Genomic DNA, 230,686 nt, shown 5'->3' with positions numbered 1-230,686 from the left:
ATGTAACTGAGCAATTACTAGCGGATAGTGCTAGTCCTATCTCAAATAATGAGGGTGTTAAGCTAATGATTATCGTTGATAATACAGAATTAGCAGCCTCAACGATACATTCCTTACCATCGGTTAACGTGCTAACTGTTAATGTGGAAGCGCAAAGTATAATTCTACAAACGAAGAATGAGGCTGTACCTAGTATTGTACGTGCTCTTAGCGAGCAAGGCGTCGGACTATATCGGATAATTGAAGAAAAACAAACGCTTGAAGATGAATTCTTGAAATGGACTGGAGGTGGCCAAATTGTTTAGCTTTATGAAATTGGTACACAATGAATCACAAAAACTCTATAAGAAAAAAAGCTTTTTCATTGCATATGCGCTAATAGCAATTATGGCAATCACTGCAGCAATCATCATTAATCAGACGATATTACGAGAAAATATAGGTGTAACTGATTATGTGAATCTCATATTAGGTCTAAATGGATTTGGCGTAATTGTTGTATTGATTGCTCTGATTTTTACTTCAAGTATTGTAACGGTCGAGCATCAGCTTGGTACGATTAAGTTTCTATTAATACGTGCTCATTCACGCTCCACTATTCTAGCATCAAAATATGTAACATTAATTTTTTATATCATTGCACTAATGTTATTTACTACAATCATTGCATTAATTATGGGTTTATTGCTACTTGATACGTCCAATCTTTCTATAACGCTTGTTTTGCAAAATATTGCGAGCACATTTATATACACGATGATATATGCAACGCTAATGTTCATGTGCGGAGTCTTAACCAGATCAATGGGAGCTACGATTGGTATTGGTCTAGCACTCACCTTCTTAGAAAGTCTTTTTGTTATGTTGTTATCTCGATATGAATGGGCAAAGTATACGTTATTTCTAAATACAAATTTATCAGCTTATCTTAATGATGGAGCACCTATGGAAGGTATGACATTAGGTTTTTCAAGTATAATGATTGCTCTATATTTGGCACTGTTTCTAGCGATTTCATTTACTGTATTCAACAAACGGGATATTTAATCAATGCTGGATTTCCATTGACTTAGGGAAGGGAGTGCAACGTTATATGGCAATCGAATTTGATAATAATCTACCCATTTACTTGCAAGTGATGGATTATATTAAGAAGCAAATTATTGCGGGTCATTTGAAACCAGGGGATAAAATTATATCTGTTCGCGAAATGGCTACAGAGCTGCAAATTAATCCGAATACGATTCAACGTACATTTCAAGAGCTTGAACGAGAGCTGATTGTTGAGACTAGACGCGGATTAGGAAGATATGTAACAAGTGAGGAGACTAAAATTATGGAGATCAAAAAAGATATGGCAAGCAATCTTTTAGATCATTTCATTCAAGGAATGCAAGAGCTAGGCTTTGATAATGTTGATATTGTTAAAATTGTAGCTCATGCAGTGAATGAATCCAATGATGAACAGGAGTGAGGAACGAATGAAACCTTTATTAGAGTTTCGTGATGTCGTAAAGAAATATGGAGCAAAGACGGCAGTCAATCAGGTTTCTTTCCAAATACAACCTGGTAAAATTGTTGGTCTTCTTGGTAGTAATGGTAGCGGAAAAAGCACGATGATGAAGATTGCTGCAGGTATTACACATCCCACTTCAGGTCAAGTCCTCATTGACGGCATAGCAGTTGGCATTGAAACGAAGGTTATCACTTCTTTCATGCCTGACAGTACATTAACAGAAGACTGGATGAAGGTAAAAGACGCGATAGCGTTCTATCAGGATAATTATGCTGATTTTGATCCAGCGAAAGCGAAAGATATGCTAGATTTTATGAAACTGAACAATAATGATCGGGTGAACACATTATCCAAAGGGATGAAAGAACGTTTGCAATTGACATTAACCTTATCTCGCAATGCTAAGCTATATATGCTAGACGAACCAATCGGCGGGGTTGATCCAGTTGCAAGAGGGAAAATATTAGATGCGATTGTTGAATATTATAATGAAGAGAGTAGTATAGTTATTTCTACACACTTACTCCAAGATATTGAACGAATATTTGATGAAGTGATTCTTGTGAAGAACGGTAAGCTGCTTTTGCAAGACGAGGTTGAGAACATTCGCATCAATCAGAAGAAAAGTATTGATGAACTGTTCAAGGAGGTCTACGCAGAATGTTAAAACTGTTTAAGTATAATTGGTTGCGAAACAGTACTACCTTCTATGCAACGATCACTGTACTACTTCTATTTCAAGCAGCATTAATGATTTCCGTAAACTACTGGAATGCAATAGATAGCTTAATATTCGCTTTGAGCGTGTTCGGTTTTACTACTGGAGCTCTATTATTGTTTATTCAAGTTAGTAAGACCTACAGTAATAACTTGAAATCTTATAATCGAAGATTACTGCCAGTTTCACCATTGAAAGAAATAGGTGCATTATTGTTGCTGCAACTCATATATGTTGTAGTGTTTACTGCCATTCTAGTAATGGTGTACTCGATTCTGCTTCCTATGATCTCTTTTATCGATATGAATTATATATGGAATACGTTTGATAAACCATTACTAACAATGGTATCTCTAGTCTATGGGTTATGGGCATCAATTAGTTCAATCATCTTTGTAATGCTTGCGATTGCAATTTCTTTCTGCTTCAAGTCGAGATATCGTGTATGGATTGGTATTGTATCGTTCAGTATTATAGTCGGAGTGATCTCATATATTTCTGAACTTCTCTTTGGTAATAGTAGTAGTGCTGGGACAGAGGGGATTTCTACCTCACAAGAAATAAGCTTCTTCGTATACCAAGGTGGGACGAAATGGGTTCCTTTTGAAATAGGTTTTGATGTTATTACGACGCTGTTGGCTATATATGCGATGACCTATCTAATGAACAAGAAAATAGAGTTATAACCAAAAATTCCTCCTTCATAATATACCACCTCTCATTCCATGTATCATTTTCAAAAAAATGTTCGGTTTATGTAATGAGAGGGTATGGAGGAAGTAGGAAATTTATTATGAGTTATGCTAGTAGAAACTTAATTGCTTGTTAATGAAGGTAAGGGGAGAAATAGCAAATTAAGTGGCATATTGCTACCAGGTGATACTAAAAATATTAAAGTCACGGATTCCTGCTTATTGCCAGTACGATGTAAGAAACCAGCTTCTGTAGGCCCTTGTAGAATGCTATTACTTAGAATTTCTACTACTTTATCGTTAACGATAAATGATCCGCCATAATGTCCGCCACGAGGATTCAAGACAATCGCAGTATTAGGTGCAACATCAAGCTGTAGCTTGTATAATACTCCGCCATTACCCCAGTTCGTTACGGATTCACCTGTTATAGCATCAATACCTTGTAGCAACTGATCATAAGCTTTGTCGCCTTTGTCACCTAAAATTAATTTATCAGCACCATTTGCGCCAAGAACTTTATCTGTTGTGATCACTCGATTACCATTGGCAAAAGTACCACGAACATGTTTCGTATCAAGTGCACTTTGCTGTAATGTAGTAAGTGCTGTGATTGCATTGGTTCCTTTTTCAGTAGTCATTAATGTGAATTTCAATGGAAGTTCTTCACTCACCGTGTACTCTGCGAAAATGGTCATCGTTTGATTCTTTTTAAGTGGACTCAGTAGTCCATCTGGAATAAGTTCTACAGATTCTCCAGGTTGAATTTCTATTCTTTCTGCAGGTTGATTATCTAATAGTTGTCCAAGATAGCGTTTAACGGCAGTTTTACCACTTGTAGTTACATATGTTGCAGGACCAGCGGGTGCGAAATTATTTATATCGATATAAGCAGTTTCGGAGTTTTCATTCGTTACGATGAGATGTAATTCAAGATCTTGCTCGGCGCCATTTTGTTTGTGAATATTGAATCTTACTCTTCCACTAAGTGTATCCGTATAATCAATAGCAGGACCTAATAACAGCTCAGGACTATTTGTACGTGTAATCGTAATATCTTCTGGTGTTATCGTATAAGGAATTGGAGCAATACCTAAAGCAAGACTAGAATCGATAGGAAACTTGTTACCGATACTTGTGAAATTTAGATAGAACTGATCTTTGGAATACAATACTTCATCTACTACTGTAATATCTTTACTCGTCGTGGAACTAAGGCCATCTCCATCTTGAACGGTTAATGAAATCGTATATTTTCCTGGAGTAAAGAAAGCCGGTTCATTACCAGTCCAACTGTTAAGTCTAATGGCTGTATCATCTGTACTTTTATTCGTGTATATGACAGGCTCACCTAATTTATAAGTATCTTTATCCGTTACAAATGCTGCGATAGGAGCTTCATTAGGTTTTAATACGTATATAGTTACCGTATATAGATCACCCCAAACACCGCGCTCATCCTTAACTCTGCGAGTAATTACGTGCTCTCCTGGCTCATTATAGATTGTTTTTTTACCAACCCATTCTTCGTCTACAATAGCAAAACCGTGAAGGCTTGAGGAATAGTCAGTGATGGTGACATTCGTTTGACCAGCGATAATCGCGTATTCATTAACAGTAAAATCAGCTCCTGGGACAGATTCCCAATCGAGTGTTACTGTTTTTCCCTTTACTGATATTTTACTACCAGTCATATCTGCCCAAGTTCGAATAGAAACCATTAAGTTACCATCTTTCGTGTAGGCAGCTCCAGCTGATTGGAATTTTCTATCGTTATATGTAGCATCAGAAGATCCTTGCTTGAATGAAATTTTACTATTTTTGTTAGAAGCAGTGGATGATTTTGTTGTTGGATCATAACCTACTTTGAAACCGTATAATTTGGAAATTGTTTTGAATTGAATATAAGATACTCCTTTAATCACACTAATCGGTACATCAGTAGTAGTCTTCTTACCATTAAAGGTAATGATATTACTACTCATGGTGAATACAATTATATCTCTTCCAGTTGTTTCAATATTGCTATCAGCATAAGCAACTTGAGGGTTCCACAAGCTTAATGCACCTGATAGCATTAGTGAAATAATTCCGAGTAGTGTTAACGATGTTGTCATAGCGTTAAGTAATTTTCTCATCATAGTTTCTCCTTTTTTTGTTGGAATAGTAGACTGATTTTTTTACCATTTTTTTCATCCATACAGTATAACGATGTAAGGTGAATAATAGTTGCGGTATAGAAATAAAAATAACTAGAGCCTCGCTAGTTAGCATTAGCTAACCAGCGAGGCTCTAGTTTGTCATTCTAATTAAAGGCTCTTAACTTTAATTTACTCTTGGATAGTCTCAGTTGTTTCTGTTGACTCAGTTGTTGTGTCTGTTGTTGAATCGGTTGTTGGTTCAGTTGTTTCAATTGTCTCAGTAGAATCTTGATTGTTTGTTAATGAAGGCAAAGGTAGGAACAGCAGATTAAGTGGCATATTGCTACCTGGAGATACTAAGAACATCAAAGTTACTGATTCCTGTTTGCTTCCAGTACGGTGCAAGAAGCCAGCTTCTGTAGGACCTGTTAGAATGCTATTGCTTAGCAGTTCTACTACTTTATCGTTAACAATAAATGAACCACCATAATGTCCACCACGAGGATTCAAGATGATCGCAGTATTAGCGGCAACATCAAGCTGTAGCTTGTACAATACTCCGCCATTACCCCAGTTCGTTATCGCTTCACCTGTTATAGCATCAATACCTTCTAGCAACTGATCAAAAGCTTTTTCGCCTTTGTCACCTAAAATAAGCTTGTCAGCACCATTTTCTCCTAGTACTTTATCTGCTGTAATTACACGATTACCATTCGCAAATGTACCGCGAACATGCTTCGTATCGTGCTCACTTTGTTGTAATGTAGTAAGCGCAGCAATTTCATCTGTATCCTTTTCAGTAGCTACTAATGTGAATTTCAATGGAAGATCATCACTTACTGTATATTCAGCGAAAATAGTCATCGTTTGATTCTTTTTGATTGAACTCAATATTCCATCTGGAATAAGGTCTACAGATTCTCCTGGTTGAACCGCGATTCTTTCAGAAGGCTCATTATCTAATATTTGTTGAAGATAGCGTTTTACAGCCGTTTTACCACTAGTTGTTACATACTTTGCCGGACCAGCAGCACCGAAATAATCTTTATCGATATAAGCTGTTTCGGTATTTTCGTTCGTAACAATAAGATGTAATTCAAGCTCTTGATTGGCGCCATTTTGTTTGTGTATATTGAATCTTACTTTACCACTAAGTGTATCGATGTAATCAATAGCAGGGCCTAACAGCAGCTCAGGGCTATTCGTACGTGTAATTGTAACTTCTTCTGGTGTTATCGTATAAGGAATTGGAGCAATACCTAAAGCAAGACTAGACTCGATAGGGAACTTGCTACCGCTGTTTGTGAAATTTAGATAAAATTGTTCTTTCGTATACATTACTTCATCTAATACTGTAATTTCTTTGCTTACCGTGGACTTAAGTCCAGGTCCATCTTGAACGGCTAAAGTAATCGTATGTTTACCTGGGGTAAAGAACGCAGGTTGGTTGTTACTCCAAGTGTTTCCAGTGATAGCCGTATCATCTGTACTTTTATTCGTATATATGACAGGTTCACCCATTTTATAAATATCCTTATCGGTTACGAATGCTGCGATGGGAGCTTCGTTAGCTTTTAGTACATTGATAACTACATTGTATGGAGCACTCCAAATACCGCGCTCATCTTGAACCCAATGCGAAATCGTATATTGTCCTGGTTCATTATAGACCGTTTGTTTGCCAACCCATTCCTCTGCAATGATTGCATAGCCGTAAGGACTTGAGGAAGAATCAGTAATTGTGACATTCGTTTCACCGGCAATGATGTTCTTTTCATTAACGACAAAATTAGCTGCTGGTGCTGAATCCCAGTTAAGTGTTACTTGTTTCCCTTTTACTGATATTTCACTACCAGTCATATCAGCCCAAGTACGAATAGGTACCATTAAGTTACCGTCTTTCGCATATGGTGCTCCAGTAGCTTTGAAATATTTACCGTTAAGGGTAGCATTAATAGAACCTTGTTTGAATGAAATTTTCTTGTTTTTAGTAGAGGCAATTGATGATTTCGTTTTTGCATCATAACTTACATTGAAACCGTATATTTTTGCAATCGTTTTGAACTGAATGTAGGAGACACCTTTAATAACACTAATGGGAATGTCGGTAGTTGTATTAGTATTGTTAAAGGTAATCTTCTTACTGTCCATTGTGAACACAACAGAGTTTTTTCCAGTTGTTGCAAGATTGCTCTTAGCATTAACTACCTGTGGATTTAACCAACTTGTAGCGCCTGTTAACATTAGAGATAACATGCCCAATAATGCTAATCTTGTTGTCATAGCTGTAAGTAATTTTTTCATTTTGTTTCTCCTTTATGTTGGGATAGCAGTTTGTTTTTTTTCTGCAAAGTTTCATCCATAGAGTATAACGACATAATCAACCTAATAGTTGCGGTTTAAATTCATAAGTTATAGAAGTAGCGTAAAATATCGTGAAACACCGATTAACTTTTACAAAGTAACCATATATTGGATGTTTATAATGCCATGTTATAAATAATTATAGCTTGGATCGTTAGCATTAGCTATCGACCCAAGCTATAATTGTTTGTTTTAATAGATTAACTGTTAGTTAATGAAGGGATAGGTAGGAATAGAAGATTAATGGGCATATTACTACCGGGTGGCGCCATGAATGTTAAATTCACTGTTTCTTGCTTATTACCGGTACGGTGCAGAATACTTGCTTCTGTAGAACCTACTAAATTACTGTTTTTTGGCATTACTTCTACTATTTCATTGTTAACGAGAAAGGCCCCGCCATATTGACCACCTCGAGGATTCAAAACAATGGCAGTTTTGGGTGAAACTTCAAGTTGGAGTTTGTATAATACCCCGCCATTATCCGAATTAGTTACTGGTTTGCCTGTTACAGCGTCAATTCCTTGTAGCATCTGATCATAAACTTTGTCGCCGAAAATTAATCTATCTGCACCTTTTGCTCCTAGAACTTTATTTGTTGTAATCTTGCGGTTACCATTTTCAAATGTACCGCGAACTTGTTTCGTATCATTGGCAGTTTGTTGTAATGTTTTAAGTGCAGCAAGTTCATCTGTGCGTTTTTCAGTAACCAATAATGTGAATTTTAATGGAGAATCTTCAGGTACCGTATATTCAGCGAAATAGGACATCGTTTGATTCGTATGCATTGCGCCATTCCCAGTTCCAAAAAGTTCATAAGTTTTACCTGGTAAAAGTGCTGATTGAGATGCTGGCAAATTATTTTTTATATCTTGAAGATAGTATTGTGTAGCTTGTTTACCACCTAATGTTACATAAGGTGTAGGACCGGCTCCAACGTAATGATTTTGATCGATATAAACAGTTTCGGTATTTTCATTTGTTACCATGAGATGCAACTCAAGATCTTGTTTTGCACCATTTTGCTTATGAACATTAAATCTTACTCTTCCACTAAGTGTATCTGTATAATCAATTGCTGGGCCCATAACAAGCCCTGGACTATTCGTGCGTACAATCGTTACATCTTCAGGTGTTATCGTATAAGGAGTTGCAGCAATGCCTAAAGCAACACTAGAATCGATAGGGAACTTTTCACCGATTGTTGTGAAATTTAGATAAAATTGATCTTTCGTATACATCACTTCATCTAATACTGTAATTTCTTTACTGGCCGTGGAAGTAAGACCTTCTTCATCAAGAACGGTTAAAGTAACAGTTTTTTTACCGGGAGTAAAGAACGCGGCCTCTTTACCAGTCCATTTGCTATAGTCAATTCCATAATCGTCCTTACTTTTATTCGTATAGATAACAGCCTCACCTATTTTATAACTATTTTTATCCGTTGTGAAAGCTGCAATAGGGGCTGTATTAGGTAAATGAACCTGTAAATACACGGTATATGGATAGCTCCATACACCTCGTTCATCCTTCACTCTACGAGTAATTTCGTAATTTCCTGGTTCATTATAGATCGTTTGTTTACCAATCCATTCTTCAGCTACAATATCAAAACCGTATAGGCTTGATGAGTTGTCAGTGATGGTGACTTGTGTTTGACCAGCAATGATCTTGTATTCATTAACATTGAAGTAAGCTTCTGGTGCTGTATTCCATGTAAGTGTTACAGTTTTTTCATTCACTAATACGTCACTTCTTGTCATCTCAGCCCAAGTATTGAAATACACCATTAAGTTACCGTCTTTCGTGTAGGGAGTTCCAGAATAGTATTTGCGATCGTTTACTGTAGCCTCATCGGATCCTTGCTTAAATGTAATCTTACTGCTTTTATTAGAAGCAACTGAAGATTTCGACTTTGAATCATAACTTACTTTGAAGCCATATAACGTGGCAAATGTTTTGAACGGGATGTAAATTGTATTATCAACAACAGTAATAGGTACCTTAATCTTGGACTTTGTACCGTTAAAGGTAATTTCATTACTACCTAACGTAAATACAATCTTGTTTATTCCGGATATAACATTATTGCTGTCAGCAATAGCCACTTGAGGATTCAACCAGTTTGAAGCGCTTGTTAACAATAATGATACGATGCATAATAGCACTAACTTTGTTGTGCTATATTTAAGAAGTTTTAACATGTTATCATTCCTTTTCATTGGATTTGTACAACATATACTTATACCATTATTTTTATCCATACAATATGACGACAAAAGGTAAATAATAGTTGCGATGTAAAATGTAAACATAAAAATAAATGTAATATCAAGTGACATTTGCATAGTAGATATTAAATTCAAGAAACAAAAATGCCCTATAGCAAGTCCAACACTTCAAGTAACCTTGAAAGATGAACGCTATAGGGCATCAGTCTAATATCTTACATCACAAATATGAATCGAAAGCTTATTTAATTAAGCTTGTTAGAACATTATCGATCATTTGAGTATTTGCAATTGGACCAGTATACAACCAACTGGACTCTGGACCGAATTCATATACTTGACCGTTTTTCACAGCTGGAATTTCACTCCAGATCGAATCTTGTAATGCTTCAGAACCGGTAGCAGTATCACTGTTAACTAGAATAATATGATCGGCATCAAGTTTTGCCAATGCTTCTAAGGAAACAGAACGCCAAATACCAGTGTCACCTTCGGAAATCGTTTGAACTAGCTCAGGAACTGCAAAGCCAAGATCATTATACAGCACATCACCGCTAGATTGATGATCGTTAACGATCCAGAACGTTTTGCCCACTAACCAAATAGCCGCTACGGATTCATCTGCTTTAATTGCAGTAGCAAGCTGTGCTTTCGCATCGATTGATTTTGCTTCATAAGCGTCAAGAGCAGCTTGGGCTTCTGTTGATTTGTTAAGTACTTCGCCAATGGCTAACAGTGATTGACGCCAGTCACTGTTAATTTCAGCACCTAGAGCGTAGGTTGGAGCTATTTTGGCGTAATTAGCATATTTATCATCAGCGATTAAAGTTTCATCTCCGATTAGAATAAGATCAGGAGTATAGCTAAGTACAGCTTCAAACGGCAGATCATAAGGGATAAGCGGTACAGATGCAAGCTCAGATTGTAAATACATCATTGGAGCTTCACCGATAGCCCATTGAGCTGCTGGTTGAACATCTAATGCTACAAGATAATCTTCTAAGTATGAAGCGATAATACGCTCAGGCTTAGAAGGTATAATAACTTCATGACCTAATGGGTCAGTTAAAGTACGTTCTACATTGTCTTCAATTGCCTCATTTTCTTCAGTCACCGCATTGTTTACGGGTGCTGTTTCTGCAGGCTGATTGGAGTTACTTACATTGTTATTACCGCATGCCGCTAACATAGCTATAATCATGATGGCACACAATAGTTGGAATACGTTTTTCTTTCTATTTGTTAATGACACTTTTTCTTCCCCCTAAAATTGTCTAGTGATGCTGTGAATAGATAATGATACTCAATATCAATAAGCTTAATTCTAACAACAGCAGTTTATTTGTCTATATCTATAAGTCATTTATTTCATGCACAAAATGACATTGTTGCATATCATCATGATTACGAGATAGAAACAGATGCTCTTGAAGCTCTAATTGCTTATACAGAGAATAGACATCATTAGCATGGAAAATACGTTTGTCGATAAAATAAATTCGATTCTGCTGGTAGGCAGGTAAGCTTTTCCACACAGAATGATTCATCATCTCATTCACATAATCTTTGCTCTCTGCATCAAAGGGGTAGCTAATAATCATATGATCTGCCGCATATAAAGGTAATTGATCTAGCGGAAGCTCTAAGGGAGAATCTTTACCTATAATTTGCTTTTTAATCAAATCAGGAGCGCTTAATCCTAATCCCTCGTATAAATTATAGCCACCACGGCCATGAAGTTCATTCATTACCCAAATATTACGACTAGGGGCGAGCTCATATAGACCAACTGTTTCATTGGGATGTATAATAGTTTGAATACTTTGTTTTACCCTCTGAGCTTGTTGCTTGTATTTGTCGATAAATTGTTCAGCTTCTTGCTCGCGCTTAAGTGTATGTGCAAGCGAACGAAATCGCTCAAAAGAATTGCCATAAGGTATAATGATAGTCGGAGCTATTTTCGTTAAATTATTCAATAAGGTGTTACCAAGCCATTTGGGTGCGATAATAAGCTCAGGGTCTAATGCAATGATGCTTTCTACCGAACTTCTACCAACATCAACGACATCTTCTAACATTTCTCTTAATAAGTACAATCCCTGTAATCCATAGAAATATGATGCCCCTACAGGCTTTATTCCTAATGCCAGCAAGTTTCCGATCCAATCATAGACAATAATTCGCTTAGACTTGTCCATATAACCTTTGGGGGAAATGCCTGTCATTTGCTTGAATTTTCTACTCAGATATAGACCGTTTGAGTATCCCACATTCGCTGCAATTTCATTCAGATTGAGGTCTGTAAGCAGCAGTTGTTCTTTGGTTTTATCTATTCTGATGTTAGCCATATATTCTGAGAAGCCTACTCCGGTCTCTAATTTGAATATTTTAGAGAAGAAGCGCGGGTGAAATCCGGTGAATTTGGCCATACCGTCTCTTGTAATTTCATCTTGATAATGCTGATGCATATAAGTAATCACTTGCTGAATCGTTTCTCCATGATGTGTAGAGTGTGGCGAAGCAAGATTAGAGTTTTGTTGATGGATGGAAGGCAGAAGCTCATAGAGCAATGTTTGCTGTTTGAATGACATATGTTTCTCTGTAGAATGGCGCAGCTCCAACAACTCTTTGGCGACTTCAATAAACCGATAATAAGATATGCCGTAGATAGGTCCATCTTCACGCCAATATTGTTTGGATTCTTCATAAATGATTGGCTCGGTTGCATCAGCTTGTACAAGCTTTAATATTTGAAAAGATATAATATATACAACTAAGTCATGTTCAGCCATCACGTTAAATTGCAAGTAACAATCACGATTGCAAAAAGTTGCTGTACCAGGATAAAGCATGACCGTCTTATCATTAATAAGTAACTCAGACTTTCCTTCAACGGTTAGAATAATACTATAGGCATCGTTCCATTGACGTTTATGTGTTTCTGTTGCTAGCAAAGTATGTTGCGTGATTTCTTTATAAGAATATAGATAGTCCAATTTCGGATAACTCCTCTCGTATCAAAGTAACAATATCATTTGCGCCAAAATCAATAATGCTCTATACTTTGTTGTTGTGAATATGATAATCACTATCAATATAAGAATGAGATATAAATAGTACTTATGTCAACGTAATTATGTTACAGAAAAGAGGTTCTAGATGATTAGACGATTTTTCAGTTACTATAAGCCTTATACCCGTTTATTTATTATCGATTTTGGTTGTGCCGTTTTAGCTGGTTTACTGGAGTTAGCCTTTCCGCTAGCAATAAGTGTATTTATTGATAAGTTATTACCCAATGAGGAGTGGAATCTCATTATATGGGCTTCCGCAGCATTATTAGCATTATATGCGCTCAATACTTTTCTACTTTATATCGTAAATTATTGGGGACATGTACTCGGAATTAATATTGAAACGGATATGAGAAAAAAGTTATTTGCCCATATTCAGAAATTATCGTTTCGCTTTTTTGATAATACGAAAACAGGTCATCTTATTGGTAGACTGACGAATGATATGAACATGATTGGTGAAGTTGCCCATCATGGTCCTGAGGATTTATTTATCGCAGTAATGACGTTAGTTGGTGCGTTTGTTATGATGCTATTATTTAACTGGAAGCTGGCAGTAATTACATTTGTTATTGTTCCATTTATTATTGGTGTTGTAATCTACTTTAATAAAAAAATGACGAAAGCGATTCATCAGCTCTATAGTGATATTGGGGACTTTAATGCACGAATTGAAGAGAATATAGGTGGTATTCGAGTAGTTAAAGCATTCTCTAACGAGAAATTTGAAGAAGAACAATTTGAAGTTAACAATAATCGTTTTCGAGTTACGAAATTATTATCCTATAAACTTATTGCCAAAAATGGTTCGATCAGCTATATGATGATGAGACTCGTTACTTTATTCGTAATGGTATTTGGTACTTGGTTTGTTATTAAAGGAGATATGTCTTACGGATCTTTAATGGCATTTATTCTATTAACGAATGTCTTCTTCAAACCTATTGAAAAAATTAATGCCATTATCGAGAGTTATCCTCAAGGTATAGCTGGGTTCAAGAGATATATCGAGCTATTAGATACGAACCCCGATGTTGCGGACGCACCGGATGCTATTACATTGGACAAGATGAATGAGAAAATTGAATTTAAGGATGTTTCATTCGGTTATGACGGAAAGCAACCGGTACTTAATCATATCGATTTGACGATTGCAAAAGGAGAGACTATTGCTTTTGTTGGACCATCTGGTGCGGGTAAAACAACCATTTGTAGCCTGCTTCCAAGATTCTATGATGTAGATCATGGTTCAATTTGTATCGATGATATAGATATTCGCCAGTTTACCCAGGATTCTCTACGTAAGCAAATCGGAATTGTGCAGCAGGATGTATTTTTATTTTCAGGTACAATCCGTGAAAATATTAAGTACGGCCAATTAGATGCTGATGATGATGCAGTGTGGGAAGCGGCGCGACGTGCCAAGCTAGAACAATTGATCGAAGGACAAGCTGATGGTCTAGATACTGTTATTGGTGAACGTGGAGTGAAGCTGTCAGGTGGTCAGAAGCAACGATTAGCGATTGCACGTATGTTCCTCAAAAATCCTCCGATATTAATATTGGATGAAGCTACTTCGGCATTAGATACGGAAACAGAATTAGCTATTCAGGAATCATTAGCTGAGCTATCCAAAGGTAGAACGACACTTATTATCGCTCACAGATTAGCGACGATTAAGGATGCAGATCGTATTGTTGTTGTGACTGAAGAAGGAATAACAGAGCAAGGTAGTCATGACGTACTTCTATCTCAAGATGGCGTATACCGCCGTTTACATCTAGCACAATTCGGAGGATAACATCATGGTTAATGATGTCAAAGATTCAGCAGCGGTCAAGGTTCAATCAAGACCAATCGCAGCGATAATAACACTTATTGGTGGATTAATTGCAATAGTCGTTGCAATTGCGATATCGATATCGATTGGCTTCGCCGAGATGCCTCTTTCTACAGTATGGGATGCAGTTTTCCACTATAACTCAACAATATTAGATCATAAGATTATTCATACTTTGCGTTTACCTCGTATCCTTGCTGGGGCGATGGTAGGTGCTAGCTTTGCGGTCGCGGGTGCGATCATGCAAGGGATGACACGTAATATTCTGGCAGATTCAAGCTTATTGGGTCTTAATGCAGGAGCTGCATTAATGCTTACAATAAGTTTGGCCTTTTTCCCATCAGCACCATTTCACATTATATTACTATTCTCATTTGTAGGAGCGGGGCTTGGTGCTTTTCTGGTATATGGTATAGCAGCTATGAACCGAGGTGGTGTATCTACTGTACGACTTGTGTTGGCAGGAGCGGCGATTAGTGCATTATTATCTGCACTAAGTGAAGGAATTTCGCTCTATTTCAAAATAGGTCAAGATATCGCTTTTTGGTATGCTCAAGGTGTGTCAGGTGTAAAGTGGGAGCAGCTTGAGATGTTATTGCCATGGTTCATTATTGCGATGGCAGGGGCAATCTATTTTTCGCGATCCGTTACCATTCTAGCACTTGGCGAAGAGGTTGCGAGAGGATTGGGCTTAAGAACAGGATTCGTACGATTAGCATGTGCGATTATTGTTCTTATGTTGGCAGGTGCATCTGTGGCACTTGTTGGTTCCATTGGTTTTGTGGGACTTATCATTCCACATATCACTCGCAAACTAGTGGGATTAGATTATCGACTAATTATTCCATGCTCTGCTGTACTTGGAGCGTTACTTATTATACTTGCCGACCTATTAGCAAGAGTGATTAACCCTCCATATGAGACACCCGTTGCGGCTATCGTTGCGGTCATTGGGGTTCCTTTCTTCTTGTATTTGGCTCGTAAGGAAAGGGGAGCGATCTAAGTGGGACAAGCGATGAATGGTGCAGTTGAATTGAAAAAGAAACGTAGTAAAGCGACTATACTGATAACATTTGGCATACTTATCATGATTTCTTTCATCCTTAGTATGAATACGGGGTATATGAAGATTGCACCAATTGAATTATTCAAAACATTATTTGGTCAAGGTACTGCTCAGCAGCAATTAATACTTTTTGATTTTCGCTTACCAAGAATTGTAATATCTGTATTAATCGGTGCAGGGCTTGCGGTGTCAGGTTGCATTATGCAGTCTGTATCACGTAATGCATTAGCCGACCCAGGAATACTCGGTATTAATGCTGGTGCTGGTTTGATGGTTATGATATTTGTTTCCTTCTTCTCTGTAACGAGTACGGGACATATTTTCTTACTGCCAGTTCTTGCTTTCGTAGGTGCTGGACTAACCGCTACAGTAATCTTTATTCTGTCATATCAACGTAACCAAGGAATTTCTCCGAATAGTTTGCTACTTACGGGGATTGGTGTTGCAGCGGGAATTAGTGCAGCCATGGTTATCCTCACGATTCGATTAAAGCCGGATCAATATCAATTTGTAGCTTCATGGTTAGCAGGAAGCATATGGGGAACCAATTGGAAATTCGTTATAACATTAATGCCATGGGTATTCATTCTCATTCCTTATTTGATGTACAAATCCAATGTATTGAACATTATTAGTTTAGGTGAGGAACGTTCGATAGCACTGGGTATCTCTGTCCAACGGGAACAGATCAAGTTGCTTGTAGCAGCTGTTGCACTTGCAGCAGCATGTGTTTCTGTAAGTGGAGGGATAGGGTTTGTTGGCTTAATCGGGCCTCATCTAGCTAGAAGATTAGTAGGTTCGCAACATAATATATTACTACCGACAGCAGCGTTAGCAGGATCATTATTAGTCATTGTCGCTGATATGCTCGGAAGAGTCATTATGGCACCTGCGGAGATAGCGACAGGAGTAGTTGTAGCAGTAATCGGAGCTCCATACTTTATCTATCTCCTTATTAAGATGAAGTAGCAAAATTGGTGATTTGAATCACATGCTATTAATGTAAACTGATTTATACTGAAGGTAATGATGAGGATAGTCACTAATACAGCTTGAGTACTATGATTTCAATGAAGCAGGGAGGAATAAAGGATGAAAGTATTTAATCTAGAAAGCCATTTGCAGGATCAGGACAAGTATATGAATCCTCTTACCAGTTTTGAGAAAACAAAGGTAGTCCAGATTCAACTTAAGAAAGGCAACGGTATTCCGGAGCATAGTGCTAATGCGGATGTACTTATCGTAGTTCAAAAAGGCAAAATAGCATTTAATGTTGCTGGGGAGCGAGTCGAGCTTACGCCTAGCAATATGTTATATATGGAGCCGAAAGAGCAGCATAGTTTGCAGGCACTAGAAGACGTGGAGCTATTACTCATTCGTGTTGAGAGATAATCATCTCATTTGTAAAAATAATCATCTCATTTGTATAAATAAAACATCTTTCAGCTTGATTAGGTTGGTGTATCAACTTAATCAAGCTGAAAGTCTGTTGTAGAGGAAATTCTAAAAGCAATCTTTGTTAACATACACTTTGAGCATATACCTTTGAAAGGGTTTATAAAATTGTCGTCCCACCCCGAATTCTACGATTATCCACCAATTCAACTGCTTCCTCTATTGTCAGAAGTTTAGACTTTGACTCGGACATAAGCTACCTCCTGTCGTTATATTTGTGTATCTTTCATATATTGTTACTACTTAGGTTCCAAGATAAGAGAGACCTAGTGGCCCGAATATATCTGTTGTTTATTAAGTTGGTTAATGACCTAAGAATTAACCGAATTTTGCGCTAATTGGTATGGAATATGTGAACTATTATTATAAACTCGTGCTTAAGGCTACTAGTACTTAGAGATATATGGGTCTATTGGAACGCTTGAAAAGACTGAAGTCACAAGTATATAAAAATTTTTTATGGGAAAATAGGAAAAAAGAAGGAAATTCATTGAGAGCATAGAATGTAAATAAGCAGAGACTGCAAAATATTTCATAAAATGACAAACCAAATGTAGGAAAAAAGGCAAATTCGTCGAAAGGCGGAGACGCAAAGCCACGGGTCTAATTTATCGAGTGAAGCTCGATGAGATGATAGCCGGGTCGCTCAAGGCAAGTGGTTTTTTTGCGTCCAAAATACGTGAAACGAGGGTACATAATGTTGAAATGGAAGCAAGGGGTTAGGACATTAGTAGCGTGTTCAGTAGTGGCAATTGTTTTCGTATTGCTAGCAACGAATACGAAAATAAGTGCAGCTGCTATCCCGAATTTAGAAAAAGCTACGGATGTGCAAATTTCAGGAGATGGAATGATTTGGCTAGAAATTCAAGATGCTGGTCAGAAAAAGCTAGTCTATTTTAATACAGTAACAGGAGAGAAAAAAGATATTACAACGGGTAGCCCTACAGTCGATGCACCGTATTTATCTAGTGACTATATTGTTTGGGCAGATAAGGGTGATGAGCCTAATGCAACGATGAATTGGGATATTATGCGTTATCAAATATCAACAGGAACGAAGACTAAGCTTAATACGAAAGCCGGACAATATTCTAACCCAACGGTGGATGCTAATGGAGCGCTATGGTATGACCGTACGAATTATGGGTTTATGATGTACTATGATTTCTCTACGGGAAGAGAATCTAATATTGGAGAAGGTCGTTTTCCAGTGTTAGTTGAAGGGGTGGTCGTCTATAAGCATGCTAGAGACGGCGGTGTAAGTCTATTAAAGCTCAAAACAGGAGTTAAGCGCCCGCTTATTATGCTAGGTGGCTCTAACCATATAGATAGTTTCGTATTTAATGGCACGCATATATTGGCGTTGCAGCGTAATGAGCAGGGTGAAAGCAAATATGTATCGATGGATGTGCTTAATAACACCTCTTCAGCTAAGGATGTAACGGAGTATACAAGCAAACAGCAAGAATATGCAATGATGGCGATAAGTGATACATATGCAGCATTTATAGAAAATACGAATGGCACCCCTGTATTGAAAACGGTTGAGCTGAATAATGGTAAGGTCTCCACAATTTCTATATCTGATGCAATGGGAGGCTTGATTGGTATAAATGGCTCACAGTTATTTTATAGCAAGCCAGATGGGGGTTTAGCCTCTATGAATCTAGCTACAGGCAATAGTAATCCATCTCCACCCGATCAGTCTGGAACTGATAGTGACGCCGGATTACCAAATGGATCTGATCAGGAGGAAGAGCAATATAGCATAGTTATTAATGGAGAAGGTGGGGAGTTGGCAACGGATGATCAGCGTGTCGTTGTCACAATCGAGCAGATCAGCTTTCCAGCTCCAACAAAAGTAAGTATTACGCAAAAACGTTCGAACCAATATTCGTTAATTGATGCAAACGGTCATGCACTAGAACTTGCGAGTGGGGTTTGGCAGCTCGATGCAGAGCAAAGCTTTATGAAAAATGCACTGCTTCGTATGAGTCATTCACTGCATTCGTATTCGGGCAATGAGATCGATAAGCTCGGCATTTATCGCTGGAACGCGACAGTTGGCTATTGGGAGTATATCGGTGGAGCCAATCAAGTTGTAGCAGGATTCACGCAAGCTTCAATTGCTCATACAGGTACTTACGCGATTATGTATCGCAGTATTAGCTTTGACGATATACAGCAGCATTGGGGACAGCATGTGATTGAAACATTGGCAGCTAGAGACATCATTAATGGTGTTAGTGCAACGAGCTTTGCTCCGAATCGGTCAATTACTAGAGCGGAATTTACAAAGCTACTAGTAGGAGCGATAGGGATAGAGGAAGTAGTGGCTGAGCAATCATCGTTCAGTGATGTTTCACCTCAAGCTTGGTATTATTCATGGGTTGAAACAGCTGCTGCAGCTGGAATTGTACAAGGCTCAGGAGACAAGTTTAAGCCTAATGATGCGTTAACTCGAGAAGAGATGATGACGATGTTAGTGCGAGCAGTAGGCACGCAGCTAGGGGAGCAAAATACTAGTAGCAATGAAACAGAATTAGCAGAATTCAAAGATAGCGATGCTGTTAGTGAGTGGGCAAAATCTTCTGTGGCAACAGCTATTCGCTTGAATCTCATCGAAGGTAATGCTACAGGACTGAAGCCATTACAATTAACAACAAGAGCAGAGTCAGCTACAGTGATCTATCGCTTATTGCTAGTGTTAGATCAACTTTAATAAGAATAGAATGAGGAGAGATAAAGTTGAAAAGGAAAATGACTAAAGTTGTGTTAATATGGGCGCTAATGATGGCGGTGCTGTTCTCAGGTATTCCGATTTATCCACCGCTAGATTCGGTATTGAACAATAAAGCTGATGCCTCTACCAATATGCGAATTGAGCCAAGTGAGCTGCCTGTCGAGGGCAATGAGACGACAAGTATTCGCTTTAGCTTCAATGCAGCAGATAACGGGGAAGATGAGCATGATACTGTTATTATGGTTTGTACGCCGCAAAGTGATGGAGGCTCACCGATACCAGGGAGCATCATTAAGCGAGAGATTTACCCTACGAAAGCAGGCAATCAATATATTATTCATGAAGTAATATGGGATGGTACGATCAATGGTCAAAAGCTGCCAGAGGGTCGATATACCATATGTATATCCCCTGCTGACTATACAGGAAACAGTGTGTATTATGGTCAGATGGCGAGCTTTGAGATGGTTGGCACTGAGCTACTTAAGTCGCCGACATCTTTGCAGGCAGTAGCTTCTAGTAATGGCAGAACTGTTATTAGTGGTACAGCAGCAGCAGGAGCAACAATTGAATTAGAATACACGACAGCGAGCAGTACGGAGGTCAAGCAGCTAGGGACGACAACAGCTGGTGCGAATGGTGCTTGGTCGCATCAGACATCATTGACTGCTGGGCAAATAGCTTATATTACAGCTAAAGCTAAAAAGAATGGCATTACTTCTAGTCATTCAGAAATCATCCGTGTCATGAAGGTTATTACACCATCCTTCCCGATGACTTGGGAAGCAGCGGCGGGATACTTCTACAAGACGGATTCGATCGCTGAAAGCATTCAAATAGCGGAGCAAATCGCTGTATGGAATGGAGTAACAGATGATGTCTGTAATGGACTAGATTGTTCTAATCCAATTAGCAATCTAAGCTCTATATTATTAGTCAATCCGGAAATAGAAGCATTACCAACGCAAGCCGATCTAGCGCAATTTACAACGGATGCTCTAGATGCGAGATTACGCATAGTCAATCCAAGTGGGACAGCGCCGATTGATATGGCCAGAGGAGATTTTGTATATACATCCCCTTACTTTGGACTAGATGCGTTAATGCCACTAAGCTTCAATATCTTATATCTAAGCCGTAATTCCAATGAAGGTACGAGTGGTTTGGGGTGGCTGCACTCCTACGAATGGTCATTGACGGAAGAGGATAGCAAGATCGTTTTACTAGAGCCAAGTGGTTCTCGTTATGAATTCCTTCCATTATCGAATGGGAAATATCTCACTCCAAAAGGAACGAATTGGAGCTTAACTCAGCGATCTGGCGGAGGACATCAGCTAGAAACGGCATATGGAACAATCTATTATTTTAATAGTGCTGGAAGTCTAGAGTCTATACGAGATATTAATGGTAATGAGATTCAATTGGGCTACCAAAATTCATTGTTAAAGTCAGTGACAACGAGTGGTGCTTCATTCCAATTGAGCTACGATAGCGATAATTTGCTAGTATCGGTAGTCGATCATGCTGGACGTAGTCAACAATTTAATTATGATGCGAACGGTGATCTTGTACAAATTATCGATGTTGACCAAAGTACGACGCAATTGCAATACGATAGCGAGCATCATCTTATTAGTGTTACAAATGCTAATAGCTCTGGGACGTTATCGGTGACGTATGATGAGGAGCTGCGTGTTAGCGGCTTAACGGATTATTATGGTGAAACGACACAAATGGATTACAATGGAACGGTTGCACCTGTTGAAAGGGAGCAGGAAGCACAGGAGCCAGAGGATGGACCTGTAAGCATTAATCCGAATAACGGGAGAGATATTGCAAGCTCCAATAAAGTATTACTTTCGGGTACTATGCACAATCTTGCCAATGCGCCAGAATATACAATTGTTGCTGGTATGCAGCCTGTTATTGCGAATTACATCGAAGGGCAATCACAAGTGATTACATCGGCCATTACTAATTATAGTAATAGTGCCGTAGATTGCAGCTCATGCACAATAAGTGAACTACAATCGTCGATCACTGCGAGCAATCTTAACCCAGTAGTCATTAAGACTGGCTACTTGAATCTAGAGGAAAGTGTCACCTTCGGCAGCGCAAGCAAACCAGTTATTCTTATTGCTGAAGGCATGAACACGAACAAAGATATTACTGTAACGATTAACGGTAATTTAATTGTGAAAAATGGACTGAATGCCAATACGAATCTGCAATTAATCTCCAAGCAAGTAAGCAATCAATACGGAAATATTTGGTCAAACGGTGCTATTCATCTTAATAACGATTCTGTTATAGATGTAGCAGATACACTTTACACATCAAGCCTTACCTATAATAGTGGATTATTGAATGTGAAGGCAAAACGTATTGTTGTAGCTGGTGAACTGCACATCAATACGAAAGTGGAAATGAATATCGAAAGCGAGATGTCGCTAGGTGGATTAGTTTCCAATAACGATTTGGCTAATCTTACGATTACTGGCGGAGATCTCTTCGTTCGCAATAACGTAAGCGTGAATAATCAGCTTAATATATCTACTGGCGGTGTATTTGCTATTGGTGGTGATATGACGCCGAATAAAACACCAGAGGTAGCAACAGGTGTTGGATCTGGGAAAACGATATTAACCTATCCACCAACTAACGTTAACGCACTTACGCGAGCATCTACATCTACGTCTAGTACATCAGCGTCTACTTCATTATCAGCTTCGTTAGCTACTGCAAATATTACGTCTTTGAAGGATGCATTAGGACGAACGACAAGCTTTACATGGAATGATCGCTTCTTATTGCAGTCTGCGACATTACCAGATCAGACGAAGCTTAAGTACAATTATGATTACGGCAACCGTCTACAATCACTAGTAGATGGCAATGGCGTTCAGATGGCAGTAAATTATGATGAACGGGGTAATTTACAACAATTTGTCAACGGTCAAGGCCAATCGATCGTTTATCGTTATGGACATGACAATCGGATTGCTAATATGACAGATGCTTTAGGTCATAGGCATCAATATCAGTATGATACAGTAGGAAATATGGTAGGAACGACAGATGCGCTTGGTCAAAGTGAGCGTATTATTAGAAATGCCCAAGGTGCTCCAGTCTCATTAGAGGATGCGCTTGGGGCTACAACTGTGATTACGAATGATTCATATGGCTATCCGATTAAAGTGAAGGATAGTGAAGGACATATTCAAACGATTACACGGGATGATCTTCATCGTATTATTACGATTGATGATAGTAATGGTATCGTCCAGCACTATAGTTACGATACTAAGGACCGTGTCATTTCACATACAGATGCTTTAGGACATGTTGTGGAATACGAATATGATAGTTTAGGTAATTTACTTACAATGACTGATGAAGCGGGGGAACAAACATCCTACAGCTACAACGTAGATCGTCTCCTTGCGAACACGAATGCTGAAAGCATTACGAAGGAATACAGCTACGATGCAGCAGGGAATGTGATTCAATATGTAGATGGCAATGGATCACAGATTACGTATCAATATGACAGTATGAACCGCTTGGTAGAAGCAACAGATAGTCTGGGATCGACAAGCACTTATACGTATGATGCGAATAGTAATCTGTTAACCTCTACCGATGCAGAAGGTCATGTAACGCAATATAGTTATAACAATGACAATCAGCTGTTGACGACGACAGAGCCTAATGGCGCGCGTACTACACTGAAATACGACAGCTTAGGTCAGTTAGTGAAGGAAACAAATGCATTAGGAAATAGTACATGGTACGAATATGATGCAATAGGGCAGCCTAGCTCAACAACAGATGCATTAGGTAGCATTACTCGTTATGAATATGATGCAGTAGGAAATCGTACAGCTACTATTGAACCGGATGGTTCAGTCTGGGAAACAGAATATGATAGCCGTGGCTTAGAACTGAAAAGTATTGATCCTCTAAGCAATGAAACAAGCATAGAGCGTGATCTATTAGGCAGAATGATTGCTCTTACCGATGCAGAAGGAGCGATCACTCGTTATAGCTACAATGAATTAGGACAAAATACACAAGTTATTAATGCTCTCGGTCATATGACAAGCTATACGTATGATGAGCTGGGCAATGTAACAAAGATTGTTGACGCTTTGGGAAGCGAAACAGAGTTTAATTATGATGCGATTGGCCGTCTTCTGTCGGTACAAAATGCACTAGGTGATGTAACCTCTTATCGCTATGATGCGAACGGTAATCGGATAGAGCAGAGTAATGCAGCAGGGGCGACGACAAGCTATCAATACAATGAGTCGAATCAGCTTGTTCAACGTGTAAACCCACTCGGTGAAGCATTGTCCTATCAGTATAATGACAACGGTCAGTTGCTTTCGATGACCGCTGAAGATGGTACGACAACAGGCTATAAATATGATGAAGTAGGTCGCGTGATCAAGGCTATCTATAGCGATGGACAGCAAACAAGCTATAGCTATGACCTTATTGGGCGCCGCTTAGCCATGACAGATGGCTCGGGGACGACACGTTATACGAATGATGCTCTGAATCGATTGACGGAAGTCATCGATGCACGAGGAAATAACATTCGCTATGAATGGGATCAGATGAATAATCGTACCCGTGTCATTTATCCAGACAATTCATCGGTTCGATATGGATATGATGTGCTGGGTCGAGTGACAGAGGTAAGGGATGCAAGCAGTGGTCTCACCACGTATACCTATGATGCGAATAGTAGAATGATAGAAAAGCGTCTACCGAATACAGGAGCATCCAAGTATGAATATGATGCGCTGGGGCAGCTTAGTCGCTTAACACATTATTCATCAGGTGGAGAAGCATTAGAGCAGCTAAGCTATACGTATAATGAAGTAGGCAATATGCTGCAGGAGACGCGTCAAGCAAGTGGTAGTGATGAGGATCGATCACAGGAAGGTGCTCATGAGCTAGAACAATCCAATTACGTCTATGATGCTTTGAATCAATTAATTGAAGTGCAAGCACGTAACGGGGCAACAACAAGCTATCATTATGATGAAGTTGGAAATCGGCTTACGAAGTCTGCCGTTGAAAGTAGTATGACAACTGTAGAAACGTATACCTATGATCTAGCGAATAAATTAACATCATGGACCAATGGAGAACAGTCCAAGAACTATACGTACGATCAGCGTGGTAACTTGCTAGAGGTTAGTGGTGTAGCCAGTGTTACAGCCTTAACTTCATTGCAGGATGCGCTAGTGCTAGACGAGAATAATAACATAGAGAGCCTTATTGAAGAACCTGAGCAGGTGATAGAGGAAGCTGTAGAAGAAACTATAGAAGAAGTTGTAGAGGACGCTGTAGAGGATGGAGCAGTAGCAGAAACTGTAGAAGACGGAGCAGTAGTAGAAACCGTAGAAGGATCGCTAGAAGGTGTAGCTGATGCTGAAGGGAATCCGGAAGATGAGATCGTTCAGGATGAAGAACAGGTTGAAGCTACAGAAGGCGCCGGGAACATCGAGGAAGAAGATGCCCAGTCTACAGAAGGAATAGAGGAAGATGATAGAGATCAAGCGGAGTCTATGGATGGACTTGAAAGCGATCAAGCAGAGAATGATAATGCCATCACAGCAACAAGTCTGCTAAGCGCAACATCAGGTATTCTAGAGCAGTACGAGTGGAGTGCAGATAATCGTCTTGTCCGTCAAGTGAATGAGCGCGGAGATACAACGACATATCAATATGATGGTGACGGTAATCGCATCTACATGGGTACGCTCGTAGGTAGTCGAGATGGAGCAAATCAGTATCCAAGCAGTCATCTAGAAGGGCTACGAGACGGATGGGAGCCCCAATATAAGCAGGAGCAACGAGAGCTTTATTTTGCTAACGATGTGACACTACCATACGTTGAGCCGCTGATGGCAAGTAGTGCGAATGAGCAGTGGAGCCAGCGCTATGTATATGGTGCACAGAATGAACGTATAAGCATGAGCTATAAAGCAAGTGGCGATGCAAGTAATGATTGGGAACCGACATCAGGGGCAAGCGGAGCGAATGCAAGTGCTGCCTACACAAGTCTTTACTATCTAGCAGATGTAAGAGGAAGTGTGATCGGCTTAACGAATGATGCTGGAACGATCTCAGCTCGTTATCACTATGATGAATTTGGTAGTATGAAGGATAGCTATAAGCTAGACTTGAATTATGCAGGTCCAGACAATCTATTCGGCTATACGGGACTTGCGTACGACTATGCAAGTGATCTGTCCTATGCTCGGGCGAGATATTTTGATTCAGGAGTAGGTCGTTTTATTAGTGAGGATACGTATGAAGGGGAACTGAATAATCCGCAGAGCTTGAATTTGTATACGTATGTCGAGAACAATCCATTGATTTATGTGGATCCAAGCGGGCATATTCCTACTCCACTACAAGCTGCTAATATGGCACAGGATATATATACTGCAACTCTCGATAACTCAAGAAACGTTACTCTAGGCGGAAATTGGAAATTGGAGGATGTTTACACTAATAAAGAAGGATTGAAAATAGGAATTTATTCTAGAACTACCTCTGATGGAATGATAGAATATGCATTAGTTAACAAAGGTACAACGACTGGTGGTGATTGGATAAATAATCTTCAACAACCAATGGGTATGTCTACTGATATGGTTGATTCAATTAAATATGCTGTTTCTTTTGTAAATAATAAAACAGGTTATGAGGTTACTATGATCGGGCATTCTAAAGGAGGTGCAGAAGCTACTGCAAATGCTTTAGCTACAAATACTAATGCTTTTACTTTTAACTCGGCAACACCTAATGTACCTGTATATGATTTGCTTTATGAAGTTGACAACAAGCAAAGATGGGATGAATATACCGCAACTATGGTGCATTATGCTGTTAAAGGTGATGTTTTGACTGGTACAATGGGTACTCCTCCTTACGGAAATACAGTGTATCTACCAAATCAATACCCCACAAAATGGTGGCATAGTGGGTCTAGAATCATCAAAAATGGAATAAACAATCATTCCATGAGATCAGTAATTAATGCCTTAATAGAGAAGGAGGGCTATAACTGAAAAATACTTTAATTATTCCTATAGTATTTATTACGATTATATTTGCTATAACTGTAGGTCCATGGCTGTTAATTTATGTAGGACTGTTATTTGAAGAAAATCCTCCTAAACCTAAATATACTTATGGAGAGTTTCCTTTTTACTTGGAGTATGAAATCAATGGTCAGATCAAAATTGTAGAGGATACAATTATTGTTAAATACAATGGGATTGGTTTAAGTGAAGGGACTGGTAAGTATATAAAATGGAAACAAAGTTTAGCAAGCGGGAATAAAGAAATCGTATTTTTAAACGATGGTGATATAAAAATAAAATTCCCAATTATGGATAGCGAACACTACATCAAATCTGATTTTAAAGCTTTGGAAAATAACACTATATTCCCAGATGCAATAAGGGAGATAAAATTTGGGAACGGTATTACTACTGGAATAATATCAAGAGTCGAGTTATATGATAAATATAAAATTAGACTGCTCAAATTGGAACATAGTAAACCGATTAAAAAATAGGTTATAAACGGAAGAGTTGTAAGTAAATAATCAATTAAATTTCATTCAGAGCGAATAAAAACGATGATGTCTATTAGATGTCATCGTTTTTTTCATTTGTGCTATCTCTAGGCTTCAATTAAGGTGATATTTAGGCAGTTTAACTGCCTAGAGGACTTGGACACTAAGAGCGTACATATACGATACCGCAACACACTGCAAAATGTCGCAGATGTAACTATCGGCTTGGTTTTTCACTGTTTAGGGAAGGATTTGAATATTTCTACTAATAGCTTCTTCGTCATTCGTATGTATTGCACATCTTTAGCTTGAAGAATAGCAAGCAATTCGTCGATAGCAGTATCTTTCTCATCAAGGTTAGCCTGTTGAACAGGCATATCACCTTCAAACAATACTTTAGGCTCTACATGTAATGCATTAGCGATTTTTTCGAGATTATCTAAAGAAATATTTCGTTCTCCACGTTCAACACCGCCAATATACGAGTAATGAAACCCACATAGTTCGGCAAACTGATCTTGTGATAATCCCTTTATTTTTCGATAATGACGTATATTAGAACCGACTACACTACGCAAATCTACCACAGGGGGTAGTCGAGATGGAGCTAATCAGCATCCAAGCAGCTATCTAGAAGGGCTAAGAGAGGGATGGGAACTCCAATATAAGCAGGAGCAACGAGAGCTTTATTTTGCTAACGATGTGACACTACCATATGTTGAACCGCTGATGACAAGCAGTGCGAATAAGCAGTGGAGCCAGCGCTATGTATATGGTGCACAGAATGAACGAATAAGCATGAGCTATAAGGCGAGTGGCGATGCAAGCAATGATTGGGAACCGACATCAGGGGCAAGCGGAGCGAATGCAAGTGCTGCCTATACAAGTCTTTACTATCTAGCAGATGTAAGAGGAAGTGTGATCGGCTTAACGAATGATGCTGGAACAATCTCAGCCCGCTATCACTACGATGAATTTGGTAGTATGAAGGATAGCTATAAGCTAGACTTGAATTATACAGGCCCAGATAATCTATTCGGCTACACGGGACTTGCGTATGATTATGCTAGTGATCTGTCTTACGCTCGGGCAAGATATTTTGATTCAGGAGTAGGCCGTTTTATTAATGAGGATACGTATGAGGGGGAATTGAACAATCCTCTGACGTTAAACTTGTATACGTATGTTCAGAATAATCCGTTGATTTATATAGACCCAACAGGGCATTGGAATGAAAAGCTTGGATTTAACTATGTCATTAATGAAATGAAGAATATGTGGTCTATTTCAACAACTAAAGCGGAGCGGGATTATTGGAGTAATGAAGCAGAAATAATAAGATCACAAGCAAGAAAAGCTGGATATTCTAATTCAGATATTATGTTAAGTACAGATAGTATGATACCGATGGAAGAAATAATGAAACGAGCGCATCAAATGTTCCCAGTATTAAGTGCTATTCAAGGATTTACTGAAGGCGTAGCAAGTTATATTGAGAATCATCCTGGTGAAGGGGTAGCCATATCTGCATCATTTGGCTTATTCAAAGTAGGGAAGTTAAAAAAACTTGAAAATGGTCTAAACTTTACAGTTAAAGCTACAGAGAGAATGGAGGAAGCTGGAAGGTTTGTACCTGTACAAACCCTTATTTCTACAATAAAATATGGCGTGAAGGTTGCAGACCCGAGAGGTAGTACTGCTAATGCGTATTACGCAGTAATGTATATGAATGGAAAATCTTATAATTTGAAAGTTATTTATGATAGTGCTACAAACACAGTAGCTCATTTTCATTTTCAACGAGAAGCACTTGATGGAGTTTTACCTGAGATAAAGTAGGGAGAAGGCATAATGGAACAAAGAAGTGATAGAGAAAGATTATACTGGTTAATAGAATTGCTGAATGCAGGGGAAATAGAACTTGATAACTTTTGTAATGAATTTCATATAACCTATGATCACGACATTGATTATGCTACCTTATCTGACTCAGAGAGAAGGGTATTTAGGGAAATTGCATATGAATCTGCAAGATATTCTGGCAATGAAGAAGATCATAATGATTACCCTGGAGTGTATTCAACTAGTTTTGTTGTATTAGACAAGGTACGCAACGCAGTAAACACACTTAATATTAGAAAGTGAAATAGTTATTGGATGACCACATGCGAGTGTAACAACTCCATGTGGTTTCTTTTTGTTCAAAGAAAATAAAAAAAGAAGACGGCTTCTTAACAAACCGTCTTCATTCGTCTGAAGTAATATGCAAATCAATAATCTTACGAATATCTTCAATATTTAAAGCCTCAGCAATCCGTTCAATATGACCAAAGTTAATATTCTGACGCTTATGATTAGTCAATTCACTGAGTGTAGCATGTCTAATGTCGGTCAAGCGTGAAAGTTCGCGAAGACTAATGTCATGTTCCTTCAACAAGTCAGCTATTTTCAATACAACTTTTTTGGCCAATATGCATCCCTACTTTATAATCACTTATTACAGATACAACAACATATCAATATGATGGTGACGGTAATCGAATCTATATGGGGACGCTCGTAGGTAGTCGAGATGGAGCGAATCAGTATCCAAGCAGTCATCTAGAAGGGCTAAGAGACGGATGGGAATCCCAATATAAGCAGGAGCAACGAGAGCTATATTTTTCTAATGATGTGACATTACCATACGTTGAACCTCTGATGGCAAGCAGTGCGAATGAGCAGTGGAGCCAGCGCTACGTATATGGTGCACATAATGAACGAATAAGCATGATCTATAAGGCGAGTGGCGATGCAAGCAATGATTGGGAACCGACATCAGGGGCAAGCGGGTCGAATGCAAGTGCTGCCTATACAAGTCTTTACTATCTAGCAGATGTAAGAGGAAGTGTGATCGGCTTAACGAATGATGCTGGAACAATCTCAGCCCGCTATCACTACGATGAATTTGGTAGTATGAAGGATAGCTATAAGCTAGACTTGAATTATGCAGGCCCAGACAATCTATTCGGCTATACGGGACTCGCGTATGATTATGCAAGTGATCTGTCCTATGCTCGAGCGAGATATTTTGATTCGGGAGTAGGTAGGTTTATTAATGAGGATACGTATGAAGGGGAATTGAATAATACGCTGACGTTGAATCTTTATACATACGCGCAGAATAATCCTTTGACTTATACTGATCCAAGTGGACATAAGGTTTGGCATTAGAATTGTTGGACATAGTCATGGTGACAATGTAGCGATTACCGCAATAAACTTACTGGCGGAACAAGTCATCTTGGATGCTGACTTCGCCTATTGAATTATACATGATATTAATAGAGTATTGGAGTGATAACTATATTGAACAGGATAACAAAAAAAAGTACTATCTGATAGCATCGAGCATCATCAATTTAATGTCACTTATTTGGTTTGTATTAGGAACAACTTCCAATTTCAATAGAGAAATAGATTTGGTTACAACTGTTTTGTTTTTCTGTTTAGTAATTCCTTCAACCCTTCTGTTAACTGTCTCAATATACTTAATCATTGTTGTGAAAAATGAAAGTATGACTATTTTCAAGTCTTTTCTGAGCAAGATTTAAATCAGTTTACAGTTGATAGAAAATTTGAATATTCTATACAATTGGTTAATCTATTCCAAAAAAAAAGTTACTCTAGACTCTAATTAAAAGATACTGAAAGTAAAAAGGATATTTACATTCCATTAGATCTGCCAACATAAGATATAGGGGGATTGAGCTTAGATAGAATTTTCAGCAAATTAGAGCCAACATCTGATATGAATATTTATAAATTAATCACTACTAATGACTCTCCGTTTCCAGAAATTAAGTATCATATTTACGTACGAGAAAAAGAAGCCAAAAGAATAATTAATTCTAAGTCAGACTTATTCTGAATTGAACAATGGTTAACATCGTTATGTTGCTTAAATTTGGAAAATAGGTAAAGGAGTAAACAGGAATGATAAAAATACACACTCTAGTAAGTGATGATCCAATCATGGTGAATGCAGATTCACTTATTGAAGCAAATTTGGATGAATACAATCTGCACAGAGCTATTTTAAACAATTATCAACTAATGAGATCGAGTCTTCGCAAAGCAAATTTGCGAAATGCTGATCTTAGTAGTGCAAATCTTTTGAAAGCAGATCTTACCGAGGCATCGTTAATTATGTGTACATTGAATAATGCCATTTTAAATGATGCAAAACTAATCAATACAACTTGTTTATATGCTTCATTTAAAGATGCAAGCTTGATTAATGCAGATTTTACTAATGCAAATGTGAGTGATGCCGATTTTCAGGGGGCATTGTTATTTGGTACTATTCTTAACTGTGAAGCATTGGGGAAATCTAACCTTAAAGGGGCTCTCTTTAATGATTTGACAGTTTGGCCCGAAGGATTTTTTCCGTTGAATCACGGAGCAATTTACAAATCCGTTAATGCTAATTATTGGATCGACTTTAAAAACGAGTAAAAGGATGAAATCCGTGTTGGATTTCATCCTTTTACTTTTAGTTGAAGCTAGTTAGAAGCGACCGTAGAAGGCGTCGCGGTAAACCTCTGCTAATTCAGTAACAAGTGGTAATTTCGGGTTCGCAGTTGTACATTGATCTTCAAATGCACGGTCTGCCAAGTAATCCACGTGAGCTTCGAAGTCCTTAGCGTCAAAGCCTAATTGCTGGAACGATTCTTCAATACCAAGCACACTGTTGAGTTTGCGGATAGCATTTATTAAGCTGTTTACACCTTCTTCAGTCGTACGAGCAGGTAAACCAAGAATCTGTGCAAGTTCAGCATAACGCTCATCTGCTACGAAGTGCGAATATTTCGGGAATGAAGCAAATTTGGTTGGTTTTTTCGCATTGTAACGGATAACGTGAGGCATAAGGATAGCATTTGTTCTTCCATGTGCAGTATGATATTGTCCGCCCCATTTGTGTGCAAGGCTGTGGTTAATTCCAAGGAATGCGTTCGCAAATGCCATACCAGCAATCGTAGAAGCATTGTGCATCTTCTCACGAGCAACCGGATCACCCTCGAGTGCTGATTTTTCAAGATACTTGAAGACGAGTTGGATTGCCTTAATCGCAAGACCATCTGTGTAGTCATTTGCCATGACAGATACATAGGCTTCAATAGCATGTGTCAGAACGTCCATACCGGTGTCCGCTACTGCTACCTTAGGCAGAGAGTATACGAATTCAGGATCAACAATCGCTATGTCTGGTGTCAATTCGTAGTCAGCCAAAGGATACTTCGTGTTGCCAAGATTTTTATCCGTAATAACCGCGAAAGATGTTACCTCAGAACCAGTACCTGATGTCGTTGGGATCGCAACAAATTTAGCTTTTCTACCTAGACGCGGGTATTTGTAAATCCGTTTGCGAATATCCATGAACTTTTGTTTTAGACCTTCAAAATTAGTATCCGGATACTCGTAGAACAGCCACATTGCTTTGGCAGCATCCATTGGAGATCCACCGCCCAGGGCAATGATACAGTCTGGTTGGAATCGATTCATCATCTCTGTACCACGATCTACAGTAGTTGTAGATGGATCTGGTTCTACCTCAGAAAACACTTCTATTACTACTGGTATCTGACGTTGACGAAGGTAATGCTCTACTCTTTCCACATAACCTAGTTTTACCATCATAGGGTCAGTGATAATAGCTACACGGCTAATATCCGGCATTTTTGATAGGTACTGCGTTGAGCCCTTTTCAAAGTAGATTTTGTTTGGAACCTTGAACCATTGCATATTCACAGTACGATGTGCCACCCTTTTTACGTTAATTAAGTTCACTGCTGTTACGTTTGAAGAAGTAGAGTTACGACCATAAGATCCACAGCCTAGTGTTAGTGATGGTAGGTTCGTGTTATATATATCACCAATAGCACCATGTGAAGACGGTGAGTTCACAATAATACGTCCTGTTTGCAGACGGTAAGAGAACTTCTGGATAACCTCTTCATTGTGAGAATGAATAACTGAAGAGTGACCCATGCCGTTAAAGGCTACGACTTCGGCAGCACGTTCAATACCTTGATCAGCATTTTTTACTTTATAGCATGCAAGTACAGGACTTAGCTTCTCTGCAGACAACGGATAGTTCATGCCTACACCTTCAAGCTCTGCTACTAGAATCTTAGTGCCTTCTGGAACCTCAATGCCAGCCATTTGTGCGATTTTAACTGCGGATTGACCAACAATAACAGGGTTAACAGCACATTTTTCTGTATTCATAACACCAGCTGTCAATTTTGCAGTTTCTTCTTTATTAAGGAAGTAACAGCCATTAGCGATCATTTTCTTCTTCACTTGATCATAAATTGGTACTTCAATAATAACTGCTTGCTCAGATGCACAAATCATACCATTATCGAATGATTTAGACAGAATTAGGTCAGTGACAGCTTGATCAATGTCTGCACTCTTTTCAATGAAGCAAGGTACGTTACCAGGACCTACGCCAAGAGCCGGTTTACCGCAACTATATGCCGCTCTTACCATAGCAGATCCACCTGTGGCTAGAATTAAAGCAACATCTGGATGATTCATAAGTGCATTTGTCTTATCCATAGAAGGCTGCTCGATCCATTGAATACAGTCTTCCGGTGCACCATTCTTCACAGCTGCTTCAAGTAAAATTTTCGCTGCTTCACGACTGCAATTTTGTGCAGATGGATGGAATCCAAAAATAATCGGGTTACGTGTTTTAATTGAGATAAGTGCCTTAAACATCGTAGTAGATGTTGGATTTGTTACTGGAGTAATACCCATTATGATCCCTACAGGCTCTGCAATCTTCTGATAGTTTTCATACGGATTATCCTCGATAACACCTACAGTTTTTTCATATTTAATGCTGTGGTAAATAGATTCTGTTGAAAACATATTTTTAGTGATTTTGTCTTCGTATATTCCTCGTCCTGTTTCTTCAACAGCCAGCTTCGCAAGATACATATGCTTGTCGAGACCTGCAAGAGCCATTGCCTTTACAATGTTGTCAATTTGCTCTTGATTCATATCCATGAATTTCTCTTGTGCCTTTAAAGATTTGTCAATCACAGTCTGGATATACCCTTCAGCACTCTGTTTAATGTCCTTAACCGCTTCATTCTTAACCGCCATTTCTCTCACGCTCCTAGTTGGAAATTTGTTTTTGTTCTTACTCAAATAGTACCAATTCCAACTACATAAATGATGTGAAATTTTTCACAAGGATGTATGACAGCTTTGTTACACAACCGCTTACATTGTTAAATTTACATTATACATATGTCTGAATTGTTAATAAGAGGATAATCGATATCATTTTTCCTTAAATTCCAGCAGATACTTAATGGTGATTTACTGTCAAACGGAATATAATTCTACATACATGCACTGCCTAGAAGGGCGTGGCAGTGATATTACATAGACACCGAAGGAAACTTATTGGTATTTATTATCTAATGAAGCGTCAAGCGAATTATCAGATGCCTAATCTTCCAGAACAACATGTTGGATGATATACTAAAAATTAACAGCGAAAGCACGAGGTTTATTAACTAGGATACGTCTATGTTGAATAATCCGTTGAGGTATGTTAATCCCAGCAATAATAATACTTCTTCTTTTTGCATTTACTGTAGGTCCTTGGTTACTAATCTATGTAGGACTCTTATTTGAAGAAAATCCTCCTAAACCTACATATACTTACGGAGAGTTTCCTTTTTACTTGGAGTATGAGATGAATGGTCCAATTATAATTGTAGAGGATACAGTTATTGTTAAATACGATGGAATTGGTTTAAGTGAAGGTACTGGGGGTATATAAAGTGGAAACAAACCTTAGCTAGTGGAAATAGCGAATATAATACCGTATTCCCTGATGCAATAATAGAAACGAAATTCGGAAGAGGTAAAACTACTGGAATAATATCAAAAACCGAATTATTCGATAAATATAAAATTAGACTTCTTAAATTGGAACATAGCAAACCAATTAAAAAATAGCTTGTTAAAAGAAAAATTTATAAAAGTTGGAGATTAAGCTAGGTGATACTACTCTGCTAGTATTGGTAGATTTATTAGTGAGGTTAAAGTAATAAAACTTTTATATCACAATAAAGGGAGATGAGTTAGTTAATGATTATTAACTCAAAGAATAAGCATGAGTTTGAAAAATTAGATTTACATGATGCCGAACTATTAGATATAAACTGTGATTATCGCAATCAAACAGTATTAATTTCTACTATGCTAAATATACCGAACCAAAAGAGTAGTATGTTAAATTTAACGTTTAAAGATCTATCTTTTTTTTCGATTAGTTGTCAACAACCTTGGGGAAGTGGGTTTTATTTTTTTGAAGCTTCAATAGATGATTGTTTAGAGAACAATGTTAGTCTTGAAAGTGATTGTAGTAAAATTAAATTTTTAATTATATTAAACTCTGGTGATGAGATTAAAATTGAATCATCGTGTGTGGAAGTATTTTGCTGAAATTAAGGTAAAAGTAGGGAGTATAATTACAGGGGGAATATTAAAAGTGAGTAGATTATCTCCATATTCTGTTACAAAGTTAGGTTTCGCTTCAAATGGAGAAAATCTATAATCTTAATACTCATTATTGGGAACCTAGTTAACATTATATTTTTTTTGTTTAACATGACAATGTTGTCACCTTCCTATTCGAAATGTCACCTAAAACGTACGACAAGACGGCAGTTTAAGCGTAAACTTAAGCTACAATTAAGTTCATATGAATGAATTGAATAAACAATATGGGAGGGGGATTTTCATGAAAAAAACAGTTGTTTTTATGCTAATCGTACTAGTTATTTGTTCGGCCATGTATTTGACATTCAAACGGGAATTTGATCAGTTCAATCCACTGTATACGGAGGAATATGTGTATGCAGAAATTACTAAACCAGCTGGATACGAGAAGAAATATGACCGCTACAGATATAATCTGTCTGGCTACACAAAGCAGGGTGATAAGCAAAAGGTTACATTCTCTTCAAGCAAAGAATTAGAACAAGAGACCTATGTGAGAGTGCTTGCTAAGGGAGCATATACGAAGGGATGGAAAGTAATACAGAAGGAAGATATTCCTGCCGATGCTTTGAAATAAGTATCTGTTTGCAAAGACAATTAAAGAGCATAAGTGCGGTCTACCGTACTTATGCTCTTTAATTGTCTTTGTAAAGTATTTGTGATTGTAATCATTACTGTCTTTTAATAAGCTTTAATAAATCTTCGCCGCTAAATTTTGATAAGCCAGCGTTCACTCTATGGTATACTGCGGTATCGGTCTGCTTAGCCCCTTTGGACTGATTAATACCTTTCTTTATATTGAAGGTGTGTTCAATGCCAAGTTCTTTACTTATCTCAATTAATTTATCATCGTAGCGTCCGTACGGGAAAGCTACGATATTAGGCTGTTCCCCTAACTCCTTAACGAGTAGCTCATGCGCAATGGAGAGATCATTTTTTATACGATTGACATATTCTTCTTCGGTCTCATCTTCTTTCAAACTAACTAATGCTGCCTGCTTATATGTACCAGGGTCAAGATAAAGATGGTGATTATAGGTATGGCTGTAGAAGCTTTGACCGTACTGTTGCATCTCACGCATTTGATCCCAAGTTAGATGGGGAAGTGTTTTCTCGTTAGGTTGATCGGTATGTTTCACAATAATGAAGTTAGTAGCAGGTAGTTCGAATTTTTTCAATATAGGATATGCGATACTGTAATAGTCCTCGTAGCCATCATCAAAAGTAATGAGTACAGATTTCTTGTCTAGTTCAAGATTGCCCTCCATATAATCAATATATTGTTTCATCGAAATAACATCATACTTGGAAGCAGCTAATGCAGCCATATGCTCTTCAAATACTTCAGCGTTAATAATTTTCGGGTCCTTACTATAACCAAAATCATGATACATAAGTACGACGACACCTTTGTCGTGGCCTTTAAAATAGTTATATGCTGCTGTTGAAATACTAACGACAAATAATAGTGAAATAAAAATTAATATATACTTCTTCAATTGTCTTCCTCCATATAATAGATTGAGCTATAATGACTAATCGCTGTTCCATTCGTATTATGTTGCGGTGAAGCTACAATATTATTGTACTATAGCTTGATTATGAATGAATATGTAAATAAGAAGAATTATCGGAAAATTCATGAACAGACAAAAGTAGCAATAAAAAAAGGCAGGTTTCCAGAAAAACTGGAAACTTGCCTTTTTGTTTATTTACTAATAACACCACACGCAATGCGAGCTCCAGAATTACCAGCTGGATCGGTAACATAGTCATCAGCATCTGCATGTATGACAAGTGAAGTACCTTTCTTCTTAAGCAATGAATTAGCTTCACCTTTTTTAAGTGTAACGACACTTGTAATGAGTTCCACATCGATTGTACCATCACTCGATACTTCGACATTAGGCAAATCACCGTTATGAAATCCATTGGGATTGTTGAATCCATGCTGATGGTTGATGGGGTTGAAATGTGAACCTGCTGTCTTAAAGTCAGGCGGATCACATTGTCCATTTTCATGTATATGGATGCCATGCACACCAGCAGTTAATTGTGTAGCTTGTAAGTGAATTTTGACATTGTCACCATCTTGTACAAGGCTTGCTGTTCCGATACTAAGTCCATCGGTATTAATGATAGATATAGTTATTGTTTTTCCCTTCGCACTGACGCCAGTTGTATTGATACACAAACTTACGATGAGCAAGGATAGCCCAATTAATATTTTGTTCATAAAACCCTCCATTGTAAGTGTTTATTAAGTTGTTAGCATATGTTGCCCAATAGAATAATTAATATTCCAAACGCTGTTGAGTTTTAGTATGATTAGAATATATAGCAACTAGGCACGTACACTAGTAATAGCGGACTACTCTTTATAAAGACTATATTCGAATTAACTTTTTACTCGTAAAAACTCACAACGGTTTTGGGGGGAATGGTGATGAAACAAATATTAGATGATGATGCAACGGCACTAGCAGAAAAAATTAAAACTGGGCAGTATAGCTCATTAGAAGTTACCAATGCTTATATCGAACATCTTGAAAGAGCGAACAAAAGTGTAAATTTTGTAACGGCTGACCGCTATGATATTGCCAAGCAGGAAGCGATAGATGCAGATATAAAATTGAAAAATAATGAAGCAGTAGGTAGATTGCATGGTGTTCCGATTAGTATTAAAGACTGCTTCCATGTTGCAGGAATGGCAACGACAGGAGGGCTGATCCATCGAAAAGATAATATCGAGCCCGAGGATGCTGAAGCAGTAGCTTTGTTGAAGCGAGAAGGTGCGATCATCATCGGTAAGACGAATACGCCTACACTTTGTTTCTGTCAGGAAACAGAAAATAAGCTATATGGTCGGACGAATAATCCTTGGGATCTTTCGCGCTCGGTCGGTGGTTCTAGCGGTGGGGAAGGTGCGTTAATTGCTCTTGGTGGTGCAGCAGTAGGATTAGGAGCAGATATTGGTGGTTCTATTCGCTTTCCGAGCCATAACAATGGAATTGTCGGTTTCAAATCAGGTGATAAGCAGGTTAGTGCTGTCGGTAATTTCCCCCATGTGACAATTCCGGAGCAGGATCGTATGCTAGGTATTGGTGCGATGAGCAAATCAGTACGTGATGCCCGTCTTATGAATGAAATCTTAACAGCTGGGAAGCGGAAATTCGTTGATCTAGATGCTTATGAACTTGTAATGCCTTATAAGCAACCCAATATTCCACTACATGAAACAACGGATCAACTGATGGAGCAATTACGTGCCAAATTAGCGGCTGATTATAAAGTAAACAGTGAGTTGCCTCCACTATTTGATGATTGTGCGCTTATTTGGCAAGAATTAATGAGTATAGATGGAGCCAAGCATGTAGTGAAATTATTAACGGAAGATGGTACGAAGAAATATCCTTTATGGGAGTTCGTGAAAGAGAAGGTAACGCGCCAATCTGACCTTCATCCTTATCTTTCTTGGGCGTTAATAGGTGCTCGAATGTTTCAACCATCGGAAGATCGACTAGCAGAAATCCGCAAGCTGTTTGCTGAAGGAGATCAGCAGATCGCTGAGTATTTCAGCAATAAAATACTCATTATTCCTGTCTACCATGAAGCAGCGCAAAAGCATGGTAAGTTGTACAGTGAAATATTCTCGATTCGCAAATCATACAAGCAATATATGCCTTATATCGCTTATGCCAATGTATGGGGACTTCCATCGCTTACGATGCCAATCGGTACGGATGAAGCAGGTATGCCAATTGGTGTGCAGCTTATTTGCAACATCGGCAATGAAGATGCTATTTTCCAATTAGGAGAATGGTTAGAGGAAGAGATGTATCGTTATAAACGTTGTACTACTTACGACGCCTAGAGGTAAATCTCCATTAGTGTAACTCCAAATACTACAACTAAATATGAGTATAATGAAGCATTTACTACTTATTCTACTGACTAAAGTTTAATTTGTTTATATCTCTATCATAAATGGTTATCATAATGTGATAACCATTTATGCTTTTTACGGAAGGAGGTTAGTTCTATGAAATGGAAAAAACGGTAATATACTTATCATTACTAACTGCATAACATTATCGTTATTTTTTTTCGTTCGCAATGTGCCAAAACATGATATTTAGATAGATATATTATTATGATGAGCAACTGGAATTTGAAAATAGCATAGATTATCCCAATATGAGCTCTGATGTTGCAGTATAATAACTACGACATCAGAGCTTTTTTTCTACGTTAGATAGTGACTACAAACTAAACTTTAAGCGGCTCATGATTAAAGGAAGGTGTTTCAATTTGTATTGTTGAGTGCTCAATTGCGAATTTATTTGCAATTAGAGCTAGTGCTTGTTGTAATACAGCATGTTGATCAGCATGCTCCTCAATCACGATATGACAGCTTAATGCATCAAAATTTGAAGTTATCGTCCATATATGCAGGTCATGTACTTCTAGCACATATGGTAGCTTCTGCAATGTATGTAGCACTTCCTGCTGATCGATATGCGATGGTGTACCTTCCATTAATATATGAACCGTTTGCTTCAATACTCCCCAAGCACCACGAAGAATAAGTAGGGCAACAACAACACTAATGATTGGATCGGCATAATACCATTTAAATGCTAACATAATCAACCCTGCAACAATGGCACCGACAGAACCAAGGGCATCACCGATAACATGGAGATAAGCACTACGCATATTAATGTTATTTTTCACATCGCCTTTTCTCATTAGAAAGTAAGCTGAGAGCAAGTTAGCTAATAAGCCAATACAGGCGATGAGAATCATAGAACCACTAGCAACGGTTGGTGGCTCAACAAACCTTTTGAATGCTTCTACGATGATAATTCCGGCGACAAGAAATAGAGTGGCACCATTCAATAAAGCTGCTAATATTTCAAAGCGATGAAATCCATAAGTCCGTTTGGGCGAAGCTGCTTTGGCAGCAAACCCAAATGCGATTAAGCTCAATAATAGCGAGCTAGCGTCACTAAGCATATGTCCGCTATCTGATAATAAAGCAAGGCTGTTTGTGATTAAGCCGCCGAAAAACTCAAGAATCATAATAGTTGAAGTAATAATAAGAGCAATAATTAACCCTTTACGATTTCCTTCGATATCGCCATGATGATGGTGCAGCCCGTGGCTATGATCATGACCATGATGCTGGTCGTGCTTATGGTCATGTTTATGATGGTGATTGTCGTTATGTTGCTGTTCATGACCATGTTTGTGGTCGCAGCTACGATTTGTATCATTATGTACAGAGTTTTTAGTAGTCATTATATATCCCTCCTAAAATTTCACTTAAATGACCAATAACATATGAGCATATATTCATATGTATAGTAAAGCATAGTTATATTAACTAGTCAATAATATTATTGATCTTGAATACCGCGCTAGTGTTTACAAGTAGCAGTGACATCATTCCAATATTCCTTGATATGTAATATAATTGAATTTGAGTATATATTTATATTGAATTAAGGATATCTTCGCTGGTATGAACATAAGATAATATGAACAGTTAAAGGGGGGAAGTATGTGAAGAAAATTGAAGTGACCAATGTAACGCCGTTATCTGCGTTTAAGGTAACGATTTATTATTCTATTATTCCATTAGGATTTATGATGCTAGTAGGCATTCTTTTTACTATTATCGCTTCGGCAATTGGTCAACGTGGATTACTAGCAGTAGGTATTCCGTATATTATTTTACCTATTATTCTTATTTGGGTATATGGTCTGTTTGCGATGCTAATTGCGTTAGTTTATAACGGCTTAGCAAAGAAGTTCGGGGGCTTAGTTGTCACAGTAAAAGATGTGGAAAATGCTCAGCCACAAATGTACTACAACAATAATGACTACAACAATCAAAACAATCAAAATCATCAGTAATACCGGACCTCATTAACAGCTACAAATAACGCGATATACAGTTAACTTTAATCATCTATACATATGTATACGAATAAGAAAGAGCGACTCATTATGAGTCGCTCTTTCTTATGAAAACTTAAGCTCTAATGTCTAAGTTTTTACCTAAATTAGGATCAAGGCTACCTTCTAGCACTTTAGTGAATAGCTGCGAAGTAAGGTCTTTACTAAGGTTCAAAGACTTTTTTAGCAAGCCAACTTGTAGTTGAGCTTGCACATTAGCAAGACTATTAGCGGTTGATGCTGCTGCAATATCCAATAAAATCACCTCCTAAAACTTTTCATTAACTGCCTGATGTACTTCTCGTGAATGAAAAGTATCATCGAAAGCATAGGCTAAAACTTTTCGTAACATCTCGACGTAGCTTATCCTATTTATCGGATAATGAAGAGGATTAGATTAGTGTGAACAGCTAAATTAACCTTTTACTGCCCCTGCTACTACACCTTTTACTATATATTTTTGTAAGAACATAAATGCGATAATGGAAGGTAGTACTGCCCCACATCACATCGATTATTATATTAGTTGTAAGTTCGCTTACCATTTTGCTGGTTACCCGGTAAGTGATAAGGCTGAACAAGCAATGATTACAACAGGTGCAGACGCAGCACTTCGTATTTCCAAAGATTCTCCAGTAGTAGCAGAGACAATTGAATTCTTTAACTGGCTATACACTTCTGACTACGGTAAAAGCTGGTTCTCGGATGTAGCGAAAGTTATTCCGCCAATTCAAGATGCACCACTTCCTGATCTAGATATGATGAAACAAATGGAAGAGATTTTGAAAGATGGTCAATCAGGTGAGCTTTCTGTTAACTATTCATTAGATACATTCCACCAAAAATTCGGTGGAATTATGCAATCTTATATCGGTGCAAACAAATCAAAAGATAATGTTATAGAAGAAATTCAACAGGCATGGATCCAATTTGGCGCTGCTAAGTAGTAGAGCAAGAAACAGCATATACTATTACAATTATAGTAAAATGTAATAGTATACATAAAAGTGAATGCGATTACATTTGCAACTGGATTAACAACAATGTATATTATTAATATAAACATTATTTATAAGGTGGTATTTAATGAAAATAGATATTTCTCAACACTCATTACCTGTATATGAAGCATTAGCGAGTAATGTGCGAATCGAAATGATTCGAGTACTTGCAGTTAAGTCTATGAATATTAAAGAACTTGCGGACGCCATGGGTCTTAGTAGTGCGATTATGACGATGCATGTTAAGAAGCTTGAGCGAGCAGGTATTATTAAGTCTTCTATGCAGCCAGGTAAAGGTGGAGCCAAAAAAGTATGTACACTGGTTACTGACTCGATCGAAATCATATTCCCTCCTAAAGTTGAAACTGTATTTCGCGATTGTCATGTAACTGAAGTATCTGTAGGTCATTATACAGACTTTGAAGTAACACCAACTTGTGGCTTAGCGACATCGGTTAAAGTATTAGGTATGTTTGATGAGCCACGTGCTTTTCTAGAGCCTGAAAGAGTGAACGCCAAAATACTATGGTTCGGTCAAGGGTTTGTAGAATACAGACTAGCCAATTATTTGAATAAAAATGAAAATCCCCTTGAGTTAGAAATATCAATGGAAATTTCATCGGAAGCACCGTTTGCTAACGAAAACTGGCCGTCAGATATTACATTTACGTTGAATGGCGTAGATATTGGAAAATGGACAAGTCCTGGGGATTTCGGTGGTGACAAGCAACGTGGTCGCTATACACCTGACTGGTGGTGGGATGAAATTAATCAGTATGGTTTGCTGAAGATGCTGAAGATTAATGAAGAAGGTACCTTTATTGATGGTATGAAAATTTCTGATGTGAAATTATCTAGCCTTGATCTTGATCTGAAGCAGTGGAAGTTCCGTATATCTGTATTGGAAGATGCGGAAAATGTAGGAGGCGTAACACTGTTCGGAAGCGGATTTGGTAACTATAATCAGGACTTAGTGTTTAAGCTTTATTATGATCGCCGACTAACAGAAGCGGAAATAGCGGAGGCTACTAAAGCTGCTAAAGCGAATTAATACGTATTAGAGGTAGTTCAAAAAGCTCACTTTTGAACATGGATTTTTATAGATGAAAACACAAAAAAACGCATTCTACCCCACTGTATAGTGGAAGGGAATGCGTTTTTTGTATAGCGTGCAAATGGTTAGTAACGATTAATTTAATTAAAGAGCCAGATCAGTCTCTTCAAGAGGAAGAGCAGATTTCTGAACGGGTCTACCTAGATCTGGAAAACCAGACGGTGTCCAAGTTAAAGGTTGAACGCAAGTATGACGGTTAGGATCATACAATGGGTCGCCAACAATCTCCTTGTAATTACGAGCATGATATACGATCAAATCCGTAACGCCGTCTTCTGCTACTGTGAAGCTATTATGCCCAGGTCCGAAGATAGACAACTTTTCATTGGTCCCAAAGATAGGTGCAGGTGACTTATTCCATGATAGCGGATCAAGTAAATTACTATCTTCATCTGCCCAGAGTAAGCCCATACAATAATGATGGTCAGTTGCACTAGCAGAATAAGTCATAAATATTTTACCATTACGCTTCAATATAGCAGCACCTTCATTAACGAGGTAGCCGATTTTTTCCCATTCATATTCAGGAATTGAAATACGAACTTGATTAGCTGAAAGTGTCCAAGGATTGATCATCGGTGCTATATATAGATTAGAGTTACCTGGAATTTTAGCATCTTTTTGAGCCCATACATAATAACGTTGACCACGATGTTCAAAGGAAGTAGCATCTAATGAAAACGATTCCCAATTTGTTGTCACTTGTCCCTTTTCTATCCAAGGACCTTCTAGTGGATTGATTGCATCACATTCTAATGCGAACATACGATGATCAAATAATCCTTCATTTGTTTCAGCAGTACGTGCTGCTGCGAAGTAAATATACCATTTGTTATCGATGTAATGAATTTCAGGAGCCCAAATATTCGCGCTCATGGGACCCGTATCATATTTGCGCCAGCATACGAAAGGCACTGCCTCTGCAAGACCACTAATCGTGGTAGCACGACGCAGTTCAATGCAATCATAGCTAGGAACTGATCCAGTAAAGTAATAATAGCCGTCTGAATGTTTGTAAATCCATGGATCAGCGCGTTGGGGAATAATCGGATTTATATACTCCGTTGTTAAATTGTTAGTCATACAGTCCTCCTGACTATAAAGTTAATATAAACATTAAGTATTCATAATAATATTAATATTACATAAACTGATCTTTTTGTCTAGTAGGTTTTTAAAATTCACATAAAAAAAAGCATCTTAACAGTGGAATAATACAATGGATAGCACTATTTTTAAGGGAAACCTCTTGAAATGGCGAAGGCTGTAGGTTAAACTAATTCGCATATAGGTTAATTAGTTAGTCTATATATTAATGATTGTATTAAAAACTATGGTGGGTGAATATAATGAGCAACTTTATTAACAGTGAAATTATTAATAATGAAAAGTTACTTGTTCAATACAAATGTGAAAAATCTCAAGGAATGGGTTATGACAGTTCAATATATAACAATCATGCAATCGCTTACAGTGAAAGTGTATTACCTCAACATGTGACCATTGAAGGTAGAGAGGCTGTAATGCTCACTGGTGGAAAACATGGTAATAGCTATTTACAGCTACCATCTACAATGTTATCAACTGTTAATGACTACACAGGCTTGACAGTAACGAGCTGGATATATCTATTGCCAGGGCAAAGCGTATGGGAAAGATTATTCGATTTTGGGGCAGGAGCACAAGGTCCATATTTGTTCTTAACGCGTAATTTGCGTGGTGTTTGCTTTGCTGGTCAAGATATTGCGATAGATCCGAATAAATCATTGCCGACTGGTGAGTGGATTCATATTGCGATGACGATATCTGGAACAGAAGGTGCTACGGCAAGCAGTGCTGGCCCTATCCTTTATGTGAATGGTGAAATGGTTGCTGACGGTTCAATAAGTCAAACAGCTAGTGGAACGTATTTGAAATATAGAGAATGGATCGCTTCCTTTGATCATTCCGATAGCTACAGTCATAACTATATTGGACATTCTCAATTTGATGCCGATCATAATTTTCATGGTGCATTTGCAGATTTTCGTGTATATAGCTGCGTATTGTTGCATGCGGAAATCGTAGATATGATGTGTGAATCATTAAGTGATCAACAGCTTGTCGATATTGCTTCCGAGCAAAATTTGGCATTGAATAGCGTGATCATAACACAATCAATAGAGCTACCCACATCTATCCTTAATGGGCAAGTACGTATTGATTGGACATCTTCGAATCCAGCCGTACTAGAGCATAGCGGCGAAGTGAATGCTCATTTATCCGAAGCATATGGTGTAACGTTAACGGCGAAGTTGATTCGTGGACAATCATCGATTGAGAAAACATTCGAACTATCAGTATTGCCAACCTCTACCATTCCGTATGAAATTATTGTAGATACTGTGAGTAAAGGTGTTGATGTAAGTCCAGTTATGTATGGGCTTTTCTATGAAGATATTAATAATGCAGCTGATGGTGGGATATACGCAGAACTTATTCGCAATCGCTCATTTGAATCGTTTACGTTCGATAGCTTCTCTCATGTATGTGGGGAGAATGCTCACTCTACAGGTAGAAAGCGTACACCGCTTGAAGGCTGGTATGGTGATCTTGAGCTCGTAACAGTTGAGCAAAGCGGTGGACTGAATGAGTATTTCAACATTACAGATATAGATGTGAATAACACATACATAACTGTAGCGCCGGAAGCAACCTTGTTCAATCGTGGGTTTAATGATAGCAATCATCACTGTGCGATGTCATTCATAAGCGGAGAAAGCTATAACTTCAACATATGGGCTAAAGCAGAAGCGGCTGGTTCTATAAAGGTACAACTATTAGATGATGTAGCTCAACCAATTAGTGATCTATTAATAATTTCAATAGCTGGAGACGGTCAATGGCATAAATACGGCGTATCGCCTCATTTTGAGCTTGCAGTTAACAAAACAACACTCGGTCAACTATCACTACAATTCAATCATACTGTTTCTATTGATATGATTTCCTTATTTCCGCAAAATGTGTGGGGTGCTACAAGTGAATCGGGTTCATCTACTGCTCAATTCAATTATAGAGGTAACTCTAACTATCGTCTTCGTAAAGATATGGTCGTAGCGTTGCAAAATATGAAGCCGAGCTTCTTGCGATTCCCTGGCGGATGTATTTCAGAAGGGTCTCATGTGTGGGATAACGTCTATGATTGGAAGCATTCTATCGGTGATGTTGAAACTCGTAAAGAGAACTTCAATGTATGGGGCTATATGATGACTTTAGGATTAGGTTATATGGAATATTTCCAGTTAGCCGAAGACTTGAATGCAACTCCGCTACCGGTTATGGCATGCGGCGTACTTTGTCAGGCTCGTTCAGATTATGCTAATCCGGCCGGGGGAGCTTTAAGAGATTATTATATTAAAAACTTTACCGATCTTATTGATTTTGCCATCAATGAGGACTTTGAACATAATGAATGGGCGCAAATGCGTAAGGATATGGGTCATCCAGCACCGTTTGATCTTCGCTATCTAGGTGTCGGCAATGAAAACTGGGGAACTGAATTCTTCGCTAACTTTGAAAAATTTAAAATAGCGATTGATCAATATATGGCAGACAACTATCCGTCCCATCCACTGACGATCATTTCTACTGTAGGTGCACAAGCAGATGATGACGCGTATCAACAAGGCTGGAAGTTTTTAAGTGGCGCTTATGAAGGATCGGAGCTTATCGCATTTACTGACGGTTGTAGCAGTACGGAAGAGCAGATTACATGGTATGAGCAACAGGATCATTATATGGATACGATTGTGGATGAACATTATTATCGTTCTAATGATTACTTGCTGCGCAATGCAGATCGCTACAATTATTATTATCGTGCGGTTGATGCCAATGGGCAGCCAGATGAAGTGAGGACGTCCAAAGTATTCGTGGGAGAATACGCATCTAATGATAAGAACACATTAGCAGGTGCAATTGCTGAAGCAGCGGTAATGACAGGATTCGAGAATAATGCTGATGTTGTGCGCCTTGCAGCTTATGCACCGCTATTTAACAAAGTGTTAACGGATGGAACGTATCGCTGGACCCCAGATTGTATTTGGTTTGATGATGAAAGTATTTGGTTCACGCCGAACTATTATGTACAGAAATTGTTTGCAAGTTACCTTGGAACGCAAGTTTTGTCTAGTCAATATTATACGTATCGCAATGGTAAATCTATGCAACTCGCACCGCAAGGTGGCATTCAGTTATCGACAGTTGGGGCAACATTGCTATTGAAGTATGTCACTGTAATCTGCAATGAAAGTAACCATATATTGTTCGAACAGAATTTCACTCAACCTTTAGATGACAAGTGGCAATGGTTATCAGCTCATAAGCAAGGACAATGGCTAGAGGGAGAAGGCTTGCTATTAGAGGCATCTGGGAACGGGCGAACAGGGATCTTCTTAGATGAACCAACTTGGAGCAATTATCGTGTTGAAGTTATCGCTGAAAAAGTAAATGGACATGATGGAATATATGTAGGGGTCGGGTTAACGGCTGCTAATACGTCCACTGTAAATGTGCACGAATATGTGATCGGAGAGCATAATCGCTCTACTGGCTTGAAAGTATACAAGCAGGGGATCGAAGCCTATACACTTGGAGACTTCTCTTCTAGTTCAATGGTTGGTAATATGCGTGCGGCGTACGATGAGCAAATGCAAGAAGGTCATACTTATCATATTAATGTCAATTACGGTGGTAGCAACGGTAAAGAATTAAGTTGTACACATTCGTTTTCATCTAATGAGTGGGATCATCAAGTAAGTCCAGAAATTGCTACATTGCGTTACAAGCTGGAAGCTTATAATAATGAGATTTTCTATTCTATTACGCGTGATGAAAAAGCTATCTATATGAAACTAGTTAATGCCGACGCTACGTCGAAGCCTCTGCAAATAGGTTTTGGAGAAGCTGCACTGAAAGAAGAATATCGTTGTATTCAATTGACTGGAGATACTAGTCTACTTCACACACCGAATGTGAATAAGAAGGCAGCTGAACTCATTACTCCATTAGAGCAAAGATTAGTTATGCAGGACGGTCAAGCAATATTAGAAGTACCAGCACATTCTGTGCAAGTACTAATATTGGAGCTGACATAATGCGCGCTAGTCGTCGTATTCTTATCATACTACTACTTATAACAATACTAGCAGGATGTAGCGCAGCAACACAGAAAACGGATTACTCCTATTCAACGAGTAATCCAAACTCACTTTACTATAGTAATCCGATCGTATTAGAACGAGCGGATCCTTGGATATATGAGCATAGTGATGGCTACTATTATATGATTGCTTCTGTTCCAGAGTATGATCGATTGGAAGTGCGTCGTGCTTCAACTATTACGAGCTTGGCGTATGCTGAACCGAAGGTAGTTTGGGAAAAGAATGAAACTGGCATTATGAGTAAAAACATATGGGCGCCAGAAATGTATAACATAGATGGGAAATGGTATATCTATTTCTCAGCTGCTAGAGAAGGAAGTGAATTTGACCATCGGATGTATGTATTGGAGAATAGTTCAGCTAACCCACTTGAAGGGGAGTGGGAGCTGAAAGGCCAAATCCGTACCGGCTATGAAGTGTTTCAAATCGATGCCTCCTTGTTCGAGCATCAAGGAACTTGGTATATGATGTGGTCAGGAGCGGGAGCGAAAGGTAATTCTTTGTATATGGCACCACTTGAAAATCCATGGAAGATTGCAGAGAGCAGAATTATGCTTACTGAACCAGAATATGACTGGGAGATTATTAATGGTGCTCGTGTGACGGAAGGGCCACAAGTGATTAAGTATGGCGATCGTATATTTATTACGTACTCGGCGAGTTTCTGTGATGCGAATTATAATATGGGTGCGCTAAGCGCGAATGTCGATAGTGATCTAATGGACCCTGCTTCCTGGGAGAAGTCCCTAGAGCCTATCTTCGTGTCAAATGCTGACGCCAATGCTTATGGACCAGGGCATGGATCATTTGTTCAGTCACCTGATAGCTCAGAACTTATTCATGTCTATCATGGCGTAGATGGAGCTGGCAAAGAATATGGATGTGACAAAGCTAGAAATGTAAGAATTCAACCTTATCAATATGATGAACAAGGTCAACCAGAGTTAGGGGAGCCTGTATCAAGAGGGTATACGATGCCATCTCCTTATGGTGAAGCTAGATTTGAACTTGAACATTACTGGGAAGGATCAACTAAAGCAATAATGACCAATGAACAAGCTTCTAATGGCCAGACCGTGCAGTGGCAAAAACGTGGACAAGCAGTAACGATTGATGAAGTCATAGCACCTACTACGGGAATTTACACATTAACGGTTGCCTACACCAATAATGGAAATGCAACGAAGCAAAAATTGATAGTTAATGGTCAAAATTATGCTATCGATCTAGTAAAATCGAATGAACTAAGAAAAGTAAGCATCGTTCTCTCGTTACAAGGGGGAGTCAATAGCGTTGTATTACCATTTAGTCAAAAGCAAGTACAGCTTGATTATATGGAACTGGCCTATGTAGACTTGTCTGTTAGTAATGGTCAATTGTTACAAGGGATGTCACTTAGTCGTACGTCATTACTTGACAATATAGCAGTACTTTCCGAGAATACGGAGTATTCCTATGAGCTACCAGTTGAAGCTGGTCGTTATACAGTAGCTATTGCTTACAAGAATGCAAATGATACACAACTATTAAAGCTAGAAACGAGAAATTCTAGTACAATATTTAATATATTACATAACGATGTTAATAAGTGGGAATATACATCAGTGGAAATTGATCTAGAAACGAATGAAGAGATTAAGCTTTATGTTAACGGATCAGCTGAAATTGCCTATATTCGACTGTTAACGGCACTACCAGAGGGTGAGGAGTTGTCATTCCGCAATCGACAGACGGGGAATATGCTACAGCCTAATAACGGCTCTAAGAAGTTAGGCGAAGGATATCGTCAATATGTTGAGACCCAAACGGCTGCTCAGAGCTGGACGGTGGAGTATGCGGAGGACGGTAGTTACTATATTCGCAACACAATAAGTGGTCACTATATGACGGCTTCTACAGACGGTATTGTTCAACTAGAATTACTACGTACACCTGCACAACGCTGGAATTTCCTGTATTCAGAAGAAGGAAGTTATCTATTACGCAATGTGGAGACTAGTATGCTGCCGACAGCTATATCAGCTGATCCGAACCAGTATGAGAATCTATCATTTGAAAAAATTAACGGTGAAGATTGGCAGGTTTGGCTTGTGCAAAGTTTCTAATAAAAAAATATAAAAAGTTATCGTTTATGTATTGACTAATCGTTAATAAATAAGTAATCTATTAACATAGACATGAACGATAGACTTTTACGCTTTGATAACGCTTCCTTTCCTGTCTTGAAATCGGCGAAAGTTCTTTCTTTGTAATAGGTGTAAGCGATTGCAGTTATGCTGTAAATTGAATGCCTTTACAAAAGAAAAAAAGCAGAAAAAATTGCGAAATGCCAATCATCGTTAATGTTAATGTTAATCAGCTAACATCAGGGGTCACACATCAACAGTTTCTCCAAAAAAAGAACTTTATAGGAGGTAAAAAAATGAAATTTGCAAAATTCAGCAAAATGATGTTTGTACTACTTGCAATAATACTAGTATTGTCAGCTTGTTCTGGTGGCAGTGGTGGCAGCAACAATGGCAATACTGCTCCTGTAACAAACAATGAAGGTAATACGAATGACAGTGCTACTCCCCCCGAAGATAGTGAGACCGCTCCTGTAGTAGAAGATTTCGGTAAAGATGTAACTGGTGAAGTAACCATGTGGGTATTTAACGAAAATATTTTCGAAGAAGTAGCAGCAGCATTTATGGCTGAATATCCCAATATTCAAGTAACTCCTGTATTTGTACCTTTTGAGGACCTACACAATAATTTACAAACGGCTTTATCAAGTGGTACTGGTGCTCCAGATATCGCTGAAGTAGAAGTTGGTAACTTTACGCGTTATGTAACGGGTGGCGTACTAGAAAATCTACTAGCTGAACCATATAACGCTGGTCAATATAAAGATCTAGTACCTGCATACAACTGGGAGCGTTGGATGAGCCCAGATGGTAGTGAATTACTAGGTATGCCTTGGGATTCAACTCCTGGAGTATGGTATTATCGTGCTGATATTATGGAAGAGCTTGGTTACCCGGACGATCCAGCTGAACTTGGTGAATTCATTAAGGATCCAGAAAACTTCCTTGCCCTTACAAAAGCGGCAACTGCAAATGGAAAATACTTATTCGAATGGCGTGACGGTCCTATCCACTGGGCTGGTGATGAAATCGGATATTTCGATGATAACTTAGAGTGGATTCGTGATAATGACAAGCTAGTAAATATTCTTGATTATACAAAACGTGGTAACCAAATGGATTGGGCACCACATCTTGCTTACGGAACTGACGAAGGTAAACCACTAGTACAATCTGGTCAATTAATCGGTATGGCTCTAGGTTCTTGGGGTGCACGTGACCTTGAAACGAACTTCCCGGAATTATCTGGTAAATGGAGAGCGACTAACTTACCATTCGGTATTAACTTCCCAATCGGTGGCTCAAGCTTTGTCATTCCTTCGCAATCAGAAAACAAAGAAGCAGCATGGGTATACCTACAATGGGCGATGCGTTCTGAAAATGCATGGAAAATTTGGACGAAACATTCTATTCAACCTAGTTACACAGACATTACACAAAAAGATTGGTATGCCAGCCATACTAGTGAATTCCTTGGTGGACAAGAAGATTATAAATTCTATGAGCAACTAGCTGCTCAAACTCCAACAAAACGTCTTAACCCGCTTGATGGAGCTGGATGGGGTATCTGGGTACCTCGTATTCTTGACGCACTAGATAATAATGTTGATTCTCGTACAACATTGCAACTTGCTAAGGAAGATGCAGAATCTATCCTTGCTGAAGATATTGCGAAGTTGAAAACAGAGCTAGGAAAATAATGGCCGAATAGTAATGTAATCCGGATCAAGTCGCCCCGACTTGATCCGGGCTATTTAACAGAGAAAAGATACGTGATTATGATTGGGGGGACACAGCTTGGTCCGTTTTTTGAGGAAATATACAGGAACCATATTGATAATCGTTGTATTGACGTTAGTTGCACTGTGGTGGGCTAACAATAGAAGTTTCGATCAAAATGTTATGAACGATGTAACGCGCCATACTGAAATAAATGAAGAAACATTGTTAGAAGATGAGAACTCATCTCAATTGTTAGAGCAATCCTATTATAAATACTATTATGGCTATGTTGGTCAAGGATACTCAGATGTACCTGATATACATATTACAATCCCTTCTAATGAATACAGTGCAATTAGTACGGAAGGTTATCGTATTGAACAGAATTTGGATGGTCAATATGGAGCTGTTGTTGCCCTGCAAGATGAGAATAGTTGGGTAGAGTATGAAGTTTCTATACCATCTGATGGTTTCTATCAGATCGGGATGGATTATTACGCACTTGAAGGTAAACGTTCCGGGTTAGTAAGAAGTATTCAAGTAGATGGAGAATATCCGTTCTATCAAGCAAAACAAGTGGAATTCCAACGTATGTGGCAAGAATATGGAGAACCTTGGTACGACAATCAAGATAATGAGTACAATCCGAAGCGTGAAGAGGTATTCGGATGGCAGTATCGTGATTTTATCGATGCTGAAGCAAAGGTAGCAGAAGGCTTCCGTTTCTTCCTAAGCAAAGGTGCACATACGATTCGGGTTGAAGCAATCCGTGAGCCTGGTGCCATTGGACAATTGCATATTTATGCACCCAAAACAGTGCCTAACTATGCAACAGTATCGGACATTAATGCTAACAATGGCTATAAAGAAACGACAGGAATTAACTTGAAGTTTCAAGCCGAATTATCGACGCTAAGATCAGATCCAACTTTAAAACGAATAGAAGACCGTGAGCCTGATACGGAACCATTTAATAGTAGCGCGAAAGTTCTTAATAGTTTTGGTGGAATGAGCTGGCGTGATGGTGGTCAATGGGCAGAGTGGGAAATTGAAGTTCCTGAAAGCGGTTTATACAATATAGGAGCACGTTTTGGACAATGGTTCCTGAACGGATTCCCAGTACAACGTAAAGTTTATATTAATGGTGAGTTACCGTTCAAAGAAATGAATTCGGTGGCATTCCCATATAAACAAGAATGGCAAATTAGTAATTTGAGTCAATCGAATGAGGAAGATTATTTATTCTATCTAGAAAAAGGAACGAGTACGATTCGTATGGAGGTTCAAGTCGGCGATCTTGGAGAAGTACTTGAGCTTGTAAGTGATACGTCTCAGAAGATGTCATTACTCACTCGCGAAGTCATTCGAGTAACAGGTACGAACCCCGATCCGAATGCAGATTGGAAGCTTGAGCGTAATATTCCTAACATTGTTGAACGACTAGAAACAATGGCTTGGAATATTGAGGATGCCATTACACTATTAACTTTATTCGGTGTAGAAGAAGGTAGCTCGGAGCTAAGTACATTATATGAAGCGAGAGGCGTATTAGTGGATATGTCCAAAGATACGCGTTCTATTCCTGCCAGACTTATACAATTCCGTGAATTGCAATCTGCGCTTGGACTATGGGTGAATAATCTAAGTAAACAAAGCTTATTGCTTGATTATCTTATTGTGAAGTCACCAGATCAAGAGTGGCCGCGCCCTGCTGCACCTATTATTGTTCGTGTCGGAACGAGTATTAGCGACTTAGCACTTACATTCACGAATAACTATGGCGGTGTTGGTACAGTTTATGATGCGGATGAGGAAGTATTAGATGTATGGATTGCTCGTGGTCGTGATTGGGCTGATATTATCAAACAGATGATTGATGAAGATTTCACACCTGAAAGTGGTATTAAGGTCAATGTGAATGTTATTCCTGCCAACCAAATGCAGCTATTAATGTTAGCTAATACATCTGGACTGGCACCTGACGTTGCCCTTGGTGTTGAGGGAGAAGTTCCGATAGATTTTGCAGTTCGTAATGCATTAGTTGATCTTGGGTCCTTCGACGATTATGAGGAAGTTGCCGCTCGCTTCAGACCAGGTGCTCTAATTCCTTATAAATACGATGGCGGTAACTTCGCAGTCCCAGAAAATCAAAACTTCTTTATGTTGTTCTATCGTAAAGATATTATGGCAGAGCTTGGTTATTCAGAAGATGAAATGCCAGAAACTTGGGAAGATGTCATGGAACTTATTCCGATCTTGCAACAGAATGGTATGGATTTCTTCTATCCACATGCTATTAATGATACGAAACAAGCGATTAATGAATTTGCTCCGTTCTTGTTCCAGCATGGTGGAGATTTCTATGTTGAGAATGGAAGTAAGTCTGCACTAGATTCACCAGAAGCATTGAAAGCAATGAAGATGTGGACTGGTCTGTTCACGAACTACAAAATTGAGAAGCAGGCCGATTTCTATAACCGCTTCCGTTCAGGTGAAATGCCAATAGGAGTAGCAGATTACTCCACATATATTTTATTGTCTACAGCCGCTCCAGAGTTAACAGGTTGGTGGGGAATGAAGCCAATGCCTGGTATTGAACAGGAAAATGGTGAAATTAATCGATCTACAGGTGGTCTTGCACAAACAGGAATTATTTTCAAAAGCTCTGATCGTCAAGCAGAAGCTTGGGAGTTCTTGAAATGGTGGACGAGTGCAGATGCGCAGGAACGATTTGGTTCTGAACTTGAAGCATTGCTTGGCGTTGAAGCACGTTGGAATACGGCTAACGTCGAGGCATTGCAACGATTGCCTTGGCAATCGCAAGATATTGAAGCGATTCTTGAACAGTGGGAGTGGTTCCGTGAACGTGAAGTTGTTCTTGGTGGATACTACACAACACGTTACATCGCTAATATGTGGAATGAAATTGTACTGAATGGACGTATTGTTCGTGAATCAGTTGAAGATGGTGTGAAAGAAATTGATAAAGAGCTATCTAAGAAACGTGAAGAATTTGGACTTGATCGAGCTGGCGAAGGAGGAACAACAGAATGATAACTGAAAAGACAACAACAGATAGTAGCGCAATCGCTGTTCGTTCTGAATCCCGCTTGAAGAGTAAATTTCAACTATTCTGGGCAGATGTGAAGCGTAGTAAAGTATCACTACTGTTCATGACACCGTTTCTACTATTGTTCACGATGTTTATCGTTGTACCTATTATTATTTCAGTAGCTTTGAGCTTCTCATACTACAATATATTAGAATCACCGAAGTTTATCGGTTTCTCTAACTATAAACTACTGTTTGTTGAGGATGATATCTTCATGCAGGCAGTAGGGATAACGTTGAAATTTGCAGTAATAACTGGGCCGATTGGTTACGTAATGGCGTTTCTACTCGCTTGGCTCATAAGTCAGATTCCAACGAAATACCGCTTTTTCTATACGCTTTGCTTCTATGCTCCATCTATTGCGAGTGGTACAGCGATGTCCGTTGTTTGGCTTTACCTCTTCGCTGGGGATCGCAAAGGTTTGCTCAATAACTGGTTAATTAATCTAGGGATTTTCGATGAACCATTTCTGTTTCTACAAGATGTAAGGTCGATTGTACCCGTTATTATTATCGTGTCGCTTTGGATGAGTATGGGGGTAGGCTTCCTAGCCTTTCTTGCTGGTTTGCAAAACGTACCGAAAGATTATTATGAAGCAGGCAGTATCGATGGCATTCGAAATCGTTGGCAACAATTATGGTATATTACGATACCATCTGTAAAACCACAATTATTATTCGGTGCGGTTATGCAGGTTGTTGCTTCTCTCCAAGTATTTGACGTAAGTATACAGTTGGTAGGTTTACCGAGCCCATTGTATGCAGGGCATACGATACTTACTCACTTATTCGATTACGCATTTATTAGGTTCGAGATGGGTTACGCATCTGCTATTGCGGTTGTGCTGTTCCTATTAATGATGGGACTGAATAGACTTATCTTCAACATACTAGGGAGGGATTAATGAGTGTCTCGCATTCAATCTATGAGCAGAAGAATAGACTGGGGTGGCATAATACTCTATAGCTTCCTTACAGTATTAGGACTTATTATGTTATTGCCATTAGTGTATTTGGCTTCGACGGCTTTGAAGCCAATTAGTGAATTATTCTTATTTCCACCAAGATTTTTTGTAATGAATCCAACGCTAACTAACTTCCGTGATCTATTGTTAGTTACAGGAACGTCTAGTGTTCCATTTATTCGATTCATTCTCAATAGCTTAATTGTTACTGGTGGTATTGTTGGTGGCGGTGTAATTATTTCGGCACTTGCCGCTTATCCACTTGCCAAACATGATATGGTCGGCAAGAAATTTTTCTTTGATATGATTGTAGCTTCCTTGATGTTCTCTCCAATCGTATTGCAAATTCCACAATATTTGATTATGAGCAAATCAGGACTAATGAATACGTATTTTGCACTCATTCTACCGTACTTGGCAGCTCCAATAGGAATGTTCTTAATGGTTCAATTCCTTCGTCAAATTCCGGATGCTTTATTAGAAGCAGCACGTATGGATGGAGCTTCAGAGTTGAAAATCTTCTGGGTAATTGTTATGCCGATGCTGAAGCCAGCGATTTCAACATTTGCATTATTCAGTTTTATCTCTGCATGGAACGATCCATACCCAGCAATGGTGTATACGACAAGTGAAAATATGAAATCATTACCGCTTGCCATTCAAACTATTCAAGGTGGAGCGGGGGTTGTTGCCCGAGTAGGTACGTTTGCAGCAGCGAGTTTCTTAATGATTATACCTACTTTAATTGTTTTTATTACAACACAACGAATGGTATTGCAGACAATGGCGCATTCAGGGTTGAAGGAATAGTTCATGCTTCCGATGTTACTTTTTATTTGCAGGAAGTAACTCAGGGGGGCAATAAAAAGTTTTAGCTTATGCTTCCGATGTTACTTTTTATTTGCAGGAAGTAACTTGGAGAGTCAATAAAAAGTTTTAGGAGGACAGCTATGAAAAGTTGGAAAAGCTTACGAATCATAGTGCTGACGATGCTAGCCATGTCCTTATTGTCTTCGACTGCCAGTGCGTCAACACCTTATGATAGTTATACGATTAATTCACAGGGTAACGATATTCGTTCTATTGCAGGCTTTGTATATGAAGAGTCAATTAATGGACTTGATCTGGAATCTGGAGCATTTGAACGTCCAGAATCATTACACATTACTTCAGATGGTGATATCTATATTGCAGATGCTGGTCATAATCGCGTTGTACAACTTGATAACAAACATCAGTATGTTCGAACGATTGGTGACAAGGAAGGTCCTGGTAAACTAGGCGAACCGAAAGGCGTCTATGTGAAAGAAGACGGTACAATCTATGTTGCTGATACGGCAAATGGACGTATTGTTATTTTTAATAAAGAGGGTCAATTTGAGAAGGAGTTCTTAAAACCAGTAAGTCCACTTATCGGTTCAACATTCTCTTATTCCCCATCTAAAATTATTCTCGATAAACGTGACTATATGTATGTTGTTAGTGATGGTAATACACAAGGGTTAATTCAACTGGATCCGAACGGACAATTCAAAGGGTTTTATGGTGCTAACCATGTTGGGTTCAGTTGGTCAAGAGTATTCCTTCGCTTACTAGCAACAGAGTCTCAACAAGCGAAGCAAGTAACGCTTCGTCCAGCAGAATTTTCAAATCTTGATATTGACGAAGAAGGATTTATGTATACGACAACGATTGGTGAACAGGTGAATCAACTGAAGCGTTTGTCTCCTGTTGGGGTAGATACACTGAATATTGGTATCGAGCGTCAGTATGGAGATTTCTATAGCTCAGGACCATTTTCTATGCCTTCGTTTATCGGTATTTCTGTTGATAAGTCAGGAATTATTACTGCACTAGATCTTCAGACAAGTAAAGTATTCCAATATGATAAGTTGGGAAATTTCTTGTTCGCATTTGGTGGAATAGGTGAACAACGTGGCTTGTTCACGACACCAGCTGATCTTGCTCAAAACAGTAACGGAGATATTTATATAGTCGATCGTGGACGCAATAGTGTCGAAGTGTTCCGTAAAACACCATTCGCCCAGCTTGTTCAACAAGCTTCAACATTGCATGTTGAAGGTAGATATGAAGAAGCGGAAACGATGTGGCAGGAAGTTATTCGTCAGAACAGTAACTTTGAGATGGCTTATCAAGCGATTGGTAAAGCACTTTACAAAGCTGAACGATACAAAGAAGCAATGGAATATTTCGAGCTGGCAAGTGCTAGACATGATTATTCGTTAGCCTTCAAGGAATATCGCAAGGAATTTATTAAAGCGAATTTCACGATTATTGCAATCTTAATCGTTATTTTATTTGTTGCTTTAAGAATATTCATTCCACGACTACTTCGTCTTATATCTCGTAAGGTGAAGGAAAAGTCGCAAGTAAGCGTTACTCGTCATGGGAAGGAAGGTGAGTCGATATGAATCCATTTGTGATGATGCATCGAATCATGTTCAAACCATTTGATTTCTTTGAAGACATCCAAAGTCCAGGAATAATTCGCATTCGCCAAGCGGTAGTTCTCGTTTTCTGCGCTTACCTTGCTAGAATTATTTCTATCTATGCACTTGGCTTCGCTTATGAGACACGTGAAGCTTATCAAATCAATATTTTGCAAGAAGCGATCTGGATAGTTGTTCCTTGGTTAACGTGGTGCGTAGCACATTGGGCAGTAAGTGCCATTCTCGATGGAGAAGGGAAGTTCAAAGAGATTGTCTATGGTAGTGCTTTTGCACTTGTTCCATACATTGTGTTCATCGTTCCTGTTACGCTATTAACTCAACTACTTGCAATAGATGAATCCGGGATGATTAACTTCTTCACTTTCGTCATCTATGCGTGGGTTATCTGGCTATTCATCTTAAAGGTGAAGGTGCTGCATAACTTTGATCTATCTAAAACATTATTTATCGCATTTCTAAGTATAGTGGCAGTATTCATCTTATGGTTTATCTGTGTATTGCTGTTCGGTTTGGCCAATCAATTCCTCAATTTCTTGCTTGATATGGTTAAGGAATTAAGGCTCAGAGGATAGGAGGAGCGTATTAATGAAGCAACGTACCATTCAATGGAAGAAGCCAGTCTCAATATTATTACTTGTTATCATGTTGCTTGGTCAGCAGATTATTCCATCAGCTAGTAGCTTTGCTCCTTCTGTTAATGCAGAGCAGTTAAGTGGCGAGGAAGCTGTTGAACCAGTTGATAATGGAGCTGTAATAGAAGAAGTTACTACGGAAGAGCAGGGAGCAATCGAAGAAACTGCTGAGGATCAAGCTGAAATAGAAGAAGGCATTACGGAGGATCAAGCTACAGCAGTTATTGAGACCGTCAGTGGCACTGTTGCTCCAGTCGTAGATGCAGCAGCAGAGGAACTTTCGAAAGTAACAGCTATTCATGAAGTATTAAGTAATAGTAAGTTCACATTGTACTTGGATGAAAAAACAGGGAATGTCCGTCTAGTCGACAAAGCGACGGGAACTGAGTGGTTGGGCGCTCCACAGACGCCATTGACAATACCGCCTAATAACAAGAAGTATATCGACTCACCGCTGCATCTTCGTTATACCGTCGGCTCGGACATCACATCAACGTATTCCTTGAAGGATGCGACAACGACGACAGCATATACGATACAAGACGATCAGATCATATTAGATATTAATTTTGTTGCTGAGGGAATTGCCTTGCAAATGTATTATTTGCTTAGCGAGCGTGGACTTGTCGTACAAATTCCATTTGAAAGTATTAAGGAGACTGGAACTGCTAGATTAACAAGTCTTGAACCGTTGCCGTTCATGAATGGGGCATTAGAAACGGATGAAGGAGCCATGTTCTTACCGGATGGTTCAGGCTCATTACTTGAATTCCGTACAGCCCACGAGACATATCTTAAAGGATATTCCGAATACATTTACGGAAATGATGCTACGTTCAGATCTCAAACGAATGATATGTTAGCGGATACGTACACTCGTGCGAATACACCACGTGAAAGTATTGCACTTCCAGTGTTCGGCATGTATCGCAATGGCGTAGGTACATTAGCGATCGTATCGGATGGACAATATGAAGCGAAAATTAACGGTACGCCAGCGGGCATTCGTGCCATACCAATGTATCGCAGTTCTGTAGAATTTATGTATCGTAAAAATGATGTTATTTTCATCGGTAATTCTGGGCAAATTCCATATTTCCAAGGTCAAATGATTGCAGGCGATCGTAAAGTAGAGTATGTGCTACTGGAAGATGAGGAAGCTAGTTATGTTGGCTTTGCAAAAGCATATCGTGACTACTTAATCGAGGATCAAGGGCTGACACCAGTTGCTGATCAATCCCCTTCATTATCACTAAAGCTATTTGGTGGTATTGAGCGAGAAGAGATTATTGGAGATACATTTATTAAAATGACGACCTTTGCGCAAGCGGAGCAAATGATAAGTGAGTTGCAGCAAGCAGGGGTAACGAATATTGATGCAACGTATGATGGCTGGACGAAAGGTGGCCTTTATGGCACGCAGCCATCGCATAAAATTGCGAAACAGCTTGGCGGTAAAAAGGGACTAGAATCATTAGTTGAATTTACAAAAGCAGCTAATGTCGATCTTTACCTTCGCGCCAATTATGTGAGACCATTTGAGGCAACAGGTAAATATAGTGAACGTAAAGATGGTATTCGTGGTATGGATCGCGAACTGTTGGAACTAACACTTTATTGGCCAAGTGATCGCTGGTCGCGTGGTAGTTATAGCTTCCACCTTATTAAGCCCGAGCGTGTACTTAATGAGTATGTGAAGGATCAAGTGTCAGATTATGTGAACTATGGCGTTACTGGTGTTCAGATGCAATATATGGGTGAGATGATCTACTCTGATGAAGATAAGGATTCCATTACTGATCGCTCTGTAGCAGTGCAAGCATGGATAGACTCCTTACTTCTAATGAAGGAAGAGGTTGGTTCAACAGCAGTAGATTACGGTAATGCCTATACCTTTGGGCTGATTGATCGGATTGATGACGCACCATTATATTCAAGCGAATATACGTATACCGATACAGCAGTTCCATTCTATCAACTGGTCATCCATGGCCTAGTACCTTACTATGCCAGTCCAATCAATTTACGTGAAGATGCGCAAGTTGATTGGTTGAAAGCTATTGAGTATGGAGCACTTCCTAGTGCAGAACTGACTGGGGAAAAAAGTAGTAATCTGCATCGTACAGCTGAAACTAGATTGTACAGTTCCTATGCACCAGATTGGATCACCGCTATTGCTGATGAATACAAAGATTTGGAGCCATTTTATGATGCTATTGCTGGTGAGCAAATGGTTAATCATGAACAACTACAAAGTCGCGTATTCCGCACAACGTATGCCAATGGTGTTGAAGTGATTGTGAACTACAATTCAGATGCTGTGACAATAGATGGAGCAAACATCGAAGGTATGAACTATACGTGGATTAAGGGGTGAAGGAAATAGCATGAAATTCAAAATGAATATGAGAATGAGACATATATTAGAAGGCTATTCCTTCATCGGCATCTGGATTATCGGGTTTGTGGCATTTATGGCTGTACCACTAGGGCAATCGATCTATTACTCGTTTCAAAAGCTAACGCCAAGTAAAGCTGGACTTGTAGCTGAGAATGTTGGACTGCAACATTTCCGCGCAGCATTTGCAGTAGATGTTGAGTTTCTACCTTTATTACAGGGCACATTTACGGGGATGGTATCACATGTACCACTAGTGTTGATATTTTCGATGGCGAGTGCTTTATTATTAAATCGTCATTTCCGTGGTCGGATGATCTTTCGCGGTATATTCTTCTTGCCAGTAATTATAGCTTCAGGTACGACACTGAAAAAGCTATTGGAGCAGGGAGCTGCCAATCTTCCAATCTTCATGAATTATGATTTGTATCGGATGTTACGACTTTTCATCCCAGGTGATATTTTAGAAAGTCTATTAATGTATGCCGATTCATTGACGATGGTTATGTGGGACGCAGGTGTACAAACGCTAATCTTCCTTGCTGGTTTGCAAACTATTTCTCCATCGCTTTTTGAGGCGGCGAAAATGGATGGGGCAACGAAGTGGGAAAGCTTCTGGAAAATTACATTTCCAATGATTATGCCGATGATTCTAGTTAATACATTGTACACGATGGTAAGCTCATTTACGCGTGCAGATAATGGTGTTATGGACTACATTAATACACGAGTGTTTAGTGATAACAACTATGGATATGCGTCGGCATTAGGGTGGATTTATTTCGTAGTTATCTTCATTATGATTGGTATAGTGTTCTTATTGTTTAGAAAAAGTCTAGCTTCGATGGAAGGCAGGTAATCAAAATGGCGAATGCGCAGTTAACAGATAAAGTGAAAATCAGCGATAAGCTAGATCCTGCTGTAAAGTTTACTACCATCAAGCGCAGTAAAGATATTTTAGGAACGATTCTCTACTATTTTATACTGCTTAGCTTATCTTTTGTATTTTTATACCCGTTGTTATATATGGTCTCCAAGTCACTCATGCAGAGTTGGGATGTAGCAGATGCAACGGTTCGCTGGATTCCACATGAATTCAACCTTCATAACTATAAAGTTGCGTTTACAGCGATGAAGTATTGGCAAGGTTTTTTGAACAGCTCGATCATTTCATTCGGTAGTGCTGCCTTGCAAATTATTTCATGTTCAATGATCGGTTATGGCTTTGCACGTTATCGCTTCCCGTTATATGGATTATGGTTTGTATTGTTAATATTCACATTCCTAGTACCACCACAAACGATTGTTGTACCGCTTTATATGTTCTTCAGTGAGCTTGGTTGGATCAATACGCATCTACCGTTTATTGTACCAGCGGCATTCGGTCATGGACTACAAGGATCGCTGTTTATTCTAATCTTTATCCAATTTTATCGTCAGCTGCCAAAAGTACTTGAGGAAGCGGCCAAAATTGATGGAGCAGGTGCAGCCCGTACGTACTGGCAAATCATGTTCCCATTAGGTAAACCGGCGATGGTCACCGTATTCCTTTTCTCTATCGTATGGCATTGGAATGATAACTTCCAGCCAAGCTTATACTTGAGACTTCCGCCATTCTACAACTTGGCACAGCGGATGAATGGTTTCTATGGTCAAGCAACGATGACTGCAGATCAGATGGGTTCCAGTGTTTCGTCAAGTGCAATTGGGATGGCGCCGACAGTTATGAACCAGATGATGGCTGGCGTAGTATTGTCGATTATTCCAATACTTATTTTATATCTTATCGTGCAGCGTAACTTTGTAGAAAGTGTTGAGCGTGCAGGTATTGCAGGTGAATAGTGCGCTCCGAGAATCAATCGGAGATCGCTCCGAGAACAAATCGCTGTTCGGAGATCGCTCCAAGAACAAATCGCTGTTCCAATCGCCGTTGGCCTCGGATTTATTGTAATAAGGGATAGCGGTATAAATCCGAGGACAAAAACGACCGCATACCACTAGCGATTGGTTCTCTCCGCTGTGACTAGGTAGAAAAAAGCGATTAGTTCACTCCGCTATGACTAGGTAGAAAAAAAGTGATTAGTTCTCTCCGCTAGAGCGTAGGGAAGGGATTAGTTAAAGATATGAAAGTTTTAGGAGGAGCTATGAACAAAACGTTAGTTTCCGCTGTAAGTGTACTTGCGGCTGTTATGATGATGACTGCTTGTAGTAAAGATAGTCCGGAGAATATTAATAAAGAACCTGTTACTGAGCAGGTAGTTAACGATAATAATGAGAAAAATCAAGTAGATGAAGAGACTACTGAAGATCAACTCGCTGAAACTGCACCTGTCGATGCTACTGTAGAAAAGGGTGGCCCTATGTTTGCGAATGCATCCGTACATGATCCGTCCGTATTATTTGCAGATGGTACTTTCTATGTATACGGCTCACATCTTGGTTCTGCAAAAAGTACTGATCTTATGAATTGGACGCTGATTGGTACTGGAGTAACAGATGGGAATCCGTTAATTCCGAACGTGAAGGAAGAGATGGCTGAAGCGCTTGAATGGGGGCAGACGGATACATTTTGGGCTGGCGATGTCATCCAATTAGCAGACGGTAAATATTACTTCTATTATAGTGTATGTAAAGGTGATTCACCGCGCGCTGCTATCGGTCTTGCTGTATCAGATTCGCCTGAAGGTCCGTTCACCAACCTTGGTATGTTTTTGAAATCTGGTATGTGGGGTCAGAAGAGTGAGGATGGAACGATCTATGATGCTACGGTTCATCCCAATGCGATAGATCCAGCGGTATTCTTCGACAAAGATAATTTACTATGGATGGTATATGGCTCGTACAGTGGTGGTATCTTTATAATGCAGCTTGACCCATCAACGGGATTACCGTTGCCAGATCAAGGCTATGGTAAAAAGTTGCTTGGGAAAAATCATGTACGTATAGAAGGTCCGTATATTCAATATAGCCCAGAAACAGATTACTATTATATGTTTTTATCCTATGGTGGATTAGATGCAGTTGGCGGATACAATCTGCGTGTGGCACGTTCCAAAACACCAGATGGACCGTATCTTGATTCTGATGGCAAAGATTTAATTGATGCTCAAGGTCCAGCCGGTTCTTTCTTTGACGATCGTGCAATTGAACCATATGGTGTGAAAATGGTAGGGAATTTCATGTTCCGTCGTGAACTCGGAGAAACTGGTGGTGGAATTGGTGCTGGTTATATCTCACCAGGACATAACTCTACCTATTATGATGAGAACAGTAAAAAGTATTTCAACATATTCCATACACGTTTCCCTTATCAAGGTGAGCAGCATGAAATCCGTGTTCATCAAATGTTCTTGAACGAAGATGGTTGGTTTGTTATGGCTCCGCATCGTTATTCAGGCGAAACGATTGGAACGTATACGCAAGAGGACGTTACTGGAGCATTTAAGTTAATTAATCATGGACGTGATATTACTGCTGAAGTGAAGGAATCTGTTGTTGTGGAATTAACGGCAGATGGTAATATTACTGGCGCCGTTACTGGTAGCTGGAAATTAAGTGGTGAGCATAACGTTGATCTTACCATTAATAATGTAGTATATCGTGGTGTTTTCTTACGTCAATACGACGAATTAACGAAGCAAGAGGTAATGACGTTCAGCGTGTTATCACTTGAAGGTGTATCTCTGTGGGGCTCGGCGGTAACTAAGAAGTAATCATTATTATTCCATTTAACGATTATCATATAGAAGAAACGCCTAACCTTAGTAGTAGCAAGGGGTAGGCGTTTTTTGTTGTATGAATCAGCAGGCTGCATATCAAATATAATCAAGTACCTTCTTATAACTTTTTACAACCGAACTTCTCGTCCGCTCTCCGCCGACTCGTAGATCGCCGACAAAATCTTGATCATGTCGACACCTTGGTCTGGGGTGAAGATTGGCTTCTCGCAGAACACATGCTTTCCATTTTGCAGGGCTGCAATCGCGATTTCCGAATGGTAGAGGTTTGGCAAACTGATCCCGACGATCTCAATCGACGGATCGGCAATTAGTTCGCGATAATCGTCATATACCTTCGCTCCAGGGAAATCCTTAGCCACTTCACGGCGTTAGAGATCACTTTGCGAACTTGTGGATTATAGTAAGTTGGATATCTTTCGTTTTCGAAAACCTTATATCTCGTCAAGCACTGATTATGGTAAAGCAAAAAGTGATTATTTGAGTACTGCATAAACGACCTTGGGAAATTTTTTGCTTAAATGTTCATAATTCCATACTATATTTTGTATAGTTGCTATTTATTTTATCGGTAATATAGGTTATGATGTAAAAGTATCTTATATAGAGAAATAATTTCAAAGAGATAAAGGAGAATGAGAAATGAAAAAAGTATTAATCGTAAAAGCAAATAACCGTCCAGCATCTGAAGGTGTTTCAAGCAAGATGTATGAAACATTTGTAGCAAATCTTAAAGGTGTAGAGGTATCAACATTTGATGTATTCGCTGAAGATATGCCATATTTCGGTCAAGAATTCTTTGACGCTTTTGGTAATGCACAAGCTGGTACATTAACGACTGAAGACCAACGTCTTCTTGCTGCAAAACAAAAAGCAATGGATGCTCTCACAGCTGCTGATGTAGTAGTATTCGCATTCCCACTATGGAACCTAACAATTCCAGCGGCACTTCAAACATTTATTGACTACACTTACCAAGCTGGTTATTCATTCAAATACAACGAACAAGGTCAACTTGTTCCACTATTGACTGACAAAAAAGCTATCTTCCTAAATGCTCGTGGTGGAATTTATTCTTCTCCAGAAGCGGCTCCTATGGAGATGTCTGTTAATTATATGCGTAACGTTATTGGCGGAGTTTACGGTTGTGAAGTTATTGATGAAGTAATTATCGAAGGTCATGCTTCTGCTCCAGCACAAGCAGAAGCGATTGTTGCGGCTGGTCTTGAGCAGGTTAAGGCGGCAGCAGAAAAACTTTCTGTTGCAGTAAATGCTTAAGAGGAAATTCAAACAGTGGGCTTTGATAACGATGAGTGGCTAACGTAGCTTAGTCGACATCGCATCTGAAACGAACTTGGAAAGTACGGTTCGCGTGTACCAATAACGTACACTTGCGCTTCCGTCTTTCTCAAGTAGCGCTTCACATGCTCGATTCTGAAAGCCCGCTTTTTGAACCTTCATTGTAAGAGGAAATTCAAAAAGCAGGCTTTGATAACGAAGAGCATCTATTCACAAGCAATGTGCTTGTTGAACTAGATGCTCTTTTTTTGTTGGGAAATCTGTCTACAATACGTAATCATTTATGCTGCCGCCCAATGTTTCGTTGTTCTCGGTAGCAAATAACTATAGACAAAATGCGACATTTCTTTGTAAGCTTAACTATAAGCGGAAGTTCATAAAGCTCGATTTTTGAACTGACACTATAAGAATGCTTCCGAAGGAGAAATACGAAGTGAAAGTTATTTTTATCGTCAATGAACAAGCAGGCGGTGGTAAAGGCGCGCTTGTTTGGAAGAAAATTAAGTCGCAGCTCACGATTCCTTATATCGTTCATATATCTGATTATTCTGGTCATGTTGTTCATCTAGCTAAGCAATATACGCTAGAAAAGGAAGAATCTATTCTATTATTAGCAGTTGGTGGCGATGGAACGATTCACGAGGTCATTGAAGGATCTGCTGGCAATGATCATATTCAAATAGGAGCAATGAAAGCTGGTTCAGGCAATGATTTTGCACGGGGATACTATATATTTGAAAAAGTTTCTGATGTAGAGAATTATTACTACCATCACAACTCAGAGCTCAAAGCGATGGATCTTGGTCAGATTACATTAGAAGATCAATCATCACATAGCTTTGTCAACAATTCAGGCATTGGTTTTGATGCTTTTATTACTACGACTTTGAACCAATCCCGATTAAAGCGTTGGCTCAATTATGTGAAGCTAGGCCGACTATCCTATATGATTCTCACAATTTGGGCGTTGTTTACTTTCAAACGATTCAATGCAGTTATTCATAGTGGAGAGCAAACGCATCGTTTCCGTAATGTTTGGTTTATCTCGATCTGTAATGGGCCTTACTTTGGCGGAGGAATGAAGATTTCACCTTCTTCTAGAAGTGATGATCAGCAATTAGAATTGACGGTTGTACATGATTTATCGAGAATAAAGCTATTACTAGTATTTATGAGCGTATTTTGGGGGAAGCATGTGAAGTTTCGTGAAGTGGAAATGTTACAATCCGATCAGTTTTCACTGCAGGTTGACGCACCTACAGTCAGTCATGTTGATGGAGAATTTCTTGGGCTTGTATCTGCAGAAAAGACGATTACTTGCCAATTGGATCCACGTAAATGGTATTTGGCTAAATGCTAATACAATAAGATATGCTACTAATTACTGATTGTTTATCAATAAAACACGAAAAATATGCACAATCCAGTATATTACGATTGCAAATTACACTTAGAATAGCTATAATTTCTCTTATGCCTATAAATAGGCAGGTGTTCTTAATTATTGCTCACTGAGCTTATTGAGAATCACTCTATCAGGTTATATCCTGTAAATATACATGATAGGTGGTCAATTAGAAGATGGATTATCGTATTTTATTGTATTATCATTACACTGCAATTGAAGATTCTGAACTATTTGCAAAGGAACATTTAGCCTTTTGTAAGTCATTGGAATTAAAGGGTCGGATTCTTGTAGCGTATGAAGGAATTAATGGAACAGTGTCGGGAACAGTTGAGCAAACAAATGCTTATATGGCATATATGAACGCTCATCCGCTATTCCAAGGAATGGTCTTCAAAATAGACGAATCAGAAATACATGCTTTCAAAAAGATGCATGTGCGTTCACGTCCAGAGCTTGTTAACTTAAGCTTGGAAGATGATATTAATCCACTAGAAGTTACAGGACGTTACGTAGCGCCTGCTGATTTCTATGAGGAAATGCAGCAAGAGAATACGATTGTTATTGATGCGCGTAATACGTATGAATTTGATGTCGGACATTTCGATGGAGCTATTCGCCCAGATATTGAATCATTCCGTGAACTACCGCAATGGATTAGAGATAACAAAGAAATGTTAGATGGTAAAAAAATCTTAACCTATTGTACCGGTGGTATTCGTTGTGAGAAGTTCTCTGGTTGGTTAGTTCGAGAAGGATATGAAGATGTTGGCCAGTTACATGGCGGTATCGTGACCTATGGTAAAGATTCTGTCGCGAAAGGTCAATTATGGAATGGTCAATGCTATGTATTTGACGAAAGACTTGTAGTTCCTATAAATCAGGTTGATCCAGTTATTGTCGGAAAAGATCATTTTACTGGTGAACCTTGTGAACGATATATTAATTGTGCTAATCCCGAGTGTAATAAACAAATTCTCGCTTCAGAAGAGAATGAGCATAAGTATTTGGGAAGTTGTACTCCGGCATGTGTAGAGCATCCACACAACCTATATATTGCGAGACATAACCTATCTGCAGAAGAAGTACAACTTAGAATGAAAGCATTGCTGCAAGAAATAACTCAATAATAATAAAGCTTACGTAAATTCCATTGTAACTACAACAGAGGTGACAAACTTCGTTGTAGCGTAAATGTTACGTAAGCTTTTTTTTGTTAATGCTGAGGTTGAATTTGAGAATCATGCCAATCTTTCAACTTTGTAATCTGATGGTTCTACTGTCCATACCATAAATATATGTTATCTGATATTATGATCATAACAGACATTGAAAAAGGAGGCATATGTATGAAAGTAAGGAAAGCGATCATTCCTGCTGCGGGACTTGGAACTCGATTCTTGCCAGCAACAAAAGCTCAACCGAAGGAAATGCTTCCGATTGTGGATAAGCCTACATTGCAATTTATTATAGAAGAAGCAGTTGCTTCTGGTATAGATGAAATTCTGATTATTACAGGTCGTAACAAAAAATCGATCGAAGATCATTTCGATAAATCGGTTGAGCTTGAGCTTGAGCTAGAGGCGAAGGAGAAATTCGATCTACTTGAGGAAGTACGTCAAATATCGAATATGGTTAATATTCATTATATAAGACAGAAGGAACCGAAAGGGTTAGGGCATGCGATTTATTGTGCGAAAAGCTTTATCGGCAATGAACCATTCGCTGTGTTATTAGGCGACGATATTGTATACAGTGAAACACCATGCTTACAGCAGCTAATCGAAATATATGAATATTACAATAATACAGTGCTTGGCGTACAACAAGTGAAGCAGGCAGATGTGCATAAATACGGTATTGTTGATGGTGAAAAAAATGATGAGCGTGTATATCGAGTTGATAATCTAGTCGAGAAGCCAAATACTGAAAATGCGCCCTCTAACGTTGCGATATTAGGACGTTATATTATTATGCCCTCTATATTCGCTATTCTAGAAAATACTTCACCTGGTGCCAATGGGGAAATTCAATTGACGGATGCATTGAATCAGCTTGCACGACATGAAGCGGTTTATGCATATGAATTTGAAGGGCGCCGTTACGATGTTGGAGACAAGCAAGGTTTTCTAGAAGCGACTGTTGAGTATGCACTACGGAGACCGGAGTTGCGTGGCCCTTTCCTTGAATATCTTAAAGCGATCGTTCGTCAGCATGATAAGGTTCAATGATGAGCTGATATTATGTTAGTTCAACTGATATTACTATCATCGAAATGCAATAATCGATGAAGCAGTATCTTTTTTTTTTTTTTTGATAGGAATATCGAAAAAGCTCGAAAACACTCGAAAAATGTTCTGAGAATGTCGGAAATGTTCAGAAAATGTTGAGAAATGAGTGCTACACTATAGAGTAGCACATATAAATTAATGCAACCTAGAAAACTTTTGAAGAAGGTGTAATAGTTGTTAAAAGAGAAAAATAAGCTGATGCTAATTTACGGCGGATTAGCAATTTTACTAAGTATTGTATTTCATATATTGAATCGTGTAACAGGTGTGATGCATTCAATAATGGGGTCACATTATGGAGCTGATGAACGTACATACGGGCTAACTCTTAATGCGTTATTACTCATTCCGATAATATTATGGGTGATTGCATATATCATGTATCGGAAGAATAATTATAATGAAAAAATAGCGATATTCAATACGATATCATTAACATTCTCTAGTATTTCCATTATTTCAGGTGGCGGGGGAATGGTGGAATTACATTTTTCCATATTCATGGTCATTGCAATTATCGCTTATTATGATCGAATTAAGCTTGTCGTTATTATGACTTCAATCTTTGCAGTTCAGCATCTCGTAGGTCTACTTTGGTTGCCGGAACTTGTATTCGGAGCGAAGAGCTATAGCTTTGCCATGATATTGATACACGCTATATTTCTTGTTGTTACTTCATCCGCGACAATTAGACAAATATCCGTTAAAAATCGTGTGCTTCAGGAAATAGAAGTGATTAAGCAAGAAAAAGAAGAGCAATTGGATGCATTGCTTATAAGCTTGGAACAGTCGGCTAATCAATTAGGGAGCTCTACGTCAATGATCTCTCAGCAATCGAGTCAACATATGCGTTCTAGTACTGAAATGATGGTTTCATTCCAAGAGGTAACTAGTGGATTAGAGAAACAAAATGATTCAATTTCAGCGATCAATATTGATCTTGATGCAGTGAAGGAACTTATGGATCATAATTCAGATGCATTCCAAGAGCTTAATGATCGAACGAATACGTCGAAACAAATTATGAATGATGGATATATTGCTATGGAATCGTTGAATAATCATATCGATAAAGTGTCAGATGCGATTAAGGAAGCTTCTCACTCTGTTATGGCGCTAGAAGAGGCGTCACAACAAATTGATGATGCGATGACACTCATTAGTCAAATTTCTGATCAAACGAAATTACTTTCGCTGAATGCTTCGATCGAGGCAGCAAAATCGGGTGAAGAAGGTCGTGGCTTTGCAGTTGTTGCACAAGAGATAAGGAAACTAGCAGATCAATCACAGCAAGCATCTGATGAAATTAAAGTAGTTCTGATGAATATTACTCGAGAAACGAAAAATACGATGATGAATATCCACACAGGTGAACAAGGGACAAGCGAAACAGTACAATTAGCTCATAGTACAGTTCATGATTATAACAATATGCAACAGCATAATGAAGAGATGCGTAATATCATTGAAGAATTGTATCGAGATTCGCAGCAATTACAAGCTAAGACAGAGCATATTTTCTCTGAAATATTGAATATGTCTGCTTTAACGCAGCAAGGTGTCTCATCACTTGAACAATTGTTTGCGACAACAGAGCAGCAACAAAATGTAACAAGAGAAATTGATACGGAAATCGGCGTTGTTAATCAATTAGCGCAGCAGTTAAGTGGTCAGTTCAAAAGTAACTAATGCCATAGCCATAATAAAAAACAAACAAAAGCTAGATGATCAACGGGATCACCTAGCATTTGTTTGTTTTTTCATGACCTGTTAATGGCTACTTTTTATTAGAAACTATTGCAGCAACAAATAATTACAACTAACAAGATGAATAGCACCAAAATAAATGCAAAGCCATTATTTCTTCCACCAACGATTCCTGACATATAACATGCACCTCCTCAAGTAGTGACTACACTAATAATCTATGCATCATCGTAGCAAAAGGTCTGGGTATATCTGAAGAATTGAAAAGATAGGCTGGAGCGGAAATGTTGATTGGGATGAGTCTATTAGGCGCTGGCCCAATCCAAATCACTTGAATTACATATGATATGGTGTACCTTAACTTAAAGGAGATGACAGTTATGAATTATGCTGCTAATGTTTCAGGTGGAGCTAATCATTCGTACGGCAATGTCGGAGGTTGTGGTGGATTTAACATAAGTTGGATTCTTGTTCTATTCATCCTTCTAGTAATTATCAGTTGTGTTTGCTAATACGCGCTGCGCGGGCCTCGAAAAAACCTATGGGTGAGAAATCACTCATAGGTTTTTTTCCTATTGTGAATACTTCCGATATAACTTTCCATCTAAATGATGTTACTTTCGGAAGGCAATGAAAAGATTGAAGAAGTTGTTATATAATGAAAGTAATACATTTACAATAGAAAAGAAGGTTATTACTAATGAACACTCAAAAAATTGTTCCAATATACTTATTATCTGGATTTCTAGGAAGTGGCAAGACGACTTTACTTACACAGATTGTGGAAAACGCACAGGCTGCGGGTTTAACACCCGCTGTATTAATGAATGAATTAGGTGAAGTTAACTTTGATGGACAGCTTGTGAAACGGGATGTTGCGATGGCAGAAGTGCTTGGAGGTTGTATTTGCTGCAGCATGCGTGGAGATTTATCATTGGAGCTTAATCAACTACTACAACAGTATTCTCCTGACCTTATTATTGTAGAATCTACTGGTGCAGCACATCCGATGGAAACGATTGATGCGATTACGGAAACGTCGATGTACAAGCATGTAAAATTGCAATCTGTTATTACTGTTGTTGACGGAGAACATTTACTTGATCGTTCTAGATTAGTAAAGGATGCTACATATCGCTTAATGCAGGATCAAATCCGTTGCGGAAGCTTAATTATATTGAATAAATGTGATCGTCTAGATCCGGAGAAAGTTGTTGAAGCTGAGCAAACGTTGCGAGATCTTAATGAATATGCAGATATTATTACGACCGATCATTGTCGGCTTAATCATTGGCAATGGTTATTGGAGGGCGCGCAGTTAGAGCAACCACAGTCATTACAATTATTAAGAGAGCATCATCATGAACATAGTGATCATACGCATGTTATGGCTTATACGCATTACTGGAAAGGTCAGCCTAATAGTGAGATATTTGAACAATGGCTTGCAGATTTGCCAGCAAATATTTATCGGGCAAAAGGCATCGTTACATTTCGTGATATTCCGAGTAGATTTTTGTTTCAGTTTGCTTATCGCGAATCTGATTTTATGCGAATTGATCCACAAGGTGGAGTGCATGATGTTGCAGTGTTTATTGGTGAACACTTTGATAAAGCATGGCTCAAGCAACAATTAGTATTACTTGAGCAAGAGGACTAGGCGTACGGAAGGAGCGCGGATAGATTTCCATGTCATCTCATGGTGATTATACTTAACTCAATTGGGAATACTTAGCTACAGTATGATAATGACAACTAAGATTACTGGAGGAAGGTTACTAATGAAGAGAGCATGGAATATGAAATTTTCAATGTTAATTATCGCGCTTAGTTTGTTATCACTATGTTGGTTAGCTCCGAGTATAGGAGCTGCAGCTAATGATATTAAAAGTAACGGCGCAACTACGCAACTAGAGGGAAAACAAAGTAATAGTAGCGAGGATCAACAGCAATCTTCACATCAACATAAACATAAACATATGAGTAAGGAACAATTGCAGGCGCATAAGTTGGATAAGCTGAAAAGGCTAGCTAATTACTTCGAGATTGAAACAGAGGGGAAATCTGCGAAGGAATTAAGAGTTGAAATCGAAAAGGCAAAGAATGAACAACCTGAGAAATGGGAAATGTTCAAACAAAAATTTCGCGCGAAGAAGCTAGAGGAAATTCGTGAATTTGCGAAATCCCAAGGTATTTCAATTGAAGGTAAAACGGAGCAACAATTACGCGAAGAACTTCATAAATTAAAGCATTATATGAAGGAATGATTGTGAGAACTAATTAGAATATGTGATGGTAGATAGATTACAGGAGCGAATTCAACGTAAGCAGAAAAGCTAATGTTGAATTCAGCTCTTTTTGTGCTTGAATAAGAACCATTCATCGAGTATGATAAATATATAATTTGTTAAGTAAATTTATTAACTAAACATAATCGTGATGATGACAGACGATATCTAATATAGAAAGGGGTGATCATATCGCTACTATTCGCGAAATCGCACAACTAGCTGAAGTGTCGACAGCAACAGTATCTCGTGTGCTCAATAATGATACAACGCTTAGTACAAGTGTAGAAACTCGTGAGCGTATATTTGCAATTGCTGAGGAGCTAGATTATAAGCCACAAAGATTGAAGAAGCTAAAGCAAGAAATGAAACGCTCAACATTGCAAATTGGCTTGTTGTTCTGGTCAACAGCAGAGGACGAGAAGGATGATCCATACTTCGCCGCTGTTCGTAGAGGGATAGAAATTCATTGTGAACAGTTGGGGATATCCATTACGAAAGTCATTCGCGGGGATTTTACAACGGCAATTGAAGAAGCAGAGGAACTTGATGGCTTGTTAGTTGTAGGTTCGATTGAAGTGCAAGATGTACTGGATATTTATCCTCATCCTGATCGAATAGTGTTCGTCAACCATGGTGAAGAGTTATTAGATTTTGATTCTGTTCATCTCAATTTTGATGGAGCTATTCGCACATCGTATCAATATTTAACAAGTTTAGGTCATGAGAAGATCGGATTTATCGGTGGAGTAGAGTGGGTTCATTCTTTACGTGACCGTCATTTGTTAAGACGCTCTGAGGAGCATCGTTATGTTGCTTATACTCGGATGATGCGCGAATATGGGCATTATTATGCTTGTGTGGAGTGGGTGGATGATTGGTCCTCGCAAGGTGGATACGAAGCAATGCAACGTATACTCATGCGAGGTGATCGACCATCTGCTTGTCTTATCGCAAGTGACAATATGGCAGTTGGGGCATTGCATGCGTTGCATGAAGCTGGGATATCGGTACCGCAAGATATGTCGATCATTGGCTTCAATGATATTGAACTTGCAGCATTTGTTAATCCACCATTATCAACTGTACATGCTCATACGGAACTATTAGGCGAAACCGCAGTGAAGATGCTCGTTGAGCGAATGGAAGGTCGTAATGTGGCGATGCAAGTGAAGCTGAATACGACATTTGTGGAACGGAATAGCTGTATGAACAATAATAAAAATTAAGTTTATGCTTTCGATGTATTTTTTATTTGCAGGAAGTATATCTAGTAGTCAATAAAAAATTTTAGGAGTGTAAAATATGATCTCATATAACGACGTAACAAAAGTATTTCATCTACAATCGCAGGACACTAGCTATGCAGTTAAAATTACGAATCAAGGTCATATTGCTCATATTTATTGGGGACGTAAAGTATCGGGCGAGCATCTAGATGGTTTGTATCAGATCAATATAAGACCTTCATTCACGCCAAGCACTGATCTCGAGCAACTTGAATATTCATTAGATACACTACAACAGGAGCTACCTGCTTATGGTGATTCTGATTTCCGTACGCCGGCTTATCAATTTGAGCTGCCAAACGGTAGCACGGTTACTGATTTCCGCTATGAGTCTTATGAAATTGTGAATGGTAAGCCGAAGCTTGATGGTCTACCAAGCGTATATGCTGAAGCTGATGATGAAGCTCAAACCTTATTCATTACACTTCGTGATCAACTAACGAATGCAGTTATTGTGCTATCCTATACGGCGTTCCGTGATTTCAGTGCTATTACACGTTCTGTACAATATCGTAATGAAGGTACAGATGTATTGAACTTGAATCGTGCGCTAAGTATGAACGTAGATATGCCAAGCTATAACTACGAAATGCTTCAACTATCTGGTTCATGGGTGCGTGAACGCTATATTCATCGTCGCAAGCTAGAGCCAGGGATGCAATCGATCGAAAGTCGTCGTGGGTCAAGTAGTCATGTGCAAAATCCATTTATTGCGCTAGTTAGTGAAGGGGCAACGGAGCAACATGGCGATGTATACGGCGTTAACTTTGTATACAGTGGTAACTTTATTGCTGGTGTTGAAGTAGATCCTTACTTGCATTCTCGCCTATTTATGGGGATTAATCCATTCGATTTCAACTGGAAACTTGAAGCAGGTGAATCATTCCAAGCGCCAGAAGTTGTAATGGTACACTCTCATGAAGGTATCGGTGGCATGTCACGTCGTTTCCATGATCTCTATCGTAGTCGTCTAACTCGTGGTGAGTTCCGCGATAAAGTTCGTCCAATTCTAGTGAACAACTGGGAAGCAACATACTTCGACTTTAATGAAGAGAAAATCGAAGCTATTGCACAAGCAGGACAAGAACTCGGTATTGAGCTATTCGTACTTGATGATGGTTGGTTCGGCAAACGTGATAACGATACGACTTCACTAGGAGATTGGTTCGTTGATCGTAACAAACTGCCTAATGGACTTGGCGGGATCGCGAAAAAAGTACGTGATCTTGGATTAGAATTTGGTCTTTGGTTCGAGCCTGAGATGATCTCACCTGAAAGTGAGTTATATCGCAATCACCCAGACTGGTGTCTACATGTAGATGGCCGTCGTCGTACTGAAGCTAGAAATCAGCTTGTTCTTGATTTTTCTCGTGAAGATGTTCAAAACTATATTATAGAGACGATTTCTGAAGTGCTTGCTAGCGCCCCAATTACGTATGTGAAATGGGATATGAATCGTAATATGACGGAAATTGGTTCAGCTCAACTACCAGCAGATCGTCAACGTGAAACGGCTCACCGTTATATGCTTGGACTATACAATGTTATGGAGCGTATTACGACAGCATTCCCGCATATACTATTTGAATCTTGTTCTGGTGGCGGTGGTCGTTTTGATGCAGGTATGCTATATTACATGCCACAAACATGGACAAGTGATAATAGTGATGCGATATCTCGTCTGAAAATTCAATATGGTACAAGTATCGTATATCCAGTAAGTTCGATGGGGGCGCATGTATCGGCAGTACCGAATCATCAAGTGAATCGCATGACTTCGCTTGAGACAAGAGGTAATGTAGCGCTATCTGGTAACTTTGGATATGAGCTTGATCTATCTAAGTTCTCTGATGAAGAGAAAGAGCTTGTGAAAGAGCAAATTGAGCTTTGTAAAGATATCCGTCCAATCGTTTCATTCGGTGACTTCTATCGTCTATTAAGTCCATTTGAAGGTAACGAAACGTCTTGGATGTTCGTTTCTAAGGATAAGACCGAAGCTTTTGTTGTATATGTGAAAGTATTACAAGAACCTAACGGTGCAATTGGTCGCTTCCGTCTTCAAGGGCTTGATCCTAATAAGACATATCGCTTAGAAGGTCAGAATGGCGGCGTATTTGCCGGAGATCAATTGATGTATGCAGGTCATCCTGTTCCTCAGTTCTTTGGCGACTTCCAAAGCTGTGTATATCGTCTAACTGCGGTTTAATAGAAACAAGAATAAAGGTATGTGTGGAAAGTGCCGCCGGCGCTGAAACTCATACCTTTTTTCCATTTCGTTAACTTTCGCTAAACGATAATAAATGAATTTCATAATAATTATATTGAGCTTGACGTTACGTCAACCTTTATAATGAAGACAAATAGATCATTTGGAGGCGGATGCTATGTATCGAATCGGACAATTTGCCAAATTGACAGGTGTGACAGAGAGAACATTACGTTATTACGATAAGAAGGGATTATTGAAGCCGTCCTTACGCGAAGATGGCGGATATCGTTATTATTCAAAGGAAGATCTCATTCAACTCCAAAAAATATTGACGATGAAGTATTTGAATTTCTCATTAGAGGAGATAGCAGATACTTTGGCTGACGAGAAAGTATCTATGGCTGAAGTGTTCGATCAGCAGCATGAATGGCTTGTGAAAAAGCGAGATGAGCTTAATGGAATTATTGCATCCCTTGATCGGGTGAAAAAGATAACTTCGCAGGTTGATTCAATTTCTGCAGGGCTCCTGCTATTAATGATTCATAATTTACAGAACGAGAATAAGCAACGCGAGCACTTGCTTACACATTTACCAAGAGAATTAGTGAACGTCATATTTCAAGATGATCAACAAATGGAAGAGAAGCTTGAACTAGAAATGACAATGGTGATGCTACTATCGCAAATATTGGAGCTTCAACTACAAGGTATATCTCACACTTCCGAGGAGGCTATTACAGTTGGATTATCGTTATTTAGTATGATTGCGGATATAACGATGAAAGCGACAGAAAATATGACCGAGGAAGAAAATGAGAAGTTGCAGCTGTTCGAAAAGGGTCGCGATACACTTGATCCAGCGCTGTTTCCGAGTATTCTAAGTAAAGAAGAAACAGATTATATCGATAAGTTAATGGAACATGTAGATCGCATCTATCATGCACAGGTAGAGTCGAAAAACGAGCAATGGGTAGTTCAACGCGCAGACTTCGATAACGATGGGATGCGGAAAGATTAATCGGTATCGAATGATGAATAGAACTTACTCTATTAATAAAGGCAAGCTCAAATTCTAGCGAAAATGAGCTTGCCTTTGTCGTTATTTGTAGAGATGGTTAGTCTACTTGTCGCTTGATGCTTATGACACGAATCGTCATCATTCCTGCTGGTGTCGAAAGCTGGATTTGCTCATGTAATGGAACAAGTAATAGCTGACTGCCAACAGGTGAAAGCAATGAAATCTTTCCTTGCTCGGGGTCAATCTCATCTGGTGCTACAACACAATAGGTATCGATAAAGCCATCTTCTACATATTCAATTTCAATAATTGTATTCAGCATTACAAGCTGTTCTTGAGGTGCTGTGGGAAGGGTAAGCAGTTTCTTGATTTCATGCATATATCTTTCTAGCAATTGTTCGAGATCTTTGGAAAGACCGCTATGCTTTAATATATATTTCTCTAGTTGCTTGCTGCGTAGTTCTTCTATAATGACCAGTTGCGCTTCATATTGTTGCTTCTGCGCTTCCCATTCTACACTATGGTTCATAGTAGATTACCTCCCCGATACTTACCATATACTGCAATAAATTAACATTACTTGCTTGTGACATATTCAATTCCTCCTTAAAGTTGTTGCTGTACCTTTTAATCCTTTTGCGTTAGTGATTCTAGCTTCGCATAGATTGGAACATATTGGAAGATTAAACTTTAGCATTAAGAGACCCTCCAGCCAGCGTGAACGGGGGTCATCTTTAATGTTATCAAATTAAGAAAATAAGTCCATAAGACAATTTAGAAGGTCAGAGGTCTCTCATAATTACAGTGTTTTTGGAGGGATAACAACAGTAATTGATTCCAATTGCATTTAATTTTCACATTTTTCATGAAAAATTATAAATGAAATAAGCCTTTTTTGTGAAGCAGATTGTTGTTAATTAGTAAACGGAGGACTGTAGGCGTGACAAGGGATTTCGCAGATTTATTGAATAAATACGAGTGAGCAAGGTCATGAAAAACACAACATTCATCTTCATCTAATCTTCATCTATGTAAAAATCCTAATGAAAATGCGCTACAATGCTATGCTATAATGCTTAACATACATTACCTCATGCAACAAAAAAGATTAGTCGGGAGGACTTATGTTAAAAATTATAATGAAAGTAAGCAGATTAAGCCTGCTAGCAATTGTAGCAATTGCCCTACTTACTGTAGTTCCATTTTCAGTATCCGCAGCAGATGAGCGAGAAGTTGAAAATGCGAAAGTGATCATGAATGGTAGTTCCTTTGAACTTGAATCTCCACTACATATGGTGAACGGTAGAATGTATTTACCTATTGGGTTAGTAACAAAATCATTAAGTGCTTCAGCAAGCTGGGATTCTAATTCGCAAGAAGCAACAGTAGTTACCAAAAGCGATGATGAGGTAGTATTTGGTGACGGTGTACCAACCGTATACTTTAATGATCAACGGTACACGATTGATGCAGTACCATACCTGTATGATAGTCGATTATACGTTCCAGTTCGTTATCTAGCTGAAATTACACATGCTACGACGGTTTGGGATAATGACAAGAAGGTATTGACGTTAACGAGTGTACCACTTGAAGTCGTAAGTGATGAAAATTCATTAGCAGTCATTAGTGCCAAGCATAAATTGACGCAAGCAGAAGTAGTGAAGCGCAATGGATTTTCCTCGAAGAATCAAATTAAGAATGGGATGAAGCTAGCAGTCATATTGCCATCCATTCTTGATAAGAAAGCAAAAGAATATACAAATGAAGAATATCAATTACTTGCGAAGATCGTTCAAGTTGAATCAGGCTATGAATCCTATGAAGGACAACTAGCAGTAGCTAACGTTATATTGAACCGCGTAGCGAGCTCTGATTTCCCAGATACGATTAAATCAGTCATCTATGCAGGCAGCCAGTTCCCACCAGCCCATAATGGCTTACTTGCTAAGGCAAAGCCTAATGCAAGTGTATTACAAGCGACTAAGGATGCTTTGAACGGCAAGGACAACGTAGAGGGCGCCGTATACTTCTTCAATCCGAAATATTCCACAGGGTCTTATTGGTCTAGTCTTACTGTAGTAGATACGATTGGTAATCATCGATTTGCTAAATAACGACAAAATTGTCGTAAATGAAAGAAAATGGTTGAAATTAGAGTCAATTCCAACTATAATGATGCTAATAGTTCTAAAGTAATAAATTAGCAGCGTTAAGTAAGTGATCACCTAATATCATAATAATAGAGTAGAATAAATAGTACATTAGAACAATACTAACAGTGAAAAGGGGTGCCATTGGCACCCCTTTTTGGTTATTAGCATGCCATTCATAGCCTATCAGTGATTAATTAGTGCCTAACATATTGAATAAGCGCACCATCGTTACAATTGTTTGCTCGTGAGAGTATTTCCCTAGTGGATCAAATTTGGTAGCAGATACCCCGCCCATAATCGATAATTCAGCAGCTTGTGTGACAGATGAACGAGCCCATGTAGAAATTTTCGCATCGTCACTAAAGACTGGAGCATTGCCACCCTTCAAGTTCCCCTCAAGATAATTGTATACTTTCATTAATAATGACGCAGCTTGCTCTCTCGAAATGGTTGCATCCGGTGAAAACTTACCGTTGCCTGTTCCATTAATAATGTTATGCTCATAAGCCCAGATGATTTCCTGACTGCCGTCATATACATCGGTAAATGGCGAAGTTGCATCAAAGTAATTATAAAGGTCAATCGTTGGATCCATTGCTGTAAGAAGTCCTACGACGTAGGAGACAAATTGTTGTCTAGTAACAGATGCTGATAGATCATAGTAATACGGATTGAAGTTAAGCAAACCGTATTTATTAGCGTCTTGAATGCTTGATTGTGCCCATGAATGAATTGGCGCCTCAGGTTTACTCATAACTTGGATATCAATCGTACTATTATTAGAGTACAAATATCCATCAACTGTAATATAGGTATAGCCCTCTTTATGAGCAGTTACTACTCCGCTACTGTTAACGCTAACGATACTTGGATCAGAAGATTTGTAGCGAGTAGCAGTTCCATCTACTGGGAACTGCATATTCTGTCCTGGTAACATATATCGAGTTGAAGCATTGATGTATTTCGATTGCAATTGAACCAATGAAGTTGTATAGGACAGTGAAGTTGATTCACCCGCTAAAGTATGCAAGCCAGTAATTTTAACAGTAAACTTATCCTCATCTTCATAAGAGTCAATATTACCTGGACGGAAAATAATTGCAAAATTAATACCATAACCACTCAAACTAACATTGAAGAAATCACCAGCGTAATCACGATCAGTAGAATCGAAATTCCAAACCTTCTGATCGCGCTCTCGAGTTAATGTAACTTTGATGTCTGATACATTACTCTTATCATATATATCAGTATGTAAGGAAACTGACCAAGGATCAGATGGACGTAATATTTCTGTTGGGAAAATACCAGCAGATGGCCATGCGATATAATCATACTGTACTTCATTAATATCGCGATCCTTGTTAAATGAAGACATCGATGAATAGGAACCATAAGCAGATGATGAATCAACTACAAAACCAAACATTGTTTTCTGCATTTGAGGATTAAGAATCCAACGACGATGTCCTACAGAATCCAGATTATTATTTCCATTGTCAGACATATATCCATAGAATACAGTGTCATACAATGTATCTCGTCCTGCTGAGAGGTTACTAGATCTAGCAGAAGTTGATGCAAGTTCATAGAAAAATTCGCTCATATCATTTGGTTTGTTGGGGTAATGGGTTAAAGATCCGTTTTTGGCATTAATAATAGCACCTGCTTGTTGTTGCTCGGCAATCGAGTAGTCAAGTGTAATATCATCTGGTAAGCCAGCCAAGTATCTTGCAAAATTAGTAGCATTTAACCCATCTAGTAACATATTTTGAGACAGCTTGCCGGCACTATATGGAGTAGATAGTTGTGGAGTAACTTCGAACAGCTTTGATTTGTCGATGTCCAAAGGTAGATATTGACGCCACTTTTCGAATAATTGTTGTTCTGTTCTTGCTGATACTGCATCTTGTACATTACTAGAAGCGCCCAACGCTATCGATGGACAGACTAGCGATATTGCCAAAGTAGCAGTAACGCTGATAACAGTAACTTGATTTAAGAAGAGTTTCATGTTCATCACTAGGAATTCCCCCAAATATAGAATAAAATAGTAAGCTTTGAAAAATTGAATTAAAGCGTAGCTAATAGTAGTAATTGTACAATAGTTTTGAGGTGAACAGTATTTTATGTATAACAAATACTTCCTTAGCTCATAATAAACTGGAGAATTATTACAAAGGGGGTGATTTACGATGATAAAAATAGTAAGAAATACAGTAATCATGATGTTTGTAATGGCATTAGCGCTAGTGTCCATTAAAGCTACCGTTTCCGCGGGCGTCGATTCTAACGGGATAATTACCAATAAAGCTACCTGCGAGTTGAGAATGGCGGAGAGAGAGCTGTGGATCGATCATGTGCTATGGACGAGAAATTTTATTGTTAGTGATCTAGCTGATCTTGACGACAAGTCAGACGTATTAGCGAGACTAATGAAAAATCAAGATGACATCGGGAATTCAATTAAGCCTTTTTATGGCGATGAAGTTGGCGATAAACTGGCTAAGCTTCTAAGAGAACATATTGAAATAGCAGGACAAGTGGTTGGGGCAGCCAAAAGCGGAAATAAAGCTGATTTTGAAAAAAGTAATAAGCTATGGTATCAAAATGCGGATGCTATTGCAGCGTATTTAAGTTCTATTAACCCCAATTACTCAGAAAAGGCATTGAAAGATATGATGTACGTTCACTTGCAATCTATTACAGATAAAGTTGTAGCTAGATTGAATAAAGATTGGAAAGCAGATATTGTTGCATTCGATAAGGGCAAAGACCATATGGTTATGTTCGCAGATATGCTTGTTGACGGAATAATTAAGCAGTTCCCACAAATGATCAAATAGCGTTATCACGTACAAATAGGGACTTGTCACATTGACAAGTCCCTATTTGAGTTATTCCATAATGCCAGCTACCTCTGCATCAATATTCGTAAATGCAGGGATGAATTTGAATTCTTCAGTAATATAACGTTGACCTTCTGGTGAGCTAACCATCCAGTTAAGAAATGCTTTCGCCTCTTCTTTTACAGCTATAGGAGGGTAGATTATTGGTAAGTATAAGATTTTGGGGGAGCCGAAGGCTTTCCCCTTTTTAATTCGCGCCATAAGTTAGTCAATAATAAAGGGAAATTACTGCTGTACATGCCGATTGCTCTTGAAAGTTAAAGAAAGAACCTCTATGATGAAAATATGATATTGATAATCATTATCATAAACTTAGAGCGCTTTGAGGGGGAAATGGCATGACTAAAGTTATTATTGTTTATTCCAGCTTGACAGGTAATACGGAAGAAATGTCTGAGCTTATTGAAAGTGGAGTGAAGGCAGCTGGTATAGAGGTTGTACGAAAAGACGCATATGATGCTAAAGCAGCGGATTTGCTACAATATGACGGTATTATCATTGGGGCTTATACGTGGGGGGACGGAGAGCTGCCAGATGAGTTTCTTGATTTTTACGAGGAGATGGAAGAGCTTGATCTGAGCGGGAAAAAGGCTGCTGTATTTGGATCTGGTGACACCTCTTATGCCGACTATTGTGGAGCAGTGGACATCATTGAAAACAAATTGCGCGAGCTTGGTGCAGATATTGTTCATGAAAGCTTGAAGTTTGAATATAACGCTTCGACTGAAGAACTTCAGCAAGGTAAAACAATTGGATATGAGATTGCAGGCGTATTGTGTGAAGGGTAACAATATGCCGATTGCACCGTTGATCTAGTAATACCAGTTTCTTTCATAATTCTTTCATTGAACAATGTTATATTATAATCGATTGTTTTCATCATAGATCTTATGAGTAGACATCATGATTTTTAATTTATAAATGGGAGTGAATGACTTGAATTCATGGAGTAAACGAGCATTAACGGTTATGCTGGCATTGTTATTAATTTTTATTGATATTCCTCGATGGGTAGTACCAGCGGGTTCAGTAGTAGAGGCAGCAGTAAGCTTTGCTGGAGGGAGCGGTGAAGCAGATGACCCATATCTAATTGCGACAGCAGAGCAACTAGATGCGATAAGATCGGGTCTAGACAGCCATTATAGGCTAATCGCGAATATTGATTTAAGTGATTATCACGATATGGGTGGTTGGGTACCGATTGGCTCATCTACAGATCCATTTACAGGAAGTCTTAACGGAGCAATTTCCGGTGATGAATATGGTGAAGAAGGATCACATCAGATTAGTCATTTATATATGGATAACTCAGTACTAAATGAGGAACAAGCATTCATCCATACGATTGGTTCTACTAGTTTAGTGAAATACGTTGATTTTGTGGAAGTAGATTTAAAAACAGGAGAAAAATCTGCTGTACTTGCTGTAACTAATAACGGTGAGGTTATGAATGTTAATGTTTCGGGTGAAATTATGAGCAATGATAATTATGTAGCGGGCGTTGTTGTATTTAATGAGCGAAACATGAGCACTATCTCCTTTACAGGTCATATTGAAGGTGCTAGTTATGTGGGAGGTATCGTTAGCAAGAATAATGATCATCTCGTTAGTTCAAAGTATAACGGGACAATTGTAGGCGAATTATACGTTGGAGGTTTAGCAGCAATTAATAATGGACGTATGGTTGGTAATACGATGTCAGGAAACATAGTTGGAATAGATTATGTGGGTGGTATAGCAGGTGAAAATACTGGAGTATTATCGAACGTTTGGTATTTCAATGGTGTGATCTCTGGTGTAAGCAATGTCGGTGGAATAGTGGGCAACAATAGTGGGGAAATATCCGGAGCACAAGTATTGGATCCAGATGATCGAGAAAATCTTCAAGATCGCGAAGTAAATGGTCAGAGCTATATAGGTGGAATTATTGGGTACCAAGATCAGGGTAATATGAATAGTTCAACATTCTATGGTGCGGTTAATGGTGATGAAAGTGTGGGTGGCTTAATCGGTCAACAAGCTGGAGGTTCAGTTAGTAATGGAGAATTTAAGGGCGCGGTCACTGGTGTAGATGATGTAGGGGGTGCAGTAGGGAATACTAATGCTGGATCCGAGATTAAAAATGTTATTATTCATGGAAGCATTATAGGAGAAGTGAATGTTGGAGGCTTGGTAGGGAAGCTGAAAGATTCAAGCCTTACGAAGGGTATATCTCAATCTGATGTGAAAGGTATCCGTGATGTCGGTGGATTAGTAGGCAGTAATGATGATAGTCAAATTTCTCAGAGTACGGCAAGCGGTAATGTTACAGGAGAAGAAGATGTTGGTGGATTAGTCGGTGATAACGATGGCGACATCACAACGAGTAGTGCTACAGGCTCAGTAGTAGGTCAATACTCTGTTGGTGGCTTGGTAGGCGATAATGATAATAATGATTTATCCAATAGCTATGCTAATGGGGATGTTACAGGTATAGATGAGGTTGGCGGCTTAGTTGGAACGAATATTGAGGGTAGTATAACGAATAGTTACGCTATTGGTGTCGTAAATGGAGCTCCTTCAGTTGGTGGCTTAGTTGGTTTTAATGTTGAGAATGACGAAGTAGGTGTTGTGACAAGCAGTTATTATGATCTTGAAACGTCAGAACAGCAGGATAGTGAGAAAGGTTTGGGACTATCTACAGTACATATGAAGCTAGTTACCTCATATGTAGATTGGGATTTCGATACGATATGGAAGATTGATCCTATAAATAACTTTGGTTATCCTTATCTTCAAGGAATGGATACATTTTTAACCTACTCGAGTAATGAAGAAGCTTCTGCTGAAAACTTATATGATAGTAAGCACTATTACTTACATTATTTAGGGATTCTAGAAACTGTTAATGATAACATTTATGGTTGGAGTAGGCATGGATTTACTTTTAACGGCTGGAATACGGAATCAGATGGTACTGGCGAGCACTATGATGCTATTGATTATATATATTTTATGGAAGATACTATGCTATATGCACAATGGGAACCGAGTGCTCCTGACACTACGATTGAAACCGCACCTATAGCCATTACTAATGCTACAACTGCGAACTTTATGTTTAGTGCTACACCAGCGAATGGTGATGTATTTGAATATTCATTGGATGGTGCTGCCTATGTTGAGAGTGATAGTCTGTTATCGTTAACCGAGTTAGCAGAAGGCACGCATACGATAGCAGTACGTGCAGTTAATAATGGAGCTATTGATCCTACTCCCGCGACGTACACATGGAGGATAGATACAACACCACCAGTCATTACATTGAAAGGATCAAATTTGATTACAATAAATACTGGTCGAATATATGATGATTCCGGCGCTACAGCTGCTGATAATTACGACGGTAATATTAGCGGAAATATCGTTATTCGAGATGATGTAGATACTACGAAGTTAGGCGAATATGAAGTGAGGTACAATGTTGTTGATGCAGCCGGAAATGAAGCGGATGAGGTTATTCGCACAGTTCGTGTCGTTAGAAATACATCATCTAACGTATTATCGAGTAATGCTGACTTAGCAGTGCTAGAGCTTCGCAATGGAGATGAGTTGCTAGCACTAGATTCAGTATTTAGCGCATCCAAGGTTAGCTATGGGTTGACCACAACTGCTTCTGAGCTAAAGTTAAAGGCACAAGCAGTTGATGCATCAGCAAGTGTAAGCTATGGTCAAACAACGATTGTGTCACCAATCAAGCTTGCTCTGCAGCTGGGAGACAATATCGTAACTATACTCGTGCGAGCAGAAAATGGAACTGAGAAGCGTTATACGGTAACGATTACGCGTGTAGCTGAAGAGCAAGTGGCTGTTTGTTCATTTACTGATCTCATAGGACACTGGGCAATGGCAGATATTTGTGAAGCGTCAAGCTTAGGTATCGTAGAGGGGATAAGCTCAACGCTATTCGTACCGAATGCAGCGATAACACGTACAGAAGCAACAGCCCTCTTGTTACGAGCACTTGGCATCGAAGTAGAGGCATCACCAGAAGAGCTCAACTTTAGCGATGCGGGAGAGATTCCAGCTTGGGCAAGAGATATTATTGCTACGTCCGTAACGAAGGACATCGTAAAGGGGTATCCGAATGGAACCTTTAGACCTGATCAAATAATAACACGAGCAGAGCTAACCGCTTTAGTTGCAAGAGCGATGAAGTGGGAATCGAATGCTGTAGGGACATTGCCATTTAAGGACAGTACAACTATACCGACCTGGGCAGCTGGATATGTACATTCGGTTTATACTAGAGGTCTAATCGAGGGCAGAGCAAGTGAGCTATTCGATCCTAATGGTATAGCCACGAGAGCAGAAGCAGCTGTTATTATGCTACGTTTATGGAAACTTAATCAGGAATCATAGAAGTAAATACTCAAGATTAGGAAGCCGAAGGGCTTCCTTTTCTATTTGTAGCAGCTTGCCTCTCTCACGTTCGTTTAGCAATATATTGTCGTAATCGTAATAAAATCAACATAACAATTGTATTATAGATTAAATGAAGTAGAAGCAGAGTGGTGCTTAAAGCTTTATAATGGGGTAAAGGGGCAAACATATGGAGGAATCGTTGTGGAAAGGAAAACCGTTCAATTTCGGCTTTCCTAGCTTCACAAAATATGAAATTACGGAGTCTCGTATTGTCATTGAAAAAGGTGTTTTCACAAAACGCAGAGATGAAATTCGACTGTACCGAGTTAGAGATATTTCTACTAAAAGGAGTTTGTTCGAGCGAATGATAGGCATTGGAGATATTACCGTGTTTTCATCTGACACCAATCATTCGGAGTTTAAGCTGCGTAACATAAAACAATCGAGTCAGGTGGCTGATATGTTAGGGACAGCGGTAGAAAAATCAAGAATTAAGCATCGTTCGCTTGATGTAGCGGGTTTCGTTGAATAAAAAAATATCAATTGCTTTAGACAACTAGAAACACCTTCAGTCATTAATCATGTCGTAAACGATGATTAATGACTGAAGGTGTTCTTTGTTGAGAACAAAACTAATCTGCACGATCTACACGATAATTACACAGGATAGACAGTTTTGTGATCGGCAGAAATCAGGACTTTATTTTCTTATTCAACTAAGCTTACATTTCCTTCTGAGGAATAATACCAGGTCTAAAGATTACCCTCTACATGAAAGATATTTAGCTCATCTTGAAATTTTAATAAAGTGGCTGCGGAATCTTTGTCACTTCTAAATGAAATTTCCCATCCATTAACTACTGTTAATATATCGTACTCCGTAGTTTCATAAAACAGTCTACTGCCAACAGTATGACGAACATATAACATTTAATTCGCACCTCCAGGTAGATCAATTAAGAGGAAAAAGGAATCCTGTTTTGCTCGTAATGACAGTTCGTGAAGGTCTGTAATACGTGCATCATCTCTTCTTAGCAAAGTGATGTCACCATTAAGTGAAACTTCTCCTTCAATAACGAATATATAAATATTTCTTCCTTCTGATTGCTTTAATTGTCCGAATGCAAATTATCTTCATCATAATATGGACCAAATGAAAAACTAAAATTACTTTCTAGTCATCCATTTTCCTTAATAACCATATCAAACAAAAAACATACATCGCAGAATCATGGTGAATGGAGCATTTAGTTATTCACTTACAGTTAGACAGCTTTATAGTACTTTTCAATTCATGTAGAACTATAACTGCCTGTGCAGAAGCAACTGGCATTGAAGACTTTGGAACAAAGAGTTTGGGCTTCGAGGGAACCTTTCTGCTTTAGTCGTTTTTTGCACACGTTATCGCCGCATCGCCACTGGCTGTACTGCAATTGCAACTTTAATTGTTGCTTGCTTTGAAATGCTATTGTACTTTGAAGACATTTTACTCTATGAGAAAGGCTATGCGCTAGAGGCTTATGACTACTCATACTGTGGGACAACGACGAATCATTTAGTTGCTTTATACACAAAAAAAGGACTCCTTTTCTCAAAGGAGTCCTAGACTGATGAATATTTACATTTTGAATTTAAGAATAGATTGTTGGAGTTCCTGAGCCATCTTACTCAAAGCCTCTGCTGATGAAGCCGTTTCAGCCATAGAAGCACTTTGTTCCTCTGTAGCTGCTGCAACATTTTGTGTATTACTTGCAGCTTGTTCAGCGATGTTAGAGATATTCTCAGCGAGTGAAACCATTTCTTGAGAGCTTGTATTTACTTGATTCACAATGGTTGTAACTTCGTGAGTCTCATTGTTTACTCGTCCGATTGAAACAACAATATCATTAAACGTAGAGCCTGTTAATGATACCATCTCAATACCTTCTTCAACAACTACCTTACCTTGAGCCATTGCTTTAACCGCGTTGGCAGATTTATCTTGAACTTGCTGGATTAATGACGTAATATTTCCAGCTGCTGTTGCTGATTGTACAGCAAGCTTTCTCACTTCATCTGCAACAACCGCGAATCCTTTACCATGCTCACCGGCACGTGCTGCTTCAATTGCAGCATTTAATGCAAGTAGGTTTGTCTGTGTTGCAATATCTGAAATCAACTTGACGATATTACCAATTTCATTCGTACGGCTGCCTAACTCATCTATGATTACAGATATAGAAGAAACGGTCTCGTTAATTGTATTCATTTGCTCCACAGTTTTTTCTACCACGGTATTACCTTGTGTTGCTTTTTGATTCATTGTTGAAGCAAGGTCAGAGACGTGTTGGATAGAGTCGGCTGCTTGATCCATACCAAGAGAAATATCTGTAATTGCTTTCGTAAAATCACTAGCACTATTTACTTGTTGCTCCCCGCCAATTGCAATTTCTTGCATAGCACGAGAGATATGTTCAGCAGTACGCTGCGTTTCCTCAGAGCTGATAGATAGCTGATTAGAGGTCGCTGCGACTAGCTCTGAATTTGTACCTACCTGACTAATAATCGTGCGTAGATTATCAGACATTTTGTTGATGGAATTAGACAAAAATCCAATTTCATCCTTAGACGTGAAATGGATGGTATTCGTTAAATCGCCCTCTGCAATACGATCAGTTACAGCTACTAACTTACGAAGTGGTAAAGTAATGGATCGAATAATGAAAACGACAATTATTGTGCTAACAATTATTGCAACGATTAACACAAAAATCATTGTATATAGTGTACCTCTACTTGCAGCTTCAATTTCGCTTATATCGATACTACCGACAATGGTCCAACCTGTATAAGGATTTTTAATCGTAATTGCTTTTTTCTTAATACCTTCTATAGAAATATAATCGATAATTTGAGTTTCTTGACCATTTAATTGCTGGATATATGGATCCTGAACCTCACTACCAATTTCAAGACTAGGATGTGTTAAATATTTATGTGTAGTATCTAAAATCGTTACGTATCCATTTTCACCGATTTTAATGGCGTTAACATCATTGGCGAGATTAGTTAGGCTTAGTACGACACTAACAACACCACTTTCATCAGCTACGGCTTTAGATGGAACAACGATAACTTTACCATCCTGTGAAACGATAGGACTATTAATTAGAACTTCACCTTTGTTAGCCAATGCATCTTTGTACCAGCCACGTTCACGTGGATCAAAGCCATCGGCGAAGGTTTGTTGGGGTGAGTTAAGCAGTATTCCTTCAGTTGTAGCGAATTGTACATGATCATATTCGTTCTTTACTGCCTTAATTGGATCAAAGATTTGATGCAGCATAGGACTTTCCCAGCCAGATACCATATCACCTGTTACAGTGTCAGATAAGTAATTCAAATCAGATATGCTGGCCTCGATTAGAGAATTTAACTCTCTATTGACGTTACTAATTTCTTTTTCCGTATGGGTAATGATTAAGCTAGACATGTCTTCTTTTGCAGTGAGATATGAAAATAATCCAAGTATGATGAGTGGAATAATTAAAATACCTAAAAATGAGACATATAGTTTATTTCTAATCGTTAAGGAATTGCTGAAGAACGATGTATTCCTTATAGAACTTAAAAATGAGCCCTTTTTCTTGCTTGAACTTAAATTTTTTTTCAATGTGATATCCTCCTGATTTCTATGGTGTTCATTTGGTTTGCGCTATGGAATTAGTATCTAATTCTCTAGCCTCATCTTGATATGTATAAATTAATGGTCATCGATGAGTTTTGATGAATAAAAAGTATTAATAGTAGGTATTAAGTTTGAATTGTCAATCCAACTTTTGGAGTGTATTTCATTTGTCATAATAAATCAATGAAAAAACTGTGATCTTATCATATTTAATGATAATTATAGTATGATTATGGAAATATAAATGGAAATATTGTGAATATATTCGTATTAACATTGACTTATTACTTGTCTATCATTAAATTTATCAAATGTCACAAAAATAATGTAATAGTTTAGGGAGAGAATGTGTAAATGAAGAAAAAGACAAGCACGATGTTAAAACGTGTATTAACAGGAGCATTAGCTATCCAACTTTTAGTGGCTGGCACTGCAACATCATTGGTGACTGCCCAAGAAGGTGTTCCTTACTCTAATACAGGAGTAAAAACCCTTTATCCTGAAGGTGCAATTACCCCAACTGGTACTTGGAATTTAGGTACTCGTGCAGGTGATTTTGTGAATGTTGCGGGTATGCGGGGAATTGATCCAGCGACGAACCAACTTGTAGTTGGAGATTATGAGCGAATAATGCAAGCATTCCTTAATATGCAGCTAATCGCTGAATCTGAAGGCGCCACTCTTCAAGACGCAACACGTCTTATTGTTTATGTTACAGACATGTATCGCTTTCGTCCGCTAATTAATCAAGTTCAAGAAGAGCTATGGGGAGCAGGTCCTTACCCTCCACGTTCCATTGTAGAGGTTGATCGTATGAATCAAGATGATATTTTTGAGGTTGAAGGTACATTCTACGCCCCTATTAATAGTGAAAATGTAGTTGATAAAGAGGAAAAAGAAAAGCCAGGTAAAGGAAATAAATCTCCAAAAGACCCTAAAGGTCCAAAAGGCCCTAAGCATAAAAATGAGTCTAACGGAAAGTCTAACCCAAATAATAAGCAAGCAGTAGCAGAAGATGATAATTATGAAGCGATCGAAGCATCTACAGAGAACGTTTCACCGAATGGTGTTATTACGTTGTTCCCTGAAGGAGCTATTACACCTACTGGTACTTGGAATGTGGGCACACGTGCTGGAGATATGGTTTATGTAGCAGGTATGCGTGGTATTGATCCAGAAACGAATCAGCTTGTAGATGGAGATTATGAGCGAATAAAGCAAGCCTTCCTAAACATGCAGCTAATCGCAGAGTCTGAAGGAGCTTCTCTTCAGGATGCGACTCGTATCGTGGTTTATTTGACTGATATGTTCAGATATCGTCCGCTAGTGAATCAGGTTCAGCAAGAGCTATGGGGAGATGGTCCATATCCTCCACGTACGATTGTAGAGGTTGATCGTCTAAACCAAGATGATATTTTTGAGGTAGAAGGTACGTTCTATGCACCAGAAGATGGTGAGTTAATCGTTACTGATGATCCGAATGTTTCACCAAATGGAGTTAGAACAATATTCCCTGAAGGGGCTATTACAACAACAGGTACTTGGAATCTTGCAACTGTAGCAGATGATCACCTATATGTAGCAGGTATGCGTGGTATTGATCCAGCAACAAATCAGCTAGTACAAGGTGATTATGAGCGCATTAAGCAGGCCTTCCTAAACATGCAGCTGATTGCTGAATCAGAAGGTGCTACATTACAAGATACAACTCGTATTATTGTTTACTTAACAGATATGAATCGTTATCGTCCACTAGTGAATCAGGTTCAACAAGAGCTATGGGGAGATGGTCCATATCCTCCACGTACAATCGTAGAGGTTGATCGTCTAAATCAAGATGATATTTTTGAAGTTGAAGGTAATTTCTTCTTGAATTAAGTTGGAGTGAAAATGTCATATCTTAAGTATGTATAATTAGATACTTATGCCGTGAAAACATCTTCAAGCTGGAATTCTAACAAAGAATTTTAGTTTGAAGATGTTTTATTTTATATTGCTTTAATTTACTTCAATTTAACTCTATGCGGTTAATGATATTGGTTTGCAACGGGTCCTTACCTGATAATTGATATACAAAACCTTTATAAGAATGGATATATAAGAATCACCTACATACACTCCCAAACCCTTCATATGCTACATTTCACCACCTACATGTATCACTACTTGCAGGAAAAGCAATCCTTACCACGATTAAGAGAAACTACGAGTGATCGTCGTAAATCAATGAACTCAGGGATCTAAGAAATGAAGATAACTTTCAGAGAGTAGCCTTTACTACCGAGACCAAACCTATCCACTGGCAAATCTGTGAAACCAATTCCGAAAATACAATTTCGCGCAGCCCATCTCTTTGTTGAATTTGAGCATGTAAGAATAATTTTAGGTAGGCGAGGGTCGTGCTACTACCATATCTATTGTAAAGGAATGTTATGAGTTAGTTTTGATTAAATTGAAAATTATGGATTATTAACATAGCATAAATGCAACACTAGTGGCAACGCATCTATTAAATGATTAGTATTAGACTAATGACCCGAATATAAAATAGTGCAAAAGTAATAATTTGTATGTATTCCTTGAAAAGTATTAAATTCAACTTATGATTTGTCGATATCATAAGTTGAGGATTTAATCCTTACATCCCAGCTGGATGGAAATAAAAGATAGAGACGTGGAGGAAATTATTATGAAAAAGCTGTTTGTTATCGTTTTTACCGCATTTGCACTCATTGTTACAGGATGCTCCCAAAACAAAAGTGATTCAGCGAATGAACCTACACCTATTGAAGTTGTGGCTGACACAGAGGTCTCTCCTACGCCGGAAACCTCGGCAGAAGAAACTGCGACACCTGAAGGAGCAATCGCGCTCAAAGAGCAAAGCGTTATGTCTGGCCTTGCTACGATCAGTATTCCTGAACAATTCATCATCATGTCCGATGAGATGAAACAAGTCAAATATCCTTCCGGAAACGCTCCGAAAGAGGTCTATACGAATGAAGAAGGCACCATTAACGTTGCTTTGAGCGAGACTGGCAGTCCGATGAACGAGGAAGACCTTGAAGCACTTAAAGAAGAGATGGTCGCAATGTATCAACCCGTTGCAACAGAGTGGATGGAGGATGGCATTGTTGAAATGAATGGTAAGAAAGCAGGGTATCTCTCTTTTGTAGTTGAAGTTGAAGGAGATAATGCTAGTATTTACAATTCTATGCTATTTACCGTTGTTGACGGCGAGTTGGTCTTAGTTAGCTTCAACTGCTTACAGGAGCAATTAGAAGAATGGAAGACAACAAGCGAAGAGATCATTCAATCTTTCAAAATTTCTTAATTTACAATGAATGGGCGCAGTTTATAAAGTAGATTTGGTAGTGTCCGCTTAAAGTTAGAGTGTTTATTATGTAGCTAATCGGCTGGCAAGATTTCGGTATTTTACTGGACTCTTGTCAGCTAATTTTTGTTTAATCCGTTCATTGTCAATTATGCTCTCACCCATGATTGGTGATCATGCGATCCTTGATCTGAATCTATACATGTATAGAAGAAAGTAATCTTACCAGCTCGTCAACTTTGTCCGCATAGCTGCTTTTAACCACTGAAATTTTGCTGTACTATTCCACAAATTCGTACTTTTCAGTAAAAACTTTTACTTGATTTCGACCAGCTCTTTTGGCAGCATACAGTGCTTCATCAGCTTTTTGAATAAGCTGATAGATTGATTCATCCATAGCTCCTGTCGTTACGGATACTCCAAAACTGGAGGTAACTGATACAACTCGTTTATTTTCAACTAGAGGATTGTGTTCAATGCAAAATCTAAGGTGATTAGCGAAGTTTTCCCCTTCAACTAATGTATATCCAGCTATAGCGAGTACGAATTCTTCACCACCATATCTAGCAAATAGCATATCTTCTCCAAGCTCAGCCTTACATATTTGAGCCACATGTACTAGTATTTGATCTCCGGTTTGATGTCCAAAAGTGTCGTTCACTTTTTTGAAAAAATCAATATCAAATAGAATAAGCGTATACGATGACAGATTACCCTTTACTTTCATTAAGTCTTGCTCACTTTGTTGGAAAAAGGCACGACGATTGTATATTTGCGTAAGCTCATCATAATAGGCTTGTTGCTCTAACTTTTGTTGTAATGTATGTAGCTCTGTTATATCCGTAAATATAATTAGTAAGCCAGAGTTATTATTTGATTGCTGAAGCATAGAAATACGTAGCTGATAAATATAATTAGCTTGATGAATCGTAACATTCAATTTATCTGATATCGTATCTAATTGAACAGGGAATGATTGATCCGTTAGCATATACCAAACGTGATCAAATGGCTGCCCTAACGTTGATCGATCCAATGCAGTAAACATATTTTTACAAGCATGATTATATTCGATTAATTGATAGCTATCATTAAGCACAATTACACCATCATTCATACTATTAAAGATTGTTTCCTTAGCAACTGGCATAATTGATAACATTCGAGAGCTAGTAATAGACCAAAGGTACAAAACAGAAGAAAACCAAATAACCATTGGTACAGGATCGATACCATCGGGTGTCACTCCTATGAATAATAAAAATGCAGTCACTACTGGAAGCAATTGACCACAGATGAGGGCAAATAATTGAGGTTTATATGTACTAACTGTTTCCTTCCAACGTGAAAGTAGTAATAAGAACGCAGCTAACATACAGCTAAAAATGTAAATATTATGTACAACAAACCATACCCCATATTCAATCTCACTATATGGAGCCCCAAGAACCGAATGGATATCATATAATCTATAGTAAAAATGATGGAGTTCATTTGTTACATTGATGAGTAAAGTAAGACAAGGCATGATAAGTAAAACGATTATTCTTTTTTTTGTTAATTTAAATCCTAAATATTGCATAACAAACAATAATCCTAATGGAGGGAAAAATGGCAGCCCAACATACTGTACAACATTCCAAAATCTAAGCTGTTCTAACGAAGTGGATGTTAAGCTAAAGGCATAGCCAAAGCAATAAATCATTGAAGTTAATGTATTCCACATGAACAATTTAGCGATATTTGTATAATGATGTCTCTTCCAAAAAGTATAGACTAGTATAGACAAATTCAATACACCCGAAGTGCAAACTAATGTTATATATGCCTCTAGCTTCGATACCAATAGTTTTACCCTCTTTCAAATATTATGTCTTTATCATATTAACATGTAAAATGTCTATATCATATTAACATGATTAAAAAAGCTTATTATTATATTCATAGTATAAATTACTTTCAACAACTACATATATACAATGTAGCAAAAAAAATTAGCCAAGCTCACAACCAGTCCGCATAGCTGTTTTTAACCACTGAACCCCCACCGTCACGCAGTCAAACCCACTCTAGTCGGTCGCCTCGGCTAACTCTTCAGTTTGCAGGTCGTTTGCACTTGGAGCAACTAAGGCTAGGGGTTCACTACACCATTCGTCTGCTCCGTCCGTTTCAGTCCACCCCCTCAGCCCCTTCAAACTCAGCGACTACAGAGGCATATAGCACATGAGAAACACTCGAAAAAGCGTCTACAGCATTACAGCATAAAACGCATAAGCACATACACATATCTCTGTATAGGTGGGAACGAGCTTGCATAAAAAGCATAAAATACATAAACAAAAAAGAAATATCTTTATTTTTTTAGGTGGGGTTGTTTCTTTGGGGATAGCGTTTGAACTTAAAAGGTTTATGATTTTTATGCTGAATCGACGGGAGCGGAACTGAGGTTTAAGAAAAGCCCTATGCAAGCTTATGTTGCTTATGCAACTTCGGTGGGAGCTACTTCGGGACGCTGTAGTAAGGGCGAGTGTACTGTGTAGTGGCTGTAGTTGACTTGCAAAAGGGGCTGACCAAGACCGAAAGCTAGATACCAAGACTGGAAGCAAAAGCTGAGTGTGAAATCTGGAAACACTTTCAAGTGAAGGCTATCGTGTACTACACCAGCGTTGGCTGTACGACAAAAACGCAACTAGCCATTACACCGCTGTGCCACGCTTGTAGAAAGTATCATGCGGAGTATCCAACCCTAAAGTAGCAACCTTAGCGATAAAAGGGGTAGCGTTTCTACTAGCGACCTGCTTTTCGATAACATCGAAGGCTTTTCTGTGTACACTTTAGCTACGTTCATACTGGAGAAGTGCCTTTGGAATAAGGAAACTATCTTTTGAGGTCTCGCTGTGTACTGCTTAACTACAGAAGGATGTCAAGCGTGAGGGCTTTCACTAGAACAGAAATTGTACCTTACCGTAATTGCGGAGTATTTAACTCTCTACCTCATTGTGTTTTCTGATAAGGGGAAGAGTGGTCCACTTATTTGTAATAATTGCAATAAATATAAAAAAATGGTTTAAGATATCTTTTGTGTATGTTATAGTTTTTTTGAGAGAACTTGAGAATAGGAGGGGTAACATGGCATTTGGTATTTTACCAATTCCAGAAAAAATAAAACAGAATATTAACCAGGTTACAAAGGCTGTTACAAATACAGTTAATAATGCTAAAAGTGATATTACGGCTACAGTGAAAAATCTTGCCGTTGACCCTTTTAAGAAAGCATTAAAAGATACTGGTATTACTGGTTCAGCAATTGGTTTTGGCACTTCTATGGCAGAATCGAATAAAAATAATGTACCTCTCGGTAAAGCTGTAGTGAAAAATGTTACCTCGGCTCTCAAAGGTGGAGCAATTGAGGTAGCAGTACGAACAGGATATAACATGATTGAAAGCTACTATTCTCCCAATGGTGCTCAGCAAAAGTATATAACTGGTCAACAATAAATCCACATAACTTGAGATAATAGTCAGTAAATTAAAAAACATATCTCAAGTTCTCTTAATATTCGGAGGAATTAATTTTGGAAAAAGAATTTATATACAATAACGAAGAAATGCCGATACATAAAGTTGAATTACTTGTTAATGAATCGAGAACTGAACTTACTCCTATTAATGATGGAGAATGGAGATGTATTGAACAAATATCGTCCCCTTTCGAAAAATTCTTCTACATTATTAATGATTTTTTTGTGATCCCAGATGATTCCCAGCAGTTTGTTATTGATAATGATACTATTACATCAATATGCAAACAAAATATATTTAATAATGAAATTGTTATAAAAGATCTGTTTTGTTGTTTCGATATTGAGTTTAATGCTGAACAGAACAAATATCTACCTCGTCAAAGAACCAGCGTCATTAACGATCTTCGAGAAGTATTTTATGTTTGGTGTGACTTTTCAAATGTAAAATATGATTTTATTCTTACTTTAGAGATATACAATAAAGAGAGTATTTTTGATATGATAAACGTGATTATAAAAAAGTCGAGTCTTGATAAACGTTATGATAGATCATTTTTCTGTTGTATATCATCAAGTTACTTTAATAAAGCTGATACTTGGAAAATCAGGGCTAGAGTTACTTATACAAATACAAAGGATATTACTATAAAGTTTAATAAAATTACAACACAGACGTATTCGAATCAGTTATACACTAAGTAAATCAGTATTTGACATTAGATGGAGATGACAAGCTGTGAAAGAGATTGATAAGAATAAAGTTATTAAGCATTCTTTGTGCATTGTTTTTTCGGTATTAATAGGTTTATATAAAGTAACTCAGCAAACAGGTGCTCATTTTTGGTATGGTATCATATTTTTGAGTCTAGGAGTTGTGCTTTGTATTGACTTATTCGTTCATATCCTGAGGAGTTTACGTAAAAAGTAAGCATATAAGACATGTCATTAAAATAATATTATATTCCATCATATTGAGTCTGCCCTTGTGGTGGGCTTTCTTTGTGTATACAGATGATGCGTTGATATAGTTGCAGGCATAACAGCCCTTTAAAAATAATCTTACCAGCTCGTCAACTTTGTCCGCATAAATGTCCAAGTCCCCACATAGTATGTATAAGCCAGTTAAAAAACAAGGTGTGAGGGGATGATTTCATGCGTCGTATGACATGGATCGCGGCAATTATACTAAGTATGGTACTAGTGTTATCTGCATGCGGGACGAAAGATGCCGAATCCGTGGTAAAGGATTTGGACAAATTTTTGAATAGTATGGAAGGTTACAGTGGCACAGGCACGATGACCTTACATAATGGTCAGCAACCGCAAGTGTATCAGGTGGAAGTTTCTTATGCCAAACCAGAGGCTTACCGCATTAAGCTGACAAATGCAGACAAAGATATTACGCAAATCGTGCTTCGCAATGATGAAGGTGTGTTCGTATTAACGCCAAAGCAAAACAAAGTTTTCCGCTTCCAAAGTGATTGGCCGCAAAAAAATGGCCAAGTATATTTGTACCAAACATTAGTACAAAGTATTCTACTTGATGGTTCCCGTCAATTTACAACGACAGATGATGCTTATGTATTTGATGTTATGGCGAAATACAACAGTACATCACTTGCAAGACAAAAGATTTGGTTAAGCCAAGATGATTATAAACCGATGCAAGTAGAAGTTAGCGACACGAACGCGACTGTACTTGTAGACGTGAAATTTGATACATTCGAGTTCAATCCGACGTTTACTGAAGGATTCTTCAAGACAGAATCTAATATGCAGGCACAATCTGGCGATGTAACTGAGCAACAACCAACAACGGTTGATCCAAATAAAGATGATGTAGACACACTTGCTCCTGGTGATGATGGCGTAGGAGTTGAGACAGGTAATGTGGACGGTGACACTAGTACTGATCCAAAAACTGGAGCTCCTACTGAACAATCTACAACGGGTGAGGAAGGTCATGGCACAGATTTGAGCGAGGATGACGATGCAACGAGTATCGCACCAACAACTCCACAATCATTTACGGTTATGGGACCCACACACACACCATTAGGTGTTAACGAGAAGGATATGACAGATATTGAGTACGCTGGCAATCAAGGTGTGATGACACGCTTTGCAGGTACCTATAATTACACATTGATTCAAACGGAAGCGAAAGATATGGCAACAACATTAGTCCCAGGAGATTTCGTTGATCTAGGCTTCACGATAGCTCAGCTTACATCTGGTGATAATGTGCATACATTATCTTGGACGTACTTTGGTAATCAATACCGTCTAAGTAGTGCGGATCTACCAGAAGTTGAAATGATTAAAGTTGCGCAATCCGTTCTTGCTGAAGTATCCAAATAAAGTAGATAAAGCTAGCTTAAAGATCGAAGTATATCTTCGATTCAATGAGCTAGCTTTTTGCTATATAATGAAGAAAGACGCTTATATCGTATCAAAATCATAGTGAGGTTCAACCGCACAGATTAACATTGACACGTTACATGACTAGGGGTAACATATCAACTATTAGTGCCGATTAAACATCCTGCATTACTACGTTATCAAAGCCCGTTTTTTGAACATCCTCATAAAATGAAAGTTCAAAAATCGGGCTTTCAGAATCGAGAAGATGGAGTGTTACTTGAGAAAGGCGGAAGCGCAAGTGTACGTTATTGGTACACGCGAACCGTACTTTCCAAGTTCACTTCATATTCGATGTCGAGTATGCTACGTTAGCATACCCATCGTTATCAAAGTCCGTTTTTTGAACATCCTCTAAAGGTAGGTGGAGTAATTGAGTGCGTTTTATCGTCCTACATGGGCCGACATATCATTAGATGCGTTGCATCATAATATAGAAGCAGTAAAATCACAATTAAAAGAAGGTACACGATTATTAGCATCAGTTAAAGCGAATGCTTATGGCCATGGTCTAGTAGAAATTTCAAGAGCAGTTGAACGCTATGGCGTCGATTATTTGGGAGTTGCCTTTCTTGATGAAGCGTTGCAGCTGCGTAAGGAAGGGATTCAATTACCGATTCTTGTGCTTGGCTTTGTAGCTCCAGAGCATTTGTCATTAGCAAGGGAGCAGAATGTGACAATTGCTTTATATCGGGAGGATCAACTTCAAGCCGCTCAAGCTATGGAGGCAATAGCTGGCAAGCGATTGAAGGTTCATGTGAAAATCGATACGGGCATGGGTAGACTTGGCATATTGGGATATGAGGAAGCAATCTCATTTATCGAGCAGGCGATGGCTATTTCAACTATTCAAGTAGAAGGGATTTTCACACATTATTCCAAAGCGGATGAAGCGGATAAATCTTATACTTCACTTCAATATGATCGTTTTCATGCGATTGAAAGCCATGTTAGAGATGAAGGCTGGGATATACCGATTATTCATGCTGCCAATAGTGCTGGGGGAATGGACACTCCACAGTGGGCTGGCAATATGGTTCGTCTAGGAATAGCGATGTACGGCATGTATCCGTCAGAGGAAGTGAATAAGGATCATATCGCATTGAAGCCAGTGCTTAGCTTAAAGACTAAAATTGTATATGTTAAGGAAGCTCCAGCCGATTGGGGAATTAGTTACGGCGCACGATATGTAACGGATGAGCCAGAGTGGATAGGAACATTGCCAATTGGTTATGCAGATGGCTACAGTCGCATGCTGTCTGGTAAAGTAGAAGTATTATTACAAGGTGAACGGATTGCTGTTCTAGGTGCAATTTGCATGGATCAATGTATGGTGTCGCTAGATAAGTTAAAAGCATATCCGCTTGAATCGTTGCTTGATCAAGAGGTTGTCCTTATTGGTCAGCAAGGCGAGCATACGATTTCGACTGAACAGATCGCTGCATTATTAGGCACGATTAATTATGAATTGACTTGTATGATTGCAAGTCGTGTACCGCGTCGTTATATCGAACAAGGTCAAGTGATTGCAGTATCTAATGGTATATAATCAATCGGAGTCCGCTCCAAGAACTAATCACTGTTCCAATCGCCGTTGTCCTCGGATTTATTGTAAAGGGAATAGTGGTATAAATCCGAGGACAAAAACGAACGCTATCGCTTTTTCACTAGTGATTAGTTCTTTCCACTATGCAAGTGGAGCAAATAAGTGAAAAGTACCTTTGTTAGCTCCGAAACTTGATAGATGATGCATCTTAAAAAGTTGCATTTTCCGTAATTAGTGAAATTGGATGATTTTATCAATAATAATCTATAGCTTATAGGCACCATTGTAGTGTAATATGAGAGTACTATGGAAAAATAAATCAATAATATATGTAAAGAGGAAAAATTTACATGTAGTTTTTAAGCAAACATAATGGGTAAAGTATTATCCCGATCCTTTCCATATATCGTTGGATATAGCATACTTGATATATTCATTACATATATATGATCAAGTATAGAAAAGTTATATTTATGTCATAATGTGTAGTAAAGTGTTGGAAAAGTTTTGGAGGTGCGAATTCTGTGGCCAATATTCATAATACAAAGCGGATAATGATCAGTTTGCCCGATCAATTGTTAGAAGAAGTTGATGGAATTGTCGCAACTGAAAAATCAAATCGCAGCGAGTTCATTCGCCAAGCAATGAAGCTGTATTTGATCGAGCGCAAAAAGAGACAAATACGTGAGAAGATGCAGCGTGGCTATATGGAAATGGCAAGAATTAACTTGAATATTGCTTCAGAAGCTTTTCAAGCGGAGGAAGAAGCAGACCATACTTTGGGTCGTCTTGTTAGTGGGGTGTAGAGATTGATCGTAAAACGCGGAGATGTGTTTTTTGCTGATTTGTCACCAGTTGTTGGCTCTGAGCAAGGTGGAGTTAGACCTGTTCTAGTTATACAAAATGATATTGGTAATCGCTTTAGCCCTACAGTTATTGTTGCGGCTATTACTGCACAGATTCAAAAAGCAAAATTACCTACTCATGTTGAGATGGATGCTGAAAAACATGGGTTCGATCGTGATTCAGTTGTTCTTCTTGAACAAATTCGCACGATTGACAAACAACGACTAACGGATAAAATTACACATTTAGATGATGAGACGATGCGCAAGGTTGATGATGCATTATTAATAAGTGTAGGATTAATTGATTTTTAGAATAGACATATTAAGGGAAATTAGTTATAATGAAAATAAAACCTGATACAAATATGTGAAGAACGCATACCTATCTATCGATACCGATAGTGGCATGCGTTCTTTTTTGTTATGTACAGGTGGGTGTATGCTTCCGATGTACTTTTTGTATACGAGAGGTTCATCAAGATGTAACAAAAAGTTGGAGGAGGAATGATATGTTAAGAAGTAGAAAGCTGTTTGTCACGTTACTATCAGCTATCATCTCGGCAGCGTTAGTATACGGATTATATCTTCTGCAATTTGAACGTATTCAAGCAGAGGAGCAGATTGAAGTTGTTGTACCTGGCCAATTTATTGAAGCAGGGCAGATGATTAAGGAGGAACAATTGCAGATGTTGTCTATACCAATTTCATTAGCTACAGCAGAAATGGTGTTCAACAAGGCAGATGTTATTGGACAAGAAGCGATCGTTCCGCTTGGTAGTGATGAACCCGTATTGCAATGGAAGCTTAATCGTTATGCACTTCACCCGAATGAACATGAGGCGACCTTCCAAATTCCGAAAGATTATATCAAATCAGTATCTAATGGTATCCGTGCTGGAGATGCGGTCTGGATCTACAGTTCGGGGGCAGAAGCTGCACCAACAAAAATATTTGAGCAAGATATTATCGTTGCATCAGTGAAAACGGGATCCAATCTTGAAGTAGCTGCTCCAGATGAGGAAGGGAAAAATGCGCTAGTTCGTGGCAACGCTGAACAAATGTATGCCTCAAGGCGCATTGCTAACGGCATGATTGAATACATCAATGTCAATCTTACAGAAGAACAGTGGTTGTATATTGATAATCTTTGTCGCACGGGTGATGTTAAGCTCGTTATTGCTTATCATTCTTTACCGCAATTGGTGAAAGGACAGATCAATGATGAATAGAGGTAACGGCAGTGAGCAGCATGTAGGCCGAGTGTTATCATTTATTGGCACGACACCGAACATTGGCACGACGGTATGTGCACTTGCTACGGCATATCGTATCGTTGAAGTCACAGAGTGTAAAGTAGCATTTCTATGTATGAACTTCAAATCCTCAAAGCTACACCGCTATATGAACATTCCCCCAACGCAAGCAACAGTCGATGAATTACTCCCACATTTACGTACCCATTCACTCACCTCAACTATGCTTATGAATGCGATGACAATATCATCATCAAGACCGCAATTACATCTATTGCTTGGCAATCGTTACCGAGAGATGGCGGAATATTTCAGCGATGAAGATATAGGACAACTAGTAGCTACCGCCAAGGAACATTATGATTATGTCATTATTGATTGCAATGCGTATTGGGATAATGCCGGAAGTCTATGCAGTATGCAACAAGCAGATGAGATTGTGCTAGTTACGACAAATGCGCTTTCACATTTTCAAGAAGATACAAAAGGCTGGTATGGAACAATGTCTCATTCACTAGGACTAAGCGATAAGAGTGTTCATGCCCTTGTCATTAGACAGAGTAAACAATATTCAGGATTTACAACACAAGAAATTGAAGCGGAATTGCAATTGAAAGTCATTGGAGATGTACTGTTTCCCACGTCCTTATTTTCCAGCTTAGATGAGGGCGCGCTAGATTACTGGCTAACTGAAACTTCGGAGGGGCGCAACTGGTTGGTTGGATTATCGATTAACTTACTGCCTGAGCAATATACATTGAAAAAGCAACGAGCATGGAAAAGTGTGCAAATGATATGGCAACGTAAAATGAAGTCATCATTAGCAAAATAAAAAGTTAAGTGCTGCTTCCGAGGTTACTTTTCATTAGCAAGTTGTTCATAAGTAAGTCAATAAAAAGTTGTAGGAGTGATTTCATATGACGGACAATGAGATTAAACGATTTTCAGCAATCGAATTTATGTCTCGCCACAAAGCAAAGGTTGATTTTGAGCCAAAAGATAATGGATCATCCCTTCAATTTCAAACATTATGCAATGAGATGCGTAGTTTTTTGAGTACGCCGCGCGGCCTCAGTGAGGAGGAAAGAAGAGAATATAGTGAATCATTAAATCAAGCAGTACTTGGATTTCCAGCAGCAAGGCAGTATATATTGAACATTATTACAGATCGATTGTTAAAGCTTCATATTAATGAAATTGAACATTATGAGCATCCATATCCCTCGCTTGCTGAAGCAATATTTTCCGAGGTGGTGGGAATGCATGTGTTAGAAATTATTATTAGAGATACGGATGGGCTTGAGGAAATTCAAGTGGTAGGTACGAATATATATACGATTATACGTGGTGAAGTAAGCCTTTCTCCATATCGCTTCGAACAATTGAAAGAGGTAGAACGAATTCAACAAAATTTGGTGCTATTCAACAACGATCATATTAATATGCGCAAGCGGTGGGCGGAAGTTATGTTGAGAGATGGTTCACGTGTAACCATTACAGGGCATGGATATACTGCGCTTCCGACGTTGACGATTCGCTTCTACACGCTCCGTAATATTCCCCTCTCGCAATTAGCTGCTGCTCCTTATCGAATGATGTCTCCGAGTATGCTTACTATTTTCCAATTAATACTGAAAAACCGTTATAATCTGGTGCTTATCGGGCCAACGAATACTGGGAAAACAAATTTACTGAAAGCCTGCATCGCAGAGCTGCCAGCTGAAGAAAGATTGGTAACGATTGAAGGTCGTTATGAAATGATGATTAGTAGAGATTATCCGAATCGTAATATTATCGAATATGAAATTAATGAAGATGATTATTTGCATAGCTCGAATCAAGCTTTCAAGCTAGCTCTGCGGCAATCTCCACAGCGTATTATTCATGCTGAAATACGGGATGATGATGCGAACATCTATGTGCGCGCCTGCACTCGGGGACATCATGGAAGTATGACAACCGTACATGCTAATCAGTTAGAGGATGTTCCCGAAGCGATTGTTGATATGTGTATGCTTGATGGCAGGGGCATGGATGCTAATCGTCTAGCTAAGCGAATTACCCAGTTCGTGACAGAGATTGGAATTCAACTTCAACTTGTTAATGGGAGACGTATCATTACAAGAATAGGAAGATTGCACTGGGATAATAATGATGTTCGCGTAACAGATTGGGTAACGTATGATCCAGAGCAAGATCAATGGACGATTCATTGGAATTATATACGTCAGGAGCTACCTCATATTGAGGAAGGGGTAGGTTAATGATTTTTCATGTGATGACGCTAGCGATTGTGGGAGTATTGTTTATTTTACTTATGTATATGATCGAGAAATTAATACTGATCGTCTTCACAAGACAGCGTCGTAAAAGTCGGCTTACGCCAGTAATGACAGCTCCAATATTACATCATCGATCATGGGTACAAAAATTAGTACACAAGTTAACTACTTATCTCGATCATCTGCTACAAACATTACGATTATCGATTAGTGGAGAACGATTCCTTCACTGGCTACTAAGTATAGCACTTGTAGGGGGCGTACTCGGCTGGTATCTGTTCGGTTCGATGAAGGGTGCCATATTATGCTCGGCAATGGTTGCAGGAATACCATATATGACGCTCAGAATGCTACTTATTCATCGCCAGCTAGAGGCACAGATTGATTTCCTGCCAGCAATAGAACTATTCTACCAATGTTATCTTATAACAGGAGAACGTCAGATCAAAATAGCGCTTGCCAAGGTCATTGAAGAGAATAGAATTGCTGGACCGATGAAAGGGATATTTGAGCAGCTATATCGTAATTTGTGCGTGCGTGATAATGACGAGGAAAGCTTAGATATTTTCGCTAATTCGCTTGGTCATATATGGGCAGATTATTTTGTGCAAATGATTAAGGTAGCGTTGCAGGAAGGCGTTACAATATCAAGCAGCTTAAAACAATTGATTCAAGATATGAGAGCTGCAAGGCGGGCTAATGAGCAGGAAAGACATCAGCTATTAGAAATAAGAATTGCTAACTTTACACCAATATTATTTCTGCTCTTATTTATCGTTATAAATTTCAAGTACAATCGCGAGCAATCGTTATATTACTACTTTCATGACCAATCAGGCCGCGAAATGATACTGCATATGATTACGATGATCTTTCTATCGTTCCTTATGGGGATTTATTTATCGCGTAAGAAGATGGGCTAGGCTGCATAGCAAAATGGGATATGCTTTCGATGTGCTTTTCATTAACTAGAAGTATATCGAGCAGTTTATGAAAAGTTGTAGGAGGTGTGAGATGTTTGAATTCCAATGGGTTAACTGGATATTATTTGTGGCTCAAATTATTTTTGGAGCGATCTGTATCGGTGCATTACTGCAAAGTATTCCTTCATCATCTCGTAGCCACACCATCGAACGAAAGTTGTGGGGATGGCATAAACGCGAGCCTTCTCTGAAGCTACTTCGCTTAGTAAGGATAGACGAACAGCTAGTTCGGCAAAGCAAACGGGCAATATTATGGGCAGGATGTGGGATTGATTATTCAATTGTAGCCTATATGCTCTGGCGACAAGTTGTATTATGGACAGGTTATATCAGTATGGCGATATTTCTACTATCAATGCAATTTATTCCCTTACATTGGAATACAAATCGAGTGGTCATATTGTTCATTATACTAGGTGTTATCGTCACCATTCATTTGGATGAATATTGGCTAAGGGCTTATCGGCAGTTAAGAGCCAACTCCATTACGAAGGAAATTTATGCGATTAGCGGTCAGCTTCTCTATTTTGCAGATTCTAAGCTACATATTCATACCAAACTGCGAAAATGTCTACCTTATAGTCGATTGCTTCGCAAAGATATGGAAATATTGCTTGCCGATTGGTATCACGATCCGATTATTGCCTTGCAACGATTCAAGCGCGCGATCGGTACGGAAGAAGGAATTAGTTTTGTTGATACGATTGATGCGCTCAGGCAGCATAATAATGAAGACTTTTATACATTGCTGAGAACGAGATTACTAGATTATAAGGATACGATCGAGTTAGCTAAGGAAGGCCGCAAAGAAACTGCGTCTTACGTCCTCTTTGTCATTGCTGGCATACCGATCCTCTACACCTTTCAAGTATTTATCTATCCGTGGGTGCAAGAAGTGAATAAGCTACTATCGCTAATGAATTAAGGAAGTTCAAAAAAAGGACTTTGATAACGATGGATATGCTGACGTAGCATACTCGACATCGCATCTGAAACGAACTTGGAAAGTACGGTTCGCGTGTACCAACCACGTACACTTGCGCTTCCGCCTTTCTCAAGTAGCGTTTCACCTGCTCGGTTCTGAAAGCCCACTTTTTGAACCTTTATTTTAAGCTTCGAGCGAGAGAATGTCCGCTCGTGTACACGTGCCGTACAAGTTGCTGGGTTTTGCTTTGTGGTGTACTTGATACAGCAGATGAAACTAAACTATTGAAAGGAGGTGACGGGATGAAAAATATTTTGATGACGGTGATGATGTTAATTGTAGTTGTGATTTTGTTCAACGGTATTATTTCGAAGGATGGAACAGGAACGAAGGCTCAAATCCAATCACAAGGTAATGCTGCTAATTTACAAATTGGCACGATAACACCGTAATGCGGGTTATAGCTTGCATGCTAGTTAGTAGTTGGAAAGCTACAATTAATCTACTAATTACTCCTCGAATGATCGAATTGAAAAAAAGAGGGATGTTTATGAAACAAATGGTAGTCACCTGCGCACTACTGCTTACGATGCTCGTCATTTACTTAACGGTGATTCAAGATGAGGATGGAGTGAAGGAGCAACTCGATCAGTCTGATACGCAGCTGACCAATTATGTGAGAGGGATTGACGCATGAAGCAAATATTAGCATTCATTATGTTTTCAACTATTATTTGTTGGATGATGTTCTCTCCCATTTACAAGCATGTGCTTATAACAAGACAAGCGATCTTGCAGCAAGAGGTCGATTATTTATTAGAGGTTGGTGCTAGTGGGCAATATGGTTATATTAGCGGTAATATGGTTGATCAGTCGAAGCGAAGATTAGCGAGATTCGGTCTCAAGACTGAGAAATTACAATATGAGGTTTCAAGTACGGCAGGTCAACTATTGCTTAATGATGGTTATCGGGTAGGTAGGGGAGAAGGTATCGTACTTTCCTTATCCTATCCCTATGAGCGGCTAACAGCGATTGATGCATTAATTGGCATCGAATCAGTGCCCGAAGGGCAATTAATGCGGGCTTATGGCCTGCGGATGAGTGAGTATGTGGAGTAGAGGTGAGCGCTCATCTATAAATTATTAATTATTCCATTGATGCTAGTCATCTGGCTTATGATGTACTCCGAGCAGTTGGATCATGAACTATCGATGAAAGCCTACTACAAAGGCAAGCAAGCTGTTAATCATGCAGCGCATGCAGGAGCATTACAGCTAGATGAGCAGTTGCTAAGTGAAGGGATATTTACAATTGAACGTGAATTAGCATACAACATGGCCTCGCAGTACTTGTACGCTAATTTACGATTAGATGAAAGTGGAAATCCAACAGATCAGTCTTTTCTAAGGGAGCGAGTGGAGCTTCTTCATTTTGAAGTGTTAGATGCAACTTTGGCATATCCTTATGAATATAGTCTTAGTGAGTACGGCTATAGCACTACGTTCGATCGACCAGCAGTTGTCATTGTTATTAGAATGAAATATCCGCGTATATTTTCAAGCAATAATCCTGTAGAATGGAATATAATTGGGAGCTCACAACTAGTTTTCCAATAATATAATGCAGGAGGCAACGGATAGATGAATCGTGAACTTACTCAGAAATTACATAAAGATTATATTAAAGCATCTAAGCTTACAAGCTACATTACTCACGGAATATTTCTATTACTTATTATTGCTGCCTTGATCGTTATTATTATGAACGATTGGACTATGATTCCTATTTATATTGCAGCCGCGGTCTGGATACTCTCATTCGTTATCTTTACGTATGTCGTTCCAATTTATGAATATCGTAGCTTTTCATTCGAAGTGTTTGATGAGGAGCTTGAAATCCAATCTGGAATATGGTTTCGCTCTAATATACTCGTACCGATGAATCGCGTGCAACATGTTGAGGTTGGAAGTGGTCCGATTATGCGTAAGTATAAGCTTGCTAGCTTAAAAGTTGTTACGGCGGCCAAGGAACATGAGATCAGCGGCTTACATCAATCGAATGCAGAGGCACTGAAACTTCAGATTGGCGAATTAGCGAAGGTGGATGAACTACATGACTAATCCACGTAAACTATCACGCCTAGATATTTTCTTTGGATTTCTGCGGACGATTAGAGTATTTATTCCAATTGTTTTTGTTGCATCCGTTAATAGTGGTGAGTTTAAGTGGCTGTATACATTATGGGGGCTACTAGGCGCTGTCGTTATTGTAGTCTTTTCCTTGCTGTACGGATGGTTAACATGGAAAAAGTTCAGTTTCTACTTAGAATCAGATCGCATTGTTATTATGCGCGGAGTATTCAATAAGGAAGAAAAGGTCATCTATTATAATCGAATTCATTCTGTAAATGTACAGCAGCCACTGCTTCATCGGGTGTTCAGTGTTGCGAAATTGCAAATAGAAACTCCCGGCGGAAAAAGTGGTAAAGCGGAAGGTGAGTTAAGAGTATTACCACTTACGCAGGCTATTGAGTTACAACAGCAGTTGAAACATTATGCTGCGATCATTCGCGAAGGTGGCGTAATAGCTCCATTGCCTACAGAGAAAGAACGTAGTAGCAATGCTAGTATGGGGCAGCCAGATTTGGATGCTGATCGTTCATTACAAGCTAAAAGCGAGCAGGAAAGTGCTGCTCGGCAGCTACCAGTAACAGGACAAATGGAAACCGTCCATCAGCAGTCGGTAGCTGAACAGATGGAAACTGCTTATTCAGCCAACGCTCATAACATGCAAGAACAACTGGATTACAATATGAAGTTATCTGTAGGACAATTGCTAAAAGCTGCTCTCACTTCATTGAATTTGAATTACGCGATCATTTTCATTGTGGGGATATTCTCATTTGCCGATGATTTCATTAGATTCGTAGTTCCTGAATTTAATTATAATCAGTACTTGGATGATTATAATGGCTTATCGTTCAAAATTATTATTGTTCCAGTTATAGTAGTAATGCTATTCGTGTGGCTGTTGTCTATTGCATTGTATGTGATAAAATTTGGAGACTATCATATTACACGTAGTAAAGAGCAGTTATCGATTAAGTATGGACTACTGGAGAAGAAAAGTTATGTCTTCAATGAAGGTAAAGTTCAAGCAATTATTATGGATGAAAATCCAATTCGCCAACTATTAGGCTTTGCAGAGTTAAAAGTTCAGGTCATTACATCCGATGCGAATAAGGAACAGCTTGTTATTCATCCTTTTGTTCGTAAGAAGGATATGTCAGCCATTATTGAGCAGTTAATACCTAGTCGCAACATCAAGATTCAGGAGAAGCTTAGTAGTGTTCCTATTCAAGGTTTGATAACGTATGCGTTATTACCAATGATCATCGTAACTGTTATTTGTGGAATTAGTATTTGGCTATGGCAATACACTGGGTTATGGATGCTGTTATTGTACCCAGTAGTGATGTTGTGGGTTAATAGCTGTAGAGTTTCTGCGGGGCTATGGCTTGAAGATAATGAATTAGTGTTGCGTAACCGATTTATTACTCGCACGACTTATTTCGTAGCTAGAAAACATATTGTAACGCTGAAGGTAAAGGAGTCACCACGTCAACGTAAACTTGGACTAATATCGATTAGTACAAAGGTGCTCGGCAGTGTATTTTCTTATTCTGTTCGAAGCCTTCGTCGTGAGGATATTGAGGCAGTATGGAATTGGTATAGTCGAAGTAAGTAAGTAAGTAAGTAAGTAAGTAAGTAAGTAAGTAAGTAAGTAAGTAAGTAAGTAAGTTGCGAGGCGCACTTTGTGAATCATTGAAGTGCGTCTATAGCTGTTGAATAGAATAGTGATTTATTTTAGTATAAGCATATAGTATGATTATTAAGTAAGGGGAAGTTCACAGCAGTTAGAGGTAGCTATTAATTTAGGAGGGTTACGTATGGATGAATTTACAAAAAAACGTATTGGAAAAATTATGGATAAGTATATAAGTAACAAAATACCTGCACATTTGAGCAATCAAATAAAATTGGCTTACAAAATAAGAGGAAACAATGTTACTTTAATAGAAGAAAGACCAGCATTTCGAAGTGAGCAATGGGTGCAGCGAGCTATCGCCCAATTCAGACTTGATCAGGACCAATGGAAGATTTATTGGCAAGATAGCAAGGACAAATGGCATTTTGTAGATGATTATATGGCTGATGAGAATTTTGAAAATCAATTAGAGATTGTTGAAAAAAATGAACGTAGAATATTTTGGTCATAACGATGGTATTGATCGCTTATATGGGGATTGATATTGGTCATTGTCGCAGTAATTTAGTACAATTATTACACAATAACCGTTATACTATAGGTAGATAATGATTATCATAGAAGGGTGTGCAGAGGTATGAAATTAATCGTCGAACAACCAGCAGCAAGTTGGTACAAATCAGAGATGGAATTACAGCAGGGAGATCATGTTCGTATCTATGTTAGATTAGGCGGCTGTGGTAGCGTTCATCCTGGACTATCATTAGGAGTAATGAAGGATCAACCACGTGAGATTGGACTATTGGAAGAAGTAGAAGGTGTAAACTTCTTCATCGAGCAGGATAATTTATGGTATTTGGAAGAGAAGGATTTGACGGTTTCTTTCGATGCACCCACTGAAGAGATTAAGATGAGTGTACAATAGTCAAAGCTTAGTATGTTTTGTGTATGCTGTTCTACTATAGATGTTAAAAATCTCGCTAAAACTGTATCACAGTTCTAGCGAGATTTTTCATATTATACGCCTGAGTAGGCCATGAATCCACCATCGATCGGAACAGTAATCCCTGTGACGAAGCCAGATGCGCTATTATCGCAAAGCCATAGCAATACACCTAATAAATCATCTGGTTTACCGAAACGTCGCATTGGAGTATGTGTAATTATTTTGTTAGAGCGATCCGTTAGAGAACCGTCTTCATTCACAAGTAACTTATGATTCTGTTCGGTAAGGAAGAAGCCAGGGGCAATCGCATTAACGCGAATACCTGCATCAGCCATATGAACAGCTAGCCACTGGGTAAAGTTTTCAATAGCTGCTTTTGCTGCACTATAACCAGGAACCTTTGTCATAGGAGACGGAGCACTCATTGAAGATAGGTTAATGATCACTGGGTTTTCTACGGTAAGCATTTGTTTTGCAAATACTTGCGATGGAATAAGTGTCCCAACGAAATTTAGATCAAGCACTTGACGAATGCCATCTGGCTGCAGATCAAAGAATGATGATACATTGGGATTATTCATATCCTCCATGGAGAATGTTTCATTCGTCGTATTCGCACTTGCTTGATTACCGCCAGCTCCATTAATTAGAATATGACATGGCCCAAGTTTTTGCTCAACGACTTGGCTTGCTTCAGTAACGCTTTGTGTATCGGTTACATTACAAGGTACGCCAATAGCAATGCCGCCTTGCTCAATAATCGTTGCTACAACACGTTCGATTTTTTCAAGAGTACGGCCTAGTACGGCTACCTTCATTCCTTGACGAGCCAGCTCAATGGCCATTGCTCCACAGAGCACCCCCGAACCGCCAGTTACAACCGCTACCTTATTAGCAAGCGATGGATGAATCGTTTGTTCTTGATTAGTAGACATGATCAAATCTCCCCCTAAAACTGTTGTTTTATTGAACTACATCTTTGATGCGTAACGATAGGCGTCCCATAGCCCCCACAAATGCATAATCCCTAAGCCACGGTCATACAGTCCGTATCCAGGACGACATTGCTCTCCCCAAATATGTCTGCCATGGTCTGGACGAGCATAGCCCGTATACCCGATATCATAGTAGGCCTTCACAATACCAGCAATATTAACAGTACCATCCTGAGTGCGATGAGAGGTTTCGATGAAATCACCATTTTCAGCTACACGAACATTACGAATATGTGCAAATGGAATACGGTCGCCGAATTCATGTATCATCGATACGATATCATTGTTAGGATTGACGCCCAATGAACCGCTGCAAAGTGTAAGTCCATTAGCAGGATGATCAACAAGCTTCAAGAAACGGCGTAAATTTTGTTGGCTTGTAATAATACGAGGTAAGCCGAACAATGAGAAAGGAGGATCATCGGGATGGATCGCCATTTTAATACCTGATTCTGCTGCAACAGGAATAATTGCTTCAAGGAAATAAGCTAGATTACTCCAAAGATTTTCTTCATCAACAGCTTGGTAAGCTTCCAAAGTAGCCGATAATTGTTCTAGACGTTCTGGCTCCCATCCAGGAAGTTGGAATGTTGAGCTGCTTTGAAAATAAGTAACAAGTTCATGCGGTGTTAAATTTGCCACTTTTTCCTTTTCGAAGAATAGGGCAGTCGAACCATCTTCTAGCTCTTCAAACAAGTTCGTACGTAACCAGTCAAATACAGGCATGAAATTATAGCAAATGACTTTTACACCTGCAGAACCTAATTTGCGAATCGTGTTTTTATAGTTTTCGATATATTGATCACGCGAAGGTAAGCCTAACTTAATATCCTCATGAACATTAATGCTTTCAACAACATCGATATGCAGTCCAGCAGCATCCGCCAGAGATTTAACTTCTTGAATACGTTCCATAGGCCATTCTTCGCCAACAGGAATATCATGAAGAGCCCACACAATACCTTCTGTACCAGGAATTTGCTTAATATGTTCTAAAGGAATAGGGTCATTACCCTCACCAAACCAACGAAATGTCATGCGCATAATAAATCCTCCTAAAACTTTTCATGATACAAACTTAAGAAACTACCTCGCGAATGAAAAGTAGCACCGAAAGCATAAACTTAACTTTTCATGATACAAACTTAGATGAAATAATCAGGATACTTTTGATTCAGCATAGCGAAATCATCTACACCGCGGTTAAGATGCTGCTTCATTACTTGTATCGCGAACGTAGCGTCTTTTTTCTGAATAGCTTCGAAAATTTGACAATGCTGCTCGTAAATTTGTTTCCAGTCATTATTATCGAGTAGACGTAATTTACGACTGCGGTCCAGATGAATGGTAAGCTGGCTCATCGTGTTCCAAGTATGAATCTTGTTCACTCCAGCAAAAAGAATGAAGTGGAATTGCTGATCTAAAGTGAAGATATGATCGCTATCTTCGTATTCTAACAATGCTTTTTGCTTCGAAAGATTCATTGCTAGCTCATTTAGAGATGATTCGGGAAAATCGTTGCAAGCAATCTCAATAATTGCGCATTCTAATTGTAGTCTCATAAATCTAGCTTCCTCTACAAGTGAACGATCAATTAATGACACGAGCGTACCACGTTGTGGTAATACTTGAACGAGTCCTTCTTGTGCTAATCTAACAAAGCTTTCACGAACAGGAGTACGACTTACATTGAATTGGATTGCCATCTCATTTTCAGAAAGAGAAGTTCCTGGTAAAATTTTGAGTGTAATAATTTGTTGTTTCAATGCTTCGTAGACCTGATCACGAATAGAACGTGTATCGCTTGATGGTTTGGATATAATGAATCACCTCCCAAAACATTTTAGTAACAGATTGATTTACTTACTGTGATTAATAAGTAGCTTCCAAAGCAGAAGCTAAAAGAAAGTGCTTACATTAATACTTACATACTACCATACAAGTTAAATGTTGAGAAGATGCTAATTAGTGTTGGCTCAAAATCATAATTAGTGCTTTTATCTCGTCAAGCACTAGATAACTGCGTTGAACCTTACCATATTGTTAAAAGCTGTAGTATTGAGTTGTTTCTACTAATACGATCAACAAAAAAACTTTCAGTAAACGTTAAGTTAAAATGTTCAAATTATTGTATAAGAATTATTTTAGTTATTCATAACTTAGTCACACGATGCAAATTGTTAGGCGTTATTCTACAATAGTTGTTGACGAAGTGTATAGGTAATGATAAGTTTATATATGAGAATGATTATCAATATAAACTTAATTATTCAACTCGTTGAAACTATGAACGAGTTTTATTATTAGTAACAACTGAGAATGATTATCTATCTGAGAGAAGAGATTAGAGGGAAGACATGAAAGTATGGCATTTGGTAGTTATTCTAGTGACCCTATCTATCATATCACTGTTTGTTGGTGTAACTGATATCTCTATATTTGAGCTCTTTAATTTATCGGAGAAGCAACTCCAAGTGATGACAATTACTCGTATACCTCGTCTAGTTAGTCTTATTATTGCTGGTGTAAGTATGAGTGTTGCGGGTCTTATTATGCAGCAGTTAAGTCGCAATAAATTTGTCTCGCCTACAACTGCGGGTACAGATGATTCTGCCAAATTAGGTATTATGGTGGCTATGCTAATGTTTTCTTCTGCATCAACGATGGAGAAGATGCTTATTGCCTTTGTATTTGCTCTGGCAGGTACGTTTCTATTTATGAAGTTACTCGAGAAAATTAAGTTCAAGGATGCGATTTTCATTCCGCTTGTTGGCTTAATGTTCGGTAACATTATTAACTCAGTTACAACGTTTTTTGCATATAAAAACGACCTCATTCAAAATATTTCATCTTGGCTACAAGGAAGCTTTTCAAGCGTCATGTCAGGTAGCTATGAATTGATTTATATTAGCGTTCCACTACTTATTGTAGCGTATCTATATGCGAATAAATTTACAATTGCCGGTATGGGTGAAGATTTTTCAGCCAATCTAGGTCTTAATCATAAACGAGTAGTAAATATCGGTTTGATTATTGTAGCACTTGTATCTGTTGTTGTTATTCTAAGTGTAGGTGCGATACCATTTCTGGGATTAGTTGTACCTAACATCGTCTCCTTATACATGGGCGATAATTTGAAAAGATCACTAGTTCATACCGCTTTAATGGGTGCGATATTCTTGTTAGCTTGTGATATTATTGGAAGGATTGTGATCTACCCGTATGAAATTCCAATAGCGCTAACTGTTGGAGTTATCGGTAGTATCTTATTCCTTTACTTGCTAATGAGGAGAAGAGTTTATGAAAGTTAAGTTGATGATATTATTAGGTACGATGATTGCTATTATTATTGCTTTTGTATTTTTAGATCTTCCACATAATTGGGATTACGCATTACCGCGCCGATTGAAAAAGGTGTTTGCCATTATTATTACAGGTGGTGCAATTGCCTACGCGACGCTAATTTTTCAAACGATGACGAATAATAGAATTTTGACGCCGAGTGTGATCGGTCTAGATTCTTTATACTTATTATTTCAAACATTTGTCGTCTTCGTATTTGGTTCTATGAGTTTCCCTGCAGTAAATAAATATATGAACTTCGGTTTATCTACGGTGTTTATGATGTTGTTTGCTGTGGTACTATATCGCTTATTGTTCAAACGAGAAGGTAGAAACTTATTCTTCTTATTGCTAGTCGGGCTCGTAATGGGCACTATGTTTGGTAGTATATCTACCTTTATGCAAGTTCTTATCGACCCGAATGAATTTCAAATTCTTCAAGGGAAGATGTTTGCAAGCTTCAATAATGTGAATTCTGATCTGCTTATCTTAGCAACTGTCATTATTGTGCTGGTCGCATTATATTCCATCAGATATAACAAGTATTTAGATGTTATGTCGTTAGGGAAAGAGCATGCAGTGAATTTAGGTGTACCCTATGCAAAAACGGTACAAGGAATGCTGCTTATTATTGCAATATTGATCTCAGTAAGTACGGCACTTGTCGGTCCAGTTACATTTCTAGGCTTGCTCGTTGTCAATCTTGCTTATCATTTCATGGGAAGCTATCGTCATGCAGTATTAATACCTGCATCGATTTGTATAAGCGTCATTGCACTTGTTGGTGGTCAACTGCTTGTTGAACGTGTGTTCACTTTCAGTACTACCGTAAGTGTGCTAATCAATTTTGTAGGTGGTTTGTACTTTATATACTTGTTGCTAAAGGAGGCTAAAGCATGATTGAAGTAAGTAATGTTACCAAAACCTATGGTGGCAAGGCTGTCGTAGATAATGTTTCATTGAACATCCCAGAAAGAAAAATCACTTCGTTCATTGGCCCTAACGGAGCAGGTAAAAGTAGTTTACTATCTATAATAAGCCGACTTCTAACGAAGGATAGCGGTACAGTTACAATTGACGGTAAGGATGTGAGTGATTGGAAAACGGGAGATTTGGCGCGCAAAATCTCGATTCTAAAGCAATCTAACCATATCAGCATGCGTTTAACCGTTCGCGATCTTGTCAGTTTCGGAAGATTTCCTTATTCACAAGGTAAATTGACGAAAGAAGACTGGAAATTCATAGATGAAGCCATTGATTATATGGATCTAAATTCATTAAAAGATCGTTATCTTGATCAATTAAGTGGTGGGCAGAATCAAAGAGCATACATTGCGATGATTATTGCACAAAATACAGAAGTAATATTACTTGATGAGCCACTTAATAATTTGGATATGAAACATTCCGTTCAAATTATGAAAGTGTTAAGAAGACTTGTTGAGGAGCTCGGTAAGACCATTGTTATCGTCATTCATGATATCAATTTTGCTTCTTGTTATTCTGATTATATAGTTGCTTTGAAGGATGGAAAAATTGTGCAAGAAGGTCCGACAGCACAAATTATTGATGGACCTGTATTGGAAAGCATTTACGATATGAATATTCCAATAGAAGTTATCGATGGCAATCGTATTGGTGTGTATTTCAAATAATAGATAAAAAGGGTGGAGAAAAGTAATGAAAAAGAATTTATCAATGATGATGTTAGTATTAGTAATGGCTATTGTAATGGCGGCATGTGGTAATAATACAAACAATACTGCAAATAACGGAGCAACTGGTGGAGCAACTAATACACCTACAGCTACTCCAGAAAATTCTACAGAGCCAGCAGCAACTAGTGTTAAAGTAACTCACTTACTTGGTGAAACTGATGCACCAATCAACCCAAGCAAAGTAATTGTATTTGACTTTGGTGTACTTGATACCTTGGATCGTCTCGGTGTTGAATCTATCGTAGCTGTTCCACAAGATTCACTGCCTGCATACCTTGAAAAATATGCAAGTAGCGATTATATGAACGCTGGTGGTTTGAAAGAGCCTAATTTCGAAGCAATTGATGGTGCCCAGCCAGATCTAATTATTATTTCTGGACGTCAATCTGATGCTTACGAAGAATTGAGTAAAATTGCTCCAACAATCTACATGGGCGTTGATAACGCTGACTACTTAAACTCATTCACGAGCAATGTTAATACACTTGCTACAATCTTCGGTAAAGAAGAGCAAGCTGCTACTGAATTAGCTGCAATTAACGAAGTTATCGACAATGTTAAAGCTAATGTATCTGCAACGGATAAAAAAGGTTTAATCGTTCTAGCTAATGAAGGTAAAATTAGTGCCTACGGTCCTGGTTCTCGCTTTGGTCTGATTCATGATGTGCTAGGTGTTCCAGCTGTAGATGATAAACTTGATATTTCTACACATGGTAACGAAATTACATTTGAGTATATTGCTGAGAAAAACCCAGGTTACCTATTCGTTATCGACCGTACTGCGGCAGTTGGTGGAGAAGGTAATGCAAAAGATACTGTTGAAAATGATCTTGTGAAAAACACTGATGCATTCAAAGAAGGTAAAATCACTTATCTTGATCCTCAATACTGGTACCTATCTGGTGGCGGATTAATCTCTGTTGAGAAAATGGTTACAGATATTGATGCAGCAGTAAAATAATAGAATACGTCCATTGAACAGTTCCTAAAGCAATATTATTGCTTTAGGAACTGTTATTTTTTTGCAATTGAGAAAAAGTAATAGTAAAATAAATAATACCGTATATGACAAGTGTACTCGTGGAAAGATAAGGAGAGTGCGTAAAATGTCCAAAGGAGAGCTATTCAAACGAGTTATATTCATTACCATTGGTGCAGTAATGATGGGGGTTGCACTTGAAAAATTTCTAGTCCCCTATAACATTATTGATGGTGGAATTGCTGGTATTTCGATTATGCTGTCGCATCTTACCTCACTGCCATTAAGTATTTTATTGTTTATTATTAACATTCCATTTCTCATTTTCGGCTACAGACAATTGGGCAGAGGCTTTGCATTTTCTACGTTATATGGCATTGCAGTTATGTCGATGACAACGGCGCTGCTCCACAATTCTGGCCCGTTTCCGGATGATAAACTATTAGCAGTACTATTTGGTGGTATGGTGCTTGGTATGGGAGTTGGGCTCGTTATACGCTATGGAGGTTGCTTGGATGGGATTGAAGTAATTTCCATTTTAATATCGAAAAAGTTCAAAGTTTCGGTTGGTAATATTATTATGGTATTTAACGTAGTTATATTTGTTATAGCGGGCTTTGTATTCGAGTGGAGCTCAGCGATGTATTCGATGGTTACCTACTATATAGCGATAAAAGTGATTGATATCGTTGTTGAGGGCTTGAATGAATCGAAGTCGGTCATGATTATTTCTACGAAATATGAAGAAATATCTCAACTAATCGTTGATCGTCTAGGTCGTACAACGACGCTATTACATGCATCGGGTGGTTATTCTAAAGTGGATACGAAAGTAATTTACTGTGTCGTCTCACGTATTGAACTTTCCAAATTAAAGTCGCTCGTGCAAGTAGCAGATTCCAATGCATTTATGGCAGTTGAATCTGTAGCAGATGTAGTAGGCGGCAGCTTCAGAGAAACGGCACATTAATATAAGAGGATATTCAAAATCTCCGACGGTGATCACGATGATTATGCTGACAGCCGAATATTTTGAATTTTTATTGTAATTAGGGGATATCTCGAATTTTTATGGAATAATGAAAGAGGTTGATACTGCATTCAAACTATGCAGTATCAACCTCTTATTCGTTTAACGACGTTATTTCATGATGATAGTAGATCGATTACATTGAACGATGTAATGCTGCTGGCTTCGAATGACCTTTATCGTTGACGCCAAATAGAAATAATAGCGCTATTAGCATTCCAACTGCTGCTGCGTAGAACAGGTAGGAGTAACCAAGTAGGTCGACAATAAGACCCATTAATGGCGGAGAAGATAATGCAGCTAATGATGAGGCGATGTAGTATATTCCTGTACGAGTACCGATACTACTCTCCTTCCCTAGTGCAATAACGAATGGATAGGAGTTAATGTTAATTAATGCCCAGAAAATACCGCCTACGAGCAGTAGTACTCTTAATGTAAGTAAAGAGTCAACATAAGAAATAGCAGAGAAAACGATAATAAGTCCGATAACGCCAAACATGATCGTACTCTTTTTACCGTATTTATGGCCTAAGTAGCCTGCAGGTATAGCGGCTGCAACAAATGCTAACGAGAAAAAGGCCAGCGAGAACGATGATTGTGTATCTGACAAGTTAAGCTCTTTTCTTCCGTATAGTGTAAATAATGCTTCGATTCCTTGGTATGAGAAAAACCAAAAATAAATAGCACCTAGTAGGAATAGCGTTGGCAATGTCCATTCTTGAGAGTAAGTAGATAGATCTTGTTTCGCTTTTGCCAATAGTACATGAGCTCTTCCCCATACACGTTCATGATTGACTACTGCTTGCTGCTGTGGAATTTGTGGAGTATATTCAATCGCATCCCGACGCTCACGAATAAATACGATTAGAATAACTAAGCTCATTAATGTAAGAACAGAAGACGTTAAAAAAGGTAATGCAATATGCTGATCATAAAGTGTAGAGCCTACAGTAAAGGCAAATATTGAACCAATACCACCCATAAGATTAATAATTCCATTTGCTTGTGTGCGTTTGCTTGGTTCAGTAATATCTGGCATGAGAGAGACGGTTGGTGAACGATAAAGGCTCATCGATAAATTCATAAGTACCATAAATAAGATTAATAAAGAAAAGCTTGTATGTATCGGTATTAAGGCACAAAATATAGCTGCAAGTGGCATTCCTATAAGAAGATAAGGCATTCGTTTACCGATTTTTGTATCGGTCTTATCACTTTTCTGGCCAATGAGTGGCTGGAGAAATAAACCGAAATAATTATCTATCGTCATTAGAAATCCAACGAGCGTCGCACTTTTTACGATGTAGTTATCTAGAAATAATGGGACGAAAGCATTATATAATCCCCATGTTAGACTAATACTGAAAAATCCGAAGCCAAGCAGCCAAGTTTTTTTCATAGATTCAGCCCTTTCCGTGTAAAATTTGATGAAGTCGGTCTGGATAATCGGTAATAATACCTGATACACCAGCAGCAACAAAATTCTTCATTTCTTGTTCGTTGTTAACGGTCCACACATTGTAGATTTTATCATTTTGCTTTGCCTCTTCTACCCATTCTGGCATTACTGCATAGCGAGGAGCATGTAATGCATCTGCTTGTAATGATGCGGCATAATCCCATGGGCGATATAAGCCTTCCATATAGAGAATTCCTGTAGCAATCGCTGGATCAAATTGCTTGCAAAGTGCTAATGAGTAGTGATTGAAGTTGGAGATAATGACATCATCTTGAAGTTCGTATTCGTAGATTTTATCAATCACTTTTTGTTCAATTCCATGGTAGATGAATACGCCACTTTTGATCTCAATATTTAATTTAAGCTGAGATTGCTTGGCAAGCTTCATCAATTCATCTAAAGTAGGAATCTTTTCAGCAGCAAAGCTTTCAGCGAACCACGAGCCAGCATCAAGCTGTTTAATTTCAGCTAATGTTACATCTTTTACATACTTATCTACACCTGTTGTACGTAGTAAACTTTCATCATGGATGAGGACGAGTTGACCATCAGATGTCATCTGAACATCGGTCTCAATTCCAGTTGCGCCAAGCTCAACAGCCTTCGCAAATGAAGCCATCGTATTTTCCGGGCAATAACCGCTTGCTCCGCGGTGTGCGTAATTCATTGTCATTGGTATAATCTCCTCAAAGATAGAGTTTGTTACATGAATCGTACCATATACAATAACGCTTTCAAAGTTAAACTTTTATTAAGTTAGTGGCTAGTAGCAAGCAGATAACATTTAATAAAATGATATGAAAGAGGAGCGAATATGATGAGTGAAATGGTATTAAAAAATGAAACAACACCCAGCAACGTGTACGGTACGAGTACACAAGCGGTCAATGCCCGAACTTCAAATGAAGGTTCAAAAAGTGGACTTTCGAAAGCCGAGCAGTTGAGACGCTACTTGAGAAAGGCGGAAGCGCAAGTGTACGTAATTGGTACACGCGAACCGTACTTTCCAAGTTCGTTTCAAATGTGATGCCGAATAAGCTACAAAGCCAATCAACGTTATCAAAGTCCGTTTTTTGAACTGTACCTTCAAATGAAGGTTCAAAACATTCGCTTGTCAGCACCAAGAAGATGACCCATAGCGAAAACGAGTAGCACAGTGTACGTTAGTGGTACACGAGCACACACAGGCTTTCGATGGGGAGGCATATTCGCCGTCGAATAAGCTACGTTAGCATAATCATCGTGATCACAAGTGGATGTTTTGAATTTCCTCTCATGTATTTCTTCCTAAATAGTGGCGATACTATTATGGGAGGGATCACTATGAATGAAGTATTTGAACTTACATATCGGACACTAATTGCTTTGTTGGTCATGTTTACACTTACGAAGATGTTAGGTAAGCGCCAACTTTCAGAAATATCATTGTTCGGATATATCTCGGGCATTAGTATCGGGAATCTAGCTGCTTATATCGCGCTAGAAAATGACCGTGCGTGGGGTTTAGGCATTATTGCTTTAATTATATGGGTTGGTGTTACAATGATATTAGAATATTGGACCCTTAAAAGTAAAAAGATGCGTACCGCCGTTGACGGTAATAGAAGGATGCTTATAGCTAATGGTATCGTGCTTAAGGAAGCATTACACAAAGAACGATATACGGTAGAAGAGCTACTTGAACGATTAAGAAATAAAGATATCTATAAGATATCCGATGTGGAAAGTGCATCGATAGAAGCCAATGGAGATATAAGTGTGTTTTTGAAGCAAGACTTTAATCCGCTGACGCCCAATATGCTAGGAATGAAGATTGCGACTGAGAAAGAGCCGATGACCTTGATTGTTGATGGTTCAATGGAATTAGATATAATGAGGCAAAATGGTATAACTGAGGGCTGGCTTAAGAAACAATTGGACACTGTTAATTTGAAATACGAAGATGTATTTATTGCTCAGTACACGATAGATCAATCACTATCATTATTTACACTTGATCATCGAACGATTGAAGTGGATTTGCAAAGTGAGCAACAGCAAGCCGAACAAATAAATTTAGAAGAGATTAAGATAGGCTTGCTCCAAACAATCGCATATCTCGAACAATTGGCAAAGAAGAAGCAAGGTTAATCCTTAATTCTTCTTTGCTTCATCTGTTTTTGAAGCATAAAACTATATTAATAGTAGAAACACAATCAAAGTAGCTATTTATTTCTGTAATCGTTCAATGATGTCGGCATAATTAACCCATTGGCAAATTGATGCTGTACGAGAATATTGAATTGCTTCAAATAGGGATCTAATGGTTTGTCACCCCAAGCTGCTTGTGCGAATTCATCCATATAGAACATAAAATTCAAATTAGCAGATATATGCACTTCTTCAACTTCCGGAGCAAGCTCAAACACTTTATTAGCGATCGTTTGTTTGAAGCGATCGGTAAGTTGTGTATTATCATTAACGGATATAAAATTTTTGAATGGGTTATTGGTGATCGTATTAGGCGCTTTATTATCGAATGGCGTTGTATCCTGCCTAATATATTGTTTGGAGATGGCATAACCCCGGCCTGTATTATCAAGGACAAGAGCTACATAGGCATTTTTGTCAGTTAAAAATACTCGAACAGCCCCTACACCGCCAATTGAACCTAATGCATCTGATATTTTGGGGTTATAGTGAACCGTAGTATTGACATGTTGTTTATCATCGGGATGATTCGTACCGAATGTTATGAACTGTCCTTTTTGTGCTTGCTTAGCTTGTGAGCTACCATAATCTGAATCATCTAGTTTTTTGCTATAGCGTTCAATTTCACTACTGCATCCAGCTGTAAGTAGTAATAACACGAAGCAAAATGTCGATAGTAGCCTCATACTTCTCATCATACACTCCTCCAAGCGATTGTTAGATATATAGCTATTGTTTCATTAAATGAATAGAAAATATTCATCGACTTGACATACATAATTGACCGTTTGTAATGGAAACGTTAACTAATAGCATAAAAAGCAAGAAAAGGGTGTTAAAATCAAGTCATATAATTCCATATACTGAGGTTTCATAAGGTTGTGGCGGCTTTAAGAACAATTTGTGAACTTCCTGTGGAACATTGACAAAAGGTTGTCACAACTTTATATTTAATAAAGTGATTTAGAATGCAATAATTGTGAAACATCTGTGTTGTGTTATACGCAGCAGACTATTTGCCACATACATAAGGCTGCTGTGAAAACGTCAAAAGTGGGGTTGATTAATAATGAAACGGTGGCAATTTGTAAAACGCCTAGCGCCTCTGATGGCCTTGTTGGTGCTTGTGCTATCAGCTTGTGGAAGAGAGGATGTATCAACGCTTAATCCTCAAGGACCTGTTGCTCAAGAACAACTTAACTTGATGATAATTTCTATTACCATTATGTCGATAGTTGTTATAGCAGTGTTTGCGATTTCAATCTATGTATTGATTAAATTCCGCAGACGTAAGGGTGACAATACGATTCCTAAGCAAGTGGAAGGTAACCACAAATTAGAAATTATTTGGACAGTTATTCCAGTTATTATGTTAGTTATTTTAGCTGTTCCAACATTGACATCCGTATTTAAATTGTCGAATGATTATTCAGAAGACCCGGATGCATTACATGTTATTGTAACTGCGCATCAGTATTGGTGGGAGTTTGAGTATCCTCAATTAGGTATTAAAACAGCTCAGGAGCTAGTAGTTCCAACGGATAAAGTAATTTCGATTACTGCATCTACAGCTGATGTCATTCACTCCTTCTGGATCCCGGCATTAGCGGGTAAGATCGATACGAATCCAGATGGAAACGTGAACAAAATGTACTTTGAAGCCCCAAAAGCAGGTGTTTACTTAGGTAAATGTGCTGAACTATGCGGAGTATCTCATAGTTTGATGGATTTCAAAGTAAAAGCAGTTGAACCTTCTTCATTCGAACGTTGGCAGAGTGCAATGACTGGTGCGGTAGCATTACCAACTGATTCGGAAATTGCAAGTGCATTTGAAAGCAAGTGCTTAACATGTCACGCAATTGGTCAAGATGGCGGCTTCAGTATGTATCCTAACTTAACGGGTATTGGTTCTCGTGAAAGTGTTGGTGGTATTCTCATGAACGTCGAAGAGGGCGAAGCAGAGTATACATATGAAGACACTGTATATAACAATCTATACAAGTGGATTAAAGATCCAGAGAAACACAAACCAGGCAATCAAATGTCTGACACGTACACACTTACTGAAACAGAGCTTGAAGGTATTGCAGAATACTTGACTAATCTAAAGCTTGATTTTGAGTAAAACACAATCATCGGTGTAAAAGGAGGTACCTACCTTGGCTCATGCTAATGCGCATGCGATTAAACGTCGTACAGGTCTTATGGACTGGCTTACAACGGTTGATCATAAAAAGATTGGAATATTGTATTTAATCGGGGGAGGATTTTTCTTCCTAATAGGTGGACTTGAAGCGATACTTATTCGTCTTCAATTAATGTTTCCACAGTCTGAAGTAGTATCTGCACAGTTTTATAATGAGTTAATTACGATGCATGGTACTACAATGATATTTTTGGCGGCAATGCCGATTATATTTGCTCTAATGAATGCTATTATTCCATTGCAACTAGGGGCTCGTGACGTTGCGTTTCCATTTCTTAACGCATTAGGCTTCTGGACATTTTTCTTCGGTGGAGTTTTACTTAATGTGAGTTTCATTGCTGGTTCTGTACCTGATGCAGGTTGGACAATGTATGCTCCATTATCTGGAACCCAATATACACCGCATCACGGGACGGATTATTATGTCGTTGGATTGCAAATTGCTGGTATCGGTACGCTAATTGGTGGTATTAACTTCTTAGCTACGATTATCAATATGCGTGCTCCAGGTATGACATTTATGCGTATGCCGATGTTTACTTGGGCTTCATTCATTACATCAGCTCTAATTCTGTTTGCTTTCCCAGCTCTTACAGTTGGTCTAGCAGCACTAATGTTTGACCGTTTATTCAGCGGTAACTTCTTCAACCCGGCCGCCGGGGGGAATGTCGTATTATGGGAGCATATATTCTGGATCTTCGGTCACCCAGAGGTATATATTCTAATTATGCCGGCATTCGGTATTATTTCCGAGGTAATATCAACATTCTCTCGTAAACGTCTTTTCGGATACAGTTCAATGGTATTTGCAACGATATTGATTGGTTTCCTAGGCTTTATGGTTTGGGCCCATCATATGTTTACAACTGGTCTTGGACCGGTGGCAAACGCCTTGTTCTCCGTAGCTACGATGTTAATTGCAATACCAACAGGTATTAAAATTTTCAACTGGCTATTTACAATGTGGGGCGGTTCCATTCAATTCACATCGGCTAGCCTTTATGCGATCGGCTTCATTCCAACGTTCGTAATGGGTGGAGTTACAGGGGTAATGCTTGCAGCAGCTCCTGCTGACTATCAGTATCATGACTCTTACTTCGTCGTTGCCCATTTCCACTACGTAATCGTTGGTGGTTTGGTGTTAGGAATTTTCGCAGGTCTACATTACTGGTGGCCAAAAATGTTCGGACGTGTACTGAATGAAACACTTGGTAAAATTACGTTCTGGATATTCTATATTGGATTCCATCTAACATTCTTCGTACAGCATTTCCTTGGTCTAATTGGTATGCAGCGCCGAGTATGGCAGTACCTAGATGGTATGGGCTTCAATAACATGAACTTCATTAGTACAATTGGTGCAATTATGATGGGTATTGGTACAATTCTATTCCTAATCAACGTTGCAGCATCATTCAAAAAACCAAGAGGTTGCGCGAACGATCCATGGGAAGATGGCCGTACACTAGAGTGGACGATTCCTTCTCCAGCACCTGAATATAACTTTGCTCAAACTCCACTAGTTCGTGGCTATGATGCATGGTGGCATGAAAAAATGGAAGGTAATACAGCAATGACTCCAGTTGAACCAATTGGACCAATTCATATGCCGAATTCTTCTATTCTTCCATTTATAATGGGTATTGGCTTTTTCGTTACTGGATTTGGGTTCTTGTACTCCGAGGATTGGGGTAGTCTAGGATTCATTTCAGTTGGTCATGCTATAGGTATTATTGGCTTACTTATTGTATTTGGATGTATGGGACTTCGTTCATTGATCGACGATCATGGATTCCATATTGAAAAGGATGAAATACTTAAGGATCAGGGGGTTAAATCATGAGTGCACATTCACATGTAGAAGATCAGCTACCTCATGAGCCAGAAAGAGCTACGCTCGAAGGTCGTAATAAGATTACTGCCTTCTGGTTATTCCTTGGCGGTGAGACTGTACTATTCGGTACATTATTTGCAGCATATTTAACACTACGCAATGAGATTAATGGTGGTAAGACAGGCGATGAGCTATTCGACTTCGCTCTAGTTGCCATTGCAACAGCGCTACTACTTACATCAAGCTTAACGAGTGTGTTCGCATTACAAGCGATGCATGCGAATAACAAAAAATCATTAATTAATTGGCTAATTGCAACAATGGCTCTAGGTCTTGCTTTCCTAGGCTTAGAAATTTACGAGTTCGTTCATTACGCTGGTTTAGGACATACATTTACAGCTAGTGCATTTAGTACATCGTTCTACACATTAGTTGGTTTCCATGGTGCTCACGTAGCTTTTGGTCTATTCTGGGCAGCATCGATTCTATACCAATTGTCTAAACGCGGATTGAATACTACGACAGCACCGAAGGTTTATCTATTCGGTATGTACTGGCACTTTATCGACGTAGTTTGGGTATTCATCTTTACAGTTGTTTACTTGATGGGAAAGGTAGGTTAATAAAATGGCGAGTAGTCCAACGGCTTCTAAACATTCAAACGCAAAGCGAACGAGATCGGAAGGTCCCAAAAAGCATATCATTGCGTTTATCTTCTCCATTCTGTTAACATTCACTTCTTTTGCACTTGTAATGGCTGGAGAAATGAATACTGATTTCGTCTACATCATGCTAGTTGGTTTAGCCATTATACAAGTATTCATTCAGATGGCTTTCTGGATGCATATGAAGGATCGCGGTCACATGTTTGCCATTATTGCAATATTGACCGGTGTCGTAGTCGTATTTACTTGTGTCATTATGGCATTGTATTGGACTAGATGGTAGAATGTAAGTAATATCTAATTAAGTGGAAGAGGGTCCTTAATTGGACCCTCTTATTTTGTCGCTAGCGTCGTTGGTTTGCATAGGAGGGAGCACTGACATGTTCGGATTACAATATTTTAGTTTTCAAGCGGTATGGAGTCCAATGTTTCTGTTTGCTACAATCGCAGTCATTATCGCGTATTTGTACATTATAGGACCTTGGCGTGAAAAGCATTTTCCAATGGAAAAGAAAGCATCTGGTGGACAAATCGCTTTATTCATCACAGCTGCAATACTGTATTACATAACGAATGGTGGACCATCGAGCTTATTAGGACATATTATGTTCTCGTTCCATATGGTGAATATGGCGATTTCGTATTTGATCGTTCCCCCAATGGCATTAGCAGCCATTCCATCTTTTGTTTGGAAAAAAATATTTTCAGCTCCTTTTTGGAAAAAGTTCAAGCTTCTTATGCATCCGATTGTTACGCTAGTTATGTTCAATATGACCTTCTCGATTTACCATCTCCCAGTAGTTCATGATTATGTCATGACTCATTTCACAGTGCATCGTATATATTATGTTGTGATGTTAATTATGGCATTTATGATGTGGTGGCATGTTATAACGCCTGTAAAAGAGTGGAGCAAGCTTGCTCATGTCAAAAAGCTGGCCTATATTTTTGCTAATGGTGTATTACTTACTCCGGCATGTGCACTTATTATTTTTAGCAATGAACCATTATACTCGATCTATAGTGATCCTAATGTATGGGTCCAAGCTATGGGGTATTGTATACCAGGGGATACTAGCTATCTTCTTACCAAATTTGAAGGTCCACAATTTTTCAATATGTTTACAGTCGTTGAGGATCAACAATCTGGTGGCATTATTATGAAATTAATACAAGAAGTTATGTATGGTATATTGCTTGGATTTGTATTCCGCGATTGGTTTAACAAAGAACATAAGCAAGATGATCTTGATGCAAAGCTGTTGAATGATGCATTGTTAATCAATAATAAATAAGATTGACTAGGGGAGGTCAAACATTGGAATCAACCGAATTTGCCATATTACCTGCACTTAGTACCTTCTTTATCGCGCTTAGTGCGATACTAGTTGCTATTGGCTGGAAGTTAATATTGAATAAGAAGCGTGAAGAACATCAAAAAATGATGTTTTGGGCAGCAATAACTGCGATTATCTTCTTCATTATTTATGCGTCACGGACTATTTTTGTTGGTAATACAACATGGGGTGGACCAGAAGAGTTGAAGACGATCTATTTAATCTTCTTATTCTTCCATATTACGTTAGCAACAGTGGCGGCGGTTTTTGGTATCACCACATTGACACTAGGCTATAAGAAGAAGTATTCAAAGCATCGTAAAATTGGTAGAGTAACGGCAGTTATTTGGTTTATTACCGCTATTACTGGTGTGACAGTATACTTCTTACTCTATATATTTTATCCAGGTGGACATACAGAACCATTTATTGATGCATTGTTCAGACAATAGGTAGATGAAGTAAACGCTCCATCTGCTTTTCGAACCTTATTGTAAGATGAAGTTCCAAAAGCAGACTTTGATAACGAAGTAGTGCTTTGTAGCATATTCGATTAACACGAGATCCGATAATATTCCTTTGTGGGAATATTATCGGATCTTTTTTTTCGTCTAATCCAGTGTATTTAGCCGACTCGATTAGATATGTGCGTTCTCATATTTGGAAATTAAATCAAAAAAGTATTGACAGTATATTACACCGTGTATATACTGTGTATATAGATATATACAGTATATACACTCTACTTCAAATAACGGATTGGAAAAAGTAATGTTTATGCTTTCGATGCTACTTTTCATTGACGAGAAGTATATTATGAAGCGAATGAAAAGTTTGGTTATGCTTTCGATACTACTTTTTGTTTGCAGAGAAGTCCATCGGGATGCGACAAAAAGTTTTAGGAGGATGTTAGATGAGTTATTGGCAAGGAGTACGATTTCTTGTGCAGCAGGATATGAAAAATGCCAGATGGAAAAACTTAACCTTTTTAATTTTCATATTATATGTAGCACTATTTACTTACACATCTTTTAGTGGGGCTGTTGTGGAAGGGATAGAACTTGATTCTTTTTTTACCGAGTATATTTTGCTCATCGTTTTCTCAGCAATAGGATTAGTAGCAACACATCTTTATTCATTAGGTGATATGAAGCGAGATTTGCTAGCAGAGCGTCTTATCTACTGGCGGACGTTACCGATCAAGCAAGATCAAATTGTTTGGTCAAGAATTATCGGAGTTACGTTTTACTCGATAGTATCAATCATCCTCTACTACGTATTAATAATTATGGCGATGGTATTATCCGATATTTCATTTGACTATGTCCCTCTTATGTTACATGCATTACAATTTCTAGCGATATCCTTAGTGTTGAATTTTATTTTGCTATATTGTGAAATGGTGTTCTCGCTGAAAACATATTCAATCATATGTTGGACTTATCCCTTTGTATTTCTAATTTTAGTCGTACTGTACTATGTAGTAGGTAGTTATAGTCTAATTGAAGCAATGGATACATTAGCGAAGCAGCAACCTTTGCTCACATCGATTGGAAGTTTAGTCGTAATGGTAGGTTCGATCTGGTTAGCGCATAAAATGATTACCCCAAAATTCCGAAAGAGAAATATATGATTACTATTAAAGCAGGTGAATATTGATGCGGCTTCCAATACAGATTAATGAACAAAGTGCTGAGCCGCTATACTATCAAATTGAGGTACAACTTAGAGCGTTGATCATTAGCGGGACATTAGTTGCAGGTACACTACTTCCGTCTATAAGAGAATTAGCATCTCAATTGAAGTGTAGTGTTATTACTATTAAACGTGTATATAGTGATCTTGAAAATGAAGGTTTACTTCGAACGAAGCAAGGAACAGGGACATATGTATCATTAGTTGAAGAACAATCTCGAGAAAACCAGAAACAATCTGTCGTAGTTGAAGCGATTGAACAGCTTTTTGAAGCAGCGAAGCGTGTGCAATGTTCTAAGGATGAGCTCGAACAATTACTTAAGGAACGAATCGAGCAGTATGAGTTGTAAAGCTTATGCTTTCGAAGTAACTTTTCATTGCTAAGAAGTTACTCGAAGTAGTTATGAAAAGTTTTGGGAGGATAGAGATGGAGAAGCAAGCGATTGTCGTTGACGATATGAAAGTTAGAAGAGATAGTTTCACGCTTGGTCCACTGCAATTAACGATTCCAGAAGGGTATGTTACCGCAATTGTCGGTCCGAATGGATCAGGTAAAAGTACTTTATTCAATTGCTTGATGAACTTTATGAAGCCTGAGAGCGGAACGATAACGATTTTGGGTCACCAGCTAGGATTAGGGAACGATGATGAACTTAAGCAAAGAGTAGGCTATATGAGTGAATTACCATCTACCTATGATGAATTTATGAGAGGCTCAGATAAAGCAAAATTCAATGCGAAATGGTATCGTAACTGGAATGAGACGACGTATCAGGGATTACTATCATTGCTCAATGCGAAAGATGATATTCAATTGAAAAAAATGTCCAAAGGTACGAGACGTAAGTTCGATCTATGTCTAGCCTTATCCCATCAGCCGGATCTATTAATACTAGATGAGCCATCCTCAGGACTCGATCCGATTGCTTGGAAAGCAATGATTGAAACATTACATCAATATATGGAATCAGGTAGTAAGACCATATTAATGGCAACACATATTGTTGATGAAGTAAAACGGTTGGCGGATTACATTATATTCCAGTATAATGGTAGAGTACTAGGATTTTACGAGAAGGATGAATTACTACAAAGTTGGGCTACTTATTTTGTAGAAAGTACAGATAAGCAATTAAGTGAGATTAGACATGTTTCAGGATACGTTTCGCATAAAAATAGTAGTGGTCAACATCTTGAAGTCATTGTCTCTAAAGCATGGGAAGCAGAGCAATGGTTTATAGAGCGAGGCATTAAAATTCACACAAAGCAGCTATTAGAACTCGACGACATATTGCTGCAGCATATCAATCAGGTTGGTCATTTTTCAAATTAATGTAGAGGTGGGAAAATTGTGAATCCATTAGTAATTAACAAAGTATACAAACAGTATGCTGACAAAACTGCAGTTAACGGAGTACAATTTGAAGTTGGTCGTGGTGAAATTTACGGGCTATTAGGAGCCAATGGTGCTGGTAAAACAACGACAATGCGTATGATTCTTGGACTAATTTATCCGGATCAAGGACATATTCAATATAATGGAAAGCCATATGACAAATCACTATTGAACAATATTGGCTATTTGCCTGAAGAGCGTGGTCTGTATCCGAAAATTAAAGTTAGTGAGCAGCTAATCTATCTTGCACAGCTGAAAGGGATGTCAGCGAAAGATGCTGATAGTAGCTTGAAGGAATGGTTGGAACGTTTCGGTGTTCCTGAAAATTACAATAAGCGTGTTGAAGAGCTATCCAAAGGTAATCAACAAAAGATTCAATTTATATCAGCTATTATTCATAAACCACAATTCCTTATAATGGACGAAGCATTCAGTGGTCTTGATCCTGTTAATGTAGAACTATTGAAGGCAACAGTGAAGGAATTACGTGATGAAGGGGCAAGTATCGTATTCTCCACTCACCGTATGGAGCATGTTGAAGAGCTATGTCGCAATATTACAATATTACATCGTTCGAATGAAGTAGTAAAAGGCAATGTGAAAGAAATTAAGAGTCAATTTCCAAAGGAAAAAGTGTTACTTACTACAGATAAAGAAGTAAAAGGACTTGAAAAGATTGAAGGTGTCAAAGCCGTTCATCATCATGAGAATGGCCTTGAAATTGAAATTGAGCGCGAAGATGCTGCGAAACGTATACTGCATCATGCATTATCACAATCAGATGTTCAACACTTCCAATTAAAAGAACCTACTTTGAACGAAATCTTTATTAGATCGGTTGGTGAAGCAAATGAATAATTTCATGACAGTAGTTCGATTTACATTATTCAATAAATTAAAAGGTAAGCCATTCCTGATTTCTACCCTTGTATTTCTAATTATAATATCAGCGGTTATTCATATTCCATTTATCATTACTCAGTTCGACTCAGAAGATAAAGGGAAAACGATTGGCTACGCTCAAAGTACGGATAATGAGTTAGCAGCAACAACAGGTAAGCAGCTACAAGAGTACTTTACTGCTACTGGTAATAGTGGCTTCGAATTCAAAGGCTTTGCATCCACAGGTGATGCTACTAAGGATGAAGAGCAGCTGAAGAAAGCATTGAACGACGGTGAATTATACAGTTACATCGTATTTGGCGAGAAAACAGCTAGTGGTTTCCCTCAAATCGTGGTGAAGAGTGAGAAGCTAATGGAGTTCTCGATTGCCTCTCAGATTGAGACAGGACTTCAAGTGATTAGGCAGCAAACGATTCTAGCAGAATCTGGTCTTACGGATGCGCAATGGGAACAATTGAAAGCTCCTATCGTTATTAATTCTGTGCAAATTGGTACTGGTACCTCAGTTGAAAGTGAAGGTAAGGATGCAACAGAGCAAGGTGTGAATATGGGGGTAATCTACTTCATTATTATCTTCCTCTTCATGGCGGTTATGATCTCAGGACAGATGATCGCTTCCGAAGTTACTGCTGAGAAAAGCTCTCGCGTAATGGAAGTATTGATTACAAGTGTGTCTCCTCTAACGAGTATGTTTGGTAAAATTACAGGTATGTTTTTACTTGTCCTATCTCAGCTAGCACTATACATTGGCGTTGGATTAATCAATCTTAATCTACCACATAATAAAAATGTACTTGCAGGACTCGATATTGATTTGTCACTAGTTGATCCAATGTTACTCGTATTTTCAGTATTGTATTTCTTAACTGGATTCTTCTTATTTGCAACACTTTATGCAGCTTTAGGTTCTATCGTAAGTAGAACAGAAGATTTAGGTCAAGCGGTAATGCCGATGACATTTATCTCATTGGCTGGTTTCTATATCGCGATCTTCAACATATCAACACCAGATAGCATGCTTGTGAAGATCTGTAGCTTTATTCCATTGTTCTCACCATTCGTTATGGTATTACGTATTGGTCTAACAGATACGCCAATATGGGAAGTGCTACTATCACTAGGTATTCTACTCGTTACGATCTACTTGACAGTTCTAATATCAGCAAAAATTTATCGTACTGGAGTATTAATGTACGGCAAACGTCCAAGCTGGAAAGAGCTTCGTAAAGCGATGAAAGCTTATAAGATTTAATTGGTGTAGTGAATTACTCGGTGGGTAATTACAGTTTTAACCTTTACCCACAGAATGAACGACTACTAGGAGACCTGCATACATCAATAAAGAAGGATGGTACAACATGATAGAACAATTTTTACAAGAGTTGCAAGATTCAAATCCGATATTACAATTCATTGGGGTTATGATTGTGGCAATGATCCCATTTCTCGAAGGATATTTTGCAGTACCTGTTGGGATTGCGATTGGATTCTCTGCAGTGATGACGATAGTAGCTGCAATCGTTGGTAACTGGATTTCAGTTATGGTTGTTATCCTAGCCAGTGATCGTGTTAAGCAGTGGCTACAAAGTAGAAAAACATCTGAACGTAAACAAGAAAAGCAAAACAAACGTTTAGAACGAGGACAGAATCTATTCCATAAGTTTGGTGTTCCCGGAGTGTCACTCATTGGTCCGTTGTTGATCGGGGACCATCTAGCTGCTTTAATATGTATTGCCTCAGGTGCATCGAAACGATATGTGATTATTTGGCAAACGATTGCTATTGTAGTATGGGCTGTTGGAATGGGGATTTTAGTGCTGTTAGGAATTAATATTATAAAGTAATAATAAAGTGTACCCTATAAGATAGAGACTTTGAAAAAAGTCCATTTTATAGGGTGTTTTGTTTATTATATCCTCTATTCTTCGACTATTGACGATTCATTAAGCTGCCGGGCAGGATATTATAATTCATTTAGCGAATACCATTAAATAAGGAAAGTTCGCGTACACAAGTCTCGAAGTACACTTTTATGTCAGCGCTTTCATTCTTGCTAATTGTTATAATCATGAGCTATAACGTAATATTAACGGAATTGAAGGGGGATATAATGTTACTAGAAAAGGTCAGAAGTAAAATAGGTGGGATATGGGGACATAAAGGTGTCTTTTATCGAAAAAGTATGATTTCTATTTTACTTGCTGCAAGTATTCCAGGATTTATCACTGGATTATTTATATATCAAATTGGTGTGAAGCATATGGAAAAGGATTTAAGTGCTTTACATCATCATCAAATGACGGAGAGAGTTTCCAATATTGATGATCAACTGAATTATTTGGAATTAAACCTTTCTAACTGGGCATTTAACCCACAGTTTGGTTTTGGATTAAGTAATTTGGACTTTGTTTATTATTTTCAGGATACGTGGAATATTACAAAATCTCTTAATATAATGGAAGGTTCCCATCCATTAGTGAAAGATGTAGAGCTATATTTGAAGCGCACTCCGCCAATATTGTTTAAAACGGAATATTATCAAGTTTTTAACGATGAGTTAATACATAGTTATGAAGAAATATTAGCCGATAAAAGAAGAGTATATTGGGATTATACGAGTGGAGATGAAGCCGAATCACCATTAATGCTTATACATAAGGTTCCAGGTGAGAGTAGCAGCCCAATAGGAGCATTAATCGTAAAATTAAATAGGGAAAAGGTCATTAACTTACTACGAACGATGACCCCTTACAATGAGGGAATAACCTTTCTTATGCAAAATGATGGTAAGGCAATACTATCGGACCAAAATTATGAATTAGACTTACAGAGCCAACTTACAGCACTAATTATTCAGGGTGATCAGCAGAATGGAAGTTTGGTGTATGAATACAAGGGAGAAAGTTATACAGTTTCCTATGGGATTATGAAAAGAATTGCTGAGGAATGGATTTACGTATCAGCGTCGCCAACATCGGCAATCACGTCACCAGTAGTCGTCCTATCTAAATTTATATTGATCATAAGTGGTAGCAGTATATTAATAGGCTTGCTATTGTCTTTCATAGTTTCAAATCGCATGTATTCTCCTATTGTTAGATTAATTAGATATATTGATCCAGAGCGTCTCAATAATAAAAGCGATAAGGATGAATTCCGCTATATTGAATCGATATGGTCCAATGTTGCCAAGCAAAGTTTACTATTGAAGCAAGAAGTCGCTTCGGCACAACCTATGCTGCGAAACAGCTTTCTTATGCAATTGTTGCAAGGACATCTGCAATCTCTAAGTGAAGGCGATTTGCTCAATAGAATGCGGAGCTTGCAATGGAAGGTAGATACACATTCCTACTATTTTATTCACATCTATCTTATTGGGATGGATTCATTAGACAATCAAATGACATCAAATGATGAGGGGCTTATTACGTTTGCCGCCTATAATATAGCCGATGAGTTAATCTCTGGTCGATTTAGTCAATGTCATGTCATGAACTTCCATGACTTATCAGTAGGGATTTTTATTATGGAGCCTACAGGGTATGAAATCCATGATACCCTCATTGAGTTTTGCAAGGAAATGACTGAGCTTGTTAATCAACTCTTAAAATTGCAAGTCATTACTACCGCTAGCCGTGAAACAACTGAAATTAAAAAAATGGCAAATACATTTATGGAGCTTGAAAGAGCGGCGAGCTATCGACAATTCCGCAATCAGAATCAAATGATATTATTAGAAGCATCACCGACGGATTTTGCTTTAGATGATATTCAATATCCTTTCGAGCTTGAGTTAGAAATATTACAAGCTCTACGTGCAGGAGAGCTGCATGCAGCAGAACAGCTATTGCAAAGTTTTATGGAAACGGGTGCAGGGGATCAACAAAGAGAACGTAATGCACAGCAAAATATTTTACAGCTGCTTGGAAGCATTCAACACATGATGATGCAATCTGGTGTTAACCCAGATAAATTATTCAAGGGGGAAAATATGTACAGCAAGCTTTCACAAATTCGTGATCCGCAGCAAATGCTCAGATGGATTACAAGGAAAGTTGTTCTACCTTATATTGAGGAAAGAGCATCTCGTGTCAATGTGCAGCAGCAGAGTACAATTAGTGAGGTATTGAACTTTATTCATCAGCATTTCCATGAAGATATTTCGCTAGACCAATGTGCTGACCAAGTAGGGATGAACTTCTATGCATTAAGCAAACTATTTAAGAACATAACTGGAGTTAACTTTATTGATTATGTAACTGATCTTAGAATAAATAGGGCAAAAGAATTACTTCGTCAGACTCCGATGAAGATCAACGACATTGCAACAGAAGTAGGATATCAGCAAAGGTATTTTAATCGTATTTTCAAAAAGCAGGTTGGGCAAACACCTAGTGAATATAGAGAATCCACTTCTTAACAAAAAAATACCAGTGAATCAAAAAAGTGTTCATGCTCCGAAAAGCCTTGTAAATCAAGGCTTTTTTTATGCAAAAAAATATAATTGCTCTGCTACTCAATGTTCGAGATACTACAATCACAAACAAACAAATGGAACGTGGAGGAGGAATCGATAAGTGAAAAACAATATGATAACAGAATCGCTAACGGCTGAACCGGGAGTACCCCAGCAACTTGGTCCTCCGCGCTGGCTACTTCGATTAAAGAGAGATCGCTGGCTTTATCTGCTATTACTGCCAGGTTTGCTTTACTTCTTAGTATTTAAGTATTTGCCAATGTGGGGAGTATTGATTGCTTTTCAAAATTTTCAACCTTATGTTGGGTTTTGGAATAGTGAATGGGTTGGGTTTGAACATTTCAAAATCTTTTTCGCAAATCCCGATTTTTTAAGGCTATTAAGAAATACGATGATACTCGCAGTATATGATTTAGTTTTCTTTTTTCCGGCACCTATAATAGTTGCCCTGTTATTAAATGAAATACGTATTTCAGTGTTCAAAAGGCTGATACAAACAATGATTTATATTCCGCATTTTATTTCAATGGTTATTGTAGCAAGTATGACTTATGTGTTCTTAACGACACAGGGCGGAATAGTAAATGAAATTATATTTAATGCAACCGGCGGAAAAATTAACTTTTTAGCAGATCCAGCATGGTTTAGACCGATGATTATTTTACAAATAATGTGGAAGGAAACAGGTTGGGGAACGATTATATTTTTAGCTGCGCTGTCTGCAGTGGATGTAGAGCAATATGAAGCAGCAATTGTGGATGGGGCAACGAGATGGCAGCGGCTTTGGAATGTTACGATTCCGTCTATCCTTCCGGTCGTCACTATTTTATTAATACTTCGGTTAGGTAACTTTTTAGATAATGGGTTTGAACAAATCTTCTTAATGACCAACTCGCTGAATCGAACGGTTGCAGACGTATTCGATACCTATGTTTACTTTGTCGGAATTACGCAGGGTGCATTTAGCTACAGTACCGCAATTGGATTATTCAAATCAGTTATAGGTATTATTCTAATTTACGGAAGTAACTGGATAGCCAAACGTATGGGACAAGAAGGCCTATATTAACATAAGGAGGTGCATGCTCTATGCTCAATAAGCACGATCAGATTAGCGAACGATTTTTTGATATTTTTAATTATGTCTTTCTAGCTATATTTGCTTTGATTACGCTGCTTCCTTTTATTTATATTGTAGCAGGTTCATTTGCAACAGAAGCAGAATTGGCGGAGCGTGACTTTTTCTTAATTCCTAGAGATATCTCGATAACTGCGTATCAGTATATCTTTTCAACAAATACCATATTTCGCAGTATGGGCGTATCTATCTTTATTACAGTCGTCGGAACATTAACAAATTTATTTTTTACTTTGACTATGGCGTATGCGCTTTCACGCAAAGAGCTGATGGGTAGAAACTTTGTTATGAATCTTGTCATTTTCTCTATGCTCTTTAGTGGAGGGATGATTCCATCTTATCTTGTTGTTAAAGATCTGGGCTTAATAAACAGCTATGCTGCCGTTATTTTACCAGCAGCAATTAGTGCCTTTAATCTAATCGTAATTCGAAACTTTTTTCAAAACTTGCCGCCAGGCTTGGAGGAGTCAGCTAGAATTGATGGCTGTACAGATATAGGTGTACTGTGGAAAATTGTTATTCCGCTATCGATGCCGATCATTGCAACCTTTGGTTTATTCTACGCCGTAGGACATTGGAATAATTTCTTCTCAGCATTACTGTATTTGAATGATCATACGAAATGGCCGCTTCAGGTTATGCTTCGCGAAATCGTTATGCTGTCGCAGCTAGCTATTGGAGATATGAGTGCTGATCCCAACTTTGTTAAGCCGCCAGATCAATCTGTGAAGATGGCAGTTATTATAGTAGGTACGCTACCAATTTTACTAGTATATCCATTTTTGCAGAAGCATTTTGCCAAAGGTGCTTTGCTTGGATCTATCAAAGGTTAGTTTATCGCCATGCGATATCTAAATATATGTACTATCATTTTTATATTAAAGGGAGGAAGTTGAAAATGATTGAACAGAAGAAGAGGGTTAATGTAGCAATTATTGTAGTAATGCTCGCATTAGTAAGTGTAATCTTTACGGGCTGTGCAAAAAATTCTGGTACGCCTGAGTTGACTAGTACTGCTACTCCGACTAAGGAAGCAGAAGCTAACACACCAATTGAGGAAGCCGTATTGCCACCTCTAAAGCTAGAGATTATGGTACCTGCTTTCAGTACAGAATTGCCGGATCGCAATTCCCCGGTCATTAAGGCACTGGAGGAATATACAAACACAGAGGTCCATATGCAATTTGTACCAAACAGCTCGTACCCGGATAAAGCGAATATTACGTTAGTATCTGGTCAAATGCCCCATTTAATGGTACTTGATCGCAACTCTGCAAGTTATATTAATGCTGCAAGAACAGGGGCTTTTTGGGAAATTGGATCTTACTTAAAAGATTATCCGAACTTAAGCATGGCAAATGAAATTATATTGAATAACTCCTCTGTTGATGGAAAAACATACGGTATTTACCGTGGACGTGTTCTTGGAAGAATGGGCGTAACTGTAAACAGAGATTGGCTTGCCAATGTAAGCATGGCTGCACCGACGACAATTGATGAGTTCTATGAAATGCTAAAGGCGTTTAAAGAAAATGATCCCGATCAAAATGATCAAAATGATACTTATGGTATGGTAATTACGAAATATGCTGGACCATGGGATATTATGCAAACTTGGTTTGGCGCTCCGAATAAATGGGGTGAGGATGCTAACGGTCAATTGCTGCCAACGCATCTATTCCCAGAGTACAAAGAAGCACTGACATTTTTCAAAAAACTTTACGATGAAGGCTTAGTAAATGATGATTTTGCTGTTATGGATCCCGCAATATGGAGCGATCCGATTATAAATGGTAAAGCAGGGGTTATCGTAGACGTAGCAGACGTTTCTCGCCGTATTGATAATTCAATGCAAGAAAAAGCGAACCGCGATGTTCCATACACGGATGTCTTCCAAGCACCAGTAGGTCCAAAGGGACATCACGATATGCCTACTTCAGGCTATTCCAATGTCATCGCTATTTCAAAATCATCCGTTAAAACGGAAGATGATTTGAAACGCGTATTACACTTTTTAGATCAGATTGGTGATCCAGAAATGCAATTATTGCTTGGCTACGGTATTGAAGGAAGACATTATGAATTAGTTGATGGTCATATTAAAGCATTAACGACTGCAGAAGATACTTCCCTTATTAAAGAAATGGAAAGCATGAATCAAATGCTGACATTTATTGGTCCATTAGCACCTACTATTGAAATGACAACGATAAACAAAAAAATTGATGAAGTTCAAGCTGCGAACGTGCAAATTGTCGTTGGAAATCCAGCAGAGCCATTAATCTCTGAAGTGTATGCGAAGCAAGGACAACAGATGGATAACATCATTGCAGATGCTCGTATTCAATATATCGTTGGTCAAATTGATGATGCAGGCTTAGATGCAGCGATTGAGCTATGGAAAAAGAATGGCGGAAACGAATATATCGCTGAAATTAATGAGCTTTACGCAGCATCTAAATAGTATAAATTAGTATTAAGAAGCCCTTCAGCGCATTTATTGAAAATGCACTGAAGGGATCATTTTATCTGATGGGAGCGGTGATAGATGCATACAGAAGTAAATAAAAATTATTTTGAATTAATACAAATCGATGTTTCAGAAGCAGGACCACATTGTAAAGTACTTGTTGGCGATTTAGATGGAGATGGAGCTATGGAGCTACTGTTTGTTCAGGCAGACGGAGGAATCGATGATCGCTATGTTCCACATCAGGTTCAGGCTTTGACCGCTTATAAATTGAATGGTGAAATAATATGGCAGGTTGGAACACCGACGGAAGATGCTGGTACTTTAGGTTCAGATTTCCCCGCCCAAATTTATGACTGGGATAGAGATGGAGCCAATGAAGTTCTTTGCGTAATGAACAAGCAATTTCTTGCGCTTGACGGGGCTACTGGAGCTACGAAGCGAGCATTGTCGCTGCCAGGGGATGAGGCGCATGATTGTATTATTGTTTGTAATTTACGTGGAACAGAGAAAGCTCAAGATATTATTTTGAAGGATCGATACCGTACATTATGGGCAATGGATTATGATTGGAATGTGTTGTGGAGCTATGAAGGTAATCCAGGTCACTATCCTTGGGTATTTGATTTTGATCAAGATGGTAAAGATGATGTTATCGCGGGATATGATGTACTTACACCACAAGGGGAATTAAAATGGTCAACGCTGCCACTTGAAGACCATGCAGACTGTGTGTGGGTTGGTGATGTATTGGGTCGTGGTAATCAGCAAATCGTAATTGGTGGTAGTGTTACTGTCATGTATGACATTGAAGGTAATGAGCTTTGGCGTCATGACGGTTCCATTGAATCTCAGCATATTGCACTGGGCAAATTTAGAGCAGATTTGCCAGGTCTGCAAATTGCGGGGCTAGATCGTATTGTTCGCGGAGATATGGGCGGGACAATGACTGAAACCGGGAAAGACGGTATTTTCTTATTGGATCAACACGGTCAAGAGTTATGGAAGGAAGAGCGTACAACAAACGGTTGGCTAACTATTATTGAAACGATGCGTCAATGGGATGATAGTGGAGTAGATTATATTTTGGCATATCGAAGAGGTGGAGGCGTTTTCCCAACATTGTACAATGGTCATATGGAGCCAGTAGTTTCTTTCCCTGTAGACGGATATGTTGTTCATGCCGATCTAGTTCAGTCTGGCTTTGAACAAATTGTTATATACAATGATGAAAAAGTAGTCATTTACAGCTCTGTGCAGCTTGATATTAATAATCAGCCTGTTTCGAAAGGCTTGATAGAGAGTAAGCGACTATACGCATCTACCTTATATCCAGGTGGTGAATATGTATGATACAGCAGGTTGAAAAGCTGCTTACATCAGTTGGTCGAAAGTATATGGAGGATCAGCCTCCTGCTTCCTATCAATTTCGTGTAATGAACTATGCTGGATTTACTAGAGGCAAAGATTTTAGATATGACTTAAATATGATAGAGGCATTACCTGAGCTACAAAACAATCAATACGTATATGCTTGGTCGAAGCTATGGATGGAAGAAGCGCAGGAGCTTCCGTTTAGTCTTAGTTGTTATGGTCCGACACAAGTATTCCTGAATGGCGAAAGGGTTCATTATGCCAATATTGAGGAGGAGGTTTTTCCTGAACGGCGCAGTTGGTTCAGGTTATCGCTCGGGAAAGGTTGGAATCATTTTGTTTTGCGTTTTATGAAAACAGAAACGGGCTGCGGTGCTAAATTCGGAACTGGCTCTATTAAAGGATTACCACTGCATTTCATTATGCCGTCCTTAGAACGAGCGGGGGGCGAAGGCTGGATTTTTACGGAAGCTCTCACAACGGAGTTGCCATTTATTCCGTCTACAGAGAGATCAGAATATGAGGATGGAATAAGCTGGTATCCAAATGCCACATGGTCTTCTAACGAACAAGAGTTGACTGCCATTAAGCGGATATTTACAAATGGCGAGCAGGGTAACTATGCGATTGCTTGGACAATGATCTCGAAGGAGAATGATAGTCCTGTTCATTTGACAGGCCGTTATAAAGGCGAACTCCAGATTTTTATTGATGGACAGCTACAATTTCAAGCAGAGTCTGTTGGTGAAGGTGAGCATGATTTTGAGTTTACTGCAGATATAGCTACAGATCGAGCTCATTCTTTAATGATTCAGTTACAGTATAATGCAATGGGCTGGGACTTCAAGTTTAATAATGAATATGTAAAGTTGGATTGTCCTGTCTCCGTTGAAGGAACGTCAGAACATTGGCTCTATAGCGGTCCTTATGTAACGATAGATGAAGCGGTGCGAGAACAAATTATTGAATTATCTAATTTACATACTACAAAGAATGGATTAGATTATTGGTATATAGATGCGCCTTTTAGTAGAATTCGCCCCTTCGTTGAAACGACTCATTATGGCAAATGGAATTACCCGTTAGGTGTAACTTTATATGGATTATTAAGTACGGGGAAAATATTATCTATCGAATCGTTTGAGTCGTATGTGCAAAATCATATTGAACTATGCACGAAATATTATGAGTATGCCAAATGGGATTGTAAGCAGTACGGAGCCCCTGGAATAAATCAGCAAATCGTGCTGATGGACAGTCTGGATGATTGCGGCTCTTTCGGAGCTACGATGCTGTTTACTATGGAAAATTACCCTTTAATAGGAAGTGTATCCGTTGCTGAGCGAATAGCTGGCTTTATTACGGATGAGCAGGAGCGGCTTCCAGATGGGACCTTATATCGCTTAAAAGGAAGTACGGATTTTATGCAGCATACAATGTGGTGTGATGATCTCTACATGAGTGTTCCATTTTTAGTTCGATACTACCGTTATACACAGAATATCCGATATATAGATGATGCTGTACATCAAATTTTGCAGTATCGTCATTACTTATACCGAGAAGAGCTTCAAATTATGCATCATGTTTATGATATGAAATTTAATAAGCAGAATACGGTCTCTTGGGGTAGGGGGAATGGCTGGGTAATATTCTCACTTGCAGAGTTATTAGCGGAATTGTCACCGCAGCATGAGAAATATGGTGAGCTGCTTACGATGTTCAGACAATTAAGTCAAGGCTATCAACAGCTTCAAGGGGAAAGGGGAATGTGGCATCAAATAGTTGATGATCATGATTCCTATGAGGAAACTTCCTGCACGGCGATGTTTATATATGCATTGGCAAGCGGAGTGCAAAATGGCTGGTACGATAACCCAATTCCATATGTTGAAAGTGCATACTATGGATGGGAAGCACTCGCACAATATGGTGTAGATGAAGCGGGGAATATATTGGGTGTATGTAGAGGATCAGGATACTCCTATAATTACGAATACTATAAATATGATCTTCTGCCACGCTTGAATGATACTCATGGAATAGGCATAGTAATGCTCGCGGGTATTGAAATCATTAAACTTCGAACATTTTTATCGTAACGAACAAGAATCTAGTAAACTTTGCATATGTTGCATTAGAATGAATTATCAATTGGTTTTGAGGAAAACTCTAGATATTAAAACAGCATAAAGAACATGACAAAATCAATAAAAATTCCCCTGTCATAAAATAAGAAAGTCTATCAATAAATCGCCCTACGTGATCATGCAGAATGCGTGTATCTACGGGGCTTTTGGCTTAGCAGGGATAATAACAGGGTTCTTTGATCTTTTATCGGGTGGGAATACTTATTGTTGTAGGAAATCTTCGGTAGAATTTACTTCACAGTACATACAGTTAAGGGCACCGACAAACGCATAATGGACCTGTTCAGCTGGTACTACCTTGCCTTGATAACATTGATTTTCAGATCCTTCGGTTATTATCCGAAAATTCACGTATTCAATGGAAAGACTTAGGTGAACAAATTCATATGACGGGACAAGCCGTTGGAAATCGTATAAAAAAACTTGAGGAAAGTGGTGTAATTAAAGCTTACTCTCTAATCATTGATGAAATGAAATTAGGACTTACGTATACAGCGTTTGTCATTATTTATATGAAAACAGCAAACCATGATTCATTTATAAGATTAATTAATGATTGAGATGAGGTAGTGGAAGTTCACCGAGTATCGGGAGAAGGCTGTTACCATTTGAAAATTAAAGTTAACTCTCATGAACAATTGAATCTTTTTCTGGATAAAATTCGTTGACTGCTACATGAAAAATGGCATACTTATCAGTTTTTGGTTAGGAGGAAATCATCCATTCCGCAGTGTCATGTATAAATGCTTGATCTGCGGAGCTTTAACTCTGGTGTTCTAAGTTATTCATTCCTTATTTTGGATATGTAAAATAATTATAGTAAAATCTTTAATTAGTTCAATGTTATGTAAGCGTTTACTTTATATAATCTATTTAGAAAGGAGGACAAGGAAAAGCTCACAGAATAAGACACAGGATAAGTTATGTACTGCAAGTGAAGCAACTTACAGCTGGTATGTAGACAAGTTGTGTCAAATCTAATTATTTGAGGAGGATGATTATGTTTAAGTTCAAAAAGACATTTTTGAGTTTAGCGATTGTAGCTTCAATGAGTTTTGGCTTGATTGGTGCATCTTCAAGCGCAGCGACAGACTATTATCAAAATTGGACCGATGGTGGCGGAACAGTAAATGCTACTAACGGAGCTGGCGGGAATTACAGCGTAAACTGGAGTAATACCGGTAATTTTGTTACAGGTAAAGGATGGAATGTTGGTTCACCAACTCGTACAGTCAATTATAATGCTGGCGTTTGGGCGCCATCAGGAAACGGATATTTGACTCTTTACGGGTGGACAAGAAGCTCACTCATAGAATATTACGTTGTGGATAGCTGGGGCACTTATAGACCTACTGGAACGTACAAAGGTAGCGTGTACAGTGATGGTGGCACCTATGACATATATACTACTACTCGCTACAATGCGCCTTCCATTGACGGTACACAAACATTTACTCAGTACTGGAGTGTACGACAGTCAAAAAGAGCGACAGGTAGCAACGTAGCTATTACTTTTGGCAACCATGTTAACGCGTGGAAAAATGTCGGTATGCATCTTGGCTATAATTGGTCTTACCAGATCATGGCGACAGAAGGCTATCAAAGTAGTGGTAGTTCTAACGTAACGGTATGGTAAGCGGTAAAACAAGGAAAATTGCGAATGCTTGATGACTTTCATTATATAGAGTAAATTTTTTATTTGGTATTGCTAAGGCCTGCCGGTCTCACATCCGGCGGCCTTATATATTTCAAACTATAACTCTTCCTCTTCATTTAAAGGAGATATATCAATGAGAAAATGGTTAGTTTTCCTTTTCATTTCTATTATATTAGTTACTAGCGCATGTTCAAAAGGAACGGAAACAAAGAATACTACAAACAATGAAAACAATGAAATACATGAGACGAATGAGAACTTTGTGCTCGTCGCAGGCGGGACTTTCGTGAATACTAAAACTAATTTCTATGAAAAAGATGTAACAATATCTGACTTTTATATAAGTAAATATGAAGTGACTCAACAAGAGTGGAAGAATATAATGGGCAGTAATCCTTCAGAATTCATAGGCGAAAGTTTACCCGTAGAAATGGTAAGCTGGTACGACGTCATTGAGTACTGTAATAAAAGGAGTATACAAGAGGGGTTAAAACCTTATTACAATATAGACATGAAGAAAAAAGATCCGGAAAATAAAAGTGAATACGACAATATGAAATGGACAGTAACCATCAATGAGGGAGCTAATGGCTACCGTTTGCCGACCGAAGCGGAGTGGGAATATGCTTCGAGTGGAGGTCAGATGAGTGAGGGGTACACATACAGTGGAAGTGATGAAGCTGATGAAGTAGCATGGTATTGGAAAAATGCTGGCGATAACTACTTAACTGGAGATTGGAATTGGCCTATCATAGAAAGTAACAATAATCAAACAAAAGTGGTCGGCTCAAAGGAACCCAATGAGCTAGGACTTTATGATATGTCAGGTAATGTAAGGGAATGGGTATGGAATTGGTATGAAGATGTGGATATTAAGGAAGGTTTATACCGAGTTGTAAAGGGTGGCGGCTGGATAGGAGATATCAGCAACAATGAAGCATCTTTTCGAGGCAAGTTCGAGGCAAATGGCTTTGGTCCTGATCAAGGTTTTCGTGTAAGTCGAAGCGATTGAAATGAGATATCTAACCATTATGAATGAGGCAAAGAAAAGCCTTGATAGCAGCAGAAATGCTGATTTATTAAGGCTTTTTGGTATCCCCAAAATTATGAAACTTAGGAGAGATGTATTCGCACTGTATTATGAATAAAGGCTAAGCAAATATAGCATACTCTGATCGAAATCTACGAACGGAACACTAAGTTTGCAAACTGGGAACATATCACGCTCCGTAGCCAGACGTTATGATGTAAGTTAAAGCTGTTAATTGGTGAAAAGGAGTGTCACGTGGCAGACGATCGGTATTTACGGCGATACTGGGTCGGCGTTAAGTGTACGCTCTTCTTGAATTGTCTCATAAAGTGAACCTCGTTCTCATAGCCGCAACGCTCTGCGATTGTCTTAATATCCTGAGTGAAATTTTCCAACAAATAAATGGCGTATTGGAGCCGATTATGAATAATATCGTTGATGATTGTCACGCCGAATATTTCTTTGTACAGCTGTTGAAAATGAGACCTGCTCATATTCATACTCATTGCGAGCTCATCGATGGAATACGAAATTGAAGGTGTATTATAGATCATGTTTCGGAGATTAATAAATTGTTCGTAATGCTTACTAATCTGATGATTGGAATCAATACGGGTATGCATTTCGCTAAGCTTCATAAGCAGGCAACGTACGGTGGCGTCCATAATCTCGCGTTTGTATGGGCCGTTATGTACATGCTCACTTTGCAGCTCGCTCACCTTTCTAGAAATATAAAAAGGATCGTGAGCAGTCATGATCGTATCAAGCGGAAGTCGAAGCTGCTCGCAAAGCTCGTCTATTTCATCGGAATCAAAGTGGAACCAGTCATGCACCATCTGCTGCTCAAAAACTTTATAGTATTGTTTGCTACCTCTATCAAACAGAATATAGCTGTTTTGTTCTGTGACGATACGTTTGCCCTTCGATTCGACCTCTATCCTGCAGCGGAAGAGCACAAATAAATAATCGCCGGAGCCATCTGGACGATCGATGCTGAACCCTTCTTGATGCGTAGTATTGTAGCCACATCTTTTAATATCAATCAAGATAATCCCTCCACATAATTGGACAATAAATCAGTTAATACCTATCATACATCATTTACGATTGCGACATAAAGAAGGAAAATAAGATTGTATAACAATAATATTATGGATTATATTTCAGTTGTGAGGATAAGTGATACCTATAGTAACTAACGTGGACGTGAATAACAATTAGTGGAGGAGATTCATATGAGTGAGACAAAAGGTAAGCTTAAGATTTATACGCAGCAACGGGGGGCGGAACTCGGCGATTTATTCGGCATTTTCTTCGAGGACTTAAACCATGCGGCAGACGGTGGGCTCTATGCGGAATTAGTCCGCAATCGTTCGTTCGAGTTTGATCCGATCGATCACCCGGATTTCCATGCGCTGACTGCTTGGGAGAAAGTCGAGAGAGGTGGCGGACAGGCCGAGCTCCGGATCGAGGACTCGCAGCCGATCAATGACCGTAATCGACACTACGTCGTAATTACCATTGATAAAGCTGGTGCTGGAGTCGGCATGGCGAATGCAGGGTTTAATTCGGGAATCCCGATTAGGGTGGGAGAAGACTATCGATTTTCCTTCTACGCGAAGCGTGATGAAAGCTTGAGTGAGCCGGTTCGCATTGCGATTGAAAGCAAGGCAGGAGTCGTTCACGGAGAAGCGACTGTTGTGGTGGACTCGTCTGAATGGAGTAGATACGAGGCGGTTATTTCAATTAATGAAACAAATTTCAGCAGTAGGCTGACGATAACGACAACTGGAGTAGGTAAGCTGTATATGGATATGATCTCGTTGTTCCCGGTTCAGACGTTTCTAGGACGTACAAACGGGCTGCGGGAAGATATTGCGTCTTTACTGGCTGAGTTGAAGCCGAAGTTTATACGTTTTCCAGGTGGTTGTCTCGTACATGATGGTTCACTTAACTCGGATGATCGCGACTCGATGTACCGTTGGAAGAACACGATTGGTCCAGTTGAACAACGTCCTTCGAGAAGAAATAATTGGCGATATAATCAGACACTTGGTTTAGGCTATTATGAATACTTCCTGTTCTGCAAGGATATTGGTGCGAAACCGATTCCCATCTTGCCAGCCGGGTATGACCCTCACCATAAGCGGATCGTACCGATTGATGAGCTGGGACCATGGATCGATGATGCACTTGATCTGATCGAATTCGCGAATGGCGATTCATCAACGAAATGGGGAGAAATCCGTACTCAGCTTGGACATGCTGAGCCGTTCGGACTTGAATATATCGGTATTGGCAATGAGGAGGTCGGTGAACCGTTCTTCGAGAGATATACATACTTCCACCAAGCGATCAAGGCAAAGTATCCACATATTAAGATCATCAATTCAAGTGGTCCTTTCGCTGCAGGAGGGGAATATGAACGGGGCTGGAAATCGGCAAGAGATAATCAATCGGATTTGGTAGATGAGCATTATTATCAGTCGCCTGAGTGGTTTCTGGCTAACTTTGATCGCTATGACAAGTTTAAGGCTGATGAGCCGAAGGTGTTTCTAGGTGAATACGCCTCATGGGGCAATACGTATTATAATGCGCTCGCGGAAGCGACATTCATGATTGGCTTGGAACGCAATGCCCATGCGGTTGGACTTGCCTGCTATGCGCCGATGCTATGTAACGTTGATTACGTGAACTGGAAGCCAGATCTAATCTGGTTCAACAATCATGAGGTGTTTGGAACAGCGAACTATTATGTGCAGCAGCTGTTCATGCACCATCAAGGCGACCAATTACTCCACATAGAAGCGAGCGGCTTCGAGGAGCTGCAAGCGACCGATCTGAAGCCCATTAATGGGGCAATTGAGTTTGCTGCGAACGCTAGCAGTGTCAACTTCTCGGACGTACGCATCGTAAACAACGATACAAGCGAAGAACGATCTTTCGTCGGCTGGACGGCCGAGCTGTCGGATACAGAAGAAGCTCGCCTCGAAGGCAAGGCGAAGGGCTCAGCGCGACTTGGTGATACCGATTGGACGAACTATACGCTATACATGACGGCTAAGAGGACGAGCGGAACGAAAGGATTTGTCGTGTACTTTGGCCAAGCAGATGACCAAAACCAATTATTCTGGGAACTCGGCGGCTGGCAAAATCAAGATTCGATGATCAGCTCTCGTGTGAACGGACGAAGCTCTTGCTTAACTCAAAGCTTGTTCGCTGTCGAGACGGACGTCACATATGAGCTTGCGCTTGAAGTATCGGGCAGACAGGTGCGCGGCTTCATCAATGGTGAGCTCATTCATGATACGGTTGATAAGCTACCATCTCTCCAGCCGCTCTACTATTCTTCAAGCGCAGATGACGCAACAGGCGACACAATCGTCAAGGTTGTTAATATGCAGGACGTTGCTGTAGCTGCGGATATTGCTTTGGAGGATTTGCAGGAGGCAGGCGAACGCTTTGTCGAAAGTTTTGAACTAGCAGGACATTCGCTTGAGGATGAGAACAGCTTCGATGAGCCTCAGAAGATTGTACCGATTCAGCACGACTTCTCGTACGAAGGTAGCGGCTTTTCTCATCAGTTTCCGGCTCAGTCGATTACCGTATTCAGAATCAAGATGCCAGCGGTATAGTCAGAACATGCACATAAGACAACTCGTTAATTAAAAAATGTAATGCCGAAAGCAGGTGGCTCCTCGAATTCATCAGGAGTCATCTTTTTGCTGCGTCTATGACAAATGGGAATGAACCACAAAGTAGCGGTATTTTTGCACAATATGAACATACAAATGCAAAGGGAATATTGTTAAGCTTTTAGTATCAACTATATTGGAGGTTTAGCGATGCTAAAAGTAGCTATTATTGGTTCGGGTGCTATTTCCAGCGCCCATATTGAAGCGTACCTACAGTTTCCTACCCGTTGTAAGATTGTAGCTATTGTCGACATTTATGAGAAAAAAGCTTTAGAACAAATTCAAAAATTTGGGCTTGAAGCAAGTGCATATACCGATTATAAAGATATTTTGGCTGAAGATATTGATGTAGTATCCATTTGCACGCCGCCCTATACACATGCTTTTTTGGCTGTTGAATTTCTTGAAGCTAACAAGCATGTATTGGTCGAGAAACCGATGGCTTCCTCATTGGCGGAATGTGATCAGATGAATGAGGCTGCTCAAAAAACGGATAAATTGTTGTCTATTGTTGCGCAAAATAGATTCAGAACGCCCATGATGAAATTAAAGTCGGTCATTGATAGTAGTCTAATGGGAGAAATCGTACATGTACAAGTTGACTCCTTCTGGTGGAGAGGTCACTGCTACTATGATTTGTGGTGGAGAGGCACCTGGGAAAAAGAAGGAGGAGGGCCAACGTTAAATCATGCTGTACATCATATCGATGCCATGCTCTGGATGGTAGGCTGTCCGAGCCAAGTACAAGCCTTTATGAGCAATGTATCGCATGATAATGCCGAGGTAGAAGATTTGTCGATGGCTATGCTTCGTTTTGATGGAGGCGCTCTTGGTCAAATTACAAGCTCAGTTGTTCATCACGGTGAAGAGCAGCAGTTAATTATGCAAGGCAAAAACGCCCGAATATCTGTCCCATGGAAGGTGAAAGCTTCTATCTCTACTGAGAATGGATTCCCCAAACCGAATGAGGAGCTTGAGAACAAGCTTCATGAGCTGTATGAGAGTTTACCAGAGGTCGCTTATGAAGGGCATACGGGACAAATTGATAACATGCTTTCAGCTATTGAAGGAGCATCAGAAGTACTTATTGATGGAATGAGTGGTCGTCAAACATTAGAGCTGATCACTGCGATCTATAAGTCAGCAAGTACAGGCGAATTAGTACAATTGCCGCTTCAGCCTAATGATCCTTTCTATACGAGGGAAGGCATTCAAGCAAATGCAACCCATTTCTATGAGAAACAAACTTCCATTGAAAACTTTCAAGCGACATCCATTACAACTGGTAGTAATTATAAATCTTAGCTTAGGCTTTCGGTGCTACTTTTTATTTGCGAGGTAGTAGCTCTAGACATGATCATAAAAAGTTTTAGGAGATGATTATTATGCAGAAAAACAACGGTATGTATTACGCACCAGTAGGTAAGAGCAATCAGGTATGTGAACCAGGACAATTTATTTTTGCTGCTGCGGCTTTAGATCATGGTCATATTTATGGGATGTGTAATGGGCTTCTAGAAGCAGGCGGCCAATTGAAGTGGGTATACGATCCTGATCAAGAGAAAGTAAATAAATTCATAGAAAAATACCCAAATATTCGTGTTGCGAGTTCGTTAGAAGAGATACTGCAGGATCAGGAGGTTAAGCTCGTTGCAGGAGCGGCCATTACATCCGAACGTTGTGCGCTTGGACTACAAGTTATGGCAGCAGGCAAAGATTATTTTACAGATAAAGCCCCGTTTACAACTATGGATCAGCTCGAATCTGCTCGTTCGATGGTACAAGAAACAGGCAGAAAATATGCGGTTTATTACAGTGAGCGGTTGCACAATGAAAGTGCAGTCTACGCGGGTCAATTGATTGAGCAAGGAGCGATTGGACGAGTGCTGCAAGTGTTAGGTCTTGGACCGCATCGCATTAACTTGGCGCAAAGACCAGAGTGGTTTTTCCAAAGTGAACAATACGGCGGCATACTTTGCGATATTGGGAGTCACCAAATCGAACAATTTTTATACTTTACAGGAGCAAAAAATGCGACTTTAGCTCATAGTAAAGTCGCAAACTATCATTATCCTCAGTATCCGGGATTCGAGGATTTCGGCGATGCAACGTTCATTGGCGATAACGGAGCAACTGGTTATTTCCGGGTGGATTGGTTCACGCCAGAAGGTCTAAGCACATGGGGAGATGGACGAACGACGATTTTGGGTACGGATGGATATATTGAATTACGTAAGTATGTTGATATTGGAAGAGAAAGCTCAGGCGACCATGTATATCTCGTCAACGGGGAAGGAGAACAGCATATACATGTTGCGGGAAAAGTTGGCTATCCGTATTTTGGTCAATTAATAGTAGATTGTTTGAACCGTACGGAGTATGCAATGACGCAAGAGCATGCGTTTAAGGCGGCTGAACTTAGTTTAATTGCACAGCGTGATGCATATCGCATTGTGTAATTAAACTAAGGCTTAATGTGTAGCTAATCCTATAAATAATAGTAGAATTTCGCAGTTATTTGTACTGCTGAATATTGTTAAGCCATCGGTTGCGATAGTGGTGCGGTGTCGAACCGAAATGGTTTTTGAATTGCTTGATGAAGTGCGAGCAATTCGTAATTCCTACTTCCTCGGCTATGCGTGCAACGGCATAATCACTGGACATAAGTAGTAGCAGCGCTTGCTGCATTCTCTTTGCTGTAAGATAATCAGTAATGCTGCTACCAGTGGCGTCTTTGAATAAGTGAGATAAATGATGCGCAGAAAGATGTAAATCGCGGCTCATGCTCTCTAGACGCAAAGGCTCTTTGAAGTTGTTATCCAACCACTCCATTATTCGTTCAACCTGATGTGGTTTTCGTCTTTCCTTTTGGTCAGAGGGGCTTAACGCATTACTTTCCCAGATCCGCTTGAAAGTTCGGAAAAATGAAATCAAAAACAAAGAAAATTCCTCGAAATATCGGTCTTTGGACAACTCGGAAATATTCTCATCCAAACTATGTAAAACAGTCGCTAGCCGCTCCATTTCGACTTGGTTACACCAAACTGAAGCGGGGAGATTGCCTTTATGTATATACTTGAAAAAACTTTGTAGGGCAGGCCATTTTTCAAAGTAAGCTTCATATAAGGAAGGCTCAAAATGAACGATTGAGCGTACAAACGGAACATCCTCACTAATATTCATCTGAACGTAATGTAATGTGTATGGCTGAAATACACAAATTAATCCCGATTTTATTTCATAGCTTTTTTGATCGACAATGAGAGTGCCGTTGCCTTCATGTATCATTAGAATCTCGACGCCCTGATGGGCATGAAATACGCCTTGAAATTGCTTCTCATTCATACTTTTGCGCTCATAAACGAAATAGAGGGGAATACTGTGAAGATCGACATTATGAATAGTAGACATTCTGCATCGCTCCTATACTTCTAATATGTTCGACAGTCATCAGCATAATCCTCGTATATCTTTCACTTTAAGCGGAAGTTCAAAACAGTAGACTTTGATATGTAACAAGCTGCTCCATTAGCGAAAATAGCTAGCGGAGCAGCTTGTTTTTTGTAAATTGCATTATTGAATGAAAACGCTTATCATAAAATTGAATTAACATATATATCAATAAATCAATAGAAAAGTTAATTGGTGGTATAGGAGTGGGAAATACTATATGAAGGAACGACTTCAGAAGCTCAGCCTGATTCAACAAATTATGTATCTTATTTTGTTTATGCTAATCATTCTCTTGAGTTCTTTTATCATTTCTAACAAAATTGCTGAGCGCACTGTCGAGAATAAGGTTACGGAGTCCTCGAATAAAATTATATTGCAGATCGAAGAAACGATGGCGAGCTTTTTTAAGGATATGGACGGTATTTCTTATTCATTGCTTTACAGTCCGACGATCCAATCGTATTTGAGTATGAATGAAGATCTAACAAGAATTTTAATGAATAAAGAAATGTTATCTGTATTTTCCAGTACGCTTGCTTTGAAGGAGAACATGATGGGCATTCAGCTCTATGACAGGGAAGGTCAGATGGCCGCAAGTGCCGGACAAGCTTATTCCCCAGTAATGAAGCGAAAAGTGTCTGATATCGAATATTCGGTCGTTAATCCTAATCAATTGAACGGTACATATTATACGATTTCCGTTCCGGTGTATAATTTGCAAAACAATCGCGTACTTGAGGATTATCGAGGGATGTGCGTATTCATTATGGACGTCATGCACTTCAAAAATATACTTAGCAAATCAAAGCTTTCACAGAACTCTAAACTGTTGCTTGTCGATCAAAACGATCAAATAATAACGGGTACAGATGAGGTAAGCACGGAAGAACTAGTTCAAGTAGAAGTGTTGCGCAATGATAATCACTATATTGTTCAAGATATTACGCTGGCCTACAATAGTTGGAAAATCATTAGCATCATCCCCAAAAAGGAGCTTCTGGCAGATCTGAACATCATTAAGCGCTTAAATATTGTTACGTATATCATTATATTCTCGATATTCTGTTTGTTTTTGCTCATATTCTATAGTCGTATTCTGAAGCCTGTTAAAGCTTTACTAGATTTCGTGAAAAATTATGCGAGAAGCGACGGTCAAAGTAGGTTTAATGTCGTTTACCACAATGAAATCGGAGTGCTTGCTAATAACTTGAATCAGATGCTTGATGATATCGATACATTAAGTCAAGATGTTCAAAATGTGCAGCTGAGGATGTATGAAACTGAAATCGTAAATAAACAAATGGAGGTCTCGACTTTACGCAACCAAATAAATCCTCATTTCCTATATAATACGTTTGAATTGATCAGAGCGATGGCTTTATTTCATAAAGTAGAGGATATCGCACATATCTCCACATCTCTGTCGAGTATGTTCCGTTACTCCGTAAAAGGAGACAATATTGTATTTATTCAAGATGAGATTATTCATATACAGGAATACGCCAACATTATTGAGTTTCGTTTTCGAGGGAAAATTAAAATTGTCATTAACGCTGATGAAAGCGTCTATAAAGTCAAGATATTAAAAATGCTACTTCAGCCTTTAGTGGAGAATGCAGTATTTCATGGGCTGGAGAAAAAGATCGCTCCAGGAATAGTTAATGTTAGCATTGTCAGGATTGGAAAGAATATGATTCGAGTTACGATCGCAGATGATGGTTGTGGAATAGAAGCAGACCGTCTCCAAGAACTGAGGGTTTCATTGCAGCAATTAGAAACATCCGGAAACCAGTTGAATGATGTTAGCCAAGGCATTGGGCTAGCTAATAGTTATCGCAGAATTAAACTATTTTATGGAGATCAAGCGGATTTGACGATCGACAGTGAATGGAAGAAAGGGACCACTATATGTATTACAATACCTACGGATATGGGCATTAAAGAGATGGGGGAGGCCAATGTATAACGTATTGATTGTTGACGATGAACCTTGGGTTGCATATGGAATTGCGAATTTAATAGATTGGGAGAGTCTCGGATTCACTATTATTGGAGAAGCGCATGATGGTTTGACTGCGCTGGACATTATTATAGATAAAAAACCGGAACTGGTTATTTCTGATATTCGGATGCCTGGACTGGACGGAATCGAACTATTGGAAAAAGTAAATGGGCTGAAATTAGAAACAAAGGTTGCCCTCATAAGTGGATATGCGGATTTCGCTTATGCCCAAAGGGCGGTACGCTTAGGAGCATTCGATTATTTGTTAAAGCAGATTGAAAAAGACAAGCTACTAAGTATGGTTGAGCGGTTTAAGGTGGGAATGCTGCAAAAGAAAAAGGCAACGCAGGAGAAGGAATTGCCACTAGATGATCTGTTCGAGTTTTTGGAATCGGATAATAATTTTACAATCGGAAATTTTCTGTCTAACAGAGGGCTAGCATTTAATTATCCGCATTACCGATTTCTTTGCTGCAGATATTCTTCCTCAACGATATCTCTTTTCTCTGAACAGAAGTTGCAGGTGAATGGACTGCAGTCTGTCCGGATTCGCACAGGACATAACAAAGTTTCGATGCTTATCAATTATGATGAAAGCAAGCACCCCGTCAAAGTAGTGGATTATATCACGGATAACCTAGCTGGTGTGGAGTTCGTTGGGATCAGTAGCATCGGATTATATTCTGCACCGATTGCCAAGCTTTATCAGGAATCAGATATCGCGATGTTCACGACTAGCTTTCATCGTGGGAAACAGACCTTATATTACGAAGCACAAGAGCTTCCGCCAGAGATTCGTAAAATAATTCTGAATCTGGAAGTGTCCATCAAAGAACAAACACGAGAGAAAATCGAAACCCTTCTGAGTCGCTTAGGAGATGAGTGCAATAATCAATTTATAAATATCGATCTTATATCCTCGATCTATAATCAAGTCGTTTCACTTGTTTACAAATACCATGGGCATTCGGGCAAGATCAACGAAATTTCCCATCTCCATTATGAGTCTATCGCCCGGTCATACGAATCAATCAAACAACTCTTCGATGGGTTGAAAGCATTCTTCAATCAATTGAGCGGAGAAGAAGTATATATCCCCAATGAAAAAGCAATGAAAATTATCAAATTTATTGACAGTAGCTTTACCGAGGATATTTTGTTAAGTGAGATTGCCAAAGACTTCAATTTTAGTCTCGGGTACGTGAGTACTTTGATCAAGAAAGAAACAGGGGTAACCTATTCAGATTATATTATGTATAAGCGATTAAATACAGCTAAGGAGTTAATGAACGATCCAGATCTTTCGATTCAAGACATTGTTCATAGAGTGGGGTACAAAGATTATTTTCATTTCAACAAGCTATTCAAAAAGCACTTCGGAATTACGCCAAGTAAGTTTCGTAAGCTATAAATGGTAGCCTTGATATCGATTACGGTATTTGGAACTCTATAAAGGAAGGATTTACACTCTTATGAAGATTAAGAAAGAGAAATTGCTCGTCTATGCTTTTCTCATAATTGCTATGATGTTAGCAGGTTGTACTTCGAAAGGAAATAACGAAGGAGTTAACTATTCAGCGAAAACTGCATTGCAGGGCAACACTCAATCGCAGACGTCATCCAAAGTAGTCTGGTTCTCGACGGTAGACTTCTGGAATCCGCCCAAAACATGGAGCACAGATCCAAAGACTGTAGCAGGTGCGATTACGGAGCAGACCGGACTGACGTTCGAATTCAATATTCCAGCGCAAAGTGGTGCAACGAAGCTGAACCTGATGCTCGTTTCGAAAGAAGATTTGCCTGATGTAATGACATTAACTGATCCGATTTTGGTAGGTAAATTAATTGAGACAGGGAAGGTTTGGGATCTGGACGAGTTCCTTACCCAATATGATCCTGAATCACATATTCTCGAAGAATTTCCGGCCGATGTGAAGGAAGTCATCGAGGCACGGGATGGTGGATTCTACGCTTATCCGAGCCACATCAACTCGTCTGATGCTAGAAGGGTATATCAACTTTCCGAGCAATATTACAGGGATTTGCTAAGCTATGGTTATAACCAAGGTATTATCGTGAATCAAAATATACTGAAGGAAGCGGGCCTGACGCTTGATGACCTGAGGACAGAAGTAGGATTGCTTGCAGCCTATCAGAAAGTTAAAGACCTGAACCTTGAGATTGATGGAGCGCCTATCATTCCTCTACTAGTGGATGGAAAAGCCTATCAGGAGTATTCGACATTGAGCTTCCTCCAGGATACATTCGGCGCAATGCCAGTTGATAAGCAGGGTAACTATCGGGATGTCATTCTGGCTCCAGAAACGAAACAAGCGTTGGAATTTCTCTATAAAGCCCAACGGGGAGGTTACTTCGATCCAGGTCAATTAACGGTAGATAATGCAGCGGTGAAGGCAGAGATTGCTACAGGGAGAGTATTCACATTTATCGGAAACATGGCGAATAATGCCTACTTTAATAACGATTACTGGACATCCTCGGGCGCGATTTTATCTGACAATGGGACGATACCAGTTCTAGGGAAGAGCTTTCGGCCAGATGGCGGCTGGATGAAAACCTTTATCTCTAAATCTACCAAAGAGCCAGAAAAACTGGCGAAATGGCTTAGCTTTATGACTAGTAAAGAAGGAATGCTCTTACATAGCTTCGGAATTGAAGGTGTCGATTACACTATTGACGATAAAGGTCTAGTGGTGAAGACGGAACAAGGGATTAAGAACGCAACCGACTATATGAATACCGGAGTTTTTGCTTTCTGGCCATTTCATCATAACGCATTTATCTGGAGCGTTTCCGCTGGGCCGACCGAAGAGACGGATATGTCTGCCATAACTGTTTACCGGGCATCTAGCGCGTATAGCCGAACGTCCGGCATTCAAATTTATAACACGGCGCCACTTATAATACCCGGTGACTTGTTGCCTGTAGATAGTGATCTAGCCAACGATGAAATGAAAATTAAAGCCTATAAAGAATCGCAAATTGCGATCATCATTATGGCAAAGAACGACGAAGAGTTTAACAAACAGTATGAAGAGATGATCGTTCAACTGAAAGTATTAGGAATTGAAGCGATCGATAAGGAAAAGGATAACTATTTCAAACGGAAATCAAAGGGATATGGAGTCGAGGTAAAGGGGATAAATTCTTGAATGTAGACTTCGCAAATGCAGGCACCACAGATGTGACTACAATAATAAAACCCAAATTTGTATGTTGGGTTTTATTTGGAATTCTCTCTCAATATATGAACTAAACACCAAACAACAAAAAACCAGCCATATGAAAGCGCTTTATATAATTTATACTGGAATAAGCGTATACTATACGGAGCCATGAATACAATTAATGGCAAGAGGAGTGACCTAATGAAACGAATTCCTATGATGCTGCAAATGGCACTGATTCTGTTCTGCGTTATGGCAATTCCGACAGCAATTCTAACTTGGTATAGCGGTACACAAATTCTACATAATTCCGAGGAAGCGATCGCAGAATCCTCTTTGGCAGGACTGAATGCGAATCGTGAGCTCAATAACAATGCGCTTAATAATCTTGCTCAGGATGCGGTGCGGCTTACTGTAACTAGCATATTTAATCAAATCCGTAATTTTGAGACCTTTGCTGAGCTTAACTCAAATTATAGCAATGTAAGCAGCGCACAGGCGATATTGCAGGAGCTGAAAAATTTGAATCACAGGGTGGATGGCGTCTATTCCTCTTACTTTTACTTAAATGATTCCGATTATGTTGTCTCAACCGACAAAGGAATTACGATGTTGGATCAATATGATTCCACCGACTGGATGGAGGAAGCTATTGCTGAAAAAAGAGGGATTAGCGGTGTATGGTTTCCACGTAAGCTAAGCTCGGGGATCAACGTTTTATCTTATATGCTGCCACTGAATAGTCTTTCGACGACGACAAGTGGGACTATAGTCGTCAATTTGCGAGAAAGTCAAATGGGGGATTACTTGAGTTCATCAGAACAGGGAGAGCATGACTACCTGCTCATGACATCAGATGGCACTATTATTTCACATGATAACAAGGACTTGCTGTTCACCGATGGCAGCAAGCAGCCATTTATTCAAGAAATATTGAATAAGGGAACGACGGAGGGCTATACATTCCATGAATTCGAAGGAGAGCGCTTGCTGTACACATGGTCCCGCTCGGAGCCGCTCGGATGGATGTATGTTAATATTTATTCGATGGATAAGCTGATGATCAAGACTGATAACTTGCAGCGCAGTATTGTTTTATTGACGATGATTATCATTTTTGTTGGTACAGTACTGATCGCCTTTCTAGCGATATGGCTGTCCAAGCCGGTGCGTGAGCTGGTTAGGGCGGTGCGTGCGCGTGGTAATCCGGGGGGGACGTGTAAGAATGAACTCGCTTATCTTGACGCAGCTTTCAGGCGAATGGAAGAGGAAGAGGAGGGATTACATAAGCTTCTTCAAGAGCGTGAACAAGATACTCGTAAACTTGCAATTTACAATCTGCTGCGCGGCGATGTTTCCAAACAGATCGCGGAGCTGTTTCCAGAATCGAATTACCTAGTTGCTATTGTATCTATTGATCAGCATAGGCGGTATGTGAGCAAGACGAATCGAGAGACACGTAGCTACAACAGACATCTACTTATCTCGCAATGTGAGAGTCAATTTCCAGATGGTATACATGCGCGAAGTGTATATAAAGGTGAGGGCTGCTTCGCTATTGTAATTAATTATGGGCAAGATGAATTGGAAAATAATTTGGATAGGATCAAGGGAGTTCTCGTCACGATCCGCGAGATAGCGACCGAACTGCTTGGCAACTCCGTGACTATCGGTGTGAGTAGTCCGACAGAGACGAGTTCAATGATTTCTGACCAAGTGGTGGAAGCGATGGAAGTTATTAAACATCGCTTGATCGAAGGGAGTGGCGGTATTACTTTCTGGAAGCAGGGAGCCGAGCGTGGTAAAAAATACATCTATCCCTCGAACAGCGAAAGGCGTATTCTCAATTATTTAGATATTGGAGATCTAGGAAGCATCATTAAAGAAATGGAAGTCATTCGTAACGAGATTCAATCCGTCGAATATATATCCTACGATAATATTTTGTTTATCTACAACCAAATGATAGGCGCAACTTTAAGGCATCTAATGGAAAATAATATTAGTACAGTGCGGATATTTTCGGGGCATGAGAATATCTATTATGCAATTGCTTCTGCTGATACGCTTAATGAGATTGAAGAGCATTTATGTGAGTTCTTTAGTGATATTATTCAGTATCTTGCACACAATATGGGCGAAATTAACTACGGAGAACGGATCATCCATTACTTGGAAGAAAAGTTTTGCGAAGAGATCGTGTTTGAAGATATGGCGAAGGTAATCGGGATTAGTTATTCTTATATGCGCAAAATTATATACGAGCTAACGGGCAAAAGCTTGATTGATTACGTTAATATCTTGCGGATCCAGAAGGCGAAGCAATTACTGTTGGAATCAAATCTTAATATTACTAAAATTGCTACCGAAGTCGGATATTATAATGTTCAAAGCTTCAATCGATTTTTTCGAAAGTACGAGGGTATCTCTCCGACTAGCTATAAGGCTGCTAAGATCTCAAAGACCTCAAAGACTCTAACGTCATAATAGATGCTACAATATGTCTAACAATAAGTTCAATGGAGCTGTCTTCGGTGGTCAGTACAGACCACCGAAGACGGCTCCATTTTTGTTTATCCTGTTCAGACAGGATACTATTGATTAGTTTTGATTACTACTGTATTTTTTGATTTCAAGAAAAAAATCCATCGTGAAGATGTTAGAAGTAAAAGGGAAAGGGAAGGCTCAATTAGGATGGAAATTTGTAAGAACCTAGTCGTATCAAGGGAATTTGGCAATAATCAAAAATGATAGCTGCAATCAAAATTCAAGATTTACGTTTGTTAAAGACTCAGTGTAATATTTGAGGTAGTTTCTCCGTTCAAACATAAAAAATTTACCAAGGTTTCGAATTCGCCAAGGTTTCACATTTGAAAAGGGGATGTAGATCGAAGGAGGAGGTATAGATGTGAAAAATGTAAACGCTTTAAAAAGACGCGATGTTGATGGCAAAGGAATATGGTTCTACATTAAGCGAGACAAAGAATTATACTTGATGCTTTTGCTCCCAATCATTTTTGTAGCTCTATTCAAAATAGCGCCTATGTTCGGAACAATAGTAGCTTTTAAGGACTATAAAATTGCGAAAGGTTTTTGGGATAGCGATTGGGTAGGATTCCAAGTATTCCTTGATATTTTTGCAAAACGCGATTTTGCAAGAGCAATTAAAAACTCTTTACTTCTTAATGTATCAGACTTAATACTAAGCTTCTCAGCGCCAATTGTTTTATCGTTACTACTTAATGAAATTAAAAGCGTGAAAATGAAAAGAATTAACCAAACGTTATTGTACCTACCTCACTTCTTATCATGGGTTATTATCGGCGCAATTGCTTATCAACTACTAAGTTTAGGTAATGGTCTTATCAACAATATTATTGATTCATTGGGCGGCACACGGATTCCATTTCTGCAAGCGGATAATAACTGGCTAATTAGCTATCTAGCTATTGGAGTTTGGCAAAGTATGGGCTGGGGGACAATTATTTATTTAGCTTCGATGAGTGCTATTAATCCGGAGCTATATGAGGCAGCAATTGTCGATGGCGCAGGACGCTGGCGTAAAATGTGGAACGTAACACTACCTGGTATTCGAGTGACGATCGTTACGCTATTGATCATGAATTTAGGGAGAGTGATGGGCGGTTCCTTCGAACGGATTTATGCGCTTGCGAATAAGGCTACCACGGAGTATACAACGACTATAGAGGTATTGGTGTATCGTTGGGGTATTGAAGGTGGTAATTTTAGTAGAGCTACTGCACTAGGACTGTTTCAGGCAGTAATAGGGCTTGCGTTAGTTATATTGGCTGATAGAATTGCCAAAAAACTTGGCGAGGACGGCTTACTGTAGAAAGGAAGACAAACTATGAAAGCATCTAATAACCTAATTATGGTGAGTCGAAAAAAACGGTTTGATGTGTGGGATGTTATAATCAATATTTTTGTGGCTATGACATCATTAGCATGCTTGTTACCGCTAGTACACACTTTGGCGAAGTCGTTGAGTGCAGACGCCTATGTATTAGCGAATAAAGTCATGCTTTGGCCACTAGGATTCACTTTTGAAGCGTATGGAAAAGTGCTAAGTGATTCATCTATTTTACGATCTTTATATGTATCTGTTGTCGTAACAATAGCATTTACAATAATTGGTATGATTATAACGATTTGTGCAGCTTATCCTTTATCCCGTAAACAGCTTAAAGGACGGACAGCTATAACATTTATCTTTTTAATGACGCTATACTTTAGCGGCGGAATAATTCCAGAGTATATGCTTATTAATCAGCTTGGACTACTGGATACCATATGGTCACTTATATTGCCACAAGCATTTAGTGCATTCAACTTTTTAATTATGAGAAGTGCGATCTCTAGCAGTATTCCAGTAAGTTTAGAGGAATCAGCACGTATCGATGGTGCAGGACATTTTCGAATATTATTCAACATTGTACTTCCACTGTCTAAGCCAATTATCGCAACATTGTCGCTGTTTTATGCGGTGGGCCGATGGATTGCCTATCAAGATGCGATGTTCTATATTAAGCAGAATACGGAAATGCGTCCATTACAATTAAAGCTTTACTATATGGTTATTGAAGCTAGCGAAAGCTTTCAACTTGAGGCAACTATGGTGCAAGTAACGAATCCCGATGTATTGAAAGCAGCCTGCGTTATCTTTGCTACCGTTCCCATAGTTTGTATATATCCATTTATTCAAAAGTATTTTGTTAATGGTGTCATGCTTGGTGCTGTCAAAGAGTAAAAGGACTCAATACTGTTTCATTAATATTAATTAGGGAGGCAATTTGCAATGAGAAATAGAAAATTAGTAGTTATCGTTTTAACGTTAGTTATGGTCTTTGGTTTATTGTCTGCATGTAGTTCAAACGGTAATAATAAACCCGTAAACTCAGAGAAACCATCTTCACCGCCTGCTGCAACAAATAATGTAGAAGAGGGCGCTTTCACTGATTATTCTGCAGGTTTCCCGGAAAATGTAACGATTGAAATTCCCGTTTATGACCGTGCTTTTGAAGGCTGGAACGTTGCTGACAACTACTATACTCGCTGGATTCAAAAAGAATTTGGAGATAAAAATAATGTAACGGTGAAATATGTACCTATTTCTCGTGGTAATGAAGTGCAGGATTTCCAACAGCTGCTAGCAGCTCATAAAGCACCAGATATCATTTTCCACTACGATATGCCACAGCAGATCGCTTATTACAGCGAAGAGGTTTTACAGCCTATCAATTGGGATGAAGTTGCAAATTATGCACCTAATTATTGGGCAAGTATGAGTTCTACGATTGAACAATATGGTGTTATTAATGACGAACAAATCTTTTTCTATGCAAGTCGTCCAGATGCGGATAACTTCTTAACTTTGATTCGTAAAGACTGGGTTGAACAGGTTGGTTTGAAAGTAGAAGATTTAACTTCACTAGAGAAATATAATGAAATGCTTGTCAAATGGAAAGAAGCTGGTCTAGGAGTCGTTGGAGGAGCCTTGGTTCGTAACAACTTCAACTATAACTATGGATTCCGCGATTGGCCAATTGATGCAGAATATCGTGCACTTTATTCTGATCTTTCCGTTGCAGATTTTACAACGGTAGCAACAGAACGTTATCTTAAAAACTTGAATTATCAATACAATAATGGAATTGTTGATAAAGAGTTTTACTTACGCGATGATGACAATAAAGTGAAATCAGAGTTCGTAGCTGGCAGAACGGGTACTTATGCCACTTATCTATCTAGCAATACAGATGTAATGTCTGCGACGCTGGTAAATAATCCAACAGCTGAGTTTGCTCTTCTGCCACCTAATGCTGGTATTCCAGAGGGTCTGCAACCTCAAGGCCGTGCTTACTGGCCGTTTGGTTTCATTATGGGCGTCAACTATGAAACTCCAGAAATTGAACGTATTGCACTTTGGAAGTTCCTAGAGTGGATGAGTCAACCAGATGTTCTATTCTTGTTACAAAACGGTGTAGAAGGTGACAACTATACACTTGATTCAGAAGGGATTGCAATGAAAAATGAAGAATACACTGGTGAATCTGTTTTATCTATGAACAATAATAAAGATTACTGGGCTATTGTAACAGAAAGTGCACAATATCCAGATGCAGAAGTGAACAAAAAAGCTCAGATTAGAAACTGGGCACCACCAGGATACGAGGTTTTAATCGAAACTCACTTGAAATATTATGCTGATACTGCACAATATCGTACTCCAGATGCATTGTTTACTGATGTTGTAACTACGGTTGGCGAATATAAAGCGGATCTGAACGAATTGTTCCAAGAACTGTATATTAAAATTGTAACTGCTCCTGAAGATCAATTTGATACATTATATGAAAAATCTAAACAAATTTATCTAGAAGCCGGATACCAAGAAATTTTAGATGAGAAGCAGGGGATCATCGAAAAAGGCAACTTCCGCTAATAGCATAGCGGAAGTTCAAAAAGCGGACTTTGATAACGATGATTACGCTATCGTAGCTTAGTCGACATCGAATATGGAGCGAACTTGGAAAGTCTAGCATAAGCTTCCGATGTATGTTTCTTGCAGAAACATTGTAGGTTCACGTGTACGTAATGATGTACACTTGCGCTTCCGCCTTTCTCAAGTAGCGCTTCACCTGCTCGGCTTGCGAAAGCCCGCTTTTTGAACCTTTATTTGAAGGAAGTTCAAAAAGCAGAATATAACATCTAAAACTATCGAAGCTCTTGCTGCTGCAAGAGCTTCGATTTAGGAGGTATAACATGATGAAATTAAATACAGACATCAACGAATTGAAAGCTACGATTGATCGAGTTGTAGAATATACGTTAAGTATGGATCTAACATGGGATTGGCCGTGCGGCGTTGCCTATTACGGAGTAAGCCGAGCATTTGAAGCTACTGGAAACCAGAATTATTTGGACAGAATGGCGGCATGGTGTGAGGAATATATTGAAGTAGGGTTGCCTACATGGACAGTAAATACATGTGCCATGGGACATATGCTAGTGACGTTATACGAGCAAACGAATGATCAAAAATATTTGGATCTTATTATGAGCAAGATCGATTACATAAAGAATAACGCTCTACGTTTCGGAGATCATGTACTTCAGCATACGGTATCTGCTAATAATGACTTTCCGGAGCAATGCTGGGCAGATACGTTATTTATGGCGGCATATTTGGAACTGCGAGTAGGAGTTATGCTTAATGATAAAGTATTAATCGATGATGCTTTGCATCAATATTATTGGCATATTAATTACTTGCAGGATGAGCATACGAGCCTTTGGTATCACGGCTATAATCATCTCGCTAAGGACCATATGTCTGGTATTTATTGGGGAAGAGCCAATGCATGGGCAGCCTATACGATGTCTAGAGTTGGCAGAGTACTTCCTCAGCCTTATTTATATCCTCCATTTATGCATATCGATAGCTCCTTACGTGATCAGCTAGCTGCACTCAAAAGATTGCAAAGAGAAGATGGCTTATGGGGAACGGTTCTTGACCATCCAGAAGCTTATGCTGAAGTATCTGCCTCAGCAGGTATAGCCGCTGCGATGGTTATGCAGGGCAACCCATTACATACCAAATATGTTCAAAGGGCATTACACGGAATATTGGCGAATATAGCCGATAACGGAAAGGTGCAGAATGTATCTGGAGGTACTGCGGTAATGAATAACATCGAAGGTTATTTAGAAATCCCGAGAAAATGGGCCCAAGGCTGGGGACAGGGACTAGCGTTGTCCTTTTTAACAGCTATTATAGAGAGGCAAAAGAATTAGATCATTAATTGAACATAAGCTACTTGACTATAGATTGATTTGAGCCCCACTAGGTCTAACGGGGCTTAAATCAAAACAAGAAATGAAAGCGTTGTTATTCATGAAGGGAGGATTAATGTGAAAAAATTGGTTTCAGCCATTTAGCTGCTGCATACTGAATTTGAAATTAGTATCCGAGTGCTTGCAGCCATGGAAAAAATGATTTTAGCACAATGGAGTGTGGAAGATTAAAGTAAAGCATGTGTAATATGCTTGCCATAGGAAGGGTGCTTCCTCCTATAGCAATGCAAAAAGGAGGAGTGGATAACGTTATGACTAATTTGAAAAAACGGTTTTTATTACTCTTAACAACTGCATTGTTAATGATGCTAGTTATTCCTGTAACTGCATTTGCCTCAGAAGATTCTACCATTAGTGCCAAGCTATCAAACGAAGGTCCTAACATTGTATTAGAGATTACAGGTGATCAGTTAGTTGATTTATATGCTTATGAATTTCAAGTGGCGTATGATTCTAAGCAAGTGAAGTTTATAAGTGGTAAAAGTAATCAATCAGGGTTTACGATTGAACCAATTGTTAAAGAAGACAAAGTATTATTTGCTCATACCAAAACAGGTCAAGATGAAGGAATTGATGGTAGTACAACTTTAGCGACACTTACTTTCGAAAAAATCACACAAGTAAATACTGAGTTTAGAATTTCATCCATTAAATTGGTCGATTCAGCACTTGTGCTATATACAGTCAATCAGGAAATAAAAGTTACGACTACAGGTGGATTGTTCACGGATATTACTGGACACTGGGCAGAAGCAACGATTATTAATGCAAGCGAGCTTGGTTGGGTATCAGGCTATAATGATGGTACATTCCGTCCGCAGGCTAATATTACTCGTGGCGAATTCGTAACGATATTAGTAAGAGCACTTGGTTTAACGGCCGAATCTTCAGCAGAACTAAGCTTCATAGATGCTCAATCGATCCCTGCTTGGAGTAGAGATGCAATCGTTAGTGCTGTCAAGGCAGGCTTAGTTGAAGGATACAGTGATGGTACATTCCAAGCCAATAAATTAGTAACGCGTGCGGAAATGACTACTATTATTGTTCGTTCTCAAAGTATTGCAAAAGATGAAGATGCTGTCGTTACATTTAATGATGCAAATGATGTACCACAGTGGGCACAGCCATATGTAGCAGTAGCAGCAGAAAAAGGCTGGATCAGTGGGGTTGGAAACAATACATTTGCTCCATTAAAATATGCTACTCGTGCAGAAGCAACTCAAATGATCATCAATCTAAACTTGAAATAATCAATCTTTGTGCTTTGTAAGATCGTTATCTAAATGAGCATACAAGGAGGCGTAATCCAAGTGGGAAAAAGAAAAATTAATTCTAAAAGGTCAATTATTGCGTTGTTCTTAGCAATGATTATGGCATTTCCAGTATTGGCACCGAATGTTGTTAATGCGAACTCATCTAATGCTGCTTCAGTGACAAGAGAGATGGAGTACTTGAATCGTGGTCTTGTAGCTATTTTAACGAATGACGGTGTATTTTTGAGCTGGAGATATTTAAATACTGATCCTGATACTATTGCCTTTAACGTATACAAAAACGGATCGAAAGTGAATGCAGAGCCAATTACTAATGGTACGAACTATGTAGACACGACAGGTGCAGATAGTTCGCATTATCAAATTTCTACCATTATTAATGGTGTAGAGTCGCTTGAAAGTGAACGTGTAGCAACATGGCATAATAATTATTTGCCCATTCGTTTAGATAAGCCGGCAGATGGTAAAACGAAGCTAGGCGATAATTATACCTATTACGCTGGTGATGCATCTGTAGCTGATCTCGACGGAGACGGTGAGCTTGAAATCATCTTCTTATGGAGTCCAAGTAACTCAAAAGACAATTCTCAATCTGGCTACACTGGCAATGTATACATCGATGCTATTAAGCTAGATGGAAGCAAGCTATGGAGAATTGACTTAGGCGTAAACATTCGTGCAGGCGCACATTATACGCAACTTATGGTATATGACTTGAATAGCGATGGAAAAGCTGAAGTTGCTGTTAAAACATCTGACGGCACAATTGATGGTCAAGGTGTAGTCATTGGCAATGCAAATATAGATCATCGTAATGATGGCGGATATATATTAACAGGGCCAGAATATTTAACTTTATTTGATGGGGCAACGGGTGCTGCTATTTCTACGGTTGACTATCATCCTTCAAGAGGAAACGTGAGCAACTGGGGAGATGGATACGGTAACCGAGTAGATCGTTTTTTAGCTGCGATCGCTTATTTGGATGGTGAAAAGCCTAGTGTTGTTGTCAGCAGAGGTTACTATACTCGTACTGTTCTTGCTGCTTATGATGTGATTAATGATGAGCTGGTACAAAGATGGGTATTTGATACGGATGTTGCAGGACAACAGTATGGAGGACAAGGAAATCATGGGCTAAGTATTATTGATGTAGATGGTGACGGTAAAGATGAAATTATGTTTGGCGCACTAGCCATTGATGATGATGGTACTGTACTGTATAGCACAAACCTTGGTCATGGCGATGCGATGCATGCAGGGAAGCTAGATCCCAATCGTGCAGGATACCAGGTGTTGAGTGTTCATGAAAATGCGGGTGCACAATATGGGCTTGAGATGCACGATGCAGCAACAGGTGAAATTATTTGGGGAGAACGTACAGGTATAGATACTGGTCGAGGAATGTCGGCTGATATCGACCCTAACTATCCTGGTTATGAATCATGGGCAACTGGCATTACAAATGGCTTGGCAATGCCAGTTACTAATCTATACGCTGCAGATGGCACAGTTATTGCATCTAAAGAAGAAGCACCGAAAACGGCTAATTTTACAATATGGTGGGATGGCGATCTTCAGCGTGAGCTCTTTGACCACGACTGGGATAATGATACAGTGAAAGGTGTCCCATTAATTTATAAATGGAATTCAACGAATAAAAACCTTGATGAAATTTTTAGAGCAGAAGGGGCGCTTACTAACAATCACACGAAAGGAACACCAGCAGTTCAAGCAGATATTATAGGTGATTGGCGTGAGGAAATTTTAGTGCGTAATGAAGATAGTACGGAGTATAGACTGTATAGTACAACAATATCTACATCATATCGTATTCCTACATTAATGCAGGATCCAACGTATCGCTTAGCTGTCGCTTGGCAAAACGTATCCTACAATCAACCGCCGCATACTGGTTTTTATATAGGTACTGAAGCGACAACATTCCCAAAAGCGAATATTGCATTTGTTACTTCTCCACAAAGTTTAGAACCGGTACAGCACTTTAGCTTTGGTTCTCAGCAAGTAGCGGATGCAATACAAGTCGGCAATACGCTATATAATGAAACCGCAGGTTATGGCTTTGATCAAATTACTGGACTGTCTGTAGGCGAAGGGCAAATTACAGTACCAGTAAATAGTGCGTTCCAAGTAAATATGCCGAATGCGAACTATAGAGTGACAGTGAAAGTAGGTCATGCTACTCAGAATAGCCACACTGGCATGAAGTCTGAGTATGTGCAAAAAATTGCCAATACGGCAGTGGCTACTGGGGAATCATTTACTCGAACATATGATATAGCAGTTGTAGATAATCAATTAGATTTTACATTTACGGGTACATCGAACAATATTCAAGAGATATTAATTGAAAAGTATCCAGCAAAAACAACGGGGCCTGCCACTACAATATATATGGCTGGAGACTCAACGATGCAGTCCTACAGCGAAATGTTTGCACCGCAGCAAGGCTGGGGTGAAAAATTCAATCGTTATTTCTCTTCAGAAGTTATAGTAAAGAACCACGCGATTGGTGGTAGAAGCAGTAAGTCATTTTTAGTTGACGGACGTTTAGACAATATTTTGCAGGAAATTAAACCAGGTGATTTCTTCTTTATCTCATTTGGTCATAATGATGCATCTGCAGGGATTCCTGAGCGTTATGCTTCCCCGACCGATTATAAAATGTATCTAAAACGCTATATTGACGGAGCAAAACAACGTGGTGCCACTCCAATATTATTAACGCCAGTAGGACGCAGGGACTTCAATCTATCGACACAGCAATTTAATGTTAGCTTTGCTGATTATGTAAATGCTGCAATTGAAGTGGCTGAACAGAACGATGTTCAATTAATTGATCTAAGTCGTATTAGTGTTGCATTCTATAATCAGGTTGGTCTTGCAGCGACTGAACGATTGTTTCTATTCACAGACCCAGGTGAATATCCGCGTTATCCTAATGGTGTAAGTGACAGCACCCACTTCAGTGAACTCGGTGCACAAGCAATTGCAAAACTAGTCGCAGAGACAGTGGAGGTCATGGAGCTTCCTATTTCGCAATATGTCATTGATCCGGAGTTTGTACTTCCAGAACCAGAGCCTGAAGCACAAGTTTATGAGGAGGACTTTGAGCCAGATGGTTCTGTAGATGGGTACTCAATCGTCAACGCAACAGGCTTTGGAGGAACGCTTGGAAATACACTTGAAGAGGTTGACGGGTCGACAGTACTGCAATTTAAAGGTGGCGGCAGCGGTCCACGGGCAAGAGTATTCCGTGTCATTGATCCAATTGCAGGTAACTTAATTCATATGAATTTTGACTGGCATCCAGGAACTATTGCCCTTACGCCAAACCAAGGGACGATTTCGATTCAAGATAGCAATGAAAATATATTGCTTACCCTATATGCCAAATCAGATGCAGATCCTACGTCAATTGATTACTCAATTGGACCAAACGAAGACAATAGTGCATCAACCACCGTTATGAATAAACAATGGCTGAATGTTGATCTAACGATTAATTATCAAGAGAAAACAATGGATCTAACTCTAACAAGCAGAGCAGACAGCAGTCAAAATAGTTCAATTACAGGTATTGAAATTCCTTCTGGTATAAACTATCAAGAAAATGTTCGTGCCATTCGCTTTTTAGGTACAAGAGCATCTGGTAGAAACTTAGACTGGACGACATATCTGGATAATGTAAATATCTCAGGTGAATTTTTACCTCCGAAACCAGGTGATAAAGCTCCAATGATCGCACTATATGACGAATTAAAAGTAAGAGATCTTTCTGCATACACTGCTGAATCTGTTGCTGTGTTAGACATTGCATTGGCTGAAGTCGAAGCAGTATTAGAAGATATACTTACACAGGAGCAAGTAATGCATTTAATGAATGTATTAACAGTCGCTAGTGATTCATTAACTACTGTGTCATCTGCTCCAGTGACACAATATAAGTTTGATTTTGGTTCTGGTGACGTTGCAGAGGACTATATTAAAGTTGATTCCACTAGAGCATACATTGAAGGAAATCATTATGGTTTCTTGGAAACCTCGGTTTTAGTAGATGTCAATAAAGACACTGGAAATGCAATAAATGAAGATTTCATTCGTACAGGAGCTAATACATTCTTTGTTGAGATGGAACCAGCGAATTATCATGTGCAGATGATCATTGGTGATAACACAGAAGCAACGAATGTAGCTGTTGTTACAGAGCAAATGAACAAAGTGGCTTCTACGACTATTCCAGCAAATGATTATCGAGTAATCGAGTATGATATTGCATTAATTGATGGCGTATTCGACTTTGAGTTTACAGGAACTTCATCCAAAATTAATGCCTTAACGATTACAAAGCTAGATGATAATGGTGTAGGTGAGAAGCCAACAATTTATTTGGCAAGTGACTCTACAGTAGCAAATTATGCTGAAAGCTACCGTCCACAATCCGGTTGGGGTGAAAGATTGCAAAGCTATCTAAACACAGATGAAGTAACGGTTGATAACCGTGCAGTCAGTGGATTAAGTAGCAAGACTTTCTTGGTAGGTGGATATTTAAATCAAGTGTTACTCGATATTCATGAAGGTGATTACTTGTTTATGCAGTGGTCCCACAATGATTCTACGCCATCTAGACCGGAGCGTTACCTAACACCTGCCGAGTTTAAAGTGTATTTGAAAACATATATTGATGGTGTTAACCAAAGAGGGGCAACGCCTGTACTAGTAACTCCTGTGAACAGAAGAGACTTTACAGATGCCATTTTGAATAAGAGCTTCCCTGCATATGTAGCAGCAATGAAAGAAGTGGCTATAGAAACAGGAACAACAATAATTGATCTCAACGAAGTAAGCTGGGAGAAATTCCAAGAGCTTGGTACTGAAGGAACAAAAGAAGTATTTATGTGGGTGGGTACAACAGAAGATAATACTCATTTACAAGAGAATGGTGCAATAATGGTAGCGGGTATGGTTGCTAAATTAATACAGGAGTCCGATCTTTCGATTGCTGCTTCTGTCATTGTTACAGACCCGACAGACCCGACAGACCCGACAGACCCGACAGACCCGACAGACCCGACAGACCCGACAGACCCGACAGACCCGACAGACCCGACAGACCCGACAGATAGACCATGGGCTACAGGAACCATTTCCGGTCCAGCCTCAGTTAAGTCAGGCAATTCAATCGCATTGAATATTGGTGTATCTGACATTGAAACGGAATTTAATACGATTGATATTGAAATTCAATATGAACCTGAAAAAGTAGAATTTAATATGGTTCAAGGTGAAGATGGAGCTTATCAATTAGCGACTCAAACCATTACTAATGTAGTTGAAAATCTACAAGTCATGGGTACAGCAGTTCTACCAAACTCTGGTAAAATAAGGGTAATCTTGTTGGTGACTGGTGAAGACAGCATAATTGCAGAGACGGCAACCTTATTCACATTGAATGGAAAAGCTAAGACTGTTCTAGCAAACGGCAGTACAAATATTGATATTACAAAATTTGAAGTAGCTGCAGAAGGTGAACTAGGTAATGTCAATATTGAAGATGCTACGCTTTTAATTACAATTGAAGCTACTTCTATCATAAGTAATCCATCAGATGGAAACTCATCGTCTTCTAATGCGGATTCTTTGTATACTGGATTACAAAAAGCGATTACTACTGCAATAACTGAGGTTGAACATGCAGTAGAAGGTGTGAAAGTTGGTCAATACAAGGTGGGAGCAATTGCTAAACTAGAACAAGCGATTAATGATGCGAAAAATAACGGTGATGTAGTTTCAGCGTTGTCTTCGCTTAACGTAGCGATTGCTGCATTCAATAACGAACGAATTACATTAGCAGGTAACGGTACAATTACAATCGCTGATCTTTCAATTTTGATTAAATACTATGGTGTAACATCAAATGATGCGTTATGGTCTGAAATTGCCAAAGCGGATGTACTGAATGCAAATGTCATTAATATTCAAATCCTAGCAGCAATTGCACAAATGATCACATCTAATAATTAATCAAGTAGTCCTTCACGAAAAACGGGCTGTAGAAGCAATTCTACAGCTCGTTTTTAATTGTAGAGTGATAGACTTTTCTGATATTTTCGGGATGAAAGCATAATATAACAATTAAGTGCTTGAGAACAATAAGCTATTGTAAATAAGACATGGAGGAATGAATGATGACCACGTATTCATTAACATTATCAGGTGAAAACAAACAGATTACAGAAGGTAAGCTAGGTGGAAACAAAGCAAAAAATCCTTATGGTGAAAGTTTTGGCTTTACAAATTTCTATATGACTTGGAATGAGGAGCCGATTGTCCCAGTAGTAGGTGAATTCCATTTTACTAGATTTTTATATTTACACTGGGAAGAAGAACTATTGAAAATGAAAGCTGGCGGTGTTCAAGTTATCGCTACCTATGTATTCTGGAATTACCACGAAGAAGAGGAAGGGGTTTTTCGCTGGGATGAAAACCGAAATCTTCGTCATTTTGCTGATCTATGTGCCAAGCATCAGTTTCCGCTAATTGTGAGAATTGGACCGTTTTGTCACGGTGAGGTGCGAAACGGAGGTATACCGGATTGGATTTTCAATAAACCTTTAGAAATCAGATCTAATGACGAACAGTATCTTTTCTATGCAAGAAGACTGTATCTGCAAATCTCAAAGCAAATTAAAGGCTTGTTTTTCGCTGAAGGTGGATCGATTATTGGTATTCAATTAGAAAATGAATATATGCATTGTGGTGCGAAATTAGATTCATGGGGCTATAAAGCTGGTGTATTTATGTCGTCTGGAACAGGTGGTAATGAGCATTTAGCCCAGCTTAGAAAAATTGCAGAACAATCAGGAATGGATCCAGCATTCTTTACAGTTACAGCTTGGGGTGGAGCAGCGGTACCAGAAGAGGATACGCTACCTATGCTTGCAGGTTATGCCTATACACCTTGGATTCCTAATCAACCACCAAGTGGTGAATATATTTATCGTGATCTACATGTAACCCCTTCTGAGCCTGTTAATTATAATACGTTGGAGTATCCCGTTGCTTATTGTGAGATGGCTGGTGGGATGCAGGTTAGTTACACAGCAAGGCCGAACGTGAGTCCTGAAAGTGTAGAAGCAATGACTTTAGTGAAATTAGCTAGCGGCAGTAATATGCTAGGTTATTATATGTACCATGGTGGATCTAATCCAGTAGGTAAGCGTGGTTTCTTGAATGAATATGGGCTTCCTAAAATGACATATGATTACCAAGCTCCACTAGGCGAATTTGGTAGAGTAGGTACATCATATGATCGCATTCGCTCCTTATCTCTGTTTATGGACTCCTTTGGATCCATAATTGCACCAATGGGTACAGAATTACCCGAGGGTCAAGCAACGATTGATCCTGTTGACACGGAATTATTAAGATGGTGTGTCAGACAAAAAGACGGATCTGGCTTTGTTTTCATTAATAACTTCCAGGACCATCTAGATCTGCCTGATCGTGAAGGTATTACGCTAGAAATTGATTCAGTTAAAGGTAAGGTTACATTCCCGTATTCGGGAAGCATGACAATTAAACAAAATGTAAGTACGGTGTTGCCATTTCATATAAAAATTGCAGAAGTATCTATTGTATCTGCCACTGTGCAACCACTTACCGTATTAGACCAGAATGATCAAGAGAAGCTTATTGTTTTCTATGCTCCTGAAGGTTTGGAGCCAGAACTGGTTATTAGTAAGCTGAATGTATCTGCTATAAGCTCGATCGATGCAAGTATTAATCAAGACGGGGAAGTTTATGTGATTTCACCGAAACTAGGAAAAGAATCATCTATAGATGTGCTACTAACAAACGGAGCTACGACTAGAATCATAGTACTTACTCGTGAAGAAGCGCTTCAATTATATAAATTTAAGCTGTGGGGAGAAGAGCGTTTAATCATTAGCTCAAGTAGACTGTTTGTGAAGGATGAACGGTTAGTGAGTACATCAGAAGGCAATGAAGCATGGGATTTGGCTGTTTATCCTGCTATTCCTTCTGAAGTTGTGGCTTCCTTTGGTAAGGTGAGTAAAGATAAGTTAGGGCTGTTTGACCGTATTACGATAAAGGTACAGTCATACTGTCCTGAGCTTAATATTGAGCATCCAATTGAAAGAAGTGCACTTATTCATATTGATACGAATTGGCCGCAAGAAGTAGCAGATGTATTTATGGAAATAGAGTATGACGGAGATGTTGCTGCTGCTTACCTCAATGAAAGAATGATTACCGATCATATTCATTATGGAGAGGCTTGGTCGATTGGATTAAAGCAATTCAAAGACGAGCTGGAGTATGCAAATCTGCACATATCTATTACACCTTTAAGAAAAGGTACGGTGCATACCTTTGTAAATCAGGCATTAGTAGAAAGATTTGAAGGCATTGAAATTGCTGTTTTCCATAAAATCAGTACGATTCCACATTATCGAACGGCTTTATATCGAGGGTAGTGAAATTATTCTTCACTTATAACTAACATAGTAAAAGCCTGATGTGATCAAGATTCTTGATCTATCAGGCTTATGTCTTATACTATGAACACTCTCGTCCGTACACTTCAATCTGAGTTAAAGCTGGGAATGGAGAAGGGTCATCGGCTTGAATAAGCTCGCTTAACTTCACCCATTCCACCTGCTTAGGCTCTAATGCAACAGTTTGTCGCTCAGGCGTTTTGTTCAATTGTACGATTTGCTGGCTTCCATCCGAGCATGTAAGCTTCGCACTCGTCCAATAGTTATCATGAGGAAAATCTGCTCTAAGGACTAAGTTTAACTTATCAATCTCTACCATTCTTCCAAAATGAACAGTGAGCTCAGCATCTTTCCTTTGATTAATTCCCCATGATTCAAATGGCCAGTTACCATGCGAGTAGTTAATAATATTTCCATTGATCGCATTTCTAGCTGCAAAGGTAGCTTCATCACGTGTTTCTACATTGGCAGATGCATGTGGGAATAATGTGGCGTTGCCATGATGATCGTAGCCATTTCTAGTAAGATTGCGATATGCTTGAATTTCTTCACTTGTCGCAAGGCGGGCTGTCAGCAGATGCAAGTTACCAGTAAATGATTTTGGAGAATAGGATGATCTCTTCTCGGCAAAAGGAATAACAAATTTAAACTCTGTTCCAGCGAGATATACAAATTCCGAACTCATCGAATCTTCTAGTTGGATGACTAAATATAAGTTTTGTGCTGTGCTGCCCAGAACAATAACATCTCCAGGTTCATATAGGTTCGTGTATAGCAAACTTACTGACCAATTATCTGAATGGCTAGCTTTCATAGAACCGTCATCACCTACGACGGAAAGAGATAGAGTAGTGCTGACCATTATATACCACCTTAGCTAATGTATTAGAGGTATTCATAAAGCGTACTTTTTGAACAAGCACTATTAGCGATTCATCCAACCACCGTCTACGCATAAAATATGTCCGTTGACATAATCTGAGGCATTGGAAGCTAGAAACACTACAGGACCTGCTAGATCTTCTGGAGTACCCCAGCGAGCAGCTGGAATTCGTCCAAGTATTTCTGCACTACGTTTCTCATCTTGACGCAAAGCAGTCGTATTATCTGTAGCCATATAACCTGGTGCAATACCGTTAACATTAATGCCTTTTGAAGCCCATTCGTTAGCTAATGATTTTGTAATACCAGCAACCGCATGCTTAGATGCCGTATATCCAGGAACATTAATACCACCTTGGAAGGAAAGCATGGATGCGATATTAATAATTTTACCACTGCCATGCTCGATCATGTTTTTACCGATAGCTTGGCATAGATAGAACACACTGTTCATATTGAGATCGAGTACAGCATGCCAATCTTCAAGCGCATGGTCAGCGGCAGGGGTACGACGAATAATACCTGCGTTATTGACTAAAATGTCTATTTTACCACCAGCTAGCTTTATAGCTTCAGCAGCGATATCAGAAATTTTTGCTAGATCAGACAAATCAGCAGTTATCGGATGAACGGTGCCACCATAAGAGCGAAGCTGCTCAAGCACTCCTGGTTTTGGTTCGTTATGTGTCAGTAGAATTATATTGGCTCCAGCCTTCGCTAAACCATTAGCCATTCCTAAGCCTAATCCACCGCCACCGCCAGTTACAATTGCAGTTCGACCCGATAATTGAAATAATTGATTCATTATATATACCTCCACTTATGGTTCAATAATTGGCTTGATGAGGTGAATCCGCGAACACGAGATTTGCTTTATGTTCTTCATAAGCATGAATCTCATCAGCCGATAGCTTTCGATCCGTGATGATAGAATTAAACTCATCTAACTGGGCAAAGGTTAACAATGCTGTCTTTCCAAATTTGCTGGAGTCCACTACACAATATATATCTTTGGCAGTTTCAAGAAAAGCCCGTTTCATATCATACAACTCACTCGTGTAAATCGATAGACCTTGTTCCGGATGGATTGCAGTTGTTGTTATAAATGCCTTCTGAATATTCAACTTGCGAATGAACGAAATCGCCTCGCTGCCAACTAGTAAGTTACGATTACGGTAGCCACCAGGAATAACAAGCCGTATTTTGGTTTTGCGAATAAGCTCACTCATAATAAACAGATCATTCGTAATAACTGTAAGTGGCTTGTCTTCCAATAACTTGGCAATGGCGAGTGTAGTGCTTCCACCATCGAGGGCGATAATATCATTTTCTTCTATTAATTCAAGTGCTTTTTGCGCAATAACATTCTTTTCCGTTATCTGCTTTTGATTCGGAATCTGTAATGGAAGCAGCCCAAGGTCTGTAGCGTGCTTCAACACAGCTCCACCATGAACTCTCGTCAGAAGACCCCTCTGTTCTAGAACTTCCAAATCAGTACGAATCGTTTTCCCGGTGACATCTAACTGTTCACTGAGTTCTTGTACCTTTACTTCCCCTTGCTGAATGAGTAACTCCATTATTTGCTGATGACGTTTCATACTAGACAAACCAACCATTCCTTTATATACGTAATTGCCCTCACCGACTACACATCAGCCAATGTTAAGCTCTTACTACATTATATCCTGCATGGCAACATGGTCCATATCATCGAAGATTTGGTTCTCCCCAGCCATTCCCCAGATAAAGGTATAGTTGCTTGAGCCTACACCGCTATGGATAGACCAGCTTGGTGAGATAAGCGCTTGTTCGTTGCGAACGACAAGATGTCTAGTTTCTTGCGGCTCACCCATAAAGTGAAACACAACGCCATCTTCCGGCATATCAAAGTAGAAGTACACTTCAGAACGACGATTATGCGTATGGCATGGCATCGTATTCCACATATTATTTGGCTTCAACATCGTTAAGCCCATGACTAGCTGACAGCTTTGAACACCTTGTGGGTGAATGTATTTATTAATAACACGCTCGTTGGATGTAGCAGGACTTCCCAAATGAGCTGGTGTAGATTCACTGATTGGAATGTGTACCGTTGGATAGTGTTTATGTGCAGGTGAGGAATTGATATAGAATTTAGCTGGATTAGCAGCATCAACACTCTCAAACACAACGTCCTGGGCACCTAGACCAATATAAAGTCCATCTTTTGGTTCCATCATATAAGTAGTACCGTCAACGGTAATTTTACCTTGCGCACCAATATTAATGATCCCAATTTCACGGCGTTCCAAGAAGAAGTCAGAACCCATATCTTTACGATCCGCTTCCAGCTTAATAGCTGCTGTAGTTGGATAAGCACCACCAGTAATGAAACGGTCAACATGACTGTAATAAAGCATAAGCTCATTCTCAGTAAATAATGATTCCATTAAGAAATCTTGACGTAAACGAGTTGTGTCGTATCCTTTAACTTCTTGCGGGTGTGATGCGTGACGAATTTCCATAGTAAATCGCTCCTCTTAGTTAGATAGTATTTCCTTAACTAGAATCATACCTCAATGTTCATTTAGGTTCAATACATTTCCGTTATTGTTCATAAATGTAATTTAAGATGTTCATATATGACCTAAAAAAAATGCAGAACGAAGTCCAACTAATGGACTTCGCTCTGCATTTAAATGAACGCTAGTAGCTAATTTAGCAGGATAAAAAAGGACAAAGATAACAAGGGGATTAATAGACTCACCAATGCTGCTACCCAAGTGAAATTTTTATTTGCTTTCAATAATACTTTATCAACTAAGAAAAAGACGATTGCTCCAATTAAACTAAACAATAAAAGGACAAGACCGAACACGATGTGGAGAGATCCAGACACCATAATTTCGACTCTATGATCACCACTTTTTTTCGCTAAAAAGCTTCCTATTTTATCGCTAATGATGGATGCTAACACACCATAAGTATAAATGATAGGAAAAACATACATCATGTATGTTGGAGTAGTTGAAATAACATCTAATAGATAGCTAGAATTAATAGATTGTCCAAAGGGCGTAGGGAAAAATAATGCTAATAGTATGGAATGAATGGTTCCAGCTATTGCTGCTGTAATTATTTTTCTAGATATGATCTGCACGTCATTTCACCTCGTTTGCTTTTATTCTATTAATAAGACAAATGACAACAATATATAACTTTTGCACTTACAAAAAGTAAGCGTCTGAGTTATAATACTATTATCGAAAGTTATACAAACGATATCGATCTAATTATAATACTGGGGGGAAGTACATATGACACCATTTGAAGAACTAGTTAAAGAAAGACGTTCAGCGAGTAATTTTCTACCGGATCATCCGATTTCGAATAAAGAACTAGATGAAATTTTTGAATTGGTTAAGTTCGCTCCAACAGCATTTAACCTACAACATCCTCATTATACAGTTATTACTAACTCTGAGATGAAAGAAAAGCTACAAGCTGCAGCTAATAATCAATATAAAGTCTCCTCATCCTCAGCGGTTATTATTGTTACTGGAGATAAATTAGCATTTAGAGATGCAGCAACAATATATGAAGGATTATTGATGCTAGGAATCGTTAACAAACAAGAGTATGATTTACAGGTTGAAGATACGACGGCATTTTATGAGCGAGGCGGAGATCGTTTTCAGCGTGATGAAGCGATTCGAAATGGTTCGCTATCGGCAATGATGTTCATGCTAGCTGCCAAAGATAAGGGCTGGGATACTTGCCCGATGATTGGTTTTGATGCCGCGGCTGTTAAGGACATATTGAATATTGATGATCAATATGAAGTCGTTATGATGATTACGCTAGGAAAAGAAAAAGTGTCAAGCAGAAGACCGAGAGGCTATCGTAAGCCTGTCAATGAATTTGTATCCTATGTAGAATAGCATTATCCCATATAGCAATCCCCCTTTGGAAGAGTTTTTCTGAAGGGGGATTTTGTTGTCTGAACACCTCTACACGTTCAATAAGTCAAAATTGGCATAGAAAAAGTAAAGATAACGTTATTCATAAATAGCTCTATTCAATATGATGAAAAGGAGAAGAGCAGTTAGCGGAAGATGGGGAAGGGTATAAACAAAAATTAAACATAGAATGGAGATTGAGAGCGATGACAGTAGCGAAGGATTGGGAACAAGAGGCTTGGGAGCAAATTGTACGTAAGGTATCGCGGACGAGCAAGCGAATTAAGGACCGTTTCCCACATGCTAGCGTGAATGGCGAATATGTGTTGGAGCCGTCGTACTGGTGGACTGCAGGCTTTTGGCCTGGGCTACTATGGCTCGTTTATCGTGATACAAAGGATGAATCACTACGTGTGCTTGGGGAAAGCTGCGAACGGCAATTGGATCAAGTCATTGTCGATTTTTATCGTATTGATCACGATATTGGTTTCATGTGGCAGTTAACTAGCGTTGCAAGGTACAAATTGTTAGGAGAGGAAGAGTCGAAGCGGCGTGCGTTGCTTGCGGCGAATCTGCTTAGTGCTCGCTATAATATTAAGGGGCGTTATATTCGCGCATGGAATCCGTGGCAGCCAGGAGAAGACAACTCAGGCTGGGCGATCATCGATTGCGCAATGAATCTGCCGTTGCTACATTGGGCTTCCGAGATATCTGGTGATCCACGGTACAAGCATATCGCGATTGCGCATGCGGATACTGTACTCGAGCATTTTATCCGACCTGATGGGTCGGTCAATCATATTGTAATTTTCGATCCCGCAAGCGGAGAGAAGCTTGGTGTAAATGGAGGGCAAGGATACTCCGAGCAGTCCGCATGGTCAAGAGGTGCAGCCTGGGCTATATACGGCATGGCATTAAGCTACAAGCATACGGGAGAGGAACGTTATCTTCATGCGGCGCAACGCGTAGCTCATTTTTTTATAGCGAACCTACCCGCAGACGATGTCCCTGTTTGGGATTTCCGTCTACCTGGCGATGTACCTCAATATCGTGACACTTCGGCAGGTGCCTGCGCCGCTTGCGGCTTGTTGCTACTCGCCGAGCAGGTAACTGACCCCGAAGATACGCTATACCAAGAGGTGGGCGAGCGGATGCTGCATGCTTTGTATAGCCATTACGGAGCTTGGGATAATGATGCCGAGGAGGGACTAATATTACATGGAACTAGCCATTACCCAGAAGGGAAAAATATTGATGTTCCTCTTATTTACGGTGATTATTTCTTTGCAGAAGGCGTCTCACGACTGTTAAAGCATGGTGAACTATTTTGGTAGAGGAGGGGATGCGAATGCTAACGAACCAATTTTCACAATCTGTGAGCAATAATCCACTACTTACGAGAGAGGACATGCAGAACGCGATGAATCAGCTGTGTAGTCCGTTAACCGCTTATTATAGCGACGGAAAAGCAAGATTGAAGCTTGGCGTTACTGGGGCAGGTCATTCGGAAGAGAAGGCAGAGGTTGAGGGATTCTCAAGAGTACTATGGGGATTGGTTCCGCTTGTTGCAGGCGGCGGAGAAAGCGAATTGTGGGATATATGCCTAGAGGGTATACGTAACGGAACGAACCCATCGCATGAGGAGTACTGGGGTAGGGCAGATCATTACGATCAGCTATTAGTTGAAATGGCGGCGTTTGGCTATGGGCTTCTACTAGCTCCTGAGCAAATATGGGGGCGTTTAAACGGTGATGAAAAGCAGCAACTTTATGATTGGCTTAACCAAATTAACGAAAAGAAACTACATGATTGCAACTGGCTGTTCTTTCACGTGTTAGTCAATGTGGGCTTTAAAAGTGTCGGTATGCCATACGATAAGGCACAAATGGTACAAAATCTGGATCGAATCGATCGGTTTTATAAGGGGAACGGCTGGTATTCGGATGGCGAACAAGCACATTGCGATTATTATGGTCCTTTTGCCTTTCATTACTATAGTTTGCTATATGCGAAGCATATGGAGAAAGAGGATCCGCATCGTTCGTCGTTATACAAAGAACGAGCGGTCCTATTCGCCCAACAATTTATTTACTGGTTTTCAGATGAGGGGGATGCTTTGCCTTATGGGCGAAGCTTGACGTATCGTTTCTCACAATCAGCGTTTTGGAGTGCTCTTGTATATGCTGGAGTAGAGCCATTTGCTATGGGCGTTATGAAGGGAATTATTATTCGCAATTTGCGATGGTGGCTCCGTCAGCCGATTTTTCAAGCAGATGGTATTTTGTCTATCGGCTACAGCTATCCGAATCTCGTGATGAGTGAAAACTACAATTCACCAGGCTCACCATATTGGGCGTTGAAGACATTTTTGCCGCTTGCACTTGAAGAGGATCATCCATTCTGGTCTGTGCCGGAACTTCCGCTACCCGAGCTAGAGTCATATTATACGCAGGTGGAGCCACGAATGATCGTCTGCAGACAGAATAGTAGCGATCATGTATTAGCCTTTAATGCGGGCAATATAGCGTCCAATGAGCATACGCATACATCGGCTAAGTACGAAAAGTTCGTATACTCGAATGCCTTTGGCTTCAGCGTTCCAAGGGCGGAGTGGGGACTTGAACAGGCAGCCTGCGATTCTATACTTGCTTTGAGCGAAGGAGACAATTTGTATCGGGTGAAGAGGAAGATCGAAGAATATTGGATAAAAGACAAGGTCATTTATATGAGGTGGAAGCCTTGGGATGATGTCGACGTACAAACGTGGATCGTAGCTGGTACGCCATGGCATGTTCGTGTACATCGCATTACCTCAGCTCGCTGGATTGATGCGTCCGATGGTGGTTTTGCTCTTGGTATTAGCAATGAGCTGTGGCAGGAAGAACGTAATGAGAAGTCGGCGCTCGTTCATTCCAACTACGGTGCTTCAGGGGTATATGCTTTATGCGGATGGAGTACAGCAGAGCGGATTAAGCCTCATACTAATACGAATGTGTTACATCCGCGGACGCTTATCCCAACTTTGACGGTTAGTCTGCCACCGGGAACTGCGTGGCTTGCAAGCGGCATTTACGGGCATCCTGGCGAAATGGACTGTTTGACAGATTGGTACTCGAAGAAACCAATTGTAGAACTCGAGCAGCAGCAAGTGATCGTTCGGACTGGCGATGCATCCAACCACGAGCTTTTGCGAATTGCTAAGTTCTAATAAAGTCAAAATAACGGCAAAGCGAATCAAAATAATGTTAAAGAAGATATAAGTCTTTTTCTTATAATACGAATATGAAGATGAATTGAGGTGAGATAGATGCAAGCAACTGAACCAGTGCCAACAGAGGTGCAAAGCATTATCCCTAAGAAGCGGGGCAATCGAATGCAAAGAAAAGAAACACTGGCAGGTATTCTATTCGTCAGTCCGATGTTAATTGGCGTTTCTGTCCTGACACTCATTCCAATTATGGCAACATTTTTTCTTTCTTTTGCCGATTGGAACTTTATCGCAGGATTCCGTGATATGAAGTGGGTCGGTTTAGACAACTTCAACCGACTATTCGCAGATGAGATATTTCTGAAATCACTGCGTAACAATGCGCTGTTCCTACTTGCTGTACCTATTTATTTGGCGGTATCGATGTTTCTTGCTGTTATGATCGATAAGCATGTATACATGAAAAGTTACTTTAAGGTGGCATATTTTATGCCTTACATTTCCAGTATTGTGGCGGTCGCGATTGTGTGGCAGGTGCTGTTCCATCCATCTGCTGGACCAGTCAATCAACTACTGATGTCGCTCGGCATCGACAATCCTCCTAAATGGATTGCTGATCCCAAATATGCGTTAGCATCACTAATGATGATTTCTGTATGGATCTCGATCGGATTTAATATGATTGTATACATCGCCGGATTACAATCCATTCCGAAGGATTTGTACGAGGCAGCGGACATCGATGGTGCGGGGACATGGATCAAATTCAAAAGTATTACATTTCCGCAACTATCGTCAACAACGTTTTTCTTGCTCGTAACAGGGATCATCTCTACCTTTAAGGTGTTTGACTTAATCGCTGTGCTGACTAAAGGCGGCCCGCTTTCATCAACGAGTATGATTGTGTGGCATTTGTACGATACAGCTTTCGTCAATTTGAAGATTGGTTATGCATCGTCTATGGCAGTAGTGCTGTTCTTCTGCGTACTGTTCATCACACTACTACAGTGGATCGTGCAAAAGAAATGGGTTAACTACTAGGAAGGAGGAGCGGCATGACTGCTACACGAATCGCCCAAATACGAAAAGGTATTATAACTGTATTGATGTTTATTCTGAGCATATTGTTTTTGCTTCCATTTATCTGGATGCTATCTGCTTCCTTCAAAATAGAAGCGGAAGTATTCACTTACCCGATTAAATGGTTACCAACGCAATGGCATCTGATTGAGAACTATAAGGAAGTATGGGTTGGCAAGTTTCCGTTCTATCAATATTATTGGAATACTGTCAAAGTAACAGTGATGACAACTGTAATCTCAGCTGCAGTATCAGCATTTGCGGCATATGGATTCTCGAAAATTCAATTTGCTGCTAGTAAATATTTGTTTCTGATCGTATTAGCGACATATATGATTCCGCAACAGGCAATTTTAGTGCCGCAATTTATTTTATATCGCTCGATTGGTTTCTTTGACAGCCACCTCGGTTTAATTATGCTAGGTTGCTTCAGCGTACTTGGTACCTTTATGCTGCGTCAGTTTTTTATGGGCATTCATAACGAGTTTATTGAATCAGCGAAAATCGACGGGGCGGGACATTGGCGCATCTTTTGGCGCATCGCTTTTCCGCTCGTGCGACCAGCAGTTGCAACTTATGCAATCCTCCGCTTCATTTGGACATGGAATGATTATCAAAATCCTTTGATCTTCTTGCGTTCTGATCGGCTTTACACGATACAACTTGCAATGCAGAAGTTTACAACGATTAACGGAGAATTTTACTCGCTGATGATGGCTGCTGCCGTTTCTGCTATATTACCACTCTTAATCGTCTTTATTATCGGACAGAAAAGCGTCATTGAAGGAATTGCGCTTGGTGGAGTGAAGGGCTAGCTATTTGAAAAATTGGAAGTCGAAATAATAGTAAAAACAGTAAAATTTATTGCATATCACCATTCATAGTGATTGATACAATTGATACATGAAAGCGGATTCAAACAATAATGAAATGACCCGCTATCAAAAAAAAATATGATACAATCAAGGAGGGGTAAATAATGATTAAAAGTACAAAGATGTTGTTTATTATGGCGCTGGTGCTCGTAGTAACATTGACGGGCTGCTCTGGCAGCAACAATGGTGGAAACGCTGGAACGGCGAAACAGCCAGCTAATGAAGGTACGACAACGACTCCAGAACCCGAAAAAAAGGATGAGCCAGTTACGATTCAACTTCACACGTTTGGTAATGAAGCTAACTACAACTGGGAGAAAACGATTGCGGCATATCATGATGCAAACCCTTTGGTTACTGTAAACGTGAATGTTTTAAGTGAAAAAGGCGATTCTCAGGAAGCACTACAAAAGCTGGATCTGGCAGCTTCCTCTGGTGAAATAATGGATGTTATTATGTTCAGTGATCCAGCAAGCTATGCACAACGTGTAGGACTTGGAATGGTAGCGCCGTTGGATGAGTTTATTGCTGCTGAAGGCTACAAAGTAAATGATGAATATAAGGTTGATACGACGCTTAACGGTAGTGTGTATGCGCTCCCAGGTAAGTTCAATCCATGGTATGTGCTACTGAACAAGACACAGCTTGATGAAGCGGGCTTGTCTGTTCCGACAGAATGGACATGGGATGATTTCGCTGACTATGCTAAAGCGTTAACGACAGGTGAAGGTGCTAATAAACGCTATGGCACATACTTCCATGGCCCGCAAAATGGCGGTTGGATGGAGTATATGAAGTTGGCTCTTGCAAATCAGCCAGATGACGCGGAGTTTCTTAAAGCAGATGGTTCAATGAACTTTGACAATCCTTTGTTCCGTAAAACGCTAGAATTGCGTGTACAATTAGAGCAGGAAGATAAGTCAGCTACACCTTACACGGATATGATGTCACAAAAGCTGCACTATCGTAATCAATTTTTTAATCAGTCAGTTAGTATGATTATGATCGGAAGCTGGATGAATACGGAGCTCGGTGGTACAGAGCAATTCCCGCTGAACTTTGAAGTGGCAGTAGCACCAATTCCGAAAAATGCTGCAAGCGATGTAGGTGGCTATACGATGGTAACGACAGATTTTGTAGCTGTAGCCGAAAACTCAAAAAACAAAGAGGCAGCTTATAACTTTGTTCGTTGGTACACGACAGAAGGTCAAATTGTACAAGAGAAAAACGTACCTGCCTGGAATGGACTACAGGATGATCAGCTAGCAAGTATTATTGATATTATTTTAAGTGGAACACTAACTCCAGAGAAGGTTGATAAAGCTTCTTTAATCAACACATTAGCTGGAGCAATGTCTTCTAAAATCATCCCGCCGGTTACGTATCAGTCTGAAATGTACAAGGTGATCAACGAGGAATATGAAAAACTGATTTTCAACCAACAAACGATCGATGACACGATCGCAGCATTAGGTAGTCGTGTTCAAAAAATTATTGACGCCAACCAGTAAAAGGATATAACGTTAAATTAAAATGATTAGAGGTGCAGGAAAACTGCTCCTCTTTTTTTCAACGAAACAAGCAACCAGTATTTAACAGGAGGAATTTGCGTATGTCTACTCGTTCGAAACCGTGGCTATGGTCGAGATCGTTCAGATTTCGACTTATGATCACTTCGGTTGTCTGCATCCTTGTGCCGGCATTTATTACACTTGCGCTTTATAATATGCTGACGAAAGATGCAGTTAAGGAGGAGGCGGTAGCGCAATCAAGACAGAAGCTGCAGCTGGTTGAAGGTTATGTATCCAATATGTTTGACTATATGCTCTATATCGCCAATACAGTGCAGCACAATTCGGAGATGAGCATGATATTAAAGGAAATTGCAGCGGGAAAAGTGTACGAGGGTGAGAATGCTAAATACGCACAATATACTGATCGGATGAAAATAATTAATAAAATAGAAAATATGACCGTCTACGGAGACAAAGCTTATGTGACAATTTTATTGACTGATGGTACTAATTTTACCAATTACTCTGTTGCGGACTTTAATCCGAATCTGATGAAGGAAGAGCCTTGGTTCGAAAAGTTGGATGGCTTGAAAGGGCTTGAATCCCTCTGGATTGGTACTACACCTAGTGTATTTATGGAAAGTAGCAAGAGCAGCCCATATCAGATTTCTATGGCCCGTACGCTGCGTGCGGGCGTGAAACCTTATGGCTATGTTGTTGTAACGATAATGGAGCAGCAGGTCAACGATATTTTTAGCAAACTCGTCGAGGGTCAGGAAACGCTGCTACTTGATAGTAGTGGCACTGTATTGTCTCATCTAGATAGCGAACGAATTGGAGGTAGCTTTATATATGGGGCATCCTCCGTTCGAGAGACGATAAGCTCCGATATTGTTGATAGTGGAGAAGGCAGCTATATTTTGACTAGACAAAAACAAACGAATACCGGCTGGGAACTTGTTTCCTTGACACCCTACAAAGAGGCGGTTTTTAAGCTGAACTCCATATTTAATCGAATTGCTGTCCTACAGCTTATATCCTTCGTTGTTTTCTTACTTCTATTTCTATATTTATTGGGCAACTTCACACGACCGCTTGTTAGACTGGGAAAAATGGCAGAAACGGTGAAAAGGGGAAACTTGGAGGTGCGTTCCAATATTAGGGGCAACGATGAGATCGGTTATCTTGGTCATTCGTTCGATCTTATGCTAGAGCAAATCAAGCGAATGATTATAGAAGTAACGCAGACGCAAACGCGAAAAAGAAAGGCAGAGCTTGCAATGCTTCAAGCCCAGATCAACCCGCATTTTCTGTTTAATGTGCTCAATTCTATTCGAATGAAAGTGATGCGCAAAGGAGATTTGGAGAGTGCGGAGATGATTAGTTCATTGTCCAAGCTGCTACGTATGACTATTATTCAGGACAAAGGAGCAATACCACTACATGAGGAGTTATCTACAGTTACCGATTATGTAAAATTGATGAATATGAGACAGAAGGAGGAAGTAGAACTGAAGCTGGAGTTGTCACCAGATACACTGATGCTGTCAGTTCCGCGTTTCTTTCTACAGCCTATTATTGAAAACTCACTTATCCACGGTTTGAGCCAGCAAGCGGGCACGATCATGATTACGACGTGGTCGGAGCAGACAGAATTTTTCATTAACGTAGATGATAATGGCAAAGGGATGGATGAGCAGGGACTTGCCGACTTACTGCTCAAACTGGAACGGTGCGATGAGGGAGCGGGGGATAAAAAGGAGTCTTTCCGTCATCTTTCTGGAATGGGAATGACTAATGTATGTGAGCGGATGCGCTTAGCTTACGGAGAATCGTTCCGAATTGAGGTTGATAGCGCTCTCGGCTTGGGAACGAAAATTACGATGACGATTCCAAGGCAGGAGGTAGAGGCTGATGTATAAGGTTATGTTGGTAGATGATGATTACCCTGTACTTGATCTGATTCATTATGCGATTGATTGGGAAGCACTTGGGTTGAAGGTCATAGGCTTGCATGAGAACGGTGCTAGTGCGCTTGAAGCTGCTATGCTAGATATACCAGATATTATAATTACAGACATCGGCATGCCACAGATGGATGGATTAGAGCTACTTTCTCGGCTGAAGGTGCTGAAGCCGAACCTAAAGGCTGCGATTCTATCTTGTCATAGTGAATTCGAATATGCTAGGAAAGCGGTTAAGCTGCAAGTACAAGAATATTTACTGAAGGATACGCTTAATCCAAGTGACATTAGAACACTGCTGACTGGGTTCATAACGGAGCTTGACAAGGAACGAGAGCAACAATCAGAGAAGGTTAAGATGGCGAGATTCGTAGATCGTAATCGTTCACTTATGAAAGAGAGGTTTATTCGCACGACGCTGCAGCAGCCACTTCTTGATAGGGAAAAGTGGAAGCAGGAACTTGGAGGCTTCGGCTTGCAGCTACGTCGCGATGAGACAGTTATTCCTGTCGTCGGATTAGTTGATGAGTTCCGGGCAGCGAAGCATCGCTTTCAATCGGAAGAAGTACTGAGGTTTGCTTTAGATAATGTGATGGAAGAAACGATCCAGAGTATGGGACTTAATGCGGTTCACTTTCATTACAGCGCTAAGGAAGTCGTGCTGCTTGCTTCATTTCAAGGTGGGCTCAAAGTGAATGGCTATGATGAAACGAAGGTGCTACTGCGTCAACTACAGAAAGCTGTTGGGACGCTGAAGTTATCCATGACTTTCTTGATCGGAGAGGGCTGCGCCGTACCGGAAGGTATTAAATCGTCGATTGTCCACATACGGCAAGATTCTTTATCCATATTTTATCGCTCCTATGGCTCTATAATACGTTCGAGTGAGAATGTATTTGGCAGTTCCTTCGATCTGTTCGACAGCTTTCATAAGGCTAGCGACGAACTGCGCGAGCTCATTGTTGGTAAGCGTGTTGGTGAGGTGAGAGCAGCTGTAAGCAGCTGGTTGATGGAGACGGGCAAGCACCGAATTGATCCTGCTATAGTGAAGGATTGGGTGCTAAAGCTTCTGCTCGATATGCGCCTAAAGCTACAGTCTGTACTGGACTATCGTGCCTCTGGGGGCTCTGATGTACTGCCCAATGAAGCTTATGAGCTAGATACACTAGATGAGTTGAAGGACTGGATGATCAGGCACTGCCTTTCTATTATTGCAGCAGATCATTATCGGGGAGGTAACTCGAGAAGAACGGAAATCGCAGAAACTTATCAGTATGTTGTTGTTCACCTCGATCGTAAAATTACGCTAGAGGAAGTGGCAGAGCGGCTTTTTATGAATCCAAGCTACTTCAGCCGTTTGTTCAAGAAGGAAACGGGAGAGACGTTTATCGAATATGTTACACGTATGAAGATGCATCGAGCGAGAGAACTGCTTGAGGGCACAGCAACGCCAGTAGGGAAAATATGTGAAACGCTTGGCTACGATAATCAAAGCTACTTTATTAAATTGTTCAAGTCATTCACGGGCGCCACGCCCGTTGAATATCGAAGCCAAATTAAAAATAATTAGGAGCCAAACGCAGTATGGATGGAGGTGGACATATGGTAGATGGAATGGGAAAAAAATTCGAGGCATTGCATGAGGTGGGGAATTCTGGATCGACTTCCCAAATGCTGTGTGAAAAGCTAAAACCGAGTAGGCAGCGTGGCCTCCAACTGCTTGCCGGGGTGGATAATCCTTTGCAATTAGGAAGTAAGCTGCGTGAGGATGCATCGCTAGTAAGTATTATTAGAGAAGTTGAAGCCGAAGCAGACCGGATGCTGAAGGAAAAGGAGCCGGAGCTGACGAAGGCGTTGTTCCGCATTTATGAGGAGACGGGGGAACGCATTCCATATGAACAAGTTTACTTCGAGAAGCGGAAGCAGCTAAATGCATTTGCAATAATGTCGCTACTGCGGCCAAAGCAGAAAAATTATAGAGAAGCGCTGCTTCAAACGGCATGGTCGATATGCGATGAGGAGACATGGAGCCTACCCGCCCATTATGATGAAAAGCGCGGACTACTTGGTAGCATTGATCTGTTTGCTGCGGAAACTGGCTTTGCGCTTGCAGAATTGGATGCTTTGCTGAAAGATAGCTTACCCTCAGCTCTTCGGGAGCGTATTGCTATGGAGACGCAGCGGAGATTATTCCGTCCATTTATGGAGGATGGTCCTTATCATTGGGAGCAGCTTGAGAATAACTGGTCTGCTGTATGTGCCGGATCTATCGGCGCTGCGGCGTTATATTTAATAGAAGATACAGAGCGGCTGTCGCTGCTACTGGAGCGTGTGCTAGGAGCTATGGATTATTTCTTGGCTGGCTACGGAGCAGACGGGGCTTGTGTGGAAGGATACTCGTACTGGCAATATGGCTTCGGCTATTATATATATTTCTTCTCGTTGCTGAAGGAAGCGACGGGTGGTAGTCTGGATGGCTTTGCTACAGATAAGGTAAAGGAGATTGCCTTGTTTCAGCAGCGTTGTTTCTCTGGTGGAGATACGATTATTAACTTCTCGGATGCTTCACAACATAGCGGCATATTTTTGGGGCTAACATGGCGGCTTTATGATGAATATGCTGATATAGCATTACCTAGTCCCGCATTGCGAGCTCCATATGCAGCGGACCATTGCGGTCGTTGGGCTCCTGCTATTCGCAATCTGCTTTGGGTGGCGGGGCGAGGGCAGAGTGAACGAGAAGAAGCAGCGGTAGAACAGCCAAAATACGGCGACGTAGGTCGTGATATTAAGCTAGAAGCGGGTGCGTGGCCAGTGATATCCCATTACATGGCCGATGCTGGGTGGTTTATATCTCGCGTTGTTAAGGAGGATGGAATGACCTACTGCTTCGCTGCTAAAGGAGGACATAACGCTGAATCGCATAATCACAACGATTGTGGGCATTTTATTTTGCATGCGGACGGAGAAGCATACTTGGCGGACTTAGGCAGCGGGATGTATACAAAGCAGTACTTTGGTTTGGAACGCTATTCCTTCTGGTGCAATGGCTCTCAAGGTCATTCCGTTCCAATTGTCAGTGGAAAGAATCAGAAGGAAGGGAAGGAGAGCAATGCAAAAGTGACAAATGTGTCTATCAGTCCGGAAGAGGACAGATTCGGATTGGAGTTCGGCGCCGCTTATCCTGGGGCCGAGGAGCTGCTTCGTCTAGAGCGCAGTTTCTGCTGGAGCAAGGAAGGGATACCGAAACTTACGCTATATGATCGAGCCGTATATAAGGAAAGCTTAAGCGGACAGCCAATGGAGGCTGCAGATACATCCGAAGACAGAGGAGATGAAGTAGTACAGCGAATGGAATTTATTGAGCGCTTCATTACGCTTCTTGAGCCTAAGCTGGGAGACGGCGGGCGAGTGACTCTGACTGGGAAGTATCGAATGACAATAGGCTACGATATAGCTCGGTGGACTCCCGTCATAACCTCACGTTGCGACATGGATCATTTTGGTAAGGTGCGTCATTGGTATACGCTCGATTTTCTGCACTTGAATCAATCTATTTATGCAGAGACTATTGAAGCGACATTTTATTTTCAATTTGATTAGGTTTAAGCCATAAAGAAATTAAAGAGAAGACAAAAACGCCGGAGAATCCCCTTATCCTGCAGGGACATTCTCCGGCGTTTCCTATTTGTTAGCAATGCTAATTAGTGATTCTGACGAGGAACACTTGGTAGTCCATCGCGAGTCCATACAGTATGCCAGTTACCATAATCGGCATAAAGCTAAGTTGAAAGAGTTTTTGCGAATAGTAATTTCTATGAACAAACGAAAAATGAAAAAGCAGGTGGAGGAAATCGATTTATTTTCACTCCATCTGCTTTATTTTTGAGACTTAATAGAAATTCCCGTAACCATCATCCTCGCTTACGCTCAATTAATATCGTCAAACTTACTAGTGTCACAAAGATCGTCGCTCCCATATCAGAAAGTATCGCAATCCATAACGTAAGCCAACCGGGGATCGTTAACAATAACGCAATGATTTTCAAGCCGAGTGCTACTGTAATATTGAAGCGGATAATCCGATTGACACGCTTGGCAACTGAGATCGCTTCAGGAAGCTTACCCAAATGATCCTGCATCAAGACGATATCCGCTGTCTCGATTGCACTATCCGTACCTTTACCCATCGCAATACCTAGTTGCGCGGAAGCAAGCGCCGGAGCGTCATTAATACCGTCGCCAATCATCGCTACTATACCTTTGGCAGATAGTTCCTTCACACAGCTCACTTTATCTTCCGGCAGGAGATTGCCGTAATACTCGGAAACACCAACGGCAGAAGCAACCTTCTCAGCTGTTTTTTGGTGATCACCTGTTAGCATAACCGTTCGCTTAATACCTAGCTGATGCAAAGCTGCAATAACAGATCTGCTTTCTTCGCGAATTTCGTCAGCAATTCCAAACATACCAAGCACTTGTTGTTCATCTGCGACTAGAACAAGCGTTAAGCCTTCGTCTTTCAACTTATTAATTCGCTGCTGTATAGTTGTTGGAATAACGAGATGCTCAATCGATTGTTCATTACCAAGCCAATAGAGCTGTCCAGCAATTTTTGCTTTAATGCCTCGACCGGTAATCGTCTCAATTTCGTCGGGATCGGGACTAACAATATTTCTACGTTCGATTTCTTTCATAATGGCTTTCGCCAATGGATGCGAAGATGATTTCTCGATTGCTCCTGCAACTTGGAACAAGCGTGCTTCATCGTATATTTCTAGCTGAGCGACATGAGGCTCACCTTTTGTTAATGTTCCTGTTTTGTCAAAGGCAAGTGTATCGATTTTACCAAGCTGTTCTAGGAACACGCCACCTTTGACGAGTATTCCGTTTCTTGCAGTACGCGTAATGCCCGAGACGATGGCAATGGGTGAAGATAGAATTAATGCGCACGGGCAGCCAACAATTAGTACCGAGAGACCTTGATATAGCCATGTCATCCAATCACCTTGCAAAAGCAAAGGAGGGATGAGCATAACAAGTACAGCCACAATCATAATCAGTGGAGTGTAGTACTTTGCGAATTTATTAATAAAGAGCTCTGTTGGCGTCTTCGTTTCTTGTGCCTCTTGCACAAGGTGGAGAATTTTTGCTAAGGAAGAATCTTTATATGCTTTTTCGATGCGAACGATAAGTAATCCTTCATTATTAATGCTTCCCCCAAAGACAGCTTCTCCGCTCCACTTCTCCACAGGTAGTGATTCTCCTGTAATGGCCGCTTCGTTGACAGAGCTTTTTCCATCAGTAACAACCCCATCTGATGGAATCTTTTCACCAGGTTTAATTTTGACTAGATCGCCGATTTGTAAGGTGGAGATCGGAACAATTGATTCTTGACCATTGTCTAACTTTAGCGCTTCCTTCGGTGCAACTTGCAGCAATGTTTCCATTGATCGTCGAGCCTTTTCCATCCCATAACCTTCGAGTAATTCATTAACACCGAACAAAATGGCTACAAGTGTAGCTTCCTTCCATTCGCCAATAGCTACAGCACCTATTAAAGCGATCGTCATTAATGTATCGATATTGAATTTTAGGCTTATAATATTTTTTAAGCCACGCATAAAGGTTGTGTATCCACTAATGATCGTTGCTGCCAAAAATAAAAGAATGAGAGCTTGTTGGTCGAGAACACCTTCTAGTAGTAAAGCTGCGATATAGATAACACCTGAAGTGATCAGTAGTGTTAATATTTTATTATTACTATCTGCATGACTATGATCATGTCCGTGGTCGCCATGGCTATGATCGTGATTACTATGTGAATGTTCATCTGAATGGTCGTGATCGCCATTTAATTGCTTCGCAATAAAGGCGCCATCAGATTTCAAAACTTTATTGACCTCAGTCATCGACATTTGGGGACTAATCGTTAGTTTTCCTGAATTATAGCTAAGAGAGGAATCTTTCCCGTGCTCTAATTGTTTCAGCTCATCTTCAATTCTCTGAGCGCAACCGCCACAGGAAAGCCCTTTTACGCGATATTCATTCATTGAACAGCCTCCTTTCAAAACTTTATATGAATACTTGCTCATATGATATGCCAAATCTATAAATATGTCAATGACTGCCTTATCCGTAATCTTTCTGATATAATAAACACAATGATTGTAAAGGCGGTGTTAAAGAAATGGTTCAAGTAGCAGAAGATCAATGCGACGACACTTGTTTGGGCACCGAGATTAATCTCAAACATTTGAGGGAAATCAACCTTGATGAGAAAACGGCGATTGATTTGGCAGATATATTCAAAGCGTTAGGTGATCCAACACGAGTGAAGCTAATCCATGCTCTACTAAGTACTGAATTATGCGTACATGACCTATGTGTTGTACTTGGTATGACACAGTCTGCCGTATCTCACCAACTACGATATTTGCGTAATATAAGAATGGTAAAGCGCCGTAAAGAAGGCAAGACAGTATACTATTCTATAGATGATGATCATGTGAAGGAAATATTTACTCAAACGTTGACTCATTTGCAACACACTACAAATAAATAGAAGCTAATGCGGCGATCGATTTTCGGTGTTGAACTGAAGAGAGGTCGCCTAATTTTTGCATTACTTACTTTATCAAGCTTGTGAAATACTTTAACGGATTATGTACAATAATATTAAAATGTACAAAAAAGAAAATATTCTAACAAAATGTTCATATTTGTCGAAAGAATAGAATACATTAAAATTTGCACTTACAAAAAGTAAGCAAATATGAAATAATGGTATTGTATTGTTACAATTGAATAAATTCAAAAATTTAACTAGAAGGAATGATATATATATTGCATACAGCACTTGAACCCGAAATGCTTAATTTAATAACAGATAAAATACAAATGATTGAATCCGGTAAAGGTGCCATTTATCTAGTAGGTCCGATTAAGCTACCTGTTAATTTAGAAGGCGAAACGGTTGTTTTTCAATGGTATTGCTGGTTAAGCAAATGTCAGGCGACTAACAATTATGAGGAAGTAATTAAGCAACTATCCTCAGCAAATTTGGCAGAGTATCAGCAATCTAGTGTACTTGTCTATGGTGATTTCGCTAATGCCGAGGATGCGCTGATTCGCATGCATTCGATTTGTCATACTGGAGATATATTTGGTAGCAAAAGATGTGATTGTGGTTATCAATTAAAGCAGTCGATGAAAAACATCGTTGATAATGGCACGGGTGCGCTTTTCTATTTGGCAAACCATGAAGGACGAGGCATTGGCTTATTTAGTAAAGCGATGGCATATGTGCTACAAGAAAATGGCTACGACACAGTGGATGCCAATGAAAGTCTTGGCTTTGTCGATGATTCAAGAAATTATGATGATGCGATTAAAGTGCTGAAAACATTGCGGACGAAGCCAGTGACACTTATGACGAATAATCCGAAGAAGGTAGCAGCGATGAAAAATGCTGGTCTAACCCTTTCTGGAAGAGAGCCAATATGGGGAGATAATTCCGAATTTAATAAAAATTATTTACAGACAAAAATTGAGCGTTCTGGACATTTGAAAGACGATGGAGTGTGTTCCAATGAGTAATGATCAAATATATATGCAATTAGCGCTCGATAACGCGCGTGCGATGAAAGGGCAGACTGACCCGAATCCATTAGTCGGCTCAGTTATTGTTAATGATAATCGAATTGTAGGTATCGGTACTCATTTGAAAGCAGGAGAGCCACATGCTGAAATTCATGCGATTCGTATGGCAGGAGAGCAGGCGCGCAATGGGACGATTTATGTTACGTTAGAGCCTTGTTCTCATTACGGACGAACAGGACCTTGTGCGTTAGCAATAGTTGAAGCGGGGATCAAAAAGGTTGTTATCGCAACACTTGATCCGAATCCCGTCGTTGCTGGTAATGGCGTTAAACTATTGCAAGACGCTGGTATTGAAGTCGTTGTAGGTGTGCTGGAAGCCGAATCACGCAAGATGAATGAAGTATTCAACAAATTCATTGTTGAAAAGAAGCCTTTCTTAACGATGAAAGCGGGAAGTACATTAGATGGCAAAATTGCTACACATACTTTAGATAGCAAATGGATTACATCGGACGAAGCAAGATATGATGCACATATACTACGAAACGAACATATGGCGATATTAGTTGGCGTGAATACGGTCATCGAGGATGATCCTGAGTTGACGACTAGAATAGCTAATGGCAGAAATCCGATCAGAGTCGTGCTAGATTCTACATTGCGAATTCCATTAGATTCAAAAGTTGTTACGGATCAAAAGGCTGAAACTTGGATATTTACAGCTCAGCATTATGATCAGCACAAGAGGGATAAGCTAGAAGCGCTTGGCATTTCCATATATGCAACTTCAGGCGAGAAGCATGCCGATCCTCGCGATGTTGTTCGTATATTGGGTGAAAAGCTTGTCTCGTCTGTCTTAATTGAAGGTGGTGGCACGATTCATGCTGCTTTTCTGGAAAATAAGCTTGTTGATAAAGTCGTTATTTATCTCGCTCCCAAATTAGTCGGAGGAACTCATGCACCAACATTTCTTGAAGGAGCAGGTGTCACTTTAATGAAGGACGCTGTAGATTTGGCAGATCTAACGATTACACCTGTAGGTAAAGATTTCAAGTTTACAGGCTATCCACAATATTTGTAAGTCAGTCGCATAATGAGGGGAGATACATAACATGAAAATCGGAATTTTAGATCAAGGACCCATTACCAAAGGACATACGCCTGAGCAGGCGCTTCAATTTGTTGAAGAATTAGCGATATTAGCAGATCAGCTTGGCTATTCTCGCATGTGGATGGCAGAGCATCATAATACGCAGTGGTATGTGAGCACAGCTCCAGAAATACTTGCTGCACATCTTGCCGCGAAAACGAAGAACATTCGCATTGGTACGGGTGGCATCATGATGATGCACTATTCACCATTTAAGATGGCAGAGGTGTTCAAAACACTTGCTGGTCTTAATCCGGGACGTATCGATTTTGGCGTAGGACGTGCTCCAGGAGGAGATCCAGCAGCAACTCGTGCGTTAGCTGAAGGTCGTTCACAAATGAGTATGGATATGTATGACAAGCTATCAACAACGCTTCGCCTGATGAGTGACCGTAAGCCAAACTCAGCGATATATGATTCTGTTATTGCGTCTCCGACCAATATTCAGCTTCCCGAGGCCTTTTTACTCGGATCGACAGGCAATAGTGCGATTCAAGCGGGTAAGATGGGTGTTGGTTATGCATTTGCTCATTTCTTCTCAGGTGAAATGCATAAAGAGGTATTTGAAGCGTATCGCGCTTATTTTGAACCATCATACTTTATGGAAAAGCCACTTATTAATGTTACTTATTCCGTAACGGTCGCACCAACGGTAGATGAGGCGGAGTTTTATGCGAAGCCGCTTGATATATGGCGCTTAAATTTCTTAAAGGGACAAATCGGACAAATACTATCTCCAGAAGAAGCGGCAGATGTGCAATTCTCTGAGATGGATAAGATGAACTTGCAACAAAATCGTAATATACATTTGGTAGGTACAGCTGTGCAAGTAGCAGATCGCCTTCGTGCAGATCAAGACTATTTCGGCTTCGAGGAAGTGATGTTCAACTTGAATCAGCATGGACAGGCTTCTCGCTTGCAATGTGTGCAGCTACTAGCTAAAGAATTGCTATAGGTGAAAAGTTTAATTTAGAAAGCCGAGAAGAATTCCAAAACCGTGAAGAATCTTAGAATTGAGAGGGATTCTAGAACCGAGTGGATATAGCTATATAGTAAAAGCCTCTAGATATTGCAAAAGTTTTGGAATATCTAGAGGCTTTTCTTTCATTTGCATAAATACTATAAAAATAGAGTCCACAGAGTAGAAAAATAACAAAATGTCCTCGCAGTACAACCACGATTCCGCTTCATTGAAGAGTAGCTTTCTAAAAGTATTCATTAAACTCTCGAACTGCAAAAGATCTTTATAATAATAGCTCAGTTTTTTGCCAATTGAGCACGTTTTTTTAACCCACTAGTTAGCCCATAAATAATAAGCAATAGTGCACCTACTTCGATTGCATGGTCTGCAATATTAAGAACGCCATTTCTACGAATAATAAAGTCTGTCACTTGGCCATGTAGAAGTCGATCTATACCGTTGCCGATCGCTCCTCCGACAAGAAACCCAAAGCTACTATCGATTAGAGCTCCCTTCATATCACCAGTCTTTCGAAAATATAGAACACCAACTACGAATAATACCGCTATTACACCGAAGAGTCGTGCGTTACCTGGAAACAAGCCGCCTGCCATCCCACTGTTTTCAATATGTGTGAGAGGAATTCCCCAGAAGGTAAAGGCTTGGTCAATATCGATATAAGCTCGAATGACATATTTAGTAAACTGATCGATTAAAACTACTACCATTGCGATAATATAAAATACGATATTGCTCCCTACTTTCTTTCAAAAAGACATAGTTATATTATAGCAAAAATGATTGCTCATCGTAATTAGTATTCCCAATTATTAAGCTTATCTAAGCTGGATGTGTTCTGCTTTTTCTTATTCTCTAAACTTCTATTATATGGTAAATTAAAAAGGGGAGAAGTTTCATTGACGATGAGGAGGATACAATGTTCAAAACAGCTTTGAGTCTATTATTAATAGTGATTGTATTGATCGGATGTGAAAGTATGCTAGGAAATGATAAAGGCAAGACGATTATTCAAACCCACGAATTTGATATGTCATCGATAGATACTACAACAGCAGGAATATTAGAAAGATCCTCATCCGCGTTGACATTAGGTACTACATATTCTCAGCCGCATCAATTTATCATTTATTATGGAGAATTGAATTATAGCGGGATCACTGATTATTCAATATATGATTTCATCATTGTATCTGACAGAAACTTGGACAGTGTAACAAAAGTAAGGGAACAGGGGGTTAAAGTTTTTCAGTATATTCCTTTCGGATCAAGATTTAAAGATTCGGAGCAATATATGCAATCGATAAAAGAAACTATAAAGTCGTTGCAGGAGCAGGGGATTGCTGATGGCATATTTCTTGATGAGTGCGATATTGCTTATTGGGACATCGCATATCAGGAAGAGGCTGACAAGCAACAAATTTTCCACTCGAAACTTCAAGAGATTACTGAATATATTAAGTCTCTAGAAATGGAAAGTGTTGTTAATGGAACGAGATCGTTTGCTGAGCTTGGTGATTATTATTTATGGGAAAGCTATGTTACCTATTGGAATTCTAATCAATTGGTATGGGATTCCTCGATATCATTAGGGCGGACAGCTTCTATAGATGGAGAAACTACTTATGGTAGAAGATTTACAGATTGGAGCTTTGAAGGTACGACATATATTAAGGATGGTAAAGTAGTTGGTGGCGAGAAAGGTGCAATGGAAATTGTCGTGGATATGGATCGAATTTTACAAGCGGAAGATAATAGAGCTCAGTACGATTGGATATATCCACAATGGAAGGGGACTGGAGGAAGCGATGATACTGTTTTCATCCAAGCGTGGATAGGTAACAGCTTACCTTTTGACAGCAATACATGGACGGAAGTTCCAGATCTATGGACGAGTGAAGCGGATAGCTGGATCGGTATCGGGAAGCAATCGAAATATTTGAAGTTAAGATTTGAATTTAACGGGGCTAATCCATTGAGTATGGAACAAGTACTATTAAAGTTCAATTACAATTATCCGTACTGGGATATGGATCGTGCCAATGGTGCAGCAGATACGAATTCATACATATGGAATTTCAATAATAGTCAGCTTGACTATATTGAGCAGAAAAATGCTAGTAGCCCTTCAACGATCAAAACACTAACTCAGAGCTATGGTGAACTGGACGATCAAGCAAGAATTAACTATACGTTCCTAAACAATGCTGTTCATGAGCTATATGGGTGGAGCTATGCACATCCATCGATGCAAACGGTAAAGTATTATGACATTCTAAGTGAACCACTAGGTATGTTACTGTATCAGGAGCAACGTGGAAATATTACGACAGGTTATTTTACAGGTAGTACTGCGACGATCGATAAAGCTTCTCATACAGCAACATTAGCTAGAAATCAAGGTAGCTACTACTTCGATGATGCGATTACGATTGATGGAGAAATGATGGATTGGAGTAATAGCGATCAGCTTTATATGAATCCCGATATAGTTGAAGATGCCGCTGTAACTAGCTTATCGATGACAGATGATCGTCAATATTTATATATCAAATTAAAAGTTGCTGGTCACATTAATTTTGATACAGATGCAAACGGTGTTCCGCAATATTTCTACAATATATATGTTGACTCGGATGGGCAGCTATTAGATGGCTTCAAAGGTTCATGGTGGAATTCGGCGGATATTGCTGCAACGTATAAAGTATCTAATGGAGGATTGTATAAATGGGATGAAAGCTTTACAGATCAGCATAGTAATGATGGCTGGAAATGGTTAGGCGAGCAAGATATTGATTATATTATCAATTCAGCGGGCGATGAGATTGAATATCGTATTTCGAAACATGTACTTGGAGATTTAACGTCAGAAACGATTAAATTTTATATAACGGTAGATGAAGCAAACACGATGAATTCGCAATTCATTCCACCTGAATATTTGAATGGTACTGAGTTTACCGGACAGCTATCCTACTTACAAAAAGTATTCCAGCCCTATATCCCGCATGGATTTATTCAATCAGAGATCATCGAAGTAAACGAAGGGAGAAAGGCGACTTTAAGTTGGAGCGAAGTCATTCTTGATCATACTGCTGTGAAGGCATGGATCCGAACAAGGTCAGTAGGTAGTCATTCATGGGATAGTTGGCAAGAGGTTACGAATGGTCAAATCATCGCTAATAAATTTGATAGAATTCAGTATAGTCTTGGTCTATACACTGAGCGAGGAAAGAATACACCACAGCTGTCCAATATTGTACTAAGCTATGAAGAAACAATGCGAGACTAAAGCCCAATCACAGACTGCACTACAAACCCAGCAATGTGTACGGCACGAGTACACGAGCGGTCAAATGTCCAAGTCACCCAATAAAGGTTGAAAGTCCGGTTTTTGAACTACCTCATTAAAATGAAGGTTCAAAAAGCGGACTTTCAGAATCAAGCAGTTGAAATGCTACTTGAGAAAGGCGGAAGCGCAAATGTACGTCATTGGTACATGCGATCCTACAATGTTTCTGCAAGAAACATACATCGGAAGCATATGCCGTACTTTCCAAGTTCGTTTCAAATGCGCCGTCGACTAATCTACGTCAGCATAATCATCGTTATCAAAGTCCGCTATTTGAACTACCCTATTAAAATGAAGGTTCAAAAAGCGGGCTTTCGCAAGTCAAGCAGTTGAAATGCTACTTGAGAAAGGCGGAAGCGCAAATGTACGTCATTGGTACATGCGAACCGTACTTTCCAAGTTCGTTTCAAATGCGCCGTCGACTAATCTACGTCAGCGTAATCCTCGTTATCAAAGTCCGTTTTTTGAACTACCTCACTTACTTGGCTGTTACTCCACCGTCTACTGGTAACTCAACCCCAGTAATATGATTAGCTTCATCTGATGCAAGGAATAGAACAGCAGCAGCAACTTCTTCTGCTTTACCAAGCTCAGGCAAAGCAATTTCTGCTAAGAAATGCTCTTTATATTGTTCCATATGCGGTGCACTCATTGGTGTTACGATATAACCAGGATATACGGAGTTAACACGAATATTCTTTTTACCATAATCAACAGCAGCAGCTTTTGAAATAGAACGAACAGCTCCTTTAGAAGCTGTATATGCTCCAGCCCCAGCCATACCACTTAATGCAGAAATGGAAGCAATATTTACAATGGACCCACCCTTGTTTTGTTCCATAAGCGGGATGGCTTGTTGCATACCATACATAACGCTATTAACGTTAATAGCATACGTACGTGCCCAATCTTCTTCTGTTTGATCTGGAAATGGTGTTGCTAATGAAATACCAGCATTGTTAACTAATATATCTAGTTTGCCATATGTTTCAATGGTGACACTATAAACATGAATCCAATCTTCTTTTGATGCAACATTATGTTTAACTGCTATAGCTTCGCCACCTGTAGCGACGATTTGAGCTACAACAGCTTCTACAGCTTCCAAATTAATATCAGTCAAAACAACTTTAGCGCCTTCTTTGGCAAATAATATCGCTTCGGACGCACCCATTCCACTACCTGCACCAGTGATGACAGCAACTTTTTGATCCAATCTCATCTGATTCACCCCATAATCAAGTTTTGATAGTCTGACTATCATATTTTTATTTTAGTCCTTATGTGATAACATTGCAAATAAAAGATCCTAACTAGATGGGAAGGGGAATAACAATGTCACAAGGGGTTCGCGAACAGAATAAAAACGCTCGCTATAAAAGTATCGTGTCCACAGCTGAACAATTATTTCTAGAATATGGGCTTGATAGTGTTCAAATGCAAGATATCGCTAATGCTGAAAAGATCGGAGTAGCCACACTTTTTCGCTATTTCCCCAAAAAAGATAAATTGATCGTAGCAGTAGCCATTCAAAACTTAGAACGAACGATACCGGTTTTTCAACAAATCGCACAGTCGCCGAAATCTGCGTTTGAACGTTTGGAAGATATATTAAATTGTTTACTAGAAAATCAAACAGAAACAAGACATAATTCCGCAAAGTTTAGAGAAGCGTTTGAAAGCTACGCCGCCTTTTCCAAAGAACCATTATCTAATATTGAAGAGTATATTGAAACACAGAAGCAAATTTCAGATATGATTACTCCGATTATTGTAGATGGTGAGAAAGATGGTTCCTTGCGACAGGATATCCCTATTAAAGAGTCGATTATGACGGTTATCAATGTTTACGGTATATTCGGCAATAATATTGTACTGAAATCAGAAATTACCTATCTTGATGACGATATTCAGCCTCATATTCAGCAAAAACTATTGAAAGACATGCTACTTGCTTATGTTCGAGCATAACTATTGAATGGACAGTAGATAATTAATCTATCAAACAGTTTACATATTTCCAGCCTAATAGTAATATTATCAATGGTGCACTAAATTTTACCAACATACTTAGGAGGAAAATAAGTTAATGCAGAAACTAAAAAGTGTTAAGAGATTAGTAGCTTTAGTTTTAATTTGTAGCATGGTGATTTTAGCTGGTTGCCAAGCTATTGGTGGAGTAGACATTAATGAAGCATTGAAAAAGACGCTTAAAGTAACGTCATCAGAAGGTAATTCTTCTATGGAGTTTAAGTTGAATTTCAATGAAGAAGCGTTGATTAATGATGAGATTTTTGCTGAAGATGAGGAACTTATTTCTATTTTACGTTTAATATCTAATGTAAAAGTATCGATTACCGATATGAAAATGCAGGATCAAAAAAACATTTCTTTGAAGGGACATCTAACTTTAGGTGATCTATCAGAAATTAATTTTGATATGAAAATGTCAGAAACATTACTTATCATTTCATTAGAAGGTGCTACTCGTTCATTCACTTTCGATCTTACAGGTGAAACTAGTGAGAGATTAATGAATGACTATATGTACTCTGAATACGGAGTGACAGCTGAAGATGTTGACAATGTCACGGAGATTGCGATTGATGATGAGAAAATTATTGCTGCTGTGCAATCTGCAAGCGAACTTATTACCGACTTCAGTATTCAAAAACTTCCTAATCTTGAGCGGATGTCTGCGACGCCTGTAACAGAGGATATCAATGGTGAAGCAACGAAATTAATGAAAATTCATGGTGAATTAAAAGGTATGGAGCTATGGAATTGGTTCAAGAAAATCACGAACGCGCTACTTGATGATCGTGCAGGACTTGAAAAATTACTTAGCGAAGTACTGAATTTATTTAAAGATGAGCCTGAACTGATTGAAGATCTTGCTATTTTCAATTATGGAGAATTCGAAGCAAGAATCATTACGGAAGCTGATAAGCAAGCCCTTATTGATGAAGCTGTTACATTAATTGTTACTTCTCTTGAAGAGATGAAGACTTCAATGAATGAAATAGAAACAGAAGAAAAAGAAATGCTTGAATTATTTTTGGATGATTCATTAGAGATTAAATTCGATATGTATATCGATTCAAATCTAGATATTCGCAAACAAGCTTATTCATTGAACTACGTAGTAAGTGATGCAATGAAGGAAGAGCTTGGTACTTTTGTTTTTGAGGGAATAAGCATTACGTCGGAAAGTGAAGCTTGGAATATTAATGGAAAGGTTTCTGCAGAAGTACCTGTGGCATCTGGTCTAGAAGTGAAATTAGAGTCTTTTGATTATTTGAAAGGTTTTGAAATCGTTAATTACTTCGATGAGGATTCAGTTGCCTATGATTTATTGAAAAATAAACTGCATATTTCCAAGCAAACGTACTGGAACTATATTGATGAACCAGGATACTATGCTGCATTTGTTAATAAAGATAATTATGGAATGATCCCTGTTAGAGAGATCATTGAAGAATTTGGTGGAAATATTAGATTTGATAAAGCAACAGAGCAAATTCAGATCTACGATAAAGCTACAGAGACAACGATCAAGCTACAAATTGGTAGTGACAAAGCAAACATTAACGGTACGACTGTACAGTGGCCAACACCAGTTGTAGTTATTGATGGAACTACTTACGCACCAGCTCGAGCTTTAGCAACTGCTCTTGGCGGAGAAATACTATGGGATAGCCAATCTGGTTATGTGGAGATCGTAAGAGAACCATAATGGTAGTTCTAACTTAATAAGTATTACATTTTCACTAACTGTGAATGATGGACGAGGCATTATCATTGAATATTTCGATTAAGAGATATTCGTGGTAATGCCTTTTTTGTGTGGAGATTAGTCGCGTTAAAATAATTTCTTGAAAAGTGTTTACAAAATGCTGTTTGCTTAATATATTAATACATCAAGATGTTTCAGCATGATGTGAAAGAGGTGACTTGAATTCATGTACAATAGAAAATGGATTCGCTTAATTTCCCTTGCTGCTGCCCTAATTACTTTTGCCATTGTATATACTATTATTCGTTGTTTATAAAAGGAAATTGTTGAGAGCAATAATGGGTACACATACGTTGATCACACTAAACGGACGATAAAAAGATAATGATCCGATCAACGAAGTAATACTTCAAATTATAGAAAACCGCTAAAATGATTATTATTTTAGCGGTTTTTTGTGTATGTACCAAAAGGTGAATACCCTCTTACAGGTAACCACGCTCACTTGGTGATATTATGTATTTGCGCTAGCCATTTACCAAATGAAGAAAATTAATCTGTGTATACACATGAAGTACACATGACCCCCTTATAATTACGATATGAAGCAAACGAGGTGGTACAATGTGAATGGAACTATTGTGTAATGATACAATACTCATATACACGATAGAAGATATGACTTGGAGTGAATGTCAATGAGACGAAAATTATTGCTGGTTGAAGATGATATTCATATGCGAGAGATTGTTGCGGATTATTTTATTGCTGAGCATTGGGATGTCATTGAAGCTGAGAATGGGCTAATCGCACTTGAAAAATTTGAAGAATATACGATTGATCTTATTATTCTTGATATTATGATGCCAAAGCTCGATGGCTTCGGAGTTTGTCGCAGCATTCGTAGAAATTCCGATGTGCCAATTATTATGATTACAGCAAAGGCTGAAGATGATGATCAAGTGCTTGGCTACGAGTTAGGTGCAGATGAATATGTAACGAAACCATTCAGTCCTCGTGTATTAGTTGCTAGAGCGAACGCGTTGTTGAAACGTACAGAGGGGACAGTAGGTAGTGAAGGTGAGCTACTTAAATTTGGTGAACTTACCATTCATCGCAATTCTCAAGAGGTGAAGATAACCGATGAGGTCGTTAATCTATCCCCGAAAGAGTACGAACTATTACTACTATTAACAAAAAATAGTGGGAAGGTGTTATCTCGTCTTTTTATTTTGAACACAGTTTGGGGCTATCATTATGAAGGTGATGATCGCGCGGTTGATACTCATATTAAAAAAATAAGAGCCAAACTAGGAGCGGAAGGACGATTCATTGTAACCGTCATTCGATCAGGCTATAAATTCGATCCGCTGCTATGAGGAGACATTCGGTCGTATTCAAATTGTATATGATTACTTCTATTATGATTATTCTGTTATTTGCAGTTGTAATGATTATGGAGAGTATGTTTTTCGAGAAGTTCTATCGCAATATGAAGCTTGCTGAATTGCAGAGGCAAACATCTAGTTTTGCAGAAGGTTATGAGAAAGTATCTACCAATCATCAAGCTGTATCGCAATTGCTTGGTCACTATATGAATGAGTATGATGCTAGTATTGCAATATTAGACAGTCAGTTTCAACTGCGTGAATACGATCCTTATTATATTGTAATGCAGTTGCAGCAACGTGCCATTACGATAATACTTCCAATGGCAGGAATGACTTTCGATCAGCTTCCTATTGGACTTCATATAGGTAATACAATTACGGTAGATGGGATTTACATGGATGAACAAGATAGCATTATGCATCCTTTACAATTGCTATCAGATGGCGGTCCTCTCGAACAGGGTTTAGTGCGAGAACAAGGGACCATAATCGACATGCAAATACCAGAGCAACGATCGTACAATCCAATGTATCAAGATCTTCTAGTGAAGCAGATGGTTCAAGATTGGATGTTATCGGAAGAGTGGGCGAATATTCATTGGGCGCATCAAGAACAAGTAACGACCGTATGGAATGATCCGTGGAGTGGTGTTGAATATGTGACTTTGTTACAGAAGGTAACAGATGAGCAACAATACGTACTGCTTATGACATCGCTACAACCCGTTGATGAAGCAGTGGAAATGATGAAAAAATATGTGCTTTATATATTCCCTATCATCATTATAGTTGTATTTATATTAGCGATTTTCTATTCAAGGTATATTACAAAGCCACTTGTAAGGTTAAATAGGTTTGCAGGGCAACTAGCTAAGCTTCAATTCTCTGAGAAGTCACCACTAAGTAGCAAAGATGAATTCGGACAGTTAGCTACTCGCTTAGTCGAGCTTTCTACAAATCTTGAAGCTACGTTAACTCAATTATCAGAACGGAATGAGCAATTGCAAGCGGAAATGAAGGAAAAGCAACGCTCTGAACAGCTCAGAAAAGAGTTGGTAGCTAATATATCACATGAATTGAAAACACCTCTTGCCATTGTCAAAGGTTATGCAGAAGGGCTGCAAGATGGCGTAGCCAAGGAGAAGAGTGACAAGTATCTAACACATATTGTTAATGAGAGCGATCGAATGAATGAATTAATTCTCGATATGTTGGAATTATCTAAGTACGAAGTAAAAGCGATTCAATTAGAGCTTAGAGGATTTAATATCGTTGAACTTATCCAACAAGTATGCCAATCGTTCTCTAAGATTATTGAAGCAAAGAACTTACATCTAGCATTCAGTCCTTTGCGGCATAATGAATATTTGGTAGAAGCTGATTATAAACGGATTACGCAAGTACTAATTAATCTAATAAGTAATGCTGTTCGCTATGCACCTGTTGGTAGCGAGTTAAATATTAAAGTACAGCATCAAGATGATAACCATGTTGTTATAAGTATTCATAATGAAGGCGAACATATCCCAGAAGAACAATTAATCAATATTTGGGAGAAATTTTATCGTCTAGAGCAAGCGAGAGATCGTAAGTCAGGTGGTACTGGACTAGGTCTAGCCATTGTAAGTCATATTTTACAGTTACATCATAGCCAATATGGGGTAAGGAATACTAAGCAAGGAGTAGAATTCTACTTCTCATTAACAGAAAGCGAGTGATTTATAATGAAGATTAGATATATGGTTATGACGGGAGTTATTGTTACGTTATTAAGTGGGTGTGGTGAGCAATCGGGTAATAATGTCAATCAAGGTAATAATAACGCTAATGCACCTATAACATCAGAAATCCCAGGCAATGAAGATACAAATGTAGATGAAACTTCTCCGTCAAAAACAGAGAAAGAGGGTACGAATGGCATTCAAGTAGAACCTACAGAAACAGCCAAGCCAACAAAAACAACCGAACCAACCAAGCCAACCGAACCAGTAGCAGAAGCTAACAATGATCAGATATTAATCATTATTGATCAGGCTGAGAAACCGATTGAAGGCAATAGTTTTGACTTTTCCGTACAAAAGCGACCAGAGGGTTATATGCTAACTTCAATGAAATGGAGTTCATCATCATCCGAAGTAGTTAATACACTGCAAGAAGCAATCGAGCATGGTAGCAATGGTGAAGATGGTTTCTACATTAGTGGAAATGGTCAATTTATGGGGTTCTTCTATGATGATTCGCTGAAAGGTGAAGAGGGAACAGTTTCCTTCACCTTCACGAATGAGGCTGGTCAATCATTAACATGGGAGAAAGTGATTACACTGTATTAAGAAAAGTTGAACATTTACCCTTACACATGATACATTCAAGAAGTGTATCGTATGTCATTAGTATACTAATCAGTAATAGGTATAAGAATGAATAGATAATGAGAAGGATAATATTGATTGGCGTGCAGCTAACTAATATTATCCTTCTTCTATTTCTGTAAAGGGGAGTACATGGTGAAACTAGAGATATTGCCACAATCCTTCTATAATCAAAGCACGCTAGAGCTAGCACAGGCTTTACTCGGTCATATTCTCGTAAAGGAAACAGCTGCGGGTATAACAGCAGGCTATATTGTTGAAACGGAGGGCTATCTTGGTCCAAAGGATCAAGCGGCGCATGGCTTTAAAAATCGTATAACGGCAAGGACGGAAATTTTGTTTTCGGAAGCGGGGCATGTATATACACATACGATGCATCGTCATTGCTTGGTGAATGTTGTGAGTGGTGATGTTGGAATACCTGAATCTGTACTAATTCGTGCGGTAGAGCCTGTACTTGGCATTCCGATCATGCAGCAACGACGCGGCGAAGATAAGAAGGAGCGAGACCTAACGAATGGTCCAGGTAAGCTATGTCAAGCGCTAGGCATTACGATGGACGATTACGGTAAACAGTTCACGCAAGCTCCACTATATATTGCACAAGGGATTACGTATGAACAAATCTCTTCTAGCCCCCGAATCGGAATTGATAATAGCGGAGAAGCAAAGGATTATCTATGGCGATATTATGTAGAGGGGAATCGATATGTTTCCAAGCGGTAGCCAGATAAAAAGTTGGCTTCTTATTGTAAAAGTGATAAAGTTAGTGTAACTAAACATGATAAGAGGTGTGACTAATTTGATGTATAATTTTGATGAAATCATTGACCGACGCAATACTCGTTCTTATAAATGGGATCAAGTGGGTCCTTTGTTCGGTGACGCTTCTATTCTGCCGCTATGGGTCGCAGATATGGACTTCTATAGCCCACCAGCAGTACAAAAAGTACTTCAGCAACGTACGGATATAGGGATATATGGTTACTCAATTAAAAACAGTGAATATTACGAAGCCATCACAAATTGGTTTGAACGTAGACATGATTGGAGTATACAACAAGATTGGATTATAGATGTTCCAAGTGTTGTAACGACACTTAGTTTATCTGTAGACCTATATACGAAGCCTGGCGATGCCGTAGTTCTTCAATCTCCAGTCTATTATCCGTTCTATGATGTCATTGAAGGGAATAATCGCACCGTTGCTCGCAATCCACTACGTATTGAAAACGGACGCTATGAGATGGATTTTGAAAATTTAGAACAGCTGTTCAAAGATGGCGCCAAATTAATGCTGCTTTGCAACCCGCATAACCCTGGTGGTCGTGTATGGGAACGTTCAGAATTAGAAAAAGTCGCTAAGCTGGCTGTTCAATATGGTGTTATTGTCGTATCCGATGAAATTCATTGTGATCTAACTTTTGAAGGACATCCACATACTCCGTTTGCTTCTCTATCTGAAGAAGCAGCGAATATTACGATTACGGCACTTGCTGCAACAAAAACATTCAATATTCCAGGACTACATACTTCATTCGCAGTTATCTCTAATGCAGAGCTACGTGAAGTGTTCGATAAGCGTGTAAAAATATTAAGTATTCATATGGCCAATCACTTTGCGCAGGATGCTGTTCAAGCAGCTTATAATGAAGGTGAACAATGGCTTGATGAGTTGATCGTCTATGTGAAAGCTAATCTAGATTACGCAGTAGAATATCTTGCGCAGCATGTACCAGCAGTTAAATCACTGGAGTCACAAGGTACATATCTGCTATGGCTAGATTGCCGTGCGATTAGCGAGGACCCAGCTGAGTTGAAGGAGCTTATGTATAAGAAGGCGAAGGTAGCCTTTAATGAAGGCTCTACATATGGTGCGGAAGGTGCAGGTTGGTTACGTATTAATCTTGCTTGTCCACGTTCGGTTCTCGAACAAGCATTGAAGCAATTTGTAGATGCGATTAATAACTAAGGCAAATCATTAACGTTCAAAGCCAAAACAAGAGCTTGACGAAAAACGAACGGACATACGATGCGCTAATTAGATAAATTAGCTACTATTTTGATATCCACTTATCGCGCACAAAAAAAGGCTGATCCTTTAAAGTAGTTGTAATATACTTTAGGATCAGCCCTTTTTGTTTTCTAGTAATTAATGTTCAGACTCTTCATAATCATTGGACACTTTCAATACATCAAACAGTTTGAACAACAAGCTTAAAATAATTGCTACTACCGTAGCAAGAGACATACCCGACATGGCGAAGTCTCCAATAGAAAGAGTTACACCACTTAGACCAACTACAAGTACGATTGTCGTTAAGTAAAGATTGGTAGGCTTACTGTAATCTACTTTTGATTCGATAAGTAGTCTTAGACCTGATGCCGCGATAACACCGAATAATAGTAGTGATACACCACCCATAACAGCTTCTGGGATATTTGAGATTAACCATGAGAATTTACCTAAGAAGGATAGCGCAATTGCAATGACTGCTGCTAGTCCAATAACGAATGTAGAGAATACACGAGTAATCGCAAGGACACCGATATTTTCACCATAAGTTGTATTGGGTGTAGACCCTACAAAACCAGAAATAATCGTGGAAATTCCGTTACCAAGTAAAGAGCGGTGTAGACCAGGGTCCTTGGAAAGATCTTTATCAACGATATTACTTGTAACGACTAAGTGACCAATATGTTCCACGATGACAACGAGCGCAGCTGGTGCAATTGTCGCAATGGCAATCCAATTGAATTCAGGAGTAGTCATCGTTGGGAACTTGAAAAATGCAATATTGCTTATTTCATTGAATTTTACTAAGCCCATAAAGATAGCTAGTACATAACCGAATATGATACCGAAAAGAATAGGGATAATTCGCATGAAACCTCGGAATAGAACGGAACCGATTACTGTTACTGCTAATGTAGCGATAGATAGGATAACAACTTGTGGATCCATTACCCAATTTGGATCGTGATCTTTACTAATCCAACCAGCCATACCAGCCGCTACTGGAATGAGCTCCAAGCCGATAACGGCAATAATTGCGCCCATCGCTGCAGGAGGGAAAACAACATCAATCCATTTGGTACCGACTTTTTGAATGATGAATGCGACGACTGTGAAAATAATACCTACTACGATAAAGCCGCCAAGTGCATCAGCATAACCGCCACCAGCTTGTTTCGTAATAATTGCAGTTACTGGTGCAAGAAACGCAAAGCTTGAACCTAAGTAAGCGGGGATTTTCCCTTTTGTGATCAATATGTACAATAGTGTACCGATACCATTCATCAGCAAGCAGATCGCAGGATCTACTTTTAAGATCGTAGGTACTAATACTGTTGAACCGAACATTGCAAATAGATGCTGAAGACCAAGCATAAGTGACATTGCTACTGGTGGTCGTTCGTGAACACCAATTGATTTGCGCATGATTATTGCTCCTTTAATAAAATAGTAATTGCTTTGTAGATTCTATACGAATTCGACTAATTCTGACAAGGGCTATGTTAGCTATTATTTGCAGGAGCTTGTATTAATACACCTAATCGCGAACTAATTTGCGTGACGATAATTCAATCGTATACAATAGAGAGGTGGACGCTGAGACTACACATAACGACTTATAATGGGTAAGTGAAGCTGGGCGGCACAAGTGAGGAGAATATAGATGAACAACTATCAACTGATCTCTAATCAAGTAGAACAATTCAAAAAATTACGCGATGATGTTACACGTGTCATGATGATGTATCAATTCGCCTTAACTGAATTAGAAACGAAAATTGAAATATTAAAGGAAGAATATCAACTTCTGCATGATTACAATCCGATTGAGCATACGAAATCTCGTGTGAAATCGTTTGAAAGTATTATTGGTAAAATACAAAGGAAAAGTCTTCCATTTTCTATTAATAGCATTCGCCATGAGATTAAGGATGTAGCTGGCATTCGAATTACTTGTTCTTTCATTTCAGATATTTATCGTGTGCAGGAGATGCTGCAGAAACATTTTGATGTGGAAATTTATGAAGTGAAAGATTATATATCGAGTCCTAAGCCTAACGGATATCGTAGTTTACATCTTATCGCGGGTGTTCCTGTTGTGATGACAACTGGTCGTGAAATCGTATGTGTTGAAATTCAAATTCGTACGATCGCTATGGATTTTTGGGCGAGTTTGGAACATAAGATTTTCTATAAATACGATCAAGCCGTTCCATCCAAACTTACAGCAGAATTAAAGCAAGCAGCCGATGTTGCTAATAATTTGGATGAGCAGATGGAAAGATTACATCATGAGATAACGATTATTAAAGAAAATCAAGATCACGATGAAAGTGATGAATTTGCTAGACTTTTACTTAGTCAAATGGGTCAGTCTCAATTGAAGCTTCCTCATATTTTTGATCAATCATTGATAGAATTACCAGAGATTGAAGGAAATGTAGAAGGAAGCGCAAAGAATAAAGGCGAATAATGTATAGTTTTATCGACAATTAGCGAAATTCTATGTAACTTGCATAGACAGATTGCCGAAAGTTTAGTAGGATAATAGGCATATCACATAGCATTTCATGTGCTAATCATAGGGGTTGAAGTCGATGTTACCACTTGGATCTAAAGTAGTTTTTATAGAGGATCAATTTGAACAGAAGCTTCCTATAGGTGAGTATGGGTACATCATTGCATATGATCGTAATGCCGATAACGTGTTTGATTATGTTGTTCGTGTCCCTAGCCTGAATCGCAATTTTGCTGTGCCTGATGAGGATATTGAATTAGAAGAAGAAATTCTTAAGCAGGAAGCCGAGCAAATTGAGAAGGAAGCATTAATTGATTATGCACTTGCTACTCAGAACGAGCAATTATTTTATAATATTATGAATGGTGTAGCAGAAGAGGAAGTTGAAGAAGAGTCTGAGCCGCAGATCACAACAGGTGAAGAATTTATTCGTCAAATTAATCTAAAAGCATGGATCTAATGAAAGAGAGGTAGCGTGTGAAAGCTCGCTATGTCTCTTTTTTCTGTTGTCATTGCTATAATTGTGCTAGGCAGGATATAATAATATGAATGATTGTACATAGAATTATGCTTCCGATGTACTTTTCATTTGCTGAGAAGCTACACATAGAAGCTCAGAAAAGTTTAAGCCTCATGCTTCCGATGTACTTTTCGTTTACTGAGAAGTTACACACGAGAGCTTAGAAAAGTTTAAGGAGAGTATTGTTGATGAGTATAACGTTAAAAGATGTTGACCATGTAGCTAACCTTGCACGCTTGGAGCTATCTGATACTGAAAAAAATCAGTTTACAGATCAGCTTAATGCTATTTTGAAGTATGCTGAGAAGCTTAATGAGCTGGACACTGATCATGTAGAGCCTACAAGTCATGTGTTTGAGCTTGTGAATGTTATGCGTGAAGATGTACTGAAGGAATCGTTACCGATTGAGAAGGTACTTCTTAATGCGCCTGACGAAGAAGACGATCAAATAAAAGTACCTGCGGTACTTGAATAATTTAGAGAGAGTGAAGGGAGGAACTACTGTTGTCACCTTTTGAATTAAGCATCCAAGAAGTTGGAGCAAAGCTGAAAAACAAAGAGCTTTCTGTTACAGAACTAGTCGATGCATCATACCATCGCATCGCTGAAACAGATGAGAGCATTAAAGCATTTATTACATTGAATGAGGACGCTGCACGCACACAAGCCTCTCAATTAGATGAGAAATTAGCAAATGGACAAGCAGAAGGAGCTTTGTTCGGTTTGCCTGCCGGAATTAAAGATAATATTGTTACTGAAGGTTTGTTAACGACATGTGCCAGCCAATTTTTAAGTAATTATAATCCTATTTATGACGCTACTGTAACGAGTAAGTTACGTGATGCCGGTACCGTTACGATTGGTAAATTAAATATGGACGAATTTGCAATGGGTGGTTCTAACGAGAACTCTAGCTATTTCGCAACACGTAATCCATGGAATACAAACCATGTTCCTGGTGGTTCAAGTGGTGGCTCGGCAGCAGCTGTTGCGGCAGGACAAGTTTACTTCTCGCTTGGATCTGATACAGGTGGATCGATTCGCCAACCAGCTGCATATTGCGGTATCGTTGGTTTGAAGCCTACTTACGGTCTAGTATCACGCTTTGGTCTAGTTGCCTTTGCGTCATCTCTTGATCAAATCGGACCACTTACGAAAAATGTTGAAGACGCAGCTCATGTGCTGCAAGCTATTGCCGGTTATGATCCGAAGGAATCTACCTCTGCTAATGTAACGATTCCTAATTATGCGGATGCACTTACTGGTGATGTGAAAGGTTTGCGTATTGCTGTTCCTAAGGAATATCTAGGAGAAGGTATCGATCCACGTGTGAAAGAAGCCGTTATGAACGCTTTGAAAACATATGAATCGCTTGGCGCTACATGGGAAGAAGTATCGCTGCCACATACAGAGTATGCGATTGCTACGTACTACTTACTTGCTTCATCTGAAGCATCTTCTAACCTGGCTCGTTTTGATGGCGTTCGTTATGGCGTTCGTGCAGAAAATCCAGAGAACCTTATCGATCTATATCGTAAATCTCGTAGTCAAGGCTTCGGTCAGGAAGTTAAGCGTCGTATTATGTTAGGTACGTATGCATTAAGTTCTGGCTACTATGATGCGTATTATTTGAAAGCTCAAAAAGTACGTACATTGATTAAGCAAGACTTCGATCAAGTATTCGAGAAATATGATCTTGTTATTGGACCTACAGCACCTACTCCAGCTTTCCGGATTGGTGAGCAAGTTGGCGATCCACTAACGATGTATCTTAATGATATTTGTACAATTCCAGTTTCGCTAGCGGGTATTCCGGCAATTAGTGTACCATGTGGTCAAGCTGATGGTCTGCCAATCGGTTTACAAATTATCGGTAAAGCATTTGATGAATCTACAGTATTACGTGCAGCTCATGCATTTGAGGCTAATACTGAATTCCATAAGCAGCGCCCACAGCTATAAATTTGTGCGTGATTACGAAAGGAAGATTATTATGACTACCAATAAATACGAGACGGTCGTAGGTTTGGAAGTGCACGTTGAGCTGCATACGAATAGTAAGATTTTCTGTGGCTGTTCAACTGCTTTCGGCGCACCTGCGAACTCTCATACATGTCCAGTTTGCTTAGGTCATCCGGGGGTTCTTCCTGTGTTGAACCATCAAGCTGTAGAATATGCGATGAAAGCATCCATGGCATTGAACTGCCAAGTAGCTGATATTAGTAAATTCGATCGTAAAAACTATTTCTATCCCGACTCACCTAAGGCGTATCAGATTTCACAGTTTGATCAGCCAATTGGTGAACATGGATATATTGATATAGAAGTGAATGGTGAAACGAAACGTATTGGTATTACGCGTGTGCATCTTGAGGAAGATGCGGGTAAATTAACTCATATTGATGGTGGTTATGCTTCATTGGTTGACTTTAACCGTGTAGGAACACCACTAATTGAGATTGTATCTGAGCCAGATATCCGTTCACCTGAAGAAGCAAAAGCTTTTCTTGAAAAAATTCGCACGATCATGCAATACTGTGATGTATCTGATGTGAAGATGGAAGAGGGAAGTTTACGCTGCGATGCGAATATTAGCTTACGCCCTTATGGTCAAGCTGAGTTTGGTACTCGTGCAGAATTGAAGAACATGAACTCATTCCGCGGCGTGCAGCGTGGATTAGAATATGAGCAAATTCGTCAAGCAGAAATTCTTGATGAAGGAGGCATCGTTGTTCAAGAAACTCGTCGTTTTGACGATGCCGTTGGTAAGTCCTTCTCGATGCGTGGTAAAGAAGAAGCACATGATTATCGTTACTTCCCGGACCCAGATCTTGTGAAGCTTAACATTAGTCAAGAATGGAAAGATGCGATTCGTGCTACGATCCCTGAACTTCCAGATGCTCGTAAAGCTCGTTATACTTCGCAATTCGAACTTTCTGATTACGATGCTGAAGTGATTACATCATCGAAAAAAATAGCCGATCTATTTGAAGAAAGTCTTTCCTATACGAAGGATGCTAAAGGTGCAGTAAACTGGATTATGGGCGATCTGCTAGCGTATCTGAACAGTAATAACAAAGAACTATCGGATATTGCGCTTACTGGTCAAGGTCTAGGTGAAATGCTAGGTCTGCTTGAAAAAGGTACAATTAACGGTAAAATCGCTAAGACGGTATTCAAAACAATGATGGAGACGGGTAAGCTTCCAGGACAAATTGTTGAGGAACAAGGTCTTGTGCAAATTAGTGATGAAGGTGCATTGCTTGCCATCGTTGATGCTGTGCTTGAGCGTAATCCGCAATCGATTGAAGATTATCGTGCTGGTAAAGAAAAAGCGATTGGCTTCTTAGTCGGTCAATTAATGAAAGAAACTAAGGGGAAAGCAAACCCTGCATTAGTTAACAAGCTACTTATTGAGCGCTTGAAATCTCAGTAAAGTTAATGATTATAGTGGCATACAATAGTAGTACATTACTGCGTGGTTTCACACTATGAAATCACGCAGTATCTCTTTGTATTCATTATAATTATTGTGAAAAGGAAGTGCATAAATGCTATTAGCTGTAGTTGATAGTCCGTGGTACATTGACGAGGTAGAAATTCTGATTCGTCTCATCATAGCATTAGTACTTGGCGGAATCATTGGTTTTGAGCGTGAGCAAGCTAATCATGCTGCTGGATTTCGAACTAATATATTAGTTTGTGTAGGGGCATGCTTGTTAATGTTATTATCTATTTATGGATTTTCTGATTTCGTTAATGAAGTTAATGTACGTGTAGACCCGGCGAGACTTGCTGCTGCAGTAATTACAGGAGTAGGTTTTCTTGGAGCCGGAACTATTTTAATTACCGGTAAAAAAATATCTGGACTTACGACTGCAGCATCCTTATGGGTGGTAGCTGCGATCGGATTAGCGGTAGGAGCAGGATTTTATTTTGCCTCTATTGCAGTTATGATTTTAGTTGTTTTGACTCTATGGCTATTTAACAAATTAGAATCGCGTTTTTTTCGTAATAAGCAGCATTATGTAGTTAACATGACATGTTCCGATCAAGCAATATTGCTATTGCATACACAACAAAAATTAGATGAACATCATGCAATCCTTAATAAAATGTCAATTGAAGAAATGGATACAATCGATATTCATGCGGATGATAAAGCGAGCGATTCGCGATATATTAAAGTTTCACTTCATATTCATGTATCCCGTAAGCATAAAGAAAGTATGTTGTCACTCGTGCAGGACTTGAAGCAAGTGGAGGGTGTTCGTTGGATCGGTTACGAGTAGGTTATGGCGGAAATTGGATTATAGCAGGCCTGGCGATGTTATTGCCGGGCTTAGGTCATTGCTATCGCGGCATCTACGATAAAGCAATATTTATTGTGAGTAGCTTTCTATTTCATCTGGCGCTTGCATATACATTGTTACATGTGCTCGTTATTGAACAACCATTAACGATTGCTTTTCTAATACTTAGTTTGCCTTATCATTATTTTTATGCGATTTTCAATAGTTTACAAGCAATGGATGATAAAAATTATTATAGAAACTCATGGATCAAAATAGCTTTCTCGTTAATATTGCTAGTGCTAACCATTGTTTTGTTGTTACCATTCAGTAATACGTATGCGTTCAAATTACAAATTATTTACCACTATCCGATGTTCATAATTATGAGTATTGTTATGTATGTAGTTACGCATTTGAAAGGGAAAATAAAACCATATATTTTAATAGGTAGAATTACGGTAGGAGCTTTATTGACATTGCTATCCATTTTATTATGGTTACAACAGATTGCACCGATACAGTGGGTGCAGTGGGGCTACATTACGCCACTTGTATTTCTACTTGAACTTATTGTTTTAGCGATATATTACTATTGGTTTAATCGAGCAGCGATGTTTAGACCTGATTATTGGGGCGTGTTCGTCCTTATTATACTTGGAAGCACATCTTACTTTGTCATGCAGTATAGCGATTATCCCACAAAAATATTACAAAGCTTTCATGCTCCTGCTCCCAATAAGGAACAGTTAGATGGATCAGCTGGTTTCCGCTATGAATTAGCACCAATTAAATTACCTATGGATGCATCAGGGGAAATTCAATTTAGAAATTTGAATGGTTACGTTGAAATTGTACGGGATGATGTAGATGAATTGACGTTATACCCTGTCCTATATGTGAACACGGAAGATGAAGAACAAGCATTAGAAGTAAAGCAGCAAAGTTATATTGATGTTAAATTCGATAGTGGAATATTAATGCAATCACAACTACCTTTATACAACTTGAATCGTTATCCGCGTATGGATGTGAAAATGGTTATCCCTAATCATTATGAGCTTACTGAAGGTATGAGGATTAAGCTAGAGCATGGTGCCCTGCATATCGAAGGGATAACGATATTGGATAAACTTAGTATTGAAAGTAATAGTGCTGCAATTAATGTATATGGAATAACCGGAGATGTGGAAGTAAGTACTAAGCAAGGAAATGTTTTTATGAAAAACATAGATGGTAGTGTAGCAGTACAAAGCAAGAAAGGGATGGTTACACTTATTAATCCACTTGATGACGTACAAGCAACTGCACTGAATGGCTTGTTACATGTTATAACTAATAAGGTGGCAGGTAATTGGAGTTTGACCGCAACCGTAGGAAATATTGTAGTGAAGCTGCCAAGAAAAGCACATTATTTAATGGGAGCTAAAGTATCTTTTGGAAAAATATCAGGCGATCGAATTGTTGAAAAGAATAGTAAACGATATGAAGCTAGTGTTGGAGCTGCTATATATACGATATCTATGTATGCCTCGAATTATATCCTTATAGAGGTTGCTCAATAAGCGAACATTGACAAAACTTAATTTATAAACGTATTATAGTAGTAATGATTTTTTTATAGTAATAATTATATTATTAGGAAAGGCGTGAGGGGAATGATTACTAACGTGCAATTAGCTTTAGAACAATTGAAAACTAATGGCGTTCGAATGACCCCGCAGCGACACGCGATATTAAGTTTTCTGATGGATACGCAATCGCATCCTACTGCTGATGATATATACAAGGCTTTATCACCTACTTATCCTAGCATGAGTGTTGCAACTATTTATAACAACTTACGTTTATTCGTAGAAGCGGGCTTAATACGCGAACTAACTTATGGCGATGACTCTAGTCGTTTCGATGCGGATTTATCAGATCACTATCATGCAATTTGCAAATGTTGCGGGTCAATCGTAGATTTTATCCATCCTCCATTACTTGAAGTTGAACGTGTAGCTTCGGTAAGTACAGGTTTTATTGTTCAAGGGCATCGTATGGAGATATACGGTCTCTGTCAAAAATGTAGCAGTACTCAACTTAAGTATTAGATTTCATTTGACGTGCAGAATAGCGATTCATTTCATCGCTCTTCTGCACGTTTTTAATTAGGAGCGATAAAAATTGGAACCTAGACAAACATTTCACGTGAATAAGCGAAAGGGTTTTCGCTTTAATAGTATCATCTGGCTATTTTTCGTTATTGCATTGGTTGCAACATGTTGGATCGGTTATGTAAAGCTTGTCCCTTCGTTTGAGCAAAATAGTACAACCTATCCATTTGAGCATCCTATCTATTATGAAGGTAAGTTGCAAGCTTCTGGTGCTGTTATTGTAGATGAGCATGTAAAGCTACCTTTACCATTACTAGAAACGATTTTAATAGATTCACCAATATATTATGAGCAAGAAAGTAATACACTGGTATTAACAACGGTTGATAAAGTGTTGCGATTTGAAACGGAATCACTGAATGCGCTTTTGAATGAGAAATCATATGAGTTAACTTTAACGGCAGATGTAGTTGATGATACGGTCTATATACCATCAGAAATTATTGAGCAATTATATGGTTTTCATATCGAATACTCTGCTTCAACGGGAATTGTGATGGTTTATAAGGGAAATGACGCTGTAGATACGGTGACTATTACTAATGAGAAGGGGAGTCACTTACGCGAATCTGCAACGATTAAAAGCCCATATTATAAAGTGATAGAATCAGGGCAACAACTTATGGTGTGGGAGCGACAAGAAGGCTGGCTTCGCGTTCAAACATTAGATGGCGTTGAAGGCTTTGTAAAAGCATCACATACTATAGAAGGCTCACCGATCGTTTATGCAAGTGATGTGGATGAATATAAAGGGATAGATCATGATTTGGCTGGTCAAAAGATTAATTTAACGTGGGAAGCTATATATAATAGACAACCTAACTTGGCGGAAATGCCAGCAATGGAAGGTGTTAACGTTGTAAGTCCAACATGGTTTGAACTTGTGGATGATACTGGAAAGATTCAAGGTAAAGCTACCCATGAGTATATAGAGTGGGCTCACGCACGGGGATATCAAGTTTGGGCGTTATTCAGTAATGGATTTGAGCCGGATCAGACGAGTGAAGTGCTTGCTAGTGCTGAAAAGAGATTTTTTATGATTCAGCAGTTAATTGCATTTGCTCAGCTATATCAGCTTGAAGGTATTAATATTGACTTTGAAAATGTATATACAAAAGATAAAGAAAATCTTGTGCAATTTATTAAAGAGTTAACGCCAATTATGCATGAACAAGGATTAGTCGTTTCTATCGACGTAACACCTAAATCTACGAGTGAAATGTGGTCAGTATTTCTAGACCGTGAAGCACTCGGTAAAATCGTTGATTACATGATTGTTATGGCATATGACGAACATTGGGCGGCGAGTCCAAAGGCTGGTTCGGTAGGTTCTCTTCCTTGGGTTGAAAATTCTATTTCACGAATTATTGAAGAAGATGGAGTGCCTCCTGAGAAATTAATATTAGCAATGCCATTATATACACGGATATGGTCTGAAACCATTCAGGAAGATGGTTCCTTGAAAGTGAGTTCCAAAGCGATTGGGATGAAGCGTTCGGATGAGATTATTGCTGAGCAGTCATTAGAACCGCAATTGGATGAAGCCAGTGGCCAACATTATATTGAGTATGTGGAAGAAGGAGTCACTCAGCGAATTTGGTTAGAGGACGAGCTTTCCATTGCGAGTAGAGTTGATCTTGTGCATCAATATGATTTAGCAGGTGTCGCGACATGGGCAAGGTCGTTCCAGAAGCCCGAAATATGGCCGGTCATACAGAAGTCACTATTTAAGTAGATAGTTCAAAACATCTACTTGTGATCACGATGGTTAGCTTCGCGGTGGATTTGGCAGCGAAGCTAACGATTTATAAAAACAAAGGCTAGTCAGTGATGGAATCATCATTGACTAGCCTTTGTTCTCTTATGTAGATTATTTATTATGGTAAGAGTTAATCCAGTAACTATGAACGAGCTTGTTCACTCGTAGTTTCTGTAGAAAGGTTTGTAGCATTTGTAGTTGCAGCGTCAGGATCAAGTGTGAGAATTGTTTTGCAAAACATACAGCGATCCGTTTTGCCTAACATTTTTGTTTGTTTGTGACATTCAGGACATTGCAGCATCGTTGCACTTGTAGACATCATGCCAGCCCAGAAGTAGATTGCAACACTTACTAGCAAAGCGATTAGACCGATAACTAAGAAAAATGCAGCGATAATTTTACCTACATTACCAAATAGCAAAATTCCTCCCGTGCCAAGAATCATAACACCCATACCTACAAGTGTGAAAATCATCCCCCAAAGTCGAAACTCATTAATTTTTGCTGATTTGAAAAAGATACTTTTCATTCTGTCATTCCTTCCTCGTATAGTAGCTTCAATAAATAGCAACTTTCAATTCATCAATCTCTCTTAAGACAAAATATTTCGAAAAAAAGCAGGAATCAACATGTAATTGTCGAACAAATGTAGTGTCTGCAAGTTCATATTATATCGTATCTTTATATGATTAGCTATACGGAGGCAGTGGTGGAAATTATAAAAAAACAATTACTTGAACTTTACTCATTAAGAAAAGATGTGCAAGGGCTAGTGCTTATGCATAATGTGGAGAAATTTCCTTTCCACACCAATGAATATGTATTCTATTTACTAGTCGTATCAACAAAAGAGGATAATATCGCAAAGGTCGAGCACTTAGAAATCAATCACGAGAGAATTTTTGTTAGAACGGTACATTCACGTGAACTACAAGATTCTAATACTACACAACATCGTTATAACTTAATGGATTGGTTAATGTCAGGAGAAATCATTGCGGACAGTCAACAATATTTAGCAAAGATGAAGCAACAAATCATTGAGTTTCCCAATAAGCTGCGTGATCAGCGAAAGCTTTGTGAGTTTAGCGGCTATCTGGAAACGCTTTTTCAGGCAAAACGCAATTTATCAGTTGGTAATGTGTTGGATGCTTATAGCCAGATATTAGGTTCGATACATCATTGGGCCAATCTTGTACTTATAGAAGAAGGCATTCATCCTGAACTCACCGTATGGAAACAACTTCGTAAAGTGCATCCAGGTGTATATAAGTTGTATGAAGAATTAATAGCAAGTCCCGAAACGATCGAGCAACGTGTTGAGTTGGTCATGCTTGCTTGTGAGTTTTCTGTAGTGAGTAAGATGAAGATATATTGTAAGTATCTCCTTGATATTATGAGTGAGAAAAAAGAGTCATGGAGTATAAGTGAGTTACAGCAGCATCCGCAATTGCAATATATTGTAGAGGATATTACGCTAGTTATTCAAAAACTTGTTCAAGGTCATCATTTGAAAGAGGTAGCTATCCTTAATAAGGATGTACAAAACAATGTAGTTGAACTTCAATATGTATTGAATTATTAATGAAAAAGGGTGTTGATTACTGATTAATGCCCTTTATATGGTGAAATAATCAAAATAAAGCGAAAAAATAGCGTTAATTAATATAATTAATAATTTTATAAGGAAAAGTATTGACTCTTATAGTGATTATATGATAAATTACTACTTGTCGCTTCGAGCGGTGTAAAAGTAAAGAAAAACAAAAATTACTTTTTCGAAAAAAACACTTGCAATTAGATAGACAGTTATGATATATTATTCCTTGTCGCCGCGAGAGATTGGACGATAAGAAATAAAGAAAAAATGGATTTTATCAGTGAAACTGAGAAGATACATTATTATAATTTCTAACCTTGATCTTTGAAAACTGAACAACGAGTAAGAACTGCCATTAACAATTTCACCCCGTGAAATTGTTAATAACAAGCGAAACACGAAGATCTTTCCGAGCACGTTGTGCATCGAAAAGACTTCACTAATGAGCAAGTCAAACACCTTAATGGAGAGTTTGATCCTGGCTCAGGACGAACGCTGGCGGCGTGCCTAATACATGCAAGTCGAGCGGAGTTTGAAAGAAGCTTGCTTCTTTCAAACTCAGCGGCGGACGGGTGAGTAACACGTGGGTAACCTGCCTATAAGCCTGGGATAACATTCGGAAACGGATGCTAATACCGGATACGCGTTTTGATCGCATGATCGAAACGGGAAAGACGGAGTAATCTGTCACTTATAGATGGACCCGCGGCGCATTAGCTAGTTGGTGAGGTAATGGCTCACCAAGGCGACGATGCGTAGCCGACCTGAGA

180 protein-coding genes, 1 rRNA gene, 3 pseudogenes and 1 riboswitch (1 of these 185 cut by a window edge) are annotated in these 230,686 nt (G+C 39.2%); of the genes and pseudogenes, 144 read left to right on the top strand and 40 right to left on the bottom strand.

Going from position 1 to position 230,686, the window contains the following annotated elements:
- The 5 genes in view from AC1TO5_RS10050 to AC1TO5_RS10030 are tightly spaced (at most 46 nt apart) and all read left to right on the top strand, a layout consistent with a single transcriptional unit that may run on beyond the window.
- Positions 1-305, top strand: partial view of an ABC transporter ATP-binding protein gene (locus AC1TO5_RS10050; protein ID WP_482062674.1) — the end only. Its footprint begins 655 nt before the window's first position; only the last 305 of its 960 coding nucleotides appear in the window; the start codon falls outside the window, past its left edge; it ends in the stop codon at positions 303-305.
- Complete coding sequence (locus tag AC1TO5_RS10045; RefSeq protein ID WP_482062673.1) at positions 298-1,047, top strand: ABC transporter permease; 750 nt, start codon at positions 298-300, stop codon at positions 1,045-1,047. Before AC1TO5_RS10050 ends, AC1TO5_RS10045 begins: the two co-directional genes overlap by 8 nt.
- A 46-nt stretch (positions 1,048-1,093) precedes the next feature.
- Entirely contained in the window at positions 1,094-1,474 is a 381-nt protein-coding gene (locus tag AC1TO5_RS10040; protein WP_482062672.1) for a GntR family transcriptional regulator, read from the top strand.
- A 7-nt stretch (positions 1,475-1,481) separates the two neighbouring features.
- Complete coding sequence (locus AC1TO5_RS10035) at positions 1,482-2,183, top strand: ABC transporter ATP-binding protein (protein WP_482062671.1); 702 nt, start codon at positions 1,482-1,484, stop codon at positions 2,181-2,183.
- Positions 2,177-2,920, top strand: a complete 744-nt coding sequence (locus AC1TO5_RS10030) for a hypothetical protein (RefSeq protein WP_482062670.1) — start codon at positions 2,177-2,179, stop codon at positions 2,918-2,920. Before AC1TO5_RS10035 ends, AC1TO5_RS10030 begins: the two co-directional genes overlap by 7 nt.
- Before the next feature lie 128 nt (positions 2,921-3,048).
- Here the strand turns inward: AC1TO5_RS10030 and AC1TO5_RS10025 are convergent, their stop codons facing one another.
- The 5 genes from AC1TO5_RS10025 to AC1TO5_RS10005 all read right to left on the bottom strand — a co-directional run bounded on the left by AC1TO5_RS10025 (position 3,049) and on the right by AC1TO5_RS10005 (position 12,658).
- A complete protein-coding gene (locus tag AC1TO5_RS10025; RefSeq protein WP_482062669.1) occupies positions 3,049-5,067 on the bottom strand; it encodes a stalk domain-containing protein in 2,019 nt (672 codons plus the stop codon).
- A 189-nt stretch (positions 5,068-5,256) separates the two neighbouring features.
- Positions 5,257-7,371 carry a stalk domain-containing protein gene (locus AC1TO5_RS10020; protein ID WP_482062668.1) on the bottom strand — a complete coding sequence of 705 codons (2,115 nt, stop codon included), beginning with the start codon at positions 7,369-7,371 and terminating at the stop codon, positions 5,257-5,259.
- Between the two features lie 260 nt (positions 7,372-7,631).
- Positions 7,632-9,635, bottom strand: a complete 2,004-nt coding sequence (locus AC1TO5_RS10015) for a stalk domain-containing protein (RefSeq protein WP_482062667.1) — start codon at positions 9,633-9,635, stop codon at positions 7,632-7,634.
- A gap of 268 nt (positions 9,636-9,903) precedes the next feature.
- On the bottom strand, positions 9,904-10,914 hold the full coding sequence (locus tag AC1TO5_RS10010) for an ABC transporter substrate-binding protein (RefSeq protein WP_482062666.1): 1,011 nt from the start codon (positions 10,912-10,914) through the stop codon (positions 9,904-9,906).
- A 100-nt stretch (positions 10,915-11,014) separates the two neighbouring features.
- Positions 11,015-12,658 carry an ABC transporter substrate-binding protein gene (locus tag AC1TO5_RS10005; protein ID WP_482062665.1) on the bottom strand — a complete coding sequence of 548 codons (1,644 nt, stop codon included), beginning with the start codon at positions 12,656-12,658 and terminating at the stop codon, positions 11,015-11,017.
- Positions 12,659-12,821: 163 nt separating this feature from the next.
- On the opposite strand from AC1TO5_RS10005, the gene AC1TO5_RS10000 reads away from it, so the two are divergent.
- From AC1TO5_RS10000 to AC1TO5_RS09970, 7 genes are all read left to right on the top strand, one after another.
- Positions 12,822-14,537: an ABC transporter ATP-binding protein gene (locus AC1TO5_RS10000; protein ID WP_482062664.1), complete on the top strand. Its 1,716-nt coding sequence runs from the start codon at positions 12,822-12,824 to the stop codon at positions 14,535-14,537.
- A 4-nt stretch (positions 14,538-14,541) separates the two neighbouring features.
- Positions 14,542-15,579: a FecCD family ABC transporter permease gene (locus AC1TO5_RS09995; protein ID WP_482062663.1), complete on the top strand. Its 1,038-nt coding sequence runs from the start codon at positions 14,542-14,544 to the stop codon at positions 15,577-15,579.
- 12 nt (positions 15,580-15,591) lie between these two features.
- Positions 15,592-16,611: a FecCD family ABC transporter permease gene (locus tag AC1TO5_RS09990; protein ID WP_482063104.1), complete on the top strand. Its 1,020-nt coding sequence runs from the start codon at positions 15,592-15,594 to the stop codon at positions 16,609-16,611.
- Positions 16,612-16,734: 123 nt separating this feature from the next.
- A complete protein-coding gene (locus AC1TO5_RS09985; RefSeq protein WP_482062662.1) occupies positions 16,735-17,034 on the top strand; it encodes an AraC family ligand binding domain-containing protein in 300 nt (99 codons plus the stop codon).
- A gap of 617 nt (positions 17,035-17,651) precedes the next feature.
- Positions 17,652-17,747: riboswitch (cyclic di-GMP riboswitch) on the top strand.
- Between the two features lie 47 nt (positions 17,748-17,794).
- Entirely contained in the window at positions 17,795-19,819 is a 2,025-nt protein-coding gene (locus AC1TO5_RS09980) for an S-layer homology domain-containing protein (protein WP_482062661.1), read from the top strand.
- Positions 19,820-19,845: 26 nt separating this feature from the next.
- On the top strand, positions 19,846-26,934 hold the full coding sequence (locus AC1TO5_RS09975) for a Tle-like phospholipase domain-containing protein (protein WP_482062660.1): 7,089 nt from the start codon (positions 19,846-19,848) through the stop codon (positions 26,932-26,934).
- Positions 26,935-27,077: 143 nt separating this feature from the next.
- A complete protein-coding gene (locus AC1TO5_RS09970; RefSeq protein WP_482062659.1) occupies positions 27,078-27,446 on the top strand; it encodes a hypothetical protein in 369 nt (122 codons plus the stop codon).
- Positions 27,447-27,679: 233 nt separating this feature from the next.
- Here AC1TO5_RS09970 and AC1TO5_RS09965 read toward each other — a convergent pair whose 3' ends face one another.
- Positions 27,680-28,033 (bottom strand): helix-turn-helix domain-containing protein, encoded by a 354-nt coding sequence (locus AC1TO5_RS09965; RefSeq protein ID WP_482062658.1) that lies wholly within the window; start codon positions 28,031-28,033, stop codon positions 27,680-27,682.
- A gap of 142 nt (positions 28,034-28,175) precedes the next feature.
- Between AC1TO5_RS09965 and AC1TO5_RS09960 the strand changes: the two genes are divergently transcribed.
- Entirely contained in the window at positions 28,176-29,285 is a 1,110-nt protein-coding gene (locus AC1TO5_RS09960; RefSeq protein ID WP_482062657.1) for an RHS repeat domain-containing protein, read from the top strand.
- Positions 29,286-29,297: 12 nt separating this feature from the next.
- Positions 29,298-29,591 (top strand): magnesium and cobalt transport protein CorA, encoded by a 294-nt coding sequence (locus AC1TO5_RS09955; RefSeq protein ID WP_482062656.1) that lies wholly within the window; start codon positions 29,298-29,300, stop codon positions 29,589-29,591.
- 100 nt (positions 29,592-29,691) lie between these two features.
- Here the strand turns inward: AC1TO5_RS09955 and AC1TO5_RS09950 are convergent, their stop codons facing one another.
- Entirely contained in the window at positions 29,692-29,916 is a 225-nt protein-coding gene (locus AC1TO5_RS09950) for a helix-turn-helix domain-containing protein (RefSeq protein WP_482062655.1), read from the bottom strand.
- Positions 29,917-29,993: 77 nt separating this feature from the next.
- On the opposite strand from AC1TO5_RS09950, the gene AC1TO5_RS09945 reads away from it, so the two are divergent.
- Both AC1TO5_RS09945 and AC1TO5_RS09940 read left to right on the top strand, forming a co-directional pair.
- Positions 29,994-30,659, top strand: coding sequence for an RHS repeat-associated core domain-containing protein (locus AC1TO5_RS09945; protein WP_482062654.1), 666 nt, complete (start codon positions 29,994-29,996; stop codon positions 30,657-30,659).
- A 762-nt stretch (positions 30,660-31,421) separates the two neighbouring features.
- Positions 31,422-31,943 carry a pentapeptide repeat-containing protein gene (locus AC1TO5_RS09940; RefSeq protein ID WP_482062653.1) on the top strand — a complete coding sequence of 174 codons (522 nt, stop codon included), beginning with the start codon at positions 31,422-31,424 and terminating at the stop codon, positions 31,941-31,943.
- 51 nt (positions 31,944-31,994) lie between these two features.
- Here AC1TO5_RS09940 and adhE read toward each other — a convergent pair whose 3' ends face one another.
- A complete protein-coding gene (gene adhE, locus AC1TO5_RS09935; protein ID WP_482062652.1) occupies positions 31,995-34,604 on the bottom strand; it encodes a bifunctional acetaldehyde-CoA/alcohol dehydrogenase in 2,610 nt (869 codons plus the stop codon).
- Positions 34,605-35,603: 999 nt separating this feature from the next.
- On the opposite strand from adhE, the gene AC1TO5_RS09930 reads away from it, so the two are divergent.
- Positions 35,604-35,960 carry a hypothetical protein gene (locus AC1TO5_RS09930; RefSeq protein WP_482062651.1) on the top strand — a complete coding sequence of 119 codons (357 nt, stop codon included), beginning with the start codon at positions 35,604-35,606 and terminating at the stop codon, positions 35,958-35,960.
- A 298-nt stretch (positions 35,961-36,258) separates the two neighbouring features.
- Entirely contained in the window at positions 36,259-36,594 is a 336-nt protein-coding gene (locus AC1TO5_RS09925) for a YxeA family protein (protein ID WP_482062650.1), read from the top strand.
- Positions 36,595-36,688: 94 nt separating this feature from the next.
- On the opposite strand, the gene AC1TO5_RS09920 is transcribed toward AC1TO5_RS09925, so the two are convergent.
- Both AC1TO5_RS09920 and AC1TO5_RS09915 read right to left on the bottom strand, forming a co-directional pair.
- Positions 36,689-37,516, bottom strand: coding sequence for a polysaccharide deacetylase family protein (locus AC1TO5_RS09920; RefSeq protein WP_482062649.1), 828 nt, complete (start codon positions 37,514-37,516; stop codon positions 36,689-36,691).
- A gap of 209 nt (positions 37,517-37,725) precedes the next feature.
- Complete coding sequence (locus tag AC1TO5_RS09915; protein WP_482062648.1) at positions 37,726-38,253, bottom strand: superoxide dismutase family protein; 528 nt, start codon at positions 38,251-38,253, stop codon at positions 37,726-37,728.
- 210 nt (positions 38,254-38,463) lie between these two features.
- On the opposite strand from AC1TO5_RS09915, the gene AC1TO5_RS09910 reads away from it, so the two are divergent.
- Positions 38,464-39,891: an amidase gene (locus AC1TO5_RS09910; protein ID WP_482062647.1), complete on the top strand. Its 1,428-nt coding sequence runs from the start codon at positions 38,464-38,466 to the stop codon at positions 39,889-39,891.
- A gap of 395 nt (positions 39,892-40,286) precedes the next feature.
- On the opposite strand, the gene AC1TO5_RS09905 is transcribed toward AC1TO5_RS09910, so the two are convergent.
- A complete protein-coding gene (locus AC1TO5_RS09905) occupies positions 40,287-41,321 on the bottom strand; it encodes a cation diffusion facilitator family transporter (RefSeq protein ID WP_482062646.1) in 1,035 nt (344 codons plus the stop codon).
- Between the two features lie 264 nt (positions 41,322-41,585).
- Here AC1TO5_RS09905 and AC1TO5_RS09900 point away from each other — a divergent pair, with 264 nt between their 5' ends.
- Entirely contained in the window at positions 41,586-41,939 is a 354-nt protein-coding gene (locus tag AC1TO5_RS09900) for a hypothetical protein (RefSeq protein WP_482062645.1), read from the top strand.
- A 118-nt stretch (positions 41,940-42,057) separates the two neighbouring features.
- Here AC1TO5_RS09900 and AC1TO5_RS09895 read toward each other — a convergent pair whose 3' ends face one another.
- Positions 42,058-42,237: a YjfB family protein gene (locus tag AC1TO5_RS09895; protein WP_482062644.1), complete on the bottom strand. Its 180-nt coding sequence runs from the start codon at positions 42,235-42,237 to the stop codon at positions 42,058-42,060.
- Positions 42,238-42,532: 295 nt separating this feature from the next.
- On the opposite strand from AC1TO5_RS09895, the pseudogene AC1TO5_RS09890 reads away from it, so the two are divergent.
- A pseudogene (locus AC1TO5_RS09890) lies at positions 42,533-42,928 on the top strand (sugar ABC transporter substrate-binding protein); the annotation flags it as partial.
- 139 nt (positions 42,929-43,067) lie between these two features.
- Complete coding sequence (locus AC1TO5_RS09885; RefSeq protein ID WP_482062643.1) at positions 43,068-44,033, top strand: ArsR/SmtB family transcription factor; 966 nt, start codon at positions 43,068-43,070, stop codon at positions 44,031-44,033.
- A gap of 147 nt (positions 44,034-44,180) precedes the next feature.
- On the opposite strand, the gene AC1TO5_RS09880 is transcribed toward AC1TO5_RS09885, so the two are convergent.
- Entirely contained in the window at positions 44,181-45,179 is a 999-nt protein-coding gene (locus tag AC1TO5_RS09880) for a glycoside hydrolase family 43 protein (RefSeq protein WP_482062642.1), read from the bottom strand.
- A 266-nt stretch (positions 45,180-45,445) separates the two neighbouring features.
- Between AC1TO5_RS09880 and AC1TO5_RS09875 the strand changes: the two genes are divergently transcribed.
- The 12 genes from AC1TO5_RS09875 (at position 45,446) to abnB (ending at position 66,438) form a co-directional block, all read left to right on the top strand.
- Complete coding sequence (locus AC1TO5_RS09875; protein WP_482062641.1) at positions 45,446-49,234, top strand: alpha-L-arabinofuranosidase C-terminal domain-containing protein; 3,789 nt, start codon at positions 45,446-45,448, stop codon at positions 49,232-49,234.
- A complete protein-coding gene (locus AC1TO5_RS09870; RefSeq protein WP_482062640.1) occupies positions 49,234-51,405 on the top strand; it encodes a family 43 glycosylhydrolase in 2,172 nt (723 codons plus the stop codon). Before AC1TO5_RS09875 ends, AC1TO5_RS09870 begins: the two co-directional genes overlap by 1 nt.
- Positions 51,406-51,722: 317 nt before the next feature.
- On the top strand, positions 51,723-53,126 hold the full coding sequence (locus AC1TO5_RS09865; RefSeq protein ID WP_482062639.1) for an ABC transporter substrate-binding protein: 1,404 nt from the start codon (positions 51,723-51,725) through the stop codon (positions 53,124-53,126).
- Between the two features lie 97 nt (positions 53,127-53,223).
- Positions 53,224-56,202 carry an extracellular solute-binding protein gene (locus AC1TO5_RS09860; protein WP_482062638.1) on the top strand — a complete coding sequence of 993 codons (2,979 nt, stop codon included), beginning with the start codon at positions 53,224-53,226 and terminating at the stop codon, positions 56,200-56,202.
- Entirely contained in the window at positions 56,199-57,164 is a 966-nt protein-coding gene (locus AC1TO5_RS09855) for a carbohydrate ABC transporter permease (RefSeq protein ID WP_482062637.1), read from the top strand. Before AC1TO5_RS09860 ends, AC1TO5_RS09855 begins: the two co-directional genes overlap by 4 nt.
- Before the next feature lie 3 nt (positions 57,165-57,167).
- Positions 57,168-58,034 (top strand): carbohydrate ABC transporter permease, encoded by an 867-nt coding sequence (locus tag AC1TO5_RS09850; protein ID WP_482062636.1) that lies wholly within the window; start codon positions 57,168-57,170, stop codon positions 58,032-58,034.
- Between the two features lie 140 nt (positions 58,035-58,174).
- Positions 58,175-59,656 (top strand): hypothetical protein, encoded by a 1,482-nt coding sequence (locus AC1TO5_RS09845; RefSeq protein WP_482062635.1) that lies wholly within the window; start codon positions 58,175-58,177, stop codon positions 59,654-59,656.
- On the top strand, positions 59,653-60,267 hold the full coding sequence (locus tag AC1TO5_RS09840; RefSeq protein WP_482062634.1) for a YIP1 family protein: 615 nt from the start codon (positions 59,653-59,655) through the stop codon (positions 60,265-60,267). Before AC1TO5_RS09845 ends, AC1TO5_RS09840 begins: the two co-directional genes overlap by 4 nt.
- A gap of 13 nt (positions 60,268-60,280) precedes the next feature.
- Positions 60,281-62,704: a DUF5696 domain-containing protein gene (locus AC1TO5_RS09835; protein ID WP_482062633.1), complete on the top strand. Its 2,424-nt coding sequence runs from the start codon at positions 60,281-60,283 to the stop codon at positions 62,702-62,704.
- Between the two features lie 10 nt (positions 62,705-62,714).
- The gene (locus AC1TO5_RS09830; protein ID WP_482062632.1) at positions 62,715-63,584 is read left to right on the top strand and encodes a carbohydrate ABC transporter permease; all 870 of its coding nucleotides are present in this window, start codon (positions 62,715-62,717) and stop codon (positions 63,582-63,584) included.
- A gap of 5 nt (positions 63,585-63,589) precedes the next feature.
- The gene (locus AC1TO5_RS09825; protein ID WP_482062631.1) at positions 63,590-64,567 is read left to right on the top strand and encodes a carbohydrate ABC transporter permease; all 978 of its coding nucleotides are present in this window, start codon (positions 63,590-63,592) and stop codon (positions 64,565-64,567) included.
- A 302-nt stretch (positions 64,568-64,869) separates the two neighbouring features.
- The gene (gene abnB, locus AC1TO5_RS09820) at positions 64,870-66,438 is read left to right on the top strand and encodes an arabinan endo-1,5-alpha-L-arabinosidase AbnB (RefSeq protein ID WP_482062630.1); all 1,569 of its coding nucleotides are present in this window, start codon (positions 64,870-64,872) and stop codon (positions 66,436-66,438) included.
- A gap of 134 nt (positions 66,439-66,572) precedes the next feature.
- Here the strand turns inward: abnB and AC1TO5_RS09815 are convergent, their stop codons facing one another.
- On the bottom strand, positions 66,573-66,824 hold the full coding sequence (locus AC1TO5_RS09815; RefSeq protein WP_482062629.1) for a Gfo/Idh/MocA family protein: 252 nt from the start codon (positions 66,822-66,824) through the stop codon (positions 66,573-66,575).
- Between the two features lie 280 nt (positions 66,825-67,104).
- Between AC1TO5_RS09815 and AC1TO5_RS09810 the strand changes: the two genes are divergently transcribed.
- The 5 genes from AC1TO5_RS09810 to AC1TO5_RS09790 all read left to right on the top strand — a co-directional run bounded on the left by AC1TO5_RS09810 (position 67,105) and on the right by AC1TO5_RS09790 (position 73,146).
- Positions 67,105-67,740, top strand: coding sequence for an FMN-dependent NADH-azoreductase (locus tag AC1TO5_RS09810; RefSeq protein ID WP_482062628.1), 636 nt, complete (start codon positions 67,105-67,107; stop codon positions 67,738-67,740).
- Positions 67,741-68,194: 454 nt separating this feature from the next.
- Positions 68,195-69,121: a diacylglycerol/lipid kinase family protein gene (locus AC1TO5_RS09805; RefSeq protein WP_482062627.1), complete on the top strand. Its 927-nt coding sequence runs from the start codon at positions 68,195-68,197 to the stop codon at positions 69,119-69,121.
- 221 nt (positions 69,122-69,342) lie between these two features.
- On the top strand, positions 69,343-70,296 hold the full coding sequence (gene trhO, locus AC1TO5_RS09800) for an oxygen-dependent tRNA uridine(34) hydroxylase TrhO (RefSeq protein WP_482062626.1): 954 nt from the start codon (positions 69,343-69,345) through the stop codon (positions 70,294-70,296).
- 219 nt (positions 70,297-70,515) lie between these two features.
- Entirely contained in the window at positions 70,516-71,397 is an 882-nt protein-coding gene (gene galU, locus AC1TO5_RS09795; RefSeq protein WP_482062625.1) for a UTP--glucose-1-phosphate uridylyltransferase GalU, read from the top strand.
- A gap of 234 nt (positions 71,398-71,631) precedes the next feature.
- Positions 71,632-73,146 carry a methyl-accepting chemotaxis protein gene (locus AC1TO5_RS09790; RefSeq protein WP_482062624.1) on the top strand — a complete coding sequence of 505 codons (1,515 nt, stop codon included), beginning with the start codon at positions 71,632-71,634 and terminating at the stop codon, positions 73,144-73,146.
- A 98-nt stretch (positions 73,147-73,244) separates the two neighbouring features.
- On the opposite strand, the gene AC1TO5_RS09785 is transcribed toward AC1TO5_RS09790, so the two are convergent.
- Entirely contained in the window at positions 73,245-73,343 is a 99-nt protein-coding gene (locus AC1TO5_RS09785; protein ID WP_482062623.1) for a dihydroorotate dehydrogenase, read from the bottom strand.
- 521 nt (positions 73,344-73,864) lie between these two features.
- Here AC1TO5_RS09785 and AC1TO5_RS09780 point away from each other — a divergent pair.
- The 5 genes from AC1TO5_RS09780 (at position 73,865) to AC1TO5_RS09760 (ending at position 79,968) form a co-directional block, all read left to right on the top strand.
- Positions 73,865-74,824, top strand: a complete 960-nt coding sequence (locus tag AC1TO5_RS09780) for a CobW family GTP-binding protein (protein ID WP_482062622.1) — start codon at positions 73,865-73,867, stop codon at positions 74,822-74,824.
- A gap of 121 nt (positions 74,825-74,945) precedes the next feature.
- Positions 74,946-75,431: a hypothetical protein gene (locus AC1TO5_RS09775; protein WP_482062621.1), complete on the top strand. Its 486-nt coding sequence runs from the start codon at positions 74,946-74,948 to the stop codon at positions 75,429-75,431.
- Between the two features lie 185 nt (positions 75,432-75,616).
- Positions 75,617-76,681: a LacI family DNA-binding transcriptional regulator gene (locus AC1TO5_RS09770; protein ID WP_482063103.1), complete on the top strand. Its 1,065-nt coding sequence runs from the start codon at positions 75,617-75,619 to the stop codon at positions 76,679-76,681.
- A gap of 76 nt (positions 76,682-76,757) precedes the next feature.
- Positions 76,758-78,947, top strand: a complete 2,190-nt coding sequence (locus AC1TO5_RS09765) for an alpha-galactosidase (protein WP_482062620.1) — start codon at positions 76,758-76,760, stop codon at positions 78,945-78,947.
- A gap of 178 nt (positions 78,948-79,125) precedes the next feature.
- Positions 79,126-79,968 (top strand): MerR family transcriptional regulator, encoded by an 843-nt coding sequence (locus AC1TO5_RS09760; RefSeq protein ID WP_482062619.1) that lies wholly within the window; start codon positions 79,126-79,128, stop codon positions 79,966-79,968.
- Positions 79,969-80,065: 97 nt separating this feature from the next.
- Here the strand turns inward: AC1TO5_RS09760 and AC1TO5_RS09755 are convergent, their stop codons facing one another.
- Positions 80,066-80,497 carry a GreA/GreB family elongation factor gene (locus tag AC1TO5_RS09755; protein WP_482062618.1) on the bottom strand — a complete coding sequence of 144 codons (432 nt, stop codon included), beginning with the start codon at positions 80,495-80,497 and terminating at the stop codon, positions 80,066-80,068.
- 595 nt (positions 80,498-81,092) lie between these two features.
- On the opposite strand from AC1TO5_RS09755, the gene AC1TO5_RS09750 reads away from it, so the two are divergent.
- The gene (locus tag AC1TO5_RS09750; RefSeq protein ID WP_482062617.1) at positions 81,093-82,085 is read left to right on the top strand and encodes a cell wall hydrolase; all 993 of its coding nucleotides are present in this window, start codon (positions 81,093-81,095) and stop codon (positions 82,083-82,085) included.
- 229 nt (positions 82,086-82,314) lie between these two features.
- Here AC1TO5_RS09750 and AC1TO5_RS09745 read toward each other — a convergent pair whose 3' ends face one another.
- The gene (locus tag AC1TO5_RS09745; protein ID WP_482063102.1) at positions 82,315-84,144 is read right to left on the bottom strand and encodes an S-layer homology domain-containing protein; all 1,830 of its coding nucleotides are present in this window, start codon (positions 84,142-84,144) and stop codon (positions 82,315-82,317) included.
- Between the two features lie 175 nt (positions 84,145-84,319).
- Between AC1TO5_RS09745 and AC1TO5_RS09740 the strand changes: the two genes are divergently transcribed.
- Positions 84,320-84,970 (top strand): glycosyltransferase, encoded by a 651-nt coding sequence (locus AC1TO5_RS09740; protein WP_482062616.1) that lies wholly within the window; start codon positions 84,320-84,322, stop codon positions 84,968-84,970.
- Between the two features lie 51 nt (positions 84,971-85,021).
- On the opposite strand, the gene AC1TO5_RS09735 is transcribed toward AC1TO5_RS09740, so the two are convergent.
- Complete coding sequence (locus AC1TO5_RS09735; protein ID WP_482063122.1) at positions 85,022-85,234, bottom strand: hypothetical protein; 213 nt, start codon at positions 85,232-85,234, stop codon at positions 85,022-85,024.
- Positions 85,235-85,371: 137 nt separating this feature from the next.
- Between AC1TO5_RS09735 and AC1TO5_RS09730 the strand changes: the two genes are divergently transcribed.
- From AC1TO5_RS09730 to AC1TO5_RS09720, 3 genes are all read left to right on the top strand, one after another.
- Positions 85,372-85,821, top strand: a complete 450-nt coding sequence (locus AC1TO5_RS09730) for a flavodoxin (protein WP_482062615.1) — start codon at positions 85,372-85,374, stop codon at positions 85,819-85,821.
- Positions 85,822-85,969: 148 nt separating this feature from the next.
- Positions 85,970-89,434 (top strand): S-layer homology domain-containing protein, encoded by a 3,465-nt coding sequence (locus AC1TO5_RS09725; RefSeq protein ID WP_482062614.1) that lies wholly within the window; start codon positions 85,970-85,972, stop codon positions 89,432-89,434.
- 190 nt (positions 89,435-89,624) lie between these two features.
- On the top strand, positions 89,625-89,969 hold the full coding sequence (locus AC1TO5_RS09720; RefSeq protein WP_482062613.1) for a PH domain-containing protein: 345 nt from the start codon (positions 89,625-89,627) through the stop codon (positions 89,967-89,969).
- Between the two features lie 221 nt (positions 89,970-90,190).
- Here AC1TO5_RS09720 and AC1TO5_RS09715 read toward each other — a convergent pair whose 3' ends face one another.
- The 3 genes and pseudogenes from AC1TO5_RS09715 to AC1TO5_RS09705 form a co-directional block, all read right to left on the bottom strand.
- Positions 90,191-90,367, bottom strand: a complete 177-nt coding sequence (locus AC1TO5_RS09715; protein ID WP_482062612.1) for a hypothetical protein — start codon at positions 90,365-90,367, stop codon at positions 90,191-90,193.
- Positions 90,368-90,535 (bottom strand): annotated as a pseudogene (locus tag AC1TO5_RS09710) (pirin family protein); the annotation flags it as partial.
- A 520-nt stretch (positions 90,536-91,055) separates the two neighbouring features.
- Complete coding sequence (locus tag AC1TO5_RS09705; protein ID WP_482062611.1) at positions 91,056-93,089, bottom strand: methyl-accepting chemotaxis protein; 2,034 nt, start codon at positions 93,087-93,089, stop codon at positions 91,056-91,058.
- A 369-nt stretch (positions 93,090-93,458) separates the two neighbouring features.
- Between AC1TO5_RS09705 and AC1TO5_RS09700 the strand changes: the two genes are divergently transcribed.
- Both AC1TO5_RS09700 and AC1TO5_RS09695 read left to right on the top strand, forming a co-directional pair.
- On the top strand, positions 93,459-94,982 hold the full coding sequence (locus AC1TO5_RS09700; protein WP_482062610.1) for a RidA family protein: 1,524 nt from the start codon (positions 93,459-93,461) through the stop codon (positions 94,980-94,982).
- 811 nt (positions 94,983-95,793) lie between these two features.
- Complete coding sequence (locus AC1TO5_RS09695) at positions 95,794-96,435, top strand: DcrB/PsbP domain-containing protein (RefSeq protein WP_482062609.1); 642 nt, start codon at positions 95,794-95,796, stop codon at positions 96,433-96,435.
- Between the two features lie 280 nt (positions 96,436-96,715).
- Here the strand turns inward: AC1TO5_RS09695 and AC1TO5_RS09690 are convergent, their stop codons facing one another.
- Entirely contained in the window at positions 96,716-98,281 is a 1,566-nt protein-coding gene (locus tag AC1TO5_RS09690) for a histidine kinase N-terminal 7TM domain-containing diguanylate cyclase (RefSeq protein ID WP_482062608.1), read from the bottom strand.
- Between the two features lie 1,283 nt (positions 98,282-99,564).
- On the opposite strand from AC1TO5_RS09690, the gene AC1TO5_RS09685 reads away from it, so the two are divergent.
- The 19 genes from AC1TO5_RS09685 (at position 99,565) to AC1TO5_RS09595 (ending at position 114,911) form a co-directional block, all read left to right on the top strand.
- Positions 99,565-99,933 (top strand): hypothetical protein, encoded by a 369-nt coding sequence (locus tag AC1TO5_RS09685; protein WP_482062607.1) that lies wholly within the window; start codon positions 99,565-99,567, stop codon positions 99,931-99,933.
- Between the two features lie 77 nt (positions 99,934-100,010).
- Complete coding sequence (locus AC1TO5_RS09680) at positions 100,011-100,661, top strand: hypothetical protein (RefSeq protein WP_482062606.1); 651 nt, start codon at positions 100,011-100,013, stop codon at positions 100,659-100,661.
- Between the two features lie 450 nt (positions 100,662-101,111).
- The gene (locus AC1TO5_RS09675) at positions 101,112-102,320 is read left to right on the top strand and encodes a LolA family protein (RefSeq protein ID WP_482062605.1); all 1,209 of its coding nucleotides are present in this window, start codon (positions 101,112-101,114) and stop codon (positions 102,318-102,320) included.
- Between the two features lie 433 nt (positions 102,321-102,753).
- Positions 102,754-103,929, top strand: a complete 1,176-nt coding sequence (alr, locus tag AC1TO5_RS09670) for an alanine racemase (RefSeq protein WP_482062604.1) — start codon at positions 102,754-102,756, stop codon at positions 103,927-103,929.
- A 521-nt stretch (positions 103,930-104,450) separates the two neighbouring features.
- Positions 104,451-104,732 (top strand): CopG family ribbon-helix-helix protein, encoded by a 282-nt coding sequence (locus tag AC1TO5_RS09665; protein ID WP_258200484.1) that lies wholly within the window; start codon positions 104,451-104,453, stop codon positions 104,730-104,732.
- A 3-nt stretch (positions 104,733-104,735) separates the two neighbouring features.
- Entirely contained in the window at positions 104,736-105,086 is a 351-nt protein-coding gene (locus AC1TO5_RS09660; protein ID WP_213514971.1) for a type II toxin-antitoxin system PemK/MazF family toxin, read from the top strand.
- A 197-nt stretch (positions 105,087-105,283) separates the two neighbouring features.
- Positions 105,284-106,003 (top strand): SAF domain-containing protein, encoded by a 720-nt coding sequence (locus tag AC1TO5_RS09655; RefSeq protein WP_482062603.1) that lies wholly within the window; start codon positions 105,284-105,286, stop codon positions 106,001-106,003.
- Positions 105,993-106,859 carry a CpaE/TadZ family protein gene (locus tag AC1TO5_RS09650; RefSeq protein ID WP_482062602.1) on the top strand — a complete coding sequence of 289 codons (867 nt, stop codon included), beginning with the start codon at positions 105,993-105,995 and terminating at the stop codon, positions 106,857-106,859. Before AC1TO5_RS09655 ends, AC1TO5_RS09650 begins: the two co-directional genes overlap by 11 nt.
- Positions 106,860-106,944: 85 nt before the next feature.
- Entirely contained in the window at positions 106,945-108,291 is a 1,347-nt protein-coding gene (locus AC1TO5_RS09645; RefSeq protein ID WP_482062601.1) for an ATPase, T2SS/T4P/T4SS family, read from the top strand.
- On the top strand, positions 108,291-109,232 hold the full coding sequence (locus AC1TO5_RS09640) for a hypothetical protein (protein ID WP_482062600.1): 942 nt from the start codon (positions 108,291-108,293) through the stop codon (positions 109,230-109,232). Before AC1TO5_RS09645 ends, AC1TO5_RS09640 begins: the two co-directional genes overlap by 1 nt.
- A gap of 91 nt (positions 109,233-109,323) precedes the next feature.
- Positions 109,324-110,217: a hypothetical protein gene (locus AC1TO5_RS09635; protein WP_482062599.1), complete on the top strand. Its 894-nt coding sequence runs from the start codon at positions 109,324-109,326 to the stop codon at positions 110,215-110,217.
- A 302-nt stretch (positions 110,218-110,519) separates the two neighbouring features.
- A complete protein-coding gene (locus AC1TO5_RS09630; protein WP_482062598.1) occupies positions 110,520-110,669 on the top strand; it encodes a hypothetical protein in 150 nt (49 codons plus the stop codon).
- Between the two features lie 98 nt (positions 110,670-110,767).
- Complete coding sequence (locus AC1TO5_RS09625) at positions 110,768-110,914, top strand: hypothetical protein (protein WP_482062597.1); 147 nt, start codon at positions 110,768-110,770, stop codon at positions 110,912-110,914.
- Positions 110,911-111,336, top strand: coding sequence for a hypothetical protein (locus AC1TO5_RS09620; protein WP_482062596.1), 426 nt, complete (start codon positions 110,911-110,913; stop codon positions 111,334-111,336). Before AC1TO5_RS09625 ends, AC1TO5_RS09620 begins: the two co-directional genes overlap by 4 nt.
- Before the next feature lie 75 nt (positions 111,337-111,411).
- Positions 111,412-111,834, top strand: a complete 423-nt coding sequence (locus AC1TO5_RS09615; protein WP_482062595.1) for a hypothetical protein — start codon at positions 111,412-111,414, stop codon at positions 111,832-111,834.
- Positions 111,835-111,858: 24 nt separating this feature from the next.
- Positions 111,859-112,338 carry a PH domain-containing protein gene (locus AC1TO5_RS09610; protein WP_482062594.1) on the top strand — a complete coding sequence of 160 codons (480 nt, stop codon included), beginning with the start codon at positions 111,859-111,861 and terminating at the stop codon, positions 112,336-112,338.
- The gene (locus AC1TO5_RS09605) at positions 112,331-113,965 is read left to right on the top strand and encodes a PH domain-containing protein (RefSeq protein ID WP_482062593.1); all 1,635 of its coding nucleotides are present in this window, start codon (positions 112,331-112,333) and stop codon (positions 113,963-113,965) included. Before AC1TO5_RS09610 ends, AC1TO5_RS09605 begins: the two co-directional genes overlap by 8 nt.
- A 202-nt stretch (positions 113,966-114,167) precedes the next feature.
- Positions 114,168-114,497, top strand: coding sequence for a DUF3024 domain-containing protein (locus AC1TO5_RS09600; protein WP_482062592.1), 330 nt, complete (start codon positions 114,168-114,170; stop codon positions 114,495-114,497).
- Between the two features lie 126 nt (positions 114,498-114,623).
- A complete protein-coding gene (locus AC1TO5_RS09595; protein ID WP_482062591.1) occupies positions 114,624-114,911 on the top strand; it encodes a HesB/YadR/YfhF family protein in 288 nt (95 codons plus the stop codon).
- Positions 114,912-115,003: 92 nt separating this feature from the next.
- On the opposite strand, the gene AC1TO5_RS09590 is transcribed toward AC1TO5_RS09595, so the two are convergent.
- The 3 genes from AC1TO5_RS09590 to AC1TO5_RS09580 all read right to left on the bottom strand — a co-directional run bounded on the left by AC1TO5_RS09590 (position 115,004) and on the right by AC1TO5_RS09580 (position 117,717).
- Positions 115,004-115,867 (bottom strand): SDR family oxidoreductase, encoded by an 864-nt coding sequence (locus AC1TO5_RS09590; RefSeq protein WP_482062590.1) that lies wholly within the window; start codon positions 115,865-115,867, stop codon positions 115,004-115,006.
- Positions 115,868-115,903: 36 nt separating this feature from the next.
- On the bottom strand, positions 115,904-116,971 hold the full coding sequence (gene uxuA, locus AC1TO5_RS09585) for a mannonate dehydratase (protein WP_482062589.1): 1,068 nt from the start codon (positions 116,969-116,971) through the stop codon (positions 115,904-115,906).
- Positions 116,972-117,072: 101 nt separating this feature from the next.
- The gene (locus AC1TO5_RS09580; RefSeq protein WP_482063101.1) at positions 117,073-117,717 is read right to left on the bottom strand and encodes a GntR family transcriptional regulator; all 645 of its coding nucleotides are present in this window, start codon (positions 117,715-117,717) and stop codon (positions 117,073-117,075) included.
- Positions 117,718-118,284: 567 nt separating this feature from the next.
- On the opposite strand from AC1TO5_RS09580, the gene AC1TO5_RS09575 reads away from it, so the two are divergent.
- From AC1TO5_RS09575 to AC1TO5_RS09555, 5 genes are all read left to right on the top strand, one after another.
- On the top strand, positions 118,285-119,238 hold the full coding sequence (locus AC1TO5_RS09575) for an ABC transporter permease (RefSeq protein WP_482062588.1): 954 nt from the start codon (positions 118,285-118,287) through the stop codon (positions 119,236-119,238).
- Complete coding sequence (locus AC1TO5_RS09570; RefSeq protein WP_482062587.1) at positions 119,228-120,169, top strand: iron chelate uptake ABC transporter family permease subunit; 942 nt, start codon at positions 119,228-119,230, stop codon at positions 120,167-120,169. Before AC1TO5_RS09575 ends, AC1TO5_RS09570 begins: the two co-directional genes overlap by 11 nt.
- Entirely contained in the window at positions 120,166-120,924 is a 759-nt protein-coding gene (locus AC1TO5_RS09565) for an iron ABC transporter ATP-binding protein (protein ID WP_482062586.1), read from the top strand. The genes AC1TO5_RS09570 and AC1TO5_RS09565 overlap by 4 nt, the downstream gene beginning before the upstream one ends.
- 25 nt (positions 120,925-120,949) lie before the next feature.
- Positions 120,950-121,948, top strand: coding sequence for a siderophore ABC transporter substrate-binding protein (locus AC1TO5_RS09560; protein ID WP_482062585.1), 999 nt, complete (start codon positions 120,950-120,952; stop codon positions 121,946-121,948).
- A 145-nt stretch (positions 121,949-122,093) separates the two neighbouring features.
- Positions 122,094-122,936, top strand: a complete 843-nt coding sequence (locus AC1TO5_RS09555) for a YitT family protein (RefSeq protein WP_482062584.1) — start codon at positions 122,094-122,096, stop codon at positions 122,934-122,936.
- A gap of 196 nt (positions 122,937-123,132) precedes the next feature.
- Here AC1TO5_RS09555 and AC1TO5_RS09550 read toward each other — a convergent pair whose 3' ends face one another.
- Together AC1TO5_RS09550 and AC1TO5_RS09545 are read right to left on the bottom strand one after the other, a co-directional pair.
- Entirely contained in the window at positions 123,133-124,398 is a 1,266-nt protein-coding gene (locus AC1TO5_RS09550) for an MFS transporter (protein ID WP_482062583.1), read from the bottom strand.
- Positions 124,399-124,402: 4 nt separating this feature from the next.
- Entirely contained in the window at positions 124,403-125,137 is a 735-nt protein-coding gene (locus AC1TO5_RS09545; RefSeq protein ID WP_482063100.1) for a glycerophosphodiester phosphodiesterase, read from the bottom strand.
- Positions 125,138-125,272: 135 nt separating this feature from the next.
- Between AC1TO5_RS09545 and AC1TO5_RS09540 the strand changes: the two genes are divergently transcribed.
- Entirely contained in the window at positions 125,273-125,485 is a 213-nt protein-coding gene (locus AC1TO5_RS09540) for a hypothetical protein (RefSeq protein WP_482062582.1), read from the top strand.
- Positions 125,486-125,781: 296 nt separating this feature from the next.
- Entirely contained in the window at positions 125,782-126,588 is an 807-nt protein-coding gene (locus AC1TO5_RS09535) for a DUF421 domain-containing protein (protein ID WP_482062581.1), read from the top strand.
- Between the two features lie 74 nt (positions 126,589-126,662).
- Here AC1TO5_RS09535 and AC1TO5_RS09530 read toward each other — a convergent pair whose 3' ends face one another.
- Positions 126,663-127,346: a hypothetical protein gene (locus tag AC1TO5_RS09530; RefSeq protein ID WP_482062580.1), complete on the bottom strand. Its 684-nt coding sequence runs from the start codon at positions 127,344-127,346 to the stop codon at positions 126,663-126,665.
- A 368-nt stretch (positions 127,347-127,714) separates the two neighbouring features.
- Here AC1TO5_RS09530 and coxB point away from each other — a divergent pair, with 368 nt between their 5' ends.
- The 21 genes and pseudogenes from coxB (at position 127,715) to AC1TO5_RS09425 (ending at position 150,962) form a co-directional block, all read left to right on the top strand.
- Positions 127,715-128,773: a cytochrome c oxidase subunit II gene (gene coxB / locus AC1TO5_RS09525; protein WP_482063099.1), complete on the top strand. Its 1,059-nt coding sequence runs from the start codon at positions 127,715-127,717 to the stop codon at positions 128,771-128,773.
- A 79-nt stretch (positions 128,774-128,852) separates the two neighbouring features.
- A complete protein-coding gene (gene ctaD, locus AC1TO5_RS09520) occupies positions 128,853-130,697 on the top strand; it encodes a cytochrome c oxidase subunit I (protein WP_482063098.1) in 1,845 nt (614 codons plus the stop codon).
- Complete coding sequence (locus AC1TO5_RS09515; RefSeq protein WP_482062579.1) at positions 130,694-131,311, top strand: cytochrome (ubi)quinol oxidase subunit III; 618 nt, start codon at positions 130,694-130,696, stop codon at positions 131,309-131,311. Before ctaD ends, AC1TO5_RS09515 begins: the two co-directional genes overlap by 4 nt.
- Positions 131,312-131,315: 4 nt before the next feature.
- Entirely contained in the window at positions 131,316-131,636 is a 321-nt protein-coding gene (locus AC1TO5_RS09510) for a cytochrome C oxidase subunit IV family protein (protein ID WP_482062578.1), read from the top strand.
- Positions 131,637-131,733: 97 nt separating this feature from the next.
- Complete coding sequence (ctaG, locus tag AC1TO5_RS09505; RefSeq protein WP_482062577.1) at positions 131,734-132,648, top strand: cytochrome c oxidase assembly factor CtaG; 915 nt, start codon at positions 131,734-131,736, stop codon at positions 132,646-132,648.
- Positions 132,649-132,671: 23 nt separating this feature from the next.
- A complete protein-coding gene (locus tag AC1TO5_RS09500) occupies positions 132,672-133,142 on the top strand; it encodes a DUF420 domain-containing protein (protein WP_482062576.1) in 471 nt (156 codons plus the stop codon).
- A gap of 461 nt (positions 133,143-133,603) precedes the next feature.
- Positions 133,604-134,323 (top strand): hypothetical protein, encoded by a 720-nt coding sequence (locus AC1TO5_RS09495; RefSeq protein ID WP_482062575.1) that lies wholly within the window; start codon positions 133,604-133,606, stop codon positions 134,321-134,323.
- Between the two features lie 25 nt (positions 134,324-134,348).
- On the top strand, positions 134,349-134,735 hold the full coding sequence (locus tag AC1TO5_RS09490; protein ID WP_482062574.1) for a GntR family transcriptional regulator: 387 nt from the start codon (positions 134,349-134,351) through the stop codon (positions 134,733-134,735).
- Between the two features lie 77 nt (positions 134,736-134,812).
- Complete coding sequence (locus AC1TO5_RS09485) at positions 134,813-135,718, top strand: ABC transporter ATP-binding protein (RefSeq protein WP_482062573.1); 906 nt, start codon at positions 134,813-134,815, stop codon at positions 135,716-135,718.
- Positions 135,719-135,736: 18 nt separating this feature from the next.
- Entirely contained in the window at positions 135,737-136,639 is a 903-nt protein-coding gene (locus AC1TO5_RS09480; RefSeq protein WP_482062572.1) for an ABC transporter ATP-binding protein, read from the top strand.
- Positions 136,632-137,936 carry an ABC transporter permease gene (locus AC1TO5_RS09475; RefSeq protein ID WP_482062571.1) on the top strand — a complete coding sequence of 435 codons (1,305 nt, stop codon included), beginning with the start codon at positions 136,632-136,634 and terminating at the stop codon, positions 137,934-137,936. The genes AC1TO5_RS09480 and AC1TO5_RS09475 overlap by 8 nt, the downstream gene beginning before the upstream one ends.
- A 106-nt stretch (positions 137,937-138,042) precedes the next feature.
- Positions 138,043-138,528, top strand: coding sequence for a small multi-drug export protein (locus tag AC1TO5_RS09470; RefSeq protein WP_482062570.1), 486 nt, complete (start codon positions 138,043-138,045; stop codon positions 138,526-138,528).
- 266 nt (positions 138,529-138,794) lie between these two features.
- Positions 138,795-141,104 (top strand): helix-turn-helix domain-containing protein, encoded by a 2,310-nt coding sequence (locus AC1TO5_RS09465; RefSeq protein WP_482062569.1) that lies wholly within the window; start codon positions 138,795-138,797, stop codon positions 141,102-141,104.
- A gap of 169 nt (positions 141,105-141,273) precedes the next feature.
- The gene (locus tag AC1TO5_RS09460) at positions 141,274-142,230 is read left to right on the top strand and encodes an ABC transporter permease (RefSeq protein WP_482063097.1); all 957 of its coding nucleotides are present in this window, start codon (positions 141,274-141,276) and stop codon (positions 142,228-142,230) included.
- 20 nt (positions 142,231-142,250) lie between these two features.
- Positions 142,251-143,132, top strand: a complete 882-nt coding sequence (locus AC1TO5_RS09455; protein ID WP_482062568.1) for a carbohydrate ABC transporter permease — start codon at positions 142,251-142,253, stop codon at positions 143,130-143,132.
- Between the two features lie 65 nt (positions 143,133-143,197).
- Complete coding sequence (locus AC1TO5_RS09450) at positions 143,198-144,763, top strand: extracellular solute-binding protein (protein WP_482062567.1); 1,566 nt, start codon at positions 143,198-143,200, stop codon at positions 144,761-144,763.
- 84 nt (positions 144,764-144,847) lie between these two features.
- Positions 144,848-146,122 (top strand): hypothetical protein, encoded by a 1,275-nt coding sequence (locus tag AC1TO5_RS09445; protein ID WP_482062566.1) that lies wholly within the window; start codon positions 144,848-144,850, stop codon positions 146,120-146,122.
- Positions 146,119-148,245 carry a glycoside hydrolase family 88/105 protein gene (locus tag AC1TO5_RS09440; RefSeq protein ID WP_482062565.1) on the top strand — a complete coding sequence of 709 codons (2,127 nt, stop codon included), beginning with the start codon at positions 146,119-146,121 and terminating at the stop codon, positions 148,243-148,245. Before AC1TO5_RS09445 ends, AC1TO5_RS09440 begins: the two co-directional genes overlap by 4 nt.
- Before the next feature lie 335 nt (positions 148,246-148,580).
- A pseudogene (locus tag AC1TO5_RS09435) lies at positions 148,581-148,961 on the top strand (Lrp/AsnC family transcriptional regulator).
- Positions 148,962-149,293: 332 nt separating this feature from the next.
- Positions 149,294-149,929 (top strand): glycoside hydrolase family 11 protein, encoded by a 636-nt coding sequence (locus AC1TO5_RS09430; protein ID WP_482062564.1) that lies wholly within the window; start codon positions 149,294-149,296, stop codon positions 149,927-149,929.
- Positions 149,930-150,083: 154 nt separating this feature from the next.
- Positions 150,084-150,962 (top strand): formylglycine-generating enzyme family protein, encoded by an 879-nt coding sequence (locus tag AC1TO5_RS09425; protein ID WP_482062563.1) that lies wholly within the window; start codon positions 150,084-150,086, stop codon positions 150,960-150,962.
- A 269-nt stretch (positions 150,963-151,231) separates the two neighbouring features.
- Here AC1TO5_RS09425 and AC1TO5_RS09420 read toward each other — a convergent pair whose 3' ends face one another.
- The gene (locus tag AC1TO5_RS09420) at positions 151,232-152,026 is read right to left on the bottom strand and encodes an AraC family transcriptional regulator (RefSeq protein WP_482062562.1); all 795 of its coding nucleotides are present in this window, start codon (positions 152,024-152,026) and stop codon (positions 151,232-151,234) included.
- A 189-nt stretch (positions 152,027-152,215) separates the two neighbouring features.
- Here AC1TO5_RS09420 and AC1TO5_RS09415 point away from each other — a divergent pair, with 189 nt between their 5' ends.
- The 3 genes from AC1TO5_RS09415 to AC1TO5_RS09405 all read left to right on the top strand — a co-directional run bounded on the left by AC1TO5_RS09415 (position 152,216) and on the right by AC1TO5_RS09405 (position 157,134).
- Entirely contained in the window at positions 152,216-154,615 is a 2,400-nt protein-coding gene (locus AC1TO5_RS09415) for an alpha-L-arabinofuranosidase C-terminal domain-containing protein (protein ID WP_482062561.1), read from the top strand.
- Between the two features lie 210 nt (positions 154,616-154,825).
- On the top strand, positions 154,826-155,980 hold the full coding sequence (locus tag AC1TO5_RS09410; RefSeq protein ID WP_482062560.1) for a Gfo/Idh/MocA family protein: 1,155 nt from the start codon (positions 154,826-154,828) through the stop codon (positions 155,978-155,980).
- An 80-nt stretch (positions 155,981-156,060) separates the two neighbouring features.
- Complete coding sequence (locus tag AC1TO5_RS09405) at positions 156,061-157,134, top strand: Gfo/Idh/MocA family protein (RefSeq protein WP_482062559.1); 1,074 nt, start codon at positions 156,061-156,063, stop codon at positions 157,132-157,134.
- Positions 157,135-157,189: 55 nt separating this feature from the next.
- On the opposite strand, the gene AC1TO5_RS09400 is transcribed toward AC1TO5_RS09405, so the two are convergent.
- A complete protein-coding gene (locus AC1TO5_RS09400) occupies positions 157,190-158,086 on the bottom strand; it encodes a helix-turn-helix domain-containing protein (protein ID WP_482062558.1) in 897 nt (298 codons plus the stop codon).
- Between the two features lie 259 nt (positions 158,087-158,345).
- Here AC1TO5_RS09400 and AC1TO5_RS09395 point away from each other — a divergent pair, with 259 nt between their 5' ends.
- From AC1TO5_RS09395 to AC1TO5_RS09345, 11 genes are all read left to right on the top strand, one after another.
- Complete coding sequence (locus AC1TO5_RS09395; protein WP_482062557.1) at positions 158,346-160,094, top strand: cache domain-containing sensor histidine kinase; 1,749 nt, start codon at positions 158,346-158,348, stop codon at positions 160,092-160,094.
- A complete protein-coding gene (locus AC1TO5_RS09390) occupies positions 160,087-161,541 on the top strand; it encodes a response regulator transcription factor (RefSeq protein WP_482062556.1) in 1,455 nt (484 codons plus the stop codon). The genes AC1TO5_RS09395 and AC1TO5_RS09390 overlap by 8 nt, the downstream gene beginning before the upstream one ends.
- Positions 161,542-161,602: 61 nt before the next feature.
- Positions 161,603-163,303, top strand: coding sequence for an extracellular solute-binding protein (locus AC1TO5_RS09385; RefSeq protein ID WP_482062555.1), 1,701 nt, complete (start codon positions 161,603-161,605; stop codon positions 163,301-163,303).
- A 216-nt stretch (positions 163,304-163,519) separates the two neighbouring features.
- Positions 163,520-165,805: a helix-turn-helix domain-containing protein gene (locus tag AC1TO5_RS09380; protein ID WP_482062554.1), complete on the top strand. Its 2,286-nt coding sequence runs from the start codon at positions 163,520-163,522 to the stop codon at positions 165,803-165,805.
- 421 nt (positions 165,806-166,226) lie between these two features.
- On the top strand, positions 166,227-167,171 hold the full coding sequence (locus AC1TO5_RS09375; protein ID WP_482062553.1) for an ABC transporter permease: 945 nt from the start codon (positions 166,227-166,229) through the stop codon (positions 167,169-167,171).
- A gap of 15 nt (positions 167,172-167,186) precedes the next feature.
- Positions 167,187-168,086, top strand: coding sequence for a carbohydrate ABC transporter permease (locus AC1TO5_RS09370; protein WP_482062552.1), 900 nt, complete (start codon positions 167,187-167,189; stop codon positions 168,084-168,086).
- A 48-nt stretch (positions 168,087-168,134) separates the two neighbouring features.
- Positions 168,135-169,781: an extracellular solute-binding protein gene (locus tag AC1TO5_RS09365; RefSeq protein ID WP_482062551.1), complete on the top strand. Its 1,647-nt coding sequence runs from the start codon at positions 168,135-168,137 to the stop codon at positions 169,779-169,781.
- Positions 169,782-170,101: 320 nt separating this feature from the next.
- On the top strand, positions 170,102-171,133 hold the full coding sequence (locus AC1TO5_RS09360) for a glycoside hydrolase family 88/105 protein (RefSeq protein ID WP_482062550.1): 1,032 nt from the start codon (positions 170,102-170,104) through the stop codon (positions 171,131-171,133).
- Positions 171,134-171,444: 311 nt separating this feature from the next.
- Positions 171,445-172,443, top strand: a complete 999-nt coding sequence (locus AC1TO5_RS09355) for an S-layer homology domain-containing protein (protein ID WP_482062549.1) — start codon at positions 171,445-171,447, stop codon at positions 172,441-172,443.
- 114 nt (positions 172,444-172,557) lie between these two features.
- Entirely contained in the window at positions 172,558-178,512 is a 5,955-nt protein-coding gene (locus AC1TO5_RS09350) for a rhamnogalacturonan lyase family protein (protein WP_482063096.1), read from the top strand.
- A gap of 164 nt (positions 178,513-178,676) precedes the next feature.
- Complete coding sequence (locus AC1TO5_RS09345; RefSeq protein ID WP_482063095.1) at positions 178,677-180,986, top strand: beta-galactosidase; 2,310 nt, start codon at positions 178,677-178,679, stop codon at positions 180,984-180,986.
- An 82-nt stretch (positions 180,987-181,068) separates the two neighbouring features.
- Here the strand turns inward: AC1TO5_RS09345 and AC1TO5_RS09340 are convergent, their stop codons facing one another.
- From AC1TO5_RS09340 to AC1TO5_RS09320, 5 genes are all read right to left on the bottom strand, one after another.
- On the bottom strand, positions 181,069-181,869 hold the full coding sequence (locus AC1TO5_RS09340; RefSeq protein WP_482062548.1) for a carbohydrate-binding protein: 801 nt from the start codon (positions 181,867-181,869) through the stop codon (positions 181,069-181,071).
- 63 nt (positions 181,870-181,932) lie between these two features.
- Positions 181,933-182,694, bottom strand: a complete 762-nt coding sequence (gene kduD, locus AC1TO5_RS09335; protein WP_482062547.1) for a 2-dehydro-3-deoxy-D-gluconate 5-dehydrogenase KduD — start codon at positions 182,692-182,694, stop codon at positions 181,933-181,935.
- A 22-nt stretch (positions 182,695-182,716) separates the two neighbouring features.
- Positions 182,717-183,487, bottom strand: a complete 771-nt coding sequence (locus AC1TO5_RS09330; protein WP_482063094.1) for a DeoR/GlpR family DNA-binding transcription regulator — start codon at positions 183,485-183,487, stop codon at positions 182,717-182,719.
- 75 nt (positions 183,488-183,562) lie between these two features.
- The gene (gene kduI / locus AC1TO5_RS09325; protein ID WP_482062546.1) at positions 183,563-184,396 is read right to left on the bottom strand and encodes a 5-dehydro-4-deoxy-D-glucuronate isomerase; all 834 of its coding nucleotides are present in this window, start codon (positions 184,394-184,396) and stop codon (positions 183,563-183,565) included.
- A gap of 188 nt (positions 184,397-184,584) precedes the next feature.
- Positions 184,585-185,031: a hypothetical protein gene (locus tag AC1TO5_RS09320; protein ID WP_482062545.1), complete on the bottom strand. Its 447-nt coding sequence runs from the start codon at positions 185,029-185,031 to the stop codon at positions 184,585-184,587.
- Positions 185,032-185,188: 157 nt separating this feature from the next.
- Between AC1TO5_RS09320 and AC1TO5_RS09315 the strand changes: the two genes are divergently transcribed.
- The 9 genes from AC1TO5_RS09315 to AC1TO5_RS09275 all read left to right on the top strand — a co-directional run bounded on the left by AC1TO5_RS09315 (position 185,189) and on the right by AC1TO5_RS09275 (position 198,074).
- Positions 185,189-185,812 carry a nitroreductase family protein gene (locus AC1TO5_RS09315; protein ID WP_482062544.1) on the top strand — a complete coding sequence of 208 codons (624 nt, stop codon included), beginning with the start codon at positions 185,189-185,191 and terminating at the stop codon, positions 185,810-185,812.
- Positions 185,813-186,036: 224 nt separating this feature from the next.
- Positions 186,037-187,164: a glycoside hydrolase family 88 protein gene (locus AC1TO5_RS09310; RefSeq protein ID WP_482062543.1), complete on the top strand. Its 1,128-nt coding sequence runs from the start codon at positions 186,037-186,039 to the stop codon at positions 187,162-187,164.
- A 14-nt stretch (positions 187,165-187,178) separates the two neighbouring features.
- Entirely contained in the window at positions 187,179-189,038 is a 1,860-nt protein-coding gene (locus AC1TO5_RS09305) for a DUF2264 domain-containing protein (RefSeq protein WP_482062542.1), read from the top strand.
- 99 nt (positions 189,039-189,137) lie between these two features.
- Positions 189,138-190,079: a carbohydrate ABC transporter permease gene (locus AC1TO5_RS09300; RefSeq protein WP_482062541.1), complete on the top strand. Its 942-nt coding sequence runs from the start codon at positions 189,138-189,140 to the stop codon at positions 190,077-190,079.
- A 14-nt stretch (positions 190,080-190,093) separates the two neighbouring features.
- Positions 190,094-190,933 carry a carbohydrate ABC transporter permease gene (locus tag AC1TO5_RS09295; RefSeq protein WP_482062540.1) on the top strand — a complete coding sequence of 280 codons (840 nt, stop codon included), beginning with the start codon at positions 190,094-190,096 and terminating at the stop codon, positions 190,931-190,933.
- Between the two features lie 164 nt (positions 190,934-191,097).
- Complete coding sequence (locus AC1TO5_RS09290; RefSeq protein WP_482062539.1) at positions 191,098-192,504, top strand: ABC transporter substrate-binding protein; 1,407 nt, start codon at positions 191,098-191,100, stop codon at positions 192,502-192,504.
- Positions 192,505-192,605: 101 nt separating this feature from the next.
- The gene (locus AC1TO5_RS09285) at positions 192,606-194,429 is read left to right on the top strand and encodes a cache domain-containing sensor histidine kinase (protein WP_482062538.1); all 1,824 of its coding nucleotides are present in this window, start codon (positions 192,606-192,608) and stop codon (positions 194,427-194,429) included.
- A complete protein-coding gene (locus tag AC1TO5_RS09280) occupies positions 194,422-196,041 on the top strand; it encodes a response regulator transcription factor (protein ID WP_482062537.1) in 1,620 nt (539 codons plus the stop codon). The genes AC1TO5_RS09285 and AC1TO5_RS09280 overlap by 8 nt, the downstream gene beginning before the upstream one ends.
- A 32-nt stretch (positions 196,042-196,073) precedes the next feature.
- Positions 196,074-198,074, top strand: a complete 2,001-nt coding sequence (locus AC1TO5_RS09275; RefSeq protein WP_482062536.1) for a heparinase II/III domain-containing protein — start codon at positions 196,074-196,076, stop codon at positions 198,072-198,074.
- A 311-nt stretch (positions 198,075-198,385) separates the two neighbouring features.
- On the opposite strand, the gene AC1TO5_RS09270 is transcribed toward AC1TO5_RS09275, so the two are convergent.
- On the bottom strand, positions 198,386-200,524 hold the full coding sequence (locus AC1TO5_RS09270) for a heavy metal translocating P-type ATPase (protein ID WP_482062535.1): 2,139 nt from the start codon (positions 200,522-200,524) through the stop codon (positions 198,386-198,388).
- 137 nt (positions 200,525-200,661) lie between these two features.
- On the opposite strand from AC1TO5_RS09270, the gene AC1TO5_RS09265 reads away from it, so the two are divergent.
- From AC1TO5_RS09265 to AC1TO5_RS09250, 4 genes are all read left to right on the top strand, one after another.
- Entirely contained in the window at positions 200,662-201,036 is a 375-nt protein-coding gene (locus AC1TO5_RS09265; protein WP_482062534.1) for an ArsR/SmtB family transcription factor, read from the top strand.
- Positions 201,037-201,305: 269 nt separating this feature from the next.
- Complete coding sequence (locus tag AC1TO5_RS09260; RefSeq protein WP_482062533.1) at positions 201,306-202,070, top strand: GTP cyclohydrolase II; 765 nt, start codon at positions 201,306-201,308, stop codon at positions 202,068-202,070.
- Entirely contained in the window at positions 202,063-203,154 is a 1,092-nt protein-coding gene (gene ribD / locus AC1TO5_RS09255; RefSeq protein ID WP_482062532.1) for a bifunctional diaminohydroxyphosphoribosylaminopyrimidine deaminase/5-amino-6-(5-phosphoribosylamino)uracil reductase RibD, read from the top strand. The genes AC1TO5_RS09260 and ribD overlap by 8 nt, the downstream gene beginning before the upstream one ends.
- 31 nt (positions 203,155-203,185) lie before the next feature.
- Positions 203,186-204,178, top strand: a complete 993-nt coding sequence (locus tag AC1TO5_RS09250; protein WP_482062531.1) for an LLM class flavin-dependent oxidoreductase — start codon at positions 203,186-203,188, stop codon at positions 204,176-204,178.
- 302 nt (positions 204,179-204,480) lie between these two features.
- On the opposite strand, the gene lspA is transcribed toward AC1TO5_RS09250, so the two are convergent.
- The gene (gene lspA, locus AC1TO5_RS09245; protein WP_482063093.1) at positions 204,481-204,933 is read right to left on the bottom strand and encodes a signal peptidase II; all 453 of its coding nucleotides are present in this window, start codon (positions 204,931-204,933) and stop codon (positions 204,481-204,483) included.
- 188 nt (positions 204,934-205,121) lie between these two features.
- Between lspA and AC1TO5_RS09240 the strand changes: the two genes are divergently transcribed.
- Positions 205,122-207,494: a hypothetical protein gene (locus tag AC1TO5_RS09240; protein ID WP_482062530.1), complete on the top strand. Its 2,373-nt coding sequence runs from the start codon at positions 205,122-205,124 to the stop codon at positions 207,492-207,494.
- Positions 207,495-208,032: 538 nt separating this feature from the next.
- Here AC1TO5_RS09240 and AC1TO5_RS09235 read toward each other — a convergent pair.
- Positions 208,033-208,776 carry an SDR family NAD(P)-dependent oxidoreductase gene (locus tag AC1TO5_RS09235; protein WP_482062529.1) on the bottom strand — a complete coding sequence of 248 codons (744 nt, stop codon included), beginning with the start codon at positions 208,774-208,776 and terminating at the stop codon, positions 208,033-208,035.
- 113 nt (positions 208,777-208,889) lie between these two features.
- Here AC1TO5_RS09235 and AC1TO5_RS09230 point away from each other — a divergent pair, with 113 nt between their 5' ends.
- The 7 genes from AC1TO5_RS09230 (at position 208,890) to AC1TO5_RS09200 (ending at position 217,022) form a co-directional block, all read left to right on the top strand.
- The gene (locus tag AC1TO5_RS09230) at positions 208,890-209,525 is read left to right on the top strand and encodes a TetR/AcrR family transcriptional regulator (RefSeq protein ID WP_482062528.1); all 636 of its coding nucleotides are present in this window, start codon (positions 208,890-208,892) and stop codon (positions 209,523-209,525) included.
- A gap of 118 nt (positions 209,526-209,643) precedes the next feature.
- Positions 209,644-211,290 carry a copper amine oxidase N-terminal domain-containing protein gene (locus AC1TO5_RS09225; RefSeq protein ID WP_482062527.1) on the top strand — a complete coding sequence of 549 codons (1,647 nt, stop codon included), beginning with the start codon at positions 209,644-209,646 and terminating at the stop codon, positions 211,288-211,290.
- Positions 211,291-211,988: 698 nt separating this feature from the next.
- Complete coding sequence (locus AC1TO5_RS09220) at positions 211,989-212,669, top strand: response regulator transcription factor (RefSeq protein WP_482062526.1); 681 nt, start codon at positions 211,989-211,991, stop codon at positions 212,667-212,669.
- Positions 212,670-212,713: 44 nt separating this feature from the next.
- Positions 212,714-214,399, top strand: a complete 1,686-nt coding sequence (locus AC1TO5_RS09215) for a sensor histidine kinase (protein WP_482062525.1) — start codon at positions 212,714-212,716, stop codon at positions 214,397-214,399.
- 6 nt (positions 214,400-214,405) lie between these two features.
- Positions 214,406-215,011, top strand: a complete 606-nt coding sequence (locus AC1TO5_RS09210) for a hypothetical protein (RefSeq protein WP_482062524.1) — start codon at positions 214,406-214,408, stop codon at positions 215,009-215,011.
- Positions 215,012-215,182: 171 nt separating this feature from the next.
- Positions 215,183-215,776, top strand: coding sequence for a DNA-3-methyladenine glycosylase (locus tag AC1TO5_RS09205; RefSeq protein WP_482062523.1), 594 nt, complete (start codon positions 215,183-215,185; stop codon positions 215,774-215,776).
- Positions 215,777-215,852: 76 nt separating this feature from the next.
- On the top strand, positions 215,853-217,022 hold the full coding sequence (locus AC1TO5_RS09200) for a MalY/PatB family protein (protein ID WP_482062522.1): 1,170 nt from the start codon (positions 215,853-215,855) through the stop codon (positions 217,020-217,022).
- Positions 217,023-217,202: 180 nt separating this feature from the next.
- Here the strand turns inward: AC1TO5_RS09200 and uraA are convergent, their stop codons facing one another.
- Complete coding sequence (uraA, locus tag AC1TO5_RS09195) at positions 217,203-218,492, bottom strand: uracil permease (protein ID WP_482062521.1); 1,290 nt, start codon at positions 218,490-218,492, stop codon at positions 217,203-217,205.
- A gap of 238 nt (positions 218,493-218,730) precedes the next feature.
- Here uraA and AC1TO5_RS09190 point away from each other — a divergent pair, with 238 nt between their 5' ends.
- From AC1TO5_RS09190 to AC1TO5_RS09150, 9 genes are all read left to right on the top strand, one after another.
- Complete coding sequence (locus AC1TO5_RS09190; RefSeq protein ID WP_482062520.1) at positions 218,731-219,540, top strand: GTP pyrophosphokinase; 810 nt, start codon at positions 218,731-218,733, stop codon at positions 219,538-219,540.
- 124 nt (positions 219,541-219,664) lie between these two features.
- Positions 219,665-220,045 (top strand): ATPase, encoded by a 381-nt coding sequence (locus tag AC1TO5_RS09185; RefSeq protein ID WP_482062519.1) that lies wholly within the window; start codon positions 219,665-219,667, stop codon positions 220,043-220,045.
- 248 nt (positions 220,046-220,293) lie between these two features.
- Complete coding sequence (gene gatC, locus AC1TO5_RS09180) at positions 220,294-220,581, top strand: Asp-tRNA(Asn)/Glu-tRNA(Gln) amidotransferase subunit GatC (protein ID WP_482062518.1); 288 nt, start codon at positions 220,294-220,296, stop codon at positions 220,579-220,581.
- 29 nt (positions 220,582-220,610) lie between these two features.
- Positions 220,611-222,068 carry an Asp-tRNA(Asn)/Glu-tRNA(Gln) amidotransferase subunit GatA gene (gatA, locus tag AC1TO5_RS09175; protein ID WP_482062517.1) on the top strand — a complete coding sequence of 486 codons (1,458 nt, stop codon included), beginning with the start codon at positions 220,611-220,613 and terminating at the stop codon, positions 222,066-222,068.
- Between the two features lie 31 nt (positions 222,069-222,099).
- Entirely contained in the window at positions 222,100-223,542 is a 1,443-nt protein-coding gene (gene gatB / locus AC1TO5_RS09170) for an Asp-tRNA(Asn)/Glu-tRNA(Gln) amidotransferase subunit GatB (protein ID WP_482062516.1), read from the top strand.
- A gap of 115 nt (positions 223,543-223,657) precedes the next feature.
- Positions 223,658-224,398 carry an MgtC/SapB family protein gene (locus AC1TO5_RS09165; protein WP_482062515.1) on the top strand — a complete coding sequence of 247 codons (741 nt, stop codon included), beginning with the start codon at positions 223,658-223,660 and terminating at the stop codon, positions 224,396-224,398.
- The gene (locus tag AC1TO5_RS09160; protein ID WP_482062514.1) at positions 224,380-225,963 is read left to right on the top strand and encodes a DUF4097 family beta strand repeat-containing protein; all 1,584 of its coding nucleotides are present in this window, start codon (positions 224,380-224,382) and stop codon (positions 225,961-225,963) included. Before AC1TO5_RS09165 ends, AC1TO5_RS09160 begins: the two co-directional genes overlap by 19 nt.
- A gap of 93 nt (positions 225,964-226,056) precedes the next feature.
- Positions 226,057-226,494 (top strand): peroxide-responsive transcriptional repressor PerR, encoded by a 438-nt coding sequence (gene perR, locus AC1TO5_RS09155; RefSeq protein WP_482062513.1) that lies wholly within the window; start codon positions 226,057-226,059, stop codon positions 226,492-226,494.
- A gap of 73 nt (positions 226,495-226,567) precedes the next feature.
- Positions 226,568-228,292, top strand: coding sequence for a glycosyl hydrolase family 18 protein (locus AC1TO5_RS09150; protein ID WP_482062512.1), 1,725 nt, complete (start codon positions 226,568-226,570; stop codon positions 228,290-228,292).
- 166 nt (positions 228,293-228,458) lie between these two features.
- Here AC1TO5_RS09150 and AC1TO5_RS09145 read toward each other — a convergent pair whose 3' ends face one another.
- Positions 228,459-228,836: a YgzB family protein gene (locus AC1TO5_RS09145; protein ID WP_482063092.1), complete on the bottom strand. Its 378-nt coding sequence runs from the start codon at positions 228,834-228,836 to the stop codon at positions 228,459-228,461.
- Positions 228,837-229,025: 189 nt separating this feature from the next.
- Here AC1TO5_RS09145 and AC1TO5_RS09140 point away from each other — a divergent pair, with 189 nt between their 5' ends.
- Both AC1TO5_RS09140 and AC1TO5_RS09135 read left to right on the top strand, forming a co-directional pair.
- Positions 229,026-229,901, top strand: a complete 876-nt coding sequence (locus AC1TO5_RS09140; RefSeq protein ID WP_482062511.1) for a nucleotidyltransferase-like protein — start codon at positions 229,026-229,028, stop codon at positions 229,899-229,901.
- A gap of 475 nt (positions 229,902-230,376) precedes the next feature.
- Positions 230,377-230,686, top strand: a 16S ribosomal RNA gene (locus tag AC1TO5_RS09135); the annotation flags it as partial.

This window comes from Paenibacillus sp. Y930, from assembly GCF_056786375.1.
The sequence above is the reverse complement of the archived record's forward strand: the minus strand, read 5'-3'. Positions and strand labels throughout refer to the sequence as shown.

Excerpts from the sequence above, each read along its gene's own strand:
- AC1TO5_RS09205 (WP_482062523.1), top strand. The coding sequence starts at position 215,183 with ATGGTGAAACTAGAGATATTGCCACAATCCTTCTATAATCAAAGCACG.
- AC1TO5_RS09755 (WP_482062618.1), bottom strand. The coding sequence starts at position 80,497 with ATGAACCATAGTGTAGAATGGGAAGCGCAGAAGCAACAATATGAAGCG.
- AC1TO5_RS09490 (WP_482062574.1), top strand. The coding sequence starts at position 134,349 with ATGCGGCTTCCAATACAGATTAATGAACAAAGTGCTGAGCCGCTATAC.
- AC1TO5_RS09955 (WP_482062656.1), top strand. The coding sequence starts at position 29,298 with ATGGAACAAAGAAGTGATAGAGAAAGATTATACTGGTTAATAGAATTG.
- AC1TO5_RS09865 (WP_482062639.1), top strand. The coding sequence starts at position 51,723 with ATGAAATTTGCAAAATTCAGCAAAATGATGTTTGTACTACTTGCAATA.
- AC1TO5_RS09345 (WP_482063095.1), top strand. The coding sequence starts at position 178,677 with ATGACCACGTATTCATTAACATTATCAGGTGAAAACAAACAGATTACA.
- AC1TO5_RS09310 (WP_482062543.1), top strand. The coding sequence starts at position 186,037 with ATGACAGTAGCGAAGGATTGGGAACAAGAGGCTTGGGAGCAAATTGTA.
- AC1TO5_RS09855 (WP_482062637.1), top strand. The coding sequence starts at position 56,199 with ATGATAACTGAAAAGACAACAACAGATAGTAGCGCAATCGCTGTTCGT.
- AC1TO5_RS09425 (WP_482062563.1), top strand. The coding sequence starts at position 150,084 with ATGAGAAAATGGTTAGTTTTCCTTTTCATTTCTATTATATTAGTTACT.
- AC1TO5_RS09390 (WP_482062556.1), top strand. The coding sequence starts at position 160,087 with ATGTATAACGTATTGATTGTTGACGATGAACCTTGGGTTGCATATGGA.
- AC1TO5_RS09700 (WP_482062610.1), top strand. The coding sequence starts at position 93,459 with ATGAAGAAAAAGACAAGCACGATGTTAAAACGTGTATTAACAGGAGCA.
- AC1TO5_RS10040 (WP_482062672.1), top strand. The coding sequence starts at position 1,094 with ATGGCAATCGAATTTGATAATAATCTACCCATTTACTTGCAAGTGATG.
- AC1TO5_RS09570 (WP_482062587.1), top strand. The coding sequence starts at position 119,228 with ATGAAAGTTAAGTTGATGATATTATTAGGTACGATGATTGCTATTATT.
- AC1TO5_RS09370 (WP_482062552.1), top strand. The coding sequence starts at position 167,187 with ATGAAAGCATCTAATAACCTAATTATGGTGAGTCGAAAAAAACGGTTT.
- AC1TO5_RS09470 (WP_482062570.1), top strand. The coding sequence starts at position 138,043 with ATGATAGAACAATTTTTACAAGAGTTGCAAGATTCAAATCCGATATTA.
- perR (WP_482062513.1), top strand. The coding sequence starts at position 226,057 with ATGATTACTAACGTGCAATTAGCTTTAGAACAATTGAAAACTAATGGC.
- AC1TO5_RS09600 (WP_482062592.1), top strand. The coding sequence starts at position 114,168 with ATGGATGAATTTACAAAAAAACGTATTGGAAAAATTATGGATAAGTAT.
- AC1TO5_RS09735 (WP_482063122.1), bottom strand. The coding sequence starts at position 85,234 with ATGGCGCGAATTAAAAAGGGGAAAGCCTTCGGCTCCCCCAAAATCTTA.
- AC1TO5_RS09380 (WP_482062554.1), top strand. The coding sequence starts at position 163,520 with ATGAAACGAATTCCTATGATGCTGCAAATGGCACTGATTCTGTTCTGC.
- AC1TO5_RS09995 (WP_482062663.1), top strand. The coding sequence starts at position 14,542 with ATGGTTAATGATGTCAAAGATTCAGCAGCGGTCAAGGTTCAATCAAGA.
- uxuA (WP_482062589.1), bottom strand. The coding sequence starts at position 116,971 with ATGCGCATGACATTTCGTTGGTTTGGTGAGGGTAATGACCCTATTCCT.
- AC1TO5_RS09565 (WP_482062586.1), top strand. The coding sequence starts at position 120,166 with ATGATTGAAGTAAGTAATGTTACCAAAACCTATGGTGGCAAGGCTGTC.
- AC1TO5_RS09285 (WP_482062538.1), top strand. The coding sequence starts at position 192,606 with ATGTCTACTCGTTCGAAACCGTGGCTATGGTCGAGATCGTTCAGATTT.
- kduD (WP_482062547.1), bottom strand. The coding sequence starts at position 182,694 with ATGAATCAATTATTTCAATTATCGGGTCGAACTGCAATTGTAACTGGC.
- AC1TO5_RS09785 (WP_482062623.1), bottom strand. The coding sequence starts at position 73,343 with ATGTCAGGAATCGTTGGTGGAAGAAATAATGGCTTTGCATTTATTTTG.
- AC1TO5_RS09695 (WP_482062609.1), top strand. The coding sequence starts at position 95,794 with ATGAAAAAGCTGTTTGTTATCGTTTTTACCGCATTTGCACTCATTGTT.
- ctaD (WP_482063098.1), top strand. The coding sequence starts at position 128,853 with ATGGACTGGCTTACAACGGTTGATCATAAAAAGATTGGAATATTGTAT.
- AC1TO5_RS09945 (WP_482062654.1), top strand. The coding sequence starts at position 29,994 with ATGGGGACGCTCGTAGGTAGTCGAGATGGAGCGAATCAGTATCCAAGC.
- AC1TO5_RS09220 (WP_482062526.1), top strand. The coding sequence starts at position 211,989 with ATGAGACGAAAATTATTGCTGGTTGAAGATGATATTCATATGCGAGAG.
- AC1TO5_RS09530 (WP_482062580.1), bottom strand. The coding sequence starts at position 127,346 with ATGATGAGAAGTATGAGGCTACTATCGACATTTTGCTTCGTGTTATTA.
- AC1TO5_RS09215 (WP_482062525.1), top strand. The coding sequence starts at position 212,714 with ATGATTATTCTGTTATTTGCAGTTGTAATGATTATGGAGAGTATGTTT.
- AC1TO5_RS09875 (WP_482062641.1), top strand. The coding sequence starts at position 45,446 with ATGAGCAACTTTATTAACAGTGAAATTATTAATAATGAAAAGTTACTT.
- AC1TO5_RS09405 (WP_482062559.1), top strand. The coding sequence starts at position 156,061 with ATGCAGAAAAACAACGGTATGTATTACGCACCAGTAGGTAAGAGCAAT.
- AC1TO5_RS09415 (WP_482062561.1), top strand. The coding sequence starts at position 152,216 with ATGAGTGAGACAAAAGGTAAGCTTAAGATTTATACGCAGCAACGGGGG.
- AC1TO5_RS09840 (WP_482062634.1), top strand. The coding sequence starts at position 59,653 with ATGAATCCATTTGTGATGATGCATCGAATCATGTTCAAACCATTTGAT.
- AC1TO5_RS09240 (WP_482062530.1), top strand. The coding sequence starts at position 205,122 with ATGTTCAAAACAGCTTTGAGTCTATTATTAATAGTGATTGTATTGATC.
- AC1TO5_RS09305 (WP_482062542.1), top strand. The coding sequence starts at position 187,179 with ATGCTAACGAACCAATTTTCACAATCTGTGAGCAATAATCCACTACTT.
- AC1TO5_RS09400 (WP_482062558.1), bottom strand. The coding sequence starts at position 158,086 with ATGTCTACTATTCATAATGTCGATCTTCACAGTATTCCCCTCTATTTC.
- AC1TO5_RS09355 (WP_482062549.1), top strand. The coding sequence starts at position 171,445 with ATGACTAATTTGAAAAAACGGTTTTTATTACTCTTAACAACTGCATTG.
- AC1TO5_RS09385 (WP_482062555.1), top strand. The coding sequence starts at position 161,603 with ATGAAGATTAAGAAAGAGAAATTGCTCGTCTATGCTTTTCTCATAATT.
- AC1TO5_RS10000 (WP_482062664.1), top strand. The coding sequence starts at position 12,822 with ATGATTAGACGATTTTTCAGTTACTATAAGCCTTATACCCGTTTATTT.
- AC1TO5_RS09290 (WP_482062539.1), top strand. The coding sequence starts at position 191,098 with ATGATTAAAAGTACAAAGATGTTGTTTATTATGGCGCTGGTGCTCGTA.
- AC1TO5_RS09980 (WP_482062661.1), top strand. The coding sequence starts at position 17,795 with ATGTTGAAATGGAAGCAAGGGGTTAGGACATTAGTAGCGTGTTCAGTA.
- AC1TO5_RS09905 (WP_482062646.1), bottom strand. The coding sequence starts at position 41,321 with ATGACTACTAAAAACTCTGTACATAATGATACAAATCGTAGCTGCGAC.
- AC1TO5_RS09775 (WP_482062621.1), top strand. The coding sequence starts at position 74,946 with ATGAAGAGAGCATGGAATATGAAATTTTCAATGTTAATTATCGCGCTT.
- AC1TO5_RS09365 (WP_482062551.1), top strand. The coding sequence starts at position 168,135 with ATGAGAAATAGAAAATTAGTAGTTATCGTTTTAACGTTAGTTATGGTC.
- AC1TO5_RS09275 (WP_482062536.1), top strand. The coding sequence starts at position 196,074 with ATGGTAGATGGAATGGGAAAAAAATTCGAGGCATTGCATGAGGTGGGG.
- AC1TO5_RS09830 (WP_482062632.1), top strand. The coding sequence starts at position 62,715 with ATGAAATTCAAAATGAATATGAGAATGAGACATATATTAGAAGGCTAT.
- AC1TO5_RS09810 (WP_482062628.1), top strand. The coding sequence starts at position 67,105 with ATGAAAAAAGTATTAATCGTAAAAGCAAATAACCGTCCAGCATCTGAA.
- AC1TO5_RS09930 (WP_482062651.1), top strand. The coding sequence starts at position 35,604 with ATGATTATTAACTCAAAGAATAAGCATGAGTTTGAAAAATTAGATTTA.
- AC1TO5_RS09885 (WP_482062643.1), top strand. The coding sequence starts at position 43,068 with ATGAAAATAGATATTTCTCAACACTCATTACCTGTATATGAAGCATTA.
- AC1TO5_RS09165 (WP_482062515.1), top strand. The coding sequence starts at position 223,658 with ATGCTATTAGCTGTAGTTGATAGTCCGTGGTACATTGACGAGGTAGAA.
- AC1TO5_RS09715 (WP_482062612.1), bottom strand. The coding sequence starts at position 90,367 with ATGTTATATGTTCGTCATACTGTTGGCAGTAGACTGTTTTATGAAACT.
- AC1TO5_RS09210 (WP_482062524.1), top strand. The coding sequence starts at position 214,406 with ATGAAGATTAGATATATGGTTATGACGGGAGTTATTGTTACGTTATTA.
- AC1TO5_RS09465 (WP_482062569.1), top strand. The coding sequence starts at position 138,795 with ATGTTACTAGAAAAGGTCAGAAGTAAAATAGGTGGGATATGGGGACAT.
- AC1TO5_RS09445 (WP_482062566.1), top strand. The coding sequence starts at position 144,848 with ATGCATACAGAAGTAAATAAAAATTATTTTGAATTAATACAAATCGAT.
- AC1TO5_RS09590 (WP_482062590.1), bottom strand. The coding sequence starts at position 115,867 with ATGTCTACTAATCAAGAACAAACGATTCATCCATCGCTTGCTAATAAG.
- AC1TO5_RS09640 (WP_482062600.1), top strand. The coding sequence starts at position 108,291 with ATGATTTTTCATGTGATGACGCTAGCGATTGTGGGAGTATTGTTTATT.
- AC1TO5_RS09190 (WP_482062520.1), top strand. The coding sequence starts at position 218,731 with ATGAACAACTATCAACTGATCTCTAATCAAGTAGAACAATTCAAAAAA.
- AC1TO5_RS09675 (WP_482062605.1), top strand. The coding sequence starts at position 101,112 with ATGCGTCGTATGACATGGATCGCGGCAATTATACTAAGTATGGTACTA.
- kduI (WP_482062546.1), bottom strand. The coding sequence starts at position 184,396 with ATGGAAATTCGTCACGCATCACACCCGCAAGAAGTTAAAGGATACGAC.
- AC1TO5_RS09925 (WP_482062650.1), top strand. The coding sequence starts at position 36,259 with ATGAAAAAAACAGTTGTTTTTATGCTAATCGTACTAGTTATTTGTTCG.
- AC1TO5_RS09265 (WP_482062534.1), top strand. The coding sequence starts at position 200,662 with ATGGTTCAAGTAGCAGAAGATCAATGCGACGACACTTGTTTGGGCACC.
- uraA (WP_482062521.1), bottom strand. The coding sequence starts at position 218,492 with ATGCGCAAATCAATTGGTGTTCACGAACGACCACCAGTAGCAATGTCA.
- AC1TO5_RS09295 (WP_482062540.1), top strand. The coding sequence starts at position 190,094 with ATGACTGCTACACGAATCGCCCAAATACGAAAAGGTATTATAACTGTA.
- AC1TO5_RS09260 (WP_482062533.1), top strand. The coding sequence starts at position 201,306 with ATGATATATATATTGCATACAGCACTTGAACCCGAAATGCTTAATTTA.
- abnB (WP_482062630.1), top strand. The coding sequence starts at position 64,870 with ATGAACAAAACGTTAGTTTCCGCTGTAAGTGTACTTGCGGCTGTTATG.
- AC1TO5_RS09750 (WP_482062617.1), top strand. The coding sequence starts at position 81,093 with ATGTTAAAAATTATAATGAAAGTAAGCAGATTAAGCCTGCTAGCAATT.
- AC1TO5_RS09230 (WP_482062528.1), top strand. The coding sequence starts at position 208,890 with ATGTCACAAGGGGTTCGCGAACAGAATAAAAACGCTCGCTATAAAAGT.
- AC1TO5_RS09410 (WP_482062560.1), top strand. The coding sequence starts at position 154,826 with ATGCTAAAAGTAGCTATTATTGGTTCGGGTGCTATTTCCAGCGCCCAT.
- AC1TO5_RS09350 (WP_482063096.1), top strand. The coding sequence starts at position 172,558 with ATGATTATGGCATTTCCAGTATTGGCACCGAATGTTGTTAATGCGAAC.
- adhE (WP_482062652.1), bottom strand. The coding sequence starts at position 34,604 with ATGGCGGTTAAGAATGAAGCGGTTAAGGACATTAAACAGAGTGCTGAA.
- trhO (WP_482062626.1), top strand. The coding sequence starts at position 69,343 with ATGGATTATCGTATTTTATTGTATTATCATTACACTGCAATTGAAGAT.
- galU (WP_482062625.1), top strand. The coding sequence starts at position 70,516 with ATGAAAGTAAGGAAAGCGATCATTCCTGCTGCGGGACTTGGAACTCGA.
- AC1TO5_RS09845 (WP_482062635.1), top strand. The coding sequence starts at position 58,175 with ATGAAAAGTTGGAAAAGCTTACGAATCATAGTGCTGACGATGCTAGCC.
- AC1TO5_RS09730 (WP_482062615.1), top strand. The coding sequence starts at position 85,372 with ATGACTAAAGTTATTATTGTTTATTCCAGCTTGACAGGTAATACGGAA.
- ctaG (WP_482062577.1), top strand. The coding sequence starts at position 131,734 with ATGTTCGGATTACAATATTTTAGTTTTCAAGCGGTATGGAGTCCAATG.
- AC1TO5_RS09395 (WP_482062557.1), top strand. The coding sequence starts at position 158,346 with ATGAAGGAACGACTTCAGAAGCTCAGCCTGATTCAACAAATTATGTAT.
- AC1TO5_RS09450 (WP_482062567.1), top strand. The coding sequence starts at position 143,198 with ATGATTGAACAGAAGAAGAGGGTTAATGTAGCAATTATTGTAGTAATG.
- AC1TO5_RS09740 (WP_482062616.1), top strand. The coding sequence starts at position 84,320 with ATGATAAAAATAGTAAGAAATACAGTAATCATGATGTTTGTAATGGCA.
- AC1TO5_RS09720 (WP_482062613.1), top strand. The coding sequence starts at position 89,625 with ATGGAGGAATCGTTGTGGAAAGGAAAACCGTTCAATTTCGGCTTTCCT.
- AC1TO5_RS09515 (WP_482062579.1), top strand. The coding sequence starts at position 130,694 with ATGAGTGCACATTCACATGTAGAAGATCAGCTACCTCATGAGCCAGAA.
- AC1TO5_RS09605 (WP_482062593.1), top strand. The coding sequence starts at position 112,331 with ATGACTAATCCACGTAAACTATCACGCCTAGATATTTTCTTTGGATTT.
- AC1TO5_RS09655 (WP_482062603.1), top strand. The coding sequence starts at position 105,284 with ATGTTAAGAAGTAGAAAGCTGTTTGTCACGTTACTATCAGCTATCATC.
- AC1TO5_RS09455 (WP_482062568.1), top strand. The coding sequence starts at position 142,251 with ATGCTCAATAAGCACGATCAGATTAGCGAACGATTTTTTGATATTTTT.
- AC1TO5_RS09760 (WP_482062619.1), top strand. The coding sequence starts at position 79,126 with ATGTATCGAATCGGACAATTTGCCAAATTGACAGGTGTGACAGAGAGA.
- AC1TO5_RS09330 (WP_482063094.1), bottom strand. The coding sequence starts at position 183,487 with ATGAAACGTCATCAGCAAATAATGGAGTTACTCATTCAGCAAGGGGAA.
- AC1TO5_RS10020 (WP_482062668.1), bottom strand. The coding sequence starts at position 7,371 with ATGAAAAAATTACTTACAGCTATGACAACAAGATTAGCATTATTGGGC.
- AC1TO5_RS09440 (WP_482062565.1), top strand. The coding sequence starts at position 146,119 with ATGATACAGCAGGTTGAAAAGCTGCTTACATCAGTTGGTCGAAAGTAT.
- AC1TO5_RS09560 (WP_482062585.1), top strand. The coding sequence starts at position 120,950 with ATGAAAAAGAATTTATCAATGATGATGTTAGTATTAGTAATGGCTATT.
- AC1TO5_RS09430 (WP_482062564.1), top strand. The coding sequence starts at position 149,294 with ATGTTTAAGTTCAAAAAGACATTTTTGAGTTTAGCGATTGTAGCTTCA.
- AC1TO5_RS09225 (WP_482062527.1), top strand. The coding sequence starts at position 209,644 with ATGCAGAAACTAAAAAGTGTTAAGAGATTAGTAGCTTTAGTTTTAATT.
- gatC (WP_482062518.1), top strand. The coding sequence starts at position 220,294 with ATGAGTATAACGTTAAAAGATGTTGACCATGTAGCTAACCTTGCACGC.
- AC1TO5_RS09620 (WP_482062596.1), top strand. The coding sequence starts at position 110,911 with ATGAAGCAAATATTAGCATTCATTATGTTTTCAACTATTATTTGTTGG.
- AC1TO5_RS09475 (WP_482062571.1), top strand. The coding sequence starts at position 136,632 with ATGAATAATTTCATGACAGTAGTTCGATTTACATTATTCAATAAATTA.
- AC1TO5_RS09870 (WP_482062640.1), top strand. The coding sequence starts at position 49,234 with ATGCGCGCTAGTCGTCGTATTCTTATCATACTACTACTTATAACAATA.
- AC1TO5_RS09495 (WP_482062575.1), top strand. The coding sequence starts at position 133,604 with ATGAGTTATTGGCAAGGAGTACGATTTCTTGTGCAGCAGGATATGAAA.
- AC1TO5_RS09185 (WP_482062519.1), top strand. The coding sequence starts at position 219,665 with ATGTTACCACTTGGATCTAAAGTAGTTTTTATAGAGGATCAATTTGAA.
- AC1TO5_RS09635 (WP_482062599.1), top strand. The coding sequence starts at position 109,324 with ATGTTTGAATTCCAATGGGTTAACTGGATATTATTTGTGGCTCAAATT.
- AC1TO5_RS09985 (WP_482062662.1), top strand. The coding sequence starts at position 16,735 with ATGAAAGTATTTAATCTAGAAAGCCATTTGCAGGATCAGGACAAGTAT.
- AC1TO5_RS09880 (WP_482062642.1), bottom strand. The coding sequence starts at position 45,179 with ATGACTAACAATTTAACAACGGAGTATATAAATCCGATTATTCCCCAA.
- AC1TO5_RS09940 (WP_482062653.1), top strand. The coding sequence starts at position 31,422 with ATGATAAAAATACACACTCTAGTAAGTGATGATCCAATCATGGTGAAT.
- ribD (WP_482062532.1), top strand. The coding sequence starts at position 202,063 with ATGAGTAATGATCAAATATATATGCAATTAGCGCTCGATAACGCGCGT.
- AC1TO5_RS09780 (WP_482062622.1), top strand. The coding sequence starts at position 73,865 with ATGAACACTCAAAAAATTGTTCCAATATACTTATTATCTGGATTTCTA.
- AC1TO5_RS09555 (WP_482062584.1), top strand. The coding sequence starts at position 122,094 with ATGTCCAAAGGAGAGCTATTCAAACGAGTTATATTCATTACCATTGGT.
- AC1TO5_RS09300 (WP_482062541.1), top strand. The coding sequence starts at position 189,138 with ATGCAAGCAACTGAACCAGTGCCAACAGAGGTGCAAAGCATTATCCCT.
- AC1TO5_RS09825 (WP_482062631.1), top strand. The coding sequence starts at position 63,590 with ATGGCGAATGCGCAGTTAACAGATAAAGTGAAAATCAGCGATAAGCTA.
- AC1TO5_RS09280 (WP_482062537.1), top strand. The coding sequence starts at position 194,422 with ATGTATAAGGTTATGTTGGTAGATGATGATTACCCTGTACTTGATCTG.
- AC1TO5_RS10025 (WP_482062669.1), bottom strand. The coding sequence starts at position 5,067 with ATGATGAGAAAATTACTTAACGCTATGACAACATCGTTAACACTACTC.
- AC1TO5_RS09460 (WP_482063097.1), top strand. The coding sequence starts at position 141,274 with ATGATAACAGAATCGCTAACGGCTGAACCGGGAGTACCCCAGCAACTT.
- AC1TO5_RS09630 (WP_482062598.1), top strand. The coding sequence starts at position 110,520 with ATGAAAAATATTTTGATGACGGTGATGATGTTAATTGTAGTTGTGATT.
- AC1TO5_RS09835 (WP_482062633.1), top strand. The coding sequence starts at position 60,281 with ATGAAGCAACGTACCATTCAATGGAAGAAGCCAGTCTCAATATTATTA.
- AC1TO5_RS09915 (WP_482062648.1), bottom strand. The coding sequence starts at position 38,253 with ATGAACAAAATATTAATTGGGCTATCCTTGCTCATCGTAAGTTTGTGT.
- AC1TO5_RS09645 (WP_482062601.1), top strand. The coding sequence starts at position 106,945 with ATGACGGACAATGAGATTAAACGATTTTCAGCAATCGAATTTATGTCT.
- AC1TO5_RS09765 (WP_482062620.1), top strand. The coding sequence starts at position 76,758 with ATGATCTCATATAACGACGTAACAAAAGTATTTCATCTACAATCGCAG.
- AC1TO5_RS09960 (WP_482062657.1), top strand. The coding sequence starts at position 28,176 with ATGACAAGCAGTGCGAATAAGCAGTGGAGCCAGCGCTATGTATATGGT.
- AC1TO5_RS09595 (WP_482062591.1), top strand. The coding sequence starts at position 114,624 with ATGAAATTAATCGTCGAACAACCAGCAGCAAGTTGGTACAAATCAGAG.
- AC1TO5_RS10035 (WP_482062671.1), top strand. The coding sequence starts at position 1,482 with ATGAAACCTTTATTAGAGTTTCGTGATGTCGTAAAGAAATATGGAGCA.
- AC1TO5_RS09485 (WP_482062573.1), top strand. The coding sequence starts at position 134,813 with ATGGAGAAGCAAGCGATTGTCGTTGACGATATGAAAGTTAGAAGAGAT.
- gatB (WP_482062516.1), top strand. The coding sequence starts at position 222,100 with ATGACTACCAATAAATACGAGACGGTCGTAGGTTTGGAAGTGCACGTT.
- AC1TO5_RS09650 (WP_482062602.1), top strand. The coding sequence starts at position 105,993 with ATGATGAATAGAGGTAACGGCAGTGAGCAGCATGTAGGCCGAGTGTTA.
- AC1TO5_RS09990 (WP_482063104.1), top strand. The coding sequence starts at position 15,592 with ATGAATGGTGCAGTTGAATTGAAAAAGAAACGTAGTAAAGCGACTATA.
- AC1TO5_RS09550 (WP_482062583.1), bottom strand. The coding sequence starts at position 124,398 with ATGAAAAAAACTTGGCTGCTTGGCTTCGGATTTTTCAGTATTAGTCTA.
- AC1TO5_RS09510 (WP_482062578.1), top strand. The coding sequence starts at position 131,316 with ATGGCGAGTAGTCCAACGGCTTCTAAACATTCAAACGCAAAGCGAACG.
- AC1TO5_RS09745 (WP_482063102.1), bottom strand. The coding sequence starts at position 84,144 with ATGAACATGAAACTCTTCTTAAATCAAGTTACTGTTATCAGCGTTACT.
- AC1TO5_RS09235 (WP_482062529.1), bottom strand. The coding sequence starts at position 208,776 with ATGAGATTGGATCAAAAAGTTGCTGTCATCACTGGTGCAGGTAGTGGA.
- AC1TO5_RS10030 (WP_482062670.1), top strand. The coding sequence starts at position 2,177 with ATGTTAAAACTGTTTAAGTATAATTGGTTGCGAAACAGTACTACCTTC.
- AC1TO5_RS09535 (WP_482062581.1), top strand. The coding sequence starts at position 125,782 with ATGAATGAAGTATTTGAACTTACATATCGGACACTAATTGCTTTGTTG.
- AC1TO5_RS09315 (WP_482062544.1), top strand. The coding sequence starts at position 185,189 with ATGACACCATTTGAAGAACTAGTTAAAGAAAGACGTTCAGCGAGTAAT.
- AC1TO5_RS09610 (WP_482062594.1), top strand. The coding sequence starts at position 111,859 with ATGAATCGTGAACTTACTCAGAAATTACATAAAGATTATATTAAAGCA.
- AC1TO5_RS09685 (WP_482062607.1), top strand. The coding sequence starts at position 99,565 with ATGGCATTTGGTATTTTACCAATTCCAGAAAAAATAAAACAGAATATT.
- AC1TO5_RS09360 (WP_482062550.1), top strand. The coding sequence starts at position 170,102 with ATGATGAAATTAAATACAGACATCAACGAATTGAAAGCTACGATTGAT.
- AC1TO5_RS09250 (WP_482062531.1), top strand. The coding sequence starts at position 203,186 with ATGAAAATCGGAATTTTAGATCAAGGACCCATTACCAAAGGACATACG.
- AC1TO5_RS09625 (WP_482062597.1), top strand. The coding sequence starts at position 110,768 with ATGAAACAAATGGTAGTCACCTGCGCACTACTGCTTACGATGCTCGTC.
- AC1TO5_RS09270 (WP_482062535.1), bottom strand. The coding sequence starts at position 200,524 with ATGAATGAATATCGCGTAAAAGGGCTTTCCTGTGGCGGTTGCGCTCAG.
- AC1TO5_RS09340 (WP_482062548.1), bottom strand. The coding sequence starts at position 181,869 with ATGGTCAGCACTACTCTATCTCTTTCCGTCGTAGGTGATGACGGTTCT.
- AC1TO5_RS09575 (WP_482062588.1), top strand. The coding sequence starts at position 118,285 with ATGAAAGTATGGCATTTGGTAGTTATTCTAGTGACCCTATCTATCATA.
- AC1TO5_RS09540 (WP_482062582.1), top strand. The coding sequence starts at position 125,273 with ATGATGAGTGAAATGGTATTAAAAAATGAAACAACACCCAGCAACGTG.
- AC1TO5_RS09910 (WP_482062647.1), top strand. The coding sequence starts at position 38,464 with ATGAAACAAATATTAGATGATGATGCAACGGCACTAGCAGAAAAAATT.
- AC1TO5_RS10015 (WP_482062667.1), bottom strand. The coding sequence starts at position 9,635 with ATGTTAAAACTTCTTAAATATAGCACAACAAAGTTAGTGCTATTATGC.